The sequence below is a fragment of the Micropepsis pineolensis genome (assembly GCF_055392125.1).
Map to the genome: position 1 here is coordinate 228,742 of NZ_AP042408.1, position 228,869 is coordinate 457,610.

General features: G+C 59.2%; 206 protein-coding genes, 5 tRNA genes, 1 pseudogene and 1 riboswitch (1 of these 213 running past the window's edge). Of the genes and pseudogenes, 107 read left to right on the forward strand and 105 right to left on the reverse strand.

Going from position 1 to position 228,869, the window contains the following annotated elements; genetic code table 11:
* On the reverse strand, window positions 1–1,437 hold the 5' portion of the coding sequence (gene lepA / locus ACZ5RI_RS01035) for a translation elongation factor 4 (RefSeq protein WP_464514260.1). The gene continues 366 nt to the left of window position 1, outside the view; only the first 1,437 of its 1,803 coding nucleotides appear in the window; its start codon is at window positions 1,435–1,437; the stop codon falls past the left edge of the window.
* Between the two features lie 106 nt (window positions 1,438–1,543).
* Between lepA and ACZ5RI_RS01040 the strand changes: the two genes are divergently transcribed.
* Window positions 1,544–2,506: a hypothetical protein gene (locus ACZ5RI_RS01040; RefSeq protein ID WP_464514261.1), complete on the forward strand. Its 963-nt coding sequence runs from the start codon at window positions 1,544–1,546 to the stop codon at window positions 2,504–2,506.
* A 104-nt stretch (window positions 2,507–2,610) separates the two neighbouring features.
* Here ACZ5RI_RS01040 and pheT read toward each other — a convergent pair whose 3' ends face one another.
* From pheT to rpmI, 4 genes are all read right to left on the reverse strand, one after another.
* Entirely contained in the window at window positions 2,611–4,995 is a 2,385-nt protein-coding gene (gene pheT, locus ACZ5RI_RS01045; protein WP_464514262.1) for a phenylalanine--tRNA ligase subunit beta, read from the reverse strand.
* Window positions 4,992–6,068 carry a phenylalanine--tRNA ligase subunit alpha gene (pheS, locus tag ACZ5RI_RS01050; RefSeq protein WP_464514263.1) on the reverse strand — a complete coding sequence of 359 codons (1,077 nt, stop codon included), beginning with the start codon at window positions 6,066–6,068 and terminating at the stop codon, window positions 4,992–4,994. Before pheS ends, pheT begins: the two co-directional genes overlap by 4 nt.
* A 95-nt stretch (window positions 6,069–6,163) precedes the next feature.
* Entirely contained in the window at window positions 6,164–6,520 is a 357-nt protein-coding gene (rplT, locus tag ACZ5RI_RS01055) for a 50S ribosomal protein L20 (protein ID WP_464514264.1), read from the reverse strand.
* A 14-nt stretch (window positions 6,521–6,534) separates the two neighbouring features.
* Window positions 6,535–6,732 (reverse strand): 50S ribosomal protein L35, encoded by a 198-nt coding sequence (gene rpmI / locus ACZ5RI_RS01060; protein ID WP_464514265.1) that lies wholly within the window; start codon window positions 6,730–6,732, stop codon window positions 6,535–6,537.
* A 615-nt stretch (window positions 6,733–7,347) separates the two neighbouring features.
* Between rpmI and ACZ5RI_RS01065 the strand changes: the two genes are divergently transcribed.
* The gene (locus ACZ5RI_RS01065) at window positions 7,348–8,760 is read left to right on the forward strand and encodes a hypothetical protein (protein WP_464514266.1); all 1,413 of its coding nucleotides are present in this window, start codon (window positions 7,348–7,350) and stop codon (window positions 8,758–8,760) included.
* Complete coding sequence (locus ACZ5RI_RS01070) at window positions 8,757–9,221, forward strand: GAF domain-containing protein (protein WP_464514267.1); 465 nt, start codon at window positions 8,757–8,759, stop codon at window positions 9,219–9,221. Before ACZ5RI_RS01065 ends, ACZ5RI_RS01070 begins: the two co-directional genes overlap by 4 nt.
* 98 nt (window positions 9,222–9,319) lie before the next feature.
* On the opposite strand, the gene ACZ5RI_RS01075 is transcribed toward ACZ5RI_RS01070, so the two are convergent.
* The 5 genes from ACZ5RI_RS01075 to ACZ5RI_RS01095 all read right to left on the reverse strand — a co-directional run bounded on the left by ACZ5RI_RS01075 (window position 9,320) and on the right by ACZ5RI_RS01095 (window position 18,082).
* Entirely contained in the window at window positions 9,320–12,244 is a 2,925-nt protein-coding gene (locus tag ACZ5RI_RS01075; protein WP_464514268.1) for a TonB-dependent receptor, read from the reverse strand.
* Between the two features lie 845 nt (window positions 12,245–13,089).
* On the reverse strand, window positions 13,090–14,151 hold the full coding sequence (locus ACZ5RI_RS01080; RefSeq protein ID WP_464514269.1) for a LacI family DNA-binding transcriptional regulator: 1,062 nt from the start codon (window positions 14,149–14,151) through the stop codon (window positions 13,090–13,092).
* Between the two features lie 87 nt (window positions 14,152–14,238).
* The gene (locus tag ACZ5RI_RS01085) at window positions 14,239–15,288 is read right to left on the reverse strand and encodes a DUF2914 domain-containing protein (protein ID WP_464514270.1); all 1,050 of its coding nucleotides are present in this window, start codon (window positions 15,286–15,288) and stop codon (window positions 14,239–14,241) included.
* 66 nt (window positions 15,289–15,354) lie between these two features.
* On the reverse strand, window positions 15,355–16,725 hold the full coding sequence (gene murD / locus ACZ5RI_RS01090; RefSeq protein WP_464514271.1) for a UDP-N-acetylmuramoyl-L-alanine--D-glutamate ligase: 1,371 nt from the start codon (window positions 16,723–16,725) through the stop codon (window positions 15,355–15,357).
* Entirely contained in the window at window positions 16,709–18,082 is a 1,374-nt protein-coding gene (locus ACZ5RI_RS01095; protein WP_464514272.1) for an endonuclease domain-containing protein, read from the reverse strand. Before ACZ5RI_RS01095 ends, murD begins: the two co-directional genes overlap by 17 nt.
* A gap of 220 nt (window positions 18,083–18,302) precedes the next feature.
* On the opposite strand from ACZ5RI_RS01095, the gene ACZ5RI_RS01100 reads away from it, so the two are divergent.
* Window positions 18,303–18,596, forward strand: coding sequence for a TMEM165/GDT1 family protein (locus tag ACZ5RI_RS01100; RefSeq protein ID WP_464514273.1), 294 nt, complete (start codon window positions 18,303–18,305; stop codon window positions 18,594–18,596).
* A gap of 110 nt (window positions 18,597–18,706) precedes the next feature.
* On the opposite strand, the gene ACZ5RI_RS01105 is transcribed toward ACZ5RI_RS01100, so the two are convergent.
* The 5 genes from ACZ5RI_RS01105 to uvrB form a co-directional block, all read right to left on the reverse strand.
* A complete protein-coding gene (locus ACZ5RI_RS01105) occupies window positions 18,707–19,153 on the reverse strand; it encodes a hypothetical protein (protein WP_464514274.1) in 447 nt (148 codons plus the stop codon).
* 180 nt (window positions 19,154–19,333) lie between these two features.
* Window positions 19,334–20,347 carry a methyltransferase domain-containing protein gene (locus ACZ5RI_RS01110; protein ID WP_464514275.1) on the reverse strand — a complete coding sequence of 338 codons (1,014 nt, stop codon included), beginning with the start codon at window positions 20,345–20,347 and terminating at the stop codon, window positions 19,334–19,336.
* Between the two features lie 162 nt (window positions 20,348–20,509).
* Window positions 20,510–21,235, reverse strand: a complete 726-nt coding sequence (locus ACZ5RI_RS01115) for an SDR family NAD(P)-dependent oxidoreductase (protein ID WP_464514276.1) — start codon at window positions 21,233–21,235, stop codon at window positions 20,510–20,512.
* A gap of 144 nt (window positions 21,236–21,379) precedes the next feature.
* Window positions 21,380–21,643, reverse strand: coding sequence for a helix-hairpin-helix domain-containing protein (locus tag ACZ5RI_RS01120; protein ID WP_464514277.1), 264 nt, complete (start codon window positions 21,641–21,643; stop codon window positions 21,380–21,382).
* A 181-nt stretch (window positions 21,644–21,824) separates the two neighbouring features.
* Window positions 21,825–24,092, reverse strand: a complete 2,268-nt coding sequence (uvrB, locus tag ACZ5RI_RS01125; RefSeq protein ID WP_464514278.1) for an excinuclease ABC subunit UvrB — start codon at window positions 24,090–24,092, stop codon at window positions 21,825–21,827.
* A 141-nt stretch (window positions 24,093–24,233) separates the two neighbouring features.
* On the opposite strand from uvrB, the gene ACZ5RI_RS01130 reads away from it, so the two are divergent.
* Window positions 24,234–25,814, forward strand: coding sequence for a peptide chain release factor 3 (locus ACZ5RI_RS01130; protein ID WP_464514279.1), 1,581 nt, complete (start codon window positions 24,234–24,236; stop codon window positions 25,812–25,814).
* Window positions 25,815–25,852: 38 nt separating this feature from the next.
* Here the strand turns inward: ACZ5RI_RS01130 and ACZ5RI_RS01135 are convergent, their stop codons facing one another.
* From ACZ5RI_RS01135 to ACZ5RI_RS01160, 6 genes are all read right to left on the reverse strand, one after another.
* Window positions 25,853–26,533: a hypothetical protein gene (locus ACZ5RI_RS01135; RefSeq protein ID WP_464514280.1), complete on the reverse strand. Its 681-nt coding sequence runs from the start codon at window positions 26,531–26,533 to the stop codon at window positions 25,853–25,855.
* Between the two features lie 102 nt (window positions 26,534–26,635).
* A complete protein-coding gene (locus ACZ5RI_RS01140; RefSeq protein ID WP_464514281.1) occupies window positions 26,636–27,796 on the reverse strand; it encodes a type III PLP-dependent enzyme domain-containing protein in 1,161 nt (386 codons plus the stop codon).
* A 170-nt stretch (window positions 27,797–27,966) separates the two neighbouring features.
* On the reverse strand, window positions 27,967–28,599 hold the full coding sequence (locus ACZ5RI_RS01145; RefSeq protein ID WP_464514282.1) for a hypothetical protein: 633 nt from the start codon (window positions 28,597–28,599) through the stop codon (window positions 27,967–27,969).
* 212 nt (window positions 28,600–28,811) lie between these two features.
* Window positions 28,812–30,911 (reverse strand): transglycosylase domain-containing protein, encoded by a 2,100-nt coding sequence (locus ACZ5RI_RS01150; protein WP_464514283.1) that lies wholly within the window; start codon window positions 30,909–30,911, stop codon window positions 28,812–28,814.
* A 234-nt stretch (window positions 30,912–31,145) separates the two neighbouring features.
* On the reverse strand, window positions 31,146–32,540 hold the full coding sequence (locus ACZ5RI_RS01155; protein WP_464514284.1) for an FAD-binding oxidoreductase: 1,395 nt from the start codon (window positions 32,538–32,540) through the stop codon (window positions 31,146–31,148).
* A gap of 82 nt (window positions 32,541–32,622) precedes the next feature.
* Window positions 32,623–33,744 (reverse strand): DegT/DnrJ/EryC1/StrS family aminotransferase, encoded by a 1,122-nt coding sequence (locus ACZ5RI_RS01160; RefSeq protein ID WP_464514285.1) that lies wholly within the window; start codon window positions 33,742–33,744, stop codon window positions 32,623–32,625.
* Window positions 33,745–34,034: 290 nt separating this feature from the next.
* Here ACZ5RI_RS01160 and ACZ5RI_RS01165 point away from each other — a divergent pair, with 290 nt between their 5' ends.
* Window positions 34,035–34,517, forward strand: a complete 483-nt coding sequence (locus ACZ5RI_RS01165; protein WP_464514286.1) for a YbaK/EbsC family protein — start codon at window positions 34,035–34,037, stop codon at window positions 34,515–34,517.
* 80 nt (window positions 34,518–34,597) lie between these two features.
* Here ACZ5RI_RS01165 and ACZ5RI_RS01170 read toward each other — a convergent pair whose 3' ends face one another.
* Window positions 34,598–36,049, reverse strand: coding sequence for a glutamate synthase subunit beta (locus tag ACZ5RI_RS01170; protein ID WP_464514287.1), 1,452 nt, complete (start codon window positions 36,047–36,049; stop codon window positions 34,598–34,600).
* Between the two features lie 5 nt (window positions 36,050–36,054).
* Window positions 36,055–40,680 (reverse strand): glutamate synthase large subunit, encoded by a 4,626-nt coding sequence (gene gltB / locus ACZ5RI_RS01175; protein WP_464514288.1) that lies wholly within the window; start codon window positions 40,678–40,680, stop codon window positions 36,055–36,057.
* Between the two features lie 348 nt (window positions 40,681–41,028).
* Here gltB and ACZ5RI_RS01180 point away from each other — a divergent pair, with 348 nt between their 5' ends.
* Window positions 41,029–42,429 (forward strand): cryptochrome/photolyase family protein, encoded by a 1,401-nt coding sequence (locus ACZ5RI_RS01180; RefSeq protein ID WP_464514289.1) that lies wholly within the window; start codon window positions 41,029–41,031, stop codon window positions 42,427–42,429.
* Here the strand turns inward: ACZ5RI_RS01180 and ACZ5RI_RS01185 are convergent.
* The 3 genes from ACZ5RI_RS01185 to ACZ5RI_RS01195 form a co-directional block, all read right to left on the reverse strand.
* Entirely contained in the window at window positions 42,399–43,283 is an 885-nt protein-coding gene (locus ACZ5RI_RS01185) for a LysR substrate-binding domain-containing protein (RefSeq protein WP_464514290.1), read from the reverse strand. The two genes, ACZ5RI_RS01180 and ACZ5RI_RS01185, sit on opposite strands and share 31 nt — an antisense overlap.
* Window positions 43,284–43,293: 10 nt before the next feature.
* On the reverse strand, window positions 43,294–44,313 hold the full coding sequence (locus ACZ5RI_RS01190) for a YeiH family protein (RefSeq protein ID WP_464514291.1): 1,020 nt from the start codon (window positions 44,311–44,313) through the stop codon (window positions 43,294–43,296).
* A gap of 110 nt (window positions 44,314–44,423) precedes the next feature.
* Window positions 44,424–45,854 (reverse strand): leucyl aminopeptidase family protein, encoded by a 1,431-nt coding sequence (locus tag ACZ5RI_RS01195; protein WP_464514292.1) that lies wholly within the window; start codon window positions 45,852–45,854, stop codon window positions 44,424–44,426.
* 114 nt (window positions 45,855–45,968) lie between these two features.
* Here ACZ5RI_RS01195 and ACZ5RI_RS01200 point away from each other — a divergent pair, with 114 nt between their 5' ends.
* The 11 genes from ACZ5RI_RS01200 (at window position 45,969) to ACZ5RI_RS01250 (ending at window position 56,677) form a co-directional block, all read left to right on the forward strand.
* Window positions 45,969–46,619, forward strand: a complete 651-nt coding sequence (locus ACZ5RI_RS01200; protein WP_464514293.1) for a glutathione S-transferase family protein — start codon at window positions 45,969–45,971, stop codon at window positions 46,617–46,619.
* Window positions 46,620–46,693: 74 nt separating this feature from the next.
* A complete protein-coding gene (locus tag ACZ5RI_RS01205; protein ID WP_464514294.1) occupies window positions 46,694–47,407 on the forward strand; it encodes a tetratricopeptide repeat protein in 714 nt (237 codons plus the stop codon).
* Between the two features lie 184 nt (window positions 47,408–47,591).
* Window positions 47,592–48,371 (forward strand): Rossmann-like domain-containing protein, encoded by a 780-nt coding sequence (locus tag ACZ5RI_RS01210; protein WP_464514295.1) that lies wholly within the window; start codon window positions 47,592–47,594, stop codon window positions 48,369–48,371.
* Window positions 48,368–49,402 (forward strand): FecCD family ABC transporter permease, encoded by a 1,035-nt coding sequence (locus ACZ5RI_RS01215; RefSeq protein ID WP_464514296.1) that lies wholly within the window; start codon window positions 48,368–48,370, stop codon window positions 49,400–49,402. Before ACZ5RI_RS01210 ends, ACZ5RI_RS01215 begins: the two co-directional genes overlap by 4 nt.
* Entirely contained in the window at window positions 49,399–50,166 is a 768-nt protein-coding gene (locus tag ACZ5RI_RS01220; protein ID WP_464514297.1) for an ABC transporter ATP-binding protein, read from the forward strand. Before ACZ5RI_RS01215 ends, ACZ5RI_RS01220 begins: the two co-directional genes overlap by 4 nt.
* 9 nt (window positions 50,167–50,175) lie before the next feature.
* Window positions 50,176–51,270: an iron ABC transporter substrate-binding protein gene (locus ACZ5RI_RS01225; RefSeq protein ID WP_464514298.1), complete on the forward strand. Its 1,095-nt coding sequence runs from the start codon at window positions 50,176–50,178 to the stop codon at window positions 51,268–51,270.
* A gap of 8 nt (window positions 51,271–51,278) precedes the next feature.
* On the forward strand, window positions 51,279–52,133 hold the full coding sequence (locus ACZ5RI_RS01230) for a TrmO family methyltransferase domain-containing protein (RefSeq protein WP_464514299.1): 855 nt from the start codon (window positions 51,279–51,281) through the stop codon (window positions 52,131–52,133).
* A gap of 21 nt (window positions 52,134–52,154) precedes the next feature.
* Complete coding sequence (locus ACZ5RI_RS01235) at window positions 52,155–52,394, forward strand: putative Se/S carrier protein (RefSeq protein WP_464514300.1); 240 nt, start codon at window positions 52,155–52,157, stop codon at window positions 52,392–52,394.
* Window positions 52,391–53,536, forward strand: a complete 1,146-nt coding sequence (locus ACZ5RI_RS01240) for an aminotransferase class V-fold PLP-dependent enzyme (RefSeq protein ID WP_464514301.1) — start codon at window positions 52,391–52,393, stop codon at window positions 53,534–53,536. Before ACZ5RI_RS01235 ends, ACZ5RI_RS01240 begins: the two co-directional genes overlap by 4 nt.
* Window positions 53,533–54,345: a succinate dehydrogenase/fumarate reductase transmembrane subunit gene (locus ACZ5RI_RS01245; protein ID WP_464514302.1), complete on the forward strand. Its 813-nt coding sequence runs from the start codon at window positions 53,533–53,535 to the stop codon at window positions 54,343–54,345. The genes ACZ5RI_RS01240 and ACZ5RI_RS01245 overlap by 4 nt, the downstream gene beginning before the upstream one ends.
* A gap of 217 nt (window positions 54,346–54,562) precedes the next feature.
* Window positions 54,563–56,677: a TonB-dependent receptor plug domain-containing protein gene (locus tag ACZ5RI_RS01250; protein WP_464514303.1), complete on the forward strand. Its 2,115-nt coding sequence runs from the start codon at window positions 54,563–54,565 to the stop codon at window positions 56,675–56,677.
* A 102-nt stretch (window positions 56,678–56,779) separates the two neighbouring features.
* Here ACZ5RI_RS01250 and ACZ5RI_RS01255 read toward each other — a convergent pair whose 3' ends face one another.
* Entirely contained in the window at window positions 56,780–56,923 is a 144-nt protein-coding gene (locus ACZ5RI_RS01255) for an entericidin A/B family lipoprotein (protein WP_464514304.1), read from the reverse strand.
* Between the two features lie 270 nt (window positions 56,924–57,193).
* Here ACZ5RI_RS01255 and ACZ5RI_RS01260 point away from each other — a divergent pair, with 270 nt between their 5' ends.
* Entirely contained in the window at window positions 57,194–57,913 is a 720-nt protein-coding gene (locus ACZ5RI_RS01260) for a UTRA domain-containing protein (protein WP_464515519.1), read from the forward strand.
* Here ACZ5RI_RS01260 and ACZ5RI_RS01265 read toward each other — a convergent pair.
* Window positions 57,897–59,261 carry a formimidoylglutamate deiminase gene (locus ACZ5RI_RS01265; protein WP_464514305.1) on the reverse strand — a complete coding sequence of 455 codons (1,365 nt, stop codon included), beginning with the start codon at window positions 59,259–59,261 and terminating at the stop codon, window positions 57,897–57,899. The two genes, ACZ5RI_RS01260 and ACZ5RI_RS01265, sit on opposite strands and share 17 nt — an antisense overlap.
* A gap of 104 nt (window positions 59,262–59,365) precedes the next feature.
* On the opposite strand from ACZ5RI_RS01265, the gene hutI reads away from it, so the two are divergent.
* From hutI to ACZ5RI_RS01290, 5 genes are all read left to right on the forward strand, one after another.
* On the forward strand, window positions 59,366–60,607 hold the full coding sequence (hutI, locus tag ACZ5RI_RS01270) for an imidazolonepropionase (protein ID WP_464514306.1): 1,242 nt from the start codon (window positions 59,366–59,368) through the stop codon (window positions 60,605–60,607).
* Window positions 60,595–62,136: a histidine ammonia-lyase gene (gene hutH, locus ACZ5RI_RS01275; protein ID WP_464515520.1), complete on the forward strand. Its 1,542-nt coding sequence runs from the start codon at window positions 60,595–60,597 to the stop codon at window positions 62,134–62,136. The genes hutI and hutH overlap by 13 nt, the downstream gene beginning before the upstream one ends.
* Entirely contained in the window at window positions 62,136–62,951 is an 816-nt protein-coding gene (hutG, locus tag ACZ5RI_RS01280) for an N-formylglutamate deformylase (protein ID WP_464514307.1), read from the forward strand. Before hutH ends, hutG begins: the two co-directional genes overlap by 1 nt.
* Window positions 62,948–64,615 carry a urocanate hydratase gene (gene hutU / locus ACZ5RI_RS01285; RefSeq protein WP_464514308.1) on the forward strand — a complete coding sequence of 556 codons (1,668 nt, stop codon included), beginning with the start codon at window positions 62,948–62,950 and terminating at the stop codon, window positions 64,613–64,615. Before hutG ends, hutU begins: the two co-directional genes overlap by 4 nt.
* Window positions 64,616–64,808: 193 nt before the next feature.
* Complete coding sequence (locus ACZ5RI_RS01290) at window positions 64,809–66,008, forward strand: endo-1,4-beta-xylanase (protein WP_464514309.1); 1,200 nt, start codon at window positions 64,809–64,811, stop codon at window positions 66,006–66,008.
* A gap of 35 nt (window positions 66,009–66,043) precedes the next feature.
* On the opposite strand, the gene ACZ5RI_RS01295 is transcribed toward ACZ5RI_RS01290, so the two are convergent.
* The 3 genes from ACZ5RI_RS01295 to ACZ5RI_RS01305 all read right to left on the reverse strand — a co-directional run bounded on the left by ACZ5RI_RS01295 (window position 66,044) and on the right by ACZ5RI_RS01305 (window position 68,637).
* A complete protein-coding gene (locus tag ACZ5RI_RS01295) occupies window positions 66,044–66,772 on the reverse strand; it encodes a dihydrofolate reductase family protein (RefSeq protein WP_464514310.1) in 729 nt (242 codons plus the stop codon).
* Between the two features lie 20 nt (window positions 66,773–66,792).
* The gene (locus ACZ5RI_RS01300; RefSeq protein ID WP_464514311.1) at window positions 66,793–67,263 is read right to left on the reverse strand and encodes a (R)-mandelonitrile lyase; all 471 of its coding nucleotides are present in this window, start codon (window positions 67,261–67,263) and stop codon (window positions 66,793–66,795) included.
* A 153-nt stretch (window positions 67,264–67,416) separates the two neighbouring features.
* Complete coding sequence (locus ACZ5RI_RS01305; protein ID WP_464514312.1) at window positions 67,417–68,637, reverse strand: NAD(P)-dependent alcohol dehydrogenase; 1,221 nt, start codon at window positions 68,635–68,637, stop codon at window positions 67,417–67,419.
* 141 nt (window positions 68,638–68,778) lie between these two features.
* Between ACZ5RI_RS01305 and ACZ5RI_RS01310 the strand changes: the two genes are divergently transcribed.
* A complete protein-coding gene (locus ACZ5RI_RS01310; RefSeq protein ID WP_464514313.1) occupies window positions 68,779–69,378 on the forward strand; it encodes a HutD/Ves family protein in 600 nt (199 codons plus the stop codon).
* Here the strand turns inward: ACZ5RI_RS01310 and ACZ5RI_RS01315 are convergent.
* From ACZ5RI_RS01315 to ACZ5RI_RS01335, 5 genes are all read right to left on the reverse strand, one after another.
* Window positions 69,365–70,117: a carboxymuconolactone decarboxylase family protein gene (locus tag ACZ5RI_RS01315; RefSeq protein WP_464514314.1), complete on the reverse strand. Its 753-nt coding sequence runs from the start codon at window positions 70,115–70,117 to the stop codon at window positions 69,365–69,367. The two genes, ACZ5RI_RS01310 and ACZ5RI_RS01315, sit on opposite strands and share 14 nt — an antisense overlap.
* A 57-nt stretch (window positions 70,118–70,174) precedes the next feature.
* Complete coding sequence (locus ACZ5RI_RS01320) at window positions 70,175–70,786, reverse strand: NAD(P)H-binding protein (protein ID WP_464514315.1); 612 nt, start codon at window positions 70,784–70,786, stop codon at window positions 70,175–70,177.
* Window positions 70,787–70,846: 60 nt separating this feature from the next.
* Window positions 70,847–71,830, reverse strand: a complete 984-nt coding sequence (locus tag ACZ5RI_RS01325; protein WP_464514316.1) for an aldo/keto reductase — start codon at window positions 71,828–71,830, stop codon at window positions 70,847–70,849.
* A 27-nt stretch (window positions 71,831–71,857) separates the two neighbouring features.
* Window positions 71,858–72,253, reverse strand: a complete 396-nt coding sequence (locus ACZ5RI_RS01330) for a (R)-mandelonitrile lyase (RefSeq protein ID WP_464514317.1) — start codon at window positions 72,251–72,253, stop codon at window positions 71,858–71,860.
* 181 nt (window positions 72,254–72,434) lie between these two features.
* Entirely contained in the window at window positions 72,435–73,487 is a 1,053-nt protein-coding gene (locus ACZ5RI_RS01335) for an NAD(P)-dependent alcohol dehydrogenase (protein WP_464514318.1), read from the reverse strand.
* Between the two features lie 279 nt (window positions 73,488–73,766).
* On the opposite strand from ACZ5RI_RS01335, the gene ACZ5RI_RS01340 reads away from it, so the two are divergent.
* The gene (locus ACZ5RI_RS01340) at window positions 73,767–74,660 is read left to right on the forward strand and encodes a LysR family transcriptional regulator (protein WP_464514319.1); all 894 of its coding nucleotides are present in this window, start codon (window positions 73,767–73,769) and stop codon (window positions 74,658–74,660) included.
* Between the two features lie 207 nt (window positions 74,661–74,867).
* Here ACZ5RI_RS01340 and ACZ5RI_RS01345 read toward each other — a convergent pair whose 3' ends face one another.
* The 8 genes from ACZ5RI_RS01345 to ACZ5RI_RS01380 all read right to left on the reverse strand — a co-directional run bounded on the left by ACZ5RI_RS01345 (window position 74,868) and on the right by ACZ5RI_RS01380 (window position 86,483).
* Window positions 74,868–75,977, reverse strand: coding sequence for a response regulator (locus ACZ5RI_RS01345; RefSeq protein ID WP_464514320.1), 1,110 nt, complete (start codon window positions 75,975–75,977; stop codon window positions 74,868–74,870).
* Entirely contained in the window at window positions 75,967–78,957 is a 2,991-nt protein-coding gene (locus ACZ5RI_RS01350) for a response regulator (RefSeq protein ID WP_464514321.1), read from the reverse strand. Before ACZ5RI_RS01350 ends, ACZ5RI_RS01345 begins: the two co-directional genes overlap by 11 nt.
* A 340-nt stretch (window positions 78,958–79,297) precedes the next feature.
* Window positions 79,298–79,372 (reverse strand) — tRNA-Gly (locus ACZ5RI_RS01355).
* 64 nt (window positions 79,373–79,436) lie between these two features.
* Entirely contained in the window at window positions 79,437–82,376 is a 2,940-nt protein-coding gene (locus ACZ5RI_RS01360; RefSeq protein WP_464514322.1) for a bifunctional [glutamine synthetase] adenylyltransferase/[glutamine synthetase]-adenylyl-L-tyrosine phosphorylase, read from the reverse strand.
* Window positions 82,377–82,417: 41 nt separating this feature from the next.
* Window positions 82,418–83,863: a HAMP domain-containing sensor histidine kinase gene (locus ACZ5RI_RS01365; RefSeq protein WP_464514323.1), complete on the reverse strand. Its 1,446-nt coding sequence runs from the start codon at window positions 83,861–83,863 to the stop codon at window positions 82,418–82,420.
* A gap of 19 nt (window positions 83,864–83,882) precedes the next feature.
* Window positions 83,883–84,554: a response regulator transcription factor gene (locus ACZ5RI_RS01370; protein WP_464514324.1), complete on the reverse strand. Its 672-nt coding sequence runs from the start codon at window positions 84,552–84,554 to the stop codon at window positions 83,883–83,885.
* 73 nt (window positions 84,555–84,627) lie between these two features.
* Window positions 84,628–86,112 carry a DegQ family serine endoprotease gene (locus ACZ5RI_RS01375; protein ID WP_464514325.1) on the reverse strand — a complete coding sequence of 495 codons (1,485 nt, stop codon included), beginning with the start codon at window positions 86,110–86,112 and terminating at the stop codon, window positions 84,628–84,630.
* A gap of 296 nt (window positions 86,113–86,408) precedes the next feature.
* Window positions 86,409–86,483: transfer RNA gene (locus ACZ5RI_RS01380), tRNA-Gln, on the reverse strand.
* Window positions 86,484–86,744: 261 nt separating this feature from the next.
* On the opposite strand from ACZ5RI_RS01380, the gene ACZ5RI_RS01385 reads away from it, so the two are divergent.
* Window positions 86,745–86,821, forward strand: a tRNA-Pro gene (locus ACZ5RI_RS01385).
* Window positions 86,822–87,000: 179 nt separating this feature from the next.
* Here ACZ5RI_RS01385 and ACZ5RI_RS01390 read toward each other — a convergent pair.
* Window positions 87,001–87,750 carry a TorF family putative porin gene (locus ACZ5RI_RS01390; protein WP_464514326.1) on the reverse strand — a complete coding sequence of 250 codons (750 nt, stop codon included), beginning with the start codon at window positions 87,748–87,750 and terminating at the stop codon, window positions 87,001–87,003.
* Between the two features lie 575 nt (window positions 87,751–88,325).
* Between ACZ5RI_RS01390 and ACZ5RI_RS01395 the strand changes: the two genes are divergently transcribed.
* The 4 genes from ACZ5RI_RS01395 to ACZ5RI_RS01410 all read left to right on the forward strand — a co-directional run bounded on the left by ACZ5RI_RS01395 (window position 88,326) and on the right by ACZ5RI_RS01410 (window position 92,190).
* On the forward strand, window positions 88,326–88,886 hold the full coding sequence (locus ACZ5RI_RS01395) for a histidine phosphatase family protein (protein ID WP_464514327.1): 561 nt from the start codon (window positions 88,326–88,328) through the stop codon (window positions 88,884–88,886).
* A gap of 45 nt (window positions 88,887–88,931) precedes the next feature.
* Window positions 88,932–89,672 (forward strand): hypothetical protein, encoded by a 741-nt coding sequence (locus tag ACZ5RI_RS01400; RefSeq protein ID WP_464514328.1) that lies wholly within the window; start codon window positions 88,932–88,934, stop codon window positions 89,670–89,672.
* A gap of 294 nt (window positions 89,673–89,966) precedes the next feature.
* A complete protein-coding gene (locus ACZ5RI_RS01405) occupies window positions 89,967–90,809 on the forward strand; it encodes a glycosyltransferase family 2 protein (protein ID WP_464514329.1) in 843 nt (280 codons plus the stop codon).
* 340 nt (window positions 90,810–91,149) lie between these two features.
* Window positions 91,150–92,190: a hypothetical protein gene (locus tag ACZ5RI_RS01410; RefSeq protein WP_464514330.1), complete on the forward strand. Its 1,041-nt coding sequence runs from the start codon at window positions 91,150–91,152 to the stop codon at window positions 92,188–92,190.
* Window positions 92,191–92,220: 30 nt separating this feature from the next.
* Here the strand turns inward: ACZ5RI_RS01410 and ACZ5RI_RS01415 are convergent, their stop codons facing one another.
* Window positions 92,221–93,717, reverse strand: coding sequence for a phosphomannomutase/phosphoglucomutase (locus ACZ5RI_RS01415; RefSeq protein ID WP_464514331.1), 1,497 nt, complete (start codon window positions 93,715–93,717; stop codon window positions 92,221–92,223).
* 251 nt (window positions 93,718–93,968) lie between these two features.
* On the opposite strand from ACZ5RI_RS01415, the gene ACZ5RI_RS01420 reads away from it, so the two are divergent.
* The 3 genes from ACZ5RI_RS01420 (at window position 93,969) to ACZ5RI_RS01430 (ending at window position 98,752) form a co-directional block, all read left to right on the forward strand.
* Window positions 93,969–94,259 (forward strand): DUF7336 domain-containing protein, encoded by a 291-nt coding sequence (locus tag ACZ5RI_RS01420; protein WP_464514332.1) that lies wholly within the window; start codon window positions 93,969–93,971, stop codon window positions 94,257–94,259.
* A 176-nt stretch (window positions 94,260–94,435) separates the two neighbouring features.
* The gene (pepN, locus tag ACZ5RI_RS01425; protein ID WP_464514333.1) at window positions 94,436–97,045 is read left to right on the forward strand and encodes an aminopeptidase N; all 2,610 of its coding nucleotides are present in this window, start codon (window positions 94,436–94,438) and stop codon (window positions 97,043–97,045) included.
* Between the two features lie 162 nt (window positions 97,046–97,207).
* Window positions 97,208–98,752 (forward strand): sensor histidine kinase, encoded by a 1,545-nt coding sequence (locus ACZ5RI_RS01430; protein ID WP_464514334.1) that lies wholly within the window; start codon window positions 97,208–97,210, stop codon window positions 98,750–98,752.
* A gap of 10 nt (window positions 98,753–98,762) precedes the next feature.
* Here the strand turns inward: ACZ5RI_RS01430 and ACZ5RI_RS01435 are convergent, their stop codons facing one another.
* From ACZ5RI_RS01435 to ACZ5RI_RS01445, 3 genes are read right to left on the reverse strand one after another with little or no spacing between them, the layout of a single operon-like run.
* Window positions 98,763–99,404: a periplasmic heavy metal sensor gene (locus ACZ5RI_RS01435; RefSeq protein ID WP_464514335.1), complete on the reverse strand. Its 642-nt coding sequence runs from the start codon at window positions 99,402–99,404 to the stop codon at window positions 98,763–98,765.
* Window positions 99,404–99,784, reverse strand: coding sequence for a hypothetical protein (locus tag ACZ5RI_RS01440; RefSeq protein ID WP_464514336.1), 381 nt, complete (start codon window positions 99,782–99,784; stop codon window positions 99,404–99,406). Before ACZ5RI_RS01440 ends, ACZ5RI_RS01435 begins: the two co-directional genes overlap by 1 nt.
* Window position 99,785: 1 nt before the next feature.
* Entirely contained in the window at window positions 99,786–100,337 is a 552-nt protein-coding gene (locus ACZ5RI_RS01445; RefSeq protein ID WP_464514337.1) for an RNA polymerase sigma factor, read from the reverse strand.
* Between the two features lie 142 nt (window positions 100,338–100,479).
* Between ACZ5RI_RS01445 and ACZ5RI_RS01450 the strand changes: the two genes are divergently transcribed.
* Together ACZ5RI_RS01450 and ACZ5RI_RS01455 are read left to right on the forward strand one after the other, a co-directional pair.
* Window positions 100,480–101,541, forward strand: a complete 1,062-nt coding sequence (locus tag ACZ5RI_RS01450; protein ID WP_464514338.1) for a quinone-dependent dihydroorotate dehydrogenase — start codon at window positions 100,480–100,482, stop codon at window positions 101,539–101,541.
* A 155-nt stretch (window positions 101,542–101,696) separates the two neighbouring features.
* On the forward strand, window positions 101,697–102,926 hold the full coding sequence (locus ACZ5RI_RS01455; RefSeq protein ID WP_464514339.1) for a porin: 1,230 nt from the start codon (window positions 101,697–101,699) through the stop codon (window positions 102,924–102,926).
* On the opposite strand, the gene ACZ5RI_RS01460 is transcribed toward ACZ5RI_RS01455, so the two are convergent.
* The 9 genes from ACZ5RI_RS01460 to flgB form a co-directional block, all read right to left on the reverse strand.
* Entirely contained in the window at window positions 102,923–104,023 is a 1,101-nt protein-coding gene (locus tag ACZ5RI_RS01460; RefSeq protein WP_464514340.1) for a PepSY-associated TM helix domain-containing protein, read from the reverse strand. The genes ACZ5RI_RS01455 and ACZ5RI_RS01460 overlap by 4 nt on opposite strands.
* A gap of 47 nt (window positions 104,024–104,070) precedes the next feature.
* On the reverse strand, window positions 104,071–106,137 hold the full coding sequence (locus ACZ5RI_RS01465) for a TonB-dependent siderophore receptor (RefSeq protein WP_464514341.1): 2,067 nt from the start codon (window positions 106,135–106,137) through the stop codon (window positions 104,071–104,073).
* 146 nt (window positions 106,138–106,283) lie between these two features.
* Window positions 106,284–108,428 carry an ATP-binding protein gene (locus ACZ5RI_RS01470; RefSeq protein WP_464514342.1) on the reverse strand — a complete coding sequence of 715 codons (2,145 nt, stop codon included), beginning with the start codon at window positions 108,426–108,428 and terminating at the stop codon, window positions 106,284–106,286.
* Between the two features lie 153 nt (window positions 108,429–108,581).
* Complete coding sequence (gene flhB / locus ACZ5RI_RS01475) at window positions 108,582–109,661, reverse strand: flagellar biosynthesis protein FlhB (protein WP_464514343.1); 1,080 nt, start codon at window positions 109,659–109,661, stop codon at window positions 108,582–108,584.
* 14 nt (window positions 109,662–109,675) lie between these two features.
* Complete coding sequence (fliR, locus tag ACZ5RI_RS01480; RefSeq protein WP_464514344.1) at window positions 109,676–110,452, reverse strand: flagellar biosynthetic protein FliR; 777 nt, start codon at window positions 110,450–110,452, stop codon at window positions 109,676–109,678.
* Between the two features lie 91 nt (window positions 110,453–110,543).
* The gene (gene fliQ, locus ACZ5RI_RS01485; protein WP_464514345.1) at window positions 110,544–110,807 is read right to left on the reverse strand and encodes a flagellar biosynthesis protein FliQ; all 264 of its coding nucleotides are present in this window, start codon (window positions 110,805–110,807) and stop codon (window positions 110,544–110,546) included.
* Between the two features lie 9 nt (window positions 110,808–110,816).
* The gene (gene fliE / locus ACZ5RI_RS01490) at window positions 110,817–111,146 is read right to left on the reverse strand and encodes a flagellar hook-basal body complex protein FliE (protein ID WP_464514346.1); all 330 of its coding nucleotides are present in this window, start codon (window positions 111,144–111,146) and stop codon (window positions 110,817–110,819) included.
* A gap of 22 nt (window positions 111,147–111,168) precedes the next feature.
* Window positions 111,169–111,579: a flagellar basal body rod protein FlgC gene (gene flgC / locus ACZ5RI_RS01495; RefSeq protein WP_464514347.1), complete on the reverse strand. Its 411-nt coding sequence runs from the start codon at window positions 111,577–111,579 to the stop codon at window positions 111,169–111,171.
* A gap of 47 nt (window positions 111,580–111,626) precedes the next feature.
* Complete coding sequence (gene flgB / locus ACZ5RI_RS01500; RefSeq protein WP_464514348.1) at window positions 111,627–112,040, reverse strand: flagellar basal body rod protein FlgB; 414 nt, start codon at window positions 112,038–112,040, stop codon at window positions 111,627–111,629.
* A 231-nt stretch (window positions 112,041–112,271) separates the two neighbouring features.
* On the opposite strand from flgB, the gene ACZ5RI_RS01505 reads away from it, so the two are divergent.
* From ACZ5RI_RS01505 to ACZ5RI_RS01520, 4 genes are all read left to right on the forward strand, one after another.
* Complete coding sequence (locus ACZ5RI_RS01505) at window positions 112,272–112,769, forward strand: FliO/MopB family protein (RefSeq protein ID WP_464514349.1); 498 nt, start codon at window positions 112,272–112,274, stop codon at window positions 112,767–112,769.
* Window positions 112,766–113,536 carry a flagellar type III secretion system pore protein FliP gene (fliP, locus tag ACZ5RI_RS01510; RefSeq protein ID WP_464514350.1) on the forward strand — a complete coding sequence of 257 codons (771 nt, stop codon included), beginning with the start codon at window positions 112,766–112,768 and terminating at the stop codon, window positions 113,534–113,536. The genes ACZ5RI_RS01505 and fliP overlap by 4 nt, the downstream gene beginning before the upstream one ends.
* 64 nt (window positions 113,537–113,600) lie before the next feature.
* Entirely contained in the window at window positions 113,601–114,602 is a 1,002-nt protein-coding gene (gene dmeF / locus ACZ5RI_RS01515) for a CDF family Co(II)/Ni(II) efflux transporter DmeF (RefSeq protein ID WP_464514351.1), read from the forward strand.
* 146 nt (window positions 114,603–114,748) lie between these two features.
* Window positions 114,749–115,810 (forward strand): hypothetical protein, encoded by a 1,062-nt coding sequence (locus ACZ5RI_RS01520; protein WP_464514352.1) that lies wholly within the window; start codon window positions 114,749–114,751, stop codon window positions 115,808–115,810.
* Between the two features lie 140 nt (window positions 115,811–115,950).
* Here ACZ5RI_RS01520 and rpsU read toward each other — a convergent pair whose 3' ends face one another.
* Window positions 115,951–116,163: a 30S ribosomal protein S21 gene (gene rpsU / locus ACZ5RI_RS01525; RefSeq protein ID WP_464514353.1), complete on the reverse strand. Its 213-nt coding sequence runs from the start codon at window positions 116,161–116,163 to the stop codon at window positions 115,951–115,953.
* A 236-nt stretch (window positions 116,164–116,399) separates the two neighbouring features.
* On the opposite strand from rpsU, the gene def reads away from it, so the two are divergent.
* Entirely contained in the window at window positions 116,400–116,954 is a 555-nt protein-coding gene (gene def / locus ACZ5RI_RS01530) for a peptide deformylase (protein WP_464514354.1), read from the forward strand.
* 37 nt (window positions 116,955–116,991) lie between these two features.
* On the opposite strand, the gene ACZ5RI_RS01535 is transcribed toward def, so the two are convergent.
* Both ACZ5RI_RS01535 and ACZ5RI_RS01540 read right to left on the reverse strand, forming a co-directional pair.
* A complete protein-coding gene (locus tag ACZ5RI_RS01535; RefSeq protein ID WP_464514355.1) occupies window positions 116,992–117,291 on the reverse strand; it encodes a winged helix-turn-helix domain-containing protein in 300 nt (99 codons plus the stop codon).
* Window positions 117,288–117,839 carry a hypothetical protein gene (locus ACZ5RI_RS01540; RefSeq protein ID WP_464514356.1) on the reverse strand — a complete coding sequence of 184 codons (552 nt, stop codon included), beginning with the start codon at window positions 117,837–117,839 and terminating at the stop codon, window positions 117,288–117,290. Before ACZ5RI_RS01540 ends, ACZ5RI_RS01535 begins: the two co-directional genes overlap by 4 nt.
* A gap of 118 nt (window positions 117,840–117,957) precedes the next feature.
* On the opposite strand from ACZ5RI_RS01540, the gene ACZ5RI_RS01545 reads away from it, so the two are divergent.
* Entirely contained in the window at window positions 117,958–118,284 is a 327-nt protein-coding gene (locus ACZ5RI_RS01545; protein ID WP_464515521.1) for a phosphoribosyl-ATP diphosphatase, read from the forward strand.
* Between the two features lie 47 nt (window positions 118,285–118,331).
* On the opposite strand, the gene ACZ5RI_RS01550 is transcribed toward ACZ5RI_RS01545, so the two are convergent.
* The 13 genes and pseudogenes from ACZ5RI_RS01550 to ACZ5RI_RS01610 form a co-directional block, all read right to left on the reverse strand.
* Window positions 118,332–118,754 carry a helix-turn-helix domain-containing protein gene (locus ACZ5RI_RS01550; protein WP_464514357.1) on the reverse strand — a complete coding sequence of 141 codons (423 nt, stop codon included), beginning with the start codon at window positions 118,752–118,754 and terminating at the stop codon, window positions 118,332–118,334.
* A 95-nt stretch (window positions 118,755–118,849) separates the two neighbouring features.
* Window positions 118,850–120,382 (reverse strand): apolipoprotein N-acyltransferase, encoded by a 1,533-nt coding sequence (lnt, locus tag ACZ5RI_RS01555; protein WP_464514358.1) that lies wholly within the window; start codon window positions 120,380–120,382, stop codon window positions 118,850–118,852.
* Between the two features lie 36 nt (window positions 120,383–120,418).
* Window positions 120,419–121,318, reverse strand: a complete 900-nt coding sequence (locus tag ACZ5RI_RS01560; RefSeq protein WP_464514359.1) for a hemolysin family protein — start codon at window positions 121,316–121,318, stop codon at window positions 120,419–120,421.
* A complete protein-coding gene (gene ybeY / locus ACZ5RI_RS01565) occupies window positions 121,315–121,776 on the reverse strand; it encodes an rRNA maturation RNase YbeY (RefSeq protein WP_464514360.1) in 462 nt (153 codons plus the stop codon). Before ybeY ends, ACZ5RI_RS01560 begins: the two co-directional genes overlap by 4 nt.
* Window positions 121,773–122,765, reverse strand: a complete 993-nt coding sequence (locus ACZ5RI_RS01570; protein WP_464514361.1) for a PhoH family protein — start codon at window positions 122,763–122,765, stop codon at window positions 121,773–121,775. Before ACZ5RI_RS01570 ends, ybeY begins: the two co-directional genes overlap by 4 nt.
* Window positions 122,762–124,105 (reverse strand): tRNA (N6-isopentenyl adenosine(37)-C2)-methylthiotransferase MiaB, encoded by a 1,344-nt coding sequence (gene miaB / locus ACZ5RI_RS01575; protein ID WP_464514362.1) that lies wholly within the window; start codon window positions 124,103–124,105, stop codon window positions 122,762–122,764. The genes ACZ5RI_RS01570 and miaB overlap by 4 nt, the downstream gene beginning before the upstream one ends.
* An 89-nt stretch (window positions 124,106–124,194) precedes the next feature.
* Window positions 124,195–124,992 (reverse strand): lysophospholipid acyltransferase family protein, encoded by a 798-nt coding sequence (locus tag ACZ5RI_RS01580; protein ID WP_464514363.1) that lies wholly within the window; start codon window positions 124,990–124,992, stop codon window positions 124,195–124,197.
* Between the two features lie 10 nt (window positions 124,993–125,002).
* A complete protein-coding gene (locus tag ACZ5RI_RS01585; protein ID WP_464515522.1) occupies window positions 125,003–125,416 on the reverse strand; it encodes a Fur family transcriptional regulator in 414 nt (137 codons plus the stop codon).
* Window positions 125,417–125,623: 207 nt separating this feature from the next.
* A pseudogene (locus tag ACZ5RI_RS01590) lies at window positions 125,624–125,947 on the reverse strand (GNAT family N-acetyltransferase); the annotation flags it as partial.
* Window positions 125,944–126,606 (reverse strand): tRNA (adenosine(37)-N6)-threonylcarbamoyltransferase complex dimerization subunit type 1 TsaB, encoded by a 663-nt coding sequence (tsaB, locus tag ACZ5RI_RS01595; protein WP_464514364.1) that lies wholly within the window; start codon window positions 126,604–126,606, stop codon window positions 125,944–125,946. The pseudogene ACZ5RI_RS01590 and the gene tsaB, both read right to left, overlap by 4 nt.
* On the reverse strand, window positions 126,606–127,196 hold the full coding sequence (locus tag ACZ5RI_RS01600) for a malonic semialdehyde reductase (RefSeq protein WP_464514365.1): 591 nt from the start codon (window positions 127,194–127,196) through the stop codon (window positions 126,606–126,608). The genes tsaB and ACZ5RI_RS01600 overlap by 1 nt, the downstream gene beginning before the upstream one ends.
* A gap of 51 nt (window positions 127,197–127,247) precedes the next feature.
* A complete protein-coding gene (locus tag ACZ5RI_RS01605; protein WP_464514366.1) occupies window positions 127,248–127,817 on the reverse strand; it encodes a NifU family protein in 570 nt (189 codons plus the stop codon).
* Window positions 127,818–127,949: 132 nt separating this feature from the next.
* Window positions 127,950–128,183: a DUF1674 domain-containing protein gene (locus ACZ5RI_RS01610; protein ID WP_464514367.1), complete on the reverse strand. Its 234-nt coding sequence runs from the start codon at window positions 128,181–128,183 to the stop codon at window positions 127,950–127,952.
* Window positions 128,184–128,341: 158 nt separating this feature from the next.
* Here ACZ5RI_RS01610 and htpX point away from each other — a divergent pair, with 158 nt between their 5' ends.
* From htpX to pyrF, 3 genes are all read left to right on the forward strand, one after another.
* Entirely contained in the window at window positions 128,342–129,223 is an 882-nt protein-coding gene (gene htpX / locus ACZ5RI_RS01615) for a zinc metalloprotease HtpX (protein WP_464514368.1), read from the forward strand.
* Window positions 129,224–129,333: 110 nt separating this feature from the next.
* On the forward strand, window positions 129,334–130,629 hold the full coding sequence (locus ACZ5RI_RS01620) for an RsmB/NOP family class I SAM-dependent RNA methyltransferase (RefSeq protein WP_464514369.1): 1,296 nt from the start codon (window positions 129,334–129,336) through the stop codon (window positions 130,627–130,629).
* Between the two features lie 11 nt (window positions 130,630–130,640).
* On the forward strand, window positions 130,641–131,354 hold the full coding sequence (gene pyrF, locus ACZ5RI_RS01625; protein ID WP_464514370.1) for an orotidine-5'-phosphate decarboxylase: 714 nt from the start codon (window positions 130,641–130,643) through the stop codon (window positions 131,352–131,354).
* A 398-nt stretch (window positions 131,355–131,752) separates the two neighbouring features.
* Here the strand turns inward: pyrF and ACZ5RI_RS01630 are convergent, their stop codons facing one another.
* Window positions 131,753–132,082: a hypothetical protein gene (locus ACZ5RI_RS01630; RefSeq protein ID WP_464514371.1), complete on the reverse strand. Its 330-nt coding sequence runs from the start codon at window positions 132,080–132,082 to the stop codon at window positions 131,753–131,755.
* Window positions 132,083–132,110: 28 nt separating this feature from the next.
* Here ACZ5RI_RS01630 and ACZ5RI_RS01635 point away from each other — a divergent pair, with 28 nt between their 5' ends.
* Window positions 132,111–134,171, forward strand: coding sequence for a HAMP domain-containing methyl-accepting chemotaxis protein (locus tag ACZ5RI_RS01635; RefSeq protein WP_464514372.1), 2,061 nt, complete (start codon window positions 132,111–132,113; stop codon window positions 134,169–134,171).
* Between the two features lies 1 nt (window position 134,172).
* Window positions 134,173–134,751 carry a chemotaxis protein CheW gene (locus ACZ5RI_RS01640; protein WP_464514373.1) on the forward strand — a complete coding sequence of 193 codons (579 nt, stop codon included), beginning with the start codon at window positions 134,173–134,175 and terminating at the stop codon, window positions 134,749–134,751.
* 90 nt (window positions 134,752–134,841) lie between these two features.
* Here ACZ5RI_RS01640 and ACZ5RI_RS01645 read toward each other — a convergent pair whose 3' ends face one another.
* Window positions 134,842–136,914, reverse strand: coding sequence for a hypothetical protein (locus ACZ5RI_RS01645; protein WP_464514374.1), 2,073 nt, complete (start codon window positions 136,912–136,914; stop codon window positions 134,842–134,844).
* Between the two features lie 193 nt (window positions 136,915–137,107).
* Here ACZ5RI_RS01645 and ACZ5RI_RS01650 point away from each other — a divergent pair, with 193 nt between their 5' ends.
* The 10 genes from ACZ5RI_RS01650 (at window position 137,108) to ACZ5RI_RS01695 (ending at window position 145,114) form a co-directional block, all read left to right on the forward strand.
* Window positions 137,108–137,809 (forward strand): NnrU family protein, encoded by a 702-nt coding sequence (locus ACZ5RI_RS01650; RefSeq protein ID WP_464514375.1) that lies wholly within the window; start codon window positions 137,108–137,110, stop codon window positions 137,807–137,809.
* Window positions 137,810–137,957: 148 nt separating this feature from the next.
* Complete coding sequence (locus tag ACZ5RI_RS01655) at window positions 137,958–138,989, forward strand: NAD(P)/FAD-dependent oxidoreductase (RefSeq protein WP_464515523.1); 1,032 nt, start codon at window positions 137,958–137,960, stop codon at window positions 138,987–138,989.
* Between the two features lie 69 nt (window positions 138,990–139,058).
* Window positions 139,059–139,367 (forward strand): 2Fe-2S iron-sulfur cluster-binding protein, encoded by a 309-nt coding sequence (locus ACZ5RI_RS01660; RefSeq protein ID WP_464514376.1) that lies wholly within the window; start codon window positions 139,059–139,061, stop codon window positions 139,365–139,367.
* Window positions 139,368–139,516: 149 nt separating this feature from the next.
* Window positions 139,517–140,125: a hypothetical protein gene (locus tag ACZ5RI_RS01665; RefSeq protein WP_464514377.1), complete on the forward strand. Its 609-nt coding sequence runs from the start codon at window positions 139,517–139,519 to the stop codon at window positions 140,123–140,125.
* 80 nt (window positions 140,126–140,205) lie between these two features.
* Window positions 140,206–140,967, forward strand: coding sequence for a Clp protease/crotonase-like domain-containing protein (locus tag ACZ5RI_RS01670; protein WP_464514378.1), 762 nt, complete (start codon window positions 140,206–140,208; stop codon window positions 140,965–140,967).
* Between the two features lie 24 nt (window positions 140,968–140,991).
* On the forward strand, window positions 140,992–141,744 hold the full coding sequence (locus tag ACZ5RI_RS01675; RefSeq protein ID WP_464514379.1) for a hypothetical protein: 753 nt from the start codon (window positions 140,992–140,994) through the stop codon (window positions 141,742–141,744).
* A gap of 73 nt (window positions 141,745–141,817) precedes the next feature.
* Entirely contained in the window at window positions 141,818–142,360 is a 543-nt protein-coding gene (locus tag ACZ5RI_RS01680) for a 3'-5' exonuclease (protein WP_464514380.1), read from the forward strand.
* A gap of 120 nt (window positions 142,361–142,480) precedes the next feature.
* Window positions 142,481–143,062, forward strand: coding sequence for a ubiquinol-cytochrome c reductase iron-sulfur subunit (petA, locus tag ACZ5RI_RS01685; protein WP_464514381.1), 582 nt, complete (start codon window positions 142,481–142,483; stop codon window positions 143,060–143,062).
* A 1-nt stretch (window position 143,063) separates the two neighbouring features.
* Complete coding sequence (locus ACZ5RI_RS01690; RefSeq protein ID WP_464514382.1) at window positions 143,064–144,317, forward strand: cytochrome b; 1,254 nt, start codon at window positions 143,064–143,066, stop codon at window positions 144,315–144,317.
* Window positions 144,314–145,114, forward strand: a complete 801-nt coding sequence (locus ACZ5RI_RS01695) for a cytochrome c1 (RefSeq protein WP_464514383.1) — start codon at window positions 144,314–144,316, stop codon at window positions 145,112–145,114. The genes ACZ5RI_RS01690 and ACZ5RI_RS01695 overlap by 4 nt, the downstream gene beginning before the upstream one ends.
* 15 nt (window positions 145,115–145,129) lie before the next feature.
* On the opposite strand, the gene ACZ5RI_RS01700 is transcribed toward ACZ5RI_RS01695, so the two are convergent.
* Window positions 145,130–146,641 (reverse strand): UxaA family hydrolase, encoded by a 1,512-nt coding sequence (locus ACZ5RI_RS01700; protein WP_464514384.1) that lies wholly within the window; start codon window positions 146,639–146,641, stop codon window positions 145,130–145,132.
* A 340-nt stretch (window positions 146,642–146,981) separates the two neighbouring features.
* On the opposite strand from ACZ5RI_RS01700, the gene ACZ5RI_RS01705 reads away from it, so the two are divergent.
* Both ACZ5RI_RS01705 and ACZ5RI_RS01710 read left to right on the forward strand, forming a co-directional pair.
* Window positions 146,982–149,246: a methyl-accepting chemotaxis protein gene (locus ACZ5RI_RS01705; RefSeq protein ID WP_464514385.1), complete on the forward strand. Its 2,265-nt coding sequence runs from the start codon at window positions 146,982–146,984 to the stop codon at window positions 149,244–149,246.
* A gap of 247 nt (window positions 149,247–149,493) precedes the next feature.
* The gene (locus ACZ5RI_RS01710) at window positions 149,494–151,758 is read left to right on the forward strand and encodes a methyl-accepting chemotaxis protein (RefSeq protein ID WP_464514386.1); all 2,265 of its coding nucleotides are present in this window, start codon (window positions 149,494–149,496) and stop codon (window positions 151,756–151,758) included.
* Between the two features lie 59 nt (window positions 151,759–151,817).
* Here the strand turns inward: ACZ5RI_RS01710 and ACZ5RI_RS01715 are convergent, their stop codons facing one another.
* The gene (locus ACZ5RI_RS01715; RefSeq protein ID WP_464514387.1) at window positions 151,818–152,714 is read right to left on the reverse strand and encodes a LysR family transcriptional regulator ArgP; all 897 of its coding nucleotides are present in this window, start codon (window positions 152,712–152,714) and stop codon (window positions 151,818–151,820) included.
* Window positions 152,715–152,817: 103 nt separating this feature from the next.
* Here ACZ5RI_RS01715 and ACZ5RI_RS01720 point away from each other — a divergent pair, with 103 nt between their 5' ends.
* The 8 genes from ACZ5RI_RS01720 (at window position 152,818) to ACZ5RI_RS01755 (ending at window position 164,869) form a co-directional block, all read left to right on the forward strand.
* Window positions 152,818–153,423 (forward strand): LysE/ArgO family amino acid transporter, encoded by a 606-nt coding sequence (locus tag ACZ5RI_RS01720; protein ID WP_464514388.1) that lies wholly within the window; start codon window positions 152,818–152,820, stop codon window positions 153,421–153,423.
* 164 nt (window positions 153,424–153,587) lie between these two features.
* Complete coding sequence (gene recA, locus ACZ5RI_RS01725; protein ID WP_464514389.1) at window positions 153,588–154,691, forward strand: recombinase RecA; 1,104 nt, start codon at window positions 153,588–153,590, stop codon at window positions 154,689–154,691.
* A 594-nt stretch (window positions 154,692–155,285) separates the two neighbouring features.
* Window positions 155,286–157,928, forward strand: a complete 2,643-nt coding sequence (alaS, locus tag ACZ5RI_RS01730) for an alanine--tRNA ligase (protein WP_464514390.1) — start codon at window positions 155,286–155,288, stop codon at window positions 157,926–157,928.
* 20 nt (window positions 157,929–157,948) lie between these two features.
* Entirely contained in the window at window positions 157,949–159,115 is a 1,167-nt protein-coding gene (locus ACZ5RI_RS01735) for a cyclic nucleotide-gated ion channel (RefSeq protein WP_464514391.1), read from the forward strand.
* 298 nt (window positions 159,116–159,413) lie between these two features.
* Window positions 159,414–159,604, forward strand: a riboswitch (cobalamin riboswitch).
* A 111-nt stretch (window positions 159,605–159,715) separates the two neighbouring features.
* Window positions 159,716–161,749, forward strand: a complete 2,034-nt coding sequence (locus tag ACZ5RI_RS01740) for a ribonucleoside triphosphate reductase (protein ID WP_464514392.1) — start codon at window positions 159,716–159,718, stop codon at window positions 161,747–161,749.
* 33 nt (window positions 161,750–161,782) lie between these two features.
* Entirely contained in the window at window positions 161,783–161,971 is a 189-nt protein-coding gene (gene nrdD, locus ACZ5RI_RS01745; RefSeq protein ID WP_464514393.1) for an anaerobic ribonucleoside-triphosphate reductase, read from the forward strand.
* A 10-nt stretch (window positions 161,972–161,981) separates the two neighbouring features.
* Window positions 161,982–162,668 (forward strand): anaerobic ribonucleoside-triphosphate reductase activating protein, encoded by a 687-nt coding sequence (locus ACZ5RI_RS01750; RefSeq protein WP_464514394.1) that lies wholly within the window; start codon window positions 161,982–161,984, stop codon window positions 162,666–162,668.
* A gap of 485 nt (window positions 162,669–163,153) precedes the next feature.
* Complete coding sequence (locus tag ACZ5RI_RS01755; RefSeq protein ID WP_464514395.1) at window positions 163,154–164,869, forward strand: pentapeptide repeat-containing protein; 1,716 nt, start codon at window positions 163,154–163,156, stop codon at window positions 164,867–164,869.
* Between the two features lie 281 nt (window positions 164,870–165,150).
* Here the strand turns inward: ACZ5RI_RS01755 and ACZ5RI_RS01760 are convergent, their stop codons facing one another.
* From ACZ5RI_RS01760 to ACZ5RI_RS01770, 3 genes are read right to left on the reverse strand one after another with little or no spacing between them, the layout of a single operon-like run.
* Window positions 165,151–165,543, reverse strand: a complete 393-nt coding sequence (locus tag ACZ5RI_RS01760) for a VOC family protein (RefSeq protein ID WP_464514396.1) — start codon at window positions 165,541–165,543, stop codon at window positions 165,151–165,153.
* Between the two features lie 33 nt (window positions 165,544–165,576).
* Entirely contained in the window at window positions 165,577–166,005 is a 429-nt protein-coding gene (locus ACZ5RI_RS01765; protein ID WP_464514397.1) for a hypothetical protein, read from the reverse strand.
* Between the two features lie 19 nt (window positions 166,006–166,024).
* Window positions 166,025–167,233, reverse strand: a complete 1,209-nt coding sequence (locus tag ACZ5RI_RS01770) for an NADP-dependent isocitrate dehydrogenase (RefSeq protein WP_464514398.1) — start codon at window positions 167,231–167,233, stop codon at window positions 166,025–166,027.
* A gap of 137 nt (window positions 167,234–167,370) precedes the next feature.
* On the opposite strand from ACZ5RI_RS01770, the gene ACZ5RI_RS01775 reads away from it, so the two are divergent.
* On the forward strand, window positions 167,371–168,174 hold the full coding sequence (locus tag ACZ5RI_RS01775) for an RNA methyltransferase (RefSeq protein ID WP_464514399.1): 804 nt from the start codon (window positions 167,371–167,373) through the stop codon (window positions 168,172–168,174).
* A 30-nt stretch (window positions 168,175–168,204) separates the two neighbouring features.
* Here ACZ5RI_RS01775 and ACZ5RI_RS01780 read toward each other — a convergent pair whose 3' ends face one another.
* Window positions 168,205–170,445: a primosomal protein N' gene (locus ACZ5RI_RS01780; protein WP_464514400.1), complete on the reverse strand. Its 2,241-nt coding sequence runs from the start codon at window positions 170,443–170,445 to the stop codon at window positions 168,205–168,207.
* Window positions 170,446–170,523: 78 nt separating this feature from the next.
* Between ACZ5RI_RS01780 and ACZ5RI_RS01785 the strand changes: the two genes are divergently transcribed.
* From ACZ5RI_RS01785 to purB, 5 genes are all read left to right on the forward strand, one after another.
* Complete coding sequence (locus ACZ5RI_RS01785; RefSeq protein ID WP_464514401.1) at window positions 170,524–171,444, forward strand: tyrosine recombinase XerC; 921 nt, start codon at window positions 170,524–170,526, stop codon at window positions 171,442–171,444.
* Between the two features lie 127 nt (window positions 171,445–171,571).
* Window positions 171,572–173,248, forward strand: a complete 1,677-nt coding sequence (locus tag ACZ5RI_RS01790) for a formate--tetrahydrofolate ligase (protein WP_464514402.1) — start codon at window positions 171,572–171,574, stop codon at window positions 173,246–173,248.
* A gap of 146 nt (window positions 173,249–173,394) precedes the next feature.
* Window positions 173,395–174,222: a type I methionyl aminopeptidase gene (map, locus tag ACZ5RI_RS01795; protein ID WP_464514403.1), complete on the forward strand. Its 828-nt coding sequence runs from the start codon at window positions 173,395–173,397 to the stop codon at window positions 174,220–174,222.
* Window positions 174,161–175,033, forward strand: coding sequence for a RadC family protein (gene radC / locus ACZ5RI_RS01800; RefSeq protein WP_464514404.1), 873 nt, complete (start codon window positions 174,161–174,163; stop codon window positions 175,031–175,033). The genes map and radC overlap by 62 nt, the downstream gene beginning before the upstream one ends.
* A 54-nt stretch (window positions 175,034–175,087) precedes the next feature.
* Window positions 175,088–176,389 carry an adenylosuccinate lyase gene (gene purB / locus ACZ5RI_RS01805; protein WP_464514405.1) on the forward strand — a complete coding sequence of 434 codons (1,302 nt, stop codon included), beginning with the start codon at window positions 175,088–175,090 and terminating at the stop codon, window positions 176,387–176,389.
* An 80-nt stretch (window positions 176,390–176,469) separates the two neighbouring features.
* Here the strand turns inward: purB and ACZ5RI_RS01810 are convergent, their stop codons facing one another.
* Window positions 176,470–177,489, reverse strand: a complete 1,020-nt coding sequence (locus tag ACZ5RI_RS01810) for a hypothetical protein (protein WP_464514406.1) — start codon at window positions 177,487–177,489, stop codon at window positions 176,470–176,472.
* Between the two features lie 411 nt (window positions 177,490–177,900).
* On the opposite strand from ACZ5RI_RS01810, the gene purC reads away from it, so the two are divergent.
* From purC to purL, 5 genes are all read left to right on the forward strand, one after another.
* Window positions 177,901–178,665: a phosphoribosylaminoimidazolesuccinocarboxamide synthase gene (purC, locus tag ACZ5RI_RS01815; protein ID WP_464514407.1), complete on the forward strand. Its 765-nt coding sequence runs from the start codon at window positions 177,901–177,903 to the stop codon at window positions 178,663–178,665.
* A gap of 86 nt (window positions 178,666–178,751) precedes the next feature.
* Complete coding sequence (gene purS / locus ACZ5RI_RS01820) at window positions 178,752–178,991, forward strand: phosphoribosylformylglycinamidine synthase subunit PurS (protein ID WP_464514408.1); 240 nt, start codon at window positions 178,752–178,754, stop codon at window positions 178,989–178,991.
* Window positions 178,992–179,009: 18 nt separating this feature from the next.
* Window positions 179,010–179,513 carry a DUF2059 domain-containing protein gene (locus ACZ5RI_RS01825; protein WP_464514409.1) on the forward strand — a complete coding sequence of 168 codons (504 nt, stop codon included), beginning with the start codon at window positions 179,010–179,012 and terminating at the stop codon, window positions 179,511–179,513.
* Complete coding sequence (gene purQ, locus ACZ5RI_RS01830) at window positions 179,510–180,178, forward strand: phosphoribosylformylglycinamidine synthase subunit PurQ (protein ID WP_464514410.1); 669 nt, start codon at window positions 179,510–179,512, stop codon at window positions 180,176–180,178. The genes ACZ5RI_RS01825 and purQ overlap by 4 nt, the downstream gene beginning before the upstream one ends.
* A gap of 94 nt (window positions 180,179–180,272) precedes the next feature.
* Window positions 180,273–182,453 (forward strand): phosphoribosylformylglycinamidine synthase subunit PurL, encoded by a 2,181-nt coding sequence (gene purL, locus ACZ5RI_RS01835; RefSeq protein ID WP_464514411.1) that lies wholly within the window; start codon window positions 180,273–180,275, stop codon window positions 182,451–182,453.
* Between the two features lie 76 nt (window positions 182,454–182,529).
* On the opposite strand, the gene rquA is transcribed toward purL, so the two are convergent.
* The 3 genes from rquA to ACZ5RI_RS01850 form a co-directional block, all read right to left on the reverse strand.
* Window positions 182,530–183,279 carry a rhodoquinone biosynthesis methyltransferase RquA gene (gene rquA / locus ACZ5RI_RS01840; protein ID WP_464514412.1) on the reverse strand — a complete coding sequence of 250 codons (750 nt, stop codon included), beginning with the start codon at window positions 183,277–183,279 and terminating at the stop codon, window positions 182,530–182,532.
* An 82-nt stretch (window positions 183,280–183,361) separates the two neighbouring features.
* On the reverse strand, window positions 183,362–184,468 hold the full coding sequence (locus tag ACZ5RI_RS01845; protein WP_464514413.1) for a pectinesterase family protein: 1,107 nt from the start codon (window positions 184,466–184,468) through the stop codon (window positions 183,362–183,364).
* Between the two features lie 120 nt (window positions 184,469–184,588).
* Window positions 184,589–184,665 (reverse strand) — tRNA-Met (locus ACZ5RI_RS01850).
* 349 nt (window positions 184,666–185,014) lie between these two features.
* Between ACZ5RI_RS01850 and dksA the strand changes: the two genes are divergently transcribed.
* Window positions 185,015–185,431, forward strand: a complete 417-nt coding sequence (gene dksA / locus ACZ5RI_RS01855; protein ID WP_464514414.1) for an RNA polymerase-binding protein DksA — start codon at window positions 185,015–185,017, stop codon at window positions 185,429–185,431.
* A gap of 67 nt (window positions 185,432–185,498) precedes the next feature.
* Here the strand turns inward: dksA and flgH are convergent, their stop codons facing one another.
* From flgH to flgF, 4 genes are read right to left on the reverse strand one after another with little or no spacing between them, the layout of a single operon-like run.
* Window positions 185,499–186,227, reverse strand: coding sequence for a flagellar basal body L-ring protein FlgH (gene flgH / locus ACZ5RI_RS01860; protein WP_464514415.1), 729 nt, complete (start codon window positions 186,225–186,227; stop codon window positions 185,499–185,501).
* A 12-nt stretch (window positions 186,228–186,239) separates the two neighbouring features.
* Window positions 186,240–186,773: a flagellar basal body P-ring formation chaperone FlgA gene (gene flgA / locus ACZ5RI_RS01865; protein WP_464514416.1), complete on the reverse strand. Its 534-nt coding sequence runs from the start codon at window positions 186,771–186,773 to the stop codon at window positions 186,240–186,242.
* Window positions 186,773–187,555 (reverse strand): flagellar basal-body rod protein FlgG, encoded by a 783-nt coding sequence (gene flgG, locus ACZ5RI_RS01870; RefSeq protein ID WP_464514417.1) that lies wholly within the window; start codon window positions 187,553–187,555, stop codon window positions 186,773–186,775. Before flgG ends, flgA begins: the two co-directional genes overlap by 1 nt.
* A 12-nt stretch (window positions 187,556–187,567) precedes the next feature.
* A complete protein-coding gene (gene flgF, locus ACZ5RI_RS01875) occupies window positions 187,568–188,308 on the reverse strand; it encodes a flagellar basal-body rod protein FlgF (protein WP_464514418.1) in 741 nt (246 codons plus the stop codon).
* A gap of 216 nt (window positions 188,309–188,524) precedes the next feature.
* On the opposite strand from flgF, the gene ACZ5RI_RS01880 reads away from it, so the two are divergent.
* From ACZ5RI_RS01880 to ACZ5RI_RS01900, 5 genes are all read left to right on the forward strand, one after another.
* Window positions 188,525–189,043, forward strand: a complete 519-nt coding sequence (locus ACZ5RI_RS01880) for a flagellar basal body-associated FliL family protein (protein WP_464514419.1) — start codon at window positions 188,525–188,527, stop codon at window positions 189,041–189,043.
* Window positions 189,043–190,203, forward strand: coding sequence for a flagellar motor switch protein FliM (gene fliM / locus ACZ5RI_RS01885; protein WP_464514420.1), 1,161 nt, complete (start codon window positions 189,043–189,045; stop codon window positions 190,201–190,203). The genes ACZ5RI_RS01880 and fliM overlap by 1 nt, the downstream gene beginning before the upstream one ends.
* A gap of 9 nt (window positions 190,204–190,212) precedes the next feature.
* Window positions 190,213–190,614 (forward strand): DUF6468 domain-containing protein, encoded by a 402-nt coding sequence (locus ACZ5RI_RS01890; RefSeq protein WP_464514421.1) that lies wholly within the window; start codon window positions 190,213–190,215, stop codon window positions 190,612–190,614.
* On the forward strand, window positions 190,611–191,324 hold the full coding sequence (locus ACZ5RI_RS01895; protein ID WP_464514422.1) for a MotE family protein: 714 nt from the start codon (window positions 190,611–190,613) through the stop codon (window positions 191,322–191,324). The genes ACZ5RI_RS01890 and ACZ5RI_RS01895 overlap by 4 nt, the downstream gene beginning before the upstream one ends.
* Window positions 191,325–191,450: 126 nt before the next feature.
* On the forward strand, window positions 191,451–194,762 hold the full coding sequence (locus tag ACZ5RI_RS01900; protein ID WP_464514423.1) for a tetratricopeptide repeat protein: 3,312 nt from the start codon (window positions 191,451–191,453) through the stop codon (window positions 194,760–194,762).
* Between the two features lie 23 nt (window positions 194,763–194,785).
* On the opposite strand, the gene ACZ5RI_RS01905 is transcribed toward ACZ5RI_RS01900, so the two are convergent.
* The 5 genes from ACZ5RI_RS01905 to gpmA form a co-directional block, all read right to left on the reverse strand.
* Window positions 194,786–195,271, reverse strand: coding sequence for an RNA pyrophosphohydrolase (locus tag ACZ5RI_RS01905; protein ID WP_464514424.1), 486 nt, complete (start codon window positions 195,269–195,271; stop codon window positions 194,786–194,788).
* Window positions 195,268–196,332, reverse strand: a complete 1,065-nt coding sequence (locus tag ACZ5RI_RS01910; protein WP_464514425.1) for a divergent polysaccharide deacetylase family protein — start codon at window positions 196,330–196,332, stop codon at window positions 195,268–195,270. The genes ACZ5RI_RS01905 and ACZ5RI_RS01910 overlap by 4 nt, the downstream gene beginning before the upstream one ends.
* A 108-nt stretch (window positions 196,333–196,440) precedes the next feature.
* A complete protein-coding gene (locus tag ACZ5RI_RS01915) occupies window positions 196,441–197,748 on the reverse strand; it encodes a S41 family peptidase (protein ID WP_464514426.1) in 1,308 nt (435 codons plus the stop codon).
* Window positions 197,745–199,019 (reverse strand): murein hydrolase activator EnvC family protein, encoded by a 1,275-nt coding sequence (locus ACZ5RI_RS01920; protein ID WP_464515524.1) that lies wholly within the window; start codon window positions 199,017–199,019, stop codon window positions 197,745–197,747. Before ACZ5RI_RS01920 ends, ACZ5RI_RS01915 begins: the two co-directional genes overlap by 4 nt.
* 19 nt (window positions 199,020–199,038) lie before the next feature.
* The gene (gene gpmA, locus ACZ5RI_RS01925) at window positions 199,039–199,803 is read right to left on the reverse strand and encodes a 2,3-diphosphoglycerate-dependent phosphoglycerate mutase (RefSeq protein ID WP_464514427.1); all 765 of its coding nucleotides are present in this window, start codon (window positions 199,801–199,803) and stop codon (window positions 199,039–199,041) included.
* Window positions 199,804–200,088: 285 nt separating this feature from the next.
* On the opposite strand from gpmA, the gene ACZ5RI_RS01930 reads away from it, so the two are divergent.
* Genes ACZ5RI_RS01930 through ACZ5RI_RS01940 form a run of 3 tightly spaced genes read left to right on the forward strand, consistent with a single transcriptional unit; the run spans window position 200,089 to window position 201,928 of the window.
* Complete coding sequence (locus tag ACZ5RI_RS01930) at window positions 200,089–201,195, forward strand: flagellar basal body P-ring protein FlgI (protein ID WP_464514428.1); 1,107 nt, start codon at window positions 200,089–200,091, stop codon at window positions 201,193–201,195.
* Entirely contained in the window at window positions 201,192–201,509 is a 318-nt protein-coding gene (locus ACZ5RI_RS01935; RefSeq protein ID WP_464514429.1) for a rod-binding protein, read from the forward strand. The genes ACZ5RI_RS01930 and ACZ5RI_RS01935 overlap by 4 nt, the downstream gene beginning before the upstream one ends.
* Window positions 201,506–201,928 (forward strand): hypothetical protein, encoded by a 423-nt coding sequence (locus tag ACZ5RI_RS01940; RefSeq protein ID WP_464514430.1) that lies wholly within the window; start codon window positions 201,506–201,508, stop codon window positions 201,926–201,928. Before ACZ5RI_RS01935 ends, ACZ5RI_RS01940 begins: the two co-directional genes overlap by 4 nt.
* A gap of 23 nt (window positions 201,929–201,951) precedes the next feature.
* On the opposite strand, the gene ACZ5RI_RS01945 is transcribed toward ACZ5RI_RS01940, so the two are convergent.
* The gene (locus tag ACZ5RI_RS01945; RefSeq protein ID WP_464514431.1) at window positions 201,952–204,711 is read right to left on the reverse strand and encodes a beta strand repeat-containing protein; all 2,760 of its coding nucleotides are present in this window, start codon (window positions 204,709–204,711) and stop codon (window positions 201,952–201,954) included.
* 144 nt (window positions 204,712–204,855) lie between these two features.
* Here ACZ5RI_RS01945 and ACZ5RI_RS01950 point away from each other — a divergent pair, with 144 nt between their 5' ends.
* Entirely contained in the window at window positions 204,856–206,397 is a 1,542-nt protein-coding gene (locus ACZ5RI_RS01950; RefSeq protein ID WP_464514432.1) for a tetratricopeptide repeat protein, read from the forward strand.
* 3 nt (window positions 206,398–206,400) lie between these two features.
* Here the strand turns inward: ACZ5RI_RS01950 and irrA are convergent, their stop codons facing one another.
* Complete coding sequence (gene irrA, locus ACZ5RI_RS01955; protein ID WP_464515525.1) at window positions 206,401–206,811, reverse strand: iron response transcriptional regulator IrrA; 411 nt, start codon at window positions 206,809–206,811, stop codon at window positions 206,401–206,403.
* 256 nt (window positions 206,812–207,067) lie between these two features.
* Between irrA and fabA the strand changes: the two genes are divergently transcribed.
* The 4 genes from fabA (at window position 207,068) to ACZ5RI_RS01975 (ending at window position 210,114) form a co-directional block, all read left to right on the forward strand.
* On the forward strand, window positions 207,068–207,532 hold the full coding sequence (gene fabA / locus ACZ5RI_RS01960; protein WP_464515526.1) for a 3-hydroxyacyl-[acyl-carrier-protein] dehydratase FabA: 465 nt from the start codon (window positions 207,068–207,070) through the stop codon (window positions 207,530–207,532).
* A 117-nt stretch (window positions 207,533–207,649) separates the two neighbouring features.
* Window positions 207,650–208,867 carry a beta-ketoacyl-ACP synthase I gene (gene fabB / locus ACZ5RI_RS01965; protein ID WP_464514433.1) on the forward strand — a complete coding sequence of 406 codons (1,218 nt, stop codon included), beginning with the start codon at window positions 207,650–207,652 and terminating at the stop codon, window positions 208,865–208,867.
* A 36-nt stretch (window positions 208,868–208,903) separates the two neighbouring features.
* The gene (locus ACZ5RI_RS01970; RefSeq protein ID WP_464515527.1) at window positions 208,904–209,716 is read left to right on the forward strand and encodes an SDR family oxidoreductase; all 813 of its coding nucleotides are present in this window, start codon (window positions 208,904–208,906) and stop codon (window positions 209,714–209,716) included.
* A 35-nt stretch (window positions 209,717–209,751) separates the two neighbouring features.
* Window positions 209,752–210,114 (forward strand): hypothetical protein, encoded by a 363-nt coding sequence (locus ACZ5RI_RS01975; RefSeq protein ID WP_464514434.1) that lies wholly within the window; start codon window positions 209,752–209,754, stop codon window positions 210,112–210,114.
* Between the two features lie 68 nt (window positions 210,115–210,182).
* Here ACZ5RI_RS01975 and carA read toward each other — a convergent pair whose 3' ends face one another.
* On the reverse strand, window positions 210,183–211,355 hold the full coding sequence (gene carA, locus ACZ5RI_RS01980; RefSeq protein WP_464514435.1) for a glutamine-hydrolyzing carbamoyl-phosphate synthase small subunit: 1,173 nt from the start codon (window positions 211,353–211,355) through the stop codon (window positions 210,183–210,185).
* A 151-nt stretch (window positions 211,356–211,506) separates the two neighbouring features.
* On the opposite strand from carA, the gene ACZ5RI_RS01985 reads away from it, so the two are divergent.
* Complete coding sequence (locus ACZ5RI_RS01985; protein ID WP_464514436.1) at window positions 211,507–211,971, forward strand: GatB/YqeY domain-containing protein; 465 nt, start codon at window positions 211,507–211,509, stop codon at window positions 211,969–211,971.
* 28 nt (window positions 211,972–211,999) lie between these two features.
* Here the strand turns inward: ACZ5RI_RS01985 and ACZ5RI_RS01990 are convergent, their stop codons facing one another.
* The gene (locus ACZ5RI_RS01990; RefSeq protein WP_464514437.1) at window positions 212,000–213,214 is read right to left on the reverse strand and encodes an Acg family FMN-binding oxidoreductase; all 1,215 of its coding nucleotides are present in this window, start codon (window positions 213,212–213,214) and stop codon (window positions 212,000–212,002) included.
* A 148-nt stretch (window positions 213,215–213,362) separates the two neighbouring features.
* Complete coding sequence (gene rpsD, locus ACZ5RI_RS01995; RefSeq protein ID WP_464514438.1) at window positions 213,363–213,977, reverse strand: 30S ribosomal protein S4; 615 nt, start codon at window positions 213,975–213,977, stop codon at window positions 213,363–213,365.
* A gap of 221 nt (window positions 213,978–214,198) precedes the next feature.
* Here rpsD and ACZ5RI_RS02000 point away from each other — a divergent pair.
* The 10 genes from ACZ5RI_RS02000 (at window position 214,199) to ACZ5RI_RS02045 (ending at window position 221,150) form a co-directional block, all read left to right on the forward strand.
* Window positions 214,199–214,286, forward strand: a tRNA-Leu gene (locus ACZ5RI_RS02000).
* Between the two features lie 100 nt (window positions 214,287–214,386).
* Window positions 214,387–214,944, forward strand: a complete 558-nt coding sequence (locus ACZ5RI_RS02005) for a lipocalin family protein (RefSeq protein ID WP_464514439.1) — start codon at window positions 214,387–214,389, stop codon at window positions 214,942–214,944.
* Window positions 214,945–214,989: 45 nt separating this feature from the next.
* Window positions 214,990–215,535: an NADPH-dependent FMN reductase gene (locus ACZ5RI_RS02010; protein WP_464514440.1), complete on the forward strand. Its 546-nt coding sequence runs from the start codon at window positions 214,990–214,992 to the stop codon at window positions 215,533–215,535.
* Window positions 215,536–215,769: 234 nt separating this feature from the next.
* Window positions 215,770–216,078, forward strand: coding sequence for a 50S ribosomal protein L21 (rplU, locus tag ACZ5RI_RS02015; RefSeq protein ID WP_464514441.1), 309 nt, complete (start codon window positions 215,770–215,772; stop codon window positions 216,076–216,078).
* A 12-nt stretch (window positions 216,079–216,090) separates the two neighbouring features.
* Window positions 216,091–216,375, forward strand: coding sequence for a 50S ribosomal protein L27 (rpmA, locus tag ACZ5RI_RS02020; protein ID WP_464514442.1), 285 nt, complete (start codon window positions 216,091–216,093; stop codon window positions 216,373–216,375).
* A gap of 174 nt (window positions 216,376–216,549) precedes the next feature.
* Window positions 216,550–217,017: a GNAT family N-acetyltransferase gene (locus tag ACZ5RI_RS02025; RefSeq protein WP_464514443.1), complete on the forward strand. Its 468-nt coding sequence runs from the start codon at window positions 216,550–216,552 to the stop codon at window positions 217,015–217,017.
* Window positions 217,018–217,045: 28 nt separating this feature from the next.
* Window positions 217,046–218,083, forward strand: coding sequence for a GTPase ObgE (gene obgE / locus ACZ5RI_RS02030; RefSeq protein WP_464514444.1), 1,038 nt, complete (start codon window positions 217,046–217,048; stop codon window positions 218,081–218,083).
* 3 nt (window positions 218,084–218,086) lie between these two features.
* Window positions 218,087–219,256: a glutamate 5-kinase gene (gene proB, locus ACZ5RI_RS02035; RefSeq protein WP_464515528.1), complete on the forward strand. Its 1,170-nt coding sequence runs from the start codon at window positions 218,087–218,089 to the stop codon at window positions 219,254–219,256.
* Between the two features lie 54 nt (window positions 219,257–219,310).
* Window positions 219,311–220,555, forward strand: a complete 1,245-nt coding sequence (locus tag ACZ5RI_RS02040) for a glutamate-5-semialdehyde dehydrogenase (RefSeq protein ID WP_464515529.1) — start codon at window positions 219,311–219,313, stop codon at window positions 220,553–220,555.
* A gap of 4 nt (window positions 220,556–220,559) precedes the next feature.
* Complete coding sequence (locus ACZ5RI_RS02045) at window positions 220,560–221,150, forward strand: nicotinate-nucleotide adenylyltransferase (protein ID WP_464514445.1); 591 nt, start codon at window positions 220,560–220,562, stop codon at window positions 221,148–221,150.
* A gap of 55 nt (window positions 221,151–221,205) precedes the next feature.
* On the opposite strand, the gene ACZ5RI_RS02050 is transcribed toward ACZ5RI_RS02045, so the two are convergent.
* Window positions 221,206–221,421, reverse strand: a complete 216-nt coding sequence (locus ACZ5RI_RS02050; protein ID WP_464514446.1) for a hypothetical protein — start codon at window positions 221,419–221,421, stop codon at window positions 221,206–221,208.
* Between the two features lie 73 nt (window positions 221,422–221,494).
* On the opposite strand from ACZ5RI_RS02050, the gene rsfS reads away from it, so the two are divergent.
* From rsfS to ACZ5RI_RS02065, 3 genes are all read left to right on the forward strand, one after another.
* Window positions 221,495–222,511 carry a ribosome silencing factor gene (gene rsfS, locus ACZ5RI_RS02055; RefSeq protein WP_464514447.1) on the forward strand — a complete coding sequence of 339 codons (1,017 nt, stop codon included), beginning with the start codon at window positions 221,495–221,497 and terminating at the stop codon, window positions 222,509–222,511.
* Window positions 222,512–222,994, forward strand: a complete 483-nt coding sequence (gene rlmH / locus ACZ5RI_RS02060; RefSeq protein ID WP_464514448.1) for a 23S rRNA (pseudouridine(1915)-N(3))-methyltransferase RlmH — start codon at window positions 222,512–222,514, stop codon at window positions 222,992–222,994. It abuts the gene before it with no gap.
* 89 nt (window positions 222,995–223,083) lie between these two features.
* Window positions 223,084–224,850 (forward strand): DUF4861 family protein, encoded by a 1,767-nt coding sequence (locus ACZ5RI_RS02065; RefSeq protein ID WP_464514449.1) that lies wholly within the window; start codon window positions 223,084–223,086, stop codon window positions 224,848–224,850.
* 28 nt (window positions 224,851–224,878) lie between these two features.
* On the opposite strand, the gene ACZ5RI_RS02070 is transcribed toward ACZ5RI_RS02065, so the two are convergent.
* The 4 genes from ACZ5RI_RS02070 to ACZ5RI_RS02085 form a co-directional block, all read right to left on the reverse strand.
* A complete protein-coding gene (locus ACZ5RI_RS02070) occupies window positions 224,879–225,406 on the reverse strand; it encodes a PAS domain-containing protein (protein ID WP_464514450.1) in 528 nt (175 codons plus the stop codon).
* A 95-nt stretch (window positions 225,407–225,501) separates the two neighbouring features.
* Complete coding sequence (locus ACZ5RI_RS02075; protein ID WP_464514451.1) at window positions 225,502–225,822, reverse strand: excalibur calcium-binding domain-containing protein; 321 nt, start codon at window positions 225,820–225,822, stop codon at window positions 225,502–225,504.
* A gap of 10 nt (window positions 225,823–225,832) precedes the next feature.
* The gene (locus ACZ5RI_RS02080) at window positions 225,833–226,870 is read right to left on the reverse strand and encodes an alpha/beta fold hydrolase (protein ID WP_464514452.1); all 1,038 of its coding nucleotides are present in this window, start codon (window positions 226,868–226,870) and stop codon (window positions 225,833–225,835) included.
* A 41-nt stretch (window positions 226,871–226,911) separates the two neighbouring features.
* Window positions 226,912–227,481 (reverse strand): PAS domain-containing protein, encoded by a 570-nt coding sequence (locus ACZ5RI_RS02085; protein ID WP_464514453.1) that lies wholly within the window; start codon window positions 227,479–227,481, stop codon window positions 226,912–226,914.
* A gap of 144 nt (window positions 227,482–227,625) precedes the next feature.
* Here ACZ5RI_RS02085 and ACZ5RI_RS02090 point away from each other — a divergent pair, with 144 nt between their 5' ends.
* A complete protein-coding gene (locus ACZ5RI_RS02090; protein ID WP_464514454.1) occupies window positions 227,626–228,783 on the forward strand; it encodes an acyltransferase family protein in 1,158 nt (385 codons plus the stop codon).
* Window positions 228,784–228,869 lie beyond the last annotated feature (86 nt).

Genomic DNA, 228,869 nt, shown 5'->3' on the forward strand with positions numbered 1-228,869 from the left:
TTCATACTCCTCGATCTCATAGTCGAAGCTGGCGTAACCGCGGGTGACCGACTTCAGCCGGTCATAGAAATCGAACACCACTTCGTTGAGTGGCAGATGATAGACCACCATCGCCCGGGTTCCGGCATAGGTCAGCTCGATCTGGCTGCCACGGCGGTCTTCACACAGCTTCAGTACCGAGCCGAGATGCTCGTCCGGCACCAAAATGGTGGCTTTGATCCAGGGCTCTTCAATGCGGTCGATGCGGGTGACTTCCGGCATATCCGCCGGATTATGCAGCTCGACCAGCGAACCGTCGGTCATATAGATGCGATAGATCACCGACGGTGCCGTGGCGATCAGATCGATATTCCACTCGCGTTCCAGCCGCTCGCGAATAATTTCGAGATGCAGCAGCCCGAGGAACCCGCAGCGGAAACCGAAGCCCAGCGCAGCGGAGGTTTCCATCTCGTAGGTGAAGCTGGCATCGTTGAGGTGCAGCTTACCCAGCGCCTCGCGCAAATCTTCAAACTGGGCGGCATCGACTGGGAACAGGCCGCAGAACACCACTTGCTGCGCTGGCTTGAAGCCAGGCAGTGCGGCCGCGGCCGGGCGGCGTTCATCGGTAATGGTGTCACCCACGCGGGTATCGGCCACTTCCTTGATCGCGGCGGTGATAAAGCCGACATCGCCCGGGCCTAAACAGTCCACCGGCACCTGTTTGGGGGTGAAGAATCCGGCGCGGTCGACGGTATAGGTCGCCCCCGAGGCCATCATGCGGATTTTCTGGCCCACTTTCAGTTCGCCATCGACCACCCGCACCAGCACCACGACACCAAGATAGGAATCGTACCAGCTGTCGATCAGCAGGGCTTTAAGCGGCGCGGTGACATCGCCCTTGGGCGGGGGCAGCCGGGTGACAATGGCTTCCAGCACCTGATCGATGTTGAGACCGGTCTTGGCCGAAATCGACACCGCTTCGGATGCGTCGATGCCGATGACATCCTCAATCTGCTGGCGTATCCGCTCGGGCTCGGCGGCTGGCAGATCCACCTTATTGAGCACAGGCACGATTTCGAGCCCGGCATCAATGGCATGATAGACATTGGCCAGCGTCTGGGCCTCGACGCCCTGCGAGGCGTCCACCACCAGAAGCGCGCCTTCGCAGGCGGCCAGGCAGCGCGAGACTTCGTAGGCGAAGTCAACGTGGCCGGGGGTGTCCATCAGGTTAAGGGTATATTTGCAGCCATCCTTGGCGGTATAGGCGAGCCGGACCGTCTGCGCTTTGATGGTGATGCCGCGCTCGCGCTCGATTTCCATCGAGTCGAGCACCTGCTCCTTCATCTCACGCGTGGTCAGGCCACCGGTCAGCTGGATCAGCCGGTCGGCCAGGGTGGACTTGCCGTGGTCGATATGGGCCACGATCGAAAAATTACGGATATGGGTCAGGTCGCTCATCAAGGGTTCTCATACCTTGTGCACGGCCATTCCGTCCAGCCATGAAAGGCTTTATAGATGCAAGAAGGTTGCTGTATCGGGCTGGCGGGCCGGGAGTTGGTATAAAGTGGTTAAACGTTTCTGTGCCGTAGTTTTCACCATTGTAGTGACGTTTATGGGTCTGACGGCGGCGGCCAGGGCCGATATCACCCAGTTTTACGGCAATTGGGCCAATCCGAACCCCGGCCCATCCGGGATTCGCCACATCGTTATCAGCCCCGCCGGCGGTAACCGCGCCACCTTACGGGTTTACGGCAACTGCCACCCAGGCGAGTGTAACTGGGGCGAGGTCGAGGCCGACAATGTCACGGCCCCCCATGGCAAGGACGTCATCGGGCTTTCCGGGCTGATCCATTTTGGCTTTGCCCACCGTCAGATTGTGCTCAAACTGGCCCCGAACGGCCAGATTTCCTTTTGGGCGCAGTACCATTACGTCGACACCGCCGGGAAAAAAGACCGCGAAAGCATGGGCTTGCTACGCCAGAGCGACTGGCCCGGCCCAATGAGCAAAGCCAGCTGGGAGCAACCCGCCAGCCGCGATGCCGGTTGGGGCGGCGGCCCGCGCGGCAATCCGCTGGCCAAGCCGGAACTGAAATGCGACGGCTTTAACCCGGCCGCCACCGGGCTGGTGCAGGCAGGCCCCGGCTGGAATCTGGTCGCGGACGGGGTGTTTCTGACCCATACCGACTGGAACAAGAAAACCGCCCAGCAGGCGATCGAGGTGATCCGGCATTACCGCTTCGATCACAAGTGCCATACTGGCACGATGGACTTCTGGATGAGCAATGGCCGCTTCCCGCACGAAAAATTGACCGGGGCAAGCTGTCTGCAATTTAATTCGACCACCGCCCACACCGTGCGCATCGAAAATACCTGGCGCGTGGTCGATGGCCCGGTCGAAATTTTCAACGCCCTGACCAGCAAAGATAACGCCACCGCCGTGCTGGCGATGATCCGGCGCAACCATCTGGAGCATAAATGCGTGCAAGGATGGCCCAACCCGGTGATGATCTACTGGCTGAGTAAATAGGGCTTCGCGCGCGGCCATCGCCTATGCGCAAAGACTGGCCGCAGAGGCGACGAAGCAGAACCCTCACCCTTCGACAAGCTCAGGGTGAGGGGTATTTTTAAAAGCTACGCGCGTAAGACGGCGCCGGTTGCCTTGGTTGCCGCTGCCACGATACGGCTGGCGACAGCCTCGATCTCGGCATCGGTCAGGGTCTTGTCCTTTGGCTGCAAGCGCACCGAAAGCGCCAGCGACTTCTTGCCTTCGGCAACGCCTTTACCTTCATAGACATCGAACAGGCTGACGGTTTCGATCAGGGCGCGGTCAACACCTTTGACCGCCTTGACCAATTCTTCCGCCGTTACCTTGGCATCCACGACAAAAGCAAAGTCACGCTCCACCGCCTGATAGGGCGACAGGGCCTGCGCCGCCCTGGCTTTGGCCTTCTGCTCGGGGATCGCGTCGAGGAAGATCTCAAACGCCACCAGCGGCACGTCGATATCAAACGCCGCCAGCAGCTTGGGATGCAGCTCGCCGAACTGGGCCAGAACCTTGGGGCCCATCGCCAGCGTGCCGGAGCGGCCGGGATGGTACCAGGGGGCCGCCCCCGCCTTGACCGGGGCATTCATCGGTGCCCCCATGGCGGTTTCGATCACACCCAGCATGTCGGCCTTGGCATCGAACACATCCGCCGCATGGGCGGTTTTGGTCCAGTCACGCACACCCTTACCGACGCGGATACCGGCGGCAACCAGCGTCTGGGCCCCCGGTACGCCGGACTGAAAGACCGGGCCGATTTCGCTTAAGGCAAAATCGCTCGCCCCACGGGACAGGGTGCGCGCCGCCGCCGCCAGCAGTGCCGGCTGCAGACTGGGACGCAACGCATCGGCATCGGCCGCAATCGGGTTGGCCAGCTGGCGGGCATCATCGCCGCCGCCGAACAACGCCGCCTGTGCACGCGGGATGAACGAGAACGAGATCGTCTCGTTAAAGCCACGGGTGGCAAGCGCGCGGCGGGCGAGCCGGACACGCTTTTGCGCCCCTGTCAGCACCGGACGGGCGATATGGTGGGGCCGCTCCATCGGCACCGAAGCAACATGCTCCAGCCCGTAGATGCGCACCACTTCTTCGACCAGATCGGCATCACCGTCGATGTCACTGCGCCACGACGGCGGCGTGACGGTGTAAGGGCCTGTACCTTCGACGGCAAAACCAAGGCTGGTGAGGATCGAAACGATCTTGTCAGCGGGCACGTCGAGGCCGCCCAGACGCTTGACCTTGTCAGCCGCCATGGTGATCTGGCGCTGCCAGACAGGGGTAGCACCAGCCACCACAACCTCTGACGGGGCACCACCGCACCATTCCAGAATCAAGCGGGTGGCCAGTTCGATACCGGGCAACACAAATTCCGGATCGACACCGCGTTCAAAGCGATAGCGCGCATCGGAAAGCAGGCCGAGCTTGCGACCGGTTTTGGCAATCGACACCGGCTCGAAAAACGCCGATTCAATGAAAACATTGACGGTGGTTTCGCTGCAGCCGCATTCCTCGCCGCCCATAACGCCCGCCACACTTTTGGGGCCGGTTTCATCGGCGATGACGCACATTTCGTCATCCAGATCGTAGGTCTTGCCATCCAGCGCGAGCAGCTTTTCGCCCGTTTTGGCCAGCCGCGCCACCAGACGGCCCTGAAGCTTGTCCGCATCAAAGACATGCAATGGGCGGCCACGATCATGCGAAAGGATGTTGGTAACATCGACCAGCGCCGAGATTGGGCGCAGACCAATGGCCTTTAAACGGTCCTGCACCCATTTGGGCGAGGGGCCATTCTTCACGCCGCGAATATAGCGCCCGGCAAAGATCGGGCAGGCGGGCTTATCGCTGGCAAATTCCAGTCCGATGGCAATCGGCGAGGCAAAGCTGCCAGCAACCGGCTCGACCGGCAGCTTGACCAGACGGCCAATACCTGACGCCGCCAGATCGCGCGCCACACCAAAGGCCGAGGTGCAGTCCCCCCGGTTCGGCGTGATCGAAATATCGATCACCGCATCGGTCAGACCCAGCGCATGGGCGGCCGGTTCACCGACAAGGGCGGTTTCCGGCAGTTCGATAATGCCGTCATGCTCGTCGGACAGTTCCAGCTCGCGGGCGGAGCACATCATGCCAAAGGATTCGACACCGCGAATCTTGCCGGTCTTGAGAATGTCGCCGGTGGCCGGAACCTTGACGCCCGGCTGGGCCAGCACGACCTTGATACCGGCGCGGGCATTGGGCGCCCCGCAGACGATCTGGATCGTCTCTTTACCGGTATTGACCTTGCAGACATGCAGCCGGTCGGCATTGGGGTGCTGATCGGCGGTTTCGATTTTGGCCACGATGAAGCCCTTGAGCTTCTCGGCCGGATCTTCCACCGCTTCGACTTCCAGACCGATGGCGGTCAGCTTGTCGGCAAGGGCAGACGCATCGGCCTCGGTCTCAAGATGGTCCTTTAACCAGGAAACGGGAAATTTCATCGGCTGAGGCCCCCATCCAGCGAAGGCACGTCCAGTGCGGCAAAGCCGTAGGCCCGAAGCCAGCGCAAATCGGATTCAAAGAAAGAACGAATGTCGGGAATGCCGTATTTCAGCATGGCAAGGCGGTCGATACCGCCGCCAAAGGCATAACCCTGATATTGGACCGGATCGATACCGCAATTGGCCAGCACGCGCGGATTGACCATGCCGGAGCCGAAAACCTCGAGCCAGTCGGACCCAACGCCGAATTTGATCTGACCGCCGGAACGATCGCAGCGGATATCCCATTCGAGCGACGGCTCGGTGAAGGGAAAATAGCTCGGCCGGGCGCGCAGCTCGACCTTATCGATCTCGAAGAACGCCTTGGAAAATTCTTCCAGCACCCATTTGAGGTGACCCAGATGGGTGGTCTTGTCGATCACCAGCCCTTCGACCTGATGGAACATCGGTGAATGGGTGGCATCGGAATCACGCCGATAGGTCCGACCCGGTGCAATAATCCGGATCGGCGGCTTTTCGGCCAGCATGGTACGCACCTGCACCGACGAGGTCTGGGTCCGCATCACCGGCTGCGTGCCATCAGCCTGTGCGGACATATAGAACGTGTCCTGCATCTGGCGGGCGGGATGATCCGGCGGGGTGTTCAGCTTGGTGAAATTGTAATCGTCGGTTTCGATATCCGGACCTTCGGCAACCGAAAAACCCAGATCGGCGAAAATGGCGATGATTTCATCGGTCACCTGATGCACCGGATGGACCGTGCCCCGAAATTCCGGACGGACCGGCAAGGTGACGTCGATTTTTTCATTCGCAAGCCGCGCCTCAAGGGCGGCTTCCTCCAGTGCGGATTTGCGGGCCGCTAAGGCCTCGGCCACCGACTGGCGCAGACCGTTTAATTTCGGTCCGTTCACTTTACGCTCTTCAGGCGACATGCCGCCCAAAGTTTTCAACAGCTCGCTGACCGAGCCTTTTTTGCCTAAAGCGGCAACCCGGACCGCTTCCAGTGCTGCTTCATCAGCAGCACTGGAGACGGCGTCGAGAATCTGCCGTTCAAGAGATTCGATATCGCTCATCATTTACCCCGACCGGAACCCGCGAGAATTCACGAGGACCGGCAAAAAGATGCAGGCCCAGCTCCGATGGGGGGAACGTGACGTTACACGTAACCTTACGCCTTGGCAGCGCCTGCCTGATCCACCAGAGCCTTGAACGCTTCGGGCTCACGGATAGCCAGATCGGACAGAACCTTGCGGTCAACTTCGATCCCGGCCTTGGCAAGCCCGTTGATAAACAGGCTATAGGTCAGCCCATATTCGCGGCAGGCCGCGTTGATGCGCTGGATCCACAGGGCGCGGAAGTTGCGCTTACGCAGCTTACGGCCGACGTAATTATATTGAAGTGCCTTGTCAGCGGCGGCGTTGGCCACCGTGATGGTATTCTTGCGACGACCGTGGAAACCCTTAACGGCCTTGAATACGCGCTTGCGACGAGCGTGTGACGGTACGGCGCGAGGTGCTTTAGACATGTTTTATACCTTCCTTACGCGTACGGCATCCAGCGCTTGACGCGCTGTTCTTCGCAAGCCGGTAACGTGGCAGTGCCACGTAAGTCGCGAATCTGATCATTGGTGTGGCGGATAAGATGGTGGCGCTTACCGGCCTGACCATGCTTAATCTTGCCACTGGCCGTCATCTTGAAGCGCTTTTTGGCGCCCGATTTGGTCTTCAGCTTGGGCATTTCGGTCTCCTTAGAGTTTTAGCGGTTGCCCGCTGGACACATTTGGAACCGCCACGGCATGCCCTTAAATAGCCGGGCGGTCCTACGAAGGGGCCGTCTTATACGGAAAACCGCTCTGGTTTCAAGGCTGTCGGGTTATTTATCCCGCGGGCGGCTTTTTTTGTGCCCGACACCCACCCCCAGAAATCGCACATAAGCGTAAGCAAGATCTCTGGCATATGTAGCGCCAGCCGATCATGGGGGAAGTGTCATTTTTAAACCCACCCCAGCTTCAGCTTGCCATCCCATTGGTTTTATGGGGAAAATTATGCCCCGCCGCCGCCCTGCAGGGGCGGAAATTCTGGGGTAAGCCCTCGCCCCACCGCCATTTCACCGTAATCACGACCGTAGGTGTCATTGCCACGCTGGCGGCAGGGCACGGCGATATCATAATATGGTTAATAGTTTTGGCAGCCCGCGGCACCGGGTGCAGGACAAGACCAACCGAGGGCGGTCTGCGCCGATGGTAAGATCGCCCACCTTCCGCAAGCCCTTACCGAGCCGACGGCGGTTGATTCCGCCTGGGCGACCGCGTAGCTAAGAACAGGCAACCCTTAAAACTCTCAAAGAATAGGTTTGGCGGTGTATTTCTGGCGCAAATTGCTGACCGATCCACGCGCAGCGGCCCTGCTGGCCGCCTTTGCCGCCTTTTGCGTGGCCCTGTTCGCCCCCGGCCTGTTCAATGATGGCGACACCTATTGGCATATCGAAGCCGGGCGCTGGATGATCGACAACCGGGCGGTGCTGCACATCGACCCGTTCTCCTACACCTTTGCCGGTAAACCGTGGCAAGCGCATGAGTGGCTGTCGGAAATCATCATTGCGCTGGCCTATGTCGGTTTGGGCTGGAGCGGTGTCGCCCTGCTGTTCGCCGCAACCTTTGCGCTGACCGCCGGACTGCTGGGCTGGCACTTAAGCCGCCGTCTTTCGGGGATCACCCTGATTGTCGTGATTATTCTGGCGCTATGCTGCACCACCGGCGGCCTGTTGGCCCGCCCGCACGTGCTGGCCCTGCCACTGATCGAGCTGTGGACCGCAGCCCTGATCCGCGCCCGGGCCGAGGGCCGCACCCCAGCCTGGCAGCTGCTGATCGCCATGGTGCTGTGGGCCAATCTGCATGGCAGCTTTATGTTCGGGCTGGCTCTGCTGGTGCCTTTCCTGCTCGAAATCCTGGGCGAAAAAAAATACGATCAGGCCAAGCGCTGGGCGCTTTTTTCGGTGCTGGCCGTACTTGCGGCGATGATAACGCCCAACGGCATCGACACGCTGACCTTCCCCGTCAAGCTGATGGCCATGCCCGAGCTGTATTCGATCAGTGAATGGCGCCCGCCCGTGCTGAAAGGAATGCAGCCCCTTACCCTGACGGTCGGGGCCACACTGTTCGTGCTGCTGTCACGCGGGGCACGCATCCGGGTTTGGCGTTTGGTGACGCTGCTCGGGCTATTGTATATGAGCCTGCTGCAAGCCCGCCATGGCCAGCTTCTGGCCATCGCCGGGGCACAGCTGATCGCCGATCCGCTCGGCGAAGCGCTGCACAATGGCCCACGCAACGGCAAGGCCACATCGCGGGCGGGGGAAATCTTCTGCGCGCTGATTCTGCTGGCCGTGGCGGTGCGGTTGATGATGCCGATCCGCAGCCTCGACAATGCTGTAACGCCAGCGGCAGCGCTGGCCCATCTGCCTGAACCATATCGCCACCAGCCGATGCTGAATGAATATGCTTTCGGCGGCTATCTGATTTTCAACGACATGGCGCCGTTTATCGATGGCCGGGCCGAACTCTATGGTCAGGATTTTTTGCGCCAATATGGCAGGCTGGCGGCGGGTGACAGCAAAACTTTAAACAAAGTGCTGCAACAATACCGCATCACCTGGAGCCTGCTCAGCCCCGGCAGCCCTGCGGTGACCGCGCTTGACCATACACCCGGCTGGCGGCGTATCTATGCCGACAAAACAGCGGTACTTCATATTCGCGAGAAACAACCATGAGCGAAAAAAAAGATCTCTACACGGACCTCATTCTGGAGGCCCGCGGCCTGCTTGAAGGCGAGCAGGATGCCATCGCCAATGCCGCCAATCTGTCGGCGCTGATCTGGCAGCGCCTGCCCGACCTCAACTGGGCCGGCTTCTATTTCTGGAAAGACGGCGAGCTGGTCCTGGGCCCCTTTCAGGGTAAGCCCGCCTGTGTGCGCATCAAAGCCGGTCATGGCGTCTGTGGCGCCGCTATCGGCCGCAAACGCACCCAGATCGTGCCTGATGTACATGCCTTCCCCGGCCACATTGCCTGTGATGCAGATTCCAATGCCGAACTTGTGGTGCCCTTGTTCCGGGATTCCAGCCCGATCGGCGTGATTGACCTCGACAGCCCGACACAGGGCCGCTTCGACGCAGAAGATGCCACCGGTATTGAAGCGGTGGCGCGGATCTGGCTTGCGGCCAGCAAGATCTGACACCACGAACCACAGCGCTGACCATAACCTTGCGCATAAAAAAGCGGCCGCATGGAAGGAATGCGGCCGCCAGTTGCTTAGGGGAGGTCAGTGGAAAGTTAGTAGTTGAACTTCAGATCAAGCGAGAACCGGCGCCCGGTCTGATTGTAGGTAAAGGGCTGCTGTTTATATTGCAGGTACTGGCTGGGGGCATCGCCACCCAGATTACGCCCTTCAAAGACCAGCGCCAGGTTCTCAAGGAACTTGTAGGTGAGCTGGGCATCGACCTGGCCATAGTGGCGGTTGTAAACGCCCCAGACGCTGGTTGAATCAGACCCCGTCGTGATGCTGTAGGTCGAGCTGAAGGACGAGCCTTTCCAGGTATAGGAAAGGTGGCCTTCAAACGGCCCCTGCTCGTAATAGGTCTGAACCGTAAAGGCATTGTTCGACACGCCAGGGAACGGCAGATGCTTGTGGAAGGCATCGGCATTCTGTGTCTTCGATTCGGCATAGGTGTAGTTGACGTTCACACCAAAGCCGCTTTCAAACGCATACTGGGCGCTCAGCTCGATACCCTGAATCCGACCGCCACCGCCGTTTTCATAGGTCGAAACCACGCCTGTGGTGCCACCGAAATCATCGTTCACCGTGGTGGAGACGTTGACCGATTCCGTGAAGCTTTCGACACCCTTCCAGAATAATCCCGCACTGAACAGACCCTGCTTACCAAAGTAATATTCATAGGTAAGGTCGATCTGGTTGGCACGATACGGATCAAGGTTCGGATTACCGGCACTGCCGTTATCAAAGGCAAAACCGTCTTTCGCACCCGTTGTGGTATTGGTGCGGTTGTTGGTTTCACGCGTATAGTAATACTGACGACCCTGACCAAGCTGCCAGTAGTTTTGCTCGGCCATCACACGGGCTGCCGAGAAACGCACCTTCTGGCCATCATCCAGATTATAGATGACGTTCAGGCTGGGCAGGATATCGGTATATTCACGGCGGGTCTCAACCGGTGTACCGGCCACCGGCACACCATTCCAGCTGGCACTGCCGTAATAGGCGCCGTCTTCGGTATAACCACCCTGAACCACGGTAAGCTGGGTGTGAACAACCCGCACACCGCTGTTGATGTGCAGATCATCATTGGTATCGCCCAGGTCGGTCATGAAATAGCCCGACCAGTTCTTGTTATCGACCCGGAACGAGTTGGTCGGATCGTGGAAGAACTGCATCTTATAACCGTTGAGGTTATCGTATTTGCTGAGCCAGCAGGACGGGCACTTGGCCATCTGGGCCGGATCCTGCACCAGCACCTGATTAAGACCAGCCTGCGGGAAGAAGTCGTTGACCAGTTTCAGACGTTCCGGTGCATTGTTGAAGGTGATAATTGGCACGCCGGCAATGCCCGGATCCTGATAGTAGGTCCAGTTGTCGTACACGCTACTTGACGGTGTGACATTCGGATTCCAGAACAGATACCGGCCAAACATATAATCCAGCGCACGAACCGAATAGCGGATACCCGCCGTGACCTTGATCCGATCCATCGCATCATAGTCAGCATCAATACGCGCCGATGTCTGGGTGTTGTGGTTACCCAGCGCCCAGGCCCAGGCCGATTTGAACAACCCATCATTCTGATCGACCAGCGAAGATGGATTGGTGTAGTGCACAATGGGATAAATCCCGTTCTTGCTCTTATAGGTGAATGTGCAGGGGCTGTTCTGCACCGAACCGTTACCACCGCAGGCGTTGTAGTTGGCGTAGTTATTGACGATGGTATCGTTGAAGTTATTGGTCGAGGAGCTGTTGATCGAATAAGCGCTCAGTTCCTGGTCCTGCTGGGCGAATTCAGAATGCGCCACACCACGGCCATAGGAAATCTTGGCGCTGATACGGAACTTGCCGCCATTATCGAATTTGGCATTGTACTGAACATTATCGCCATAGTCTTTGTCTTCTTCGACCATGGTCGACAGTTCCAGCACCTTAGAGGCAAAGGTACCGTAACTGACCACACCATTGGCATCGATGCTGTAAGGCGAGCTTGAGACCAGGCCCAGACCATCCGACTTCGGGCTGAAATTCAGCTTGTCGGAAATATCGCGCTTATCGGTGCGCATATCGGTATGGAACCATTTCAGGCTCATGGTCACCGATTCAATCGGGTTATATTCGATACCGAGATAACCGCCGAAGCGCTTACGCTCGATCGACCGATTGGTCAGGTACATCATTTCCGGTTCGATATAATCTTCACCGACCGTATTGAGGTAGCCCGATGTCGGGCCGGCAACCGCCCAGTTGGAACGGTTCTGGGCCTGCATTTCATATTCGCGCGTCGTGGTATGATCCCACGCCAGCGATGCAACCACGCCGAATTTTTCACTGAGTTTATAGGTACCAACCAGCGTGGCCGAGGGGGTCACTTTGGTTGCGGCCTGGGCATAACTAACTTTGGCAATGCCCGACAGACGAAAACCGTCCGGTCCGTTCATCGCGCTCATGGTATGCAGATTGATGGTGCCGCCCATACCACCAGCAACGATCGAAGCATCCGGCGACTTGAACACGTCGATGCCCGAGATCAGTTCCGACGGAATGCCTTCCATCGAGTTTTTGTATTCGTTGCCGTTACCACCGCCCGAACCTTCGCCGCTTTGGTACATTTCACGGCCGGTGACGAAGACATCGCCATCCAGCAGCGTCACGTTATATTCCAAACCGCGAATACGGATCTGGGTACCTTCACCACCAGCACGGTCGATCTGCACGCCCGGCAGACGCTGCAGGGATTCGGCCACGTTCATATCCGGCATCTTGCCGATATCTTCGGGCGCCACCGATTCCATGATCAGGTTCGAATGCTCTTTCTTATCGAGAGCGTTTGCCAGCGATTCCCGGAAGCCGGTGACAACCACCGTTTCCATCTGGTCTGATTGCTGAGCGCCCGCGGCCTGTAACATGGCCGCCCCACCACCCAGGACAAAAACCGCTACCATTGCAGTAGAGGCATAGAGATTGGATTTGCACTTCATGTAACGCACTCCCTGTTACGTTAGGTGCGCCGGCGTTTCCCGGCATCATTCTTAGGTTGTGCGCGAAGATTACACCCAAATAATTCTACCGGTGCGTGCTGGATGACAGCGTAAGACACTTTTTATACAATGTGTCAGATACGCCACACGGCCTAGTAATACTGCAGATTAATTAATGTATATTTGTCATATATTTCAGGAATTTCACTGTAATGCTTTAATTAAAATATGGATCTTCAAATCATTATTTTTTATTACTTTGAAAAACCCGCAGCATAAGGAAGGCTTTACCTTAATATCAGAGGGGAAGCGCTATCAGTTGCAGAGGGTATGTCTTTGCAACCGGTAAACGACCTCTGCTGAATACTTTAAATAATTAATAAATGAAACATGTCACATCATATAATATACAGTCAGTAATTCACACAACGTATAACAGTAATAGCAAAGCATTGTATAAGTAAATCGCATTGTATATTAGCAACTATGCGATTATAATGCCATAAATATTTTATTTTGTACAATTCAGACAAAATTGTTAGCGCTATCTTCTTGTATATCGCCTTTTACGCACCGCAAGTTATGCCGTATCAGACACCCCAATGCGGTGCGACAACTCATACACGCACATTACCTGCGGTAGTATTATTGGAATGATGGGAGCGCACCCCAAATCGATTCATGTCTTTTTTGCGGCAAATGTGGCCGAAACAATTCCTGATGACACGGCCGAAATCACCTGCAGCCCGGGCTACGGGAATCAGACACACCAAACCGGCAACGGCTAAGCGACACCGCACGCCAAAGCGTACCGATGAAAACACCTTAAGACGGAGATAGCGGACTTATTCGGCGGGAGGCGGGGCCGTCGATTCCCGGACGATGAGTTCGTGATCGAGACGCCGCTCGACCGCCTCATCGGCCTGTGCCCGCTGCACCAGGATCGAGACCGCAGTATTGGCCATTTCGCGCAAAGGCTGGCGACAGGTGGTCAGACGTGGCCACACCACCTGCCCGACCAGAGAATCATCAAAGCCCGCCACGGAAAGCTGTTGCGGAACCTTGAGATCAAAACGCTGCGAAGTCGCCAGCACGGCGGCGGCCATATCGTCATTGGCGGCGAAAATCGCGGTTGGCCGGTTCTTCAGCGTCAGCAGCTTTTCACACGCCTGCATGCCGGACTGATACGAAAAGAAACCCTGCACACATAATTCTTCGATAAAGGGAATACCCGCCTGCTGCAGCGCCGTGCGATAACCTTCAAAGCGCGCCATGGCGGCACCATGATCGGGTTTGCCTTTGATGAAACCGATGCGGCGATGCCCCAACCCGATCAGATAGGCGGTCATATCAAACGCCGCTTTGCGATCATCAATCTTAACGTCGGCCGTACCGGGTAAATGCTTTTCGGGGGCAATCCGTACAAACGGAATATGGGCCCGTTGCAGCGCCCCGATCACCTGCGGCAGATCACACAAAGGTGGGGTCAGGATTACACCGTACAGGGAAGATTCCTGTACCAGCGAAAACACCGCCTGTTCCAGATTGGGGTCTTGCGGATCAAGCTGCTCGACGATCAGGTGATAGCCTTCGTCCCGGCAGCGCTCGACCACGCCAATCTGCACAGACGGGATATAGCTGCCTGTCGGATTGTCATAGAGCAACCCGATCAGGAAGGAATGTTCGCTGGCCAGCCCGCGGGCGAACACATTGGGGCGATAGGATAAATCTTTGACCGCTTCCATCACCCGGGCGCGGGTCGTTTCGCTGACATTGGACTGGCGATTGACCACCCGGGACACGGTCTTGATCGACACGCCAGCACGGCGCGCCACATCATAGATGCTGGCGGGTCTGCCCGGTTCCGGGGTGCCGTCGGGTGACGGTATGGTGCGGTGCGACTTCACAACGACAACATGTAAGACATTTGTGCGTCCAGAAAAAGGCCCAATTTAGGCCGAGACCGCCTCAACCTTGCGACCGATCGTGCCAGATCAGCGGATCACGGTCGTGGTCAGCCCGTGGGGCGGTATGCCATAATCGACGGTGAACTTGGTCCGGCCGATCAGACGGCCATCCGATGTTTCAACATCGACCCGCCACAACCCGGCCAGGGGCGCAACCCGCTTGGTATAGCCGCGATAGCCATTCTTGCGCCCGCCGAAAATGCGATAGCTTGGGCTTTGCATCGTCACCCAGCCCTGATCGGCATCATAATGCTGCCAGACATGCTGAACCCGGGTGCTGAGCTTGATCGGTGCGAAAATGGCACTGAAGACATAGACCGCGCCGCCACTTTTCAAATGCACCGTATCTGGCGCGCCGAACCAGCGGTTCCAGCTTTGCGGCTCGCCCACCGCATAGTACACCGCCCCGGAACGATGCACCGAGGTATAGACGCCGTCCTTCTGCATGGCGAGCGGCAAGGGCGGCAGCAGACCGACGAAATACAGCCCATAGATGGCGGCAAAGATCGCCCCCGCTCCTCCCAGCACCGACCAGTGCACCGACTGCCAGCGCACCTTGCCCAGCAAGCGAAGCGCCAGCATGAACAGCATGAACACCCCGGCCGCCGCCAGACCGCTATAGACAAAGGTCAGCATACCAATGGTGTGGGTGAACACCGGCACCATGAAGATGGCATAGGATAACAGCGCAAACGCCAGCAGCACCGAGGTGAAGATCAACCGCGAATGATAGGTGCGCAGCACTTCGTTGACGATGAAGATTGCCAGCAGAAGAATAAAGAACGGCCACGATGCCGCCAGCACCGCGCTGCGGGCATAAAAGACTAAAAAGGCGCTCCACAGACTACCGAAAGCAAACTGCGTCAGCACCGGCAGAACACTGCGCAGGCGGATACGCCTCCACACCCGTCCCTCGGTGGCCACCAAGGGATGGGCTTCAAGATAGTGCAGCCAGACAATGGTCCCCGCTGCCACCGTAATATAGATCAGCAGCAGCGTCTGGGTGACACCGTGATCGAGACGGCCATAGGCAAAGTAGTCGAAAATATAACCGCCGATCATGGCGACAGCCGACATATGGCGCTCATAGGTCTTGAGCGGTCGGCTATAATTCCTCAACCGTGCCAGAAGATGGGACACCGCCTATGCCTCCGCCTGCGCATTCCCCACCAGCGCCTCCCCCGGCACTGTGTTTTGGGCGGATAGCTGTTTTTGGCGGCACAGTGCTTTGAAGCGATCGCCGCGATCGGCGTAGTTCTGGAACTGGCCGTAGCTGGGCGAGGCTGGCGACAACAGGAAGACATCCCCTGCCCCCAGCCGCGTAAACGCCACATCCACCGCCGTTTCAAGATCGGGCACCGCCATATAGTCGAAGTGTCGGGGCTTTTTCTCCAGTTCGGTGAAGATCCGTTCGCCCGTCACCGGCAACAGCAGCACCGTCTTGACCCCGGCAATCGACAGATGGTCGATCAGCGCCTGAAAATCCTGACCGCGATCTGTGCCGCCCAGGATCAACACCTTCGGCTTATCGCGATAGGTCTGTAATGCCGCCATGGTGGCTTCGGGCACGGTGCATAAACTGTCGTTGACGCACAGAATATCCCCGACCGGGAATTCTTCGAGCCGGTGGGCCAGCTGGGTAAAACCACTCAGATCGACCGTATGGCGCACATCATCAATACCAAACGCATCGACTGCCGCGCAGGCCGCTGCCAGATTGGCATAGTTGTGCGCGCCCTTAAGCGGGAAGTTGCGGATCGCCACCGGCACCCCGGCATACAGCAACGTCTCGCCTTCGGCATCAAACCCATCAGGGCGGTTAAACCAGACCAGTCCTGCGCGCCCCTCAAGCCGACTGCGCAAACGCTCGCTGGCAAAGTTACACACCCCTTTGATGGTGGGGCTGACATCCAGCAACCGCAGCTTATCGTGATAATAATTTTCGGTGCCGTGATGCCAGGGGGCATGCTCCGGGTACAGACTGGTGATGACGCCGATCTCGGGTGCACCAGCCAGATCGGCGACCTGATAGGAGGACAGCTCCAGTACGGTGACATCGCGCCCCGCTGGCTCGCCCAGCATTGCAATACCGACATTGCCATAGAGTTTGGCATCAAGCCCGGCATTTTCCAGCATCTGCTGCAGCAAACGCGCGGTCGAGCTTTTTCCTTTGGTGCCGGTCACCGCGATGATACGGGCCGTCTTATTGTGTTCGAACCACAGATTGGTGGCGGTGGTAAAACGCTGCCCGGCGGCCTTGGCGGCAACGATATCGTCACGATAGGCCGAGATGCCGGGACTTTTGACGATTACATCAAACGCCTTGCCCGCCAGCGCCACATCAACATCCGCCCCGGTCAGCACCGGCACATCAGGATGATCGGCCAGCGCCGTATCATTGAGAAGGGTGATGGCAACGTCCGGCTTTTCAGCCCGCACGAAATCGTAGACGGCCCGCCCTTCGCGGCCGAAGCCCCAGATTGCCAGGCGATGCACATTATCTAAGATAGGCACGCAATATTCCTTCGTAGCGTTCGGGCAGCAGATGATCGGGCGACGGGGTCAGCAAGGTGTGTTCAACTGCACGATAATCGGCAACATGCGCCCGCAGTTTTGGGGCCAGCGCCTGTACCACAACGCAGGACTGCCAGCCCGGGGTTTCGGCCAGACGCAACAACGCCGCCGAGGATTCCGCAATCTCGCCGACACACTCCCATGGCTTATGCCCCGCGAGCCCCGTCAGCTCCTCATAGGCCGAAATCGCCGCACCATCTTCGAGCAGGTTCTGGCCGAAGATCGCGGTCAGCCGTGTCGGGTCCATAGCGGTGGCCAGAATCAGAAAAGCAAACCGGCATTTTGGGCATTCACAGCACCAGCGCTTGGGCGTGGTGGTGGCGCGCAAGACAAAGGCGCGGTTACAACTGGTAAAGACCGTATCGTAACGCGTCACCCGGGCGAACAGCCGGGCGATATGGAATTCCGACAGCGGCCGCAGCAAGGAAAAATAGCGCAAACCCGGCGTGATATGCTGCGCGACATACGCCGCCAGCATCTGCTCGAAGGGCAGGGACTTGCTGTACTGATGGTTCACCATACGCCCGGCGAAGATCGTATTGCCTTCATTGGCCGAGCGCTCGTTCGACAGCACCACGGTGTCGTAACCATGGACGAAGGCCGCCGCCAGTGCGGTCAGGCTGACAATGGCGGTAATCGGAATATGGCCATTAAGGGCCCCGGCATCGTTGAGGGCAAACAACCCGGCATCGATGCTGCGTTTGACCGTGATCAGCGGCAGGCCGGATGCGGCGGCACAATCCAAAATCGGTTTTTTGGGATTGACCGCAAACAGTATCAGCGGCTCTTTGGCGGCGCGCAGCGCTTCCAGACTGACCAGCGAATCTTTACCGCCACCGATCAGCACCGCCGTCCGCCGTGGCAGTGCCACCGGAACAGAAATCGCATCGGGCACGGTACCAACGGGGAAGTTCACCCGGTCCCACACCGCAATGGCGTTACGGGCGGCAAACTCGCCCAGGCCGTTCTCATAGAGGCACTGGAAAAATGCCCGCCGGGCTGGCGACAGCCCCCCGGCATCCCGCACCATCTGTGGCGGCAGGAAGGCCTTGTAATAACTGATCCCCGCCGCCAGATGCAGCGCATCGACCGCGGCCTCGAATCCGGGGCGCAACGGGCTGCCGGGGGCAGGTAAGGCCGCACCGAAATCGATCACTTCGCGAAATTGTGGCCCATTCTCAAAGGCATAGGGCAAGCAGACCCGGCCAGCGGCATCATCCGCCTGCCAGGGCAGGAAATGAAACGCCCTATATGGCGAATCCTGAGAATCCGACAAATCCGGCTGATCCTGTGTCATGGCCGGGCTATATCACAGCCGGTCGGCGCAAGTCTTCTTTTTCCGTTTTGTCGTTAAGCTCATTTCATCAAAACTGTCGCCCGCCCCGCACAGACTGCCCGACCATAAAATCCACTCATGGTGGTTTTGGGCGTAAAAATCTTACCGGCACGGATCGCTTTTCATCGCCCCCCTGATGGCTTAAGAGCCCACACAGAAATTATGACTTTAGGGCTTTTCGATGAACGCGTTACCGGTGAACGACGTATTGGCTATCTTCCTCAGCGTGTTTATCGCCGAAATGGGCGACAAGACCCAGCTGGCCACCATGCTGTTTGCGTCCGAGAACAAAGTCTCGCCATTCATGGTGTTTATCGCCTCAGCGGGGGCGCTGGTCTTGAGTACCGCGCTGGCGGCGGCGGTGGGTTGCCTGATCAGCCGTTATCTGTCGGGCGTTCCGCTCAAACTGATCGCAGGCATCGGCTTTGTCGCCATCGGGGCGTGGACGATCAGCCAAGCCCTGCGTGGCGCCTAAGAACCTTAAAAATACAAAGCCTTAAAAAGCAGTTTGGCGCCACCCGGTTAAAAAGGGCAGCGCCATCTCACCGCATCAGGCCAGCAATAGCCGACCCTTATATTCGTGGTTTATTTCTTCTGCTGCGGGCAGACCTTGGTGTCCGTGTCACCGCGCTTGCAGTGTTCGAGACGCAGATTGTTGAACTCGGTCGCGATCGACTGTTCAGAATCAAGCGACTTGTCATAAATAACCTGACGTTCGGCCACACGCTGCTGAATTGCCGGAATCTTGCTGGCGTCTTCGGGCTTAGCCTTGGCAGCCACAATAGCGTCCTGGTCGGCCTTGGTCAGCCGCAGCTGGCAATTGCGGAAAGAATTAAGCTGGGACTGATACACTTTGACCAGATGGTACGCGTCCACCACATCCTTACGGGCATCCTCGATCGGCTTTTTGGCCAGATCGCCCGCCGTAACGAAAGCCGGTGCAACCGGAAGTGGCCCGCACTCTTCTTCAGCAAAGGTCGGCATCGCGACAACCGACAGCATCGCCGCGCACAAAATAAAAGACTTGAACATGAGTTACTCCCTGACTTTGCGGTGATACGCCCCCACCGGGGCGCAACATAAGCACATCTGATAGCCAGGAAGGAAGCGCAAAGCCTGCAAAATAAGACGCGGCAAATGGCACCGCCCTGCGGTTGTCGCAGATGGCGGCACCACCCAAAAGTATACTATTTTCCGATTTCCGTCAGTGGGTTAGTGCCCGGCAGTCACCGCGGGCTTTTGCAGCGCCACAGCAAAACCCGCCACCGGCACCGCATTTTCGCTGCGCGGCTCGCATGCCAGAAGCCCGACCAGATCGAACCCAATCTGGGCAGCCGCCCGGCGCAAATAACTTTCACTGTGACGCCAGCGGCGCTTGGGGCCAAGCTCATACCCATCGCCGGTTTTCTTTTCGACCGAGAACAGGAAGTGCCCGCCCCCCCTCAGCGCCCGCATGGCGGTGGCCAGCACCTTGTCGAGTTCGCCCAGATACACCAGCGCGTCGGCAGCCAGCACCAGGTCAAAACCGTTTTCCGCGATCACCGGCCGTTCAATATCGGCCAGGATCAGCGATTGATACTGCCCGCGCTTACGGGCCTGATCGAGCATCCGGGGGGACAGATCAACCCCAACCATGTGGCGCACCACATCGCGAAAGGCCGCCCCGCCCAGCCCCGTGCCGCAACCCAGATCGAGTAAATCGAGCGTGGCAGCCCCGGGGGCAACCATGTCGAACAACTGGCGCAGCAGCGCCGGGGCCTGATACTGCAGTTGTGACAGCATGTGGCTGTCGTAATTGGACGAAAAGTAATTGAACAGATGGCGGACATAGGCCGCATCGGAACGCGGACGAGCCAAAATACGTTCGGCCTTGCCGATTTTATCAGTCCGGCCCGGGGTATCCTCGTCAACTTCGGCGAAGAAGCTCAAAGCGCGTTCGGCCTCGCCCGCCTGCAGCCAGGCGCAGCCCAGAAGATAATGGACGCGATTCGATTCGGGCTCCAGATCCAGCGCCCGCTGTAATTCCCCAATGGCGCTGGGCAACAAATCGGCCCGCATCAGCAGCTCGCCCAGCAGCAGCGCCGCCTCGAAATCCTCGGGAAACTGCAAAGCAGCCTCGCGCGCATAATCCAGCGCCGACTTCATATCACCCCGATCCGCCATGCCACGCGCCAGTGCCAGCCGCCTGGGCAGCATACCTGCCGGATTGATCCGTGTTTCCCGCATTTCCAAGCTGTCGAATCCAGTTTAGTACCCCTCCATTAGATTGAGACTCCGGTAAGCAACACGTTAAAAGTGTCTACTTTTTTACGTATCGGCACAGATATGGGCAAGCGCATGGCCTGCCCATAGATATAGGTCTCAAATCGAAACTTGAAAATCCACTAATCAGCAGACCAACGTCAAACCGCCATCAACGGTGATGGTCTGCCCGGTGATGAAGCCATTTTCCATCAGAAAGACATAGGCCGCCGCAACCTCGGCAATCTGCGCCGTGCGCTTGAGCGGGATCGTATCGGCAAAGTATTTCTGGGTTTGGGCCACCTGATCGGCGGGCATGCCACGCCACAGCGGAGTCGGGGTCCAGGTCGGGGCCACGGCATTGGCCCGCCCTTTAGGGGCCAGTTCGACCGCCAGCCCACGCACCATGGTTTCGAGCGCAATATTGCCAACATACGCGCCCGATGCATCATGCGGATGCCCGCCGGAGCCTGCGGTAAAAACCATACTGCCACCAGCGCGCAGGTGCGGGGCGGCCAGCCGGGCAATCACCATATTGGCGAACAACTTCTCCTCGACCGCCTTGCGGATGACATCCTCCGGGGCCTGCAGGAAACCGCCGCCCATAAAACCGCCCGCCATCGAGACCAGATGGTCATAGTCGCCAACCGTGGCAAAAAAGGCCTCCAGACCGGCCCGGTCCGCCGCATCAACGACATGGCCGCTAACCTCGGCCCCTTTGGCTTTGAGCTCGGCCACGGCCGCGCCCAATTTGGCTTCGTCCCGCCCGGTGATGATGAGTCTGGCCCCCTTTTGCCGGACCATGTCGGCAATGCAGGCACCAAAGCCGGAGGTTCCGCCGATGATAAGGATGGTTTGATTTGCGAGCGTCATGATGTGCCTTTACGATTGCAGTGCTCACCCAATCTAGGGACGCACGCGCGCAGAAGCATATGACTGCATTTGTCGGGTAATACACAAATAAGTGATATCCGAAATACCGGTTACACCTGACCTGACACGATCATCAGAACAGGATCAGGGCAGCTTTCGTACCTTACTCCACTGCCACCACTTAGTTGCCTCGCCGGTGCGGGCCTGATGAATGGCGGCGCTAAAAACATCGTGGACACAGGGGTCCTGACGCGCACCGGTCAGCGTGCACAGCCGGATGTATAATTCGTCCGCCTCAGCCGCTGCCAGTTCCGCCACACTGTTGATGCCCAAACGCCGAAAATCCTCCCGCGCTGCCGGGCCGACATTCGCCAGTGCCATCAGTTCGTCTTTGGTCTTTTTTGCCATGGCATCCGCCCAGGACAGTTTCTTGCTACCCAAAACACCTTTGGCCGGATCACCCATCCGACAGATTTACGCAAAAAAATCTTATGCTTCGACAAGCTCAGCATGAGGGTAGGGCACGGATTAGTATTCTAAAACCCTCATCCCGAGCCCGTCGAGGGATGAGACCATATCCGATCACACCCTATTTCGCCCGGCTGCCAAACATTTTAGGGACATTGGGACGCGACAATCGCCGCCCGCGCTTGCCTTTGGCCTTACCCTCGCCGGAAACCGCTTCATCAGAGGCACTTTCCACCGCGCTCTGTCGGGCAAAGGGATCGTCCGCCACCGCCAGATCGACCGCCGTCAGGCGCTTGATTTCGTCGCGGATACGGGCAGCTTCCTCAAACTCCATATCGCCGGCGGCCTTTTTCATGCGCCGCTCCAGCTCCTCGAGATGAGCCTTTAAGTTACCGCCAACATACGCGCGCCCGGCGTCAGCCAGCCCGGTATCGACCAGCACATGGTCACGTTCATAGACCGAGCCCATCACATCGGTAATGTTCTTCTTGATCGAGGCCGGTGTGATGCCATGCTCTTTGTTATAGGCCTGTTGCTTGGTGCGGCGCCGATCGGTTTCGCTGATGGCGCGCTGCATCGAGCCGGTGATTTTATCCGCATACAGAATAACGCGGCCATCAACATTACGCGCCGCCCGCCCGATGGTCTGAATCAGGCTGGTTTCACTGCGTAAAAACCCTTCCTTATCGGCATCCAGAATGGCGACCAACGCACATTCGGGAATATCCAGCCCTTCACGCAGCAGGTTGATGCCGATCAGCACATCAAACGCCCCCAGCCGCAGATCGCGGATAATTTCAATCCGCTCCAGCGTGTCGATATCCGAATGCATGTAGCGCACCCGAATATCCTGTTCGTGCATATATTCGGTGAGCTTTTCCGACATCTTCTTGGTCAGCGTGGTGACCAGCACGCGGTAGCCTTTTTTCGCCACCTTGCGACATTCGGCAATCAGATCGTCGACCTGGGTTTCCACGGGACGAATTTCTACCGGCGGATCAATCAGCCCGGTGGGGCGAATGACCTGCTCAACGAAGGTGCCACCAGTGCGTTCCAGTTCCCACTTGCCGGGGGTGGCCGAAACGAACACACTTTGCGGCCGCATCGCGTCCCATTCGTCAAACTTTAAGGGACGGTTATCGAGGCAGCTGGGCAGGCGGAAACCGTAATTGGCCAGGGTCGATTTACGACTAAAGTCGCCCTTAAACATGGCGCCGATCTGCGGTACCGAAACATGGCTTTCATCGACAAAGACCAACGCCTCGTCCGGCAGATATTCAAACAAGGTCGGCGGCGGCTCGCCCGGTTTGCGGCCCGTCAGCCAGCGTGAATAATTTTCGATGCCGGCACAGGAGCCCGTCGCCTCGATCATCTCAAGGTCGAAGCTGGTGCGTTGCTCCAGCCGCTGGGCCTCGAGCAGCTTGCCCTCTTTGCGGAACTGATCGAGGCGCACACGCAGCTCCGCCTGAATACCTTTGGCCGCCTGCGCCAGTGTCGGACGCGGCGTGACATAGTGCGAATTGGCGTAGACCTTGATGGCATCAAGAACACCCGCCGAATGCCCGGTCAGGGGATCGAATTCGGAAATCCGGTCAACCTCGTCACCAAACAACTCGACCCGCCAGGCGCGGTCTTCATAGTGAGCCGGAAAAATATCGATGGTGTCGCCACGCACCCGGAACGCGCCCCGAACAAAGTTATCGTCGTTGCGGCGATATTGCAGCGCCGACAGCTCGCGCACCAGCGCATCGCGATCGATCCGCCCGCCCTTAGTAATCGACAGCGCCGTACCCGAATAGGTCTCCACCGAGCCGATACCATAGATACAGGACACCGACGAGACGATGATGACATCATCGCGTTCCAGAATCGCCCGCGTCGCCGAATGGCGCATACGGTCGATCTCCTCGTTGATCGCAGAGTCCTTTTCGATGAACGTATCCGTACGCGGAATATAAGCCTCGGGCTGATAATAGTCGTAATAGGAGACGAAATATTCCACCGCGTTTTCAGGAAAGAACGACTTCATCTCGGAATAGAGTTGCGCCGCCAGTGTCTTGTTATGGGCGAGGATCAGCGCCGGGCGCTGCAGGGTTTCGATCACCTTGGCCATGGTGAAGGTTTTGCCCGAGCCGGTGACGCCCAAAAGGACCTGATCGCGTTCGCCATTTCGTGCGGCCTCGGTCAGTTCCGCTATCGCGGTGGGCTGATCGCCCGCCGGCTCATATTCGCTGTGCAGGATGAAGCGTTTGCCGCCCTCGGATTTGGCGCCACGCTCGGGCCGGTGCGGAACAAAACCAGCCGCCTCGGCCCCGGTCATCAGACCAAAGCCGGAACCGTTTACAACCTCCACGCCACCGCGTGGCACCGTACCGTTATTGTGTGACATCAGATCAGCTTAGCCGATGTTCCGGGTATGTTCTAGACCATTTCAGTGATTTGCCCATACAGACCGTTAAAGAGACAATCCTTAGGACAATCCGTCAGCATCAGATGACAAAGCAGCCTATTTTGTGTATCCCCCCGGGCCATGAGCGAACCTACCCCTGCCACAGAAGCCGCCCGTCGGCGCACCTTTGCCATCATTTCCCACCCGGACGCCGGTAAAACGACGCTGACCGAGCATTTGCTGCTGCTGGGCGGCGCCATTCACGAGGCCGGTAAGGTCAAGGCCCGTGGCGAGGCCCGACGCGCCCGCTCGGACTGGATGAAGATCGAGCAGGAACGCGGCATTTCCGTCACCTCGGCGGTGATGACGTTTGAATATGAGGGTGCGGTATTCAACCTGTTGGACACCCCCGGCCATGAAGACTTTTCCGAAGATACCTACCGCACCCTGACCGCCGCAGACTCTGCCGTCATGGTGATCGACGCGGCCAAGGGCATCGAGGCCCAGACCCGCAAGCTGTTCGAGGTTTGCCGCCTGCGCGACATTCCGATCGTCACCTTCATCAACAAGATGGACCGTGAGGCGCGCGAGAACTTCGAGCTCCTGGACGAAATCGGCGACCAGCTGCAGCTGGATCTGTGCCCGATGGTGTGGCCGGTGGGCTATGGCCTCAATTTCCGGGGTGTGCTCGACTTCGCTCACGAGGAATTTGTTCCCTTTGCTGCCCATGGCGCCCATCCGGATATTTACCCACAGGACCAGATGGCAGCGCATCTGCGCCCGGAAGAGCTGGAAAAGTTCAACGAAGAAGTCGAGCTGGCCCGTGGCGTACTGCCCCGCTTCGATCTGGAAGCCTATCGCGCAGGCCATCTGACGCCGGTGTTCTTCGGCTCGGCCTTAAAGAATTTCGGCGTGCGTCAGCTTTTGTCGGCGCTGGCCCGTTTTGCCCCGCCGCCGCGCACCCAGGCCGCCAAGGAACGCACCATCGAACCGGCGGAAAAAGAAGTCACCGGCTTTGTGTTCAAGGTTCAGGCCAATATGGACCCCAACCACCGCGACCGCGTTGCCTTCCTGCGTCTGTCGTCGGGCAAGTTCACCCGCGGCATGAAGCTGACCCAGTCCGGCACCAACAAGACCATGGCGGTGCATAACCCGATCCTGTTCTTCGCCAAGGAACGCGAGACGGTGGACGAAGCCTGGCCGGGCGACATCATCGGCATTCCCAACCATGGCGTTTTACGCGTCGGTGACACCCTGTCGGAATCTGGCAAGGTGGTGTTCACGGGTATTCCCAACTTCGCCCCGGAAATCCTGCGCCGTGTCCACTTAGGTGACCCGATGAAGCAGAAACATCTGGCCCGCGCCCTAACCTCGCTGGCCGAGGAGGGTGTCACCCAGGTGTTCAAGCCGCAAATCGGTTCGCAATGGATTGTCGGTGTGGTCGGCTCGCTGCAACTCGACGTGCTCAAATCCCGCCTCAAAAGCGAATATGGCCTGGAAGCTGGGCTTGAACCGTCACCCTTTGATGCGGCGCGCTGGATTTCCGGCACCGACGAGGCTGTGGACAAATTCCTCGCCGCGAACAAGGGTGGCATGGCCACAGACCGTGACGGCGCCCACGTTTTCCTGGCCAAGAGCGCCTGGGAAATCAATTACGTCGCGGAAAAGTTCCCCGGCATTACCTTTGCCAAAACCCGCGAACGCGCCGACGTACAAAGCTAGAGGCCCCGGCCCAAAACCGGGCACTTAAAAAAAAGCCTCTATGCCGCGCGGATACGCTCGCCCGCGCCGGGCGGGCTTTGGCGGTTTTGTAACTGCCAGCAGGCGGTCAGGTTATCGGCGGCCCGCTGCGAAACCCGGTCATAAGCGCCCAGTCTGATCAGACCACCGGGCTGGCCCTGAAATGCCAGCACCGCCAGCGCCGAATAAAACGCCCGCCCCAGCCGGGTGCCTTTGCACAGCACCGCCAGCGACAGACCACTTTCGTCACCCAATATGCCGACGGCGGTGGACAGCGGCACGTGCATGGCCCCAACCAGCCGGTGGGCCAGACCGTCATGATTGGCGTCGCGCACCGTACCCAGCAGCATCAGCGGATCATAGGCAGCAAGCGGGCGCACCCGTCCGCCCTCATCCTCGTTACGCCGAAGCAAAACCTGCCGCAGGCCGTCCGGGGCGCAATGGAAGATTTCGTTGGCCAGCCCCAGCGGCAGATCATCCAGCGTTGCCAGCCGGGCCGCCAGCCTTTTGCGCAGGATGCCATCGGCCTCCTGCAGGGTCATATCGAGAAGAGCAAGCACCGGAGGACGCATGGCCAGCGGGCATTCAGCCGGCCAGTCGACCAGAAAGTCGACCAGATCCACCGCCAGGGCCGCGCGCTGCGCCGGGCCCTGGTCGGCCAAAGTCAGAAAGCGTTTTAAACGATCCCGTGCCGCCAGCATGCGTCTGCTCCGTATACGACGCAAGCTTAAGGCGTGATTGGTTGTCGTTCCATTAACCAGAACACACACGTCATCGTATGTTCTGGGTCGGATTTGAGGACATTAGTCCCCGACAATCACCCAGTCGTCGGCGAAGAAGCCGTTAAAGGGGGTGCGGACCGCGATGGTGTAAGCGCCCATCGAGCTGAAGACGATATAGTCACCGACAGCAATATTGGCCGGCAGCATCAACGGACGGGGCAGCACGTCCAGCGTATCGCAGGTCGGGCCATAGACCCGGAAGGCCTTTTCCTCACCATGCATCTTCTCGACCGCGGTGCCTTCGTCAACGGTGTAAACCTGGAAGGGGTATTCGGCGTCGAAGCCCGGCAGGGTCAGCTCGTCAAAGCTGCCATAGATACCGTCATTGAGATAGATCTTATCGCCGCGGCGCATGATGACACGGGTAACCAGCGTGACCCCTTCGGCGCACAGGGCCCGGCCCGGCTCGCACATCACCGGCAGATTTTCGTCTTCCAAGGTAGAGAGCGCTTCGCGGATGGTATCAAAATACCACAGATACGAAGGCAGCTCGTAATTGGCATAAGGCGCCGGGAAACCGCCGCCGATGTCGAGCGCACCTATCTTGACGCCCGAAATCTCAATCGCGCGACGGGCTTTCTCGATTGCCTGCGCATAGGAGAAAGACGACAGGCACTGGGAACCAACATGGAAGGTCAGACAGGGCATTTCGCCTAAGTCCGCCACCCGCTTGAGCAGGCGGGCACCATCATCCGGCGTGGTGCCGAATTTGCTCGACAGTTCCAGAAGCGCCCCACCCGCCGCCGCCGACAGGCGCACGAAAATCCGCAGGTCTTTCGGATTGCCGGTCTCGGCGATCAGCTTGTCGAGTTCATCGTCACAATCGACGACGAAGTCCCGCACGCCAAACTGATCATAGGCAATCTTGCCATGACCGGGGAAGCGCAGCGGCGACATGTAATGGCAAATCGCATCCGGAAACAGGCCGCTGATCAGCTTGATCTCGCCCAGCGAGGCGGTGTCAAAATGACGAATGCCAGCGGCATAGATCATCTCAAGCACCTTGGGCTCGGGATCGCACTTGACCGCATAGAGCGGCGTGCCGTGAAAGCCATCGAGAAAGCGTTTAGCCGCAGCCTCGAATTTAGCGGGCAGAAGGCAATAAACCGGCTCGACCGGTTGCATTTGGCCGATCACCTCTTCAACCGAGGCAAACCGCTTCAGATTCAAACGCTGAGGCACTTCCATGACTTCACAAGTCTCCAAAGACGCGCGCCTTTTGAGGCAGGGGGGGGCCAGGGTCAAGAAAAAACATTTTAAAAGTCGACCGACAAAACAAATGGGCCCCACACATTCGCGTGCGGAGCCCATACTTGCGGCACAATAGCCGAAATAGCTATTGCCAATTCTGGTTAATGATCGGTTGGCGACCCCATCTGCGGACCATGTCTAAAGCCCGGCTCACCACCCTGATCCGGACCACCATGAGGCCCGTCATGGGGCCCCTGAGGACCGCCCATTGGCCCACGCGGGCCATGGTGGGGTTCCAGCGCCAGTTTCTGGTCATCGCTCAGACTGGCTGCGAGGGCTTCCAGTGCCGGAAGCTCGGCCTTGATCTCGGCCAGCTTGTCCTGCAGCCCCTGCATTTCATGCTTCAAACCTTCAACCGGCGACGGAACCGGCGGCTTGGCATCTTTGCCCGCATCCGGCGGCGGCAGGTCAGGCCCCTTCATCGACAGACAGGTCTCGCTATGAGCCTTGGCAGCACTGAGCTTGACCGTCTTCCACTTTTCAAACAGGGCTTTCTGTTTCGCGGTCAGTTGCAGGCGCACTTCCAGCTCGGCCAGCGCCCCAACCTCGTGGGCATAGAAGCCGCTGCACATCTGTGCGTGATGCTTCTGCATATCCTCTTTGCTGAAAGCCTTGCCCGGGAACGGGCCAGGGCCACCATTGGGCCCCACGGGCGGAGGGGTCGTGTCAGCCAGCGCCGCAGGCGCGATCAGTGCGGCAACAAAAAGGGCTGCAATTAAAGTTTTCTGAGCCATCGGCATCCTCATGCTTCACCTTCGCGGCCAGTCTAACAAACCCACCCTGCGAAACCCTGCCCAAGCCAGCTCAGAATTGTCTCGAATTGTCATGTGCGTGACCTCCGCGACGGGCTGCGGCGGCAAAATTACACCGCATCCGCGTGGCCCAAAACAAACGGGCGCCCGATCAGGGCGCCCGTTATGGCTATACATGTCTCAGCACGACAAGCTTAGTTGCCGTCACTGTCCTTGCTGTCAGTGCCTGCGGCGCTTTTCTTGCTGCCGAACAACCAGTTCATCAGACCGCCCTTCTTATCAGACGGTGCAGCGGCACCCTGGCTGCCGGGCGCCTGCGTAGCGCCGGACGGAGAGGTGGTGGTCAGCGGCGTGGCAGATTCGTCATCGCCCTCGGTGCCGGTGGCCATCATATCTTCGTCAACCTGGGCATAGGGTGCCGAACGGTTGAGCGCTTTGGCCGGCAGGCCCTTTTCCGCCGCCCGCATGGTATTGCGCCAGATTTCCGCCGGCAGCGTGCCGCCGGTCACATTCTTCATCGGCGAGGAATCGTCATTGCCGACCCAGACGCCCGCCGCATAATCCGCGGTGAAGCCCATGAACCAGGCATCGTGATAATCCTGCGTGGTGCCGGTTTTACCAGCGGCTTCGTGATCCCACAGGCCAGCATTACCACCGGTGCCCGAGGTGATCACGTTATACATCATCGCGGTCAGATCGCGGTCAACCGAGGTGGCGATCACCCTGTCATCGGGCGGAGGCTGGCGGCGATAGAGCACAACGCCACCAGACGTTTTCACCTCGGTGACGAAGTAGGGATAGGCCTTGAGCCCGCCCGAAGCGATCGCGGCATAGGCCCGCGTCATTTCCATCAGCGTCACTTCGCTGGTGCCGAGCGCCAGCGACGGGTGGTGACGCAGCGGCGATTCGATGCCCAGCCGCTTGGCGGCATCAACCACTTTGCCGACACCGACTTCCTGCGCCACTTCGACCGCAATGGTGTTGACCGAATGGGCCAGCGCATCGGACAGGGTCAGCGTGCCGTAATTATGGCCACCGAAATTGGTCGGCGACCAGCCATCAATGGTGACCGGCTGATCTTCACGCACATCGCTGGGCGTCATGCCGGATTCCAGCGCGGCCAGATAAACGAAGGGCTTGAAACTCGACCCCGGCTGACGGTGGGCCTGTGCGGCACGGTTGAAGGTGCTTTCGGTGTAATTGATACCCCCGATCAGCGCCGCCACAGCGCCATCGGGCTTCATCACCACCACAGCGGCCTGACTGGCCTTGGCCTTTTTGCCCTTGCTGATGATGACATCGCGTGCCGCATGGACTGCGGCATCCTGAATGCGCGGCTCCATCGCGGTGTGCACGATCAGATCGCCCGAGGCGGTCTTGCCCGCATCTTCGACGCGCTTGAGCGCCTCTTCTGCGGCCATGTCGAAATAGAAGTTGCGCGCATCGGCCACCGCCGGATCGATCACCTTGGCCGGATGGGCCTTGGCGTCTTCGGCCTGAGCGTCGGTGATGACACCCTGATCGACCATGACGTCGAGCACCATGGCGGCGCGGTCCTGTGCCCGCTTGAGGTCGCGGCGCGGCGAAAACACCGACGGCGCCGTGGTCAGCGTGGCCAGCATGGCCGCTTCCGGCAGGGTCAGCTTGCGGGCCGACTTGCCGAAATAGACATGCGATGCGCCATCAACGCCATAGGCCCCGGAACCGAGGTAAAGCCGGTTCATATAGAGTTCGAGGATCTGCTTCTTGCTCAGCGCATTTTCCAGCGCCAGCGCGCCCAGCATGTCGGACAGCTTGCGCGACATGGTGCGTTCGGAATTGGTGAAGACGATCTTGGCGGTCTGCTGTGAAATGGTCGAGCCACCCGCCACGAAACGCCGGGCGCGCAGATCGATCAGGAACGCACGCAGCATGCCGATCGAGTCGATACCGTTATGGCGATAGAAGCGCCGGTCTTCCATGGCGATGAACGCCGCGGGCAGATAGTCCGGCATATCTTCCAGTTTCAGCCGGTCGCCAACCTTGGCGCCCCGGCGGCCGGCCACGGCACCGCTGGAATCGAGAAAGGTAAAAGCCACCGGACGGTTGATGGCATAGAGGTCCTGTGACGTGTCGATGGTCGGGGCAAATGGCAGCAGTATGTAGGGCAGCATAAACAGCAGCAGCAGCGGCAGAACGACAATAATGCCGAAGGCGCCACCACCGATCCAGGCCTGACGCGGATGGGTGTGTGCCCACGCCTTGGCCAAGGCAAACCAAGCTTTTACGGTTTCGATCACGTTACGATGTTCCATTGATCCGCTGAAAACTGATGCCTCATCTGTGCGCGCCGCGAACCGGACAGGCATTGAGAGGGGGGATCAGCGAGCGGGTTACTGTACCGGAGCCGTTCGGCTCCACCGCATGAATGTTGCCCGGGTAAGTGGACGAATTTTGCGGCGGTTTCAAGACGTAGCCGCTTAAAGCTTCGTTAACGATCGTGACAAACCATTTTCGTTGCGGCCATAACACCACGAAACCGTGAAGCACTAAACCGCGGGCAGCAATTTACCGGGATTAAGGATCCCATTGGGATCAAATGCTTTTTTCAGCACCGCCATCATCGCAAGCTCGGTTGGCGCGCGCAAGGTCGCCAGCGCCTGACGCTTCATTACACCGATACCGTGTTCGGCGCTGATCGTCCCGTCATGGCGGCACACCACCTTGTATACTTCGTCGGCCACCGCATCCCAGGCCGACAAAAGGCTCTCGTCCCCCTTCGGCAGCATGAAATTGAAGTGCAGATTGCCATCGCCGAGATGGCCGAACACCACCGGGATCAGGCTGGGGTAGGCCGCCAGCACGGCGGGCACCGCCTCGGCGATAAAGGCCCCTTGCGCACTGACCGGTACGGCGATGTCATGCTTGAAAGACGGCCCCTCGCGCTTTTCAGCTTCCGACATGCTTTCCCGTAAATGCCACAGATCGGCCCGCTGCGCTTCGGAGCCCGCAATCACCGCATCCAGCGCCAGCTCGGCTTCCAGCGCGCTGCCAAGGGCGGCTTCAAACGGCTCCTGCAGCTGGGCCATGCCCGACACTTCGCACAGAATGTACCACGGGGCCGGATCGGCGAAAGGATCACGCGCCCCCATATGGCGCACCACCAGATCGATGCCGTAACGCGGCACGAGCTCGAACGCATTGACCATGCCGCCGGTGGCGGACTGCAGCCGGTGCAGGATCTCGATGGCCTGATCGACACCCGGCACCGCGAGGAAGGCGGTAAAGCGCGCCGCCGGTTTGGGCGACAGCTTCAGCGTGGCCGCGGTTATAATGCCCAGCGTACCTTCCGCCCCGACAAAGAGCTGTTTCAGATCGTAGCCGGTATTGTCCTTGCGCAAGGACCGCAGCAGGTCGAGCACCCGGCCATCGGCCAGCACCACTTCCAGCCCGAGCAACTGATCGCGCGCCATGCCATAGCGCAGCACATTCACCCCACCGGCATTGGTGGAAAGATTGCCCCCAATGGTGCAGCTGCCTTCCGCCGCCAGACTAAGGGGTAGCATCAGTCCGGCACGGTCGGCAGCGGCCTGCGCCTCGGCCAGAATAACGCCCGCCTCAGCGGTCAGGCTGGCCCCGGCCGGATCTACTGCCCGGAGGCCCCGCATCCGCGTCATGTCGAGGATAACCTCGCCGTCAAAGGGCATCTGCCCACCGACCAGACCGGTATTGCCGCCCTGTGGCACCACCGCGATGCGGTGCTCGTTGCAGAATGTCAAAATGGCCGCAACCTCGGCCGTCGCTGCCGGGCGCAGCATGACCGTGGCGCGGCCATGATATTTGCCACGCCATTCTTCGAGATGGGGGGCAATGGCCGCCGGATCGGTAACAAAACCGGCCGGACCTAAAAGATTTTTCAGGTAAGCGTGCTGTTCTGGCGTCATGGCATACGTAATAGCAAACCCGGGGGCGGCCGCAAACGCCTCCCCCGGGTTAAACCGCAACGTACCAAAACGTAATGGCTTTTTAAGCGCCGACCGAGGCCAGCACCGCGCCGATGATTTTGTCCTGATCTGCCTTAGTAAGATAAGGCGAGAAGGGCAGGCTGACGACATGCGGCCCCATGGCTTCAGCATGGGGCACCGGGGCCGACGGATACTGGGCATAGCCCTTCTGCGCCGACATCGGGATTGGATAGTAAATCGCAGTCGGAATCCCCTGCGCCTTCAGATCTTCCTGCAGCTTGGGCCGGTCGGGCACCTGAAGGGTGTATTGCGCCCAGGTCGACACCGCGCCATCGATAATGCGCGGCACCTTGATGGCATTCGACGTGCTGAAGGCGTCATTATAGCGTTTGGCCACAGCCTGACGTTCGTTGATTTCGTCGGCAAAGATCTTGATCTTTTCCAGCAAAATCGCGGCCTGAATGGTATCGAGACGGGAATTCATCCCGATACGGACGTTTTCATAGCGATCCGAGCCGGCGCCATGATTACGCACGGATTTGAGGAGCGCGGCGGTTTCGTCGTCATTGGTAAAGCAGGCCCCGCCATCGCCATAGCAGCCCAGCGGTTTGGCCGGGAAGAAGCTGGTGGCGGCAGCATCACCGATGTTGCCGGTAACTTTGCCCTTATAGGTGCCGCCAAAGCCCTGCGCGGTATCGCACAGAAGCTTCATGCCTTCGCGGCGCACAATCGGCTCGATCGCGTCGTAATCGGCAGGCTGGCCGAACAGATCGACCGGGATCACCGCCTTCAGCTTCAGCTTGCCTTCGGCCTTAACCTTGGCAATGGCCGCTTCAAGGCTGGCCGGGTCCATATTATAGGTGTCGGGCAGAATATCGACAAACACCGGCGACGCACCGACCAGCGCGACCACTTCGCCGGTGGCGCAGAAGGTGAATGTCGGCACAAAGACCGCGTCGCCCGGGCCAATGCCCCAGGCCATCAGCACCAGCTGCAGCGCATCGGTACCGTTGGCGCAGGCAATGGCGTGCTTCACGCCGCAGAATTCCGCCAGCTTCTTTTCAAATTCGGCCACCTGCGGCCCCATGATCCAAGCCCCACCTTCCACCGCGGCCGTAATCGCCGCTTTGAGGGGTTCGCCAAGACGGTGGCGTTGCGCTTGCAGATCGATAAAGGGAATCATTGAACATCTCCCGGATGCTGGCCGCCAAGGGGAAAGGCGGTCTTAACCTTGGGTATAACGATTGATGGGTTCTTAAGCCCGCCCACCGGGCTGTGACGACTAAACAAATGTTGCAAATTGCTGCGGGGACCTCAACACAACCCACACGATTACAGCAGAACAACCAAACCGATATTTTGCTGTTACACCCGCATGGCGGCAAAACTTCACATTTTACGACGCAGGTGTGCATTGGGCAGAGACTGGCGTTAAAATCACCGGCGCAGTCTGAAACGTGGAAGCCCAGCATTATGGCCAAAGCCAAAGGAACCCCGGCCAGCATGGCCCTTACCAAGGCAGGGGTGCCGTTTACGATTGAAAGCTATGATTTCGTCCATGGCGAAAGCCACATCGCCCTGCAAGCGGCCGAAGCGGTGGCCGAACCACCGGCGCGGGTGCTGAAAACGCTGATGCTGCTGGTTGATGGCAAACCGGCCTGCGCCGTGATCGCCTCGGACAAGGAACTGGCGATGAAAAAGGTCGCCGCGGCGTTCGGCGGCAAGGCGGCCGAAATGATGAAGCCTGCCGATGCCGAGCGCATCACCGGCTATCATGTCGGTGGCATCAGCCCGTTCGGCCAGCGTAAGAAGGTGCGCACCGTGCTGTCGGCGGCGGCGCTTACCGAACCCTATGTGCTGATCAATGGTGGCGGGCGCGGCCTGATGGCCAAGCTGAAGCCCGAAGATGCGGTCATGGCGCTGGACGCCATCAGCGCCGAAATTACCGCCGGGTAACCCGCGCCATAAAAAAAGTCCTCACCCTTCATATGAAGGGTGAGGAAAGGCGCACACGTAAGCTATCAACACATCCGAAATTACCGCGGCAGCAGACTCGTCCCCATCAAAAACTCGTCTACTGCGCGGGCGGCTTGACGCCCCTCGCGGATGGCCCACACCACCAGCGACTGGCCCCGGCGCATGTCGCCGCACGAAAACAACTTTGGCACCGAAGTTTTATAGTCCGTAAGGCCCGCTTTGACATTGCCGCGCCCATCCAGCTCGACCCCGGCCTGCTCGACCAAACCGGCCTGACGCGGGCCGGTAAAGCCCATCGCGAGCAGCACCAGATCGCATTTCAGGGTAAATTCGCTGCCCTTCACCGGCACCGGCGAGAAGCGACCCTTTTCATCTTTCTTCCACGCAACCTCGACACACTCGAGCGCTACGATCTTGCCATCCTTGCCGACGGCTTTGGTGGCAGTCACCGCCCAACGGGTATCGCAACCTTCTTCCTGCGAGGTTGAGACCCGCAGTTTTTTGGGCCAATCCGGCCAGGTGACGCCCTTGTCTTCCTTGACCGGCGGCAGGGGCATGATCTCGAGCTGGGTCACCGAAGCGGCACCCTGACGGTTCGAAGTGCCGACGCAATCCGAACCGGTATCGCCGCCACCAATCACCACGACATGCTTGCCCTTGGCGCTGATGGTGCCAAGCGGGGCGGCCTTGGCTTCGTCATCACCGGCATTGCGCTTGTTCTGCTGCATCAGAAAATCGACCGCGTAATGAATGCCCGACAGCTCGCGCCCCGGCACGCATAAATCGCGCGCGGCTTCCGCACCACCGGCCAGCACCACAGCATGGAAGTTTTCCAAAAGTGCCGACACCGGCAAGGCTAACCCCACCTCAACACCGGTACGGAACTCGACCCCCTCGGCCTGCATCTGGTGGACGCGGCGGTCAATGCGTTGTTTTTCCAGCTTGTAGTCAGGAATGCCATAACGCAGCAGACCACCAACCCGGTCGTTCTTTTCAAACACCGTTACCGAATGGCCGGCACGGGCCAGTTGCTGGGCACAGGCCAACCCTGCCGGCCCCGAACCAACCACAGCCGCGCGTTTACCACTCTTCTGCGCCGGAGCTTGCGGCTTGATCCAGCCTTCTTCCCATCCCTTATCAACGATCGAGCATTCAATCGTTTTGATGGTGACCGGGGTATCGGGAATGTTCAGGGTACAGGCCGCCTCGCACGGGGCAGGGCAGACCCGGCCGGTAAATTCCGGGAAATTGTTGGTCGAATGCAGCGTGGTGAGCGCCGACTGCCAGTCCCCCTGATAGACCAGATTATTCCAGTCCGGGATGATGTTGTTGACCGGGCAGCCATTATGACAGAACGGAACACCACAATCCATGCACCGCGAAGCCTGGGTCGAGACATCGGCCCCGGCCAGCGGCAGCGCGAATTCGCGAAAATGCTTCACGCGTGACGCGGGCGCTTCATAGCCGTGATCTTTACGCGCAAATTCCAGAAAACCAGTAGGTTTGCCCATGTTCGTTATTCCGCAGCTTTAATGGTGGCGCGTTCGGCCTTGAGATCGGTCAGCGCGCGGCGATATTCGCGCGGGATTACCTTGACAAATTTGGTGAGCGCCGTCTGCCAGTCATCAAGCAGGGCTTTGGCCCGCTTGCTCTCAGTATACAGATAGTGCCGCTCGACCAGAATGCGTAAGCGTTCGGCATCAAAGCTTAAGACATCGCCCATGCCGTTATCGTTGACGCTGAGAGATTTCTGCTGGGGCCGATCCGCCTCATCACCACTGGCCTGAGCCGAAATTGCTTCCAGATCGACCATCGACGGATTGCACAGTGTGCTGAACGTCTTATCCGGGTCATAGACATAGGCGATACCGCCCGACATACCCGCCGCGAAGTTACGACCGGTTTTGCCCAGCACCACGACAACGCCGCCGGTCATATATTCACAGCCATGGTCGCCGGTGCCTTCCACCACAGCCACCGCGCCGGAATTACGCACCGCGAAACGCTCGCCCGCCACGCCTTCAAAATACGCCTCGCCGGCGATGGCACCATACAGCACAGTATTGCCGACGATGATGTTATCGCGCGGATTGCGGGGGCAATCTTCCGGCTGACGCACCACAATGCGCCCACCCGACAGACCTTTGCCGACATAGTCGTTACCATCGCCGCACAACGTCACGCTGACGCCGCACGACAGGAACGCACCGAAGCTTTGGCCCGCCGTGCCGTTGAAGCGGATCGAGATGGTGTCTTCCGCCAGACCGGCATGGCCATAACGACGCGCCACTTCGCCCGACAGCATAGCCCCGACGGTCCGATCCACATTGGTGATCTTGTGAACCAGGCTGACGGTCTTGCCGGTTTTCAGCGCCGGTGCGCAGGCCTTGATCAACGCGACATCAAGCGATTGGTCGATGTCATGCTGTTGCGATTCACAATGGCTGATCGCCAGACCCGGCTTCGGGCTGATGTGATAGAGGATCTTCGACAGATCAATCCCCTGCGTCTTCCAGTGGCGCACGGCATCGGTCATTTCCAGCAGATCGGAGCGGCCAACCATTTCCGAAATCGTGCGCAGGCCAAGCTGCGCCATGATCTTGCGCAAATCTTCGGCGACAAAGAAGAAATAATTGATGACATGCTCGGGCAGACCGGCAAAGCGCTTGCGCAGTTCGGGTTTCTGCGTCGCCACGCCCGCCGGGCAGGTATTAAGATGGCATTTGCGCATCATAATACAGCCCATGGCGATCAGCGGGGCAGTGGCAAAGCCGAATTCGTCGGCCCCGATCAGCGCGGCAATCGCCACATCGCGACCGGTGCGTAAACCACCATCAGCCTGCACCGCAACACGGCCGCGCAAACCGTTCAGCACCAGTGTCTGCTGGGTTTCGGCCAGACCGATTTCCCACGGGCTACCGGCATGCATGGTCGAGGTCAGCGGCGAAGCGCCAGTGCCACCATCATAACCGGAAATGGTGATGTGATCGGCCCGGCACTTGGCGACACCAGCCGCCACCGTACCGACACCCATTTCTGAAACCAGCTTGACCGAAATCCGCGCCACCGGATTGACGCTTTTCAGATCACGCACCAGCTGGGCCAGATCTTCAATCGAATAAATATCGTGATGCGGCGGCGGTGAAATCAGCCCGACGCCCGGCGTAGCATGACGTACGCTGGCGATGGCCTTATCCACCTTCGGACCCGGCAACTGGCCGCCTTCACCCGGCTTGGCACCCTGCGCCATCTTGATCTGGATATCATCGGCATTGACGAGATATTCGGTAGTGACGCCGAAACGGCCAGAGGCCACCTGTTTGATCGACGAGCGCAGCGAATCGCCATTGGGTAGCGGCACAAAACGGTCGGCTTCTTCGCCGCCCTCGCCGGTATTTGACTTGGCACCAATGCGATTCATGGCAATGGCAAGGGTCGAATGGGCCTCACGCGAGATGGCGCCAAAGCTCATCGCGCCGGTGGCAAAGCGCTTGACGATTTCGGATGCCGGTTCAACTTCGTCCAGCGCAAGCGGCGTCTCGGCGAACTTGAACTTCATCAGACCGCGTAAAGCCAGCAGCCGTTTCGAATGATTGTCGATGGCATCGGCAAAAGCCTGATAATCGGCATAACTGTTACCACGGACGGCATGCTGCAACTTGGAAACCGATTCCGGCGTCCAGGCATGTTCCTCGCCCCGGATGCGGAACGCCAGATTGCCGCCAACATCCAGCATGTCACGATAGATCGGATCATCGCCGAAGGCATCACGGTGACGTTCGACACATTCTTCGGCGATGTCCTGCAGGCCGACACCTTCCACCTTGGTCGCGGTGCCGGTGAAATAGCGCTCGACAAAAGCGCTCGACAAGCCGACGGCATCGAAAATCTGCGCCCCGCAATAGGACTGATAGGTCGAGATGCCCATTTTGGACATCACCTTCAGAATCCCCTTGCCAACCGCCTTGATGAAATGGGCCTGCGCTTCGGCCGCCGACAGCTTCAGATTGTTACGGACGCGAATATCCTCGATGGTCTCGAATGCCATATACGGATTGATCGCTTCAGCGCCATAACCGGCCAGCACGCAGAAATGGTGCACTTCGCGGGCTTCACCGGTTTCGACCACCAGACCGGCCTGCATACGCAAGCCCTGACGGATCAGATGGTGATGCACCGCCGCGGTCACCAGCACCGCCGGCACCGCAATGCGGTCTTTTGAAACCGCCCGATCCGACAGGATCAGAATGTTGTTATCGGCCAGCACGGCATCCGTGGCGTCCGAACAAATCCGGCGCAACGCCCCCTCAAGCCCCTTGGCACCGTCCGCTGCGGGCCAAGTGCAATCAATCGTGGCGGTACGGAATGCACCGTCGGCCAGCTCTTCAATCGCACGGATTTTGGCAAGGTCCGTATCGCTCAAAATCGGCTGGGCCACTTCGAGGCGCTTGTGCGTTCCGGCCTGATGGCCGAGCAGATTGGGCCGCGGCCCGATCATCGACACCAGACTCATCACCAGCTGTTCGCGGATCGGATCAATCGGCGGATTGGTGACCTGTGCAAAATTCTGCTTGAAATAGGTGTAAAGCAGTTTGGGCTTTTTCGACAGCACCGACAGCGGCGTATCGCAGCCCATCGAGCCGACCGGATCTTCGCCTTTGACCGCCATCGGTTCGAGGAAGAATTTGACGTCTTCCTGATTATAGCCAAAGGCCTGCTGACGATCGAGCAAATCACCGGCTGCGGTTTTCTCGACCACCGCCGCAACTTCGGGCAGCTCTTCCAGCTTGACCTGGGTGGCTTTGAGCCATTCCTCATAGGGCCGGGCACTGGCGAGTTGATGCTTGATCTCCTCGTCATCAATGATACGGCCCTGCTCCAGATCGATCAGCAGCATCTTGCCCGGCTGCAGGCGCCATTTGCGCACGATCTTCTCGTCCGGGATCGGCAGCACGCCCGATTCCGACGACAGGATCACCCGATCATCATCGGTGATGATGAAGCGGGCGGGGCGCAGACCATTACGGTCAAGCGTGGCGCCGATCTGGCGACCATCGGTAAAGGCAATCGCCGCCGGGCCGTCCCACGGCTCGAGCAGCGCGGCATGATATTCATAGAAAGCGCGCCGTTCATGATCCATCAGATCATTGCCCGACCAGGCTTCCGGAATCAGCATCATCACGGCATGGGCCAGCGGATAGCCACCGGCCAACAGCAGCTCCAGCGCATTGTCGAGGCTGGCGGTATCGGACTGACCATGCGGGATCAGCGGCCACATCTTGTCGAGGTCCGCGCCCAGCAGATCGGATTCCAGCGTGCGGCGGCGGGCGTTCATCCAGTTGACGTTACCGCGCACGGTGTTGATTTCACCGTTATGGGCAATGAAACGATAAGGATGGGCCAGCTTCCACGACGGGAAGGTGTTGGTCGAAAACCGCTGATGCACCAGCGCCAGCGCCGACGTGGTGAGCGGATTCTGCAAATCGAGATAGAAGGCGCCGACATCGGGGGCGAGCAGCATGCCCTTATACACCACGGTGCGGGTGGCAAAGCTCGGCATATAGAATTCGGTAATGCCCGGCAGCTTGTGCTTTTTCGCCAGCTCGGCCAGCGGGTTCTGGGTCTGTTTGCGCACCGCCAGTAATTTACGGCTGAAGGCGGCTTCATCGCGGATATTGGGGCCCCAGCCGACAATGGCCTGACGGATCAGCGGCATGCTTTCCTTGACGGTGGCCCCCAGCATGGAATCGTCCACCGGCACGTCACGCCAGCCAAGCAGCACCTGGCCCTCGACCTTCAGGAAGCGCTCGAACTGCGCCACCACGATCTCGCGCGCCTTTTCTTCCTGCGGCAGGAAGCACATCGCCACGGCATAGTGACCCGGCTCGGGCAGGGTGACACCGGCATTGGCGGCCCAGTCGCGGATCAGCGCATCCGGCGTCTGAATCATAATGCCAGCGCCATCACCGACCAGCGGATCCGCCCCAACCGCACCGCGATGGTTAAGATTGATCAGAACCTGAAGCCCATCGGCAATAATCTGATGCGACTTGACGCCTTTGATGTTGGCCACAAAGCCAACCCCGCACGCATCATGTTCGTTTTGCGGATCGTAAAGACCTTGTTTTGGCGGCAGTCCCATAGTCATTTTTTCCGTGATGGCAGGTCGCTGGTTGAGACGTGAAAGCGGTGGCAATACTTACGTGTTCTGAGGCCACCTGACAATTCTACTTATGACGCAAAAATGCCGCGTTTTATAATAATATTTCAGACATTTTGATCGCCAAGATGAGAACCACATGCATCGCACTTTGGACCGCAACTTTATTTGTGCATAAAAATTCCACTTTCGGCACACAAAACGAAATACGATACCTTTCTGTAATTAAATTACAATTTTTTCTGAAATTGTCTCTGGGGTATTTTTAAGCATACTGCTGCCTCTTACAGCCATATGAAATTTTTTATCCTTTTCGGATAGTATGTCAGCATGTTGACGATCCTGTGGTTCCGACGCGATCTACGCCGCCATGACCATCCGGCCCTGGCTGAAGCCGCCGCCCGCGGGCCGGTGATTCCGGCCTATGTGCTTGATCCGGAAACACCCATCGGCGGTGCCGGGCGCTGGTGGCTGCACCACTCCCTCGCTGCACTGGAGCGCGATCTGTCCCCGCTGTGGTTCGGCAAAGGCCTGCCGGCCCAGATTCTGCCCCGACTGGCACGGGAAGAAGGCGCCAACGCGGTGGTATGGACCGCCGGGACCACGCCACGGGAAATTCAGACCGATAAGGCGGTGCAGGCAGCGTTAAACCATGCCGGCATTACCGCAAAAATCTGCCCGGCCAACCTTTTGTTCGATGCCACGACGATTAATTCCGGCGGCGGCACCCCTTACAAGGTGTTCACCGCCTTTTGGCGCACCGCGCGCACCCGACCGGTGGCCACACCGTTTCCACCGCCCTATGTCCAGACCCTGCACCCCAATGGCGGGCTGGCACTTGATGCGCTTGAGCTGTTGCCGCAGCCCAACTGGGCGACAGGCTGGGAAACCATCTGGCGGCCCGGGGAACGCGGGGCCTTTACCCAGATGGACGCCTTTATCGCCGCCGGTCTCTCGCAATACGAGGCTAAGCGCGACTACCCGATTGAACCGCACATCTCACGGCTTTCGGCCCATCTGCATTGGGGCGAGCTGTCGGTACGGCTGTTGTGGAACCGTATGCATCTGGTGCCCGGCATCTCTGAAGACGACCGCGACAAGTTCTTAAGCGAAGTGGGCTGGCGCGAATTTGCCCATTACCTGATGCATCACTGGCCTGACACGGTGGAAAAGAACTGGAACCCGTCCTTCGACAGCTACCCCTGGCGCGAAGGCGAGGAGGCCGAAGCCGACCTTGTCGCCTGGCAGCGCGGCATGACCGGCTATCCGCTGGTCGATGCGGGTATGCGCGAGCTGTGGCACACCGGTTTTATGCACAACCGCGTTCGCATGGTGGCGGCAAGCTTTCTGACCAAGCATCTGCGTATTCACTGGCGACGCGGCGTGGACTGGTTCTCCGATACGCTGGTCGATGCTGACCGGGCGGTCAACACCGCCAGCTGGCAATGGGTGGCGGGCTGCGGCGCCGATGCGGCACCCTATTTCCGCATTTTCAATCCGCTGGCTCAGGGTGCCAAATATGATCCCGATGGCGCCTATATCCGCCGCTGGTGTCCGGAACTGGCCGATATTTCCACCGCCCTGCTGCATTCGCAGGACAGCACCGCCCCCAAACAGCGCAGCGCCCAAAGCCGCGATCAGAGCTATCCTTTACCGATTGTGGCCCACGATACCGCGCGGGTCGCCGCGCTGGACGGCTATCAGCGTTTGCGCATCGTCAGCAGAAGCTGATGCAGCGCGGCTTCGGCACGGCTGACACTGCGGGCCGGACTACGAATGAGGTAAAAACGCCGTTTTGGTCCCACCATCTGTAACTGCCGCAAACGGCCATCCTGCACCAGCGGTCCTGCCACCAGATGGGACAGTGCCGCCGCGCCACCACCGGCCAGCACCGCGCTTAGCACCGCCTCGTTCGACGGAAGTTCCAGCGTCAGCATCAAATCCGCCACCGACAGACCCAGCCCGGCCAGCGCGGTTTCAAAGATTGCCCGTGTGCCCGAACCCGGCTCGCGAAAAACCCACGGCAGCGATTTCAGCCTTTCGGCCATACCACGGCCGCGCGGCTGCAAAGCCGGGGCGCACACAACAATCAGCTCGTCCACGGCCACCGCTGTACTGGTCAGATTCGCATCTGCGGCTTCGTCTTCGATCAGGCCGCAATCAACTGAGCCATCACGCACCCATGCCCGGACCTGTTCGGAATTGCCCATCTCGACCGCGATGGCGATGGCGGGATGGGCGGCGCGATAGGCCACCAGCCGGGGCGGTAGCCAGTAATGGGCCACGGTCTGGCTGGCGGCCAGTTGCAGACGACCACGTTTCAGGCCCGCCAGATCCTCCAGCGCCGCCGTCGCCGCCGCCGCACTGGCCAGCACCTGACGCGCCTCGGCCAGAAACAGTCGCCCGGCCACTGTCAGCACCACGCGGCGGCCAATACGGTCGAACAGCTGCACATCATGCTGGCTTTCCAGCGCACGGATCGCGGCACTGACCGCCGACTGGGTCAGATTAAGCACTTTGGCCGCTTCGGTGACATGCTCGCGCGTCGCCACCGCCACGAAAATCCGCAGCTGTTCGAGCGTCATCACCACCCCATCAGAAGATCAGTTTCACGGCAATCAAACCCACTATCGCCACAAAAAGGAAAGCGAAAAATCCCAACAACAGCGGTCGTAAACCCTTGGCATGTAATTTACGGATATCCGTTTCCAGCCCCATGGCACCCAGCGCCATCGTCAGAAGAAAACCCGTAAATTCGTTAAGCGGCAGCTTCACCGTGGTGGGCAGCGGCCAAACGCTGTTGATAATCACCAACGCGACAAAACCGATCACGAACCAAGGCAGCGGCGCCTTCTTATGCTTGGCGGCCACCTGACGACGGCGGGCGTAGAACCCCAGCCCGATCACCAAAGGCGCCAGCATCATCACACGGGTCAGTTTGGCGATGGTGGCAAAATCACCGGACACCGGCCCATCCTGATAGGCGGCGGCAACCACCTGCGCAATCTCATGGATCGAGGCCCCTGCCCACAGACCAAAGGCTTTGGGTGCCAGATGCAGCACCCCAGGCAGCAGCGGATAGGTGAACATGGCAATGGCACCGAACACGGTGACACACGCCACGGCATAGGCGACATCTTCATCCGGTCCTTCGGTCACAGTGTTGACCGCAATCACTGCCGACGCACCGCAGATCGACGTGCCCGCGGCAATCAGTTCAGCCAGTTTACGGTCTACTTTCAACCGGCGCCCGAGCCATTTTGTAAACAAAAAAGTGCTGCACAGCGTGACAAGAATTACCGCCACACCGGACAGCCCCACTTCACGCACTTGGGTCAGGGTGAGCTGTGCCCCCAAAAGTATAATGGCGAAGCGTAGGATCCGGCGCATGGAAAAACCAACACCGGCTTTGGCGGCAACGGGCGTGCCGACGATATTGTGGAACGCCATACCGAGCGCGATAGCCAGAATCATCGGGCTTAACACACCCACACCAGGCATCCGATGCAAGGAAATGGCCATTAACGCGATAGCGGCAGCCAGGAACAGCCCCGGCCCCATTTTTTTAACTGGACTTAATAAAATGGACCGCAATGCGGCTAAGGAATCGGACATGGCTACCCCGGATCAATAATGCGCGGGAAGCCATGCCCGAAAGCCAATGAGTAATCTAATGGATTATTCTGTCCGGATCGTTCGATTTTACAGAACGATCCGGTTTTATTTTACGCTTTTGGGCGACGGGCTTTGCGCGCTTTGGGTTTAGCCGCCGCGTAACGGCCTTCCAGCATGGTAAACAAGGCCCGTAGCGCCGTGGCTTCGCCGCCCAACCGGCGGCCGGGCTTGGGCCGGTCGTTCCAGCCTGCAATATCGAAATGCGCCCAACAGGCAGCCTTTTCGACAAAGCGGTTGAGGAACAGCGCGGCGGTGATCGCCCCGGCATAGCCGTAATGGGGCGCATTGGTCAGATCGGCGACCTTGCTGTCGAGTGCCGATTCATAGCCCCGCCACAGTGGTAACCGCCACAAAGGATCAAAGCTTAACCCCGCCGCCGCCATCAGTTCGGCCGCCAGCTGTTCGTCATCGGTAAAGAAGGGTGGCACTTCCATGCCGGTGGCAATGCGGGCCGCCCCGGTCAGGGTCGCCACATCCAGCAACAGATCGGGCGCGTCGCTGTCGGCTTCAGTAAGCAGATCGGCCAGCACCAGCCGACCTTCAGCATCGGTATTGCCGATCTCGACCGTCAGCCCTTTGCGGCTGGTAAAGACGTCGGACGGGCGATAGGCCGCGCCAGAGACCGAGTTTTCCACCGCACCAATCAACAGACGCAACTGCACATCAAGCCCGCAGGTCATGATCAGATCGGCCAGCGCCAGTGCAACCGCCGCCCCGCCCATATCCTTTTTCATCGTCAGCATGCCCGACGACGGCTTCAGATCGTAACCGCCGGTATCAAAGCACACCCCCTTGCCGACCAGTGTCAGCTTCGGCGCACCCGTGCGGCCCCAGCGCAGATCGATTAACCGGGGGGCGCGTTCCGAGCCCTGCCCCACCGCATAGATCAGCGGATAATTGGCTTTGACCAGCGCTTCGCCAACGATCTGGCTGTATTTGGCGCCATGGACCTTGGCGATTTTACGGGCGGCATCGGCCAGCTCGGCCGGGCCCATCAGATTGGCCGGAGTATTAATCAGATCCCGGGCCAGGAACACGGCACCGGCCAGCGCCTCGATCCGGGCGGCATCGACATCCTCGGGCCAGATCAGCTTAGGCGCAGCGGCCTGGACCTGACGGGCCGCTTTGGCGCCGCTCAGCTTGTAGCGGTACAGCCCCAGCGCCCAGCCCAGCGCCGCCAGCGCGGGATCGGTGCCTTCGGGCAGCATGGCATAGCGATAGGTGCCTGCGGGCAGCTTTTCGGCAAAGGCGGCCAGCGCCAGCGGATCACCGCCCGAGCCCAGCCCCAACAGCGCCGCGCCCAGCTTACCGGTCTCGTCCGGAACCAGCAGCAGGCTTTCCTGTGCGGCACGAAAACCCGCCGCCTGAACGAAGGCGGCCTGTTTTGCCGGCAGCGCCTTGATCACCCCGGCCAGCGTTGCGCCCGTTACCGCATACAAGGCAACTGCCTTGCCGCCCTTTTTTGTGAAGCCATCAAGCATGGGTTGTCCTTTACCAGAAATACGTTTGCCTTTATGGAATTAGTGCCCGTGCCATGCAACAGTGCCGCCGAGGCCGTCGCATTTTAACGGGCTTGAAGCTGGGGGAACGGCGCCATGAGTTACACACTGATTTTGGGCAACAAGAACCTCTCAAGCTGGAGCTTGCGCGCCTATCTCGCCATGCGGGCAACCGGCGCACCCTTCACCGAGGTGGTGATCCCGCTGCACCGACCCGACTCCCATGAGCGGATTGTCAAACATTCGCCTTCGGGCAAGGTGCCCGCTTTGGTGATCGAGGAAAACGGCCAGCATTACACGGTGTGGGACAGTCTGGCGATTTGCGAAACCCTGGCCGAGCGTTTCCCCGGCGCCCATCTGTGGCCGCAGGACCCGGCCCGCCGCGCAATGGCCCGGTCCTTTGCTGCCGAAATGCATTCGGGCTTTATGAACGTACGCGATCAGCTGTCGATGGACTTTGCCCGACGGCTGCCGACGCCCCCGCTCCGCCCCGAAACCGAGGCCGAGATTGCCCATATTCTGGCGTCGTGGGGTGATGTGCTGGCCCGGCATGGCGGCCCGTTTCTGTTTGGCGACTACTCGATTGCCGACATGATGTATGCCCCGGTGGTGTCGCGTTTTCACACCTATGGCGTCAGCCTGCCGCCGGCCGTCGCGGCCTATGGCGTGCGGGTGCTGGCGCTGGCGGCGATGCAAACCTGGATGCATGCCGCCAAGGCCGAAGTGATCACCGAAGGCGATCATTGATCGGTCCGCAGCAAATCGGTAACCTTAGGCATGTACTATTGGGCCGTTCATCGTGCCATGGGGGATTTTTGATCATGCGCCGCACAGCCACACGGGCCGCTACCGCGGCGCTGATTTTCACCCTGCCATTACTGGCGGGCTGCAGCACGGTGGGCCATGCCGTTGTTGATGTTGCAGGCGCCATTATTCCGGTGAGCTGGACCAGCAAAGCCGAACCCCCTGAGACCATGATGGCCGACGATCTCAGCCGGGCGCGCGCCTTGCGCCAGCAGGGCCATCCGGCGGAAGCAGGCCGCATCTTAAGCCAGCTGGTGCTGATCAACCCCGATGACGGCGTAGCTTTGGGTGAATATGGCAAGGTGCTGACCGCACAGGGCCGGGGCCGTGAAGCGGTGGCTTTTTTAAGCCGCGCGGCGCTGATCAGCCCGAAGGACTGGACGCTCTATTCAGCGCTAGGCGTGGCCTATGACCAGAACGGCGAGACGGCCAAAGCCCGGCTGGTTTATGAACATGCTTTGCAGCTGAAGCCCAATGACAGCACCGTGCTGAACAATTATGCCCTGTCACGTGCCATGGCGGGTGATATTGCCGGGGCCCAGAAACTGATCGAACTGGCCGCCGCCAAGGGCAGCAATACCAAAGTGGCAGGTAATCAGGCGATGATCGAAAAGCTGGCTCAGGCTTCTGGCCAAACCTTGCGCGGCAATAAAAAATATCAGGCCACCAGCGGCGCAACGGCAACCGCCAACGCCGCCCCGGTGCTGCACTTAAGCCTGAGCGGCAACTGACACTGCCTAAAAGTTAAGCCACGTGCGACACAAAAAGCCCATGGATGATGCGGCCCCAGTGTCGATGCGACCGCTTTGCGCGCTATGGCCGCAGGGCGCGGGTTCCCACACCGGCGAATTGTAAGCTTCAAGCGACATAAGGAGTGTTAAATTTACACCCACGGATTACCGAGGGGTGTTTTACGTGTCTGCTTTCTGGTCGATCTATGACGCTTTGACGGCGGCCTTGCCAGATGAAGCGCTGCAGGATGTGCTGTGCGGCCTGCATTGGTTTGCGGTGCGCGGGCAAAGCGGTGTCGGGCTGGCAATGACGCCGGGCGAAGGACCGAATGCCCTGCCGGATGCAGGCCATTACACCGATGCCACAGCCGGTTTTGCCAAACTGAGCGATCTGGCCCGCCTTTCGCGTTCGTGGAACTTCGCCGAAGCGGCATTAGGACTGGCGGCGATCAATGCCGGCTTCAACAGCCCGGCGACGGTGACGAAAGCCTTCGCCACGGATCACCGCAGCCTGCCGACCGAAAATATTTTCGATTACCTTGTGCCGGAAATGCGTGGCCGCAAGGTGGCAGTGATCGGCCATTTCGCCGGGCTGGAAAAACTGCGCGAGATTTGCACCCTGAGCATTCTGGAGCGCCAGCCGCTGTCCGGCGATATGCCCGATCCGGCCTGTGAAGCGATCCTGCCCGAACAAGATATCGTCATCGCCACGGCGACCACGCTGATCAACAAAACCCTGCCACGGCTGATGGAACTATCCCGCGGGGCCCGCTTCATCCTGGCCGGGCCGAGCACGCCACTGACCCCGGTATTGTTCGACTATGGCATCGACACGCTGGCCGGGCTGGTCATCGAGGATCCGGCAACCGTCTGGCGTACGATAGGTCAGGGCGGCAAGCACCAGTTGTTCGGCACGGGGGCCCGCATGGTGACGATCAGCCGGCGTAAGGCTGCCGCTGCATGAGCGCTATCGGACAGAGCATGGTTCGTATTGCAGCAGAGCGCAAAGCGCTGCCGCTTTTCGGGTTATCGCTTTTGTTGCTGGTGATTTTAGCGTTGTCGCTGTCGCTCGGCCGCTACAGCGTGCCGCTGCACACCTGGTACGACGTGCTGTTCGCGCCCGATCATGGCGGCATTGCCGGGCTGGTGCTGATGCAGGTACGCCTGCCACGCATCGCCGCCGGAATTCTGATCGGCGCCGCTCTGTCAGTGGCGGGGGCGTCCTATCAGGGCCTGTTCCGCAATCCGATGGTATCGCCCGACATTCTGGGTGCCACCGCCGGTGCCGGGTTCGGAGCATCGGCAGCGATCTTATTTGGCTGTGGCATTATCGGCGTTCAACTGGCCGCCTTTGCCTTTGGTTTGATTGCAGTGCTGATCGTGTGGGGGCTGGCGAGCCTTTTGGCGCACAAAAGTGACCCCATACTGACGCTGGTGCTGGTCGGCATCATTGTCGGTGCGCTGTTCATGGCGCTGGTCTCAATGGTCAAATATGTTGCCGACCCTTACAGCAAATTACCGGCGATTACCTTCTGGCTGATGGGCAGCCTTGCCGCCATCACCCCGCGCGATGCGATCCTGTCAGGCATTCCGATGATCCTTGGCCTGATCCCGCTGCTGCTACTGCGCTGGCGGCTTAACGTCATGGCTTTTGGCGAAGAAGAAGCCCGTGCACTGGGCGTCAACACCACAAAATTGCGTGCCATTGTCATCGCCTGCGCCACCTTGCTGGCGGCATCGGCGGTGGCGGTGGCCGGGGTAATCGGCTGGGTCGGGCTGGTTATTCCGCATCTGGCCCGCATGATAGTCGGGCCCAATTACAAAATCCTGCTCCCGGCTTCGATGCTGCTGGGGGCGGGGTATCTTCTGCTGGTCGACGATCTGGCTCGCAGCCTTTATGCCACCGAAATTCCACTGGGCATCGTCACCGCGCTGATCGGTGCGCCGTTCTTTCTCTATCTGATGACCCGCACGGGCCGGGGTGGCTGGTCATGAGACTGGAACTTGACCATCTCACCTGTGGCTATGGCAGGCGCAGCGTGGTGCGCGATGTTTCGCTCAAGGTTGGCAGTGGCGAGGCCCTCTATCTGCTTGGTCCCAATGGATCGGGTAAGACCACTTTGTTCAAGACGGTGCTCGGCCTTTTGCCACGCATGGGCGGCACCATATCTATGGATGGTGAAGATATTACCGACTGGCCCGCACAGAAACTGGCCAGCAAAATCGCTTATGTGCCGCAGGCACACACCCCGCCCTTTGCCTTTACTGTGCTGGACGTGGTGCTGACCGCCCGCAGCGCCCATATCGGTCTGTTCGCTACGCCGGGGCGTAAGGACGAGGCGATTGCCAAAGCGGCGCTGGCCACCATGGGCGTCGGGCATCTGGCCGGGGCACGCTACACCGAGATCAGTGGCGGCGAGCGCCAATTGGTGCTGATTGCCCGGGCGATTGCACAGGAAACCCCACTGCTGATGATGGATGAGCCCGCCGCCAATCTCGATTTCGGCAACCAACTCCATCTGCTGCACAAGGTGCGGGCGCTGACCCAGGCCGGTTACGGCCTGATCATCACCACCCACCAGCCCGACCATGCTTTTTCCAGCGCCAGCAAAGTGGCGTTGCTGCATCAGGGACAACTGATTGGCCTTGGGGTGCCTGAAGACGTCATGACGGCAGAGAAACTGCACCAAGCCTATGGCGTGAAAGTGCGCGTGATTGTCAATGACGGGATCCGCATCTGCGCCCCGGTCATCGGGTAGGGGAATAAAATGAAGCGTTATGCCGGTCTTTTAACATTCATCTGTACGCTGTCATTTTTGGTGCTGGCCATAGCCCCGCAAAGCGATGCAGCCCCCCATGCAGCCCCAACCCGCCCGATAACCGATATGGTCGGGCGCAAACTGGACGTGCCGCAGCATGTCCACAAAGTCTATTGCATGAGCCCGGTCTGCCAGGTGGTGCTCTACACCCTGGCCCCCGACCTGATGGCTGGCTGGAACTATAAACCGGAAGCCGGCGAGTATGCTCTGCTGGTGTCGCCTTATCGCGATCTGCCGGTGCTGGGGGGCTGGTTTGGCAAAAGTAACACCGGCAATCTGGAAGAAATCCTCAAAAGCCATCCCGACCTGATGATCTCGCTGGGCGATCCGATGGCCACCGCCACCGCCGAACAAGTTCAGGCCCAGACAAAAATTCCGGTCTATATCGGTGGCTGGGGCTTGCGCCAGCTGCCCGATGTGTATCGCGCGCTGGGTAAATTACTCGGCCGCGAAGCCCGTGCCAAAGTGCTGGCCGATTACTGCCAGCACGCCTTGCAGGATGTCGAAAACAAGGTGCGCAAGATTCCACTCAGCCAACGCAAACGGATTTATTATGCTGAAGGACCGACCGGCTTGAGCACCGATCCGGGCACATCGGCCCATTCCGAATCCATTATCTTTGCCGGTGGCGTCAATGTCGCCGCGGTACCGGAGCAAAAAGGCTATGGCCAGACGGCCGTCTCGCTCGAACAGGTGCTGAACTGGAACCCCGATATTATTATCGCCGGCTATGACCATATGTCGTCACCCGGCACATTTTATCAGGACATCTGGCATCAGCCCTTATGGGCACAGGTCAAGGCGGTAAAAAACCGCGATGTCTATGAGGCCCCGCAATATCCCTTCAACTGGATCGACCGGCCACCATCGGCCAACCGCATCATCGGCATCCGCTGGATGGCCCATCTGTTTTATCCCAAACAGTTTGCCTTCGATCTCAAGGAAGAAACCCGCAAATTCTATCAGTTATTTTACCACAAAGCTTTGAGCGATGCCGAGCTGAACAAGCTTCTCGCCCAGGCAGTCAAACCTTCACAGCCTTAGGAGTTATCATGTCTGTTGCAGCCCGTTCCTGGCAGGACCCGGTTACCATTACCCCGGTGGGTGTGGTGGTTTCCGATTTCAACGATTTCACCCAGCCGACCGATTATGACAGCGAAAGCGTGATCGAGTTTCGCCCCGAGCTGACCGATGCGCTGATCGGCATTGAACATTTCTCGCATATTCACGTGCTGTATTATCAGCATCGTCGGCTCGAATGGCAAAAAGCCATGGGACTGTCGAACACCGACGAACAGGTGCTGACTATGCCGATGTCGGGTGAGCCGAGCTGTAAGGGCATCTACACCACCCGCACCCCGGCGCGGCCGTCCGGCACCGGGTCCTGCATTGTCGAATTCGTTGGCCGGGATAAAAACCGCCTGACCGTACGGGGCCTTGATGCCTTCAATGGTACATCTGTGCTGGATATCAAAATCTATATTCCGCGCTATGACAGCTTTCCAATGGCTGATGCGCCGCTGCATTGGTGCGCCCGTCACGACATGGGGGTGACATCCCGTCTGTTACACTGGGATACGATGAATGTCGGCCTGACGCTGGGTTTGCGTGCCGGGGCCCGCGCCTTACGCGAGCTTGGTATCAGCCGGGGACAAGCCCGCTTTGCCACGGTGCATGGCGGCCACTTTTTCGCACAGGGCATCGAAGGGACCACCGGATGCAGCAGCCTGCGCCAAAGCATGGCGTTCGAGGACCATTCACGGGCCATGTCCGAATGGTTGCTGAAACTGGAAACCAGCGATGGCCACAGCGTCAGCATCCAGCTGCATGACCGGCTTTATGCCGGTGCGGACGAGGTCTTAAGCCTGTCGGACGAGATTTTATTTTCCACCGTTACCGTAGCCTGAAGCCAGCAAGGAACCCGGAACATGCGGCTGTTCGCCTTTGCCTCGCTAAGTCAGGTACAGCGCTTGCGCCGGGTTTTGCTCGATCAGGGGTATTTTGTCGATATGATCCGTACCCCGCGGACTTTACATCTGTCTGGCTGCGGCTTTTGTCTGAAGGCGGGCGAGGATTTGGCCGGTCAGATCCGAGCCGCGGCACAGGCGGCAGACATTGACATTCTGACCGAAGCCGAAGCCCCGGCAGCAGGGACACCCGCGGCATGATCTATCTTGACCATGCCGCCACATCCTGGCCCAAACCACCCGGCGTAATTGCGGCCGTAACGACAGCGCTGCAGACGGCGGGTAATCCCGGCCGTAGCGGCCACCGGCTTGCCATGGCGGGGGCCGAATATGTCTATCGCGCCCGCGAAGCGGTGGCTGAATTGTTTGCCATACCCGATCCGCTGCGGATCGTTTTTACCGCCGGGGCAACCGCCGCACTGAATCTGGCCCTCAAAGGGGTACTGAAACCCGGCGACCATGTGGTGTTTTCCGGCCTTGAGCATAATGCGGTCTGGCGACCCTTAAAAAAACTGCAAGCCCAGGGCGTGCATTTGACCATGGTGGCACCATCCCCCGATGGCAGTATCAGTGCCGATAAGGCGGCTGAGGCGATTTCACCCGCCACAAAACTGATCGTACTGACCCATGCCTCCAATGTTAACGGCCAGTTGAACGACATTGCCGCCATGGCTGCCGTGGCCCATGACCATGGCGCCCTGTTACTGGTCGACGCAGCACAGACCGCAGGCAGTGTACCGATTGCAGCCCCGGCCATGGCGATCGATCTCATGGCCTTTGCCGGTCATAAAGGCTTGCTTGGTCCGCAAGGTGTCGGCGGGCTCTATATTCGCCCCGGCCTGATGCTCGACACGCTGATCGAAGGCGGCACCGGCAGCGCATCCGCCAGCCCGTCACAACCCGATATTCTGCCAGATCGCTATGAAAGCGGTACACTGAACGTTTCGGGGCTGGCCGGACTTGAGGCTGGTATCCGCTATGTGTTGTCCATCGGGGTTGAAACGATTTACCGTCAGGAGCAGGCGCTGCTGCGACGACTGATTGCAGGTTTACAGCAGATCCCTGCGCTGCAGCTTTACGGCCCCGCCATCAACGCAGCGCGGGCAGGCGTGGTTGCGTGCAACATCGATGGTTATGATTGCGAAACGGCCGCCACGCTTCTGGAAGAGCGCTATGCCATTGCCACCCGGGCCGGTTTGCATTGCGCGCCACTGGCACATCGCATGCAAGGAACCCTGACATGTGGCAGCTTGCGCCTCAGCCTGGGGGCAAGTTCAACGACCAATGATGTTGATAGCGCCCTGGCAGCCATAACCGCCTTGGCGGAAAGGCGACAAGCATGACGGATAGCGGACACAACTGCAGCTGCGGTGGTCACCACGAAGCCCAGAAGGCCCCATCACACCAATGCGGTTGTGGCGGGCACCATGGCACGACCAAAACAGAAAAATGCGGCTGCGGCGGCCATGCCAGCGCCGCCCCGAAAAAGACGACCGCCTGCAATTGTAAATCCTTACGCCTGCCACGGCGCATTCATGCGGTCAGTGCCGTTTTCTTCGGTTTGTTCCTGATCGTGCATCTGGCAGTCAACGCCACCGCGCTGCACCCACCGGCGTTTATCAGTGCATCCGGTGAGATTCACAGCGTTATCACGCAACTACCCTATATCACACTGTTTCTGGTTTTCCTGCCGCTGGTGGTTCAGATCGGCAGTGGTCTGCACCTGTTATCGCAGGAAGGCTTGCGTTATAACAGTGGCGGTTGCAACCGTGGCAGCACCTTGCGTTTTTTCCTGCAACGGGCAAGCGCCATCGCGGTGCTGATTTTTGTCACGCTGCATCTGGGTACGCTGCATCAATGGGGCTGGCACAGGGTTCCCCATCAAAGTGCCGGTTCCCCGACCGGTTATGCCACCACGCAATTATTCCCCGCCTTTGGAGCCATCCTGTCACTGCTGTTTCTGCTCGGCCTGACTGCTATGGTGTATCATCTGGCCAACGGAGCCATTACCGGGGCGCATGTTTGGGGCATTATCAAAACGGATCGGGCTAAAGGGATTTGGCGACGGCTGTGCGCCACCGCAGGCGTTTGCCTGCTGGTCGCCGGTATCGCAGCCTTTATCGGTTTTGGCATACCCGGAATGTCGCATTAAACATACTGCCTATGTTTTAACACGTCATTGGGACATGCTGCCCAATAGCCATGCACACATAATGGTATTTATACATCACCCTTCACCAAAGCCGCTTTAACCCCACCCACAGGCGTCAGGCGCGACAACCCGTAACGTCTTCTAAAAAAGTCTTTGTCTTATAAAAAAGACATTAGGGATGTGCGGCAGACGCGCCGCCTTGTGAGGGGATTTGGTTATGAAATATGGCCTTTTATGGTGTTCTGTTTCGGTATTGCCGCTGATGGCCACAGCGGCCTTTGCCGCCGACACCACAGATATCAGTGGCGATGTTTTTGGTCTGGGCCGTATTGAGCAAGTTACGGTCACCGGCACGCGCGGTGACACGGCCATCGGCGAAACCACCGTCGACAAAGATCAGCTATATCAATATGGCGCCACCACGCTGGACAAGGCGCTGGAGCTGGTGCCCGGGGTTTCGACATCGACCACCGGCGGCACCCGCAATGAAAAGCTGTTTTTCATCCGGGGGTTTGACCGCTTCCAGTCACCGCTTTATGTCGATGGCATCCGCATTTATCTGCCTGCCGATAACCGTCTGGATATCAGTTTTTTCAACACAGGTGATTTGGCTGAAATTCAGGTTGAAAAGGGCTATGTCTCGATTTTAAGCGGCCCCGGCGCTATTGGTGGCGCGATCAATATGGTAACGCGCAAACCATCCGAAGCCCTGGAGTATGAAGCGTCAGCGGGGTCGGCGTTCGGAACCGAGGGCTATGACGGCTTTACCGGCACCACCCGGATTGGAACGAAGCAGAAGAATTTTTATCTGCAGGCCGGGGCCAGCATTACCAAATACGACCATACTGACCTATCGGAGGATTTTGTTCCGACCGCCAACGAAGATGGCGGCAAGCGCAACCACACAGCCACCCGCAATTACAGCCTGAATCTCAAAGCGGGCTGGACTCCGAACGCGACCGACGAATACTCGATCAGCTACACCGGGCAATGGGGCCGCAAAGAAGCCCCCTATTCAACCGTGGATGCCGTCAGTTCGCAGAAAAACTGGACCTGGCCTAACTGGGATGTGCAGAACATTTATTTTCTGTCGAATACCGCACTTAACGAATCTGCCCACATCAAAACCCGCGCCTTTTACAGCGTGTTCCGCAACGGGCTTTATGCCTTTGACGATGCGACCTTCTCAACACAGACCTTAGGTAAATCCTTCCGCAGTTATTATTCGGACTATGCCTATGGCGGCAATATCGAGGGGGATTACGATTTCGGCACACGCGACAGCCTGAAACTCAGCTATTTTTACCGCCGCGATAGCCATACCGAATGGCAGACCACCTACAAGCCAGCCCTGACCGAACCCAAGCAGGTTAGTGTCGAGGATACCCACTCGATTGCTGCCGAAAACCGCCTGCGGTTAAGCGATAATCTCGATTTCCTGCTCGGTGCCAGCTATGATTACCGCCACCTGCTTGAAGCACATGATTACAGCTCAGGGTTCTTGACCTATCCCAGAGCGGACGATGATGCCATCAATCTGCAGGGCCAGCTGATCTATGATTTTGGCACCATCGGCAATGTGCATGCCAGCATTTCTGACCGCACACGTTTTCCGACCTTATTTGATCGTTACAGCACTAAGTTCAACACAACCTTATCAAACCCGGATCTCAACGCCGAACGGGCGATCAATTATGAAATCGGCGGGCATTGGAACCTGTTTGAAGGCACCAAAATCGATGCCGCGGTCTTCTACAGCAAGGTCAATCGCGCGCTGGAATCGGTATCGATTAATTTCTGCGATACAACATCAACAAAAAAATCAAATTGCACCGGATCGGGCGGGGCAGCCGGGGTTCTGACCAGCACAACGCAAACCCAGAATGTCGGCAATGGCGATTATGTCGGCTTTGAAGTGTCTGCCGATACGATCATTACCGATGGGCTGACGGCCGGTGTGCGCTATAGTTACACCGACCGCAGCATGGATGCGCAGAGCGAAGACAATCCGGCACTGACCACCGGCTATCATCTGACCGGTATGCCCAACAGCCAGCTGTTCGCCTTTGTCACCTGGCAGTTGCTGCCGTCGCTGTCGCTGACCCCCAACATCCAGACCGCCAGCAACCGCTGGTCCACCAACACGGCGGGGACGTCTTATTTCAAGATGGGGTCCTATACATTGTTCAATCTGCAGGCGGATTATGCCCTGACTGATAAACTCGATCTTTCGGTCAGTGCCAAGAATCTGTTCGATGTCAATTATGCCCTGACCTATGGCTTCCCGGAGCAGGGTCGCAACATTTACGCTGCGTTGCGTTTTAAATCTTAAAGCGGCGTATCAAAATCAAAACGCCTTGCAGGGACTGACCCTGCAAGGCGCTTGATTTATCAGGCCACGGGATCAGCGTGGCAAACCATCGGGATGTGCAGATTACTTCGCAGTCCGCTCGATGCTCTTGCCGACATGCGAGATATCCTCGCCCGCCCCGGCAATCGTGTGGCAAGCGTTGAGCAGCAGCACTGCACCGGCCATTGCCAGCACCTTGACCACCAAATTCGCTTTTGCCTTGCGCATAGACATCATCCTTGTCATCGTTTCACCGGCTGCATCACCCACAGAAGGCGGCAACCTCTGCTATTAAAGCGGAAAGCCCGCTATAGGGTCAATAGCGCAGGGGGCGCTGTACCGTAACCTCGCCCCGGCAGAAACGCGCCTTGGTTGCGCATCCCATCGAAGCGGGATAACAAATAGCGGTGGCTATCTGAACGGCACCTGAACGTTATGGCAGCAGCCAAAACATCCCGCGCTAAACCCGCCTCCCTGCACGATACAATTTTGCGGGATGTGCAAGGTAAAATCCTCAAAGGTACCTGGCCACCGGGCCACCGCATTCCGTTTGAAACCGATATGGCGCAACAGTATGGCTGCTCGCGCATGACGGTTAACAAGGTACTAACCCAGCTGACCGAATCGGGTTTTCTGGAGCGTAAACGTAAGCTTGGCACCGTGGTGCGTGTGCCGGTGATCCAGTCCGCCGTGCTGGAAATCACCGATATTGAACGTGAAATCACCACACTGGGGCGCGATTATAGTTACCGGCTGATCGCACGGGCTTTGCGCAAAGCCAGCACTGAGGAACGCGAGTTGCTCGGGCTGAAAGCGAGTGCTGTGCCACGCACCATATTGGCACTGGATTGTCTGCATTATGCCGATGGGCAGCCTTTTTGCGTCGAGGAACGGCTGATCAACCCGCGCGCCGTGACCGCCGCCAGGACCGCCGATTTTACCGAAGTTCCACCGGGTGGATGGCTGCTGAAACAAGTGCCGTGGAGCACCGCGCGCCATCAGATCACTGCCGTCGGGGCCACGGCCAGGCTGGCGGCGCGTCTGGGGATAAAACGCGGCACCGCCTGTCTGGTGGTCAGCCGCTATACCGAGCTGAACGGTGTGCCGGTCACCTTTGTCCGGCTGAATTATCCCGGCGACAAGCATCAGCTGGTCGCCCAGTTCACGCCGCCGGGCGAAGCGCAGATGAACGCCCGCCGCTCTAGGGCGCATCCATGACCGCACGCACGGTGCGGGCAAAGTCTGCCGCGATGGCTTCGCGCCCGATATGACAACCGGCCTGCACCACCTGCTGCCCGGCCACCCAGACATCGCGCACCCGCATGCTGTCGGTAAAGATCCAGCGGTCGAGGATGGTATCCCCCGCCGCCGGTAATCCGAGCGCATCATCCAGTGCCACCATATCCGCCGGGGCACCCACGGCCAACCCCAGCCCCGGGTCATCCAGTGCCAGTACCCCACCGGCATAGGCGGCATCAAACAAGGCCCGGCCAGTCGAACCATTATCCGCGGCCAACACAGCGCGTTGTTTCAGATGGACGCGTTGCAGATATTCCAGTGTGCGCAGCTCGGCCGCGGCAGAAATCTGAATAGTACTGTCACTGCCAATGCCAAAACGGCCACCCGCGGCCAGATACGCTGCGGTGGGAAAAATCCCGTCACCCAGATTGCATTCCGTAATCGGGCACAGCCCCGCCACGGCACCACGGGCGGCTAAGGCGCGGGTTTCCGCTTCGGTCACATGGGTAGCGTGGATCAGGCACCAGCGCACATCGACCGGCGCATTATGCAGCAGCCACTCGATCGGGCGGGCACCGTAAAAGGCCTTACAATCTTCGACCTCGCGCAATTGTTCGGCGGCATGGATATGAAACGGCCCCTTTGAATAGGCGGCGCAAAGCGCGGTTAACTCTGCTGCACTGACCGCGCGCAGGGAATGCGGTGCTACACCCAGCCTCCAGCCGACATGATCCGCCAGATGAGCGCGGGCACGCTCCATCAGCCGGTGAAAACCATCGAGATCGTTTATAAAACGGCGCTGACCGGGGCTAGGCGGGACGGCACCAAAGTCACTGTGGGCATAGAAAACCGGCAACAAAGTCAGATTGATCCCGGCCTGATCGGCTGCCGCGGCGATCTGCCCGGCCATTTCCCCGCGGTCGGCATAGGGCGCGCCATCACGATCATGGTGCAGATAGTGGAATTCACCAATGCGGGTAAAACCTGCTTCCAGCATCTCAACATAGACTTGCGCCGCAATCGTGCGCATCTGATCGGGCGACAGGGTATGGGCAAAACGATACATCACCTCGCGCCATGTCCAGAAACTGTCAACCGGGTGCCCGCGCCGCTCAGCCAGCCCCGCCATACCACGCTGAAAGGCATGGCTGTGCACGTTGCTAAGGCCGGGCAGCAGGGCATGGGCAACCATATCACCGCCTTGGGCTTGCGCCGCCGTGGTCAGGGCCGTGATGATGCCACCGGTCATATGAATGCGCAGGTTGGGCTGCCAGCCCGTATCGGTCAGGGCCCAGCTGGCGAAAATCGTTTTAGGATCGGCGGTCATGACAAATTTCCTAACGGGCCGGGATACCCCTGTGGATGAATTGACGCCTGAGCGCCATCGTTATATGTATATACTTAAACCATCCTGCCTGCAAAGCTCAACCGATGACGGCACCACATATAATGGATCAGATCTGGTACAACGCCCGCCTGTGGGGCGCGGCCCATACCGCACCCGATACTGACACCGTGGTGACCAATGGGCTAGTGGCCGCGACGGACGGGCGCATTGTCTATGCTGGCCCGGCTCAGGATGCCCCGGCACTGGACGCGGTGCAGCGCACCGATTGCGAAGGCAGGCTGATGACCCCGGCACTGATCGACTGCCACAGCCACATTCTGTATGGGGGTAATCGCGCCGGAGAATTTGCCATCCGTCAGACCGGCGGCACGTATATCGACATCGCCAAAGCCGGTGGGGGCATCGCCGCCACGGTTGCCGCCACCAGCGCACTGGACGAAGATGCCCTGCTCGCCGTCAGTTTGAAACGGATTGACGCCTTGCTTGCCGAAGGTGTCGGCACACTGGAAATTAAATCCGGCTACGGACTATCGCTGGTGGGCGAACTGACCATGTTACGTGCGGCCCGGCGGCTGGAACGCGTACGGCCGGTGCGGGTGCGCACCAGTTATCTGGCCGCCCACGCCATACCCGCCACCTACCGCGACCGCCGCGAAGCCTATATGAACGATGTGGTGCTGCCCGGTCTGGTACAGGCCCATAAACAAGGGCTGGTCGATGCGGTCGATGCGTTTTGCGAAACCATCGCCTTTACTCCAGACGAAATTCGCCGCCTGTTTGATTTGGCCCATAGCTTGGGCCTGCCGGTCAAGCTGCATGCCGAGCAGATGACGCAAGGCGCTGGTGCCAGACTGGCGGCGCAGTATCATGCTTTATCAGCCGATCATCTGGAATGGTTGTCAGCGGACGATGCCGCCGCACTGGCAAAGGCAGGAACCGTAGCCGTGTTATTGCCGGGGGCATTTTATGCCTTACGCGAAACCCAAAAACCGCCGGTGGCAAGCTTACGCGCCGCCGGGGCCAAAATTGCCATTGCGACCGATTGCAATCCCGGCACATCGCCTTTGTGCTCGCTCTTGCTGGCGATGAATTTGGCCGCAACGCTGTTTGATTTAACCGCCAATGAATGCCTGCAAGCGGTCACCAGCCATGCCGCAGCGGCGCTGGGTATAACGCAGGAAACCGGAAGTTTGACGGTCGGCACGTCCGCCGATCTGGCCATCTGGGACGCCGCCACGGCAGAGGAACTCGTCTATGGCATGGGTTTCAATCCGCTGTGGCGCCGCATCCATCGCGGCCAAACTATAGAAAGATCCAAAGCATGACCTTTACGCTGATCCCCGGCGCCGTCGATTTGAACACGCTGCAAAGCATCTATTTCGACGACACGCCCGCCAAGCTCGCCACGGCAAGCCTTGCCGCGGTTGAAAGGGCCGCCGCACGCATTGCCGAAGTGGCCGCCGGTGATGCCGCCGTTTATGGTGTGAACACGGGCTTTGGCAAACTGGCCTCGATCCGCATTGCGCCGCAGGATGTCGCACAGTTGCAGCGCAATCTGATCCTGTCGCATTGCTGCGGTGTTGGCGAACCGCTACCGCCCAATGTCGTGCGCCTGATCATGACGCTGAAACTGATGTCGCTGGGTCGCGGCGCGTCCGGCGTGCGCCCGATTATCATTCACCAGATCGAAGCCATGCTGGAAAAGGCCGTTCTGCCGGTCATCCCCGAAAAGGGTTCCGTCGGTGCCTCGGGCGACCTTGCCCCGCTGGCGCACATGACTGCGGTGATGATGGGCGAGGGCGAAGCCTTTTATAACGGCGTGCGGATGACGGGTGCCGACGCACTGAAGGCCGCAGGACTTGCCCCCGTTGCCCTGACCGCCAAAGAAGGTCTGGCCCTGATCAACGGCACGCAAACCTCGACCGCGCTGGCCTTAAGCGGCCTGTTCCGTGCGGCCCGCGCCGCCTGTGCCGCCATGGTAACCGGCGCGCTGTCCACCGATGCCGCCATGGGCAGCACCGCGCCACTGGCCGAAGAAATTCACACCCTGCGCGGTCATCAGGGCCAGATCGACTGGGCGCGTGCGCTGCGCCTGATGCTGGAAGATTCCGAAATCCGCGCCAGTCACGTGGTATCCGACAAACGGGTGCAGGACCCTTATTGCATCCGTTGCCAGCCGCAGGTTGGCGGGGCGTGCCTTGATCAGTTGCGCATGGCCGCGCACACGCTTCAGATCGAAGCCAATGCCGCCACCGACAATCCGCTGGTGCTGTCGAATGGTGATGTGGTTTCGGGTGGCAATTTCCACGCCGAACCGGTGGCCTTTGCCGCCGACCAGATCGCACTGGCGGTGGCCGAGATCGGGGCGATTTCCCAGCGCCGCATTGCCACGCTGGTTGATCCAGCGTTGAGTTTTGGTCTGCCCGGCTTTCTGACGCCCAAGCCCGGCCTCAATTCCGGCATGATGATCGCCGAGGTCACCACCGCCGCCCTGATGAGCGAGAACAAGCATCTGGCCCACCCGGCATCGATTGATTCCACACCGACCAGCGCCAATCAGGAAGACCATGTCTCGATGGCCTGCCACGGCGCACGCCGCCTGACGCCGATGACGCAGAACCTGTTCTGGATTTTGGGGGTTGAGGCGATGATGGCCGCACAGGGCATTGAAATGCGCACGCCTCTGAAAACATCGCCCGCCTTACAAAAGGCGCTGGCTGTGATCCGTGGGCGGATCGATACCCTGACCGACGACCGTATTCTGGCCCCCGACCTTCAGGCCGCAGGCGAGCTGATCGAAAGCGGCGCGCTGATCGCCAGCATGGATCCGGCGATTTTTCCGGGATTGGTGTGATGGAGCCCGTCCTTGTCACCCGGGGAAGCTGCCCACTGATTCTGGCCATGCCGCATGTCGGCACCTTTGTGCCCGATGACATTGCCGCCACCCTGAACGCCGAAGGGGTGCGCCTGCGCGATACCGACTGGCATATCGCGCGGCTTTATGCCGGTCTGGTGCCCGAGGCATCTGTGGTGCAGGCAACCTATCACCGCTATTGCATCGATCTTAACCGCGATCCGGCCCAGAACAGCCTCTATCCGGGGCAGAACACCACCGATCTGGTGCCGCTGACCGATTTCGATGGTCAGCCTATCTGGCAAACCGGCAAAGAGCCGGATGCGGCGGAAATTGTCCGACGGCTGGCGGCAATTCACACGCCCTATCACGCTGCGCTTGCCGCCGAGATAGCACGGGTCAAAGCCATTCATGGCGTTGCGATTTTGTATGACTGCCATTCGATCCGCTCACGCATTCCCTATCTGTTCGAGGGGCGATTGCCGGATCTCAATATCGGAACCAACAGCGGCCACAGCTGTGACAAACGTATCAGCGATGCGGTCGCTGATCTTTGCCAGCGCAGCAGCTTCAGCTTTGTTACCAACGGCCGCTTCAAAGGTGGCTGGACCACACGCCACTATGGCCAGCCGGAACATCATGTCCACGCCCTTCAGATGGAAATGACGCAGGCACTCTATCTTGTCACCGAGGCCGAACCTTTCTTTTTTGGCGATGAAAAAGCCGCGCGCTTACGGCCCTTGCTGCGCCACATTCTGGAAAATCTGATCGCCAGAGCCCACACGCTCGCCCATAAACCGGAAAAATCCTTATGACCGATCCACGCTATAACAGCCGCACCATTACGCCACCGACCGGCACGACACTGAATGCCAAAAGCTGGCAGACCGAAGCGCCACTTCGTATGCTGATGAACAATCTGTCGCCGGAGGTGGCTGAACGCCCGCACGAGCTGGTGGTCTATGGCGGCATTGGCCGGGCCGCACGCAGCTGGCGCGATTTCGACATCATCGTCGACTCTTTGAAAAATCTTGAAGACGACGAAACCCTGCTGGTGCAGTCGGGCAAGCCGGTTGGCGTGTTCAAGACCCATAAAGATGCACCGCGTGTACTGATTGCCAATTCCAATCTGGTGCCGCACTGGGCCAACTGGGACCATTTCAACGAATTGGACCGCAAAGGCCTGATGATGTACGGCCAGATGACGGCGGGCAGCTGGATCTATATCGGCACCCAGGGCATCGTGCAGGGCACCTATGAAACCTTTGTCGAGGCTGGGCGCCAGCATTATAACGGCAGTTTAAAGAACCGCTGGATTCTGACCGCAGGCCTTGGCGGTATGGGCGGCGCGCAGGCACTGGCCGCGGTGATGGCCGGGGCCAGCTGCCTTGCCATTGAATGTGATGAAACCCGCGTCGATTTTCGCCTGCGCACCCGCTATGTCGACGAAAAGACCCACAGCATCGACGAAGCCCTCGCCAGGATCGAACAGTGGACCAAGGCAGGCGAGGCCAAATCCATCGCGTTGATTGGCAACGCGGCCGAAATTCTGCCCGAGCTGGTCCGCCGTGGTGTACGCCCAGATCTGCTCACCGATCAGACCAGCGCCCATGATCCGGTGCATGGCTATCTGCCCAAGGGCTGGAGCGTGGCCGAGTGGCGCGCCAAACAGGAAACCCATCCGAAGGAAGTGGACGCAGCGGCGCGCGCATCCATGCGTGATCATGTCGAAGCCATGCTGGCCCTGCATCATGCCGGGGTGCCGACCTTCGATTATGGCAACAACATCCGCCAGCGTGCCTTTGACGAAGGCCTCAAGAACGCCTTCGATTTTCCCGGCTTCGTCCCCGCCTATATCCGCCCGCAATTCTGCCGTGGCATCGGGCCGTTCCGCTGGGTCGCGCTGTCGGGGGACCCGGAGGATATCTACAAGACCGATGCCAAGGTCAAAGAGCTGTTACCGAACGATACCCATCTGCACCACTGGCTCGACATGGCGCGCGAGCGTATTGCGTTTCAGGGTCTGCCTGCCCGCATTTGTTGGGTGGGCTTAGGCGATCGCCACCGGCTGGGTCTGGCCTTCAACGAGATGGTCGCCAGGGGCGAGGTTTCAGCCCCCATCGTCATCGGCCGCGATCATCTCGACAGTGGTTCGGTCGCCTCGCCTAACCGCGAAACCGAAGCCATGCGCGATGGCTCGGATGCGGTATCCGACTGGCCTTTGCTCAATGCGCTTCTGAACACCGCATCGGGGGCGACCTGGGTGTCACTGCATCATGGCGGTGGCGTCGGCATGGGCTTTTCGCAGCATGCCGGCATGGTGATCTGCGCCGACGGCACAGAAGACGCCGCCCGCCGCATTGGCCGGGTGTTGTGGAACGATCCGGCTACCGGTGTGATGCGCCATGCCGATGCCGGTTATGACAGTGCGATTGATTGCGCCCGAGAAAAGGGCCTGAAGCTGCCCGGAATTCTGTAAAGCCTGGGCCTTAGAAGATGTCACAGCCCCCACCGCCACCGCAGTGGGGGCTTTTTTATGCCCGCAATCATAGATTGTGGCACATACCCCCCGTGCCCCACCCCTTTACATTTTTGTTTGCAAGCGCGGGGTTCCGATTTATCCTTCTCCATAACGGCCACCGATAAGGCCAGACCCATCCGGGAGGATCATCTTGCATTCCATAACACGACGTACGCTGATGGCGGCCGCTGGCGGCAGCACTTTATTGGGAGCGCTCCCAATAAAAGCCCAGTCTCAGCGCACCCAACGCACCTTCTTTAGCGGGCCCTCGCTGCACCAACTGGCCCGCGCTAAAGGTATGGGCTTTGGCACCTGCCTTGGTACCAAGACAGGTCCGCATGCCAGCCCGCTGGAAGGCAGCCACGCCAATTCGTTTGAATCCGCCGACGTGCGGGCGCTGGCAGCAGCGGAATGCGGCCTGCTGGTACCGGAGAACGAGCTGAAATGGTATGCGGTGCGACCCGATGCCAACAGCTTCGACTTTGAACGCGCCGATCGATTGATGGCCTATGCCGCCCAGAGCCATCTGGCTGTACGCGGCCATACCCTGCTGTGGAACTTTCCCAAATGGATGCAGGAGTGGGAGAAGGCTTACGATTTCGGCCCCCATCCGGCGACCGAGGCCGAGCGGGTACTGCGCCAGCATATCGGTAAGGTGTGCGGCCGCTATGGCACCCGGATATTCTCATACGATGTTATCAACGAAACCATTGATCCGGCCACTGGGCGCTTACGCGATACTGGCTTCAGCCGGGCGCTGGGGGATAATCTGTTCGACATTGCCTTTGCCGCCACCCGGGAAGCCGCCCCGCATGCCGAGCTGGTCTATAATGATTATATGACCTGGACGGATGGTAACGAGAAACATTATGCCGGGGTGCTGCGTGTGCTTGAGTATATGCGCAAAAAAAACATCCCGATTGATGCACTGGGTATTCAAAGCCATATCGGTACCGGCACCGAGGGTAGCGGTGGCTTCCTGCGCCCCAATGAAAAAGCCTGGTGCGGTTTTCTGGATGCCGTCACCGCAATGGGCATTGGCCTGATCGTGACAGAGCTGGATGTGGAAGATAAGCTGGCCCCCGGCGATGTCGTGACGCGCGATAAGGCGGTGGCCGATTACACGCAGGGCTATCTGGATCTGATCTTAAGCTATCCACAGACCCGCTATGTCATGGCGTGGGGGTTGGTCGATAGCTATTCCTGGCTGCGCAATTACAGCCCGCGTGCCGATGGCCAGCCCAAGCGACCTTGCCCTTATGACGATGATTTAAAGCCCAAGCCGTTGCGTGAAGCCATTGCCGCAGCGTTTCGCAGCGCCCCCGACCGCCCGGCAGTTCATTTTGGATAGCATTGACCTGGGGCTGCAAGAACATGCAGCCCCCCTCAAACTGTTGCAGGCGTGGGTCTCACATCATAACGCAACCAGACCACGCCACCGAGCAATGTTTTAGTTGCCTTGTGTACCAGAGACTGCCCAGCAGCCGGGGCATCGGTGTCCTTACCGATATATTCAAAAATGCTCGGCATTCCCGCCAGACCATCAATACCCGGGTAGATCAGCAAACTGATTTCATCAATCAGCCCTGCCTTCAGGAAAGCACCATTGATGATACCACCACCTTCCAGCAAAAGGCTTTCCACCTTAAAAACACGCCCCAGCGTATCTATGGCGCGCGGCAGGTCACGCCCATCCGGCCCGGCAAATACGTAGGAAGTTCCCTGTTGTCGCAGTTCCGCGAGATAGTTGTCAGAAATCGTCGTTCCCAACACCACAACCAGATGATCACCATCAATGGTGTCACTTGCGTAATGCAGCCTGCCTTTGCTGTCGAAAACAATCGCTAAATTTCGGTCGGCGCGATTACCAACAAACGCCTTGCGCGGCACCGGTTCGACAGATTTCGCCGGACGCGATACCGACTTTGCAAAATGCCGCTCCATCGTTTCGCGCCCAATGATCCAGCCATTATTCTTCAGTTTCGCAGCGGCCTTATAATACATGTTGACCTGGCTATCGGTATCATAACCGGGTGTGGCCGATGGGCTCCACCGGTCCACCAGCAAACGCCCATCAATCGAGCTGATCATATGGCAAATAATTCTGGGACGCATATAAATCTTCCTTACAAAATTTATCTGGCATCAGTGTGCGGCGGCTGACACAGCCCGTCACTAACCTTTTCCATCCAGGTGGTTGATTTACCATCCGTATCTTCAACGATTGCAATATGCGACATTGCCGTCGTGGGCGTTGCCCCGTGCCAGTGTTTTACCCCGGCCGGGATCCAGACAATATCTCCGGCGTGGATCTGCTGAACCGGTCCACCCCACATCTGCACCAAACCAGTACCTTGCGTAACAATGAGGGTTTGGCCGGAAGAGTGGCTGTGCCATGCTGTACGGGCGCAGGGTTCAAACGTTACGGTCGCACCCAAAACATGTGACGGACCTTTACCGCGAAACAAGGAATCTATACGTACACGGCCAGAAAAATACTCCGGCCCGCCATAACTCGAGGCCTGGGAACCGTTATGAATTATTTCGATTTCAGAGGCAGGTGCCGTGGTTTCCGATGCGGGGGCTGACGCAGCGCCAGAAAGCATTATATATGACAGAAAGGTTACTGCCGCAGAAAACCGTACCATAAATACGTTATTATACTTTTTCATGCGAATACCTGATTTATTATTTCTATATCTTTATATTAAACGCGTCTGGTCCGCGCACCCAAGGATACGCGGACCAGATTACAATCTTTAAGCCGCGTGCTTATTGGTCATATCGATAACAAAACGATAGCGCACAGACTTGTTCATGACGCGGGAATAGGCTTCGTCGATCTGATCTGGGCGGATCAGTTCGATATCGGCCTTAATATTGCGCGCTGCGCAGTAATCGATCACTTCCTGCGTTTCCGCGATACCGCCAATCACCGAGCCGGCAATACTGTAGCGCCCGAAGGCCAGCATCATGCCATTGATACCCTGAAGCTGCTCCATTGCACCAACGTTGACGTAGGTTGCATCCAGCTTCAGCACCTCGATAAACGGCAGCATTTCGTAGGCTTGTGGCACGGTCGAAATCAGCAGATCGAACTGGCCCGCCAGACGCTTCATTGCCGCCGTATCACTCCACAGTACAGCCTCCTTGGCGCCCAGACGCTTGGCATCGGCAAGCTTGCCCGGCGACGTCGTGAAGACCGTGACGTCAGCCTGACGTGCTACCGCCAGCTTCACCGCAATATGACCCAACCCGCCCATACCAATGACACCGACGCGCTGGTGACGTTCAAGCTTCCAATGCTGCATCGGCGAGAAGGTGGTGACACCGGCACATAGCAATGGTGCGGTCGCTGCCAGATCAACGCCTGGCGGAATACGGATCACATAATGTTCCTTGACCACCATGCGGTCGGAATAGCCGCCATAGGTATGGCCGCCGGAAATCAGATCCGGCGAATTGTAGGTGAAAGTTGCACCCTTAACGCAATTCTGCTCGCGATCATCGAGGCAATTATCGCATGTGCCACAGGAATCGACCATGCAGCCAACCCCACCGATATCACCAACCTTGAACTTGGTGACGTCCTTGCCAACAGCCAGCACGCGACCGATGACCTCGTGCCCCGGCACACTGGGATACACCGTCGGCATCATCGCCGCCCACTCGTTCCGCGCTGTATGGATATCCGAATGGCAGACGCCGCAATACAACACCTCGAAATAGACGTCATGGGGACCAAGGCCACGGCGTTCGATCGGAATCGCCTTAAACTTCCCCTTTGCACTGGTCACGCCATAAGCGGTTGCCGGATAGGGACCGTTGCCAACCGTCGCCCCAGCGCCCGTGGCCGCAGCGGCAGAACCGGCCATGAGCGGTGCCGCCATCAAACCCGCACCAGCCGCCAGCAACAGCTCACGCCGCCCCGTCATCACCGGACCATGCTCATGGCTGGGGTCATTGCATTTATCGCACATGCATTGGGTTCCTTATTTTGATTTATCCGCTTCACATTAGACAGTGACGCGACATGGGATTAGCCAGGAAATACGGCATGAACCTATGATTTTTCTTAATTAATGACGTAAACTTCTCCTTTGAAAGAAGAGCTATCGGCAATGCAGCGCATTATTACCGCCATCGACCGCAAACAGATGCCGTGGAAGAATGGCCTTGGTCTGACCGAGGAGTTCGTCATTTTTCCGCCAAACAGCACGCTGGAGGATTTTTTCTGGCGGGTGAGCATGGCGCATGTTGCCAGCGACAGTGCATTTTCCCCATTTCCCGGGGTTATCCGGCATATGGCCATTTTTGAAGGTGTAATGCAGCTGACATTTGCCGACCGGCAACAGCGCCAACTTAGTCCGAACGGACCAATTGTAGTCTTCCGCGGCGATGATCCGGTCAGCGCCAGAGTGGTGGCGGGACCTGTGCGGGATCTGAACGTCATGACGCGCGGGCAGTGCACCGCACGACTGTCACAGGGGCGCGCCGGACAAGCCACATCCTTTGCAGCCACCACAGAAATCGCTTTGGTGATTGCGATAGAACCGCTCACCATTTCGGGAAAATGTGGCCGGTTTGATCTTTTGCGCTATGATGCGTTGCAGATTGATCGCCCCGGCCAGCAGGATTTTTATGCCATTAGCGGTGGAGATTGCTACGTTGTTGAAATCTTCCCCACCAGGAATTCCTCAATCACGTCTATTCCGGGATGACCGCGTTGAGACAGGCGATAGCATTTAGGGAGCGCGGATAACCAATGTACGGCACGAGCTGGGTCACAACATTAAGCAAGATTTCCTTGCCATTGCCGATGTTGACGTTACCCTGAATGTGCCCTTTGAGTTGCGGCTCACACCCGCCAAGTGACAGGATGATCGCAAAGGTCAAAAGCTCGCGCGTTTTAATATCCAGCCCCTTACGGGTATAGTAATCACCGAAGCAATTAGCCGACAGATAGTGCTGAATGTGGATCTGGTTCTTTGGCGATGCCGCGTACATCTGATCGATAGCGGCCCCGAAAATTTCCTTCTGTAACGCAAGCCCCTTTTCGAACCGGTTTTGCGACGTGGTTGTGGACTGCCCCTCAAGTGGAAGCTTAATGCCGCGGCTGATAAAAATATCATTGGTCGCATCGAGGAAGTCGATCGCCTTGGCAATACCGACATAGGGAACCGACTGATAGACAACTTCTTTTACTTCAACCGGAGTAACGCCGACATTAAGGGCCGCGCCAACCATAACCTTAAATTCGCTTAAGGTTTGCTGCGCGATCAGCGACGCCAGAATCACCATCTGGCGTGTTTTGGCGTCAAGATTGCCATGCCCGAGCACAACATCGAAGGCAAAATTATCAAACAGCTCGATGAATTCAGGGTCCGTGACAGCATGGCTTGATGTCAGATCCGGGAACAACGCTTCGTGATTCTTTCGTGCGGTTTCACTGATGGCCATGAGTAAGCTCCTTGTGCGCGATCATTTGTTACGTAATGGCGTTATTGTGTTCAGGTTTCACGCCTGACTGACACCCAGACTACAGCGCAGGTAAAGCTCAGGTGTTGTGGCCAGCGTGATGATCAGATCCGACAGGCAATCAAGCGAGATGTCGTGCCCTTTGAAGGGTTCACCTTTTTGCGTAATTTGATAGCTGCCACCGCTATCACGGGTAAACCAGCCAGGGCGCAGTACGGTGTAATCCAGACCAGACTGCTCAACCAACGCCGCAGAATCGCGGTATGGGTCAAGAACACTGCGATACCGTTCGCCGGGAACCTCGCTATAAATGCCCATCGAGCTGATAAAGATCAGCCGCTTCAATCCGGTGGCTTTCATCGCCTCTATGATGCTACGTGCCTGATTTGCCATGTCACCTGCCAGATTGGCATAAACCACATCCTGACCGCGCATCGCCTTTTCGAGGATCCCACGATCAAGCACATCCCCCTCGACAATAGTAACACGATCTTTATTGGGATTTTTAATCCGATGGGCACGTCGCAAATAGAGCGTCAGCACAGCATTGGTATTTTCTAATAAGCGTTTTGTTGTATTGCGCGCTAATTGTCCGTTAGCACCGAGGATGAGTATCTTGGTCATGGTCATTTTCTTCTTAGAAACAGGCATGGCACCAGCATCAGGCTCGATAAAACATTCATCCAGCCTGATGCAGCACCATGCTAACGCTTATTTTCCAACGCGCTTTTGCAGCGCTTCCGGGTAACGTGCACCAACAACTTCAATCTTTGCCAGTGCACTGTGGATTTCGGCCATATCGCTTTCAGTCAGCGTAACAGCTGCACCGCCAATATTCTCGGTCAGGCGATGAAGCTTGGTGGTGCCCGGAATCGGTGCAATCCACGGCTTCTGTGCCAACAGCCAGGCCAGGGCGACCTGCGCCGGGGTCGCATGAATCCGGGCTGCAATGGTGCCGACCAGATCAACCATGCCCTGATTGGCTTTACGGGCTTCTTCCGAAAAACGCGGGACAATATTGCGGAAATCATCACTGTTAAATTTGGTATCGGCCTTAATGGCACCGGTCAGGAACCCTTTGCCAAGCGGGGCGAATGGAACAAAGCCAATGCCGAGTTCTTCCAGTGTCGGAAGTATCTCGGCTTCTGGTTCGCGCCACCACATCGAATACTCGCTCTGCAGCGCGGTCACTGGCTGAACCGCATGGGCACGGCGGATGCTCTGCACACCCGCTTCTGATAAACCGAAATGCCGGACCTTACCTTCGGCAATCAACTCTTTTACCGTACCAGCGACATCTTCCATTGGCACATTGGGATCAACCCGATGCTGATAAAACAAATCGATATGGTCGGTGCGCAGGCGCTTCAGCGAATTTTCAACAACTTTGCGAATGCGAGCGGGCTGGCTGTTCAGGCCCTTATGGGAATCGCCTTCTTCAAAACCGAATTTTGTAGCAATCACTACCTGATCACGGACAGGTTCCAGCGCTTCACCGACCAGTTCTTCGTTGGTGAAAGGACCATAACATTCAGCCGTATCGAAGAAGGTAACACCCTGATCGACCGCCGCGCGGATCAGGCGGATGCCGTCATTCTTATTAACGACATTTCCATAGCCGAAACTAAGTCCCATGCAGCCAAGACCAATAGCCGAAACTTCTAGACCGCTTTTACCCAGAATGCGTTTTTGCATCGCCATCTCCATTAAACAGTATACAGATTAACCCAGATATTGCGGATCGCTAACCGGTTCCAGCCAATCGACGCTTTTGCCGTCGACGGCTTCCTGAATGGCGATATGCGACATAGCGGTTTCTGGGCCGGCGCCATGCCAATGCTTTTCACCCGGGGCAAACCAGACAATGTCACCGGCACGAATTTCTTCAATCGGACCACCTTCACGCTGAACCCGGCCACAGCCCGCCGTCACCACCAGCATCTGGCCCCACGGATGGGTATGCCAGTTGGTGCGGGCACCCGGTTCAAAATTGACCAGCCCCGACGACACTTTGGCCGGGGCATCGGGTGCGAACAAAAAGTCGATGCGAACCTGACCGGTGAACCAGTCTGCCGGTCCTTTGATCGCTGCCTGAGTACCGCTTTTAATGATTTGCATATGGTCATACCTTTTTCGTCACGTGGCGCGTGAGGATGTGTTCGTTGCTTTTGATGTGAAATGTAAGACAGATTGCCCGCAGCAATTAGACGAAGAAATCCGCATGCACTTATGAAAGATACTCATTAAAGCGGGCAGATATGACCCGCCGCTTACGCTACGTAAGCGGCGGGTATAATTTTCAGACTTTTAAGGACGCCATATCGATGACAAAACGATATTTCACATCGCTTTTCAGCATCCGTTGGTAAGCCGCGTTGATATCCTGAATCTTGATCATCTCGATATCGGAGGTGATGCCGTGCGCACCACAGAAATCGAGCATCTCCTGGGTTTCAGCAATACCACCGATCAGCGAACCAGCCACGGCTTTACGCTGCATCACCATGATGACGGTATTGAGCGCCGGCTCAAGCGGGCCGAGATAGCCAACCAGAACATGGGTGCCATTCACCGCCAACGTCGGCAGATAGGGGTTCAGATCGTGGACATAGGGTACCGTGTCGATGATCAAGTCAAACGTACCGGCCACGGCCTTCATCTGATCGGCATTAGTCGACAGCACCACGGCATCGGCGCCAAGGCGGCGGGCATCATCTTCCTTGCCTGGCGAACGGGTGAACAGCGAGACTTCGGCCCCTAAACCTTTGGCCAGTTTGATCGCCATATGGCCAAGCCCACCAAGGCCTACGACCGCAACCTTGCTGCCCTTCTGTACATTCCAGTGACGCAGCGGCGACCAGGTCGTGATACCGGCGCAGAGCAGCGGTGCGGCACTCTTAAGATCGAGTCCGTCCGGAATGCGCAGCACGAATTTATCCGAAACAACAATCTTCTCGGAATAGCCGCCCATCGTCGGTTTGTGATCGTGACGGTCGATGCCGCCATAAGTCCCGACAAAGGAGCCGCAATACTGTTCGTGCCCCTGCTTGCAGGCATCACATTCCTGGCAGGAATCCACCAGACAGCCGACGCCGACATGGTCGCCCGGCTTGAACTTGGTAACCGCGCCCCCCACTTCGGTCACGCGGCCAATGATTTCATGGCCCGGAACGATCGGATAATTCGTGCCACCCCAATCGTTACGCACGGTGTGCAGATCGGAATGGCAAACGCCGCAATACAGAATATCGATCACCACATCGTCCGGGCGTGGATCACGCCGGTCGAAGCGATAAGGGACCAGATCATCCTTGGGCGAATGCGCTGCATAGCTTAAAACGTTAGTCGTCATTCTGTTTACTCCATAGCGGGGGTATTCCTGCAGAACAGGAACTATACATCTGACCCATAATGGGCTAACTGACCTTAAAAGGTTTGAATATTACTATATTTTTTACACATCATTGATTTTTTACTTGAAAAACGGCTAGGTAACCGCATTATATACCTATTACATACTTTAATTATATTTACTCTTCTTACAATTTTTGTTGCGACAAAGATACTAACAAAGACCGCGGTCGGTGATTAGACATCACAATCCGCATGAGCTTATGAATTGGATTCATCAATGGCCCGCGAAAACATCAACGATTTGCTCGCCTTTCTGGCGGTTGCCAACGAGCGAAACTTCACCCGCGCGGCGGCAAAACTGGGCGTATCGCAATCTGCCTTAAGCCACACCATCCGTGGTCTTGAAGCCCGGCTGGGCGTCAGACTGCTGACCCGTACCACGCGCAGCGTTTCACCCACCGACGCGGGCGAACGCCTGATGAACCGCATTGGGCCACGGATCGAAGAAATCGAAGCCGCGATTGCCGATTTGGGTGCGCAGCGCGAGAAACCCGCCGGAACAATCCGCATCACCTCGTCAGACCATGCCGCCAACAGAATTCTGTTGCCTAAGCTGGCCAAATTTCTGCCGAACTATCCCGACATCAAAGTTGAGATCATCATCGATTACGGACTGACCAACATTGTCGAGCAGCGCTATGACGCCGGGGTGCGCTATGGTGAACAGGTCGAAAAAGATATGGTCGCGGTACGCATCGGGGCAGATTCCCGCATGGCCACCGTTGCATCACCCAGTTATTTTGCGAACCACAAAAAACCCGTTACCCCGCATGATCTGACCGAGCATAACTGCATAAATCTGCGTCTGCCCACCTATGGCGGGCTATATGCCTGGGAATTTGAAAAAGATGGCCGCGAAATCAATGTCCGCGTTGATGGCCAGCTGGTCTTCAACGGCGTTGCGCAGGTCTCTCACGCCGTTCTGGCAGGCCTTGGTATCGCGCATGTCCCGGAAGAGCTGATATTGGAGCATATTACGAGCGGTGCGCTTACCCGCGTACTGGGGGACTGGTGCCCACCCTTCCCCGGATTCTATCTCTATTATCCCAGCCGCCGCCAGCCCTCGCCAGCCTTTGCTCTTCTGGTCGATGCGTTGCGCTATCGCGGATAATGCGCATGACGAAACGGAATTGATGAACTTTCGTCATGACGACAAGCAAACAACGGCCATAGTCAGAACACGATTACGCTCTTATGAATGGACGCAGGCTGAGGCCACCCCCACATGGATGCCCCCCGGTGCTCTACAGGCACACCATCCATGCCTTAAGCCCGCGACAGGGGCGGTAGTTTAGCTACCGCCCCCGACGGCGGTGCTTTAATGGATATGCATCGCCGCTTCCGGCGCCAGCGCCTGACGTTCCAGATCGCAATCGGCATAGGCCAGAGAAATTTCCCGAATCAAATCTTCATGGCGCAGGAAAATATCGACAATCGTTGGATCGAAATGCGTTGCGCGCCCCTGCATAATATTCTTTATCGCCTCGCGATGCGTCATCGGCATTTTATAAACACGCTTACTGATAAGCGCATCATAGACGTCAACCACAGCCATAATCCGCCCGGCCAGCGGGATATGATCCCCTGACACCCCCAGTGGGTAACCACCACCATCCCAGCGCTCGTGATGCGAATAGGCGATATCGCGAGCCACCTGCAAAAACGTATTGTGACCCAGATGGCGCTCAGCGCGGGTCAGGATATCGCGCCCACGCACCGTATGCAGCTTCATAACCTCAAACTCTTCCGGGGTAAGCTTGCCAGGTTTGAGTAAAATATGATCTGGAATAGAGACCTTGCCCACGTCGTGCAGCGGAATAGATTTGTAGAGGGTATCAAGCGTCGTATTGTGGAAGAAATCTGCATATTGCGGCAGCAGCGATAATTCCTTGCCAAGCAGACGCGCCACACGTTGCGTGCGGTTGAAATGCCCCGACAATTCATTGTCACGCGATTCTGCCAAGGCGGCTAAACTCAGCAGCGCCACATCCTGAGTGCGCACAATTTCCCATGTCCGCCTGAGTACCAGCCGTTCGAGATGATCCTGATATTCTTTAAGCCGCAGATGATTACGCACCCGCGCCAGAACCACCGGTGGCCGAACCGGTTTGGTGATGTAATCAACTGCACCCAATTCCAGCCCATAGGCTTCATCCTGCGCATCATCTAACGTGGTAACAAACAGAACCGGAATACGGCGGGTCTCCTCACGCGCCTTGAGCAACCGACAAACCTCGTAACCATCCATTTCCGGCATCAGCACATCGAGTAAAATGCAGTCCGGATGGGGTAAAGCATCCGCAACCCGTAAAGCATCTGCCCCAGACGTGGCGGATAGCACGGTATATTCGGTACGCAGAATCTCGCTTAAGATAAAAATATTATCCGGCGTATCATCAACCACCAGAATTCGCTTTTTAACGTCCATCGCCACCCTCCTGAGTGTGCAGAGACGCGTACAATGCTTCACCGATCTCTTTTGCTCTAACGAAATTGAACTGACGGATGGCAGCCTCCAGTGCTGACACCGCATCAGGGTTTATGCGTCCCAAAGCCACTTCAATATGTTCAAAGGCTGTCAAAGCCTGAGTATCGTTTTGCGCCACAAGGTCAAGGAACGCCCGCAGTTCATGTATATCAACCGGATGAGCCTCACCCGCCACCGTATCCTGTGGCGGGTTTTCCTGCGGAGAAGACGACAGAATATCCGATATGTGCGCAATCAGCGCCGTTACCGAACTCTGACACTGATCGATGAGTGCGAGATACGTTTCGCCCTTGGGCTGGCGCAACTGGCTCTCCAGCTCCTGTGCATGACCATAAAGGACCATGGCACCAATATTGCCTGCGGCCCCCATCAGAGTGTGGGCAAGACGGCGGACAACAACCGCATCTCCGCATGCCATGCCTTTACGGATTTCATCGCCGACATTGCGGAACTTCTGGGCAAAATCACCCAGCAAGCGGCGGTACAGCGCCCGGTTACCACGCACCCGCGACAGGCCCAGCCGCGTATCCAGCAGCGGGGATGGTGCAACACCCGATTCTAAAGAGGCTGATGGGGGATGGCGCACAGGCGGGGCCGCGCTCATCCGGGTCTCGGGCACAATCCATTTGGTCAGGGCCGCAATCAGTTCGGTCAGCGCAATCGGTTTGCCGACATGATCGTTCATGCCTGCGTTGAGACAGACCTGGCGGTCCGCCTCAAGGGCGTTGGCTGTCATCGCGATAATCGGCAAGCTGGCATATTGGGGGTTGGCCCGGATCCGGCGCGTAGCTTCCAACCCGTCCATAACCGGCATCTGAACATCCATAAAGACTGCGGCATAAGGCTTTTCTGCAATGCGCCGGATGGCTTCGGCACCATCGCCTGCCACATCTACAACCAGCCCGACATCTTCAAGCAGCTCGCGGGCGACCTGCTGGTTTATTTCATTGTCTTCCACCAGCAGCGTTGCGGCACCACGCAGGGCTTCGGGCAACACCCCACTGGCCAGCGCCTGCTGGCGGGCATTGGTCTTCTGCGCATGCACCATACCAAGCGCGGCGGCGATGGTGTCAAACAGTACCGAGCGGTTGACCGGCTTGAGCAGGAAACCATCGACGCAGACATTTTCTGCATGCTGACGAACATCTTCCCGGCCATAGGCTGTAATCATGATAATCGCTGGCGTGCGGGGCAGGTTCAGCGACCGGATATGGCGGGCGCAGTCGATGCCATCCATACCCGGCATTTTCCAGTCGAGCAGCACGACCCCGAAATCGGCATTTTCCCCGGTAATGATATCGAGGGCTTCCTGACCGCTATTGGCCGCGGTGACGGTAAAGCGCATCCCGAGCAGCATATCGCAGATGATCTGCCGCGAGGTCGGGTTATCATCCACCACCAGAACCCGCATGCCGCCAAGGCCGACAATTTCCGGCTTGGTTACGTGCGGCACATCTTCCGACAGGGGCAGATCGAGGGTGAAAAAGAATTCGCTGCCACGGCCCGGTTTGCTCGACACATCAAGATGGCCCCCCATCAGCTCGATCAGCCGGTAGCAGATGCTGAGACCAAGCCCGGTACCACCATAGCGCCGCGAGATTGTTTCATCGGCTTGCGAGAAGGGAATAAACAGATTTTCTTTTTGTTCCGGCGTCATGCCGATCCCTGTGTCACGCACCGCAAAACGCAGCCGGGCGAACTTTGCCGGCGAGGGTTCCTGACGGACATCCAGAATGACTTCGCCGCTTTCGGTGAATTTGACGGCATTGCCGACCAGGTTGAATAAAACCTGCCCCAGCCGCAACGGATCCCCAACCAGATGGGTCGGCACATCACTGCCAACCGAAAGCAGAAACTCGAGTTGCTTCTCGGCCGCCCCCAGACTGGTGACGCTCACCACATTGGCCAGCACGGTATCAAGATCAAAGGGGATGCTTTCCGCCGTCAGCATCCCGGCTTCGATTTTGGAATAATCCAGAATATCGTTGATGACCCGCAGCAGGATGTCGGATGAAATCCGGATCTTGTTGAGATAATCCTCCTGCCGGGCGGTCAGCTCGGTTTTCAGCGCCAGATAACACATTCCGATGACGGCATTGAGGGGGGTGCGGATTTCGTGGCTCATCCGGGCCAGGAAATTACTTTTGGCAACTTCGGCGGCTTTAGCCAGTTCCGCCAGACGGTTTGCCTCCTGCAACGTATCGCAGAGCTTGCGGTTGGCATCCTGCAGCGCACAGCTTTTGCGGCGCAGCGAATCCAGCACACTGGTGAGCTGGCCAATCGACGGCCGAAAAACCAGCCGATATTCAAGAAAAAGCACCACCAGCCCGAACAGCAGCACCACCAGTTCAATGCGCTGGAGAAAAACCACCCGCTCGGAAGCATCATTATCGAACTGAAAGGTGATCCGGTCCATCAGCGACAGAAATTGCCGCTCGTTCGCCAGCATGATGGCCGACATATCCTGAATCAGCTGCGGCGTCAGCAGGTGGCTGTCTGCCGCCTTTAGTAAGACGGCAACGGCATCCGCCATATGGTTCTGATAGGGCGCAACCTCGGCAAACAGCGCTTTGATCTTGGGGGTATTTTCCTTGTCGGGCAGCCCCAGCCGCGCATCACCATGTTGCAGGCCGACACTGGCAGCGATCCAGTCGGCACGGGCCCGCCGCATCTCCTCAATATACCGGCTGGTATCTCTGGCTCCATGTGCAGTGCTCAAGGCCAGAACGTCTTTGGTCAGGCGCTGGCTCAGCATGCGCTGGCGGCCGGACATATTGATGATGCGCGCGTCACCCCGGTCCTGACGGATGGCATTTTGCATTAGCAGCGACGACAGGATCAGCATCAAGGCAACCAGCGTCAGCGCCAGTGCGTAAATCCATTTGATCTTGTGGATGCCGTTTTCACTGATGATGCGCATTGATCCATGCCCGCTTGGAAGCACGACAAAGTCCGCCAGACGCTTTGGAACCTTCCCACTGGCTGCAGGCTTGCAGCAGGGCAAGCTTCTTCAGCGCCAGACGGTGGCATCTACCCAGCCAGACCAACCATGGATATGACACGCGCCTCGCCTTTTAATAAAAACCTATTCAATCAAAGGTCGCATTAAAAAATGGCGAAGAAATAGCGCTGATTCCCACGCAATCGGCCGCCTGCGTCACAGGCAGGCCCAGGACAGGGGGAAATGTTGCGCAACGATAAACGGGGGGTAAAGCGCGCGTGGCGCTTTTCCCGTAATACCGTGATTTTAAGAGAGAAATTGGAGCGGGCGACGCGAATCGAACGCGCGACCCTAACCTTGGCAAGGTTATGCTCTACCCCTGAGCTACGCCCGCACTCCAGTGGGCGCGGTATATGGCCGAAGCATCGGGCGGATGCAAGAGCTTTGAGCAGATTTCGCTAAATTTCTTTACGGGGTGCTCTAACCTGCCCCAGAATTCTCGTAAAAATAGCGCGCGTTTCCGCCTGCAAGCGCGAAAGCCGCCCCTGCAGTGTAGGAAAATCTGCCGCCCCACCCGCCTGTGCCAGAATCGCTTTCAGCCCCGGCGAGGCGTTGGCCGAATTGAGCGTACCATCGAGCGCGATGCGCAGGGTTTGCATCAGGGCGCCCTGCAGGGCGGCGGCCTCGATCAGCAGTTCGGCTTCGGCGGGGGGCAGGGCGCCGACCTCGGCCAGATTGCGTAAAGCGGCCACAGTGTTGGTGGACAAAATGCCGGGATGCTCCGGTGCCAGCTTCAACTGCAGCGCCTGGGCGAGGAATTCGAGGTCCATCAACCCGCCGGGGGCATATTTGAGATCCCACGGATTGGTCCCGGGGAAAACCTCGGTCACCTTGGCGCGCATAGCCACCGTCTCGGCCGCCAGTTGCGTCCAGTCCTGCGGGCGGCACAGCGTTTTGGCGATGGTGGCTTGCAGATCGGCACGCAGGCCCGGCGGCCCGGCGATCACCCGCGCCCGCGTCATGGCCAGCCGTTCCCAGGTCCAAGCTTCCTCGGCATGGTAATGCCGGAACGAGGTCAGGCTCACCGCCGCGGGCCCCTTATTGCCGCTGGGGCGCAGGCGCATATCGACCTCGTACAAGCCGCCGACCGAAGTCATGGTGGTCAGCGCCGCGATCAGCCGCTGGGCCAGCCGGGCGTAATAAACAATCACCGGCAAAGGCTTCTCGCCGCTGCTTTCTTCAACGCCTTCTGGAACGTCATAAACAAACACCATGTCGAGGTCGCTGCCCGCGGTCATTTCCTGCCCGCCCAGCTTGCCCATGGCGATCACGGCAAACGCCCCGCCCGGAACATAACCGGCGCGCCGGGCCAGCTCGGCCTCGACAAAGGGCAGCACCGCGCCCACCGCACTTTCGGCGATGGCGGCAAAGGCGGGGCCGGCTTCTTCAGCCTTGGCGAGGCCCTCGATGACCTGCACGCCAACCCGGAAGATCTTTTCCTTGACCAGACGGCGCAGCTCGTCGAGCAGCTTTTCGTAATCTTCAGCCTGTGCCAGCGCCTCGCCAAAGCGGACCTCCAAGGCCGAGCGCAACGGCAGCGGGCGAAAGAAATCCGCATCGAACAGCGCATCCAGCGTCGCCGGGGCGTGCGACAGATGCTGCGCCAGCCGTGGGGCCGACCCCATCAGATCGGCAATCAGTTTGAGCAGTTCATCATGGGCCAGCAGCAGCGAGAATAACTGCACCCCGGCAGGCAGATTGGTGACAAAGCGGTCGAACTGGGCAAAGGCGGTATCGGGCGCCGCGGTGGCCCCCAGGGCTTCAAGCAGCGCCGGGATAAGCTTGGTCAGAAGCTCGCGCGCCCGACGGCTGTGGGTGGCGCGGATCGAGCCACGATGCCAGGCGCGAATCGCCCCCGAAATATGCGACGGATCGGTAAAGCCCATCGCGCGCAAAGTGCGCAGGGTTTCGCCATCATCCTCGACCCCGGTAAAGACCAGCGAGCCGCGGCTGACGGCCAGCCCTTGCGAGGCCCCCTCGCGCTCGAACAGCCGGGCATAGCGGCTCTGGACCCGGCGCAAATGGCCGAGCAGCGCGTCGGCAAAGCAGGCCGCATCGGCAAAGCCCATGAAAGCCGCAATCTGCGCCACCTCGGCATCGGTCTTGCCAATGGAATGGGTCTGCTCGTCCTCGATCATCTGCAGCCGGTGTTCGAGCGTGCGTAAAAAACGATAGGCGTCGGACAGATCGCGTTCGGCCTCTGCAGCCACCGCGCCTTTGCGGGTCAGAGCAGCCAGTGCCGCCATGGTCGCCGACGGGCGTAAATCCGGATCGCGCCCGCCCAGGATCAACTGCTGGGTCTGAACGAAAAACTCGATCTCACGTATGCCGCCACGGCCCAGTTTGACGTTGTGACCGGCGACCGCAATGTCGCCGCCACCATAGACCGCGTGAATCTGGCGTTTGATGGCGTGGACATCTTCGATGGCGGCAAAGTCCAGACTGCGGCGCCAGACAAAGGGCCGGATCATATCGGCAAAATCCTGCGCCGTGGTGGTATCACCGGCGGCGGCCCGCGCCTTGATCATGGCGGCGCGTTCCCAGTTCTGGCCCATCTCCTCGTAATATTCCGCCGCGGCATCAAGCGAGATGGCAATCTGGGTTGAACCGGCATCCGGGCGCAGGCGCAAATCGACCCGGAAGACATAGCCATCCGGGCTGGCCTGCCCGATCAGTTTGACAACCTGCTTAACAATGGCAACCGCAGCCGGACGCGGCTCGCCGAATTTGCGTAAGCGAAAACGATCAGCGTCGAAAAACGCGATGATGTCGATGTCACTGGAATAGTTCAGCTCGTAAGCACCATACTTGCCCATCGCCAGCAGGATCAGACCGCAAGCCTCCTCGCGCGCGGCCCCGTCAAGGGCGGCAAAATCCGGGCTGGCGCAGGCCAGCGCAAAGCGCAGCGCCCCTTTGAGCGCCGCATCCGCAAAATGGGTTAGGGCCTCCGTCACCCGCTCCAGCGGCCAGACCCCGGCAATGTCGGCCAGTGCGGTCACCAGCGCAGCCTGGGCCTTGGCTCGGCGCAGCTGGGTCATGGCGGCGGCTTCATCTGTCGCCAGATCACCGATCACCACATCACCCGCCGCCAGTGCCGCGTGGCAGGCGTCTTCCAGCAGCCCGTCGGCCCCTTCGGCAAACAGCCGTGGCAACCGTTCGGGCAGGCGTAAGGCCAGACGGCCAAGATAGGGACTGTTGCCGAACGCGGCGGTCAGCAAGGCTTTCGCCGGTTCCTGAAAAGAAAATCCCGCTGCCGCCAGATCAGCAAGCAGATGGTCGGCGCGCGCAGCGTCGGCCGGGCGGGGCAGGGTATTAGGGTCAAAAATAAAGCCGGACATGGCCACCACTATAAGCCCGCCCGGTTAATGTAAAACACCCCTTATACGATGGGGGGCAGAACGGGCGGCGGCACCTTGCCGGGGCGCGGGGCGGGCCGCGGAAAACAGATGGTGGCCTTAAGGCCGGGCTTGTTATCGGCCAGGGCCAGCCGGGCTTCATGCAGACGGGCCACCGCATCGACCAGACTGAGCCCCAGCCCAGTACCCGGCGAGTTGCGGCTTTTCTCAAGCCGGACAAAGCGTTGCAGCACCCGTTCGCGATCAGCGTCGGCAATGCCGGGGCCATTATCCGCCACGGACAGCTCGATCCCTTGCGGGGTCTCGGCCAGACTGACCACAATGGCCCCGCCTGCCGGGGTATATTTGATGGCGTTGTCGATCAGATTGGCCAGCGCCTGACTGATTAAGCGGCGGTTGGCTTCGATCACCGCCGCGCCGGAAGGCAGCGCCGTCAGGGACAGATTCTTTTCCTCGGCCAGCGGTTCGTACAGCTCGACCATATCCGGCACGACGGTGGACAGATCGAGCGGGCACATGGTGCCGCGCGCCGCCCCGGCATCGGCTTCAGCAATCAGCAGCAGCGCGTTGAAGGTTGAAATCAGGCGATCGGTCTCGCCAATGGCGCCATCAATATCGGCGGCAAAGGCACTGTCGGGATCGACATGCTTCTGGGCTTCTTCCAGCCGGTTGCGTAGCCGGGTGAGCGGCGTGCGCAAATCATGCGCCACAGAATCGACCACCTCGCGCATGCCCTTCATCAGCCGCTCGGTCCGGTCCAGCATGCGATTGAGGTTTTCGGCCAATGCATCAAATTCATCACCGGCGTCCGTCACCGGCACGCGACGGGAAAAATCACCGGCGATAATCTCGCCGCTGGTATGATTGATCGTATCGAGCCTTTTGAGCATTTTGCGGCTGACCAGCGCCCCGCCGATGCTGCCAAACAGCAAGATCAGACCGATGATCCAGGGCAGCGTCATACTGAACTGCTTGCGCATTATCCGCTGGTCGGTGACATCGCGCGCCACCAGCAGGCGGTAATTGCCGCCGATCAGCGCATAGACCTGACCACGGGCCCGCCGGCGTACCAGCGAGCTCTGAATATGGCGTTCGTAATCGAATTCGATGAAGCCATCGCGGTCGAGCAAGCGGACCGGCATTTCATCGAGATTGCCGGCAACCGGCAAGCCCCGGCCATCGGCGAGCAGATAAAGCCCAAGCCCGTTATGCATCGAACGATTGATGATGACATCGGCAAGCCCACGCACGCCCTGACGCTGATACTGGTCAGACAGGCCGATGATCTCGGCCCGGATGGTCTGATCGGTCTGACCGTTCAGAGCCCGCGTGGTGTACCAGTAGGTAAAGCCGACCAGCACCGTCGCCGACAGCGCGAAGAACAAAAGATAGGCCAGCACAATGCGGAATGCCTGGGTGTGCAAAATACCCGGCGACCAAAACTTCTGGATGCCGTTCTTGCGCTCCATGACATTCCGCCTAATGGTTTTAAGCCCGGATCATATAGCCGGCGCCACGCACCGTGTGCAAAAGCTGGGTCTCGAAACCTTTGTCGATCTTGGCCCGCAAGCGCGAGATATGCACATCGATAACGTTGGTCTGCGGATCGAAATGATATTCCCACACGCTTTCCAGCAGCATGGTGCGGGTGACCACCTGACTGGCATGGCGCATTAAATATTCCAGCAGGCGAAACTCGCGCGGCTGCAGATCGATCGCCTGCCCGGCGCGCGTGGCGATGCGGGTGAGCAGATCAAGCTCGAGATCGCCGACCGCCAGCTTGGTCTTGACCGAGGCCGGGGCACGGCGGCGCACCAGCGCGTCAATGCGGGCCAGCAGCTCGACAAAGGCATAGGGCTTGGCCAGATAATCATCGCCACCCGCTTTGAGACCTTTGACGCGTTCATCGACCTCGGACAGCGCACTTAAAAACAGCACCGGAACCGCACTGCTATGTTCGCGCATTTCCGCGACCATGGTCAGACCGTCCATCTTGGGCAACATGCGATCGATCACCGCCACATCATAGGGGCGGGACAGCGCCAGCGACAGGCCGACTTCGCCATCACCGGCTTCATCGACAACATGGCCAGCTTCTTTCAAGCCGTTGACCAGATAACGCTGCGCTTCGACATCGTCTTCCACGACCAGAATGCGCATAGACCCCTCCTTAAAAGCAGGTGAGCAGGAAAAGCGCGCGGTCCTTAAAAACCCAAAGACCGCGCGCGAACCGTTACGACTTGATGGCGACAGCGACGAAGTAGCTGCCGGACTGATTGGCAACCAGCAGCAGGACATTCTTGCGCCCGGCCGACTTGGCTGCCGCAATTTGCTTTTCAACATCCTGCGGGGTGTGCACATCGTGGTTGGCGACTGAAACGATCACATCACCCGGCTGCAGTCCCTTTTCAGCGGCATCGCTGTCCGGGTCGATCTTGGTGACGATCACGCCATGGATGCCATCATTCAGGCTATAGGTCCGGCGGGTTTCGTCGTTCAGTGCGGCCAGTCCCATACCAAGGGCTTTGCCCGTAGCGGCTACCGGCGCATCGCCCGGCTCACCCTGGGTGATGGCAGCCACCTGCTGATCGTTACGCTGGGCAATCGCCACTTTGACCGTCTTGTGCTTGCCGTCACGTAGGATGACGACCTCGGCAGAGCTGCCCACCGGGATGGCGGCAACGCGGCGCTGCAGATCATGACCATCTTCAACCGGCTTGCCATCGATCGTCAGCACGACATCGCCCTGATGCAGACCGGCTTTGGCCGCCGGGCCACCCGCGACAACGCTGTTGATCATCGCACCCTTGGCATCTTTGAGGCCGAGCGAGTTGGCCATATCCGGCGTGACCGCCTGAATCTGCACACCAAGCCAGCCACGCGAAACCTTACCATGGGCTTCAAGCTGCGCGATGGTATCGCGCACCGTCGAGGCCGGAATGGCAAAGCCAATACCGACCGAGCCGCCGGTGGGCGAATAGATCATTGAGTTCATGCCGATAACCTGACCGCGCAGGTCAAAGGTCGGGCCACCCGAATTACCCTGATTGATCGGGGCGTCAATCTGGATGAAATCGGTATAAGGCTGGGCGCTGTTGATATCGCGACCGATCGACGAAACGATGCCGGCGGTGACGGTGTTGGACAGGCCGAAGGGATTGCCCACCGCGATGACCCAGTCGCCAACACGTAAGGAACGGTCATTACCGAATTCAACGGTCGGCAACGGCTTGTCAGGCGTCACTTTGAGCAGCGCCACATCGGTGGCCGCATCGGCCCCCAGGAGCTTGGCATCAAAGGTGCGGCCGTCAGCCAGTTTCACTTTGATTTTGCCGCCATTGCCGACGACATGGTTGTTGGTGACGATCAGCCCGTCTTTATCAATGATAAAGCCCGAGCCCATCGAAATCGCCTTACGCTGGGCCGGGGCTGGCGTGGGCGCCCCCTGACCAAACTGGCGGAAGAACTGGCGGAAAGGTTCCGGGATATCCTGCGGCAGACCAGCGCCCTGTTCGGGGGCCGATTTCTGCTCCACCGTCACGCTGACCACGGCGGGGCTGACCCGCTCGACCAGGGGGGCAAAGCTGAACGGCGCGCCGCTATCGAGCATACGCGGGGGGGTACTTTGCTCGGCCACCTGGGCGGAGGCCAATTGCACCGGGGCATTCGCCGAGTCGGCGGCATGATTCGGCATCAGCGCAAAGGCGCCGAGACTCATAAGGCAAACGGCAACGACGGATCCCATGATCACTAATCCCTTGTTTCGTTTTATGAAGCTTTTGATATCGACTTTCCGCATCATCACACTCGCTCCTTTACGCTCTGCCGGAGCAATCCGGATGCGAGCCTAGGGCTTCTCAGGCTTTAATATATCCAAAAGATTTCTCAGTCATGTACGTTGAATTACTGTTTAGCAATAATACGGCTAAAATGCCCTGGCGCTGAGAATGCCAGCGCGAATCAGCCCGCAACGCAGCGGCTGTAAGGGGAGTACCGTTTAAATAGAAGGAAGATTGGCTGGGGCGGAAGGATTCGAACCTTCGTATGCTGGAATCAAAATCCAGTGCCTTACCACTTGGCGACGCCCCAATCTCGGCAGGAGGCCTTTTGCGGCAAACTCGTCGTGAGCGCAAGGGGCCTTTTGCAGGCTCCCCACCGCCAAAACAACCAAACCGATAGCGGTTTGCGGTTTTTGGCAGCAAGGGCGGCGGACCATAAAGCCTTAAACCGCGGCTTTCAACGAAAGCCATGCGCTTTTTTCAAAAAGACACCAACGGACCGGTTGCGGGCAGGCGATCGCATGGTTATAAGGACGCCTCCCGAGGCCACCCGACAGGGCGGTCAGCCGGTCGGAGAGTAGCTCAGCCTGGTAGAGCACCACGTTCGGGACGTGGGGGCCGGAGGTTCGAATCCTCTCTCTCCGACCAATTTTCCCCTGTTTCCAGAGATTTTGACGGTGTTCGCCGCCCGTAACGGGCCTTCGAAGCCACCGCCCGCAGCAAACCCGAATCCGCTTCGGAGCTTTTTTCCATATCGGGAATCAGCCGCACGCAAAAAAGCCCGCCGGCATCGCCGACGGGCTTGGAAACAGGCAGCAGCAGAAGAATCAGAACAGCTTGGCGATGTTATAGGTCACCGTCGCGGTGAACCCGCCGGAGCAGGCATTCTTCGTCGCCATCCAGAAGCTGGTGCAATCTTCCTTCTTAATATCAGTGCCGACATAGCGCAGATCGAGCGAGAAGCTCTTCCACACCGCCGTCAGACCGATATCAGCATGGGTGTAATCGTTCGGCGCCTTATCGACCCATTGATGGCCGACATTGCCGCTGATGGTCAGCCAATCGGTCAGCGTATAGGCGGCGGTAGCCCCGCCATACCAGCCCACGCCACCCTTAAAGCTCCATTCCGGCGAATTGGCGCCGGTGGCGGTCAGCGTCAGCGGGCCGAAAGCGTGCGAAAGCTGCACGATCGTCTCGTAAAAGCTCGCGGTAGTGGCATAATTGGCATCGGGGTAGGAGTAGTAATAGGCTTCAATATTCAGATCGGTGCCATCAAGATCGGTATGCTTACCGACGAAAAAATCGGTTTCGTAGGAAGGATCGTTACCACCCCAATTGGTCTTGGCCGCCCAGGCGCCGCCGTAAAAACCATGGTTTCCCGCCCAGTTGAGGCCAAATTCGGGAGTTGCTTCCTTATTATTCTGGCTGATGCCACGGAAGCGATAGTCGGAAGCGACGGCGACGGATGCCGAAAAAGTTCCCAGCGAATTATCCTCGTCAGCGAACGCCGCACTGCTCGCGGCAATCCCTGCCAGCGCCACGGCCGCAACACCTAATTTCAGGCTAACCGATTTCATCCTTCTGCCCTCTTATTTTCATCAGCAGCGTCTATTTTTAAGACACGCTGCCTATGGGTTGAAAGTAAAAGCCCCACTTGCCTCCCTGCAATGCGAAGACAGGCACAACTTTGACGTTTTACGCAGGATAGTGTGCAGTTTTATACGCCTGTTGTTGCACAGCAACAGGTCAGCGCCAAAAAAACAGCACATCGTCTAAAATATAGGCAGTGGCGCAAAATATCTTTTCCGCGGGCTAATAATTTAGCATGAATTTGCCCGCATACTGATGAATAGCTGTGACAATCCAGTGCTTGCCTTCGTATAAGAACTGCTTCATCAGGAAATGTTTTCAGCGGTTCTGGTGTCAGGATTTCTGTTTTTAGAGTTTCCGGGAGCATCCGCCCCGGAGTGTTTCTGAAAAAGGCTGAAGACAACAAGCCTGGTTAAGGAGCCGTTCGATTAACGCCGACACGTTCAGCTTTGCCCGTCCGCACCTTTTGTTCAGGGGCCGACGCAGGAGCAAAATGCCAGCCAGCAAGCAAGTTCCAGCCCCGAAACACCAGGATGGCGAACAAACGCCGGCAGTCATGCCGATGCGTATTATTCTGGTGCGTCATGGCCGCCCGGACATCTCGACCCGCCTGCGCACCAGCCACCGCGGCTTTAAGGCCTATATCGACGCCTATGAGGCGGCCGGTCTGGCCCCCGACTGCGCCCCCCCCGAGGAGGTGCAGGATCTGGTCAAAAGCCTGTCGGCGATTTACACCAGCGACAAGCCGCGCTCGCAGGACAGCGCACGCGCCCTGGCCCCTGAAGCCGAGCTGATCGCCGACCCGCTGTTTGTTGAGGCGCCGCTGGCCAGCCCGCACATACCGCTCTTGCGCATCCGGGTTCCGGCCTGGGCGGTGATGGCCCGCATCCTGTGGCATGCCGGTTATCACCCCGAGATCGAGAATTACCGCCGCACCAAGCAGCGCGCCAAACACGCCGCCGACATTCTGATGGGCCGGGCCCGCGAGGAAGGCATTGCCGCCTTGGTCGCACATGGCTATTTTAACGCCATCATCGGGCGTGAACTGCGTCGGCGCGGTTTTCACAAACATGGCGCGCACCGTGTGCGTTACTGGAACGCCGTCGTCTACGAAATCGGCTGACACGCCGCGTTAACCGTTAGGCCAGCCATGCCAGAAAGGCAGCTCGTGCGGACCCACCTTGTCATTGCCACCCCCGGCGTTGGCGCCGTGGTGCACCAGCGCTACATGCAGTCGATCTGCCTGTTGATGCAGTATTGTCAGGGCAAGGGCATCGCCACCTCGATCGAGCTGATCACCCACGATCCGCTGCAAACCCGCGCACACAATACGCTGGTCGCCAAATTCATGGACCGGCCGACCGCAACCCATCTTTTGTTCGTCGATGCCGCGATTGGCTTTCTGCCCGACCAGGTCCAGCGCCTGCTTGATGCCGACAAGGATATTGCCGCCGGGGTTTATGCACAGGCCGGGGTCTATTGGAACGATGCCGCACTGACGCGGGTCCAACAGGGCGAGGCGCTGGAGACCGCGGCGCTGCATTATTCCGCCCGCCCGCTGCGCCCCATGGTAAGCGACGGTGACTTTGCCGAAACCGATTTTGCCGAAGCCGGTTTCATGCTGATTAAGCGTGACGTGTTCGCGACGATGTTTGCTGCCTATCCCCAGCTGCAATACCGCAAGGTGCAAGGCGATGGTCCGGCCCAGCAAAGCCCGCATCAATACGCCCTTTTCGAACCCTTCATCGAACGCTCAAGTGATACCTATTATTGTGACAGCGGGGCCTTTTGCCAGCGCTGGCGCAACATTGGCGGCCAGATCTGGATCGATACCGCCAGCGCGCTGTACCGCATCGGCCCGCTGGAGTTTTTTGCCAGCCCGAAAGATCGCTATGCCGTGTCACCGTAGCACGGCGCCGTAAGGTGCATCCCGGGCTTCACCAGCTTGGGTGCAAACTGCCGGTGGGAAAAATTTTCCGGGACCACACCGGCCGTAACACCGCCGCCAGACGGTACGCCCCGGGGTTCTGCGTAAGCCCGCAAACGTGCAAAATGCGGGAAAATACCGGGGCTTAGCTATGCCCGGCTTCAGTGGCAAACATATTGCATACCCAGTGTAACCGACGAAGAAATCGATCGTTTTTCCACACCGGAGCCAAATGCTCCGGACGCACCGGAAAAGCGATAGTCCTAGGAGAAGCTGATGTCCTTGCCCAAACCGGTCCATCTGTTCGTGGCCACACCCTGCTTTGGCGGGGTGGTGCATCAACGCTATATGCAATGCGTGTATATGCTGATGCAGTACGGCACCTCGCACGGCTTCCGTGTTTCGGTCGAGCTGATGGGGCGCGAATCGCTCATCACGCGGGCCCGCAATATGCTGGTGTCCAAATTCATGGACAGCGACGCCACCCACCTTCTGTTCATTGACGCCGACACCGGTTTTGAAATTCCGCAGGTGATGCGCATGGTCGAGTTTGACCAGGACGTCGTCGCGGGCATGTATCCGCTGAAGCTGATCGACTGGGATGATAATTCACTGGCCCGCGCCCGTGGTGGCGAGCCGCTCGATTACGCGCCGATCCGTTTTGTCGGCACCCCGCTGATGCCGCTGAAGCGTCAGGGTGCTTTTGTCGAGGCAGAATATGCTGGCACCGGCTTCATGATGATCAAGCGCGAAGTCATCGCCCGCATGTTCGAGGCCTATCCCAACCTGCACTATAAATGCGCGCACAACAGCGCTGAGGGCTATTTCAGCCCCAACCAGTATGCGCTGTTCGATACCGCGATTGATCCCGAGACCCAGGAATATCTCAGCGAGGACTATGCCTTCTGTCAGCGCTGGCGCAAGCTGGGTGGCAAGGTGTGGCTCGATACCGAAAGCCGTCTGGTGCATATCGGCAATCACGAATTCTTTGCCAGCCCCAAGAGCCGCTTCCTGCAATATGAAATGGGCGAGGCCCCGACGCCCGAAACCGCACCGGAAGCCCCGCAGCAGCCCAACCCGGCCAAGACGCCGCACTTACGTCTGGTACCCAACCGGTAAGGTTGAACCGACACAGCGATGTTTACAAAAAGCCGCTCGCAGGAGCGGCTTTTTTATATGGTATCGTTTTATAGTAATTTCTGGTTGCGAATTTGCGCAAATGCCACATCGGGTGATGTGATGCCATGAAACACTCATTCATCTCTGCCAGTCTATTTTGGGGAGCGCTCTTTTTATCAGGTGGGGCCATTGCCGGGGATCTGCGCTTGCATCGCCCCCTGCCGCCCCAGCTCAGCACGTGCCGCATTCAAACCAGAGCCGTGCATGGCCCCGATATGGGAAATACGCTAATCTGTCAGTAGTACGGCTGCGTTTTGCACGCCCAAACGCTAAGAGAGCGATGATCCGATATAGCGCGTTTATCGTTTTGGCATTTCTCAGCACACTGGCGGCGACACCGGCGGCGGAGCCCCTGCTCACGCGCGCAGGGACATTGCAGGATATGACCGAATACAGGCTGGATGTTGTACAGACTGCGGATAACACCGCAGATGTTCACATCTATTGCAGCTGGAACTGCAATAGTGAATTTCACTTTCATGACAGAGTAACCGACCGCATCGTTGCCGCCCTTACCCCATATGAGACCAGCCCCGACATCATCACCATCTGGGCCGCAGGGCAGGGCTACCGTGTACGGGTATACCGCCTCAACGGGCCCCGTGCTGCCAAGGTGATGGATCAGCCGTCGCAAACCTATCCGCAGCTTCTTTTGGGTGACGACAACAGTATTCAGATTGCAATTCACAACCCCGCTTCCACGGACCCGGAGCGGCGCGAGGTTGTCACCGGTCAGCTCTGGCGCAGCGGGCCGGGTCCGTACCGCCCCATAACGGCAAAAGCGCATCACAAAAATTATGAAGCCGATCAACTGCAGACACATGTGACACAACCGGCGGAATCGTCAGAAGAAACCATTGCCGTCCGCGCCATCAGCCACATCGATGGGCAAACCTATCAGCTCGACAGCATTGAATATTCCGGCAAAGACCCGGCAGAGGGCCTTATGAACCGCCAGATACACATTCGTTGCATCGCGAACTGTCGACGCACGACACCCTATAGCGACGACATAATGGGTGGCGTAACAGCCGCCTTTCCAGCCTTTGATGGCAGCCGGGATTTTATCGTTATCACGACAACGGGCAGCGCCTACTGGATCAACGTTTATCGCATCGGTCCCACCAGCATTACCAAGGTGATGGAGCATGGCAGCAAATATTATCCCACAGTCATTACAGACACGGACGGACAAACAGACATCATTCTGGATACTCCGGATGACAGCTATCCGCGCCAGAAACGCTCAATCATCGGCCAAATCTGGCGTAGCACACCGCAGGGTTATGTGCCGGTTACCAACAAAAAAGGCGGGCATTAGGCCCGCCTTTTTTTCGTATCTGATAAAGCCTCAGATCTTCTGATCGTATTCGCCGACTTCCTTGTGCTGGGACAGGCGGGCGTTGAGATCCTTGAAAATGGCATGCATGCCATCCTCGGATACCGGGCTTTCGACCACCACGACCAGCGACGGCTTATTCGACGAAGCGCGCACCAGACACCAGGTGCCATCCTCCAGCGTAACGCGCACACCGTTCACGGTGACGATAGAAACGATATTCTGGCCAAGGATCTTTTCGCCCTTAGCCTTCAAGTCCTCATATTCCTTGGTGATGGCATCAACCACGGCATATTTGGCGGCGTCATTGCAATAGGGGCTCATGGTCGGCGACGACCAGGTCTTGGGCAGTGAGGCGACCAGTTCCGACATCTTCTTACCACCGGCGCGATCGAGCATTTCCAGAATGGCAATGGCGGCAATCGACGCATCGTCATAGCCACGACCAACCGGTGCGTTGAAGAAATAATGGCCACTCTTTTCAAACCCGGCGACGGCCTTCAGCTCGGACGTGCGGCGCTTGATATAGGAGTGACCGGTCTTCCAGTAATCCACCGTGACACCATTGGCTTTCAGCACCGGATCAATGGTGTAGATCGCGGTCGATTTCACATCGACAACGAACTGGGCATTGGGAATCCGGCTCGACAGATCGCGGGCCAGCAGCACGCCGGTCTTGTCAGCAAAAATTTCGTTGCCGGTATCATCGACCACGCCACAACGGTCGCCATCGCCATCGAAACCCAGGCAGAGCTCGGCCTTATGTTCCTTCACCGCATCGGCCATGGCATGCAGCATGTGCATGTCTTCCGGATTCGGATTGTATTTCGGGAAGGTAAAATCGAGTTCCTGATCCATCGGGATCACGTCGGCCCCAATGCGCCGCAACACATCGACCACGAAAGCGCCCGCGGTGCCGTTGCCGGTCGCCGCCACCACTTTGATCGGGCGCGACAACTTATGGCCCCTGGTCACGTCACTGATATAGGTCTCGCGGAAATTCTCGATGAATTTATAGCTGCCACCAGCGCGGGGCTTACCCTCGCCAGCCAGCACAATTTCCTTGAGCCGGGTCATCTCGACCGGCCCGAAGGTCAGCGGGCGCTGCGCCCCCATTTTCACCCCGGTCCAGCCATTCTCATTATGGCTGGCCGTCACCATTGCCACCGCCGGCACATCCAGCGCGAACTGGGCGAAATAGGCGATCGGGGTCAGCGCCAGACCAATGTCGAGCACCTCGCAGCCGGCCTGCATCAGACCAATGGTCAGCGCCTGCTTGATCGACAGCGAGTAGGAGCGGAAATCATGCCCGGTAACCACCTTGAGCGGCACGCCGATTTCCTGCAGATAGGTGCCAATCCCCAGCCCCAACGCCTGAACACCAAGCAGATTCAGTTCTTTACCGAACAGCCAGCGGGCATCGTATTCGCGAAACCCATTGGCGGTAATCAGGGGGAAGTTTTCGTATTCGAAAGTATTGGGCTTCAGGTCGCTCTGCGGTTTAGACATAACATCTCGCATAGGTTGGGTTCTGGGTCATTTTGGCTTTGCCGTAGCTATAGCACGCACGGATGCAAAGTGGGAACGTGGTTTACCAACAGCGAAGTGCCAATTTCCAGCAAAAGTAACAATAAAATGCCTCCATTACGCAGACAAATTAACCAAATAAAATTTCACGACTTATCTGTACCAACTTTAAATCGCCGGTAAACTGCTGCCCCTATGATCAGCCCTGCGAGTGCACCGCCAGGGAGGCGTTGATGGATACGGTTTATGACCTTTGGTATGTCCGCGGCTATACCGACCGCGAGGACACTAAGCTGTTGATCGGTATCTTCAGTTCTACGGAAAAAGCCGACGAAGCCATTGCCGAACTGTCTCAGAAGCCGGGCTTTGCCGACTGGCCTGAAGGCTTTGAAATCCATCACACCAAACTCGATCATTGCGACTGGCCAGCGGGGTTCAAATCTATCGTCAGCCAGCACCCCGAAGACGCCCCGCTTGAGGCTTTTGACATGCCCTACTGGCCGGACTCGGGCAGCGGTGCCTAACCCTCCAGCCTCCCTAACTCATTGAAATACCGCCATTGCAGAGGCGAAGAAACGTCTCGCGCAAACCGGCCGGGACATGTCACGCTATTTTTCGTAAAAATATTTCGCGTTTTTTTTTACGCGCCAGCCGGGCTATACCCCTTAAAGCCCGCCCATTTGTGCATCAAAGGATTGCCATGACCGAACCGCAAGCCACCCATTTGAAAGATTACCGCGCACCCGCGTACCGTGTTTCGGAAATCGCGCTCGATTTTGTGCTCGACCCACACGCCACGCGCGTGACCGCCACCACCAAGATGGTGCGTGAAGGGCCCGAAGTTCCGCTGAAGCTGGATGGTGAGCGCTTAAAGCTAATCGAGGTGGCGATTGATGGCCGCGCATTACCCCAGAATGAATATGAGGTCAGCGCCGACAGCCTGATTATCTTCCGCCCCCCGGCGGATTTCACCCTGAAAATCGTCACCGAGATCGCCCCGGCGGACAATACCGAGCTGCAAGGACTGTATCAGTCCAAGGGATTATTCTGCACACAGAACGAAGCCGAAGGCTTCCGCCGCATTACCTATTACCTCGACCGGCCCGATGTGCTGGCGGTGTATACCACCCGCATCGAAGCGCCCAAGGCGAGCTGCCCGGTGCTGCTGTCAAACGGCAATCTGATTGAATCCGGCGAGCTCTCGGGCGACCGGCATTTTGCCGTGTGGCACGATCCGTTCAAGAAACCCTGCTATCTGTTCGCCCTGGTGGCGGGCGATCTTGGCCATATCGAAGACAGCTTCACCACGGTGTCGGGGCGCAAGGTTGCGCTGAAGATTTTTGTCGAGCATGGCAACGAGAAAAAAGCCGAATGGGCGATGGTCTCGCTGAAAAACGCCATGGCCTGGGATGAAAAAACCTATGGCCGCGAATATGACCTCGACATTTTCATGATTGTTGCGGTGTCGGCCTTCAATTTCGGCGCCATGGAAAACAAGGGCCTCAACATCTTTAACGATAAGGTGCTTCTGGCCAGTGCCGATACCGCCAGCGATGGCGATTATGCCCATATCGAAAGTGTGGTTGCCCACGAATATTTCCACAACTGGACCGGCGACCGCATCACCTGCCGTGACTGGTTCCAGCTTTCGCTCAAAGAAGGCCTGACCGTCTTCCGCGATCAGAATTTTTCGGCCGACATGCGCTCGCGCCCGGTGCAACGCATCGAGGATGTGCGCACCTTACGCCTGACGCAATTTCGCGAAGATGCCGGACCGCTGGCCCACCCGGTGCAGCCCTCCAGCTACATCACCATCGATAATTTCTACACCGCCACGATTTATGAAAAGGGTGCCGAGATCATCGGCATGCTGAAAACGCTGGTCGGGCCCGAAGGCTATCGCAAAGCCACCGATCTGTATTTCGCCCGCCACGATGGTCAGGCGGTGACGGTGGAAGAATGGGTCAAATGCTTTGAAGATGCCTGTGGACGCGACCTGAAACAGTTCCGTCTGTGGTACCATCAGGCCGGCACCCCCGTGGTCGAAGCCGAAGGCCACTATAACCCGGCGAAGAAAACCTACACACTGCACCTCAAGCAATCGCTCGCCGCCACACCGGGGCAACCTAAAAAGCTGCCGATGCACATTCCGGTGCGCCTTGGCCTGATCGGTGCGACCAGCGGCAAGGCATTACCGCTTAGCCTCGACGGTGAAAATGCCACCGGCCCGGACGAGCGCGTGATCGAGCTGACCAAACCTGAAGAGCATTTTGTCTTCACCGGGGTAGAGCAGGCCCCGTTGTTGTCGCTGGGTCGCGGGTTCTCGGCGCCGTGCCATTTCATCCAGCATCAGACGGATGCCGAACGGGCCCGCCTGATGGCCGCCGACAGCGATTCCTTCAACCGCTGGGAAGCCGGGCAGGCTCTGGCGCGCAGTGCCATGAACGCCCTGATCGCCGACAAGCCCGCCGATCAGGCTTATATCGGCGCCATTGGCACGGTGCTCGACCATGCCACCGAAGACATGGCCTTTGCAGCCCACATGCTGGCGCTGCCGCTGGAAAGCGAAATCGCCCAAAGCATGAATGAAATCGACCCCGATGCGATTCATGCCGCCCGTGTCGGTTTGATCCGCATTCTGGCCGACGCCTATCAGGATAAATTCGCCGCTCTGTACGACGCCTGCCGCGAAACCGGCCCTTACAGCCCCGATGCGGCCTCCAGCGGACGGCGTGCCTTAAAGAATACCGCGCTGCGCTTTTTAACCGCCGCCGATGACGACGCGGCGGCCGAACTGGCCTTTGCCCAATACAATGAAGCGGGCAACATGACCGATATGATGGCGGCGCTGGCGGCATTGTCGCGCATGGCATCGGCGCGCTGCGACGAGGCTTTCGGCCATTTCTACGAACGATTCAAAAATGAGCCCCTGGTGCTCGACAAATGGATGGGCCTGCAGGCCGGATCGCCGCGCGCCGATACGGTGGCCAAGGTCCGCGCCCTGATGCAGCATACGGCCTTCGACATCAAAAACCCCAACCGGGTGCGCGCGCTGATCGGTGCTTTTTCGGTCAATCAGTTGCGCTTCCACAGCATCGACGGCACGGGCTATGCCCTTGTCGGCGAGGTGGTGCGCCATGTCGATACACTGAACGCCATGGTTTCGGCCCGCATGGCCGGGGCGTTCGAAACCTGGCGGCGCTTTGCCCCGGATCGTCAGAAAATGATGCGGCACGAGCTGAAGGCCATGCTCGATACGGCGGGGATTTCGTCCAACCTTTATGAAGTTGTCTCCAAAATGCTGGGCTGAACCAGGCCTTTTGCTGCGCTTACCAAAATCCCGGTCCGCAAGGGCCGGGATTTTATTTTGGCCCCTATTTGTAAAACCCTGCATTTGCAGTGACATGAGTTCCCGCTCGCGCATAATCGTCTAAGTTGCGAATCAGTCCGGCAGATAGCCAGCAGGAACGGCATGAGCGAGACGGCAGGGCGGTTCTATCGGCAGCTTGGCGCGGCCATCGGTCAAAAGATTGGACCAAAGATCGGGCCCGGAATTTTGCGGGCGGCCGGTTTACCCAATCGCCGGGCGCGCCAGCTGGTCATCGGCTGCATCGGGCTGATTTCCGTCAGCTTCGCGCTGGCCGCCGGATTACTGCTCTATTTCGAACAACAGCACGCCTTTCAGCAGGCTGAAGATGCCGACATTGCCCAGGCCCAGATTCTGCTCGCCACGGCGCAAGGCAATCTCGATCGCGTCGCCGCCCTTGGTCTGATGTTCGCTAATGGCGGACTGGCCGAAGAAGCGGTGGCCGCTTTGCCCGGCATCCGCGGCATCGCCGTGGCCGACAGTGCGGGTAACAGCTTGCGCCAGAGCGGCGAAGCCCTCGACAGTCTGGCGCTGGCCTCGCTGTTACGCAAGAACCGGCTGGTGATCGGCACCGGCAATCGCGGTCTGATCGTCTTTCGTGATGGCGACCGGTTGGTGGCGGTGTCGTTCGAGCCATCCACGCTGGCCCCGCCCGCCCTGCTCGCCCAGGCCGAGCTGATCAGTACCGCCGGGGTCAGTCTGGCTGGCCACCACCCCGACGCGGCCACCGCCCGGCGCGGCATCCTGCTGACCGGGCAGCACTGGCCGATTACACTGCATTACGAAGTGGACCCGACCGTGACCGGCGACTGGTACCGGCTATTACCGCTACATCTGTTTCTGGTGCTGGGGCCGCTTCTGGTCGGCGGCTGGCTGATGCTGGTGTTCTGGCGCGCCATCGACTGGCGGGCCAAAGCGGCCCGTCTGGTGCGCGCCTTGCGCCACAGCCCGCCCAAAGAATCCAAGCTGCGCATGCGTCTGGCGCTGGCCGAACGCCATGCCGCCGAACGCATTCAGGATCGCAGTCTGTTATATGCCAATCTGGCGCGCGATCTGTGCACCCCACTGAATGCGGTTTGCGGCTTTGCCGAAATGATCGCCCGTGAAATCCCCGGCCCGGTCGAGAACCCCAAATATGGCGAATATGCCCGCTATATCGACAGCGCCGGCCGCCTGATCAAAAGGCGCCTTGATGCCGTGGGGGAACTGGCCACCATCGACGCCGGCCGCATACCGCTTGCCATCGAAACCTGCGAAGCCAGTCAGCTGGTCGGGGCAACATTGCGCGCCCAGTCGGGCCGGGCCTACGCCAGACGGATTAAGCTGGAACTGGCCCCGCCGATCCCGGTTGAAGTCTATATTGATGTTGAGATAGCCGAGCGCATTTTAGAAATGCTGCTCGGCGCAGCGATGGCGCGCACCGCACCGGGCGGCAATATCCATGTCCGGATTGGCGAGGAACCGGGTGCCGCCATCGTCACCATCACCGATCCGGGCAAATTACCCAACCGGACCGCCCGATCCGGCGCGCGCCCCAGTATCGACGAAACCATTGCCATGGAGCTGGCCCGGATGATGGGCGGCGCCCTGAAATTCGCTCCCCAGCCCGGCAAGGGCACAATGGTGGAGCTGCGCCTGCCCAAAGCATAAGAAACCCGGCTTATTGATCCGGCAGCGGCGCGGCACGATGTGGGCGATTTTGCCCGCCCCCCCCCATGCCGTTACCCATACCACCACCCATGCCGGGGCCATGCCCATCGCCGGGACCATGTTCACTTTCGTTCTGTGCCTTGGCCACAGCGCGGCGTTCCTCGGGTGACAGCAGCCCGACGGATTCGTTGACGATACGCAGCACCTCGGCTTCCAGCGCGCCATCGGCCAGCCGCACCCGATCCAGCGCCGCCGCGAAACGTTCTGAGGAATAACCATCACTGGCCATCAGATCGGATGCCGCCTGACGGGCCTTGAAAGACTCCTGACGCAACGCCTGCATCTTTTGGCGGTGGGCATCCATCAGGTGGCGGATGGCATCGCGTTTTTCCGGGGCCAGACTGGCCAGAACATGCGGATTAAGTGGCCCATGGCCCAAACCAAAACCTTTGGCATTGCCATGGTGCATCGGCCCGCCAGCAGGCCCGTCGATCAGTCGGGACAGTGGCAGCGAGGCCGCCGACCAGCGCCACAGCAAGGTGCCCGCCGCCGCCAGCATCAGCAGATTCAGACACAGCGACAGGATGATAAGGACGCGCCACCCCCGGCTTAATCCCGCAGACGGCGGTTGGGACAGAAAAGGTGAGGGCATTAAATATCTCCCGCCAGGTCGAGGGCCGGCGTGGCCTCGGTCAGTTGCTGCAGCGAACTGCTGTCCGTGGCCGTGCTGCCCGACTGTACACTGGGCAGCAAACCCAGCCCCAGACCGCAGATCAGCGCCAGCGCCAGCGCAAAGCCCGGCTGCCACAGCGGCGCCCCCGGCCAGATGGTTTCGGCCAGTCGCTGAGACCAGGACGGGCGCGGTGCAAAGGTGGCATCAAAATCGGCAAGGATGCGGGCGGACAGATCGGCCGGCAGATCGGGCGGCAGATCGGGCGGCTTTCGGTTTTGTGATCGCAGCCCATCGGCAGCGCTACACTCCTGTACGATCCGGTCGACAAAGGCACGATCACTGAGTTCTTTTTCGGCCATGTTACCCTTCCTTCCAGTCCGCCAGACGGTCTCGTAACGTCCGTCGGCCGCGCGACAGCAGCGACTCTATAGCTTCAACGCTGATGCCCATCACTTCCGCCGCTTCGATATTGCCCATTTCTTGCCAGTGACACAGTAAAAGTGCGGCTTTCTGCCGTTCGGGCAATTTTTCCAGCGCGGCTTGCACGGCCCGGCCCCGCTCGTCAGCCAGAAGCTGCGCACAGGCCCCGGGGGCGGTATCAGGCATTTCGGCCGCCGCTTCCAGCGGGGCGGTAGTACGCCGCCGCAACCGGTCATAGCATTGGTTAAGCACCACCCGGTAGAGCCAGGTTTCCACTTTGGCCCGCCCGGGCTGCCAGCGCCCGGCATATTGCCAAAGCCGCAAAAAAGCATCCTGCACAGCATCTTCGGCTTCGGCCGCGCCACGAGATGCCAGCATGCGGCGGGCCAGCGACAACATCTTGGGCAGATGACGCGCCATCAGGCACGCCGCAGCGGCCCGTTCGCCCCGAGCGGCGTGCAGGATCAGTTCATCATCGGGATCAAGCGGCACGCGGCTGTCCATTTTGGTTATACGGTTTGAGGGGGCAGTCTCCGTCGCAGCCCGTTTGCCCACAAGCGAAAAATCTTTCCATCCGGTGCCCGCGGAGAAAACGGCTTGCCACAGTGCCCGCCGACGGGCACAAAAGACAGCCATGATAAACCCGATGGATCTTGCGGTGGCGGCCCTGCGCCTGCTGCCCGCCGAAACCGCCCATAACGCAACCGTAGAGCTGTCCGCGGCCTTCGGCCCCCTGGTGCCGCGCGCGCGAAAAGATGACCCGGTGCTGGCGATAACCGCGCTGGGTTTAAACTTTACCAACCCCATTGGCATGGCCGCCGGTTTTGACAAGAACGCCGTCGCATATCCGGCGATGTTCCGGCTGGGCTTTGGCTTCGTCGAATGCGGCACGGTGACCCCGCGCCCGCAACCGGGCAACCCCAAACCGCGCATGTATCGCCTGCCGGAAGACGGGGCCATCATCAACCGCATGGGCTTTAATAATCGCGGCATGGAATTCGCTGCCACCCATCTGGCTAAACGTAAAGTCGGCCCCAAAGCCGGGGCTGGCGTGCTCGGCATCAATATCGGTGCCAACAAGAACAGCGATGACCGCATCGCCGATTACCGGCTGACCTATGATAGGTTGGCCCCGCTGGCAGATTATGTGGCGGTGAATATCTCGTCGCCCAACACACCCGGCCTGCGTAAGCTGCAAGGGCGCGAGGCGCTGCACCGGCTGTTGTCTGAACTGGCCGAGGCCCGCGGTGGTGACAAAAAGCCGATCCTGCTTAAGATCGCCCCGGATATCGATGGCCACGAGATGGACGATATCGCCGCCGAGGTTCTGGCCGCCGGACTGGACGGCATCATTGTCACCAACACCACACTGGCGCGGCCGGACTTAAAAAATTCCCATGCCAGAGAGGAAGGCGGGCTGTCGGGCAAACCCCTGCTGGCCCCTTCGAACGCCATTCTGGCTGGCATGCGCGCCCGCGTCGGAGCCGGGCTGGTTCTGGTCGGGGTTGGTGGTGTGTCCTCGGGCACCGATGCCTATGCCAAGATCCGCGCTGGGGCGAGCTTGGTCGAGGTCTATACCGCGCTGGTGTTCGGCGGCATCGGTTTGCTCAGCAGCATCAAGCGCGATCTGGCCGCGGCTTTGAAGCGGGACGGCTTTGCCACGGTTGCCGATGCGGTCGGCGTTGACGCAAAATAATCCACAGCCGTTGAGGCTTTTGTAAAGTACCCCCCTTAGGATGCCCGGGCTGCGACCGTGGCGTAATCACGCAGCATGCACGTTGCGGTTCAATATGAGATTGACACGCAACATCACTCGTATTTGATAAACCTATCCTTAAAACAGGTGTGGTTATGCACTTTACAGTTTTGCGGTTACGTCACGATCACTGGATATACGCTGCGGGGCTCGGTCTGGCCGCGCTGGCATCGTCTGCCTGTGCCGGAGAGATTTCTCCGCTGCAGATTGGCGACGGGGCGACGGTGTTTACCGTTGGCGGTTCAGCCTATGCCACCGCGGCGGCAGCCTTTCAGCCCAGCGCCCGCGACCTGGATGCCGATAGCGTCAGCGCCGCCGCCCTGCTGACGACACGGCTGGTCGAACAACTCGGCGATGGGGAGCGGGTGAGCGTTTCGGGCTATTTTTATCTCTATCACGACCGCTACAGCGCCGATAATTACGACAGCGATCTGGTGCAGAAGCTCTATGGCACCTGGGTCAGTTCCTATGGCCGGTTACAGATTGGCATGGCCGACGGTGCCGCCTATGCTCTGGGGCTGACCGGCCCGGTGGTGGATAGCGAGGTTTCGCCTGAAAGCCATAACGCCACCTTTTTTCCAGACCCCGCCAACCACCATGTCATGGTCGACCATTATGCCTTTAACAGTACGGTAGAGACCTCGTTCAACTATGCCAAAATCGTCTATTACACCCCTGACTGGCAGGGCTTTCACCTGGGGCTGTCTTATGCCCCGAGTGAAGGCAAATGGGTGATCCCCTTCGTCGATTACGGCAGCCGCCACAGCGGGCGGCAGAGCAACATCTGGGAAGTTGGCGGGGCTTATCAGACCATGATCGGCCCGGTGCAGGCGAATTTTTCTGGCGGGGCCGGGTTTTCACATGTTGATAAAGCCGAAAAAGAACCCGGTCAGGCCGGCCTGACCGACTGGGCGCTGGGGGCGGAATTTGCCCTGCCGCTTGGGCTGCAGGATACGCTTGGCTTTGGCGGGGCCTATCACGTCAGCAATGCTTTTGGCTTCTGCATCACCGATGTGCGCAAAAATGGCCAAACCGATTCCGCCCATGCCAGCATCAAATACGATCACGGCCCCTGGTCACTGGATGCTGAGTATAGCGACGGCACAGCCAAGGGCGGCAACCCGATGCAAGACATCGGGGTACGCGCCTATGCCAGTTCGCTCGGCTATCGCGTCAACAGCAACTGGATGCTGAGCCTTGGCTGGCAGGAAATGCGCTATAAAGCCAACGAGGATTTTTATAACGGTTCACCCCGCATCCATATGGACGCGATATTCCTGCATCTGCATTTTGATGTTGTGCAGCCGGTGCTAAGCCCGCCTTAAACTGCGTGCTTCCGTTTCTTGCGCTTTTTCAGCCAGAGGATCACGCCGGTGACCGACAGCATGGCGACCACCAGCCCCATCAGCGAAATTGCGATCCGGCCAGCCAGCCCGAAGATACGGCCCGAATGCATCGGGTATTGCAGTGCCAGAAAGCGGTCGCCGCGGGAACCGGTATCGGGGCGATCATCGCTCACCACCGCACCATCATAGGCATCGAGGTAGAGCGTCGAATAGCCCAGCCCGTCTTCGCCCGCGCGGTCCGGCCGGGCATAGAGCACGCCATAGGTCCCGCCATACTGCATGATCTGATGCACCGTGGCGGCACGATGCTGGCGGGCAAATTGCTGACGCGCCAGATCGGCGGCACGGTTAAAACCAATCAGATTCTGGCCCGGCCGCACCGGGTGCTGGACCATCACACCACCGAAGCCAGGTTTTAAAGGCGAAAACACCGCAACAATCGGCCGAAAAACCTGTTGCGGCAGATTAAGCGCCACACTGGACGACGCAATAATGAGTAAAAGCGCCCACAGCCACAGCCCGCTGACCCGGTGCAGATCGACGGTGAAGCGATAGGAGCTGGCCCCGCGTTTAAAGACCCAGGCTTTTTTCCATTGCTTCCAGGAAAACACCCCCGGCGGCAGGGTGCGCAAAAACGCCGTGAAGCAATCGAGCGTCCACAGCATGGCAATGCCGCCCATCAGATACAGGCCCCACAAACCGGGCAGGCCAAGGCTGTAGTGAAATTTATAGAGAAACGGAATCAGCCGTTCACGTGTGAAGCAGCATTGCCCCCACGACCGCACGCCGAGGAAGCGGCCAGTTACCGGATCGAAAAAGGCTTCGTCGAAATTGCTGCGACCATCGCGCGGCATCAGCCGCAGCATGGCGCTTTGCCCCGGCTCCACCGAGACCGGAACAATCAATGCTTTGGCTCCCGGCAGCGCCTGATTGAGCCGCTGCACCAGCGCGTCGGGTGACAGCACCGGCCCCCGGCTTGCCGTGGTAAACAAGCCGGGGTTCAGGGCACTGTCGATTTCTGCATTGAAGGCAATGATGCTGCCCGTCAGCCCCGCCAGAAAAAGAAACGTCGCCATGGTCAGGCCGGCGTAGCGGTGCAAACGGGCAAGCAACAGATGCATGGTCAGAGGGCAACTTTCAGATCAACGGTGAAGCTGCGCGGGAATCCGGGCTGCACATAGGTACTGCTATACGAACCGGCATAATAGCGTTCGTTAAACAGGTTTTTCACCGAGAACTGAATTTCGCCCGGGCCATAGCTGTAGGCGATCTGCGTGTTGACCAGCGTATAGTCGGGCAGGCGGAAGGTATTGGGCAGATCGCCCGCCTCACTCGAATAATGATAGACGCCGCCTGCGACCGACAGGCCTTTAACGATGCCGTCGAAGGCATAGCGCGTCCACAGACCAATGCTGTTCTTCGGCACATTGCTGAGCTGATCGCCGGTCGGATAGGTCGTATCGCTGATCACCACGGCATCGGTATAGGCATAGGTCAGAATGGCCTGCCAGTTGGTGGTCATCTGGAAACGGCTGTCGAATTCAAAACCACGACTACGCTGTTTGCCGCTCTGCTTATAATAGCTCGGGTGATCTTCGTCCGAGGTCGAAACGTTGTTGCGTGTCAGATAGTACAACGAGGCGGTCAGGTCGATCTGGCCATCGAGCAGGCTGGATTTCAGACCTGTTTCCCACTGACGACCAACTTCGGGTTTAAGCAGCTCGCCGGTGTATTTCGTTCCGCTCTGCGGCAGGAAGGATTCACTGTAGCTGGCAAACAGCACATTCTGCGGCAGCACGGCATAGGTCAGCCCCAGACGCGGCGTGAAAGCGACATCGGTCTGTTTGGAGGAGGTGCCGGTCTGTGCATCATCCCAGCGCAAGGATCCGGTCAGGCTCCATTTGCCATAGGTGATATGGTCCTGCATATAGGCGCCCAGATCGTGCGAGGCATCCTTGCTGCCCGAACGGGTGGCATAGTCCGGCGTAGCAAGACCCGCAGTCTGATTATAGAGATCCAGCACATAATAGGAATCGGCATCGCTGTAATCGATCTGGCGCGAATGCGAATGGGTGTGGCTGATATAGTAATCCGAGCCGATCAGAATCTGATGCTTGAGGGGGCCGGTATTGAAAATGGCCGAGACCGAGGTATCGGTCGTCAGCATCGAGCCATAGCTGTCGTAATCATAGGGATAAAGCGAGAGATACCGCCCGTCAGACGACAGTGACGAGGTGTAATATACGTTATCCCAGTTCTGGTCGTTGATCGTATAACGCAGGCGCTGATTAAAGCTGAATACATTGTTGAAGCTGTGGGAAAACTGATAGCCCAGCTCGGTACGGTTGGTCTTGGACTGGTTGGAATCCCCCAGCGGTGACGTGTTGGTCTTGATCGAATAGGTGCCGTAATCTGATGCCGTAATCGTGCCTTCTGCGGTCAGCGGCATCGCCATATTCATCTTGTCGTGCTGATACGACGCCAGCAAGGTCAGCGTGGTGCTGTCATCAATATTCCAGGTCGCCGACGGGGCCAGATAGAGCCGGTTATTGCCGGTCGAACGATCAACAAAGCTGCCTTCGTGACGCTTGAGCGCGACCATGCGCACCGCCAGATCATCGGAAACTGGCAGATTGCCATCAAAGGTAAAGTCATAGCTGTCGTAAGAACCGAACGAGCCGCCGATATTCAGGAAGGCCTTGTCGGTCGGACGCTTGCTGACGAAGTTGACCAGACCGCCCAGTGCGCCCTGACCATACATGGCCGAAGCCGGGCCTTTGACGACCTGAATCTGCTCGAGCCCGAACATCTCGGCATTAACATCGACATAGCTGTCCAGCCGCATACCATCGAGATAGATGTAACCGGACGCATCAAAGCCACGGATACGGAAATAGTCGTAGGAGGAATAATACCCCCCGCCCATCACACCAGCGACATTGCGCAAGGCTTCGTCAAGGCGGGTGACACCCTGCGCTTCCAGCAGATCAGACGATATAATCTGGATGTTCTGAGGCGTTTCGATCAGCGGTGTCTGCCCCTTGACGTCGAGCTCGAACGCCTGACCGGTCACCGTCACCGTTTCGATGACACCTTTAGAACTATCGGCGGCCGCTGCGGCATTTGCCCCAGCCCCGGCCATAACGAAACCAGCAGTCCCCAATAAAAGCCATTTCGTAAACGCTCGCACGGATCATCCCTCGAATAGATTGTGAACCCTGCGACTAATATTGATAGTCATTATCGTCATCAAGGGCGGTTGCGACGGATTATGCGACACATTCGCAACAGTTGCGCATTAAGATGCGCGTAACCCAGCCCATAGGAAGGGGAATTCTAGCTCTGGCTGTGTTGCGAGAGAACTTCCTTGACCTTGGCCGCCAGTTGCTTGAGGCCAAAGGGCTTGGGCAGGAAGTGCAGATCCTCGGCCCGCTCCTCGTTACGCTGGAAGGCGTCCTCGGCATAGCCGGACATGAAAATCACCGGCATATCAGGGCGAATGCGTTTGACCGCCCGCACCAAGGTGGGCCCATCCATATTGGGCATCACCACATCGGTAATCAGCAGATGGATCGGCGCGGTCGCTTTGCGTACGATTTCAAGGGCTTCTTCACCACCGGGGGCTTCCAGCACCTGATAGCCGCGCATACGAAGGGCCCGCACCGCGAAGCTGCGCACAGCTTCCTCATCCTCGACCAGTAAAATGGTATCCTGACCGGTGACATCGCGGGTTGCCACCGCTGCGGGTTCGTTCTTCTCCGGCGCAGCCTGATCGGGGCGGTAGCGCGGCAGGAAAATGCTGAAATTCGTCCCCCTGCCGGTCTCGGATTCGACCGAGATGAAGCCGCCGGTCTGTTTGACGATGCCATAGACCGTCGCCAGCCCCAGACCGGTCCCCTGACCCACCGGTTTGGTGGTGAAAAAGGGATCGAAAATCTTGGCCATATGGTCTTTTTCGATGCCGGTGCCGGTATCGATCACGCCAATACGGACATACTCGCCCGGCGGCATGGTGGCGTCGCCCATCGCCATCGCCTCGGCAATGGTTTCGTTGCCGCTGCGAATGGTGACCGTACCGCCCTTGGGCATGGCATCGCGGGCATTGACCACCAGATTGATGATGGCATTGGAGATCTGCGCCTCGTCAGCATGGACCGCCCACAGATCATTTGCCGATTCCAGCTTAAGCTCGATCCCTTCGCGTAAGAGCCGGCGCAACATGATCGCCAGTTCGCCCACCACCTCACGCAGCGCCAGCACCTTGGGCTGCAAGGTCTGCTTGCGCGAGAAGGCCAACAATTGCTTGACCAGATTGGCGGCGCGTAAGGCGTGCTGATTGATCTCGTTAATCTCTTTGAACGAGGGGTCGCCCGCCCGGTGGCGCATCAGCAGGAATTCGCAGTTACCAATAATAACGGTCAGGTGGTTGTTAAAGTCGTGGGCCACGCCACCGGCAAGCTGACCAACCGCCTGCATCTTCTGCGACTGGGCAAATTTGGATTCCAGCGCCCGCTGTTCCGACACGTCGTGCAGATACAGAATAACCCGGCCGCCGCCACCGGCGCAGGCAAACAGCTCGGCTTTACGTTCATCATTGCCTGCCGGGCGCAGCTCGACCCGGCCATCGTCACCCGGCTCTGCCAGCGGGCCGCCTGCCTGCCCCTGCGCCGCCTGACCGATCAGGGCCAGAACCGCAGGCCGATCCGCAATTTCGATCAGCTCGCCAACCAGGCGGCCAACCAGAGTATCCGCCACCGCATTGGACAGCCCCGCCGAGCGGAAAAAGCTTTTGAAGGCGTCATTCACTTCGATGAGCTTACCACTGGCCTCGGCCAGCGCGACCCCGATCGGGGCATCCCGAAACAGCTCGCCCACCCGTTCGCGGGGGTTGGGGGGCTGCCCCGCGGCGGCATTGTGCGATTCCGGGGCCAGCCGGGGGGTAAACCACCAACAGGTTTGCCGCCGCTGTAGCGGACGCACCGCCGCGATGATTTCCATGCCCGGCGCCACCGCAAAACATTCCTCGCGGGCCTGACCATCGACCGCACTGCGGGACAGCCGGTACAGCACTGCGGCCGAATTTTCATCGCTTAAGGCCAGTTCGGGCGGGGCCGGGGCCTCGCCTTCCTGGGTGCCGGCCATGCGCCGGTAAATCTCGTTGCAGTCCCGCACCGCGCCATCAGAACCCGTGATAGCCCAGGCGACATTGGAGCGCGCCGCCGCCTCCGCCGCCCGGCGGGCATCGGCACCACGGGCCGTATCGCGCGGCCAGATCGTGTAGAAAAACAGGCAGCCAACCAGCGCGATGCCGGTCAGCAGCGCCACGCCGACCCATTGCACCGTCTGCGGAGAAAGCACCGCCAGCACGCCCGCCACCAAAGCCAACCCGACGAACGCCACCGCCACCCAGCGCCATGCGCCGGATGGTAAGCCACCTTGGGGTAAGCCGGAAACGCTGTCCATGCTATCCTGTGTCGTCATGCCGAATTTCAGTCTATCTGAAAAAGCTAACAAGCCGTACCGTTTTCTCGCGTAAGGCGATAGTTAAGCCTGCCATTTTAATACGGAAAACACCTATCGGGGCCTGATGGCCGCCGTTTACGGCAAGGCGCCCCCAAACGCGCAAACCGCCGCCTAATTCGGACGCAACTTACCCGTCAGACGCAGGACATAACCGATGACCTGGGCCACCGCCTTGTAATGCTCGGCGGGAATGGTGGCATCGACCTCAACACTGGCATAGAGCGCCCGGGCCAGCGGCGGGTTTTCAACGATGGGAACCTCATGTTCCTTGGCGACATCGCGGATGCGGAAGGCAATCGCATCGACGCCCTTGGCAACGCAGATCGGCGCGGCGGTCTTGCCCTGCTCATACAGCAGCGCCACGGCATAATGGGTCGGGTTGGTGATAACCACGGTCGCTTTGGGCACCGCCGCCATCATGCGTTTGCGTGAGCGTTCAATGCGCAACTGACGGATTTTGCCTTTGATCTTGGGATCGCCTTCCGTCTCCTTCATTTCGTCCTTGATTTCCTGCTTGGACATGCGGTTGCGCTTCATGAACTCGTGACGCTGCAGCGCATAGTCAATCGCCGCGATGAGGGCGATGGCCGCCAGCGCCGCGATCATCAGGTGGATGAACATATGCGACATGTCATCGGCCACCGCCGCCGGTGACTGGGTCAGCACCGCCTCCAGCCCATTGCGCTGGGGCCACAGCTGAATCCAGATCGCCAGACCAACGACGGCGATTTTCAACAGGCCCTTGAGCAGATTGGAAATGCCATCAATGCCGAACATCCGCTTGAAGCCGTTGACCAGCGACAGCTTGGACAGGTTGGGCATGATCCGGCTCGGGGTGAAGCTCGGCATGCCCTGCACCACATTACCCGCCACCCCGAACACCATCAGCAGCACAAAAAAAGGCCCGAAAATCGCGAGCAACTGCCCGAGCAGCGTCTTGAACATCAGGATCAGCGCATTGCCATCGGTGGCCATGCGGTCGGGTTCGGCCAGAAAAATTTTCAGGTTGTTGATAAAGCCAATGACGATACCGCGGCCGAAAACGCTGACCGCAATCGTGGCACCCACCAGCAGGATCAGCGTCTGCAGCTCGACGCTTTTAATCTGGTCGCCTTGCTCATGCGCCTGTTGCAGCCTTCGGGCTGTTGGTTCTTCGGTTTGTTGTGAGGGATCGCGATCTTCGCCTGCCATGTCCTGTTATGCCGCTATTGCAGCATCCCCATCTGGCTGGAGAAAAAATCGAGATACAGCGTGATCATGGTGCCGAGGAATAACGCAAGCAGAGAAAACCCGATCAGCACATTGATCGGCATAACGACGAAGAAAATCTGTAATTGCGGCATCAGGCGCGACAGCACGCCAAAGGCCAGATTGACCACGAAACCAAACACCAGAAATGGCCCAGCCAGCTGAAAGCCCAGCACGAAAGCCGCACTGGTAAAACGGATCGCCAGTTCGGCCATATCGGCGGTGGGCAGCTCTCCGCCCGGCGGAATGATGTGGTAGCTGCCGCTGATCGCCCCGATCAGCAGATAGTGCAAATTGGTGGCGAACACCGCCACCAGCCCGATCATACTCAGGAAATTGCCCAGCACCGCGCCCTGATCGTTAGATGAAGACGAACTGGGATCGACGGTCTGCGCCATCGACAGACCGATCTGGTTGGCGATGAGATAGCCGCCTACCGACAGCGCGCTGGTAATCATGCGGGCCATGGTGCCGAGCAGCACACCGACGACCATCTCCTGCACCAGCAGAATGATCAATGCGACTAAGCTGAGCGGATTGGTATTGGGATAGGCGCTGGCAACCGACGGCGCCATCACGATGGTCAGACCAAGGGCAAAGATCAGCCGCACCCGCGCCGGCACACTGCTTTCGCCAACGCCGGGCATCAGCATGACCATGCCGCCAACGCGCGCAAAAACCAGAAAATAAACGAGAAAAATTCCCGTCAGATTGGGCAGGGTGACATGCATCATTTTACGTCTGTCCCGCCATCCTCCAGCGTTTCACCGGGGTCCCACCGGCCCTGGCCGCCCATCCATCCGCCACCATAAGGGCGGACGAAACCTAATAGGCCGAGATCCGCTCGGCGACATCGTTCATGAACCCGCCCATGACATGGCCGACAAAGGGCAGGGTGATCAGCAACACCACAAAGATCGCAATGATCTTGGGCACGAACACCAGGGTGGCTTCCTGAATCTGGGTCAGGGCCTGCAACAGGCCGATCACCAGACCAACCGCCAGAGCTGTCAGCATGGCCGGCATAGAGATTTCCAGCAGCACATAAATCGCACTGCGCGCGAAATCGATGGTTTCACCCGGTCCCATAACGCCCCTTTAGATCGACATGCTCATGATGGTCTGATAGGCGGAAATCACCTTATCACGCACCGCCACCACGGTATTGAGGGAAAGCTCGGCCGCATTGACGGCGGTGACCACATCAATCAGCTCGGCTTTACCGGCGACCTGTTTGGCCGCCATGTTTTCACCCTGCTTGATGGTGGAGATGCTGTCCTTAACCGCACTCGACAGAAAATCGGAAAAGTTTCCCGCCCCTAGCGCATTGCTGCCCGTGCTGCTGGCAGCACTGGCAGACGATGCGGGCGTCGCCATTTGCGCAGCGGCACGATAGGCAGCAGCAGCAGCAGCAGGTAGAACGGCCATAATATATCCCCCCTAGCTGCGCTTATTTGGTGAGCAGATTGATGGTCTGCGACTGCATATTCTTCGTCACATCCATAACGCTGAGGCCCGCTTCATAGGAGCGCTGGGCGTCCTTCATATCCATGATTTCGACCAGGCTCTGCACGTTTGGCTGTTTGACATAGCCCTGCTGGTCGGCAATCGGGTTGCCGGGGTCATATTTGAGCGGGAACGGTGTCTGATCGGCCACCGGCTTATCCGACTTGACCACACTGACACCCAGTTCCTTGTCGAACGCGCTCTTCATCGCCGGGATCTGACGGCGATAGGGATCGCCGCCCGGTGTGGTCGCGGTGGAATTGGCATTGGCGATGTTTTCCGCCAGCGTCTTCATGCGGTCAGACTGGGCCCGCAGACCGGACGCCGAAACCGCCATGGTGGTGGTGAAATCCATCTTACACTCTCTCCGTTACCTGTTCGCCCACATTCAATCGGAAAAAATCAGCTGCTGCTCTTGATCGCGGTCTTCATCATCGTGATCGCCTTGGCATAGAGATCGCTGGCGGCCTGATATTGCGCCTGGGTATCGGAGACCTTGATCATCTCCTCCTCCAGCGAAACCGAATTGCCTAAGGGATCGGTTTCCTTTTCCCGGACCTTGAATTGCTTGGCCGCGGGCGTGTGATGCTGTGACGGAATGTGCATCGCATTGGTCACGGCCATTGAGACGCCGTTACCGACCGGGGCACTGGCCGTACGCAACTCTTTCTCGAAGTCGATCGGCTTCAGATCGCTAGGCGTGTATTTCGGGGTATCCGCATTGGCCACATTCTGTGACAGCACGCCCTGACGCTGGCCGAGCCAGCCCATGCGCTGCTTCAACATCGAAAAAAGCGGAACGTCAGTCATATCCATGGCGAAAACTCGCTTAACCCCATCCTATGGATGATGCCCCCCAATAGCCGTGCCATGCTGCGCGATAACAATTAAGCCTGACTTAACAAACTAGGAAAAATCTTCCCAGTGAAATTTTGCCTAATAAAAATTGCCCACCGGCAACAACTACCCGGTATACCTACCCCGCTTTAACGCCGGATTAAACATGACGGCCTTTGATAGGGACGGGGATTCTTACACCGATACACAATGGACGTAATCGATCTGTGGCGTTATTTTGGCGCATTACTGCTGGTGGTGGGGTTAATCGGCTTTGCCGCCTATGGCGCAAAGCGATTCGGCCTGCCCGGGCTGGTTAAGCCTGCCGGTGTGCGCCGCCTGCGTATTGTGGAAACCGTCATCGTCTCGGCGCGCCAACGGGTCTGCCTGATCCGCCGCGACAATGTGGAGCATCTGGTGCTGATCGGCCCGGAAGGGACCAGTGTGATCGAGAGCAACATCCCCGCACCGCCAGATGTGCCAGTAGATCCAGCGCCCGCATCCCCGGCACAGACCGATGCGCCGACAGGACCGGATGTGCAGGGCCAGCAGCTTAAGGCCCCGTCACTTCAGGGCGCGCCCCTGAGCGCCCTTTTTGCCGCCATCACGGCCCGAACCCTACAAAAGATTCAGCAAAACATCGCCATGTATCTGCACAAAACGCCACCGAACGCCCCGCCGCCACAGGATGGGGGGCCAACGGTATGAAGGGTCGGCGCATCGCCCGCTGGGCGGGTCTGGTTGCACTGGCAGGGCTGATCTGCAGCGGTGCGGCCCTTGCCGCACCGGCGGCAAACAGCGGCCTATCGATCGATTTTTCCGGCGGCGGACTGTTCACCGACCGCATGATGCAGATCATCGCGCTGATCACGATTTTAAGCGTGGCGCCGTCGATCCTCATCATGATGACCAGTTTCGTGCGCATCGTGGTGGTGCTGTCGATCCTGCGCACCGCGCTGGGCACGTCGACCACCCCGCCCAACACGGTGCTGATCAGCCTGTCGCTGTTTCTGACGCTGTTCGTGATGACGCCGACCTTTAACGACGCCTATAGTGCCGGCATCAAGCCCTTGATGGCCAATCAGATTTCGACCGAGGAGGCGCTTAGCCGCTCGGAAGTGCCGATGAAGCAGTTCATGCTCAAGCATGTGCGCAAGGCTGACCTGAAACTGTTCGTCGATATGTCGGGCGAAAAGGACAAGGCGCCGCAGGACATCAAAATCACCACGCTGGCCCCGGCCTTTATGATTTCCGAGCTCAAGCGGGCCTTTGAAATTGGCTTTCTGATTTATGTGCCCTTCCTCATCATCGATATGGCGGTGGCCTCGATCCTGATGAGTATGGGTATGATGATGCTGCCCCCGATCATCATTTCTGTCCCGTTCAAGTTGATTTTCTTTGTGCTGGTGGATGGCTGGCGGCTGATTGCCGGCTCGCTGGTCGAAAGCTATATGCACGGCCCGCCCCCGGGCTGAGCGGGAGGATTGCTGTGACGACAAAACGCTCGCCAAGGCGGCTCTTGCGAGTTATTTTCAGATCATGACTGAGCCCACCTCCCATGATCACGACCGCTATACCCACGGACACCATTTCCTTGGCCAGGATCACGGTCAGGCAGAAAAACGCGCCGCACTGGTCACCGCACTGACGGTCGTCTTCATGGTGGTGGAGATCACCACCGGGCTCATATACGGCTCGATGGCCCTGCTGGCTGACGGCGTTCACATGCTGACCCACGCAGGGGCGCTGGGCCTTGCTGCGCTCGCCTATGCGCTGGCCCGCCGCTACAATGGTGCGGGCTATTTCTCGTTCGGATCGGGCAAGTTTGGCGATCTGTCGGCCTTTGCCAGTGCCATCGTGCTGGGCATTCTGGGGCTTGGCGTGGCGGCCGAATCACTGTGGCGTTTCATCACCCCGCAACAGGTTGCCTATGGCGAGGCCCTGTTCATCGCGGTGATCGGCCTTCTGATCAACATCATCAGTGCCGCGTTGCTGCACACACCGCACAGCCACGGCCATAGCCACAGTCATAGCCATGGCCACAGTCATGACCATGATGATGACCACCATCATGACCACGATCATAGCCACGCCACCGACAATAATATGCGGGCCGCCTATATTCATGTCGTGACCGACGCACTGACCAGTGTGCTGGCCATCGCCGCACTGCTGGCGGGCTATTTCTTCCAGATTGCCTGGGCCGATGCGCTGGCCGGTCTGGTCGGTGCGGTGATGATTGGGCTGTGGTCGATTGGCCTGATGCGCGACAGCGCCAAAGTGCTGCTGGATGTGGAAGACGACCCCGCTCTGGCCCACAACATCAAAGAATGGCTTAACCGCAGCTTCGCCGTCACCATCAATGATTTTCACCTCTGGCGGCTGGGGCCGGGCCATCGTGGCCTGATCCTGTCGCTCATCGCGGCCAGCCCGCTGGATGCGGACGAGATCAAACACCAGCTGACCCTGCGCTATCCCGGCTTGAGCCACATCACGATCGAGACCGAGGTCTGCCCGGATTGCGCCTGCCACGAAGTCTGAGCCTGAGGCGCAGGCTTCGCGTTTGCACCAACCTGCGGCAGATGTGGCGGTAGCAAGACAAAGCGATACATTTTTCCCGTTTGTGGGCAAACCAAGCCGACAGCTCTGCGCTTTTATGAGCGATGCAATCCGTCCACGGATCATCGATGCGTATCGCTTCGGACCACAGCCATACTGGGGACAAAAGTAGCGGGCCCGCCCCAACGTCTCCGCTACCCACACCACGGTCACGGGTCACAATAGAACAGGCCGCCATTCTCGCCCGCCATAATCAGGATAACTTTGTCTGCGCCTCGACGGCCGATTTCACCTGTGGCCCGCACCGGTCTGCCACAGCGGATCAATACCCAAAGGCCTTGCCCTACTGCCTCGATATTCCGGCCCGCAAGATCGTCTATCTGGGCGGGCTTGATGCCCGCACCGCCCGTACGGCCCCGTTTTATTATCTCTATGCCCGACGCAGCGCCGCACAGGCCCAGTTCCGCCCCTGGCACCACCAACCGATGGCTGTGGCCCCGCTGTTTCTGTTCTCGGCGGGACGCTGCGGCAGCACCTTGCTGTGTCAGATGCTGAATGCGGCGGGGATGGCCGCGGTTTCAGAGCCGGATTTTTATACCCAGTTCACCGCCAGTATGTTGTTTGATACCGACCCCAAAGGCCTTTACGCCGCGATTGGCCCCACCTTGCAGCATATGACCGCCGACCTTGCCACCACACTGGCAGACGGCGGCAAACTGGTGATCAAACTCCGCTCGGATGTCTCCATGGCGGTGCGTCCGCTGATGGCGCTGTTTCCCGAAGCCCGCAAAAGTCTCTTTCTGTATCGCGACTTTCCCGGCTGGGCCAGATCGACCTTACGCAGCTTTCCCTGCAAACCGACTCAGCTGATTAGTCAGTATTTACAGGGCCTCAGCTGCCTGTCTTTCCTGAAAGAACGCAGCCAGTGCCACCTGATCCGGTACGAGGCGCTGATCCGCGATCCGGCTGCGGTGATGAACCAGCTGTCGGACTTTTTTGAAACACCCTTGGATAGTGGCCGCGCCATTGCCGCCATGGCCGGCGACGCCCAGGCCGGCACGCCGCTGGCCCGCGGTCTGCAATATGATCCGCCGGATTTTGAGGCACGCTTAAGCCGTGCGCTGGCGCTGTGGCAAAACCCGATTCACCAGTCCATGATCGCCGGGCTGTTACCGCCGAACGATCCGTGAGGTCCCTTGCCCGGTAGCGGAACACCGCACGGCAAAGCACAAACACGAAAGGCCGCCCTGTAACAGGCGGCCCTTATTTTCCGTCATCCACCGCGCCGTCATTCCTGCCGATGGCAGAGAGGCGCAAACCGATACGGAAATTATTTCGGCAGCAAGCCTTCGCGCTGCAGACGCTTGCGCTGCAGTTTGCGGTAGCGACGGATCGCCTCGGCCCGCTCGCGCGCATGCTTCTCACTCGGCTTCTCGTAGTGACCCCGGAGCTTCATTTCGCGGAAGATGCCTTCGCGCTGCATCTTCTTCTTCAGCGCCTTCAGCGCCTGGTCGATATTATTGTCGCGAACTATGATCTGCAAAGGGCCAACTCCTTCGGTTCCGGCTGGACGGTTTTTACTAATGTGGGGCGGCTAAATATCAGAAGGCAGGCGCGCTGTCCACACAGATGGGCCAAAGTTTTGCTTTTACCCCTGAGAAAATAAGCATTTTTACGCATTGCGACCACTTAGGCACGCATCTGGTTCCCAAATACCGTGCTTATGGCTATGCTGGCAGCACGCCGAGCCACTTAAGCATTCACGATGAGTCTCTCGCTATGATTGGGAAAATCGCCCGGATGGGCCACCCCGCGCTGTGGCAGCCTGCCGCCGCCATCACCGATCCGACTGCGGCCGCCATTCACCGCCTGGCAGCCGATATGATTGAGACCCTAACCGATGCCGAAGGCGCCGGGCTGGCCGCCCCGCAGGTGCTTGTGCCTGTCCGCATGGTGATTTTCGCCGCCCCGGCCGACCGCAACACCGAGCCGGGCGTGCAGACAGCCGCCGACCCACGCGCCTGCGCACCGCTGACGGCGCTGATTAACCCTGAAATCACCGTGCTGGACGATACCCCCGAAGGGCTGTGGGAGGGCTGCCTGTCGCTACCGGGCTTACGTGGCTATGTCGAACGGCCCCGGCACATCAGCTATCGCGGCTTAAGCCTGACCGGCGAGGTGATCGAGCGCGAGGCCACCGGCTTTCATGCCCGCGTGGTGCAACATGAATGCGACCATCTCGACGGCATTCTCTACCCTCAGCGCATGACCGATATGAAGAAATTCCTTTACGAGTCGGAATTAAAGCATTGGCCCAACGGCGTGCCGTTGTGAAGTAAAACACCCGCCGCAAGGTGGGTGTTTTTAAGATTCAGACGCCCGGATCGATAAGGCCGCGTAAGAAAACGATATAGTCCTCAAACGCCCGCCGCCCCTTGTGCACCAGCGCAATGCGGGTCCGCGGACGCTTGCCGACAAAATCCTTGGTCACGGCCACATAGCCTGCCGCTTCCAGCGTACCGATATGGGCGCCCAGATTACCCTCGGTTGCTCCCACGATTGACTTGAGGCGCACGAACTCAATGGCCTCGCCATCGGGCAGGGCGCGCAAAGCCGACATGATTTTGAGCCGCACCGGCTGGTGAATAAGACCGTCGGGTTGTTCCATCATACTTTGCGCATCCACAGCCCGCCCAGGATCAGACCACCGCCACCCACCAGTGCCATCCACAGCAGGAAATACGGTGCCAGCAGGAAATAGCCCCCCAAGGTCAGCAGGTAAATCACCGCCCCAGTGACCGCGAGGCGAGGTTTTGTCCAAATACCAATACCGAAATAGACAAGACCAACAACAAAAGCCGGTAAAGCCGCCGCCTGCGGCCCCGTAACCGGTCCGATCAACGCATACAGCGTCACGAAAAAGATGCAGATGGCCCCGATCAGTCCCAGCATACGCCAGCCATACCCAGCGGGCTGCCGCACCCGGTTTTTCTGGCCAAGATAGGCCGACAGAAACCACGCTGGCAGGCACAGGCATGGCCAGATCAGATTGGCCGCATGCGGAAAGAAATATGTCGCGCCATATCCCAACACCCAGACAATGCCCCACAAAATGAGGTGTGGCGAGAAACACCGATAGCCATAGGCGCGGGCACTGCGCCGTTGCATGGCCTCGGCCTCCTTGAGGTGGCTGGCCGCTTCTGCAGGTGTAAGCGTCATCAGGATCTCCATTTCAGAACACTCTGTACGATAGAGCAATCTGTAATTATGCACAAGTGGGACTTTTGACCGACACCTAAAAGCGTTAAAGCTGTCGCCAGCCCCGTATCGGAGAATGATGTTGAGCCAGCACCCCATCGACCGCCTGTTTGCCACGATCGAAAGCCGCAAGGGCGCCTCGCCAGAGACGTCCTACACTGCCAAGCTGCTGCATAAGGGGGTAGCGCGCTGCGCCAAGAAGCTCGGCGAGGAGGGAGTCGAGGCCGCACTGGCGGCCGCCACCGGCGACCGGGCCGGCGTGGTCTCGGAATCGGCTGATGTGCTCTACCATCTGTTGGTGGTGTGGGCCGCAACCGGTGTAACGCCGGACGAGGTCTATGCCGCACTGCAGGCGCGCGAAAGCCAGACCGGGCTGGAAGAAAAAGCGGCCCGCCCGAAAGACTAACGGCTGAAGAAGGAATAAAGGCGCGGCAAAGCCTTAAGCCCCGACCGTTACGCCTGGGGCTGGTCTTTGGACTGTGCTTCTTCGGACAGCGATTTGACCAGATCGAGCACGCGCTTGCGCACCTTAGGATCTTTGATCCGCATATAGGCGAGCGAAAGCTGCAAGCCTTCGCCGCTGGAGACAAACTCCAGTACCGGCGGCGAATCGTTCTCCGCAAAACCCGGCGCTTCCGCCAGCTGATCAGCCACCCCTTCGTAGAAGTAGAAAACCGGCACACCCAGAATCCGCGAAATTTCGAACAGACGGCCCGCACCGATGCGGTTGACGCCTTTTTCGTATTTCTGGACCTGCTGGAAGGTTAACCCCAGAAGATCGCCAAGACGCTCCTGGCTCATACCGATCATCATCCGGCGCAAACGCAGTCGGTTACCTACTTGGGCGTCGATCGGGTTGGCTTGTTTTTTTGGCAAGGTTTTCTACACAAATACGAGGTGAACTCGAATTCAACATAGACGCTTCATTGGGGTGACGAAAAGATTGAATATCGAATTGCTCGACCAATGCGTCATTTTCTTCTGTAAAAAACGACCGTGATAAGTAAAAGGCAAAGCCATAAGCCCCAAAACCACGCGGAACCGAACAAAGCAAAGGGTGTCGGGGCCAGCGCGAGCGGCAACTTAGCGTCGAGTACACCACCAACATTCAACCCGAGCCGCGAAGTGATTCGCCCCGTCGGATCAATGACAGCGCTTATCCCGGTATTGGCGTCACGCACCACCGGCAGACCTTCTTCGATCGCCCGCATCTGCGCCACCAGAAGGTGCTGGCGCGGCCCGGCCCAGGGGCCGAACCAGGAATCGTCGGTGACATTGGCGATCCAGCCCGGGCGCACATCACCCACCACCGCGCCGGGGAAAAGGATCTCGTAGCAGATCAGCGGACCGACCGCCGGGACACCCGGCAGAGTAAAGGTTTGCGGCCCCGCCCCGCGGCCGAAGCTGCCACTGATACCGGTGAGCTTCTGCAAGCCCCACTGGTTCAGGGTTTCCTCGAACGGCAGATACTCGCCAAACGGCACCAGATGAGCCTTGTCATAGGCGGCCAGACGCCTGGCGCCGGCAAAGATCAGCAGGCTGTTATAATAGGTCGGTTTTGCGCCGCTTTCATCGGCCCGCACTGCGCCGGTCATCAGCATGCTGCCCCGGGCATTCAGATCGGCGATCCATTCCATCGCCAGACTGTCGGGATCGATCAGAAAGGGCGGCGCGGCTTCGGGCCACAACACAATGGTGGGCCGCGGCCCCGGCGCCATGCTGAGGCTGACCAGACGTTCCCAGTTACGTAAGATCAGATTGCGGCGATATTTCTCCGCCTGCGGAATATTGGGCTGTACCAGCCGCAAATTCACCCCTGCCACATTGGCCGGAGGGATCAGGCTTAAACGGATCGTTCCCCCGATGAAGAAGGCGGCAAACAGCCCGGCCAGCGCCACCGGCAGCTTCCAGCGCTTTTCTTCTGTCAGCAGCGCCAGCGCGCCGCCGAACAAGGCCGTCAGTAACGACAGGCCATAGGCCCCGAAAACCGCCGCACTTTGCATCACGCCAAGCGACGCCCCCCAGCCATAGGCCGCGATGTTCCAGGGAAAGCCGGTAAACAGATGGCCGCGCAACCACTCGCTCAAACCATAGGCCAGCGCGAACACCAGCACACGGCTAACACCCGCCCGCCAGAAACGGGCCGCGGCGGCCATGGGCAGCGCCACGAAGAGCGCGAGCCCGCCGGGAAACAGCAGCGCCACGAAAGGCAATTGCCAGGCGTGATCGGCGGCATCGACCATGAAGGCATAGCCGATCCAGTGCAGGCCAAGCAGAAACTGACCAAAGCCAAAGCCCCAGCCATAGAGCGCGGCATGGCGGATCGGGCGGGGGCCCGCCGCCGCCTGATCGATCAGCAGAACCAGAAACGCCAACCCCGCCAGAAGAAACGGAAAAAGCCCGAACGGGGCAAACCCCAGCGCCGACAGCAGCCCGGCGACAATGGCAAGGCCCAAACGCTGGCGATGCGAACGCCGCCCAAGCCAGAGGGGAAGCCGTGTCAAAGCATGCATGATGGGTGCTTTCGCTAGCGCTTGCGATTATTCCGTCTGGGCGGCGGCGGTACCGTCGAGCGGACGGATGCGCAGGCGTTTGACCCGGCGCGGGTCCGCCTCCAGAATTTCAAATTCATAGCCCGCCGGATGGTGGACGATTTCGCCCCGCTGCGGCACGCGGCCCAAAATGGCCACCGCCAGCCCACCCAGCGTTTCGATTTCCTCTTCATCCTCGCTCAGCGGGATGTCGATGCCGGTCTCGGCCTTGAAATCCTCCAGCCCAATGCGGGCATCGGCCAGAAACGCCCCACCCGGCATGGCCTGGGTGTGGGGGGCTTCTTCGTCATGCTCGTCGGTAATGTCACCGACGATTTCCTCGATGATGTCTTCGATCGAGACCATGCCATCGGTGCCGCCATATTCATCGACCACCAGCGCCAGATGGATGTGCAGCGTCTGCATCTTCAGCAGCAGATCGAGCACCGGCATCGATGGCGGCACGAACAGAATGTCGTGGCGGATCGCAGGGATCGGCGTGTCTTCCATTTTGAAATGGTGCGGGCCGTCCGGCTCGAGCAGACTGAGCACGCTTTTGAGATGCACCAGCCCGGTGGGATCATCCAGCGTCTCACGATAGACCGGCAGGCGCGAATGCTGAGCCTCGCGAAATTTCAGCACCAGATCGGTTAACGAAGTGCCTTCTTCCACCGCAATGATGTCGGCGCGCGGCACCATGACATCCTTGACCTTCAGCTCGCCAAATTTGAGCAGATTGGCCAGCATGGTGCGTTCCGGGGCGGAAAAATCAGGACTTTGCCGGTCGCTTTCCTCGATAACTTCTTCGAGGCTTTCACGCATGGCCACGGCGGCATCGCCGTGCAAAAGCTGCGACAGTTTCTTGAACAGCGGCAGCTTCTCAGATGGGGAAGGGTCGGTCTGGCTCATTGTCCTGAGGATTTTAGCACATAAGGGTTGGCAATGCCCAGCTTTGCCAGAATGGAAATTTCCGCCGCTTCCATCACCTCGGCCTCGGCCGGGTCGATATGGTCAAAACCGATCAGATGCAGCGTGCCATGCACCGCCAGATGGACGGCGTGATCGGACAGGGTTTTGCCTGCCTCGGCCGCCTCGCGCGCGCAGACGCCATAGGCCAGAGCGATATCGCCCAGATAGCCGTCAGCGACTTCCGGCGCGCTCGCCGGGAACGATAACACGTTGGTCGATTTATCCATTTTGCGAAAAGCGGCATTCAGCTCGTGCAGCCGGTCATCGCCCGCCATCAGAAGGGTCACATCGCCTTTGCGGCCCATTTCGGCGAGCGCTGCGGCAGCCCCGCGGCGCAGTTTGGCGGTAAGTTTCGCCGGACGCCAGGCCTCGTCAACGATCTGCACGCTGATGCTCATTTGCCTTTGCCTTTGGATTTGGCATCCGCCTTTGCACTTTTACGCCCCGCCGCATCATAGGCGGCAACGATGCGCGCCACCAAGGCATGACGCACGACATCCTTTTCGCCAAAGCGCACCACGCCAACCCCTTCGACACCATCCAGAATGGACAAGGCCTCGCTCAAGCCTTCCGGAACGCTGGCGGGCAGATCGCTTTGCGACGGATCCCCGGTCACCACCATGCGCGAATCCTCGCCCAGCCGGGTAAGAAACATCTTCATCTGGGCCGTGGTGCAATTCTGCGCTTCGTCGAGAATGACAAAGGCGCGGCTTAACGTGCGTCCGCGCATAAAGGCCAGCGGTGCCACCTCGATCACACCCTGTTCCATCAGCTTGTTGCAGTTCTCGCCCATCACCTCGAACAAGGCGTCGTAGAGCGGCCGCAGATAGGGATCAATCTTCTCTTTCAGATCGCCGGGCAGGAAGCCCAGCCGTTCACCGGCTTCCAGCGCCGGGCGCGACAGGATCAGCCGGTCGACCTGACGGCGATAGAGCATCGAGGCGCCAAAGGCCGCCGCCAGATAGGTCTTGCCGGTGCCCGCCGGACCAATGCCGAAGGTCAGCGGCTGTTTGGCCATGGAATCGAGATAGGCCCCCTGCAGCGGGGAGCGGGCACGGACCGATTTGCCGGTTGAGGTGCGGATCACCGTCGCCGCTTTGACCGGGCCATCGCTGTGGGCGGCGTCGAGCACGAAACGAATTTCGGCATCCAGCTCGGCCAGATGGCCCGGCTCGCCGGCTTCCAGACGGACATAGAAACGGCGCAGGATCTCGCCAGCCCGGGCCCGGGCCTCGCCGGTGACTGCCACCCGGTTGCCGCGCGTTGAAATCTGCACGCCGAGCTTTTGTTCCAGCCGCACGAAATGCTTTTGACCCGGCCCCGCCAAGCGGGCCATCAGCCCGTTATCGGCAAATTCCAGTGTCAACGCGGCTGGTCCTGCGGTCATGACGAATGCTCCAAACGACCTTCGAGGGAATTGGGCCCCACGGCAATAATCTCTACTTCAGCGGGTTTGCCAATCAGATCCGCCGCGCCCATGACATGAACCGGCTGCAGATAGGGGGTGCGGCCCACGGCCTGATCTTTTTTGCGACCGGGCTTTTCAAACAGCACCGACAGCCGCCGCCCGACGCAGGAGGTTTTGAACGCATCCTGCTGCTTGAGCAAAAGGCTTTGCAGCTCCTGCAACCGGGCATCCTTGACCGCTTCGGCGAGCTGGTTTTTCTCGCCCGCCGCCGGGGTACCGGGGCGCGGGCTGTATTTGAACGAATAGGCCTGCGCAAAACCCACGGTCTCGATCAGCTTCAGGGTTGCCGCGAAATCCGCATCGGTCTCGCCGGGGAAGCCGACGATGAAATCGCTCGACAACGCCAGATCCGCGCGTGCCGCACGGAAGCGATCAACCAGCTTCAGATACTCCGCCGCTGTGTGACCACGGTTCATCGCCTTGAGCACGGGATCGGAACCAGACTGCACCGGCAGGTGCAGATAGGGCATCAGATTTTCGATCTCGCCATGGGCGGCGATCAGATCATCGGACACATCGCGCGGATGGCTGGTAACATAACGCAGGCGTAAATCCGGATGGCGATCCGCCAGCGCGCGGATCAGCCGGGCCAGGCTCCATTGCCCGCCCGATTGACCATTTGGCGCGGCACCGCAATAGGCGTTGACGTTCTGGCCCAGCAAGGTGATTTCGCGCACCCCGCCCGCCACCAGATGGTCGGCTTCGTGCAGGATTTCCGCCGCGGGGCGCGAATATTCGCTGCCGCGGGTGTAGGGCACCACGCAATAGGTGCAGAATTTATCGCAGCCTTCCTGCACAGTCAGGAACGCTGTCGCCCCGGTAATACGGGCCTCGGGCAGGGTGTCGAATTTGGGCACCGCCGGAAAATCGAGATCAAGCGCCGTACCGCCATCGCGGGCCAGCTTGGCCAGCATTTCGGGCAGGCGGTGATAGGCCTGCGGCCCGACGATCAGATCGACGGCGGGCTGACGGCGGGCGATTTCCTCGCCCTCGGCCTGGGCCACGCAGCCAGCCACCGCCAGCACGGTTTTTTTACCTTCGGTGGCACGGGCTTCCTTGAGAAGACGCAAGCGGCCCAGTTCAGAAAACACCTTCTCGGCCGCCTTTTCGCGGATGTGACAGGTGTTGAGGATGATCAGTTCGGCATCATCCGACGTATCGGTCGGAACAAACCCCAGCGGCGCCAATACGTCTATCATCCGGTTGGAATCATAGACGTTCATCTGGCAGCCATAGGTTTTGATATAGAGTTTTTTCATAGGTCGGTCTTTGGGGCAGTCTTTGGGGCACAACTTACGGGGCCGGGGTGCAAGATCTTAAAAAAGCCAGGCGGGCATGCTGCAGGATTTCAGGCCGCCGCGCCGCGCCACAGCGCCGGGGCCCGCAGCAGACCGGCACGCACCACATCCTCGGCCAGCTTGGCGGCTTCTTTCCGATCCCCGGGGGTATAGCGGATCGGCTCGTGATACTGCACCACCACATCAACCGGCCCGCCCTTGAGCAGGCTCCAGACATGGGGCACCAGATCGGCATCGCCGATCCAGGCGCAATGGTCGCGGTCTTCATAGCCGATCGGCAGGCCATGATGGCCGACATAGGCGATCGAGACCGGCTGAATAACAAAACTGTGCCCGGCCGGGGTGTCGGTGCCATCACCGACCGCCGCCGCCATCAGCGAACTTTTGAAAGGTTGCACCCCATTACCGGCCGAGGTGGTGCCTTCGGCAAAGATCGCCACCGACTCGCCGGTTTCCAGGCGCTCGCGAATGGCATCCATCTGCTCGCCGACCTTGCCGCGTTTCTTGCGTTCGATCAGCACCGACTCCTGCAGGCGGACCATGATGCCGACCATCGGCCAGTTGGCGATATCGTGGCGCGACACAAAGGCCATGCGCGAGGTCGAGCCCAGCACCGGAATGTCGAGATAGGACTGATGATTGGCCACCAGCAGCACGCCCTTGCCGGCAGGCTTGCCGAGGACATGGACGCGGATGCGGAACAACCGGCACCAGACTTTATGGAATTTTTGCGGAAATTTCTTGCGCCGCCGGCATTTGAATTTCACCGAGGTGCCCTGCCAAATCGCAGCAAACAACACCATCAAAACAAAAAAAACAGCGACCGCAGCGGCCCGAACTTTATTCATAGCGTCTGTTTCAGCGCGGCTTCTTGGGCGTGCCATAGAGCTCTAGGCGATGATCGATCAGCTCGAACCCCAGCTCCTCAGCAATACGCCGCTGTAATTTTTCGATTTCTTCGTCGCGGAATTCGATCACCCGGCCGGTCTGCACATCGATCAGATGATCGTGGTGGGATTCGGGGTTTTCCTCGTAGCGCGAGCGACCATCACGGAAATCATGACGTTCGAGAATCCCGGCATCTTCGAACAACTTAACCGTGCGATAGACGGTGGCGATGGAGATCTTGGGATCGAGCGCGGCCGCACGGCGATACAGTTCCTCGGCATCGGGGTGATCGGCCGCCTTGGACAGCACGCGCGCAATGACGCGGCGCTGTTCCGTCATGCGCAAACCCTTGTCGATGCAGAGTTGTTCGATCCGCGTTACCATTTCATCACGCCCTTGTGGCACTAGGCCGTCTGCTTGAACGCTATCCAGCGGGGTCACTGTAAGCTGTTTGACCTCAGGTAAAGGCAGGAACGCCCGTAAGACAAGAGCATCCTGTGCAATATTTTTGCCGTCCCGGTAGTATCCGGTGCGGCGACCAGCCTCGCTAAAGCCCATTTGGGCGTAAAGCGCAAGGGCGGCGACGTTGGTCACATTAACCTCAAGGAACATCTGGCTGGCCCCCAGCGCAGCGGCCCGGGCCCCGGCCGCCTTGAGCAAAACCCGCCCGACGCCCTGACGGCGGCACGCATCCACCACGCCGAAGGTAAGGATTTCGGCCTCACCGGCGGCAACACGGACCAGAATAAAGCCATCCGCCACCCCGGCCAGATACGCGAAACAGCCATCCTGCCCCAGTAAATCGGTCAGGAACCCGGCGCTCCAGCGGTCGCTGTGGCAGGCCGCCTGGATCTGCGCCAGGGTTTCGGCCTCGGCCGCGGGCAAGGGCTGAGAGGGGTCAATCAGCCGGATCATGCGGGACGGGCCGCATCCGGCAGCAGGCCACCGGGCAATTTGGCATCGGGCGGGCGCAGATATAGCGGGGCGGGGGCTTCCGCCGCAGGGGGCGAATCAACCGCCAGACGGGCCACCCACAGCGCATCAGGGGCGGTAACCGGGCTTAAAACCGCTTGCGGCAACAGCGCCGCCGCAGCAGGTGCCGCGGTACCGGCCAGCACCAGCCCGGGTAAGGATTTCAGCCGCTCAACCGCCGCGCCAAAACCCAGCACTTCTGGTTCACTTTCGCCTAAACCCGCCAGCAGAAAATAGACCTCGTCACGGCGGGCATCGTGCAGCACGGCACAGGTTTCGGCCTTGGCTTCGGCCAGCGCCTGCGCCGCCATCGCCGCCAGCGAGGTTACCCCGTTCAGCGGCTTATCCGTGGCAACTTTCAGCGCCCGCATGAAAGCAAGGCCAATCCGCTGGCCGGTGAAGGTGCCGGGCCCCGTCGTGACCGCCAACCGATCAAGATCGGCATAGGCCAGCCCCGCCTCGGCCATGACATCGGCTACCATCGGTGCCAGCGCTTCGGCGTGACCACGCGCCATGGTCACGAAGCGGCGATAAACCTGGTTATCCACAAGCACGGCAGCCGAACAGGCCCCCAACGCGGTATCAACAGCCAGAATGCGCATCACAGGATCTTGCACGCGTCGTCAAAGCCCAGCCGGGGGGCGCGCGGATGCGTACCCTCGGGCGAGCCATAGCCAAGATTGCACAGGAAATTGGCCTTAATCTTAGTCCCGGCGAAGAATTCGCCGGTGACGCCCGCCGCGTTGAAGCCCGACATCGGCCCACAATCGAGGCCCAGTGCCCGCGCCGCTAAAATGAAATAACCGCCCTGCAGGGTGCCGCTGCGAAAGGCGGTTTCCTCGGCCATGACCGGATCAGCGAACCAGTCCTTGGCCGCCGGGCTGTGGGGAAAAAGCGTGGGCAGCGTTTCGGCAAAGGCCAGATCATACCCGATGATGGCGGTGACCGGCGCCGCCATGGTCTTGACCACATTGCCTTCGCTTAAAAAGGGTTTGAGCCGCGCCTTGGCCTCGGGCGAAGCCACAAACAGAATCCGCGCCGGACAGGCGTTTACGGCGGTCGGACCCCAGCGCATCAGATCATACAGCGCCATCAGAATGGTCGGACTGACCGCTTTATCGGTCCAGGCGTTACAGGTGCGTGCCTCACGAAACAGGATCGCCAGCGCATCGTCGTTAACTGTACGGGTCATGGGTTCCTCGCTTGCTAAAAGGCTAACGGCTTACAGGCACCAAAGCACCACTTAGATGGACTGCACCGCATTCACTTCCGGCACATAATGGGTCAAAAGCCGCTCGATACCGTTCTTCAGGGTCATCGTGGCCGACGGACAGCCCGCGCAGGCCCCGCGCAAATGTAAAAACACCGTGCCGGTCTTGTCGTCAAAGCCTTTGAACTGAACATCGCCGCCGTCAGCGGCCAGTGTGGGCCGCACCCGGGTTTCGAGCAATTCGCGGATTTGCGCCACGACTTCGCTGTCCCCGGCGCCCGTATCGCCATTTTGCGGCCCGTCAGTCTCCTGGGCGTGGGCCGCGATCAGCGGCACGCCGGACTGAAAATGCTCGACCATCAGCGATAAGAGCAGCGGTTTGACATCGGCCCAGTCGCTGGCGGTCTTGGTAACCGACAAAAAGTCCGAGCCAAAGAACACCCGCGAAACCGCGCCGGTCTCAAATAAAGCCTGTGCCAGCGGCGAGCGGGCCGCATCGGCCGCCGTGGGGAAATCGGCGACATGGCCGGGGCCCAGCACCGCGCAACCGGGAAGAAATTTCAGGGTCGCCGGATTGGGGGTCGATTCGGTCTGAATGAACATGGCAAACCTTTAGTTGACTAAGAAACTCACCTATTACAGCCCTTTCACTACTTGGACCTTTGTCGCCCGCCGTGCAAGAGGGCGGGCAAGGCATGCCTCCTCAAAACCTCCCCCACTTTTGCGCACGTTGCGTTAGAAATCGCAGATCATGCCCTTTTTCTCCCAGTCGCCATAGCGTGTCGGCTCGGGGCCGCTGCGGCCACCCTTTTCCGGCGGCAGGCTCGCGGGCGCGGCGCGGCGGGCAGCGGCTTCGGCCAGCGCCCGGGCGGCGGCTTCGGCAATCCGGGTCTGAACCAGCCCCGGATCGGGCGGCGCATCCGCGCCTGAGGCTGTAAGCGTCTTTTTCGACAGGATTTTCTCGCGCATGTGAACCTTAGCGGCTTGACGGGGCCGAACCGCAGCATACATCACCCTTATAGCGTTTGGCCGCAGCTTTTTCGTAAAACCCGCTCAATACTGGCCCACGTCAATTCTGGCCCACGTCAATTTTGGCCCAACAGTCGCTTCCCGAAGGAGATTTCCCCGTGAACACCCTGCGCACCGGTTTCTTGATGGCTCTGCTGACCACGATTTTCGTGGCGGCCGGGTTTCTGATCGGGGGGCCGGGCGGGATGATGATCGCGTTCCTCATCGCGCTGGGGATGAATTTCTTCTCTTACTGGAATTCCGACCGCATCGTGCTGTCGATGTATGGTGCGCGTGAAGTGGACGAGGCCACCGCCCCCCGGCTTTACGGCATTGTCCGCCGTCTGGTTACGAACGCCCGGATGCCGATGCCGCGGGTCTGCATTATGGATAATCCCCAGCCCAACGCCTTTGCCACCGGCCGCGACCCGCAGCATGCCGCGGTCTGCGCCACGACAGGTATTCTGGAGCGGCTGTCGGACGAGGAACTGGCGGGCGTTCTGGCCCACGAACTGGGCCATGTCCGCAACCGCGATACCCTGACCATGACGGTGACCGCCACCATGGCCGGTGCCATCTCGATGCTGGCCAATTTTGCCTTCTTTTTCGGTGGTTCGGGCGAGGACCGCCGTAACAACCCGCTGGGCATTGTCGGCGTCATTCTGATTGCGGTGCTGGCCCCCATCGCCGCCATGCTGGTGCAGATGACGATCAGCCGGGCCCGCGAATATGAAGCCGACAAGGCGGGGGCTGAAATCTCGGGCCACCCGTTATGGCTGGCCGGGGCGTTGGAGAAAATCGCCTCCTCGGCCCCCCGGATCGAAAATACGGTGGCGAACGAGCATCCGGCCACCGCGTCGATGTTCATCATTAATCCGCTGAGCGGCGGCGCGATCGCCGGGCTGTTTTCGACCCATCCGCCGACCGAAGAACGCGTCGCGCGTCTGCGTGCCATGGCTGGCAAGCCTGCAACCGGCTATACACCCGGCCCCTGGGGCTGATAGAGAACCGGGCAATCAGGAGATAGAAGTTGCCCCAAGCCCCAAGCCGTCCGCCGCAGAAATCGAAAAACACGGGTTCAAAACCGGGGGCAACCCAATCTGCTGGCCAAATGTCAGCGGGGCAAAAGTCTTTTGCCAAGCCCAGCCCGGCGCGGGCTGCCGCCCTTGCCATGCTGTCGACGGTGCTCGACAAGCGCCGCCCGCTGGAAGCTGTGCTTGGCGTAACCGACGGGCTTGAGGAACGCGAAGCCCATTTTGCCCGCCGCCTGACCAGCGAAACCTTACGCCGCCTTGGCCAGCTTGAAGCGCTGATCGGCAGGTTTCTGGCCAAGCCACTGGCCCGGCACAAATCCGGCCCGGCGCTGGAGATTCTGCTTCTGGGGGCCTGCGAGCTGATATTCCTTGACGCCCCGGCCCATGCCGCCGTCGATGCCGCCAACCGGCTGGCCGCCGCCGACGATAAGGCCAAGCATTTCAAGCCCCTGATCAATGCGGTGTTGCGCAAAATCGCCTCAGAAGGCAAAGCGATGACCGCTACGCAGGACATTTCGCTCAATCTGCCCGACTGGCTGTGGAGCCGCTGGTGCGAATTCTATGGCGAGGATACCGCGCGCGCCATCATAGAGGCCCAGCTCAAACCCGCCCCGCTCGATATTGTTGGCACCACCCCGCCGGGGTTTGCCGCCGAATATGGTGCCACGGCACTGTTCGGCCCGGTGCTGCGCCTGGCGCCGCAGCGGGTTGATACCCTGCCCGGTTATGCCGAAGGCGGCTGGTGGGTGCAGGACGCCGCCGCCACCTTACCGGTGAAATTGCTTGGCGATGTGGCGGGCAAGCGGGTGCTCGATTTATGTGCCGCACCGGGTGGCAAGACCGCCGAACTGGCCACCGCCGGGGCCATCGTCACCGCGGTGGAGCGTGAACCGGTCCGGCTGGAGCGGTTACGCGAAAACCTCGCCCGCCTGAAGCTGGAAGTCGAGACCATTGCGGCAGACTTACGCGATCTGGATCTGGAACCGGCCCCCCTGGTGCTGATTGATGCGCCCTGCAGTGCCACCGGCACCTTGCGCCGCCACCCGGAATTGCCCTGGATCAAAGGGGCCAGTGACATCACCCTGTGCGCCGGGGTTGCGGGCGAATTGCTCGACGCCGCCGCGCAGCTGACCGCGCCGGGCGGATTGCTGGTGTTCGCGGTCTGCTCGCTGGAAGCCGAGGAGGGGCCGGAACAGGCCGCCGCCTTCCTGCACGCCCACCCTGAATTTTCGCTGGTTCCCGCCACTGCCGACGAACTTTATGGCCATGATGAATGGCTGATCGACGGGGCTATCCGCACCCTGCCTTGCCATCTGGCGGAATTTGGTGGCATGGATGGCTTCTACGCTGCCCGCTTCCGTAAACAGCCTTAAACGAGGTTCCCATGCTGTCGAACAAGTCCATCCCCGCCGCCGACCGTCTTATCCTGGCCCTGGATGTGCCCGACACCGACAAAGCCCGCCAGATCGTTGAAGAGCTTGGCGATAGCGTGCAGTTCTACAAGCTTGGCCTCGAGATGTTCATGGCGGGCGGCTATTTCGAGCTGATCGACTGGCTGAATGCCCGAGGCAAGAAAGTCTTCGCCGACCTGAAATTTTTTGACGTGCCCAACACGGTGGCCGCCGCGGTGCGCCAGTTACAGGGCCGCGGCGTCACCTTTGCCACCGTGCATGGCAATGACGCCATCATGGAAGCCGCCGCCGGGGCCAAGGGCGATACCAAAATTCTCGCCGTCACCGTGCTGACCTGCCTCGACGAAGGCGACATGAAAGCCCTGGGCTTTGAGGCCGATCCCCGTGCGGTGGTGCTGTCGCGGGCCAAACGCGCATTGGCGCTGGGTTGTGACGGGGTGATCTCGTCGGGCCTTGAAATCGATGGCATCCGTGGCGAAGTCGGCGAGAATTTTCTGGTCGTGGTGCCCGGCATCCGCCCGGTGGTCAACCGCGTGGCGGATGACCAGAAGCGCACCGTCGATGTCGAAGACGCCTTCAATCTGGGGGCCGACTATATCGTGGTGGGCCGCCCGATCCTGAAGGCCGAAGCCCCCAAGGCCGCGGCCGCGGCCATTCAGGCCCGCATCGCCAAGCTGTTCGCCTGAAAATCCGCCCCTATCCGGGCCCCATAACACCAAATTGATCTGAACCGCACGCGCCGCAAACGCGTGCGGACGGGTGGATGACGCCAGCCCGGCATCAAGCCCCCCTTAAAGCCCTTGCTGCCGAAGGCCGCGCGGGCCGCGGGCGAGGGCAACACCTAAGCACGAATTCGCCCCAAAACCATCTGAGCGTGATTATATAATTTCACGCGTTTATCTGTCGCGGCATGATAACGGCAAAACATCACAGCTGCGACTTCTGATCTGTTTACAGCAAACTGTGCAATTATACTTATCGTACACAGCATTGATTCGAAACAATCTGTAATACCGTCGTATTAAACATTCTGACCGATTCGATTCCCGGTATGATGTGAGTCAAGCATAAAACGACTGCACGTTTATTTTTTTCCGTCATGAGTCAAAGATATGACAAACCGATTTCTTCTTCCGCAAAAAACATAATTAATTCTTTGTTGACTCCCAGTCACGAATGAATATTCATACAATACATAAATGGAATCACGTAAAGGCGCACGACCGACTATCTCTGGTGCACTTTGAGATTTCTTCGCAGTAACGCTGCCTATATCCGCAGACGCCTTAAAAGCCGCCAGCAAGTCCTGCCAAGCCTCCTTGCACGCGGTCTTATAAATAACTTCGAGCTTGGTCTGTTTGACCGCAGCGGAAAATGGCTGCCCCCAAAGCATCGGGTGAGCGGCAAAAAACATACCGCGGGTCGCAAAATGGGGGAGTCACATGCGTCTTACCATCAAGTTGAAACTTGGCCTGATCTTCACCCTGCTGGCTGTCATGCTGCTGGGGTCGAATCTGCTCAGCCTGGTCAATCTGCAGAAAAGTATTGATGACCTGACCAACGTCATTGATGTCCGGGCCGACCGGGTCAAAACCACGCTGTTAATCGACAAAACTCTCAACAGCATCATCCGTAAGGAAAAGACCCTGCTGTTGGTGACCACACCGGAACAGCAGCAACTCTATGACCGCCAGCTTGGCGAGCAGTCCGATAAAATGGACCAGTTGCTCGACCATATCAGCGCCATTGCCTCGGATCAGGGCAAAGCCCCGATCGCCGCGCTGCGCCAGCAATGGGAAGAGTTCAAACCGCTCGACAAGAAAATGCGGGCACTGGTGCTGTCGGGCCGCACCCCGGAAGCCATGCAGGTTTCCTTCGGCGAGATGAAAACGCTGAACTATGCCATCAGCGAGGGGGCAGAAAATCTTGCTGCAATTTCACAGCGTGGTCTGGAAGCTGCCAAAACCGAAGCCAATGAAGCCTATCAGTCGACCCGCACATCTTTGATCATCATTACACTGATCACGCTGCTGCTCAGCATCGGGCTTTCCGTCTGGATCATGATGGCGATCAGCCGTGGCCTGAAACAGATCCGCGACATGACCGATGCGGTGGCGATTGGCGATCTGGATCAGCGCATCGACTATGCCGCCAATGACGAGATCAGAGATGTCGTCGATTCCGTTCACAATATGACCGATAATCTGAAAGAAACTGCACATGTCGCCGACCGTATGGCGGTGGGGGATCTGTCGAAAGAACCGCGCGTTCTGTCGGACAAAGATGTTCTGGGCAAATCGATGCTCGGCGTGCTGCAGCGCCAACGCCACGTGGCCGACGTGCTGGAAAATATTGCCATTGGCGATTTATCTTACGAAGCAAAACCGCGCTCCGCAGAAGATAAACTCGGCATTGCGGTCAAGACCATGATCGCCTCTTTACGTGAATCTGCCGAGATTGCCGATAAGATTGCCGGTGGCGATCTGACGATCGCGCCACACCCGGCCTCGGACAAGGACCAGCTGGGTCTGGCCCTTAAAACGATGGTTGAGCGTTTGCGTTCTGTTGTGAGCGATGCGCTTGCGGCGTCGGAGAATGTGGCGTCGGGCAGTCAGGAACTGTCCTCGGCCTCGGAACAGGTCAGTCAGGGCGCCACCGAACAGGCGGCCTCGGCGGAAGAAGCTTCGGCCTCGATGGAACAGATGGCGGCGAACATCAAACAGAATGCCGACAATGCGTCCCAGACCGAGAAGATCTCGAAACAGTCGGCCAAGGATGCCGAGCTGAGCGGCGAGGCGGTCAACAAGGCGGTGGCAGCGATGCAGACCATCGCCGAGAAGATCACCATCGTGCAGGAGATTGCCCGCCAGACCGATCTGCTGGCGCTGAACGCGGCGGTGGAAGCGGCCCGCGCCGGTGAACATGGCAAGGGCTTTGCGGTGGTGGCCTCGGAGGTGCGCAAGCTGGCCGAACGGTCGCAGCAGGCCGCAACCGAAATCGGCGGGCTGTCGGGCCACACGGTCAAGTCGGCACAGGAAGCAGGCGCCATGCTGGGCAAGCTGGTGCCGGATATCCGCAAGACGGCGGAACTGGTGGCCGAGATCAGCGCCGCCTGCCGCGAGCAGGATATTGGTGCCAGCCAGATCAACGAAGCGATCCAGCAGCTCGATAAGGTGACGCAGCAAAACGCGGCGGCGTCTGAGGAGATGTCGGCAACCTCGGAAGAGCTGGCGAGCCAGTCCGAAGCGCTGGAAAGCGCCATCGCCTATTTCAAGGTCGACAGCGCGGCGTCGGGTACGTCTAAGGTTGCAACGCGTGGCACCACCCGCATTGGCAGGGCGGGCACATCTGGGCTAAAGTCTGCGTCAGCGAAAACCGGGGCACGAAGCAACCCCGCCGCGGGCGTGGGTACTGGCATCGCCATCGACCTTGCCCGTGCGACGGCCCGCAGCCTCGAACGCGGTGGGCCGGATGCGGCGGATGCGGAGTTCAGGGACTATTAAAATGGCCGAAACCAGCACCCGTAAAGGCGATGAAATCCAGTATGTCACCCTGTGTCTGGGGGCGGAGGTGTTTGCCGTTCCCGTGGCACTGGTGCGCGAGATACTGGACTATCGCGAAGCCTTCCGGGTGCCGGAAGGCCCGGCCTATCTCAACGGGCTGATCGATGTGCGCGGGCGGGCGACCCCGGTGATTGATCTGCGCACCAAGCTGGGGCTGACCAGGGCCGAGATCACCGCCGCCACGCGGATTATGGTGGTGGACGTTCCAATCGATGATCCGGAAGCGGCCCCGACGGCGGTGCATGACACGCTGGCGCTGGGGCTGGTGGCCGACACCGTGCTGGAGGTCATCAGCCTGTCGACGGATCAGATCGAACCGGTGCCGACCGTCGGCAACAGCTGGCGGCTCAGCTATATCGCCGGTATCGTCCGCCGCGATGACGGCTTCGTCCTGATCTTCGATCTGCAAAAATTGATGACTGCACCGGATATTGCCGCCTTACAGCCCGCGCTGGAAGCGCCCTCTGAAACCGGGGCCGAGGATCTGGCGGCGCTGAACCGAATTCTTGAAGGCCATTAGACTCCCCCGAAGAGCTAAGACTTCAAGACAACTTGGGCGTCGTGGGGGTAACCCCGCGGCGCCCATTTTTCATGCCCCAAGGCAAAAGTTTCAGAGCCGCCCCAGCGCATAGGAAATCGCCAGATAAATCTTGCCGGTATCGGCCGACAACAACGAGGTCGCCAGCAGACTGCCCCGCCCGGCGGTATCGCTGGTACGCACCTCGGCCATCAGGGCCTCAAACTCTTTGAGGTAATTATCGGCGCTGTCACGGAACACCGCATTTTCCCGATACAGCATGGCGATACGGTGGACCGTTTCGCCATCAATCGCCGACGCCAGTTTGCGGGCGAAAACGCCCCGATCACCGGCAAGGAATTTGCGCCACTCGGCCAGCTGCGGCCCGTTATCCGACGCGATGGCGTCCAGATCGACCGCCATCTCGGTTAAGGTGGCCTGCAAAATCTGTAGCGCCGAGGCCGGGGCCTGTTTGGGCCGGGTCGGCCCTTCGGCCGCGGCGAGCAGGGTGCTGATCTGCCAGTTTTTTTCCGACTCAACCCCGGGGGCCCACACTTTTTCCGTTCCGGTCTTGTGTTTGCTAACGCCAAGACGGCGGCGGAAGAAGCCCAGTCCAGCCTCGGCCTCCTCATGGGGCAGGGCTTTTTCCGGTTTCGGCGGAGCCATCGGTGTGGCGCGGCTGTGCAGGGTTGCCAACACCTCGGCCGACAGGGTCAGCATGGCTTCGCTTTCCTGACGGACGACATCGCGAACCTTCTGCACCTCGGTCTGGGCCAGAGCGGGCAGGCTGACGGTATGGCGCTGGACCTCCTCGACCGCATCGGCCATTGCCGTGCGCAAGACCCGGCTTTCGGCGGCCAGCGCATCGGCGGTTTGCAACAGCTTGCCACATTCGGACAACGCGCCGGTCACCAGCGCACTGGCGCTGGCCTTGGCCTGACCGGAAGCTTCGGTAATCAGAGCCTGCGCCCCGAGGCCGGCCTTGTGCAATTCGCCCACCATCAGCGCCAAAGCTTCGGCGGTAGCCTCGCCCACCTCTTTGAGGCCGGCGGCTTCGCGGACAAAGGTCTGCGCCAGCTGGCTGGTGCGGGTCGAGGCCGCGCCCATGATGCTATCGAGCCGCCGTTCGGATTCGCCCGCCAGCCCGGCAAATTTCTGCGCCTCGCCATCAAGGGTGGCGAGCATCCGCTCCATCGCCTCACGTTCGGCGGTAATCGCGGTTTCAAAGGACAGCCCATCTTCTTTGAGCCGCTGCAGGGTTTCGTTCATCGCCACGCGATGGCGTTCCTGACGACCCAGCACAAATTCGGCCCGCGCCATGGCGGCATCGGCGACCGATTCAATGCGTTTGACCTGTTTGTCGAGTTCGACCGCCACGGCATGGGGCGCTTCGGCCGCCGTGCCCGCCGCCTTGCTGAATTTGGCCGACTGAACTTCCAGCGCTTCGCCCGCCGACTTCAGAGTCTTTTCCGCCGCATCAATGGTGCCTTTAAGCTCGCCCACCCGGCCAGCCAGCTTTTCGCTGACCCGGGCCGACGCATCGGACAGCGCGTTCATCCCGGCATCAATGCGGTCGCGTTCGCCAGCCAGCCGCCCGGCCAGACTTTCGCCATGGGCATCCAGCCGTAAGCCCGCCGCATCAATGGCACTGATCTGATTTTCAAGCTGATCCTGCATCGCCTGCATACGACTGAAGGCGGTATCCAGCCCGCTGTTCAGCGCATCCAGCTCGCGCCGCACCGCCTTGCCGATACGGGTGGCGGTCCGCGAGGCGGTTTCATCCGCGGCAAACAATTGTTCGGTGGCAACGGCGAAGGCTTCGGCCGCCTCGCCCATGGCCTGACCACGGATCAGCACCCAGGCCACCGCCATGAACAGCAGGGGCGGCACAATGGTGACAATGGCGAAGATCGCCCATTGCTGGGCATCCAGCCCCGCCGGACCGCGCGCACCGAAATAGCCCATCAGATAGGCGCCAACACCGCTGGCCCACAGGCTGGACAGCACCACAGCCGCCAGCAGGGCCGCAATTTTGGCATGCGGTTTGGCAGGCCCATCGTCGCCATAGGGGCCGCCATCGCGGTCAGGCACAGGGCCGGACAGATCCGCCGTAGGCAGACGGATCGGTTCGTTATTGGCGTCGTTCACGGAAACCGGGGCGGTCATAGGCGACCTTCGCGTTAGGCTTCTCTGGATAAAAACACTATCCGAAAAAGACTGATTTACCAGTCCAAAACCGGTTTCAACCACAGAATATTGTCATTATACCTGTCAATTATGGCTAGCGCTTGCGATTTGCCACAACGCGATGCAGCAATCGGGTGGCTCAGGCCCAACATTACGCCGGGGACGGATGAAAATGACGCAACTGATGCTGGCCTGTGGGCTTTTTCTGCTGCTGCATCTGGGCATTGCCGGAACGGCGTTGCGCGGAATAATCGTTACCCGCATCGGCTTTAACCCCTATCGCGGGCTGTTTGCGCTTGCCGCACTGGCGCTGATGATCTGGATCTGCCGGGCCTATGGCGCGGTCTATGGCAGCGCGGAAAACCTGCTTTTATTCGACCCCAGTCAGACCTGGCGGAATCTTGCCCTGCCGGTGGTGGGGATCGCGTTTCTGCTTGGCTTTCCGGGCTTTCTGATGGCCAACCCGACATCCGCCGGGCAGGAGGGCGCCAGCCTTTACGGCGTGCAGCGAATCACCCGCCATCCCTTTTTGTGGGGCGCAGCGGTCTGGGCCGCATTCCACCTGATCGGGGCAGGCGATCTGGCCTCGACCATCCTGTTTGCCACCTTCCTGATCCTGCCTTTGGCGGGCACCCGTTCCATCGATGCCCGCGCCCGCCAGCGGTTGGGGCATGAGCGCTGGCAAAGCCTTACCGCCACCAGTTCCAACCTGCCGTTCGCCGCCATCGTGACGGGCAAAAACCGCTTTTCTTTTAGGGAAATTTTCGACACACGGTTTGCCGCCTCATTAGCCATATTATTGATATTGTTATATTTTCACGCACAACTGTTCGGGCTGTCGCCCTTTACCAACGGCTGGCTGCCACCCATCTGACACCATAGCGCGTCACGATTTTTATTTCCTTGCCCCAAGGTAGGCGAATGGACTTGCAAATGCCGTGCGATCATGGCCATGTCTGCCATCTTGTCGCAGACAATCGTTAAACGAGTGGCCGTTTCGGACGCATAGCAAGAGGTCAATCATTACCGTGAGTAGCTTTGAAACCGACGTTGTCATTATCGGGGCCGGGCCGTCCGGCCTGTTTGCCGTCTTCGAACTGGGGCTTCTGGGCCTGAACGCGCATCTGGTCGATATTCTCGACCGCGCCGGTGGCCAGTGTACCGAGCTGTATCCTGAAAAACCGATCTATGACATTCCCGGCCTGCCCTCGGTCAAAGGGCAGGAACTGACCGACAATCTTCTGGCCCAGATCAAGCCGTTTGCGCCGGTTTTCCATTTCGGCGAAATGGCCACCGCGCTGACCAAACGGGATGATGGTCGCTGGAAGCTCGCCACCGATGCCGGCACCGAAATCATCGCCCCCGTGGTGGTGGTGGCCGCCGGTGGTGGCAGCTTCATGCCCAAGCGCCCGCCGGTGCCCGGTATCGAGAATTTCGAAGGCAAATCGGTCTTCTATGCCGTGCGCAAGATGGACGATTTCCGCGCCAAAAAGATCCTGATCGCCGGCGGCGGCGATTCCGCCCTCGACTGGGCGATCAATCTGGCCCCGATTGCCGAAAAGCTGACCCTGGTCCATCACCGCGATGGGTTCCGCGCCGCCCAGCACAGCGTCGATAAGATGCGCGCGCTGGTCGCCGAAGGTAAAATCGATTTCCACGTGGCCTCGGTCAAGGCGCTGGAAGGCGAAGGTGGCCAGATCAAAACCGCAACGCTGGCCGGAACCGATCAGAAAACCTGGCAGATGGAGGCCGATGCCTTCATTCCGTTCTTCGGTCTGACCATGAAGCTGGGCCCGCTGGCCGATTTCGGCCTGTCGCTGACCGACAATCTGATCCCGGTCGATACCGCCAAATTCGAAAGCGGCACCCCGGGCATTTTCGCCATCGGCGACATCTGCACCTATCCCGGCAAGCTGAAGCTGATCCTGTCGGGCTTCCATGAAGCGGCCCTGATGGCACAGGCGGCGTTCCATATCTGCAAGCCGGACGACAAGCTGCGCTTTCAGTACACGACATCGTCATCGAATTTGCATAAGAAGCTGGGCCAAGGCTGACAGCCGGGCGTTAATGCCCGACGCCACACCCTGCCAGCATGGCAGACCAGATTTTGGTGGAGAGGAAGAATGAAGATTTACGCCAAGGATCGCGAAGGTAACGCGCACGAGCTGGAAGGCCGTGACGGCTGGACGATCATGGAAATCCTGCGCGATGGCGGCCTGGATATTGCCGCTGAATGCGGCGGGGCCTGCGCCTGCGCAACCTGCCATGTCTATGTCGAAGATGGCTGGTTTGAAAAACTGCCCGAACCGACAGAAGACGAAGTCAACATGCTGGATATGGCCCTCGGCGTGCAGCCCAATTCGCGGCTGTCGTGCCAGATGACCTGCTCGGAAGAACTGGACGGTATCCAGCTCACCGTCGCCCCGGAATAAGATCCGGCTTACGCATTTTACGAAAACGGCGCCGAAGGTGATCTTCACGCGGCGCCGTTTTTGTATGGCGCATGCGGTCAAAAGTACCGCATTGCATTACCGGCCCCCCGGCATAAGAACGCTTACGCTGTTAAAAATGAGGGGGCATCATGAACGACGGTTTCGACGATCTGGCCGCGGAAACCCAATCGGGCATCGGGGTCACACGGCAGCAAGATGCCTTTGCGCGGCTATGCTGCATCATGGCACTGATCGCGGTTATCGCCGCGCTGTCAGCCCCGGCGGATGTGGTGACGCATTATCTGATGCCGACGCTGAACATCCCCAACACATCGATCAACATCTGCCTGACATACGCCGATTGTGACGGGGCGCTGGCCCGCATCCCGCTGCTGCAGCGCCTTGGTGCACTGGCACTTTCGCTGTTTCCGGCACTGGCACTGACCAGCACCTTTGTTGCACTGGCCCGTCTGTTTCTACGGTTCAGCGCCGGTAATTTTTTCTCCGTCCACGCCATTCGGCTGATCCGGCTGATTGCAGCATCTCTTGCGGCATATACTGTCCTGCGGATTGCCTTGCAGTTGCCAATCCATGCGCTGGAAAGCTGGCACCCGGTCGGGAACAAACACGCCGTAGATATCACATTTCAAACCACTGCCGGGGATGCCATTGCGATATTTGCGGCCGGAACCGCGCTGGTGTTTGAGCGGATTTTTGCCCTTGCCCGCCAGCAGTACGAAAACACGCTGGCAAAGTAACATCGTCTGATGTGCTTGACGGCGAACACACAGGGTTGTTGAATTTTTGACGTGGCAACAGCAGCCTTGCAGAAAGAAAAATGATCCGAATTGCCGTGTTTGCAGTCAGTCTGCTTTTTGCATCGGTTACAGTGGGTTCAACAGGAGATGCATCCCCTGTAGCGGCCTCTGCAGATTTGCCACCATCATCCATTTGTCATTACTCATCTGGAGGTAGTGTCACATATAACGGGCAGACATCGGCAGGTTTGGCTGCGTGTCTCGACGGCGCTCCGGGTCGCATCATCCACACCCTGAACATTACGTCTGATGGTGGTGATGCCGCCCAAACACTGGCTTTAGCCCGGCGGTATGAAGGGCGGATCGGGCATGTGGTGGTGCAAGGCTGGTGCGCCTCGTCCTGCGCCAATTATATTCTGCCCATCGCCGACACGATCACCGTACCGGACAATGCCTATGTCGTTTTACATGGCTCATATTCGGCACAGACAATTATTGATGACCAGAAAAAGCTTGCGGTACAGCTCCACAAAGAGCATCCCAAGAATACTTACCATTTTAGCCCGACAGCAGATGAAGCACGGGCGATTGAAGCCGATCAGAAAGCCTTCGAAAAACGGCGGCTGTCGTGCCCTGAATGGCTGCACCCGAACGTGCTGCCCCCCTCACAACTAAATCTTGGCTTTCCTGTCAGCCACGATACCATCAGTGTGTTCTTTGTTTCGTCCACCATGGCCCAACGGTGCCTGAAGCATACGAGAATTCTGGCATACTGGATTCCGCCACGAAGCCAAAGAACCGAGAAGAAATTACGTGCAAATCACGGGGTCTTGCTGCCCTGAGGACAGATATAAGGAAGTGCAATCATGACAACCATGCACCGTGTCGCTATTGCGCTGATACTCTTGCTGGGGTCCACAGCCATACAGGCTGAACAGCTTCCCGAACCGCCGCCGGGCCAACCCTTTTGCGCCTATCCCGCCCCCGGTAAAGTCATTTTCCACGGCACCACCGAAGCGCTGGCCGCCTGTCTGGACGGCGCGCATGAGCAGACCATTGCCGAGCTGCGCATCACCTCACCGGGTGGCGATGCCGCCACCACGCTGAAGCTGGCCGACCGCTATGCCGGGCGGATTGGCCATCTGATCGTCGATCAGCGCTGCACCGGCACGTGCGCCACCTATATCGTGCCGACGGCGGCACGGCTGACGGTGCTGCCGCAGTCCTTTCTCATCGTGCACGGCGCTTTCGACGCCGAACGATTGATCGACAAGATGAAAGCCCTGCAAACCGCCTATGAGCGCCAGCATCCCGGTAAGGCCGTTGCCCTGTCGCCGAGCGAGCCGGAAGTCTGGGCCATCGACAAGGAACAGGATGATTTTTCCCGGCGCTGGCTTAGCTGCCCCGAGTGGCTGCACCCCGACAGCCTGACGAATAGCGCCACACTGGCCAAACGCCTGCCACAAACCCCGGTGGAGAAGATCCGTGCCTACATCGTCAGCCGGTCGATGGCGACGCGTTGCCTGAAGCAAACCCGGCTCATCGACTATTGGTCGGCGGCGGGCGCGGGCGATATTCCGGCCCCGTTACAACAGCAGGGTATCGTGCAAATTCCCTGATATTGGCCCCAATATTGGCACTGACGGGAAAGTTGGCTTAAAGAACGCCCTGCCGCCATTATCCGGGTACGCCATGCTGTGTTTTGTTGCGCTTGATTTTGAAACCGCCAATACCGCCGCCGACAGTGCCTGCGAAATTGGTCTGGCGCGGTTTGAGGATGGCGCACTGGTGGCGCAACAATCCTGGTATATCCGCCCGCCAACGCCGGAGTTCCGCTTCACCTATCTGCACGGCATCGACTGGAACATGGTCAAGGATGCGCCCGACTTTGGCGCTTTGCTGCCGGAGATTGAGGATTTCATCGCCGGGGCCGAGTTTCTGGCCGCCCATAATGCCGCCTTTGACGCCCGCGTGCTGCGCACCACCGCAGCCCGCTATGACCGGCGCCCGCCGTCACAGCCCTTTTTGTGCACCGTCAAACTGGCGCGCGCGGTGTGGAACATCTATCCCACCAAGCTGCCCGATGTTTGCGGCGCGCTCGATATCGAGCTGGGTCGCCACCATCGCGCTGGCTACGATGCCGAAGCCTGTGGTCACATTGTGCGCCATGCCGCCGCCCATCTGGGCGAAGCCGCCTTTCGCACCCAAAGCGCCCCATTACTGCGCCCGGCTTGAAAAATCCCCCTTACCGTGCCATTTCGGCGCGCAGGCGTGGGTATCCCCATCACATCTGTGCGGCCTGCGCGATTTTTTTCGGGAAACCGACCGTGCCATTCAGTATGGTGCAGCGGTCAGATGCAGCAAGGCACCTTCGTGACGGATAAACCGACCTCCAGCAGACGCGACTTTTTGTACATTGCCACCGCCGCCTCGGGCGTGGTGGGGGCGGGTGTCGCGGTATGGCCCTTTCTCGATCAGATGAATCCGTCCAGCGCGGTGCTGGCCGAGGCATCGGAAGAAATTGACCTTTCCGCCATCGCGCCGGGTATGCAGGCGGTTTATTCCTGGCGCGGCCATCCGCTGGCCATCCGCCACCGCACGCCAAAAGAAATCGCCGAAGCCCGCGCCGTGCCGCTTGATGCGCTGATCGACCCCAAGGCGCGTAATGCCAATCTGGCCGAAGATGCCCCGGCGACCGATGCCAACCGCGTCCTTCATCCCGAATGGCTGGTGGTAACCGGCGTCTGCCCGCATCTGGGCTGTACCCCGGTGCCCAGCCTGCCACAAAGCCCACAGGGGAAGTTTGGCGGCTGGCTCTGCCATTGCCATGGTTCCCAGTTCGACACCGCCGGGCGCGTGCGGACCGGACCGGCAGTGGAAAATCTGTTCGTACCGCCCTATCACTTCCTCACGGACAACAAGATCAAGGTGGGCTGACATGTCTGAAGGACCGTCCTATCAGCCGAAAACCGCGCTCGGCCGTTTCTTTGACAGCCGCCTGCCGCTGCCGCGGGTGGTGCATGACCAGTTCATCGCGTTTCCAACGCCACGCAACCTCAATATCTGGTACACTTTCGGCGCTATTTTATCGGTCTTTGTTGTCTTACAGATCGTCACCGGCCTTGTGCTGGCGATGCACTACATCCCCGATGCCACCAAAGCCTTTGCCTCGGTCGAGGCCATCACGCGCGATGTCAATTACGGCTGGCTGCTGCGATCGATGCACGCCACCGGGGCGACAGCGATTTTCTTTGCGCTTTATGTCCATCTGTTGCGCGGAATTTATTACGGCTCGCACAAGGCGCCGCGCGAAATCGTCTGGATCATCGGTGTACTGATTTATATCGTAATGGTCGCCACCGCCTTCCTCGGCTATGTGCTGCCGTGGGGCCAGATGTCTTACTGGGCGGCCACCGTCATCACATCGGTCTTCGGTTCACTGCCGCTGGTGGGCGAGGCGATTACTCACTGGCTGTGGGGTGGCTATGCCGTCGGCGCGCCGACACTGACCCGTTTCTACACCCTGCATTTCGTGCTGCCTTTTATCATTCTGGCGCTGGTGGCGCTGCACATCTGGGCGCTGCATATGGTGGGCAACAACAACCCCGTCGGTATCGACACCAAGGGGCCGGGCGACACGCTGCCCTTTCATCCCTTCTTCACCTTGCGGGACGCGGTGGCGGTTGTTCTGTTCCTGATCGTCTATGCTGTGTTTGCCTTCTATGCCCCGGACGCCTTTGCCAGCCCGGATAATGCCATACCGGCCAATCCGCTGGTCACCCCGGCCGAGCTGACACCGGAATGGTACCTACGCCCCTATTACGCCATGCTGCGCGCCATTCCGTTCAAGCTGATGGGCGTGATCGTGCTGTTCGGCGCCTTTGTCAGCCCGCTGTTCGCCCCCTGGCTTGATTACGGCAAGGTGCGGTCCTGCCGTTTCCGCCCGCTGATGAAGCTGTTCTTCTGGGGCTTGGTCGCCAGCGGAATCATTCTGGGTTATGTCGGTTCGGAACCGGCTGACGGCGTGTTGCAGCTGGGCGCACTGCCGCTGCCGCTGATCTGGCTCGGGCGGCTGGCCACGCTGTATTATTTCGCCTTTTTCTGGGTGGTGATGCCGGTTTTGAGCAAGATCGAAAAGACCTTGCCGGTGCCGGTATCGATCGCCAGACCTGTGCTGGAGACCACGCCATGAGCCGCTATTTACTGCTCAAAGCGGGCGTGCTGGCCCTTGGTCTGGTGCTGCCTTTTGCATCGGCCGGGGCCGATACCACGGCGCTGAAACCACCGCCGCAAAAATGGTCGTTCGACGGGCCCTTCGGCCGCTATGACCGGGCCAGTCTGCAACGCGGTTTTCAGGTCTATCGCGAGGTTTGCGCCGCCTGCCATGGCATGAACTTCGTGCGCTTCGGCGACCTTGCCGCCGCAAGCGGCCCCGGCTTTGATGCAGCGGCGTTACACAACATCATGGCTTCGTTCCAGCTGCCCGCCGGGCCGAATGACAAGGGCGAAACCACCGACGATGCCGGTGCGCCGCTGACCCGCACCGCCAAGGTGACCGATGCCATTCCGTCGCCCTTTGCCAACGATCAGGCGGCACGCGCCGCCAACAACGGGATGCTGCCGCAGGATCTGTCGCTGATCGTCAAAGCCCGCGCTGGCGGGGCGGATTACATCTATGCCCTGCTGACCGGTTATCGCGATGCCCCGCATGGTTTCCAGATGGCGCAGGGTATGAGCTACAATCCCTATTTCGCCGGACGGGCCATCGCCATGGTGCCACCGCTGGCCGACGATACCGTAACCTTTGGCGACGGCACCAAAGCGACGACGGCGCAGGAAGCCCGCGATGTGACCAACTTTCTGGCCTGGGCGTCGGACCCGGCGCTGGAAATGCGCCACCGCATCGGGCTGGAGGTCCTCGCCTTTCTGATCTGGTTCGCCGGGCTGGTGGCGCTGTCCTGCCGCAAGGTGTGGAAAGACAACAAATAGCCCGACCATCCGGAACTACATCACCGCGCCAATGTGCCAGGGAACGAATTCGGCATCGCCGTACCCCAGTTCCTCGCTTTTGGTCTTCTGGCCGGACGCCACCTTCAGCATCAGATCCAAAATGCCCGCCCCGGCCTCGGCAATCGTCGTGGTGCCATCGGCAATCGGGCCGCAATTGTAATCCATATCCTCGATCAGCTTGTCATACATCGGCGTATTGGAGGCGAGCTTGATCGACGGCGTCGGCTTATAGCCAAAGGCCGAACCGCGCCCGGTGGTAAAGACAATCAGATTGGCCCCCGACGCGACCTGACCGGTGGCAGAACAGGGGTCAAAGCCGGGGCTGTCCATGAAAACCAGCCCGTGGGCGGTGATCGGTTCGGCATATTGCACCACCTGGTTCAGCGGACTGGTGCCCGCCTTGGCCACCGCGCCCAGCGACTTTTCCAAAATGGTGGTGATGCCACCCGCCTTGTTGCCCGGCGAGGGGTTATTGTTCATCTCCATCTTGTTCTGGGCGGTATATTCCTCCCACCATTTTATGCGGGCGTTCAGGGTATCGGCGATGTCGGGGCGGATGGCGCGCCCGGTCAGCAGATGCTCGGCACCATAAATTTCCGGCGTTTCGGACAGGATCACCGTGCCGCCCAGCGCCGCCAGCCGGTCACTGGCATTACCCAGCGCCGGGTTGGCGGTGATGCCCGACCAGGCATCCGACGCGCCGCACTGCAAACCGACGCTTAAAGCCGAGGCCGGTTGTGACGTGCGTGTGGCCGCCGCCGCTTCGGGACACATCAGTTCCAGCCGCTTCAGCCCTTCTTCGACCGCCTTACGGGTGCCGCCGACATCCTGAATGGTATAGGCCTGAAAGCGGGTTCCGGTCTTGATATCGAAATCTTTGACCAGCCGGGCAATCTGCGGAATCTCGCAGCCCAGCCCCACCAGCAGCACGGCGGCAAAGTTCGGATTGTTGGCCGTGCCCCACAAGGTGCGCACCAGAAGATCGTACCACGGCCCGCCCGACTGCATGCCGCAACCGCTTTGATGAACGATCGGCACAAAACCATCGATACCGGCAAAGCGCGGCAGCAGCTCGGCATTGGCACGGGCCGCGATCTGGCGTGCCACCGTGGCCGAACAATTCACATTGGTCAGGATGGCGACGTAATTGCGGGTGCCGACCCGGCCATCGGCCCGCAGATAGCCTTCAAAGAAACGCGGGGGCTCGTCGGCCTGATAAGGCACGATGGTTCCGGCCCGCAGCCGTTCATCCGATACCGCCAGATTCTGCACATGGACATGGGCCCCGGCGGCAATATCCACCGTGGCCACGCCAATCACCTGACCATATTTGCGCACCGGTTCGCCCGCGCCGATGGCACCAAGCGCCACCTTGTGGCCAAACGGAATGGCGGCCGAAATCAGCCCGCCGCCCAGATCGGTTCCCGCCGCCAGCGGGCGGGCCGCCACCGCGACATTGTCCGAGGGGTGCAACCTAATGACACCGGTTTCCGATTGTGCTGCCATGGAATGCGCTTCCTTCAAATACCAACCCTTTGCCAGCGTGATCTTAACGCGAAATGCGCCGCGATGCTGCGTCAAAAATTATACCGCAAGGGTAAGGCACGACACAGGCGATTACACGCATAGCGATAGTATTGCGTGGTTAAAATAGATTTATTCCAAATATTCGCAAAACGCGTGTGCATAACCCTTGGTAAATTAGACATTAAATAACAAGGGCTTGCAAGACTGTGGGACAGTATTGGCGGTTTTCGATGCGAAATGGCTACATAAATTTACTTAGTTATAACGAGTGTATTTGTAGGGGTTTGCGTCACGTGATTTTGCGTTAAGGGGACACGGCGTGTTTGGTTTCATCAACAAAAACCTTTCCATCGGCCTTCGCCTCGCCCTGGTCGGCGGTCTTTTCACCATCTTTGCCGGTGTATCGACAGTTATGAAGGTCGACAGCGATAACAAGCTGGTCGATTTCTCACAAAAAGAACGCCGCGGCGTCGATTACACCATCGGGGTCTGGGATATCTTACGCGGCGGTCAGGGCAGCACACTGCAAAACCGCGCCGCGCTGGATCAGGAATTTGCCACCGGCCAGCTCTATCAGGATTTTGCCGCGGCCAAAGGGGCAGACAAGCGGGCCAAAGCGGCCGTGCCGCTGCTGTCGGCAATTTCGGATGCCGCCAATGTCGGCCTCGACCCCGATGGCGACAGCGCCAATCTGGGTCAGGTTTATACCAAGGACCTGCCAAGCCTGCTTTCGGTGATGTACAAGCTGTTCAAGCTGATGGATCAGCCCGCCTCGACCGAGCGCAATGCCTATCTGCAGGCCTCGCTGGACAGCTATGCGGTGCGCAAGGCCCGTGTGGTGGCAAGCTATGCCAATGCAGCCAAGGGGGATGCCAGCGGGCAAAGCACCGCGATTATCAAGCCGAAGCTGGATGGCTTGCTGCAATCTACCGACGCCATCGAAGCCGGTGTTGCCAAGGATATTGCCGGCCAGCCGGTCGATACCGCCGCGCTGCGCCAGCAGTTCGAAACGGCCCTGTTCGCGTTAAGCCAAACCACCGGTGCGCAATTCGCCCAACTGGTCGATCAGCACACGGCCGATGCCCGGGCAGAGGTACGCACCGCGCTTGAAGCCAATCTCGGCTTTATCATCCCGTCGCTGTTGCTGATCACGCTGATCACGCTGGGCCTGTCGCGCCGCTTTAAAGAGCTGGACGAGGCGATGACCCGCCTGAACCAGGGCGATAAAACCGTCGAGATTCCCTATCTCGAAGATACCAACGAAACCGGCCGCATCGCCCAGACACTGGCCCGGATGAAACAGGACAATATCGACCGCGAGGCGGCCTCCAAACAACGCAAAGCCGACCGGCTGGCCGCCGAAGCCGCCCAGCGCGAAGCCGAGCTGCAAGCCCAGCACCGTGGCGAAACCCTGGTGGTGAACACCTTTGGCGAGGGGCTTAAAGCACTGGCCGAAGAAAACCTGTCCTTCCGTCTGACCGCCGATGTCCCGGCCGCGTATCAGACGCTGAAAGACAATTTCAACACCGCCATCGGAATTTCCGAACAGAACCGCCGCGAGCGCGAACAGGCCGCCCGCCAGCGCGAAGCCGACCGGCTGGCCGCGGAAAAAGCCCAGAAGGAAGCCGAAGCCGCAACCCGCCAACAATCGATTGCACTGGTGGTGGGGTCTTTTGGCGAGGCCCTGACGGCGCTGGCCGACCGCGATCTGACCTATCGTATTTCCGGCACCCTGCCCGAGGAATATCTCGGCCTGCAACGCGACTTCAACCACGCCCTTGACCAGCTGGAAGAAGCGATGTCCGACATTGCCGGACGGGCAAAGGATGTTTCGGCCAATTGCGGCGAGATCAGTCTGGCCTCACACGAAATGGCCAAACGTACCGAGCAGCAGGCCGCCGCGCTGGAAGAAACCGCCGCCGCGGTCAATCAGGTCACCGCCACGGTGGGCAAATCGGCCGAGAATGCCAAACGTGCCAACAGCAATGCCGACATGGCCCGTAAAGATGCCGACCGGGGTAATCTGGTGGTGCAAAACGCCGTCGAGGCGATGCAGAAGATTGCCAAATCGTCGAACGAGATCACGCAGATCATCAGCGTCATTGACGAGATTGCCTTCCAGACCAACCTGCTGGCACTGAACGCCGGGGTCGAGGCGGCACGCGCCGGTGAAGCCGGACGGGGCTTTGCCGTGGTCGCCTCGGAAGTCAGGGCGCTGGCCCAGCGCTCGGCCGAAGCCGCCCGCCAGATCAAGGCCCTGATCCAGACCAGCGAGACCCAGGTCGACCTTGGCGTCAAGCTGGTGGGCGAAAGCGGCGATGCACTTAACAAAATCGTCAACGACATTGGCGTCATCAGTCAGCTGATGGACGAGATCGCCGCCTCGCAGCGCGAACAGGCCACCGCCATGAACGAAATCGACACCGCCGTCAGTCAGATGGATCAGTCGACCCAGAAAAACGCTGCCATGGCCGAAGAAAGCAATGCCGCTGGCGACGCGCTGGCCGGCTATGCCCGGGAACTGGCCGAAGTGGTGGCGAACTTCAAAACCCAGGCCAATCGTAATATGTCCAGCGCGGCCTGACACGATACATTCCGTATAATGAACAAAGCGGCGGCACCCCCGCCGCTTTTTCTGTTTCAATACGGATCAACGCACACCACCACCGCCGCAAACCCGCGTATCATATTGGTTAATATAACCGCTAGAGATCCACCTGTTGCGGTAGCGGAAAACTCATCATGGCAAAAAATAGGGCACAAATTTACTAAGATATAACAGGCTCGCGCTTATGGAATAGACCGCGTCCTTCTGCGTGTGAGGAAATTCCATGCTTGGTTTCATCAACCAAAAACTTTCGATCGCCTTACGCCTGGCTTTGGTTGGCGGGATCTTCACTGTTTTTGCAGGTCTCAGCACCTACGAAAAAGTCAGCCGCAGTTATGAAAAAGTCGATTTTTTCAACAAGGAAATACGCGGGGTCGACTATGCTCGCGCGGTTTGGGATTTTGTCCGCACCGGCAAGGAAGACGGGCTGAAAGATCATGCCGCCTGGGACAAGGAATTCGAAAGCGCCAGCCTGTATGACAAGCTGATCAAGGCGCCGAAGAAACCCGATCGCAACAAGGCAATTGTGCCCCTGCTGACGACTGTTTCTGATGCTTCGAATATCGGTCTCGATCCCGATTCTCAAAGCGGCTATATCGGCCAGGTCTACACCAAGGATCTGCCGAGCTGGCTGTCATCGGTCGATAAGCTGTTTAAGCTGATGGACCAGCCAGCTTCGGACAAACGCGATGCCAGCCTGCAGGCCGCGCTCGACAGCTACGCCGTGCGAAAAGTTCGTGTAAAGACCAATTATACTAACGCCCTCAAATATGATGCCGACGGCGGCACCACCGCCGTGATCAAACCAAAACTTGCCGCATTGTTTGCGCAAACTGACGCCATTGAAGCCGGTGTCGAGCAGGAGCTGAAAGGTAGCGACGCTGACATCGATACGCTTCGCAAAGCGTATGAAAAAGCCATGACAGATTTAAGCGTGGTGACCGGCGCGCAGTTTGATATGCTGGTGCAACAGCATATTGCCGATGCAAAAATCAGCATGCGTAATACGCTGCTGATCAATCTGGCCTTTATCATTCCCTCGCTTTTGCTGATCACACTGATCACGCTTGGTTTGTCGCGCCGCTTTAAAGAACTCGACACCGCGATGACCCGGCTTAATCAGGGCGATAAGGCGATTGATATTCCCTATCTGGAAGATACCAACGAAACCGGCCGCATCGCCCAGACCCTGGCGAAAATGAAGCAGGATATTATCGAGCGTGAGGAAGCCACCAAACAGCGCCGGGCTGACCGGCTGGCCGCCGAAGCGGCCCAGCGCGAAGCCGAGCTGGAGGCCCAGCGCCGCAGCGAGGAGCTGGTCGTCAGCACCTTTGGTGACGGACTGAAAGCGCTGGCCGAAGAAAACTTATCCTTCCGCCTGACTGCCGAGGTTCCTGCCGCCTATCGGGCGCTGAAAGACAATTTCAACACCGCCATCGGAATCTCGGAACAGAACCGCCGCGACCGCGAAGAAGCCGCCCGCCAGCGTGAAGCCGACCGCGCGGCTGCCGAAATCGCCCAGAAAAAGGCCGAAGCCGAAACCCGCCGTCAGGCGATTGAGCAGGTCGTCAATTCTTTCGGTCAGGGCCTTAACGCACTGGCCGAACGCGATCTGACCTATCGCATTACCGGTGTGCTGCCCGAGGAATATCTCAGCCTGCAGCGCAACTTCAACAATGCGCTGGATCAGCTGGAAGTGGCGATGTCCGACATTGCCGGGCGGGCGCGCGATGTTTCGTCCAATTGCAGTGAAATCAGCCGGGCCTCGCACGACATGGCCAAGCGCACCGAGCAACAGGCCGCCGCACTGGAAGAAACCTCTGCTGCCGTCACCATGGTGACGCAGACCGTCAAAAAATCAGAGGCTGGTACCCGGCAAGCCAACGAGAACGCCGAGAAAGCGCGTAAAGATGCCGACCGCAGCAATCAGATTGTGCAAAATGCCGTAGACGCCATGCACAAGATTGCCAAATCGTCGAGCGAGATTACCCAGATTATCAGTGTTATCGACGAGATTGCCTTCCAGACCAACCTGCTGGCGCTGAACGCCGGTGTTGAGGCGGCACGCGCCGGTGAAGCCGGACGCGGCTTTGCCGTGGTGGCACAGGAGGTGCGGGCACTGGCCGGACGCTCGGCCGAAGCGGCCAAGCAGATCAAGGCCCTGATCCAGACCAGCGAGTCTCAGGTGGATCTCGGGGTCAAGCTGGTCGGCGAAAGCGGTGCGGCGCTCAACAAGATTGTCGATGACATTGGTGCCATCGGCAAGCTGATGGGCGAACTTGCCGCCGGGCAGCGCGAACAATCCACCGCCATGCATGAAATCGACACCGCCGTGGCGCAGATGGATCAGGTTACCCAGCAGAACGCCGCCATGGCCGAACAGAGCAATGCATCAAGCGAAGCCCTTGAGGGCTACTCGCGCGAATTGTCCGAGGTTGTGGCCCGCTTCAAGACCGCTTCCAGCCGCGCCATGGCCAACGCGGCGTAAGCACAAGGACCCGGCTGTGTAAAAAAAGCGGTGGCTTACCACCGCTTTTTTGTGGCCGGTCAACGGGCATCCACCGGCAGCAGATGCTGATGCGCCGTGCGCAGCACCGCCGCGGTTACATCGGCCAGTACCGGTTCGACCGCCCGGCTCCAGCGCCAGTACAGCGGCACATCGAGTGGGGCCGCCGGGATCAGTTCAATCAGACGCCCCGCCGCCAGATGGTCCTGCACCAGCATCAGCGGGTTCATGCCCCAGCCCAGCCCCGCCACTGCGGCATCAATAAAGGCCTGCGACGCGGGCAGCCAATGGGTCGGCGGTGTAATTCTTCCCCCGGCCTCGCCCAGTATCGTGGCGAGCCACCGGCTTTGCAGGCTGTCCTTGGCGTTAAAGGTCAGCATCGGGGCGTGGGCGAGGGTATCGGCGGTCACGCCCGCCCCAAACCAGCGCGCCATAAAGGCCGGGCTGGCGGTGGCGACATAGCGCAACGCCCCCAGCGCCCGGCTGCGGCACCCCGCAATCGGCGGGCAGTGGGCGCTGACCGCTGCACTGACCTCGCCACGGCGCAGCCATTCAGCGCTGGTATCCTGATCGTCGAGCACCAGATCGAACAGCCGCCCTTCGACCGCCGCCATGGCCGCCACGAACCAGGTGGCCAGACTGTCGGCATTGACCGCCAGCCGTAAAGACGCCGAGCGTTCGGCGCTCAGCGCCAGATCCTGACGCAGCGCGCTTTCCAGCAGACCAACCTCCTCGGCATGGCGCATCAGACGCCGCCCCGCCTCGGTGCCGGTGCAGGGGGCCCCGCGCACCACCAGCATGGTACCCAGCCGTTCTTCCAGCAGTTTGACCCGCTGCGAAACCGCTGAGGGGGTCAGGTGCAGTGCGACGGCGGCTTTTTCAAAGCTGCCCGCCCGCAAAACCGCCGCCACCGCCTCAATCAAAGGATAATCCAGCATTAGCGATGCTTCATCCTGATTAGCATTGTTAAATTTGCTAATCTTATCGTCTGCGCTAGTCAAACCTGAATAGCAGGGTATCTGGATAGCAGGAGTGCCTGGCATGAGCGCCGCAGTGTGGCATGGCTTTGTAGTGCAGCTGGGTCTGATCGTGGCGATCGGACCGCAGAATGCCTTTGTGCTGAGTCAGGGCCTTAAGCGCGCCCACATCCTGCTGATCTGTCTGATCTGCACCCTGTCGGACGGCCTTCTGATCGGGTTGGGCGTCGGCGGCATGGCCGCCGTGATGCATACCGCGCCATGGCTTGCGCGTCTGTTGCGCTATGGCGGGGCGGCCTTTCTGATCTGGTACGCGCTGGGCCGCCTTCGGGCCGCATGTGGCCCGGCGGCGGCGCTGGATCGGACAAACACTGAAATCCTGTCCCGACGGGCGGCGGTCCTCGCCACGCTCGCCTTCACCTGGCTTAATCCCCATGTGTATCTGGATACCGTGGTGATGATCGGCACCCTGGCCAGCCAGTTTCCCGGCCATCATGGCGCCTTTGGTCTGGGCGCGGCACTGGCCTCGGCGCTGTTCTTCTTCTCGCTGGGCTATGGCGCCCGTCTTCTGGCACCCCTGCTGGCCCGCCCGATGGCCTGGCGCTGTCTCGATCTCGTGATATTCGTCACCATGGCATGGGTTGCCGCCGGGCTCATCCTGTCCGTGTGAGCAGCAACCAGTACGTTCCAAGAACGAATATCAAAATATCCTATACACTTCATGGTGTTAAAGACCCGCTTGCCAAAGAGAACAAAGCATGTACATTAGAAATCCACACGGGCCGGGATTTCACATTTGAAACAGGCCGGGCATGGGCTACAGTGGAGCGGGATATGGCGGATACAGCATTGAAAATCGTGTCTAAAGACATCAGCAAGATCGTAGCGAAAGACCTCAGCAAGGAAACCGCCAGCGATAAGAAGAAGGCGCTTGAGGCGGCCCTCAGCCAAATCGACCGCGCTTTCGGCAAGGGCAGCGTGATGCGGCTCGGCCAGCGCGAACCGGTTACGGCGGCGGATTCGGTATCGACCGGCTCGCTCGGCCTCGACATCGCGCTGGGCATTGGCGGCCTGCCGCGTGGCCGCGTGGTGGAAATCTATGGCCCGGAATCGTCGGGCAAAACCACGCTGGCGCTGCATGCTGTGGCGGAAATCCAGAAAAAGGGTGGCATCGCCGCCTATATCGACGCCGAACACGCCATGGACCCGATCTATGCCGGTAAGCTGGGCGTCAATATCGATGACCTTCTGATCTCGCAGCCCGATACCGGCGAACAGGCGCTGGAAATCACCGACACGCTGGTGCGTTCCGGCGGTGTCGACATCGTGGTGATCGACTCGGTCGCCGCCCTGACCCCCAAGGCCGAAATTGAAGGCGAAATGGGCGATCAGCTGCCCGGTCTGCAGGCCCGCCTGATGAGCCAGGCTTTGCGCAAGCTGACCGGCTCGATTTCCAAATCGAACTGTCTGGTCATCTTCATCAATCAGATCCGTATGAAGATCGGCATCATGTTCGGTAACCCCGAAACCACCACCGGCGGCAATGCCCTGAAATTCTACGCTTCGGTGCGGCTCGACATCCGGCGCATCGGCGCCATCAAGGATCATGACGAGGTCATCGGCAATCAGACCCGGGTCAAGGTGGTCAAAAACAAGGTCGCCCCGCCTTTCCGTCAGGTCGAATTCGACATCATGTATGGTCAGGGCATTTCCAAGGTCGGCGAACTGGTCGATCTGGGCGTCAAGGCCGGTATTGTTGAAAAGTCCGGTTCCTGGTTCTCGTATGACGGCACCCGCATCGGTCAGGGCCGGGAGCAGGCCAAACAATATCTTCTTACCAACCCGGACAGCGCCGACGCGATTGAAAACGCCATTCGCGCCAATGCCGGTCTGTTAAGCCAGGCATTGACCCATGCCGAGGCTGAGAGTGACGACTAGGCTTTAGGGGACAAATCCTGCCGGGCCGTATTGTAAGCCCGGTAGGGGAACGTTTCGTGCGGCGCATTGACGCCGCACACGCCCCGAACCGGTTACGCGGCCCCGCAAGGCGAGCCAGACGGTCCGGGCGGCGGCGAAATCCAATTCTGGCCGCCCGGCCATGCGGCATGGCGTCGGTTTGACCCAATTCTGCCACCGGCCTCATGGTGTGGTGGCAGAATGTTCCCGAATTGGCATGAGGGAACGACTCGAGGCAAGGCATGCGGGATTCTTGGCCCTGCATGCCTTGCTTTTATCTGTTTCCCGTCAAAGCGTTATCCGAATACGGATGCCGGGGCCGAAGCCTTTAGGCCGAACCGCAGATCGACCGCGCCCCATCTTGCACCGCCGCCACCAGCCAGCTTCAGCGATATGTGCAGGGGCCGCATACCGGCTATCCAGCGATCGTGCCGCCATATTCCTGTGGCCATATTCCATCGGCACCGATTATGTTCTAATCAGGCTATAAGTTTAGCCCTTCGCAAGGATGGCGCCCGGGGCGGATTTTTCCGCATCGGGATCGGCCGCATCACCCAAGGCAGTCCAGAACGCGTTATGAAAACTCTCTCTGACATCCGATCCGGTTATTTAGAATTCTTCCGTGAACGCGGCTCCACCATTGTGCCGTCCTCACCGCTGGTACCGCGCAACGACCCGACGCTGCTGTTTACCAACGCCGGGATGGTGCAGTTCAAGAACGTCTTCACCGGTGCCGAGAAACGCCCCTATTCGCGGGCGACCACGGTGCAGAAATGCGTTCGCGCCGGTGGCAAGCATAACGACCTTGATAATGTCGGCTATACCGCCCGCCACCACACCTTCTTTGAAATGCTGGGCAATTTCTCGTTCGGCGATTATTTCAAGGAAGAAGCCATCACCTTTGCCTGGGATCTGGTCACCAAGGTGATCGGCCTCAACAAGGACCGGCTGTGGATCACGGTTTACACCGAGGATTCGCAGGCCCGCGATTTGTGGCGCAAGATTTCCGGCCTGCCTAACGAGCGCATCATCGGCCACCCCAGCAATCTGTGGGCGATGGGTCCAGTCGGCCCCTGCGGCTATTGCTCGGAAATTTTCTATGACCAGGGCGAAAGCGTCGCCGGTGGCCCGCCGGGATCGCCCGACGAAGATGGCGACCGGTTCCTGGAATTCTGGAATCTGGTGTTCATGCAGTTCGAGCAGATTGATGCCAATACCCGGCGCGACCTGCCCAAGCCCTCGATCGATACCGGCATGGGTCTGGAACGCATGGCCGCCATTCTGCAGGGCGTCACCAACAATTACGACACCGACCTGTTTCAGGGCCTGATTGCCGCCTCGGAATCCTGTTCGGGCAACAAAGCCGCTGGTCCGACGCTGGCCAGCCACCGGGTCATCACCGACCATTTGCGCTCGTCCTCGTTCCTGATCGCCGATGGCGTGCTGCCCTCCAACGAAGGCCGCGGCTATGTGCTGCGCCGGATCATGCGCCGCGCCATGCGCCACGCCCACCTGATCGGCTCGAAAGAGCCGCTGATGCATCAGTTGGTGCCGTCGCTGGTTTCCGCCATGGGCACCGCATACCCGGAACTGAAACGGGCCGAAGCGCTGATCGCCGAGACCCTGAAACTGGAAGAAACCCGCTTCCGCGAGACGCTGGTGCGCGGCTTAAAGCTGCTCGACGATGCCACCACGTCTTTGCGCAGCGGCGACAGCCTGGCGGGCGAGGTTGCCTTCAAGCTGTATGACACGTTTGGTTTCCCGCTTGATCTGACCCAGGACGCTTTGAAAGCCCGCGGTGTCACCGTTGACACCAAAGGCTTTGACGCCGCCATGGCCAAGCAGAAGGCCGATGCCCGTAAAGCGTGGGCCGGTTCGGGCGATGCGGCCACCGAAACCGCCTGGTTCCCGCTGGTGGAAGAATTCGGCAAGACCGAGTTCCTCGGCTATGACACCATCGAAGCCGAAGGCGTGGTTCAGGCCCTCATTAAAGACGGTGCCACCGTGACGTCGGCTCATGCCGGTGAGACCGTGCGTCTGATCGCCAACCAGACCCCGTTCTATGGCGAAATGGGCGGTCAGGCCGGCGACAGCGGCACGCTGACCGCCAAAAGCGCCAAAGCAAATGTCATCAGCACCGAAAAGAAGCTCGGTCTGCATATTCACGTCATCGAAATCACCGAAGGCGAGATTGCCGTCGGCGATGCCGTTGATCTGAAGGTGGACGAGGAACGGCGCAATGCCATCCGCGCCAACCATTCGGCCACCCATCTGTTGCAGGCCGCGTTAAAGCGCGTGCTGGGCGAACATGTCGCCCAAAAGGGCTCGCAGGTTGGCCCCGACCGGCTGCGCTTCGATTTCAGCCACCCCAAGCCGGTATCGGCGGCGGAGCTGACCGCGGTTGAAGACAGCGTCAACGCCGTGGTGCGCCAGAACAGTGAAATCACCACCCGCCTGATGCCGACCGACAAAGCGATCGAGCAGGGGGCCGAGGCATTGTTCGGTGAAAAATATGGCGACGAGGTTCGCGTGCTGTCGATGGGCTGGGACGAGACGGCGGATAAGCCCTTCTCGGTCGAGCTGTGCGGCGGCACCCATGCCGGTCGTCTGGGCGATATCGGCCTGTTCACCGTATTGTCGGAAACGGCCGTGGCCTCGGGCGTGCGCCGCATCGAAGCGGTGACCCGGGAAGGGGCGCGCCAGTATTTCAAGCATGAGACCGCACTGGCCCATGACGCCGCCGCCGTGCTGAAGACCAGCCCGGACGAGCTGCCCCAGCGTGTCAGCCAGCTTTATGACGAACGGCGCAAGCTGGAAAAAGAACTGGCCGAAGCCAAGAAAGCCCTGGCGCTGGCTGGCCCCGCCCAAAGCGGCGGCAGCGATGTGCAGGAATTTGGCGGCATCAAAACCACCCTGCGCGTGGTGGAAGGGGTTGCGGCCAAAGACCTTAAGGGGCTGGCCGACGAAGCCAAGGCCAAGCTGGGCTCGGGTGTGGCGACCTTTATCGCGGTGGATGGCGGCAAAGCCTCGATCGTGGTCGGGGTGACCGACGACCTCACCGCCAAAGTTTCGGCGGTCGATCTGGTGCGGGTCGGCGCGGGCGCACTGGGCGGCAAGGGTGGCGGTGGCCGCCCCGACATGGCCCAGGCCGGTGGCCCCGATGGCAGCAAGGCCGACGAGGCCCTTAAAGCCATCGCGGCGTATTTAAGCGCGCTGTAACTCAAACAAAGGGGGCGGCGATGGCAAAAATGCCGCTACGCCGCAAACTTTATCTGATCCTTGAAGGCGGTCATGTCGGTGGTCCCATCGGCATGATCGTCGAGATCGGCCTGATCCTGCTGATCCTGCTCAATGTTGTGGGCTTCACGCTGGAAAGCGTGCCGTCGATCGACAAACCCTATTGGCTCGATCTGAAACTGTTCGAAGCCACCTCGGTTCTGATCTTCACCATCGAATATATCCTGCGGCTGTGGGTTTCGGTTGAAGACCCCATCCTGCAGCAAAAGGGGCGCTGGCGCGGCCGCTTTGCCGCCGCCACCAGACCGACGATGGTGATCGACTTTCTGGCGGTGGCGCCGGTCTATTTCTCGCTGCTGCTGCCAGTGCTCGATCTGCGCTTCCTGCGCATGATCCGTCTGTTGCGTCTGCTGAAAATCGCCCGCTATTCCCCGGCGCTGTCGACGCTGGGCGAGGTTATCGTCACCGAACGGCGCGCGCTGTTTGGGACCTTGCTGGTGCTGGCCTGTGCCACCATCTTCGCCGCCGCCGCCATGCATGCCGCCGAAGGCGCGGTGCAGCCCGATAAATTCGGCTCGATCCCCGCCGCGATGTGGTGGGCGATCACCACGCTGACCACGGTCGGCTATGGCGACGAGGTGCCGATCACCTTGCTGGGCCGGCTGGTGGCCGGCTTTACCATGGTGACCGGCATGGGCATTTTGGCGCTGCCCGTCGGCATCGTCGCCACCGGCTTTATCGATGCCATCCACCGGCGTGATTTCATCATCACCTTTGGCATGCTGGCCCGCGTGCCGCTGTTTCGCGATTTCGACGCGGCCTTTTTAAGCGAGGTCATGAACCTGCTCCGTGCACAGACGGTTTCGCGCGGCGGGATTATCGCCGTACGCGGATCAATATCCGGCACGCTCTATTTCATTGTCTCGGGCGATGTAGAGTTGCAGTTCAGCCATCGCGCGGTGCGGCTGCATCACGGTGATTTTTTTGGTGAGCTTTCGCTGTTGCACCACACCCAGCACAAAGCCACCATTGTGGCGCTGGATCAAACCCGCCTGTTAGCGCTGTCGGCGGAAGATTTCACCATGCTGGTGCACAAATATCCCGATCTGAAATTCCGGGTCGAGGAAGCGGCCGCCAAACACGCTAAAGCGTTCAATGCTGACGCATAAGGTGCAGCATCATTAACAAATACGCTTTGTGTTAAGACCTGTGTCGCTCAAAAAATGCGTGCATTTGAAGCAAATCTCCTACGCTTTCGATTAAAGACGCATCGATCAAACGAGAGAGACCGCGCCGCAGCAACTTAAAAGACGCTGTGACAATGTTAGACTGGCGTCATCTTTTTTTTGGTAAATTTTTTTGGCGCCAAATTCTGCTGACGAATCAGTTGGCAAGAATGAAATTCGCTTTACACACAAAAAATCCCCCCACTCGCTGTCTTGACTTACCCCCCCACCCCTCTACACCATCATTATATGGGGTTAGGGTGCTTCGGGTGACCGACATCTTGGGCTTAAAAGGGAAATTCGGGTTAAGACCGATGCTGCCCCCGCAACTGTAAGCGGCGAGTTTGTCGAGCCACTGGTGTTAACTGGGAAGGCCGACGGGACGCGTTAGTGCCGCTAAGCCAGGAGACCTGCCTTACCCCAATACGTGACTGCCCTTGGGCGGGGTGAACCAATGGCCGAACAACGGCTGCCGAAATATTCGGCGGCACGGTTCGGCGACTCTTCCCCCGCTCGGATATGATTGATCTAAAGGAAACAGCAATGTCCGCGCGAATCTCCGCCACACCGCCCCGTCAGGTCGCCAAACGTAACGGTGAGCAGGTGCCCTTTAATGCGGAGAAAATTCGCTTTGCCATTGAGCGGGCCGGTAAGGCCGCCGGTGAATTTGAAGCCGATGAAGCCGAGCTTTTAGCGATTCAGGCAGTCAAGGTGCTAAGCCACCGCTTCCCGCAGGAGCCGCCCCACATCGAACAGGTGCAGGACGTGGTCGAGCAGGTGCTGATTTCGGCCAACCATTTTGCCACCGCCCGCGCCTTTATCGTTTACCGCGAACAGCGCGCCCGTCTGCGCACCGACAAGCACACGCTGGTCGATGTCAAAAGTTCGATCAACGAATATCTCGACCGGGCCGACTGGCGCGTCAACGCCAACGCCAATCAGGGATATTCCCTGGGCGGATTAATTCTCAATGTCTCGGGCAAGATGGTCGCCAATTACTGGCTGAGCCATGTCTATCCGCCCGAGGTTGGCCGCGCCCATCGCGACGGCGATCTGCACATCCACGATCTTGATATGCTGGCGGGCTATTGCGCCGGCTGGTCGCTGCGCACGCTGCTGACCGAAGGGCTGAACGGCGTGCCGGGCAAGGTCGAAGCCGATCCGCCCAAGCATATGTCGAGCGCCATCGGCCAGATCGTCAACTTCCTTGGCACGTTGCAAAACGAATGGGCCGGGGCGCAGGCGTTCTCGTCGTTCGATACCTATATGGCGGCCTTCGTCCGTAACGACAAGCTGAGCTATGACGAGGTGCTGCAGTCGATTCAGGAACTGGTCTATAATCTCAACGTCCCGTCACGCTGGGGCACGCAGACGCCGTTCACCAACCTGACCTTCGACTGGACCTGCCCGGACGATTTGCGCGACCAGACCCCGATCATTGCCGGTGAAGAAATGGATTTCACCTATGGTGATCTTCAGGTCGAGATGGACATGATCAACCGCGCCTATATGGAGGTCATGACCCGCGGCGATGCCAAGGGCCGCGTGTTCACCTTCCCGATTCCGACCTACAACATCACGCCGGATTTCCCGTGGGAGAGCGAGAACGCCAACCGCCTGTTCGAAATGACCGCGAAATACGGCCTGCCGTACTTCCAGAACTTCGTCAATTCGGAACTGACGCCCAACATGGTGCGTTCGATGTGCTGCCGGTTGCAGCTTGACCTGCGCGAACTGCTCAAGCGCGGCAACGGCCTGTTTGGCAGTGCCGAGCAAACCGGTTCGGTTGGCGTTGTGACCATCAACTGTGCGCGTCTGGGCTATCTTTATAAGGGTGACGAAGCCGCGCTGCTGGCCAAGCTGGACGAGCTGCTCGACATCAGCCGCACCAGTCTGGAGATCAAGCGCAAGGTCATTCAGCGCCATATGGATAATGGCCTGTTCCCCTATACCAAGCGCTATCTCGGCACGCTGCGCAATCACTTCTCGACCTTAGGCGTTAACGGCATCAACGAGATGATCCGCAACTTCACCGCCGATGCCGAAGATGTCACCACCGACAAGGGCTATGCCTTTGCCATCCGCTTCCTCGATCATGTCCGTGCCAAGATTGTTTCCTATCAGGAAGAAACCGGGCATCTCTATAATCTGGAAGCGACCCCGGCCGAAGGCACCACCTATCGCTTCGCCAAGGAAGACCAGAAGCGTTATGCCGACATCATTCAGGCTGGCACCAAGGATCAGCCTTACTACACCAATTCCAGCCAGCTGCCGGCGGGCTTTACCGATGATCCGTTTGAAGCCCTGACCCGTCAGGAAGAATTGCAGCGCAAATATACCGGCGGCACCGTGCTGCATCTGTATATGGGGGCGCGGGTGTCCTCGGCCGAGGCGTGCAAGAAGCTGGTGCGCCGCTCGCTTGAGAATTTCCGCCTGCCCTATATCACAGTGACACCGACCTTCTCGATCTGCCCCAAGCACGGCTACATCGCCGGTGAACATCATTTCTGCCCGAAATGCGACGAGGAATTGATCGCCGCCAAAAAATGCGGGTCGCCCTGCAAAGCGGCCGAATAAACTGCCGAATACGCCACCGAATAGGAGAATGTGATGAATCAGATGGTTTCCCCTCAGGAATTTGCCAACGCCGTCGTTCTGAAAGACGAAGAACGCCAGCCCTGCGAAATCTGGACCCGCGTGATGGGCTATCACCGCCCGGTCTCGTCGTTTAACCGCGGCAAGAAGGGTGAATTCGCCGAGCGTAAATATTTCTGCGAATCCAAGGTTGACCTTGCCTGATAGTGTAAAAATGACGACGGGCGGCAAGGATATGCCGCCCGATTTGTATCCGGCGGACAAAAGCCCGGACCGCATCGCTTTGCGCGTTGGCGGACTGGAGCGCTGGTCCTCGGTCGATTGGCCCGGCGAACTGGCGGCGACGATTTTCTGTCAGGGCTGTTCATGGGCCTGCCGCTATTGCCATAACCAGTCGTTGCGCAACGCCACCAGCCCGGACGAAACACCGTGGGCGGAGGTTTTTGCGTTTTTGCACAAACGCCGTGGGCTGCTGGATGCCGTGGTGTTTTCCGGTGGGGAACCACTGCTGCAAAAAGATCTCGCTGCCGCCGTGCGCGCTGTAAAAGCGCTGGGCTATCGCATCGGCCTGCATACCGGTGGCCCGGCCCCGGAACGCTTTGCCGCGATCTTACCCGATCTCGATTGGGTCGGCTTTGATGTGAAGGCACCGTTTGCCGAATATGAAGCCATCACCGGCGTGCCCGGCAGCGGTAATGCCGCCCGCGAAAGCTTAAAGCTGCTGCTGGCCCGTGGCATCGCTTACGACATCCGCACCACGGTGCATGAAAAGCTGCTGGATGCGGCGGCGCTCGCCCGCCTGAACGCCGACCTTGCCGCCCTTGGCTGCGGCCCAACCCGCCAGCAACCGTTTCGTAAAGACGGCTGCATGGATGCCGAACTGAACGCGTCCATTCTCTGACACCATTTCCCCCTCATGCTGAACCTCACCCTGAACTTGCCCGAAGGGGGAGGTAAGTCGAAGCATGAGAACGTGCTGAAAACAGGCCTCACTTCTCCTGCCCCGCTTAGCGGGGAAGGTGGATGCCGTGCGACCAGCACGGCAGACGGAAGGGGGATCATCGCGCGCCCCCACCGTCAGTGCCGGTTGACACCGGCCCTGACACCTCCCCCGTGCAAGTACGGGGGAGGAGAAGTACCCCACTCTCATAGCAGTTTCCTCATCCTGAGCCCGCCCGAAGCATGAGCAGCCACTCAGCCCTTCCTCATCCTGAGCCCGTCGAAGGATGAGGCAGATTTGGCCACCACACACCAGTCACCTTGGCCGGGCCTGACCCGGCCATCCAGCCTTATCTTCTGCCATAGTGCGATCCTGTGCACGCATTCCCAATTTCCTTGCTGCGCATGACCGTGCGGCCTACGCTTTTGCTGGCAATGGGGGCGGCAATGGCAGAGTGGGATTTAGAGAAATATTACTGGCCGCGTGACCGCGTTTTACGCTGGTGGGATCAGGGCTGGGACTGGGACAGCCTGAAGGACCCAAACCGCCCGGCAGGGCAGTGCCCCCACCCGGATTTTAATACGTATGCGGACTATTACGACGAAGCATTTTCAAAGACAATTATGATCGACGATCCCCGCCCCGGCAAAACCGGCAAGATCAGCGAATGGGATTATTGGCATGATGGCGAAGACCGCTGGTTGACGAATTTTCCAAGAGGCTCAGCACATTGGTGGACGCCCTATCATTTGCCGCTTTACGATCTCAACGGTAACCTAAGCCCGAAGCACCCGGGCTATACGGGTGGCGATAGATGGACTGATCCTGACCGCGAAGCCTTCATTCGTAGCCTTACAGCAAGAATACGAAAAAAGGGAAACGAGAAAGCCCTTAACGCCCCACTATGTGGCGTTGTTATTACACAATTAACGTATTCTTCTATCTTAGACGAAATACTATTTGTCGATTTTTCCAATGCGTTTTTCGGTCCAGGTACCAGTTTTTTTGCGACATGTTTCGGTGGTGGCGTTAAATTCAGAAATGCCGTCTTTGGCACAAGTACAAGTTTTTCAGATGCACGTTTTGATATCGTAATAACCTTTGCTCACGCGTACTTCGGAGATGTGACTAGCTTTGATGGTGCAACTTTTAGCCATCTCGCGTTATTTTATGGGACCGATTTTGGGAATGGCGCAAGTTTTGATAAAGCAACTTTTGGCGATAGGTCAAATTTTACAAATGCAACACTTGGTAAAAACTGCACCTTTACTAAGTCGAAATTTTTAGGGTCAGTAACTTTTTCTAGAAGTAGCGACGGCCAAGACAAATATAAAGAACAATTAGAATTTCGTGACTCTTCATTCTTCAAGGCAGAATTCAATAGTGATGTTGACTTTTCAGGTCGCCAATTTATTGGAAACACTGATTTTCATCAGATAAAATTTAACGGCCTAGCCAAATTTTATGGCGCTGAGCTTTCTGAAGAAACCTATTTCACCTTAGACGATGCACATTGGCCGCTGCCGCCCAAACCAAAGAGGCGGATTGCTAAGACGCTCTCTAGGCTTCGGCATCGCATCCGGGGCAACCACGAAAGCACAACAGAAGTACCAGAGCCGGAAACGCCCTCCGCCCGTTTTGAAGAATACGAAAAAGCCTTTTGCCGTTTGAAGAAAATTCAGCAGGGACATGAGGCCCGCACGGCGGAGCATTTCTTCTATAAGCTGGAACTGAAGGCTCGCATGCGCCGCAGCGATATTCGCTGGACAGAAAAATTTGCGGCAGGGGCGTATGGATTATTCTCCGACTACGGAGAAAGTATCGGTCTGCCACTGTTCTGGCTGTTGGTTTCGTTCCTGATTGCCACGGCGGTGACCTGTTGCGCGGCGCTGCCGTTCTGGCAGGATTTCGCGCCGGGCAATCTCGGCTTTGCCGCCACGGCGGCGTGGCACAATTTGGTGCCGGGCGATTTTGTGAAGGATGTGTTTCAGGGCTGCCACGATGAAGCCTGCCGCAGTTACCGTTATGGCGAATGGTGCGACCATCTGCTGACCCGCTATGGCTTTAGCCTCTATGTCGTCACCGGGCTGTTTGCGGCGTGTAATCTGGCGCTGTGGTTTTTGTTCGGCCTTGCCCTCAAACGCCGGTTCCAGATCAAATAACCCCCCGGTCATTTTCTTGCCCCGCGACCGGGCCAGCCGATCCGTTCAGGGGGTGACACTGTGGGGCGAAGGCCCTCAGCGCGGCTTAAAACTCCGTTTTACGGACCACGCATCCGGTTTTTTGAAATTTTGCTGCCGCTACGCGCAGGGTTATTACACCAAACCGTCTTTGCAGGACCGTTTCGTTCAGCAAAATGCCCCCTTCCGCCCAACAGTGTGGGCGGAATTCGGCATGGTTTTTAAGCCCTATCCAACGGCGCAAAAAAATTTCCGCTTGCGGCTTATCCCTTAAAATACACACAGAGCTTGTTGCCGACGGGATCGCGCAAATACGCCCCGAAGAACTTTGACGCCGGATCCTCCACCGGGCGGGGACCGGGCTTGCCTTCGTCGCTGCCACCCGCCTTCAGGCCAGCCTCATAAGCCGCGACCACCGCATCCCTCGACACGGCTTTAAACGCCAGCATCAGGCCATTGGCAGGCGTCGCCGGGGCCCCGTCGAACGGCTTGCAGACATAGACCGAATGGCTTTCAGGCCCTTCGGACGCCGGGCCCCAGCCGATCCAGTCACCATCCTTAAATTTGCGTGCCGCGCCCAGTGCGCCCAGCACGGCATCGTAAAACACACCCGAGGCATCAACATCGTTGGCCCCAATCGTCACATAACCCAGCATGATTGCTTGCCTTTTTATCTGAAACCCGCGCCGCTAGGGCACATTGCACTGCGCCAGAACATCCAGCGCCCGATCCATCCCCATCACATTGGCGGTGTATTTTCCCCAGGGCAATTCCCATTGCAGGGATTTGGCCTGACGCAGGCGTGCCGCCAGATCGGGGTTGGTCACCTTGAACAGCACCAGGGTGAAAACCGCCTCAACTTCAATACTTTGCGGCTTAGCACCATCAATCGACAGGCGTGCATCACGGTGCATCGGCGGCCAGCGCCATTCCGGCCGCGCCACCGTCAACACCAGCTGGTGTGTGTGACTGAAGCTAACCGTGCTGTTGATCTCGCCCCCGGCTTTGCGCGCCGTGCAATCGGTTGCGTTGACCGGGCCGACCTGCCAGCCCTCGGCCGTGGTGACGGCCTCAAAAGCATGGGCCGGCGCCAGCGCCAGCCCACACAGGACCATCACAGGGAGCGCCAGGCGCACCTTAGAGCGCGGCGGCCAGATTCGCCGCCACCTTGTCGAGGAAGCCTTCGGTGGTGAGCCATTTCTGCTCCGGCCCGACCAGCAGCGCGAGGTCTTTGGTCATGAAGCCAGCTTCCACCGTATCGACGCAGACTTTTTCGAGCAGTTCGGCGAAAACTTTAAGATCGTCATTGCCGTCGAGCTTGGCGCGATGGATCAGCCCACGCGTCCAGGCGAAGATCGAGGCGATGGAGTTGGTCGACGTGGCATGGCCCTTCTGATGTTCGCGGAAGTGGCGGGTGACGGTGCCGTGGGCCGCCTCGGCCTCGACCACCGAGCCATCCGGCGTCATCAGCACCGAGGTCATCAGCCCGAGCGAGCCAAAACCCTGCGCCACCGTATCGGACTGCACATCGCCATCGTAATTCTTGCAGGCCCAGACATAACCGCCCGACCATTTCAGCGCCGATGCCACCATGTCGTCGATCAGCCGGTGTTCATAGGTGATACCCGCCGCCTTGAATTTGCTGGCAAATTCGGTATCGAAGACCTCCTGGAACAGATCCTTAAAGCGACCGTCATAAGCCTTGAGGATGGTGTTCTTGGTCGACAGATAGACCGGCACCTTGCGGTTCAGACCGTAATTGAGCGAGGCCCGGGCAAAATCGCGGATCGAGTCATCCAGATTATACATCGCCATCGCCACGCCCGCGCCGGGGGCCTTGAACACCTCATGCTCGATCACCTGACCATCAGCGCCGGTGAATTTGATGGTCAGCGTGCCCGCACCGGGAAACTTGAAATCGGTGGCGCGGTACTGATCGCCGAAAGCATGGCGGCCGATGATGATCGGCTTGGTCCAGCCCGGCACCAGACGGGGCACATTCTGGCAGATGATCGGCTCGCGGAAGATCACGCCGCCCAAAATATTGCGGATGGTGCCGTTGGGCGATTTCCACATCTTCTTAAGATTAAATTCCTTAACGCGGGCTTCGTCCGGCGTGATGGTGGCGCATTTGACGCCAACGCCATGGCGCTTGATCGCCTCGGCGGCCTCGACGGTAACCTTGTCCTCGGTGGCATCACGATGTTCGACGCCCAGATCGTAATATTCCAGCGGAACGTTCAAAAAGGGCAGAATCAGCTTGTTCTTGATCATCGCCCAGATGATGCGGGTCATCTCGTCGCCGTCGAGTTCGACAACGGTGCCGGTTACTGTGATCTTGGTCATCGGAAAGTCCTTTAAAGTTCGGGCAAAGCTCTGGAAATATGTTGGCTAAGGCTATATCCGGCATTACCTGAGGTCAAAGCGGCGATTGGCCTAACCTCATCAAACTCTAAACCGCCGAGCGAAAGTCAGCAAAGCCCGTGTCCGCACCCTCGATCATCCTGTCCCGTCCCCAACTTGGCGAAAATATCGGTGCGGCAGCGCGCGCCTGCAAGAATTTCGGCCTGCCGGATTTGCGCCTGGTCGCGCCGAAGACCAGCTGGCCCAATGATAAGGCCCGCGCCATGGCGGTGGGGGCGGTGGATCTGATCGATGCGGCCCCGATTGCCCCCGATACCCGCAGCGCGCTGGCCGATCTGCAGCTGGTGTTCGCCACCACAGCGCGCGCCCGTGGCGTTCCGAAAGAAACCCTGACCCCGGCCGAGGGGATCCGCCGCCTGCGCGAGGCTGCCGCCCGCGGCATCAAAAGTGGCATTCTGTTCGGTAACGAGCGCGCCGGGCTGGAGAATGACGAGGTTTCGCTGTGCGATGCCGTGATCTCAATCCCGACCACCGAGTTTTCCTCGCTCAACCTGGGTCAGGCGGTGCTGGTGTGCTGCTATGAATGGTTCAAGGCGGGCGATGTCACCCCGGCCGCCCATCTCGACCAGCATCCCTTGCAGCGCCCGCCGACGCGGGACGAGCTGTTCGGCCTGTTCGACCATCTTGAACGCGAGCTGACCGAAAGTGGCTTCCTCTATCCACCCGACAAGCGCGAGCACATGGTCCGCGCCATCCGCGCCATGCTGCACCGGGCCCATCTGACCTATCAGGAAGTCCAGACCGTGCGCGGCATGATCGTCGCTATGGCCCGTGGCAAACACCGCAGGCCAAAGGCGGAACGCGCCGCCGAAAAAGCCGCCGCACGGGCCGGAGCCACGACGGAAACAAAGACGCAAGAGTAATTTTCACGACCAGCCCGTGGTGCCGCCACTTCAGAAAAAGCTCACCGGGTCGATGTCGATGGCCAGGCGCACGGTGGCGGGAATTTTGACCGATCCCAGCCAGCTTTGCAGATAGCCCTGAATATTGACGCCCCGTTCGGCCTGCACCAGCAACCGTTCACGCGTGCGGCCACGCAGCAACGCATAGAAGGCCGGGGCGGGGCCCCACACCCGCACGCCGCGGGCCCGCGGCGCGGCATTGGCCAGCATACGGCCCGCACCAACCACATCGGCTTCTTTCATACCCGACAGGATCAATGCCGCCAGCCGACCGAACGGCGGCGCGGTGGCGCGGCGACGAAACTCGGCCTCCTGGGCATAAAAGGCATCCCGGTCCTGCGCGGCCAGCGCCTTCATCACCGCATCTTCCGGGTTGCGGGTCTGGATCAGCACCAAACCGGGCTGCTCGGCACGACCGGCGCGGCCCGAAACTTGATGCAGCATCTGAAAACTGCGTTCGCGGGCCCGCGGATCGCCATCGGAACCGCCCAAATCGCCATCGACGACGCCGACCAGCGTCAGATGGGGGAAATGGTGGCCCTTGGCGACAATCTGGGTGCCGATCATCACATCGATCTCGCCCTTGCCCATGGCACGAATGGCGGCCTGCATGGCATCCGGCCCGTCCATGGTGTCAGACGAGGCCACTGCCATATGGGCATCGGGGAACAGGCTGTGAAATTCCTCGGCCACGCGCTCCACCCCCGGCCCGCAGGCGATCAGAGCCCCTTCCTCGCCACATTCCGGGCATTTCTTCGGGATCGGCACTTCATAGCCGCAATGGTGGCAGATCAGGCTGTGGCGGGCGCGGTGCTCGACCAGCCAGGCCGAGCAGTTCTTGCACACGATCTTGTGGCCACAGCCGCCACACAGGGTGAGCGGGGCAAAGCCGCGCCGATTCAGGAACAGCATGGCCTGTTCACCCGCCGCCAGGGTGTTTTTGAGCGCTTCGCGAAGCGGCGGCGAAATATAGCTGCCGGGATCGCCCTTATCGTGACGCAGATCGATCAGCCGCACGACGGGCAGCTCGGCGACGCCATGGCGTTCGGTCAGTTTCAGATGGGCATAGCGCCCGGCCACCGCATTGGTGAAACTCTCCAGCGACGGCGTGGCCGAGGCCAGCACCACCGGGCAGCTTTCGGCCTTTGCCCGCACCACCGCCATATCGCGGGCGTTATAAATAACCCCCTCTTCCTGCTTGTAAGCCCCGTCATGCTCCTCATCGACGATGATCAGGCCCAGATCGGAAAACGGCAGGAACAGACCGGAGCGGGCACCAACCACGGCGCGGGCCTCGCCAGACAGCACCGCCTTCCACACCCGGCGCCGCTCGCGCGGGGCCATATCGGAATGCCATTCCGCCGGGCGGCAGCCAAAGCGGCGGGCGAAACGATCGAGAAACTGCACCGACAGGGCGATTTCCGGCAGCAGGATCAGCACCTGCCGACCGGCGCGAAAGGCTTCTGCCGCCGCTTCAAAATAGGTTTCGGTCTTACCGGAACCGGTGATGCCATCGAGCAGGCTGGCGGCAAAGCGCCTGTTGTGCACATCGGCGACGATGTGGTCCGCCGCGGCGCGCTGTTCGCCATTCAGCACCGGGGTCGCAAAATCAGCTTGCGGGATGGGCAGTGCGGTAAATTCCGGTAGCTCGGTGCGCAGCAGAGCCCCGGCGGCAACCAACCCTTTAATCACCGAAGGGGTCACCCCGGCCTCAAAAGCCAGATCGCTTAAAGTCCGGGCCAGCCCATCGGCGGCAATGGCCAGCACACGCTGACGCGCTTTGGACAGTACCTCCGGCGTTTGCGTACCTCGGAGATAAGCCGGGCGCCCCTTGCCCGCCTCCAACAGCTGGGTGCGTAGCGCCATCGCCAGCACCTGACCGGGCGGGGCCAGGGTGTAACGCGCCACCCAGTCGATGAAATCGCACAAAGCGGGCGGCAAAACCGGATGGCCGGGCAGGGCATCGACCGACTTCAGCCGGGCTTCGGTCACCTCGCCGGAAGCCGGGCCCCACACCGCGCCGATGCGGGTACGCCCGGACAGCTTGGCCGAAACCAGCAGGCCGCGCTGTAAGGCTGGCACACGATAGTCGAGCGCAGGAATCGGCACCGGCAAGAGCACGCTTGCCGTTTCCTGCTTTTCGTCTGGCCCGAACAGGCTTTCGCCCATCGCCTTAACACTCCATTGCCCGGCACGTAAAAGGTGGGGAAAAGCATTTCCGTCCACCGCCATAGGGCTATACTTGAACCCGTGATTTGCCCGCAGCATGTACCATGCCGCCGGGGCTTTTGTCCGGTCAATGAGGGGCTGATGGCGCAAGACGCGCATTGCCTGAAACAGGCCTATTTACGCTACCTCGCCGACGAACGGCGGGCGAGCCCGCACACGTTACGCGCCTATGGCGATGATCTTGATCGGTTTTTCGTCTTTCTGCCCGGCCATCTCGGTGCCGAACTGGACCAGGACGCCCTGACCACCCTGACCCCGGCGGATATCCGCGCCTTTATCACCGTGCGCCGCGCCGAAGGCCTTGGCGCGCGCGGGGTGCAGCGGGCGCTGGCCGCGGTACGGGGTTTTTTCCGCTATCTCACCCGCGAGAATATTCTGGCCAATCCCGCCGCCAAGGCGGTGCACAGCCCGCGCATTGCACGCAGCCTGCCACGTCCGCTCAGCGTAACCGACGCCGCCCGCACCCTGGAAGAAGCCGGCAAAGGCAAGAAAGACTGGATTGCGGCGCGCGATACCGCGCTACTGACCCTGCTTTACGGTGCGGGTTTGCGCATTTCCGAGGCACTGGCGCTGACACGCGCTGATCTGCCGCTGGGCGACACCCTGCGCGTCACTGGCAAGGGTCGCAAAGTCCGGCTGGTGCCGCTGTTGCCGGTGATCGGCACGGCGATCGCGCATTATGCCGAACGGGTGCCCTTTGTCGGCGAACCGGACGGTCCGCTGTTCGTTTCGCGCCGGGGCGGACCGATGAGCCCGCGCGAGGCCCAAAGCCTGATGCAAAACTTACGCGGCCGCCTCGGTCTGGCCCAAAGCGCCACGCCGCATGCCCTGCGCCATTCCTTCGCCAGCCATATTCTGGCCGGCGGCGGCGATTTGCGCAGTGTGCAGGAACTGCTCGGCCATGCCTCGCTGTCCACCACCCAGATTTACACCGCGATTGATAGCGCCAAAATGATGGAGGTTTACCAGCGCGCCCACCCCAAAGGGCAATCCGGGCCATAAAACGTATTAGGTGATAAAGTGCCCAGCAAACCGGCGTGCATAGCAGATGCGCAGAAAAAGCCGTTGCCGTCGGCGGCATACGGCCCTATTTCCCCCGCTTAACCGATCAATCACAAGGGATACCGGTATGGCGTTTAAAAGTGACATCGAGATCGCCCGCGAGGCTTCTATGGCCCCGATCGGCGAGATTGCCGCCAAACTGGACATTCCGGCCGACGCCCTGATCCCCTATGGCCACCACAAAGCCAAGCTGTCCTACAACTATATCAAAAGCCTGAAGGGCAAGCCCGACGGCAAACTGGTGCTGGTCACCGCGATGACGCCGACCCCCGCAGGCGAAGGTAAGACCAAGACCGCCATCGGGCTGGGTGATGGTCTGCGCCACATCGGCCGTAAAGCCGTGGCCTGTCTGCGTGAACCGTCGATGGGCCCCTGTTTCGGCCAGAAGGGTGGGGCCACCGGCGGCGGACAGAGCCAGGTTCTGCCGATGGAGGATATTAACCTCCACTTTAACGGCGACATGCACGCCATCACCTCGGCGATCAATCTGCTGGCCGCGATGATCGACAACCACATTTACTGGGGCAACGAACTGCAAATCGACCCGCGCCGCATCAACTGGCGCCGGGCGGTGGATATGAACGACCGGGCACTGCGGTCGATTGTCGGCTCGCTCGGCGGGGTCGCTAACGGCTATCCGCGCGAAGATGGCTTTGACATTACCGTTGCCTCGGAAGTGATGGCCATTCTGTGTCTGGCCGAGGATCTGGAAGATCTGGAACGCCGCCTGGGTGCCATTATCGTCGGCCAGACCTTTGATAAACGCTATATCACCGCCACCGATCTGAAAGCCGCCGGGGCAATGAGCGTGCTGCTCAAAGACGCGCTGATGCCCAATCTGGTTCAGACGCTGGCAGGCTCCCCCGCCTTCATCCATGGTGGGCCGTTTGCCAATATCGCCCATGGCTGCAATTCGGTGATCTCGACCCGCACCGCGCTGAAACTGGCCGATTATGTCGTGACCGAAGCCGGATTCGGTGCCGATCTTGGCGCAGAGAAATTCTTCGATATCAAGTGCCGCAAGACCGGGCTGGCTCCCGCCGCCGTGGTGATCGTGGGCAGTGTGCGCAGCCTGAAACATCACGCCGGCATCGCCAAAGCCGATTACGGCGTCGAAAATGTTGCCGCGGTCGAAACCGGCCTGCCCAACCTGATCCGCCACATCCGGAATGTAAAACAGTTTGGCGTACCGGTGGCGGTGGCGATCAACCAGTTCGTCACCGACAGCGAGGCCGAGCTTGCCGCTATCCGCGCTGCGGTCGAGGCTGAAGGCTGTGAAGCCATCGCCTGCACCGACTGGGCCGATGGCGCTGCCGGGGCCGCCGAACTGGCCCGCCATGTCGCGGGCTTGTGCGACAGCGGGATTGCCGATTTCCAGACGCTTTACCCAGACGAGATCAGCCTGTGGGACAAGATCGATACCGTCTGCCGCCGGATTTATGGCGCAGGCGACGTCACTGCTGACGATGCCACCCGCCGCAAACTGGGCGCGTTTGAAGCCGCCGGATTTGGCAAATTGCCGGTCTGCATGGCCAAGACCCAGTTCTCGTTCTCGACCAATCCTAAGGTTAAAGGCGCCCCCACCGGCCATACGGTTAAAATCCGTGATGTACGGCTGTCAGCCGGGGCCGGGTTTGTAGTCGTGCTGGCGGGCGACATCATGACCATGCCGGGCCTGCCGCGCGAGCCTGCCGCTAACCATATTTATCTCAATGAAGCCGGGCAGATTGAAGGGCTGTTTTAACCACAACTCCGCCGCCACCGGGCGGCCGGGCAGGTTCAAAGCCCTGTTTCTTTTGCGGATTTTGTTAAAATTGGGGCTGGCGAAAACCGGATCGCCAGCCTAAATTTTTCTGGCAATTCGTAACCGATGGCGTCATGACCTCCTCTATGTCCGAAGCTGAACTTTTTGACGCCACCGCGCGCGCCCATTCCGCCATTTTCCTCCACAAGCCGGAAGACTTCGAAGGCATGCGCCGCGCTGGTCGGCTGGTCGCCGAGCTGCTCGACATGCTGGTGCCCGAGGTCAAACCCGGCGTCACCACGGCCTATCTCGACAAGCTGGCCTATGATTTCACCATCGCCCATGGCGCACTGCCCGCTTGTCTCGGCTATCGCGGCTATCGCTACACGCTGTGCACTTCGCTCAACCATGTCGTCTGTCACGGCCAGCCCAACGATAAGCCGTTAAAAGAAGGCGATATCGTCAACATTGATGCCACCGTGATTGTCGATGGCTGGCATGGCGATTCCTCGCGCATGTATCCGGTGGGCGAGATCAAGCGCAAATCCCAGCGCCTGATCGATGTCACCTATGAAAGCCTGATGCGTGGCATTGCCGCGGTCAAACCCGGTGCCACCACCGGCGACATCGGCCACGCTATCCAAACCTATGCCGAAGGCCAGGAAAATTGCGCCGTGGTGCGTGATTTTTGCGGTCATGGGCTGGGTCGGGTCTTCCATGCTCTGCCTAACATCGTACACTATGGTAAGCCGGGGACCGGATATCCGATCAGACCCGGAATGTTCTTCACCATCGAGCCGATGATTAATCTAGGGGGCTATGGCGTGAAGGTGTTAAGTGATGGCTGGACCGCCGTCACCCGCGACCGCTCGCTGTCTGCCCAATTTGAACATGCGATTGGCGTGACCGAGAATGGCATCGAAATCTTCACCCTGTCGCCCAAAGGGCTCGATAAACCCACCGCTCAATTCTGATCCGGTGCCGGATCAGGCCGCCGAGGCGTTGCGCCGGTTTACCGGAGCTGCCCTTGCGACGACGGGCCAACCACACCCGTATCCACACCCGGCGCTGCCACCTGTCGCGGCCGAAATCGCCGCCGACACCAAGACACCACCGCCAGATTACCACGGCCATCGCGAACGGTTGCGGGCCCGCTTTCTGGCCGATAATGGCGCGGCCATGCCGGATTATGAGCTTCTGGAGCTCAGCCTGTTTGCCGCCATCCCCCGGCGCGATGTTAAACCGCTGGCCAAAGCGCTGATCGCCCGCTTCGGCGGCTATGGCGAGGTGCTGGCCGCACCGCGGGCCCGCCTGCTAGAAGTGGCGGGGGTCAGCGACGCCGTTGCCACCCACTTAAAAATTATTGAAGCCGCTGCGCTGCGTCTGGCCAAAGCCAAGGTGATGAACAAACCTGTCTTAAGCTCCTGGGCCGGTCTGATGGATTATTGCGCCGCCGCCATGGCCCGCGAGCCGCGGGAGGAATTCCGGGTGCTGTTCCTCGACCGCAAAAATGTACTGATCGCCGACGAGGTCCAGTCCACCGGTACCATCGACCACACCCCGGTCTATCCGCGCGAAATTCTCAAGCGATCGCTGGAGTTATCTGCTTCGTGCCTCATTTTGGTACATAACCATCCCTCGGGCGACCCAACCCCGAGCCGGGCGGATATCAAGATGACACGCGCCATCGTCGAAGCGGCCAAAGCGCTCAAAATTACCGTGCATGATCATATCGTGGTCGGCCGCGGCGGCTATGCCAGTTTCAAATCGTTTGGTTTGTTGTAGAACGCCAGCAAATCTTTTCGCCAAACCCGTTCGTCAATCAATGGAAGTGCGCCCATGATCCCCCGCTATGCCCGCAAGGCAATGACCGACATCTGGTCGGCCGAGACCAAATTCCGCATCTGGTTCGAGATCGAGGCCCATGCCGCCGACGCAAATGCCGAGCTGGGGGTTATCCCTAAGGAAGCCGCCGCCAAGGTATGGGAAAAGGGTGGCCCGGCCACCTTCGACATCGACCGCATCGACGAGATCGAAAAAGTCGTCAAGCATGACGTCATCGCCTTCCTGACCCATTTATCCGAAATCGTCGGGCCGGAAGCACGCTTCGTCCATCAGGGCATGACCTCGTCCGACGTGCTCGACACCTGCCTTGCGGTGCAGTTGAAGCGGGCCGCCGACCTGCTGATCGCCGATGTCGACAAGCTGTTGGAAGCACTGAAGAAGCGCGCGATTGAACACAAACTCACCCCGACCATCGGCCGCAGCCACGGCATTCATGCCGAGCCGACCACCTTCGGGCTGAAACTGGCCGGCTATTACGCTGAATTCGTCCGCGCCCGTGCCCGGCTGGTTGTCGCCCGCGACGAGGTGGCAACGTGCGCCATTTCCGGCGCCGTCGGCACCTTTGCCAATATCGATCCGGCGGTGGAAGCCCATGTCGCCGAAAAGCTTGGGCTGACCGTCGAGCCGGTTTCAACCCAGGTCATTCCGCGTGATCGCCATGCCGCCTTCTTCGCGGCGCTGGGGGTTGTTGCCGCCTCGGTCGAGCGGTTGTCGGTGGAAATCCGCCATTTGCAGCGCACCGAAGTGGGCGAGGCCGAGGAATATTTCTCGCCCGGCCAGAAGGGATCTTCGGCCATGCCGCACAAGCGCAACCCGATCCTGTCGGAAAACCTCACAGGGCTGGCGCGCATGGTCCGCGCCTATGTCACCCCGGCGCTGGAGAATGTGGCGCTGTGGCACGAGCGGGATATCTCGCATTCCTCGGTCGAACGCTATATCGGCCCCGACGCCACCATTACACTGGATTTCGCCCTTGGGCGGCTCGCCGGTGTGGTTGAAAAGCTGGTGGTCTATCCGGAGAAAATGCAGAAGAATCTCGATGCCACCCACGGGCTGGTCCACAGCCAGCGCGTTATGCTGGCGCTGACCCAAAAGGGCGTGGCGCGCGAAACCGCCTATGCGCTGGTGCAGCGCAACGCCATGCGGGCCTTTGGCGGTGAGGGCTATCTGCTCGATCTATTGAAGAAGGACGAGGAGGTCACGGGCGCGCTGCCGGTGGCGGAGCTCGAAGAATTGTTTGATCTCGGCTATCACTTCAAGCGGGTCGACACAATCTTCGCCCGTGTCTTCGGCTAGGCTGCAGACATCGATAAAAGACATCCAGAAAAAAGGCCGGCAGCTTTAAAGGCGTGCCGGCCTTACTTTTTTCGAAAAGATTACATCTGGTTCAGCTTGCACACCGCGCTGCGTTTGGCCGCCGCGTTGCAGTCCATACTCTCGAAAGGCGATTTGCTGCCTTCCAGAGGAATGAAGGCCACCAGCCCCTTGGGCTGTTCGGGGCAGACAAACTCGACCACATAACGTTTCTTGGCGGTTTCCTGACCGATGACATGCAGCTTATCGACCGAAGCCGAGCAGGCCACATGATGGGCGGAAAGCGCATCAACAAAGGTCTGTTTGGTGACGATGGGGCCGCTGTCGGTCAGCTTGCAGATCAGCCCGCGTTTAGCCGCCTCGCGACACGGCATGGTTTGCGGCGAAACCATCTGACCTGGCAAGGCCGTCACCAGAATATAGCCGCTGCCACCGGTGCAGGCCGCTTCATTATATTCGATCTTGTTTTTGGTATTCTGGCCCAGCCAGTTCAGCCCGGTAACCTCGCAAGCCACACCGGCCTTGCTGAACACCGCGCTGGTCATCGTCATCGGATTGAGATTGGCGGGCAGTTTGCACACAGTCCCTGGCGCGCGCCCGGCGGCAACATCGGCTTTACGGGTGGCTTCGGCCGCAAGGCAGGAAAAGCCATAGGGTGTACCGCCATCAACCGCGACCAGGAAATAGCCCATGCCGTTGGAACAAGCCGCTTCATAGGTATGGGTATCGAATTCCTTGCCCTCGATGGTGGCTTTACCTTCGGCGGCGAGCACCGCATCGGTCACATCACAGGCCAGCGGCATGGTTTTGGTCAGCAGAGCCGCAGCAGCCTTATCTTCAGCCATCAGCTGTTCCAGCGTCTTGCCTTTGTTTTTACCCTTGGTCAGACGCTTGGCAGTTTCGCTGTACTCACCTAGCTTGTTGAACTGCTCCTGGGTCATGATCCCGGGCGAGATATGGCTGCCGTCGGCGCCATGACCCGCCACAGGATTATCCGGGGCCGACTGGGCCCACGCCGCCCCGCACAGGGCGAAGAAAGACAGGGCGCCAAGCGCCACCACACATCCCGCAATCCGTCTCATCCTAAGTTCTCCCAAAGCTTCCCCGGCGTTTTTCTTTTTAACCAATCATCCCAGCTGCCGCCAGCGCTGCCATTACCATCAGACTTTCAGGCTCACGCCACCTCACGCTATACTGGTATCACAACCCAATACTGCCACAAACAGAGGGAGAGAAGTGTAATTTGTACACTTTGACGCGCACATCTTTTTGACTAAGACCGCGGGCAGATACGCCGCAGGCCCCGTAACGCACTGAAAACACATAAAAAATATAAATGATGTTCATGCTTTGCGTTTTTGGCATAAAACAATGCGGGTGTGCTGTCCCGAAGCATTGCCGTGGCATAGGGGTATGGCTATTTTGCAGTGGGATTTGACGGGGCCTGGTAGCGAAAGGCCCCGTTACGCTTTAACGAGGCGGAGATGGAAACAATGAAACGCCGGCGCGTACTTTACGAAGGCAAAGCCAAGATACTGTACGAGGGTCCGGAGCCTGGCACGATCATCCAGTATTTCAAGGATGATACGACAGCATTTGATGCCACCAAAAAGGCGGTCATTGAAGGCAAGGGCGTTCTGAACAATCGCATCAGCGAATATCTGATGATGCAGCTCAACGCCATTGGCGTTCCGACCCACTTCGTCAAGCGCCTCAATATGCGCGAGCAGTTGGTCAAGGAAGTCGAGATTGTGCCGCTGGAAGTGGTGATGCGCAATGTCGCTGCCGGTTCACTGGCCAAGCGCCTCGGCCTGGAAGAAGGCACGGCTCTGCCACGCTCGATCATCGAATATTATTATAAAAAAGACGAGCTGCACGACCCGTGGGTCAGTGAAGAGCATATCACGGCCTTTGGCTGGGCCAGCCCGCAGGATCTTGATGACATGGTGAACCTCACCATCCGCATCAATGATTTCCTGACCGGTCTGTTCCTTGGCGTCGGTATCAAGCTGGTCGATTTCAAGCTGGAATTCGGCCGCTTGTGGGAAAACGACTATATGCGGATCGTGCTGGCCGACGAGATCAGCCCGGATTGCTGCCGCCTGTGGGACGCCTCGACCAACGACAAGATGGACAAGGACCGTTTCCGCCGCGATCTGGGCGGGCTGATGGAAGCCTATTCCGAAGTGGCGCGGCGTCTTGGCATTATGCCAGAGTCCGGCCAGTCGGATAACAAGGGCCCTAAGCTGGTGCCGTAAGGCATCCACATTAGGGGCCTCGAGATACAGGCCCCGGGGCAACACCCGGGGCCTTTTTGCATTCCAAACCATACGGATTTGACGAGATGAAAGCGCGCGTCTTTATCAGACTGAAAACCGGTGTCCTCGATCCGCAGGGCAAAGCCATTGGCAAGGCACTGACCAACCTCGGTTTCGACGGGGTCGGCGAAGTGCGTCAGGGCAAGCTGATCGAAATTGAGCTGGCCGAAACTGACCCGGCCAAGGCCAAGGCCGCCCTGACCGAGATGTGCCAGAAGCTTCTGGCCAACACGGTGATCGAGCGGTACGAGATCGAAATTCTCTAAGGGCCAGCAGGGGGCTTTATGCGCAAAATCTTTGCGGCCGGTTTGGCATTGGGGCTAACCTTCGGGGCGTCCTGGGCGGATAATACCGCCCCTGTACCGCCGACAGCGGCACAGATTGCTACTGCCAAAGAGTTGATGGAGGCCAGCGGAGCAGCACAAACCCTGCTGCCGACGCAAAACCTTGAAGCTGCGCTGGTTCAGGCCCGCAAAATGGCCCCCGGTCTGGACGATAAAACCCTGGCAAAGCTGCGCCAGATTGTGACTGAAGAATTCAACGCCGCCCGTCCGGGCCTGTTGGAAGACGCAGCCAGAATCTATGCCGCGCACCTTTCCGAAGCCGACATGCGGGCGTTAATCGCCTTTTATCACAGCGAGACCGGCCAGCATCTGGTCGCCGCCACGCCAGAGATCATGTCGGAAGCCAGTCCCCTGATCACACCGATTATGCAGCACATTATGAAACGCGTGATGATGGAGCTGGTCTCCACATCGGACGACAAAGCGGGAAGTAAAAAGAAATGAAGTCAGCCGTTGTTATTTTCCCCGCCTCCAATTGCGACCGCGATGCCGTTGTCGCCCTGGAACAGATTACCGGCAAAACGCCCTATCGCATCTGGCACGCCGACAGCGAAATTCCGGATGTCGATCTGATCGTACTGCCCGGCGGCTTCTCCTATGGCGACTATTTACGCTGCGGCGCGATGGCGAGCCAGAGCCCGGTGATGCAGACCGTCAAGGAGCGCGCTGCACAAGGCGTGTCGGTGCTTGGCATCTGTAATGGCTTTCAGATCCTGACCGAATCCCATCTGTTGCCGGGCGCCCTGATCCGTAACGCAGGGCTGAAATTCGTCTGCAAACCGGTCAGCCTTGAGGTCTGTGAAACCCAGTCACGCTTTACCCGCAAGTATAAGCCGGGTCAGCAGGTAGTTTTCCCGGTCGCCCATGGTGAAGGCAACTATCTGGCCGACGCAGAAACACTGGACCGCCTGGAAGGCGAGGGCCGTGTGGCGTTCCGCTATGCCGGGGGTGAAAACCCCAATGGTTCAGCGCGCGATATTGCCGGTATCCTCAATGAAGGGCGCAACGTGCTGGGCCTGATGCCCCACCCCGAACGGGTGGTTGATCCTTTGCTGGGCGGCACCGACGGGCTGGCGATGTTTGAAGCTTTGATCGAATCCGTGAGCTGAAGCCAGCGAACCCAAAGCCGCCCGCGCGGACAGCGTTGGCAGCCTTCGCCCTTTGCCAAGCGACGAGCCATTTTAGAAACGAAGTGACAAAGCAATGAGCAGTATTTCTCCCGAAGTCATCCGCGAACACGGGCTTAACGAAGCAGAATATGCCCGCATCGAGGGCCTGTTGGGGCGCGCCCCCAACATGGTCGAGCTGGGCGTTTTCTCGGTGATGTGGTCCGAGCATTGCTCCTATAAATCCACCCGCGCCCATTTGAAGAAGCTGCCGACCAAAGGCCCGCGCGTCATCCACGGCCCCGGCGAAAATGCCGGCGTGGTCGATATCGGCGATGGCGACTGCGTCGTCTTCAAGATGGAAAGCCACAACCACCCCAGCTTCATCGAACCCTATCAGGGTGCAGCGACCGGCGTGGGCGGCATTTTACGCGACGTCTTCACCATGGGTGCCCGCCCGGTGGCGATGCTGGACAGCCTTCGCTTTGGCGAGCCGAGCCACCCCAAGACCCGTTCGCTGGTTTCCGGCGTGGTGTCAGGCGTCGGCGGTTATGGCAACTGCATGGGTATCCCGACGGTTGCCGGCGAGACCCAGTTCAGCGCCTGCTACAACGGCAACAATCTGGTCAACGCCATGTGCGTCGGCGTTGCCAAACAAGACAAGATCTTCCTGTCGGCGGCCAAGGGCGTCGGCAATCCGGTGGTTTATGTCGGTTCGAAAACCGGCCGCGACGGCATTCATGGTGCCACCATGGCGTCGGCGGAATTCAACGCCGATTCCGAGGAAAAGCGCCCCACCGTGCAGGTTGGCGACCCCTTTGCCGAAAAGCTGGTGCTGGAAGCCTGTCTGGAACTGATGGCGTCGGATGCCATCATCGCCATTCAGGATATGGGTGCGGCCGGTCTGACCTCGTCCTCGTCGGAAATGGCCGACAAGGGCGGTGTCGGCATCGAGATCAATCTCGACAAAGTGCCCCAGCGCGAAACCAACATGACCGCTTACGACATGATGCTGTCGGAAAGTCAGGAGCGCATGCTGGCGGTGCTGAAGCCCGGCCGCGAAGCCGAAGCCGAACGCATCTTCAAGAAGTGGCAGCTGGATTTCTCGGTCATCGGGATCACCACCGAGGGCCACCGCCTGATCGTCAAGCATAAGGGCGAGGTTGTTGCGGATATGCCGGTGGGCTCCCTTTCGGATGCCGCGCCGGTTTACGAGCGCCCCTTCGTCAAGCGTGCCCCCTATACCGGCACGCCCACTTTCGACAAGACCCGCTCGCTGACCGCCAGCCTGACCAAGATTATCGGTTCGCCGGATCTGTGTTCCAAGGCATGGGTTTACGAGCAGTATGACAGCTCGGTCATGGCCGACACCGTGCAGCACCCCGGTGGGGACGCCGCTGTGGTCCGCGTGCATGGCACAAGCAAGGCCCTGTCGATGACCGCCGACGTGACGCCGCGCTATTGCAAAGCCGATCCGTTCGAGGGTGGCAAGCAAGCCGTGGCGGAAGCCTGGCGCAATCTGACGGCCGTTGGCTCGCTGCCGCTGGCGGTGACCGATAACCTGAACTTCGGCAACCCGGAAAAGCCCGAGATCATGGGCGAGATCATCTCGGCCATCGACGGTATCGGCGAAGCCTGCCGTGCGCTCGATTTCCCCATCGTGTCGGGCAACTGCTCGCTCTACAATGAAACCCAGGGCGAGGGCATTGATCCCACACCGACCATCGGCGCCGTCGGCCTGATGGCTGATGTCCGCAAGATGGCGACGATTGCCTTCAAACGCACTGGCGACGTCATCATGCTGATCGGCGACGTGAAGGGCCATCTCGGCCAGTCGGTCTATGCCCACGAAATCGAAGGCATCGCCGGTGAAAAGGCCGGGGCCTGCCCGCCGGTTGATCTGACACAGGAAAAGAAAAACGGCGATTTCATCCGTGGTCAGATAGAAGCAGGGCTCGACACCGTGCACGATATTTCAGACGGCGGCATTGCCGTGGCGCTGGCCGAAATGGCGCTGGCGGGCAAGATCGGCGCCGATGTTGCCGGACAGGGTGACAAGATCCCGTTCTTCTTCGGCGAAGATCAGGCCTGTTATCTGATTGCCGCCCCGGCGGACAAAGCGCAGAGCCTGATCGCCGCCGCGGCAGAGGCGGGCGTTAAGACCGCCAAACTCGGCACCGTTGGTGGTACGGCATTAACGCTGGCAGGCGAGGCGGTGGAAGTCGCCGCGCTCAAAAAAGCCCATGAAGAATGGCTGCCGACCTATATGGCGGGCTGATTGTCCCCCACACACAAATAGAAAAAAGCCCGGCAGCGTTGCCGGGCTTTTTTTATGGGGTAACCAGAAAGCCGCATCAATGCTCTGGCTTGGTGACCACGGTCTTCTGAAACAGCGCGCCGAAATAACGGTGCTGGCGCAAGGGATAGCCCCGCACAGCCATTGGCAGATGGTCGTGAATATCGGTGCGCCACATATCGAGCGCGAAGGGCTCGAAAATGCTTAAGAAAACCGCCCACAGATAGCGGAATGGATTCCAACGCTTCGGCATGGCGAAGTCGGCAATCACCACCTGACCACCCGGGCGCACAACACGGAAACTCTCGGCCAGGATGCGTTTACGCACCGGATCAGGGGTTTCATGCAGCAGGAAGAACAGCACCACCTTGTCATAGGCGGCCGAGGGTAAAAACATCTCGGCGGCATTCATCTGCATCAGACGAATGCGGTCATTGACCGGCAGCTTACGCCGGACATTTTTGAGCTGAATAGGCAGCACGTCGATAATGTCGAGACGCCCGCGCCCCGCCAGCACCCGTTCCGCCGTCTTGGGGATAACATCGCCATAGGCGCAGGAGACCTGCAACACATGGCCATCTTCTGCCGCCGCAAATTCCCGCAGCACCGCGCGGCGCATGCGATTATATTGGGTCAGCAGGATGAGGTTAACGATCCATTGCCGGTCGAAGAACCAAACGGCGAAGGGATGAATATAGGTCCACCAATAGACCCGCTGAAGATAATCAGGAACCGGTATGTCGCGAACGGTTTCCTCTTCGCACAGCGGGGCCTGGGCTAGACCATAAACACTCGAATTGCGTTCCATAAAGACCCTTTTACACCCAGCCCGTCCGCACCCTGATTACCTGTTTTTCGCCACCGGTAGCGAGCAAAAAATGCCGCAGGTATTATCTGTCCCAGCCTTGCAGCACTTTTTCGGCGCTAAACGCCTCGGGGGTGGTTAAAAAACGCCGTCTTGCTGAGGATTTTGCGGCGCCGGGGCCGCTGCTGGCATATTCAAAGAAGCGAACCTCTTCCGGTTCCAACTGAAGTTTGCTGCCGTTTTGGGCAGTGTAGCCCATCGCAGACCAGCCTTCAGGCACAATATGGTCGTCCATCCAACAGTTCAGATAGGCACAGGCGCCCACATTGTCGGGATCGCCATAACGCTTGCCATCAGCAAAGGTCCTAGTGTGCCGCCAGGGCCGCCCCAGTGCCACGGTGTGGGCAGCAACACCGGGCTCCTTAACCAGACGACAGCCAGAGAACACCAAGCCAACCGGCTGGTGCACATCGGTATCGGGGGCAGCGATATACCCGTTAAAGGCCTGACCGGGGCGCAGGCGCGAAACAATCTCGCATTGCGTAAACCAGGCCCGCCCGGCCCCAAAAATGAAATCAACGCTGCCGGTAATGCGGCATGCCTCGAAACGGCTGCGGCCACTGTCCGTATACAGCGTGTCCTGATGGCCGGTGATGGCGACGCCGCGCAGCAGGCAGCGGTCAGCCGCACCATGGATAGACAGGGCAATGGCCTGCGCACCGCTGGCCCCGGTCTTGTCGGTCGGTACCGGCGGCGGCAGGTGGCCGACATAGTCGAAATCATTGGCAATGGTCAGATGTTCAGCGCAAAAATCGGTAGCCGTCACCTCAACCGTCTGGGTTTTAAAGGTGCCGATGGGTTTACCATCCGGCCCAATATCACCGGCGGAGGCACCGGATGTGATGACCGTTTCTGCCTGCCCCGCGCCAATCAGGTGGATGAAAGGCTTGTCGATCGCCAACCGTTCACGCCACACCCCTTTGGTGATTAGAATACGGTACGGGCTGTGCGGGTGGGCAGGTGCTGCGGCCAGCGCGCTGGCGATGCTGGTAAAGCGGGGGGCTTGGATGTCATCCCGCGGTGTCAGGCTGACCAGCGCATCAACCCCGTCCATCGCCCACGCCATCTGCCAGGGCAGCATCGCCCCCAGCGCACCCACACCCATCTGACGAAGCAGCTCCCGACGGTTCATCACACCCCATTTTCGTTATAGTTGCTGAAATAATGTTAACGCCCCATACGGGTGCAGTGCAGCAATAAAAAAGCCCGAAACCGTTAGGTTTCAGGCGATCATCATCACATTTCAGAAAGTTGGTTGCGGGGCTAGGATTTGAACCTAGGACCTTCAGGTTATGAGCCTGACGAGCTACCGGACTGCTCCACCCCGCGCCATTTTTCCGCCCGTTGCCGGGCAGGGATCGCGATATAGGACATCGCGTTGACACTGTCCATCCCCTTAATCCGTTTAAATTTATTTCCGTGCGGAAATTCCAGACCGGCCACTAAAAACATCCACCACGGCGAGAGCGAATCGATCCGTGCATTTGAAAATTCCACCCGCAAACCGTGTCCCGAAGCGGGGCAAAATAACCGCGGGCAAACCGAATCACGGCTAACACATTATTTTTGCATAGTTTTTTAATATTGCCGTTCTCTGCAATTCCGATTGCTGGCGTCACTGGCTATCGCTATAACCCCTCACACGTTGTTAGGCATTCTTTTCCAGTGAGGAAGATGCATGGGTATTCAACTTCCGCTAGGCTACCGGCCGTCGGAGAGCGAGCCCTTTATGAGTGAGAGGCAGCGCGAATATTTTCGGCGCAAGCTGATGGCTTGGAAAGAAGACATTCTGCGCGAAAGCCGTGAGACGATCGAAAATTTACAAAAAGAAACGGTGCCGCATGCGGATTTGGCTGACCGTGCCTCGACCGAGGCCGAACGCCAACTTGAGCTGCGCACGCGCGATCGCCAACGCAAGCTGATTGCCAAAATCGATTCTGCTTTATCGCGGATCGAAGACGGTTCTTATGGTTTCTGTGAGGAAACCGGCGAACCCATCTCGCTCAAACGGCTCGACGCCCGCCCGATCGCCACCTTGTCGATCGAAGCACAAGAACGGCATGAACGGCGCGAAAAAGTCTATCGCGACGATTAAGCCATAAATTTAAGGGGGCCCAGCGGCCCCCTTTTGTTTTTTTCAGGCGACACACCTGCCGCACCCGTTACCAGGGCAGGATTGCGTCCAGAATTTGTGTGCCCCAACGCGGGCTCTGCACGTCGCTCATCGTGCCGCGACCACCATACGAGATGCGCGCCTCGGCGATCTGGGTCAGATTCACCGTGTTATCACTGGTGATATCTTCGATGCGCACGATGCCGGAAATCTGCAAATCCCGCAGCTCGCCATTGACCCGCACCTGCTGATGACCGCCGATTACCAGATTGCCGTTGGGCAAGGTCTGGGTCACCAGCGCAGCCATTGTCATGGTAATGGCTTCGGAGCGATTGATGGAGCCCGTCCCCTCGTTCGACAGACTGGAGCTGTCGTTTACCAGAGAACTTGGCGTCATAAAGGATGGTAGAAAGGTTTCGGCACCAAACATGTTGGTGACACCGGCCGCTTCGGTATTCGTGCGTGTCCGCTTGGTATCATTAGACAGCTTGGCCGTGTCGGCGATCGCAATATCGACCGTAATAATATCCCCAACCTTGCTGGCGCGCGGATCGCGGAAGAAGGCGTGGGAACCAGCTACCCACAGGGAACCGGCACCGCGCTGTTCACCCGAGGCCTGCGGCATTGGCACCGAAACCGGGTTTTGCTCGCCCGGCCGACTGATTCCGTCCAGTTTGGGGTCAGTACCGATTTCCTTCAACCGCTCCACATTATTACAGCTGACCAGAAGCAAGGCGGCCCCCAGGCCAAGTGCAATGCGATAGGAATGCAAAGCCATCACAGACCTCCTTCACGGTGCGGCACTGGAAAGGGTGGCGGTCGGGACCGCCGCGGCGCCCGCCGTAATCGTCAAACCGCTGCCGGTTACAGCTTTAACCTGACCGGGGCCCGTCACGATGGCGCTAACCTGCCGGAACGACACCGGATTTTGCACCGTCACCATTTCACCCATGCCCCCGGCACTGATCGCGCGCATGGTGGCATTAAGGGAAACACCGGGAACCTCGTACACCATGGTTACGGTCGAACCTTTAGTGACAATAATGGGGTGACGGAAATCGACCGCGCGCACGGCTTCCCCGGCGCGCAACGCCCGCCGTGTTTCCAGTCCCGAAACCTGGGCGGCCGCCGTAACCGTGCCCGACTGCGTCATGCCGGACACCGGCACCACGGTGAAATCCGACGGACCGACAACATCGCCACGGGCAATATCGTGCACAGGCACCACAATACGCTGCCCCCCGGCATAGGCCGGACCAGGAAAGGCGGCCAGCGCAAGCGCCGCGATTAAAGCGCCAAGGATCAGGTAAAGACGGATTTTCATCACGAACTCCCCATATTGGCTGTGGTTTGCAACATGCTGTCGGCAGCGGAAATGACCTTGGAATTCATCTCATAGGCGCGCTGGGCGGTAATCATGGTGGTGATTTCGGTTACCGAATCGACGTTGGAGGCTTCGAGATAGCCTTGCTTGATCGTGCCATACCCGGTCGAACCCGGGGCACCGGCCTGCGGCGCACCCGAAGAATCTGTTTCGATGGCCAGGTTATCGCCCAGCGATTCCAACCCGGCTTCGTTGGGAAAGCGCGTCAATTCGAGCTGACCGACATTGGTCGCAGTACCGGCAACCGTGGCCTCGACAATACCGGTCGTGCCGATGGTCACGTCGGTGGCGGTGGTGGGAATGGTGATACCCGGCTGGACGGTATAACCATCCTGGGTCACCAACAGCCCGGTCGAAGACAGCGTGAAGTTGCCATCACGGGTATAGGCGTCGGTGCCATCCGGCATCTGAATGCGGAAATAGCCTTTGCCACTGACGGCCAGATCATAGGTGTTCGAGGTCTGTGACAGATCACCCTGCGAGGTGATGCGGTAGATGCTCTGCGTGCGCACACCAGCGCCGAGCTGAACACCGTTGATGATGGTGCCGGTATCCGAGGACTGCGTGCCCGGGGTGGCGATATTCTGATAGAGCAGGTCGACGAAGGCCGGACGCTGCTGCTTGTAGCCGGTGGTATTCATATTCGCCAGGTTGTTGGCGATAACCGAAACATTGGTGGACTGGGCCTGCATCCCGGTCGATGCGATGGAAAGTGCGCGCATAGTCAATACTCCTTACGACGGGATGGTGGCGAGTTTGGTGATGGCGTTGGTGTGCAGGGTTTCCTGCCCGTTGATCAGATTGGCCACCGCCTGGTACGAACGCATAACGTTGATCATGTCGGTCATCTGGGTCACCGGCTCGATATTCGAGCGTTCCAGCATGCCCTGCTTGAGGCTGTAACCGCCATCCGCCGGGGTCGCGACCTCGGTTGTGTTAAGGTAGGTATCGCCCTCTTTTTGCATCGCCCGCTCGTTATTAAAGCGAACGATCTGCAACCGGCCGATCTGACCCTGATCGCCACTGACCACGCCGTCGGTACCAATCGTGACGTCGCCATCTTCCTGCGCAACCGAGATGGCACCGCCGTCGCCCAGCACCTGATCGCCTTCGGAGGTCGTGATCCGCCCTTCGGAATCCAGGGTGAAATGGCCATTGCGGGTATAACGCTCGCCGCGCGCGGTCTGCACCGCGAAATAGCCATTGCCGTTGATGGCAACGTCAAAGGTATTGCCGGTTTGCTCGATGCTGCCTTCCGACATATCGCGAATGGAATTGGGGTTGACCACGAAGTCGATGCTCTGCGGGCCTTTCTGCCACTGCGAGGGACGGCTCTGATGGACATATTCGTCAAACTTTGACTCTTCGCGCTTATAAGCAGCGGTATTCATGTTCGCGAGGTTATTCGCGATGACATCCATCGACCGTTGCTGGGCGAGCTGATGCGACAGACTGATGAGTAGCGTGTTATCCATTGGCGCTCACGGATCCTTTCTGGTCCTTCGCCGGATATGGTGCACTGTTCATGCCAGAGGGTGGGGGCTGATTTTCGTAGGTTTTTTGTTTGGCAAAAACGATTCCTACGGTAAAAATTGCCGGGTATAGGCTTGTCTTGCCGGGAATTTGAACTACTCGTTAACCACAGCGGCTTACCCTTGTGTTTGCTGTTGCAGGACGGATAAGCGCGTAAAATGGCGGATACAGATCAGGACGAAACAGAGGCCGGCGCACCGGCAGCCAAATCGGGTCTTTTCGGCAATAAGAAAATGCTGATGATCGCGATTGTGGTGGTGATTTTGCTGCTGGCCGGCATTGGCGCCGCGCTTTATCTGTTTGTGTTCAGCAAAAGCGCTGAACCGGCTGAAGCCCATGCCGCCGCCGATACCACCCAGGCGGGGCCGCCCGCTGTGGCCTATTTCGACATGCCCGATATTCTGGCCAACATTCAGGGCGCCGACGGTTCCACCGCCTATCTCAAGCTTTCGGTGTCGCTGGAAGTCGCCTCGCCCGAGGAAAAGGCCGGTATCGAAGCCTTGCAGCCCCGTATCACCGACCAATTACAGGCCTATGTGCGCGAATTACGCGCCGATGATATTAAAGGATCGGCCGGTGTCATGCGGCTGAAGGAAGAAATGTTACGGCGGGTCAATGCCGCCGCCGTGCCCTATCATGTGCGGGACGTCCTTCTGAAGGAAATGGTGGTGCAGTAATGGCCGACGAACCGGAAAACGGTGGCGATGACCTGGACGCGCTGCCGATCAGCAGCGCCCTGGGTGCTTTTGCCGCCCAGGATACCGGTGGAGATGATGACCTCGACTCGTTGCCGATTGGCAACGCGTTGGGCGGTTTTGCAGCCGCGGCGGAAGCGGCAGGGGCCGGGGGCGATGACGGGGCCTCGGAACGCATCCTCAACCAGGAGGAAATCGACAGCCTTTTAGGCTTCGATATGAACAGCGAGCAGCTGCAGGACAAGTCCGGCATCCGCGCGATCATCAATTCAGCCCTGGTCTCCTACGAACGTCTGCCGATGCTGGAAATCGTCTTTGACCGCCTGGTGCGGCTGATGACGACCAGTTTACGCAATTTCACCTCGGATAACGTTGAAGTCAGTCTGGACAACATCACCTCGATCCGGTTTGGCGACTACCTCAATTCGATCCCGCTGCCCGCCATTCTGGCGGTGTTTCACGCCGAACAGCTAGACAATTACGGTCTGTTCACCGTCGATTCCAACCTGATCTATTCGATTGTCGACGTTCTGCTCGGCGGGCGCCGCGGCGCTTCGGTGATGCGCATTGAAGGTCGCCCCTACACCACGATCGAGCGCTCGCTGGTTCAGCGCATGGTCGAGGTGATCCTGCTCGACATGACCCAGGCGTTCGAGCCGTTGTCGCCGGTGAATTTCCAGCTCGACCGGCTCGAGACCAACCCGCGCTTTGCCGCCATCGCCCGGCCAGCCAACGCCGCCATCGTGGTCAAGCTGCGCGTCGATATGGAAGACCGCGGCGGGCGCATTGAACTTTTGCTGCCCTATGCCACGCTGGAACCGATCCGCAAACTGCTGTTGCAGCAGTTCATGGGTGAAAAATTCGGCCGTGACTCGATCTGGGAAGGCCATCTGGCCACCGAATTATGGTCGACCACGGTGGAAATTGATGCCATCCTTGACGAACAAATCATGCCACTGAACCGGATCATGAGTCTGGAAATCGGGCAGACCATTTTGCTAAACGCCACGCCGGAATCGCGCATTCAGTTGCGCTGTGGCGGGGTGCCCTTGTTGTCGGGACGGATGGGCCGCTCGGGATCTTCGGTGGCGGTGCGCGTCGAGGAAGCCATACGGCGCACGGATGCGTCGCGCGCACTTTAGGGGGCTGCCATGAACCTTTCCATCATACTGGAAATTACCCTGACGCTCTTGCTGGTCGTCACGCTGGGCTATTGCATCGTATTGGAGCGGCGGCTGGCTGCGGTCAATAAAGGCCAACAGGCCTTGGGCAACACGGTGCGCGAACTGAACAACGCCATCGAGCGGGCCGGGGCAGCGCTTTCTGCACTACGCACCGCATCAGGCAGCGTGGTGGCCGAGCTGAATGACCGGGTTAAATCGGCCCGCTCGCTGGCGGACGAATTGTCGCTGCTAACCGCTTCGGGTGAACGCATTGCCGAGCGCTTTGACCGCGCGATTTCGGCTAAGCATGCCGCCACGGCGGCGGCACCGACTGGCCTTCCTTCGGAAAGCGTCATGCAGCGGCTTGAGGCGCTGAGGACGGTGCGATGAAACCCATTAGTTTCCGGCGGATACTACCTCTGGTGGTGGTCGTCGGCGGGGTTTTGCTGGCGGTCAAAGGCGAGGGGCTGGTGCGCACCGCGCTGGCGCAGGGGCTGGATGCGATGAGTGGCGACACCTCGATCCTGGCCGAAGATACCGCCCCGCTGGCGGGCAACGATCTGGGACAGGACGAAAACAGCGAAAGCGCTGGCCGTGGCGATGTTGTCTCGGCCCTGGCTAAGCGCCGTGAAGAGCTGGATGCGCGCGAAGCGGCGATTCAGGATCAGATCCAGCTGGTTGATGCGGCGGAAAAGCGCGTCGACGGCAAGATCGACACCCTCAAGCAATTGCAGGATCAGATTAATCAGTTGTTGGGCCAGCGCGACGGTGAAGAGCAAAAACAGGTCACCTCGCTGGTCAAAACCTATTCGGCGATGCGCCCGAAAGACGCGGCCCGCATCTTCAACAACTTAAGCGACGATGTGCTGATCCCGGTGGCTGCGGCGATGAAGCCGGACGTTTTGGCCATGGTGATGGCCGGAATGAATTCGGATGCGGCACAGAAGCTGACCGTCAATCTGGCCAACCGGCTGAAATTGCCCGCTGTGGCTGCCCCAACGGTGCCAACAACGACTGATGCGCTGATCTGTAATCCCAAAACACCGATCCCGACCGGACCTGCTGCCGGTGCAGCAGCGCCTGACGCCCGCAAGGGATAGTCCATACAAACCGGTTTGAACGAAGCACGGCTTTAAGGGCTGACGTATTTTAGGGCCGTGTGCAGTGAGACTTTTACGGAAGGTTAAAGGCGTCCGTTTCATGTTCGCCAGAGTAGAGATGAGGCAATGCGGGTGAGCGGTGAGCGACGGTATGTTCCGCGCCTGGTAATCGGCGCTTTGGCGGGCATGCTGTGCACCGCGGCACCGGTATGGCCGGCCGATAGTCTTGCCGGGGCCTCTTCGGGTGGATATGGCCGCCTGACGCTGACCCTTGATGCTGGCACCCCGCGCGCGCAGGTTTCGGGCAGCGTGCTGGTACTGACCTTCCCCAATAAGACCACGCTCAAACCTTCTGATATTGTGCGCGCCCTGCCCGGTTACATCAGTAACGGCCACGCCGATGCCGACGGCAAAACCTTTCGCTTTGCTTTGAGCCAGCCGCTACGGCTGCAAACCAGCACCGCAGGCAGCAAAACCGCCTTTGACCTGATTCCACCCGGCTTCAGCGGCAACCCGGCACCGCTGAAAGGCCCCGCCAAAGCCGCCCCGCCTAAACCGGTGGATATGGACAATCTCGAACCGCTGAAGGTTCGCTCGGGGGCCTATCGTAACTTCTCTCGCGTGGTGTTCGACTGGCCGCGCAATGTGCCCTATTCGGTTTCGGCGGCACCGGGCCGTTTGAGCTTACGCTTTGGCGCACCGGTCAAACCCGATTTCACCGCACTGGAGCGGGAGATGCCGCCATGGGTCAAACCCGCTGGCTGGCATATCGATGGCCAGAACACGATTATCGATCTGACCACGGATTCCGATTCCGGCTATCATGATTTCCGCGATGGTTCGCATGTCGTGGTCGATATTCTGGCCCCGAAAACCGATACCGGGGCTTATCAGCCGCCCGGCACGTCACGGCCCAGCGTTTCCTCGTTTAAAGACACCGCCAGTCGCGATAAGGGGCGGGAATCCGGCAAAAACGCAAATGTCAGCGCCGAACAGGCGGCTGAAATCAACAAAGTTTCGGCCAAACTCAACAATCCCAAACTGCCCCAGCCGCAGGTGGTTGCCGCCGATGGCAAGCCCAGCGCCACGCCCGCCGGCACCTTGCAAATTCAGGGCAAGCTTGGCCGTGACCGTGCCGAACTGATTATTCCAGGGGCGGCATCGCGCAGTGTGGCGGCGTTTGCCCGTGGTGTCACCGCCTGGGTGGTGGTGCAGGGCGCACCCACCTTCGACATTTCGCAGGTCAAAGCGCTGCAAAACGGTATTCTGGAAAGTGCCGATACCATTTCTTCCAGTGGCGTCAGCGTACTGCGCCTGACCACAAAAAAACCGGTCCGCATCGCGGCCTACGCCGATAACGGTAACCTGCGGGTTGAGCTGGGCGGATCCCCCGCCAGCAACGTTCAGAATGTCGGCTTCACCCGCGGTCAGGATGATTCCGCCCGCGCCGCCCTGATTGCCAGCCTGGAAGGGGCGGGCAAAACGGTGACACTGAACGATCCCGGCGCACGGGACAAACTGATTGCGATCCCCGGTACCATGGGCCAGGCGGTTCTGGCCGAGCGTAATTTCGTCGATTTCACCGTTCTGCCCACCGCAGCGGGGGTGGTTGTTGAACCCTTTGTCGATGATCTGTCGATCAATATCGCCGCACCACGGGTGGAAATCACCCGCGCTGGTGGCCTTGCCCTGTCGCAGGGCGGTGGTACAGGCGAGCAGACCCTGCAGCCACCTTCGGCCAGCGAAGACAGTTTCCTTGATTATGCCCATTGGGGCCGCATGACCGGGGGCAGTTTTCTCGCCACCGAACGCAATTTACGCGCCCAGATCGGACGCCCCGGCAAGAATGCCGATCAGGCCCGGCTCGATCTGGCACGGTTTTATCTGGCCAACGATTTTGGTGCCGAAGCGCTGGGCATCGTCAACATGATGCAGGGACCCAACGCCAACGCGGCCAGCCCCAACGCGGTTCAGCTGCAGGTTATGCGCGCGGCTGCCGATTATCAGATGGGCCGTTATCGCGATGCCCGCACCGCGCTATCCGATTCCTCGTTTGATTCCGACCCTCATGCCGCGTTATGGCGCGGGCTGGCCGATGCCGCGCTGGAAAATTACGAAAGCGCCGCTGCCAATCTGGAGCATGCCGCGCCGGTTTTAAACCGCTATCGCAGCGATATTCAGGCCAGAGTACATTTGGCCGCGGCGGAAGCCGCACTGGCCACCGGTCGGCGCGATGACGCCAAGAAACATATCGACATGATGCCTGCCGATGTACCCGACACACTGAAAGCACGGGCAGATCTGGTCCGGGCGCGCTATTATGCGCTGTGGGGCGACAAGCGCACTGCCGACCAGCTTTTTGCCGCGGTCGAACGTGGCAATGATCCGCGCGCAGCCGCCGAGGCTTTATATTATCGCATTGATGCTGGATTGCAGTCCGGTCAGATATCGCCCGAACAGGCGATCAATGCACTGGAGCGTTTGCGCTTCCGCTGGCGTGGGGACTCGCTGGAAGTTAAAACCCTCAACAAGCTGGCGATGCTCTATTTCAAGCAGAAGAAATGGCGTGATGGCTTAGGCGATTTGCGCGTGGTGGCCAAATATTTCACCGGAACCGATGCCGCCAGCCGGGCCCAGGACCAGATGCGGACGCTGTTCTCGGACATGTTCCTGCGTGGCCGGGCCGACAACATGCCGCCACCCGACGCGCTGGGGCTGTTCTATGATTTCATTGACCTGACCCCGATTGGCCCCGATGGCGACGAAATGATCCGTCACATGGCCGACCGGCTGACCGCCGTCGATCTGCTGGGCCCCGCCGCAGACCTGCTGCAATATCAGGTCACCCAGCGACTGGACGGCATGGGCCGCGCCCAGGTCGCCGCCAAACTGGCAGCGGTGCAGTTGATGGACCACAAACCACAGGTGGCATTGGAAACCCTGCTGACCACGCGGATTTCGGCGATGCCGGACGATGTCGCCGAACAGCGCCTGCTGTTGCAGGCCCGTGCGCTGGCCGATTTAAAACGCTGGGACGAGGCGCTTGACCTGATCGGGGTTGATAAATCCGCCGACGCAGATCGGTTCCGCGCCGACGTCTATTGGAAAAGTGCCAACTGGCCAGCCGCCGGGCAACATATGGAAGTCTCTTTAGGCAATCGCTGGAACGACGCGTCCCCACTGAGCGATGGCGAACGCCAGCAGGTTTTGCGCACCGCCGTCGCCTATGCGCTGGCCGGTGATGAAACCAGCCTGAACCGGGTCCGCGCCCGCTATACCGCGCTGATGAATGCCTCGCCCGACGGCAAAGCCTTCGGAATCGTGACCCAGCGTACCGACATGCGGGGCCTCGCCTTCCGCCAGGCGGCGGCGCAGGTGGCCGCGGTCGATACGCTGAAGGGCTTTATGAACGATATGGAAAAGCCGAAGAAGAAATAGCGTGCAGAAATAAACCGGCTTTTTTAAGCCGGTTTACCGATCAGATCGGCGAAGTCGGCAAAGACCTCACGATAGATATCACGCTTGAACGGCACAATCAGCGCCATCAGCTCATCGGCGCTGGCCCATTTCCATTGGTCGAATTCCGGCTCGGCCGTAGCGATGGCGATATCGGCATCACTGCCGGTAAAGCGTAAAGCCACCCATTTCTGCTTCTGACCGCGATAGCGGCCATGCAGTGCCACACCGATCAGATGATCGGGCAGATCATAGCTCAGCCAGTGATCATTTTCGTGCAGGACGGTGGCTTTATCGGTGCCAACTTCTTCCTGCAATTCACGTAAAGCCGCCACAACCGGGGTTTCCCCTTCGTCGATACCGCCCTGCGGCATCTGCCAGGATTCGATGGTCTGATCGATACGCCGACCAGCGAAAATCAGGCCCTGTGCATTGAGCAACAGGATACCGACATTGGGGCGATAGGGCAGGGACTTGGCTTTATCGTTCATTTCGACGCTTTGGCAACAGAGGGTGGAGAAACGGGCTTCGGCGCGGAAACTACCGCCGAGGCCGGTGCCAGCACAACACCCTTGGCCGGCAGGGTCTCCTGCCAGCGGCTGATCCGGTCGATCGTAACCGGATAAAGCCGGGCATAACCAATAGCATGGCCCTTGGCGCGGGCGATTTTTTCCAGCTCGGCCAGCTGGCGGTCAATCGCCGTTGCATCGGGAACATCATCAATGGCGACATCGGCATGACCATAGGCCGTGCCAGCCTTACCCGCCGCCACGCTACTGGCACCGCCATGACCGGCATGATTGTCAATGAACAGCAACCCCCGGCGGGCCAGGAAAGATAACACCGGTGAAATCGAGCTGGGGTCGGTGAGAAATTTCTCGCCCATCAGCGGCATGGCACCGGTATAGCCACCCATCCGGGTCAGCACCCAGACCAACCGCTGCATATTCGAGACATCGTCGGCATTGGTGCGCAGCGTATAGGGACCGGCATCATTGTCGGGATAGTCATAAGGCTCCATCGGGATCTGAACCAGAATCTCGTGGCCCTTCTGGTGGGCAACCATCGCCATCTGATCGGCCCCGAAAGCATAGGGGATGAAGGCGAAGGTCACCCCGGCGGGCAACAGTGTCAACGCATTCAGGCTGGCCTTGGGGTTAATGCCGAAACCACCGACAATGATCGCAATGCGGGGTTCTTTGCCCGCAGGTGCAGCCCCGGCATAGGCCTGCATCGGCGTGGTACCGTCGGCGGCAATGCGTGGCAGCGGCCCCTGCGCGGTCTGCTCGATCAGGCCATCCTTGGGCGGTGCTGCCGGCTCGGTCTTGGCGGGGGCCGCGGGTTTGGGGGCTTCTTCGGTTTTCTTGGCGGCAAGCACCACCGGCGGGGCCACGGTCATTTTAACGCTGGCCATACCCGCCTGGGGATCGCCGAAAAATGTCACGGCAAACCACACGCCGGTCAGTAGCAAAATTACCGTAAAATAGGCAGGCGACAACGCCCTGACGGCACGCCGTAAGGCACCTTGCGATTTTTGCGTGTCATCTGCCATCGGCTTTTACGCCACCGGAATTTCTGCCCATCCTCTAGCCCCCTGGGGAGCATGAAAATGGGCGGGAATGGATCCCGCCCATTTAAGGCATAATATCTCGCAGAATGGTTAATTGTTCTGCAAAGACTGCTTCTTTTCGACGGTCGCCACGGTTTTCTTGCCGCGCAGGACGTCGAGGGCATAGCTGAGCTGGAAGTCGTCATACTTCTTACCCGGTGCCGGCAGAATGACCGTGACCATCTTGTCGGCATTCTTGGCATCGCCCGACAGATGGCCGGGCAGATCGGCTTCACTCGGCCGTTCCACCTTGGTCAGATTATCTTCGTCGCCCTGAGCCACAACGATGTTGGGCACAATGCCTTCGGCCTGAATCGAACGGCCCGACGGCGTGTAGTAGCGTGCCGTGGTGATCTTCAGGGCCCCGCCATTCTGGCTTAAGGGGATGACCGACTGGACCGAGCCTTTGCCGAACGACTTCATGCCGATCAGCGTGGCGCGCTTATGATCCTGCAACGCACCGGCGACAATTTCCGACGACGACGCCGAACCGCCATTGATCAGCACCACCAACGGCTTGCCACCAAGGACATCGCCCTTTTCCGCGTTATAGCGCTTGGTCTCTTCCGGCAGACGGCCACGGGTGGAAACCACCTCGCCCGAGGTGAGGAAATCATCCGATACCGCCACGGCCTGATCGAACAGACCGCCGGGATTGTTGCGCAGGTCGAGGACCCAGCCCTTCAAATTCGGACCAATCTTCTTCTTGAGTTCTTTGACCGCCTTTTCCATGTCGGAAGCGGTCTGTTCGTTGAAGCCGGTCAGACGGATGTAACCGACATCACCTTCGGCATGCCATTTGACCCGTTCAACCCGGATCACGGCGCGCACCATGGTGACGTCAAACGGCTTTTTTTCACCATTGCGCAAAATGGTCAGCGTCACCTTGGAGCCGGCAGGCCCCCGCATCTTGTCGAGCGCCTGATCGAGCGGCAGCCCCTGAACCGAAACACCGTTGACCGCGGCGATGTAATCACCCGGTTTGATGCCAGCCTTGGCGGCGGGGGTATCATCGATCGGCGAGACGACCTTGACCAGGCCATCTTCCGCCGACACCTCGATACCGACACCACCGAATTCACCGGTGGTCTGGACCTGGAAATCCGAGAATTCTTTGGCCGTGAAATAGCTGGAATGGGGATCGAGCGAGGAGACCATCCCCTCGATGGCGGCATCGATCAGTTCGCTGTCCTGCACCGGGCGGACATATTTGGCCCGCACCGTCTCGAAGGCTTCACTGAACAGATCAAGCTGGTGATAGACGCCCGCATCGCCCCCGGCACCCGCCGCCGGCAAAATGCAGAACGCGGCACCGAAGCCGATCATCGCGCAGAGGGTGGCGAACAAGAAGCGCTTCATGGTCTCTTTGCTTTCCTTGACCCGGCGTTGAAAAATGGTGCCGGATTAATACCACGCCCATTATGGCGAAGTTCTAAATACAACCTCGGCGGCTGACCTTCGCCAGCGGGCATTTTTCCCACCGGTTCACCAGCCAGTACGCGATCACCGAGGTGGACATCGATTCGTCCCAGCCCGGCCAGAACCGCATCGTAACCGTTTGCCAATTCTAAGATCAAGACTAGGCCGGTTTTCTGATAGGGGCCGGCGAACAGCACACTGGCATCGGCCGGTGCCACAACCTGAGCACCGGACAGCGTGGTGAAAGTCTGGCCCGGAGCCTCCGCCCCGCCGACACCATCGACGCCGCCCGGACGGGCATCCCCCGCGACCGGGCGGATCAGATGCTGCGTGGTGGCACCGCCCACCCCTTGCGCTGTCACGGTAACAATGCCCTGCGCCGCAGGGGTGTTACGCAGGACCGAGGTCTCGTCGAGCAGCATTTGCAAGCTGGCCGCGCGCGAAGCGGCCTCGTCGAATTTCTTTTTCAGCGTGTCGTATTGTGCCGCCGCACCAGCGGCCTGCGCCTGACGCACCGCCAGAAGCTTAGACAAATCACTTTCAGCCCGCACCATCTGCACCCCGTTAGCGGCAGCTTCACGGCGGCGGGCAATCAGGGTTTCGCGCACGCTTCGGGTGTGTTCGATCCGTTTGGCCAGCACGGCGGCACGCTTGTAAATATCGGGCAGGGTTGCGCCCATCATCATGGCGGCGCGGGCCGCCCCCAAGGCATCGTCAGATTTGAGCACCATTGCCGGGGGCAGGGTGTGTTGCAGCCGCTCCAGCGTCGCCACCAAACGGGCCACGGCCCGGCGATCCTCGGCAAAGCCCGCGGAAAGTTTGGCGTTTTCAGCGGCCAGACGCGGAATTTCGCGATCGAGGCGCATTTTTTCCGCCTCCAGACTTTGAATCCGTGCGGCGGTATCGATCAGCTTCTGATGAAGCTGCTTCGCCGCATCGGCCAGCGCATCACGACTTTTCTGGGCGTCGTCGAGCTGCGGTTTCTGCTGGGCGATCGTGCTGCGCAGAGACTGCACCTGCGTCGCCGTGCTGGGCAATTTATCGATGGCGCTGGCTGGCACCGCGCCGGAAAGATCGGGATCGGGGGATTTATCGTCTTTGTTGCGCGCAATAAGCCGCACGCCGGCAAGCTGGGCCGTCGGCGGGGTGTGATGGCGCAAGGATGCCGGCGGGGTATCGGCGGCGCCCAAAAGCACCGCCCCCGCCAGCACCGAAAGCAAAAAGGCGGAATTACGCCTTCTTGGTCTGCGCCTTGACCGCGTTGATACGGCGTTCCAGTTCAGCCTGGTCGCCGACGAATTTCGCATCAGCAGCCTTGTATTCTGCATTCAGGCGATAGGCCTTGGGGAAACCGGTCGGCAGATCGACGCCGATGATATCCTCGTCGCTGACGCCTTCGAGGTACTTCAGAAGCGCACGCAGCGAGTTGCCATGCGCCGCGATCAGAACGCGCTTGCCAGCCTTGAGGTCGGGCAGGACAAATTCTTCCCAGAACGGCATGACACGGGCCAGCACATCTTTCAGGCTTTCCGAACGCGGCAGGTCTTTTTCTGCAACATCGGCATAGCGACGATCGGCACGCGGATAGTCGGGCGAGGAGGTTTCGACCGGCGGCGGCGGCACGTCATAGGAACGGCGCCAGATCTTGACCTGTTCGTCGCCGAACTTCTCGACCGCTTCGAGCTTGTTCTGCCCCTGCAGCGCGCCGTAATGGCGTTCGTTGAGGCGCCAATGCTTCTTCACCGGCAGCCACAGGCAGCCCATTTCCTCTTCCGCGAGGTAGAGGGTGTGAATCGCACGCGTCAGCAGCGAAGTGTAGGCGATATCGAAACTAAAGCCTTCCTTCAGCAGCGTCTTACCCGCACCGCGGGCTTCCTGCGTCCCTTGTTCCGACAGTTTAACGTCGCGCCAGCCGGTGAACAGGTTGAGCTTGTTCCACTCGCTTTCGCCATGGCGGACGATAACCAGTTGATAATCCTTGTAATCCGAAGCCATACCGGTTTTTCCCGTTTTTGTTCCGGCTCTATCTAGAGCATTTTCCGGCAAAGTGCAGACCGTTTTTTTGCCGCTCCCCAGAAGCCCCTGCAAATGCCCGGTGAACCACATTCCGGTGGGGTCAGGTTTTGCCGGGAAGAATCTGCCGGGCGGCCAAACCAGACCGCACCAACCCTGTTTTATCTCACTGATATATAAAGAAAAAAACGGCCAATGCCGCGGCATGAAACTCGCATGTGGATGGGCGGGGCAAAGTGTCCCTTAAGCAGAAGGCAGAAGCCAGGCATGAACATGGTGTCGAAACAGAGTGTACGTTTCCTGTGGGTAGCCGCGATAACGCTGGCTATGTCGGTGGGCTTTGCCACACCGGCAATGGCCTATTCGCGGATCAAAGACCTGGTGGATGTTGAAGGTGTGCGCGACAACGTGCTGGTCGGCTATGGCCTGGTGGTCGGCCTGAACGGTACCGGCGATATGCTGACGAACGCGCCCTTCACCCAAAAAAGCATTCAGAGCATGTTGGAACGCCTGGGCGTCAATACCCGTGGCGACACCATGAAAACCAAAGATACCGCCGCAGTGATGGTGACGGCCAACATGGCCTCGTTTGCCGCGCAGGGCTCGCGCATCGATGTGACGGTGAGCGCCATGGGCGATGCCAAATCGTTGCAGGGCGGCACGCTGGTGGTGACCTCGCTGATGGGTGCCGATGGCCAGATTTACGCCCTAGCGCAGGGCCCGGTAATCATCAACAGCTTCACCGCTCAAGTACCGTCGACCACTTCCAACCGTAACGTGCTGACCAGCGGGCGCATCGCCAACGGGGCCTCGATCGAACGCGAGGTCGGCTATAATTTGCGCGCCGCCAAAAGCCTGAGGCTGTCCTTACGCAATCCCGACCTGACCACCGCCACGCGGATTTCTTCGGCGGTGAACACCTATATCGGGGGCGCCGTGGCCCAGACACTGGACCCGTCAACCGTCAGGCTGGACATTCCGGCCAACTATACCGGCGGGGCCACCGGGCTTCTGACCGATATTGAACAGCTGAAAGTCGAACCGGATAAGCCCGCTAAGGTGGTCGTCAACGAACAGTCCGGTGTCATCGTTATGGGCTCGGATGTCCGCATTTCCACCGTGGCGATTGCCCAGGGCAATCTGACCGTGCGTGTGCGGGAGAACCCGGCCGACCCGATGTCGCGTTTTACCGCACAGACCACCGCCGACGATAATCGCGGCCGCCGGACCATCGCCTTAAGTGAAGGTGTCTCGTTACAGCAGCTTGTCGATGGCCTGAATGCCATGGGTGTGGGACCGCGCGACGTCATTGCAATTTTACAGGCGATCAAAGCCGCTGGCGCCTTGCAGGCTGAAATTGAGGTGATCGGATGAGTGCAGATCTGAACGCCGATACCGCCAGCCTGGCGCTGAATTCCGCTTCGGTCACCAAGCCGGGCCGCGCCATCAACATGGCCGCCGCGCAAAAGGCCGCCAAAGAGTATGAGGGCGTTTTCATCTCGGAAATGCTCAAGGAAATGTATGCCGGGGTTTCAACCGATAGCGAATTTGGCGGCGGCCCGGGCGAAGAAATGTTCCGCTCGATGGTGGTCGATGAATACGGCAAGAAGATTTCCGACCAGGGCGGCTTTGGCCTGGCCAAAAATATTCTCAAGGAATTGATCGCAATACAGGAGCGTGCCTCATGATGACCGACGCGCAAAAGATGGAGCAACTGATCAAGATGGCCGAACGCATGATGGAGGCATTACAAGCCGATATTGATGCGCTAAAAGTTGGCCGCCCCAAAACCATGCGCATGAACGAGCCCGACATCCAAAAGCTGTCGATACTCTATAGTCGTGAGATCAAAACTATCGATATGGAAGCCGCCAGATCGCTGCCGCTTGAGCTGCGCCGTCATTTTCTTGCGGTGACCAAGAAGTTCCGTGAGCTGCTACAGCTCCATATGCGTTACATAAAACGTGTAAAAAACGCCTCGGAAGGCATCATCAAGGCCGTCGCCGACGATATTCATCAAAAGCGCAATGCCATGCGCACCTATACGGCACCCAAGTCGAACTACAGACCGGCCGCCAGCGCCATCGTCTATAACGCGGTTGTCTAGGTTATAGCTAAGGTTGGTTGCGGTCAGGCCAGCAAGCTGACCGCAATCGAGGCATCGACCTGCTGCAGATTGGTGTAAGTCCCGGAGCTGGAGGTCGAACTGGTCGAGCTCGTGCTGCTGCTCGAAGTCGATGTATTAATCGACTGATAGACACTCTTCAGCGTGCTCAGCACGTTCGAGATTTCCGCCTTGACCGCCTTGGCCTCGGTCTTGGTCGAGAAGGTCATGGTGGACGACAACCCCAAACCATAGGTCTTTTTTGTATCGGACGACGACGTACTTTTTACCGTGCCATCGGTCAACGTCTGATTGTCCAGCCCAAGCCCTGCGAATGCGTCAGATTCCGTATCGCTGCTTTCCAGCGTCAGGGCATAGCCCGACGTGGCAGTCAGTTTCAGCGTTTTGCCATCCGTGGAATAACTAACACTGGCTTTACCGGCGGAACCCAGGGTGTTGTTGATCTTAAGGATCAGCGAATTGAGCGTTTCCTTCGCACCAATGGTGACGGTGACGGTGCGGGTTGAGCTGCCGTTATTGACCAGAATCTTCATCGTGTCACCGGCTTTGACTGTCGAATTGTCGGTGAGCAGATTGTTATAGGATTCGGTCTGCACCGAACCGGTCGGCAGGCCCAGTGTATCCAGCACCGAGGAATTATCCTCAAGCAGTGTCACGCTGGCCCCGGTGGACGAACCGCTGGTGCCGCCATACTGCTTGGTCCAGCTGACCGCGCCGGTGCTGCTGTCAATGGCGGTAATGAAGGCGTTATTGGTGTCACTTTCGCTGCGCGATTGCCCGCTGAAGGTGCCTGTGGTGGTACCCGACAGGTACACCGTTCCGTCCGACGAAATCGCCAGAGTACCAGAGGTTTCCTGACCAGATGTGCCGACATAGGTCAGCGCCGACAGCGATGCGCTTGACCCATCGGTGCTTTGCGCAAGCTTATAAACGAAAGAGTCGCTGTTACCGGAAAGCGAACCATTGACGGTGGTCGAGCTGTCAGTGGTGAGCGCGCTGGAGCTGTTCACACTGCCCGCGATATAGACATTGCCCGACGAATCCACCGCGACGTCGCTGATGGCACCACCGGTGACCGAACCGAGATCCTGGGTCCAGGTGGCGGTGCCCGTGATATCGACAGTGCCGTCAGAGCCCGCCGTATATTTGCTGACATAGGCTTCGCCGTTTTCGACCGAAACGACATAGAGATTGCCGCTGTCGTCATAGGTCGTCGCCGCCACACTGTCGGTGCCCGAGGTGCCGTATTGCGTGGTGCTGGTAATTTTACCACTGGAATTCAGCGTTGCCAGATAAGCGTCCTGTCCACCCGAGCTGGTCGCCGTCGAGGAAACGGTTTTGTCTGTATTGCCGCCGATAGTGACATTGCCGCTGGAGTCGACGCTGACCGTCGTGGCCGCGTTATCGGCCAGACTGGAAATCTGGGTTACCCAGCTTTCGGTACCGCTATCGGTGAACTTGGCAACAAAGGAATCGTCATTCGTGGTGGCCGTAGCGTTTTCGACCAGATCAGCGGTGGTGGAGCCGACAACCACCACACCACCGGTCGGATCAAGCGCGAGATCATAGGCATCCGCACTGTCAGAACTACCCAGCAATTGCGACCACAGGAGCTGACCGGCGGAATCATATTTGCTGATGTATACGTCGTTGCTGGTGCTTTGATTGATCTCGCCATCAATGTTTCCGGTGGCGGTGCCGATGGTATAGGTGTTGCCATCGGTATCGGTGACCGCTTTGACCGCCGTTGTAGTGCCGCTGTCTGCGGTCTGATTGGTGCTGTAGACACCAGTCGTCGTTGAACCATCACTGCTCAACGACAGCTTAACCACGCGGCCGGTACTGTTGGCCTCGGTCGTTTTATCGGTGGTGCTGTTGGTAACAGACGAGGTAAGACCGGATGTGCCGGTCAGATACAGCGCTTCGCTGTTGCTGGTCGAAGACAGCGTAACATCTTCACCCGACGCATAGGTAATTCCGATGCCATAACTGTAGGTGGTGTTATTGAGTGTGTCGGTCGATTCCCCGGTCTGCTCGCGCGAGAACCGGGTCGAATAGCCGCCCGCCTTCAGTTCGTCATTAATGTAGGAAACGATGTTGCTTAAGGTCAGCGTGCCGTAATTGGCCGCCACATCAGACATGTTGATGGTGATGTCGCTGCTGGTGCCGTTTTTCGTCACCGAAATGGTGAAGCTGTCCGATGTGCTGATACCGTCGACGGCCTGATTGATATTTTCACTGGTGGCGATGGTGTTGCCGGTATAGTCGTAACTCGCCGTCGCAATACTGGCCGTGGCGGAGGCCACCGTCGAAACAGCCGCCTGCTGCAATTCCAAATTATTGAAGGTGACCGTGCTGATATAGTCTTCGATCTGTGACAGGCATTCCTGAAAGCGCGTATTATACCCCGCGATAACGCCATCCGCTGTATCTTTGCGCGACGCCATTTGCGACAGATAGGACAGGGTGTCGAGCGCACTGTAAATCGAGAAGAGTTTTTGATTATCCTGTTCCAGACGGCCAGAGTCACCCACCGCCGACGCCGGCACATTGCTGGTATCGACATAGTCCGTCATCGACAGCACGTCAGCATCGCGCTGGGTGGTGGTTTCGGTGCTACTCTCGTTCCACGGTGCGGTGCTGGTGGTTGAAGACGAGGACGAGCTGGAAGACGTCGCTTTTGCAACCGCCGAACTGTTCAGCAAAGACTGGGTCATCTTCGCCGAGTAATAGCTCAGCAATGTATCGCTGCTGATAACGGTCATAATCCGACACCTTCACACAAGCCCAATTCGGGCACGATAGAGTATAGCGTAACCTGTTATAGATTGTTAAACATTTGTCGCCGTTTTGCTGGATTTAAGCGGCCTGATGGTAAACCGCCACAGGGCGCGACAGGGGGATTTTCGATGCCTGCAGGCCCGTCCGCTTCCGACCCCAGAAAACAGTCCCAAGGCGATTTCTATCGTGAAGGGCTAAAGCTAGCCACTGGCGGCAACTATTCTGCGGCGATTGGGTATTACGAGCAGGCACTGGCACAACATCCCAATGATGAACGGGTTTTGTTTGCTCTAGCGGTGGCGGCGGATGCCATTGGCGCACCGCAAATTGCTGAAAATTTTTATCAACGTGTGCTGACCGTATCACCCGACCGACTGGAGGCGGTGGTCAATCTGGCCAACCTCTATCGGGCGCGAGGAGATTTTTCAGCCGCTAAAACCCTTCTGAGCCAAGCACTTGGCACCATACCAGCATCTCCGGAGCTGATCCTGACGCTGGGCTCGGTCCTGCGGGAAAGTGGCCACGAGGATGAGGCCGAAACCCAGTATCGTGCCGCGCTGGCTTTGCGCCCCCGATACACGGCGGCATTAGGCAATCTGGCCGACCTGCTGTCGGAAAAAGGCCAGAATGACGAGGCGCTGGGGCTGTATGAAAAACTTCTCCGGGCCGATACGCGTAACCCCCAGGCCCATCTCAACCGCGGCATCCTGCATCTGTCCCGCGGAAGCCTGACCGAGGGATGGCGCGATTATGCCGGCCGGCTCAAAATGGCGGGCCGGCCGCTTGCCGATCACAATTTACGCCGCTGGAATGGCGCGATCCGCCCCGGCCGCACGCTGCTGGTCAGCGCCGAGCAGGGGATGGGCGATCAGATTATGTTCGCCAGCGTCATCCCGGACCTGTTGGCCCGTGCGGCAGACATGGCTGTCATTCTGGAATGCGAGCCGCGTCTGGTACCGCTTTTTGCCCGCAGCTTTCCCACCGCCACCGTCCATGGCTGGGACATCGAAAACCGCGGCGGTAAAATTCTGGCCCATTATGGCTGGCTTAAAGACATCGGCGGGGCGGACAGCTTCATCGAAATAGGCTCGCTGCCGGAAATATTCCGCACAAGCCTGACAGATTTTCCCAAAACGCCGCACTATCTTACGCCTGACCCGCTTGAGACGGCCCGCTGGCACGCCACATGCGCACAGCTGCCACGCCCCTGGGTGGGGCTGTGCTGGCGTTCCGGCAAATCGGGCGGGCATCGCAACCGGGAATATGCTCCGATTGAGGTCTGGGCCGATTTTTTGCGCACCCAGCCGGGCACCCCGGTCGTGGCCCAATATGGTACGGATGCAGAGGAAATCGCCACGCTGGAACAGCTGAGCGGGCGGAAACTTTTCCTGCCAGCAGACCTCGATCAGAAGAACGAACTGGACCGCACGGTGGCGTTTTTATCCTGTCTGGATGCGGTAGTCAGCGCGCCGACGGCGGTTTCCTGGCAAGCGGCCGCAGTGGGCGTGCCGGTGTATAAAATCCTATATAACTATTCCTGGACCAGCTTCGGGACCGATCACGAACCCTTTGCACCACAGGCAAAATGCATGCGGACGGACCAGATCGGCCACTGGCCAGCGATCTTTGCCGCGACTTTGGCAGAGCTTGTAAAAATCCGGACGGATTAAACTTTAGGCCCGCTTGACGCGCACCACCACATCGACCCGCTTGACCACCGTACCGGCAGGGGGAACAAAATGGTTTTGGATGGCGATGTCCCCGACGGGAACGTCCATCAGCTCGCCTTCATCTTCACAGTAATAATGCTGATGCTCGCCCATATTGGTGTCGAAATAGCTGCGCGTGGCATCGACCACCACCTGGCGCAACAGCCCCGCTTCGGTGAACTGGTGCAGGGTGTTATAGACCGTTGCCAGAGAAACCTTGATGCCTTCGGCCAGCGCTTCGCCATGCAGGGTTTCTGCCGTCAGATGGCGATTGCCACCCCGGAATAACAGATTTGCCAGTTCATTGCGTTGGCGCGTCGGTCGTAAGCCCGTTTCCCGCAAACGCAAGGAGGAGGTGTCGGTGCTGTCGGTCATTTTTTTACGCATATTGGCCACACATCCTTGAATTTTCGCAGTTTGCCTCTTGGCTTCTATGACACTGGCAGGCCATAATTACCACCTAAGTCATGCAGACGGTTAGAACGCTTCTAACATACAACAGAGCTGAAAACCAGTCTCGCCTCAGATCATGGTTAAGTACTTGAAGGATAAGGCTAACGTGGATACACCCCAGAAAGAACGGCCGTCGAGTTTTGATTTGGCCAGCATTATCACCTGTGCCAAGGGCGAAATGTTCGGCCCGGGCAATCCGCAGCTGCCAATGCCGCCCATGTTGATGTTTAATCGAATCACCCATGTTTCAGCCGATGGTGGTGCCCATGGCAAGGGCCAGATCGTGGCCGAATTCGATGTTCATCCCGATCTGTGGTTTTTTAAATGCCATTTTGAAGGCGATCCGGTGATGCCGGGCTGCCTTGGTCTCGACTCCATGTGGCAGCTGGTGGGCTTTTTCCTCGGCTGGCTCGGCGGGCTCGGCAAGGGTCGCGCCTTTGGCGTCGGCGAGGTCAAGTTCTCCGGCATGGTGCTGCCCACCAACAAGCTGATCACCTACACCATCGACTTAAAGCGCGTAATCATGCGCCGCCTGGTGATGGGGATCGCCGATGGCACCATGTCTGTCGATGGCAAGCTGGTGTATGAAGCCAAGGATCTGCGCGTCGGCCTGTTCAGTGACAATCAGGCGGCTGCGCTTTAAATATACGTATGGCACTGAAGGTGCCGTATGATCGGATAGTGCGCCGCCTTTTGCGTAAAGCCAAAGGCGGCGTATCTGCTTAAAATCAGAGCGATCCGCCATTAAAATGAGGATTCCATGAGACGCGTTGTGGTTACCGGCATCGGTATTGTCTCCTCCATCGGCAACAATGCCGAAGAGGTCACGGCCTCGCTCCGCGAGGCGAAATCGGGCATCAAAGCCGCGCCAAAATATACGGAGCTGGGCTTCCGCAGCCAGGTCGAAGGCCGCATCGATATTGATATCGATGCCCTGGTCGACCGCCGCGCCCGCCGCTTCATGGGCGATACGGCCGCCTATGCCTTCATCGCCATGGATCAGGCGGTCAAGGATTCCGGGCTGGAAGAAAAAGACATCGTCAACCCGCGCACCGGCCTGATCGTTGGTTCGGGTGGGCCGTCGACCCGCACGCTGGTGGCTGCCGCCGATACCGCGCGCCAGTCTTCACCCAAGCGTGTTGGCCCCTTCGCGGTGCCCAAATGCATGTCGTCGACCTGTTCGGCGGTGCTGTCGACCTGGTATCAGATCAAAGGCGTGAACTATTCGATCAGCTCGGCCTGCTCGACCAGTGCGCATTGCATCGGCAACGCTGCCGAACTGATCCAGTGGGGCAAGCAGGACATCGTCTTTGCCGGTGGCGGCGAGGAACTGGACTGGACCCTGTCGGTGCTGTTCGACGCCATGGGCGCGATGAGCAGCAAGTATAACGACACTCCGGAAAAAGCCTCGCGCGCGTTCGACAAGAACCGTGACGGCTTTGTTATCGCCGGTGGTGGCGCGGTGGTGGTTCTGGAAGAGCTGGAACATGCCAAGGCCCGCGGTGCCAGGATTTATGGCGAGCTGGTCGGCTATGGTGCCACCTCGGACGGCCATGACATGGTTGCCCCCTCGGGCGAAGGCGCCGTGCGCTGCATGCAGCAGGCGCTTGAAACCGTCAAAGGCCCGGTCGATTACATCAATGCCCACGGCACCTCGACCCCAGTGGGTGATGTCGCCGAACTGGGTGCGATGCGCGAAGTGTTTGGCGAAAAAATCCCCTACATCAACTCGACCAAGTCGCTGACCGGCCATTCGCTCGGCGCCACCGGTGCACAGGAAGCGATCTATTCGTTGCTGCAGATGCAGCACAATTTCATCGCCGAAAGTGCCAATATCGAGGAACTTACCCCCGAAGCCGAAGGCATGCCGATTGTGCGCCAGCGCATCGATAACGCCAAGATCGAGCGGGTACTTTCCAACAGTTTCGGTTTCGGCGGCACCAATGCCACGCTGGTTTTCCAGCGCTATGCCGGTTGATCGGTTTCTCTTATTCCCCCCAGAGGACACATGAGCATTTCCACACTAATGCAAGGTAAGCGCGGCCTGATTATGGGCGTTGCCAACGACCATTCGATTGCCTGGGGCATTGCCCGCACGCTCGCCGCCCACGGGGCGGAACTGGCCTTCACCTATCAGGGTGACGCCCAGAAAAAGCGGCTTGCACCACTGGCCGAATCCGTTGGTGCCAAACTGGTGCTGCCCGGCGATGTTGAAAACGATGCCGAACTCGACACGGCCTTCAATACGATCAAGGCGGAGTGGGGCACGATCGATTTTCTGGTCCACGCCATCGCCTTTTCGGATCGTGGCGAATTAAAGGGCCGCTATGTCGATACTTCGCGGGCCAACTTCGCCCAGACGATGTCGATCTCGTGCTATTCGTTCACCACGGCGGCCCAGCGCGCCGCGGCCCTGATGCCGAATGGCGGCGCGATGCTGACCATGAGCTATCTGGGTGGCCAGCGCGTCATGCCCAACTATAACGTAATGGGTGTGGCCAAGGCGGCGCTGGAAGCATCGGTCAAATATCTCGCTTCCGACCTCGGCACCGACGGCATTCGCGTCAACGCGATTTCAGCCGGTCCCGTGCGCACGCTGGCCGGTGCCGGGGTGGGCGACGCCCGCACCACCTTCAAGTGGAACAAGGTGCAAAGCCCGCTGCAGATGAATATCGAGATCGACCATGTCGGCGGGGCGGCGCTTTACCTGTTGAGCGACCTGTCCAAAGCGGTAACCGGCGAGATTCATTTCGTCGATGCCGGCTTCAACGCCGTGGGGATGCCAAAGACCACATCCCTTAAGGGGTGGACAGGCGACGAAGCCTGAGCGATAAGGCCCCGGGGAAACCCGGGGCTTTTTTTATGGCCAGTTGGCCGGAAGTCGAGTGTACTGTGTTGCGTCAGTTTGTGTCAGGGCTTGCCCGCCGTTCCCCCTGGGGCCAGATGGCCGCCAAAGAAGGGCTCGAAGATTTCATCACCGAGGCACTGGATCGGTATAAAACCGCCGGACTTGATCTGACGGAATTTAACGATCTGCGCGCCCGCTATGGCACCGAAAAGGCTGTCAGCGCTTTGGTCATCGCAGGTGAGAAATTCAGTGGATTTAAGCGGTTACGCGAGCTGGGGCTGACCGATCACAGCCTGGAAGCCGCGGCCATCGCCTATCCCGACCGCTTCTCGGACCGGGTGGTGGCACAGGCGCAAACCGCCCTTTCCGCCCGCTGAAATTACCCGCCGTATAAAAAAGACCTGCGCCCGAAATATCGCGCGCAGGTCTGATTTTTTTCGCGTTGTTAAACCTGCGCCTTGGCGGCGGAGATGAAACGCTCGAACAGATAGTGTGAATCCATCGGCCCCGGCGAGGCTTCCGGGTGGTACTGCACCGAAAAGACCGGTTTGTCCTTCATGCGCAGGCCGCAGTTCGAGCCATCAAACAACGAGACGTGGGTCTGCACCACACTGTCAGGCAGGGTATCGGCATCGACGGTAAAGCCGTGATTCATCGAAACAATTTCGACCTTGCCGGTTTCCAGATCCTTGACCGGATGGTTGGCGCCATGATGGCCCTGATGCATCTTCTTGGTCTTGGCACCCAGTGCCAGCCCCAGCATCTGATGGCCCAGACAAATGCCATAAACCGGAATTCCGGCCTCGATCACGCCCTGGATCACCGGAATGGCATATTCGCCGGTCGCCGCCGGATCGCCCGGCCCGTTGGACAGCACCACCCCTTGCGGCTTCAGGCGCAAAATATCCTCAAGCGGGGTCTGGGCCGGAACCACGGTAATGCTGGCGCCCATGCTGGCCAGAATGCGTAAGATATTGTTTTTGACGCCATAATCGATCACGACAACGCGGACCGACGGACTTTCCTGCTTACCGTAGCCGCGGGCCAGATCCCATTGGGTTTCGTCCCACTGGCGCACTTGAGTGCCGGAAACGCCCTTGGCCAGATCAAGCCCTTCCAGACCGGAAAATGCCTTGGCTTTGGCCAGAAGATCCGCGCTTTCGGCCACCCCATCAGCGCTGAGCGCGCCATGCGGCATGCCCTTTTCGCGGATGCGGTTGGTCAGCGCGCGGGTGTCGATGCCAGCAAGGCCCGGAATATTATGACGTTTCAGCCATACACCCAGCGTCTGCAGGGCGCGATAATTCGACGGGTTCTGCGCATCGGCCCGCACGATCACGCCACGCACCGCAGGGGTGATCGTTTCGAGATCTTCGTCATTGGCACCAACGATGCCGATATGGGGGAAGGTGAAACAGACGATCTGCCCGGCATAGGACGGATCGGAGAGGATTTCCTGATACCCCGTCATGGCGGTGTTGAAGCAAACTTCACCAACCGCAATGGTTTCGGCCCCGAAGGCGTGGCCTTCGAAAACAGTACCATCGGCCAGAACCAGTTTGCCGCGCAAAAGCGTATCCGCCTTCGGGGAGGCGGAGTGGAGGGCTATATCAGACATGTCGGGAACCTATCCTCAGATCGGGCGGAAAATAGGCACCCGCCACCCCATGGTCAACCCCATTTACACAACAGTCCGTCACACAGGGTTTCCTTTTAGGGAGGCGAGTTTTATGGTCCGCCGTCCAAATTGCGGCATACAGGAGAGAGAAATGGCGTTGCGCGAAGCACTTACGACGGCAATGAAAGAAGCGATGAAGGCGAAAGAGGCCAAACGGCTTGGCGCCATCCGCATGATCCTGGCCGCCATTAAGGATAAGGACATCGCAGGGCGCACCGAAGAAAGCCGTGAAGGGATTTCCGACGACGAAATTCTTGCCCTTATGGCTAAGCTGATTAAATCCCGCGAAGATTCCATCGCGCTGTATACCCAGGGTGGCCGTCAGGATCTGGTCGATAATGAAACAGCCGAAATCGCGGTAATCCGCGAATTCATGCCCAAACAGATGGATGACGCCGAAACGGCCGCCGCCATCGAGGCCGCGATTGCCGAAACCGGCGCCGCGCAGCTTAAGGATATGGGCAAGGTGATGGGCGTGCTGAAGGCCAAATATGCTGGCCAGCTCGATTTCGGCAAAGCCGGTGGGCTGATCAAGGCCAAACTGTCGGGAAAATAATTAGCGCCGGCCTTACGCCACCCCAGCCTTACGCCATCCCCGTCTTACGCAACACATCCGCCAGCGGACGGCGCGGCGTAAGCGGGCCGGGCCGTTCGGCAAAGCCCAGCCGGAAGACAAAGGTGGCGTCCCAGTCCTTCCAGTCGGTCAGACCGGTCAGCGCGCTTTTGTAGAAATCCTGTCGCCCCAGCACCAGATTGCGATCCGCCATTTCGACCGGCTGGTTGAGGGGCTGGGCGGCAAGGCCAAAATGGGTGGCGGTCAGCTGGCACAATTGCCAGGCCCGCCCGGCGGTTACCGCCTGCACCACATCCATGCGATCGCGCACCAGCACCAGCCCGAACAGGGCGGCGGTCGGGATCTGCACCATGCGGGTGGCGTCGCGCCAATACTGGTTGGCGCTGTCGATGCTTTGATCGGGCAGCAATTTGGCCATAGCCGTGCGCCACGGCGTCAGCCCGGCCGCATCCACCACCACGCCATCGCGATGCTTCAGCACATCCGTCATCCCGGTGCGATACCAGTGCCCGGCATCGGCCGACATCTGGGCATCGGCGCAGAAGCGTTCGGTCGCTTCCATGATGATCGAGCTGATATCCTCGCGCCGGGCCTGCTCGGACAGCGGCACGATGCGCACATCATTGCCATAAGCCCCGAACAGAGATTCCAGCGCCACTGCCGGGATCGGCTTTTTGCGTAAGTATGGCCCGCGGTTGGTATGGCGCGCCCCGATGGTATCGAACAACGCCTTTAAGGGAGCGGCCCCGGCCTCGCCGGGTTTGAGCAGAATATGGGCGACCTCGACCGGATCGCGCGAGGCGGTTGGCTCCAGCCGCCCCGGATTGATATGGATCGACAGGCCATAGCCGTAATGGTCGGCCGCAACCTGAAAATTGGCCAGCGCACAGCCCAGCGACAAAGTCAGTTCGCGCCCGAACGGGTCCGCGGCGCCCAGATTTCGGCTGCGGTCGGCGTAAATTGAGATGCGATCATCGCCAAGGGTGAACAGCCAGGGCTGGCTGTTATGCGCATTGCTGGCCACAAGGGCGGCATGCAGGGGCCGTTTAATACCCTCGCCGGGATGGCCCATCCAGGTATCCCAGGGCGCATAGGCGGCACCATGGGTTCCGGCAAAAACCCCGCGGTCATAGGCACGCCAGCCCAGCCCGCCAATCAGCGCTGCCCCGACACCGCCGGTTATTACGCTACGTCGGCTGGGGAATTCTTTGAACAACGCCGTCATTGCGGGGGCTCACAAGGGGATCGTACGGCCAGCAACCGCATACGGACTGCCGTATGGCGGACAGAACAGCCAGACCATGGCACCCCATAAGCAAAATGCCCCGCGGGAGCAAGCCCGCGAGGCATTTTCCAAAATAAACCTTCCGCGATTAGCGCGAATAGAATTCGACGATCAGCGGCGGATTCATCTGCGAAGCGTAGGGCACATCGGCCAGCTTCGGGATACGCAGGAACTTGGCCGACTTACCCTCATCAACTTCGAGGTAATCGGGGGTGTCACGTTCGCCGCTCTTGGCCGCTTCCATCACCACGGCCATTTCACGGGCCTTGGGGGCCAGCTCAACCAAATCGCCTTCCTGAACCTGATAGGAAGCGATGGTGACGCGCTTGCCATTGACCTTGACGTGGCCATGCGAGACCAGCTGACGGGCGGCAAAGGGCGAAACGGCAAACTTGGCGCGGAAAACCAGCGCGTCGAGACGACGTTCCAGCAAACCGATCATGTTCTCGCCGGTGTCGCCGGGACGACGGACGGCTTCCTGATAATACTTACGGAACTGCCGTTCCGTGATATTGCCGTAATAGCCCTTAAGCTTCTGCTTGGCCTGGAGCTGCGTGCCATAGTCCGACAGCTTCTTAGCGCGGCGCTGGCCGTGCTGACCCGGACCATAGGAGCGCTTATTAACGGGGCTCTTGGAACGACCCCAAATGTTTTCGCCCATACGGCGGTCGAGTTTGAATTTGGCGGAAATGCGCTTGCTCATGACAGACCTGAATTTCGTTGCGGTTCTAGTGGCGCGCACTATAGTCAGGCCGAAACGCGTGTCAATAGCGTATAACACATTGGTGCGGCTTGTGTTTTTGAATCGACTACTTCTGCAAGTTGCACCATATCACAGTTAGTCGCCACATGGTTGTTGGTGTGAGCCAGTTTACAATAATCGTTGGCGGCGGCCGCGAGTAACGATATAGAACGAAGCGAAGCGCGGGCGTGGCGAAATGGTAGACGCAACGGACTTAAAATCCGTAGGGCTGAAAGGCTCGTGCCGGTTCAAGTCCGGCCGCCCGCACCACTTTTAAAAAATCCGGCAGCAGGACGCTTAAAATTTCTAAGCGCGTTACTGGATATTTAGCTCCCGGCCCCAACATATCATGCTGAAGCGGAGGGCCCCCATGCGCAAGAACCGTGTTTTAAGCTTCGTAGCCGCCACGGCTGCTCTGATGTCCACGGCCTGCAGCCAGACCACGACCGAGGCCCGCCATCTGCCGGAATTAAAGACCGTACCGAAGGTCGAGATCAGCCGCTATCTGGGCAAATGGTACGAGATCGCCAGCTTTCCCCAGTGGTTCCAGAAAGACTGCGCCGCCACCACCGCCACCTATACCTTACGGCCCGACGGCCAGATTGATGTACTGAACGCCTGCCGCAAGGGCGGTCTGGATGGGCCGCCCGATCAGGCCCATGGCCGCGCCTATGCCGTGGATAAAACCGCCACCAAGCTGAAGGTCACGTTCTTCTGGCCGTTTTATGGCGATTACTGGGTGATCGACCTGGCCCCGGACTATAGCTATGCCGTGGTCGGCCACCCCAGCCGGGACTATTTATGGATTTTGTCCCGGAACCCAACGCTGGATCAGACCACCTATGGCGGCATAGTGACCCGGCTGACCGAGCAGGGTTATGACCTTACCCGCTTAAAGCGCACGGAACAAAACCCTACCAGCCCATAATATTCCCCGATAAAAGTGCAGTCCGAACCCGTTCGGAACCACGCCATGCCCCATCCGCTTCATCTGATCGGCATTGCCGGCAGCCTGCGTCAGGCCTCGTTTTCGCGCAGCATTCTGGCCGCGATTGCCGGGCATTTGCCCGCTGGCACCCGTTATGACGCCATCGATATTGCGGCATTTCCCCATTACGATCAGGATCTTGAGGAAACGCTGCCCGCCGCGGTGGCCGAGGGCCGTGCCCGGATTGCCGCCTGCGACGGGGTGGTGATCGTAACGCCCGAATTTAACCACGGCATGCCCGGTGTGCTCAAAAACACCCTCGACTGGCTGTCACGCCCGGCCTTCAAAAGCAGCTTTCTGGCCAAGCCGGTGATGTTCATCACCCATTCGCCCGGCCCACTGGGCGGGGTGCGCGCCCAGTATCAGCTGCGCGAGGCCCTGGCCTCGATGCTGGCGGATGTGGTGCCGCTGCAGGAATTGGCGCTGGCGCAGATCGGCGACAAAATCCGCGACGGAAATTTAAGCGATGAAACCGCACTGAAGCGAGTCCACCGCCAGGTGGACAGCTTTCTGGCGCATCTGGCCGGGTAATTTTAAGCCGCCTTGTGGTACCCTCCCCCGCGGCACACGGGCGCGGCAGCGGCCCAAGCGACCACAACAAGCTGTAGGTCAGGGTTAACGAGTCCGAACATCTTGATTACCAGCCTTTTTTCACAGGCTTTTTGGACTTGGCGCTTGACCAATACGCATCTGTCGTTATAGTGCGCGCCTCTCTAGCAGACGTCCGTCTTCTGGAATTATGAACTGTTGCAAGGGTTTGACACAATGTTCGCGGTCGTACGCACAGGCGGCAAGCAATACAAAGTGGTACAGGACGAAGTCCTGTCCATCGAAAAAGTCGCGGGCGAGGCCGGCGGCACGATTGAACTGAACGAAGTTCTGCTGGTTGGCGGCGAAACGGTGAAAACCGGCGCTCCTCTGGTCGCTGGGGCTTCGGTCTCGGCTGAGATCATCGAGCAGGGCAAGGGTGAAAAGGTTATCGCTTTCAAGAAGCGTCGCCGCAAGGACACCCACCGCAAGCGCGGTCACCGTCAGTCCTTCACCAAAATCAAGATCACGGCAATCTCGGCTTAAGGATATCACGCTATGGCTCACAAAAAAGCAGGCGGCTCTTCGCGCAACGGTCGCGACTCGGCAGGTCAACGTCTCGGCGTGAAGCTGTTCGGCGGGCAGGCGATTGCTGCCGGCAACATCATCGTGCGTCAACGCGGTACCCAGTTCCATCCCGGCAGCAATGTCGGCATGGGCAAGGACCATACCCTTTTTGCGAAGACCGACGGTACCGTGGCATTCCGCCAGGGTTACAAGCGTCGCACCTTCGTATGCGTACTTCCGACGATTACGGAAGCGGCGAAGGTCGCAGCAGAGTAAGGGCGGCACGTTTACATAAGCCGCCAAATGGCGGCAAGTCTTGCGAGGGAGATGGGTCCGCCATCTCCCTTTTTCGTTTCCCTCGCTAGGGGAAAAGTTATGCCAAGACTAGAGACCAGACGTTTAGTGTTACGGCCGCCCGAATATAGTGACGCGCCGCGGTTAGCAGAATACTTGAACGACGTTGATGTCGCGCGGAATCTGTCGAGTCCGCCGCATCCCTTCACCGAAAAAAACGCTTACGACTTCGTCACCAATGCGGCCTCGCGCCGTGCCAAGGGCGAGGGGTTTCTGTTCTCGGTCCTGTTCAAGGATGACGAGGCGCTGCTTGGCACCTGTGGTCTGCGGCTCAAGGATGGTATCTTTGAGCTGGGCTATTGGGTGGCCAAACCCTATTGGGGGATGGGCATCGCCACAGAAGCGGCGGAAAAAGTGATTTCCTTCGCTTTTAACGGTTTAAAAGCCGATAGCTTGACCGCCGGGCATTTTTGCGACAATCCCGCATCGGCCCGCGTGCTGGAAAAGCTCGGCTTTGTTCGCACCGGATCAGCTATGGTTCCCAGCCGTGCCCGTGGCGGCGAATATGAAGGCTTCCGTCTTAGCCTGACCCGGGTACAGTTCGGCCAGAAGAAGGCGGCCTGATCTTTCAGTCGCCGCAATAGGACAGCAGATGAAATTTCTCGATACGGCAAAGGTTTACATTTCTTCTGGGGCAGGCGGTGCCGGCTGCATCGCCTTCCGCCGCGAGAAATACATCGAATTTGGCGGCCCCTGGGGCGGTGACGGCGGCCGGGGCGGTGATGTCTGGGCGGTGGCGGTGAACAACCTCAACACCCTGATCGATTACCGCTTCCAGCAACATATCCGCGCCAAGAACGGCCTGCCCGGTATGGGTAAAGAGATGACCGGGGCCGGTGGCGCCGACGCCGTCATCAAGGTGCCGACCGGCACCCAGATTTACGAAGAAGACGGCGAGACCCTGATCGCCGACCTTACCGAAGTGGGCCAGCGCGTCCGGCTTTTAAGCGGCGGCAATGGCGGCTTCGGCAATGCCCGCTTCAAAAGCTCGACCAATCAGGCCCCGCGCCATGCGCTGCCCGGCCTGCCCGGCGAAGAAAAAATTATTATCCTGAAAATGAAGCTGATCGCCGATGCCGGTCTGGTCGGTTTGCCCAACGCAGGCAAGTCAACCTTTCTGGCCCGTGTCAGCTCGGCCCGGCCCAAGATCGCCGACTACCCCTTCACCACCATGGCGCCGCAGCTTGGCGTGGTGAATGCCGGTGGCAGCGAGTTTGTGCTGGCCGATTTGCCCGGCCTGATCGAAGGGGCCCATGACGGCATTGGTCTGGGCGATCGCTTTTTAGGTCATGTCGAACGTTGCGGTGCCATTCTGCATCTGATCGACGGCACGGCGGATAAGCCGCAGGAGGCTTACAAAACCATTCGGGGCGAGCTGGAAGCCTATGGCGCTGGCATTACCGAGAAAACCGAGATTATCGGCCTCAACAAAATCGACGCCATCGACAAAGCCGAACTGGCCAAAAAGAAAAAAGCGCTGGAAAAGATAAGCGGTAAACCCGTATTTCTACTTTCCGGGGTGAGCGGTGCAGGCGTTGAAGAATTGCTGCACACCATACAGGCCGCCATCGCCGAACAACGCGAGAAAGAGGCAGCGGGAAACAAGCCCCCTGCGCCCTGGAGACCTTAAATGCTGACCGGAACCGATCCCTTTGCCGCCGCTTCGCTTATCGTCGTCAAGGTCGGTTCCTCGCTTATTGTTGATGCCAAGACCGGTACGGCCCGGCGCGACTGGCTCAAAAGCCTGTGCGCTGACATCGCGGGTTTAAAACGCGAAGGTAAAGACGTCATTCTGGTCTCGTCCGGCGCGGTGGCGCTGGGTCGTCATGTGCTTGGCCTTAAAGATGGCGTGCTGCGGCTGGAAGAAAGTCAGGCCGCCGCGGCCGCCGGCCAGGTTCGTCTGGCCGGTGCCTATGCCGAGATGTTCCGCGCCGAGAATTTTGCCGCCGCGCAGGTTCTGCTGACCCTGGAAGATACCGAGGAACGGCGGCGGTATCTCAACGCCCGCGCCACGCTGAAAACCCTCTTGTCGTTAAGCGCGGTGCCGGTGATTAATGAAAACGACACCGTCGCCACAGCGGAAATTCGCTTTGGTGACAATGACCGGCTGTCGGCCCGCGTCGCCTCGATGATCGGGGCCGACCTTCTGGTGCTGTTGTCCGATGTCGATGGCCTCTACACCGCCGACCCTGGCAAAGACCCCACCGCCCGCCATATTCCGCTGGTCGAGGCGATCACACCCGATATTGAACAAATGGGCGGCGGCTCGATCAGCGGCCTGGGCCGTGGTGGCATGGAAGCCAAACTGGTGGCGGCAAAAATCGCCGGCGGCGCAGGCTGCGAAACCATCGTTGCCATGGGCAAAACCCTGCACCCGCTGACCGCACTGCGTCAGGGTGGCCGCGCGACCCGTTTTATCGCCAGCACCAATCCGGCCACCGCCAAGAAGCTGTGGATTGCCGGGGTGCTGAAACCGCAGGGCGGGCTGTATATCGATGATGGCGCGGTCGCTGCGCTGCATCAGGGCAAAAGCCTGCTGCCCGCCGGGATCAAACGCATTGATGGCCGCTTTGAACGCGGCGATGCCGTGGCCGTGTTTGATGTACAGGGCCACGAAATCGCCCGTGGCCTGTCGGCCTATAACGCGACGGATGCTGAACGCATTGCGGGCAAGCACAGTGTCGATATTGAAACCATTCTGGGCTATCGCGGCCGGGACGAAATGATCCATCGCGATGATCTGGCGCTGACCGATCAGGCGGCAACCGGACAAGCCCTGGGGCGGGCTGAACATGTCGCGTGACTGCCCGGGATCGCTTTTAAGGGGGATGTTGTGAGCCAAACGCTGGAACAGGACATGCTGGCACTGGGCGTAAACGCCCGCAGCGCGGCCGCGATTTTGCGGGGCCTTAGCGACGCGGTCAAAACCAAAGCGCTCTACGCCGCCGCCGCAGCACTGCGCACCCACAAAGCCGACATCCAGACCGCCAACGAAATCGATATGACGGCGGGGCGTAAAAATGGCCTGTCAAAAGCCATGCTCGACCGGCTGGCGCTGAATGATGCCCGCATCGAAGCCATGGCCGCCGGGCTTGAAACCGTGGCCGCCTTGCCCGACCCGGTCGGGCGCGAACTGGCACGCTGGTCACGGCCCAACGGGCTCGACATTGCCCGCATTGCCACCCCGATCGGGGTGATCGGCATCATCTATGAAAGCCGCCCCAACGTGACCGCCGATGCGGCGGCGCTGTGCCTGAAATCGGGTAATGCCGTAATTTTGCGCGGCGGATCGGACAGCGCCCATTCCTCGGCCGCGATTGTGGCCGCGTTGCAGGAAGGGTTGCGTGTGGCGGGTGTTCCGGCCGAGGCCGTGCAACTGGTGCCCACCACCGACCGCGCGGCTGTTGGCCTGCTGCTGGCGGGCTTAGGCGGCACCATCGATCTGATCATTCCGCGTGGCGGCAAAAGTCTGGTGGCCCGCGTGCAAAGCGAAGCCCGCGTGCCGGTACTGGCCCATCTTGAGGGCATCTGCCACGTCTATGTCGATGCCGCCGCCGATGGCGAAAAAGCCCGCAAAGTGGTGCTGAACGCCAAGATGCGGCGCACCGGCATTTGTGGCGCGGCCGAAACCCTGCTGATCGACCGTGCTGTTCTGGCAGGCTTAGGCAAAACCCTGATCGAAGATCTGCTCGCAGCCGGTTGTGCCGTGCGCGGCGATGCGGCGGTGCAGGGGCTTGGCCTTGCCGGGGTCACCGCTGCAAGTGAAGAAGATTGGCGCACGGAATATCTTGATGCCATCATTTCGGTAAAGGCTGTGGACGGCGTTGCAGACGCTGTTCGCCATATCGAAACCTATGGCTCGCATCACACCGAAAGCATTCTGACTGAAGACGCCGCTACGGCGGAAACCTTTCTGAACGATGTCGATTCCGCCATCGTGCTGTGGAATGCCTCGACCCAGTTCGCCGATGGGGCCGAGTTTGGTATGGGGGCGGAAATCGGTATCGGCACCGGCAAGATGCACGCCCGTGGCCCCGTTGGCGTTGAGCAGCTCACCACCTTCAAATATCAGGTGCGGGGCAACGGCCAGACCCGGCCCTGATGCCATGCCCCTGATCACGCCCCCTGGCCCCATTGCCAATGGCATGCGCATCGGTCTGATGGGCGGCTCGTTCAATCCGGCCCATGACGGCCACGTCTATATCAGTCAGGTGGCACTGCGCCGTCTCGGGCTCAATTTTGTCTGGTGGCTGGTCTCGCCGGGCAACCCCTTAAAAGATCCCGCCGACATGGCCACGCTGGCCAGCCGCATGGAACAGGCCCGCACCATTGCCCGCCACCCGGCGATCCGGGTCAGTGATCTGGAGCGCGGCACCGGCAGCGTCTACACCATCGACACCCTCCGGGCACTGAAGAAACGCTTCTGTCAGGTGCAGTTCGTCTGGCTGATGGGCAGCGATAATCTGATGCAGTTTCACCGCTGGAAAAACTGGCGGGGCATCGCCGATGAAGTGCCGATTGCCGTGGTGCTCCGTCCCGGGACGGTTTTGGCCCCCCTCAAAGCCAAAGCGATGGCCCAGCTTGGCCGCTTTCGCGATACACGATTGGGGCCCGCACCCCGCTTGCTGATTTTGGATGGCCGGCGCAACCCGCAAAGCGCCACCGCGATCCGCGCCAAAGGTCTCTGGCAGAAATAGCCCGCAAATCCTCCACAGCACTTGGTTGGTGTGATGCGACCGTGTTATGGTGCCCCTAATCAAACTGCCAGTGCCAACGGAGGCCCAAACTGATCGCCAAGACCCCAAAGGCCGCCAAAACGGTCAAGAACCCCCCTGCCAAGACAACCAAAGCCGTAAAACCGGCGAAAAAGACGGCTGTAAAGGCCGCCAAAAAGGAAAAGGTCAAGGCAAAGCCCGTGGCTGTGAAGCCCGTTGCAAAAAAGGCCGCGGTGAAAAAAGCTTCTGTCAAGAAGTCACCTGCGAAGAAGGCCCCTGTCGCAAAAAAGGCTGTCACCAAAAAAAGTATCGCGAAAAAAGTGGCCGTGAAAGCTGCGCCGAAGCAGGCTGCGCTTAAAAAGGTTGCCGCGAAGAAGCCGGTCTCCAAAAAGATCGCCACCAAGAAGACCGCCCTGAAAAAGGCTGTTAAAAAGACGGTCGCAACTAAGGTTGTGAAAAAGAAAGCCGTGGTTGTTAAGAAAACCGCTGCTGTCAAAAAAACTCCGGTAAAGAAGGTCGCAAAAAAGACGGTTGCCAAAAAGGCTCCCGCCCGGAAAGTGGCTGCCAAGAAAATCGCGGCGAAAAAGACCCCGGTAAAAAAAGCCGTTGCTAAAAAAGCTGTGACGAAAAAGGTTGGGGCTAAAAAAGTCGCCACCAAAAAGGCGGTCGTTAAAAAGACCGTTGCAGCGAAAAAGCCTGTCGGCAAAGCGGTCGCGCCGAAGACTGCCACGAAGAAGACCGTCTCCAAAAAGGTCGCCACCCCAAAGCCCGCAGCCAAGGCGGTGGCTAAAAAGCTTCCGGTTAAGCGCGTCAAAAAAGTTGCGGCCCCCAAGCCGGCTCTCGCGACCCCGGAACAGGTAACAGACGATCTGATCGTCGAAACCCTGCCGGAAACCCCGGTGGTGGATCAGGCGCCCGAAACCGCGCCCGAGACCGCACCGGTTAAAACCACCCCGGTTATCACACCGAATATGCCGGTGCTGCTCGAACGCATCATCGTGTCGCTGGATGGTGACAAGGCCGAGAATATCGTTCCCATCGAACTGACCGGTCGTTCGGCCCTGTGCGATTGGATGGTGGTGGCCACCGGCACGTCGACACGCCACGTCGCCTCGATGGCCGAGCATCTGGTCCAGCGCCTGAAGGAAACCGGCTACAGCGTCCGCCCGCCGAGTGGCGTGGGTCAGGGCGACTGGGCACTGGTCGATGCCGGTGATGTCATCGTGCATATCTTCCGCCCGGAAGTGCGCACCTATTACGACATCGAGGGTATGTGGTCGGTTCCCGAACCGGAAAAGGCGCCTAAGCCGCAGCGGGCCTCCCGCAAGGGAGCCAAAAGGTAAATGCGGCTGACGATACTGGCGGTCGGATTTGCGCGTGGTACACCACAGGGCGATCTGGTGGACGATTTCGTCCACCGCGCCCGGCAAATGGGCCGCCAGCTCGGCTTTACGGCTGTAGACGTTGTCGAAGTGCCAGTCTCCAAGCACCGCGAGGAGGCAAAGCGCATGGCCGAGGAAGCCGAAAAGCTGGCCGCCCGTGTGCCGGATGCCGCCCATATCGTCTTGCTGGATGCGCGCGGCAAAGGCATGACGTCGGAAGCCTTTGCCGAGTTCATCGGGGCCTTGCGCGATGCCGGAACACAGGATCTGTGCTTTGTCATCGGCGGGCCGGATGGTCTGGCCACGTTGCCGGGCAAACATTCCGGCCGCTCGCTCGCCTTTGGCCAGCAGATCTGGCCGCATCTTCTGGTGCGCGTCATGCTGACCGAGCAGGTCTATCGGGCCATGACCATTCTGGCCGGACACCCGTATCACCGCGCCTGAAATAACCGTCTTGAGCCAGTCGCACATTCGTGACTGGCAGAAGCGCGCAACACACGCCAATATCATCCCATAATATGGGAGGGTGTTTCGTGTATAAAATCATTAGCGTGCTTTGTGCCGGATTACTGCTGACCGCCGCACAAGGCCAGGCCCAAAGTCAGGGCGCCGCTCAGTCGGCCGGCCCCGACGATCCAGCCCGGGCGCAGATCCGGCCGATCACAGCGCAAAAAATCATTCTGGTTGGCGATTCCACCGTCGCCCTGCGCGGTGGCTGGGGCCCGGCCTTCTGCGCCAACCATGCCACACAGGGGCTGACATGCGTTAATCTGGCCCGGGGCGGCCGCTCCAGCTTCAGCTTCCGCGCTGAAGGTTCGTGGGATCTGGCGTTAAAGGAGATGCACACCGGCGGCTACACCCAGACCTATGTGCTGTTCCAGTTCGGTCATAACGACCAACCGGGTAAGCCGGGCCGTTCGACCGACCTTAAAACCGAATTTCCTGCCAACATGGCCCGCTATGTCGAGGAGACGCGGGCCGCCGGGGCGATACCGGTTCTGGTCACACCGCTGACCCGCCGCATTTTCCGCAACGGTCATCTCGACGACAGCCTGAGCCCCTGGGCCGAGGCTGTGCGCAAAGTCGCCGCCGATCTGCATGTGCCGCTGGTCGATCTGTTTGCCCGCAGCAGCAGCGCCGTGCAGGCGATGGGCGCGGCCAAAGCCACCGAAATGGCCATGGCACCACCCAGCCATGAGGTTCTGGCCGCCGCCGAAACCGGCACCACGGCAGGCCTAAAAAGCCAGCCCAACACGTCCGTCCAACCCGATATGGCCGTCGCACAGGATAATGCCGCGGTGGAACCGGTGGGGGCTCCCAGCGGCACCTTCGATTACACCCATCTGGGCGCGAAAGGGGCGGAGTATTTCGCCAATATCGTCGCCTATGAGCTGGCCAAAGCCGTTCCGGCCCTGCGTCCGGACCTTTATGCGGATCGCGAGACCAGCGGTCCGCAAATCGTATCACGCCTGACGCCACCCCCTGCGACCGAGCAGAAAGCCGCCGCCATCGTCCGCGTTGCACCCTACCGCTATAACGACATTCTGTGGGAGAACGACCGCACCGCCCACCGGATTTACGCTAAGGCGCTGGAGGCGGCGGAACCGCCATCCGGCTCGGGTATTGATGTCTGGGGCAAGAACGTCCGCTATCCCTTTATGGAACGCCAGCTCAAAACCGGCGACCAGCACAGCTATCATGGCGAGGGGCTGGATTTTTACGATGTCGGCTCAGGCCGTGGCATGGGTGGTTTGGGCATCTGGGACGACAATCAGCTGTGGGTTTCGCGCAATTACCAAAGCGCGGAAATTCTTAACCCCGGCCCCAAAGAGGCACGCTTTGTCGTGCACTATGCCCCCTGGCCGGTAGGTGTGAACCGCAAGGTGTGGGAAAGCCGGATCTTTTCGCTCAAAACCGGCACCAGTTTCACCCGTATGATTTCGACGATTTCTTCCGATGATCCGACGCCGCTGATTGTCGGCATCGGCCTTAACCGCCATGGCACCTCGACCAAATCCGGGCGATTGTTCACCGATAAAGAACGGGGCGTGATGATTGTATGGGAAGAAACCGACGCCGAAAAAGGCACCATCGGCACCGCACTGCGGATCGATCCCAAAATGATCGTCGGCTTCAGCCAGGACGCCGGGAATTATCTGGTGCTGCTCAAGGTGACCCCGGGCCAGCCCTTTGTCTATTACGCCGGTGGGGTGTGGGACAAAGGACTCGACATCCACAGCGCAGCAGACTGGCAGAAAGAGACCACCACGCTTGCGGTATCTTTCGATCCGAAGCCGTAAGAAACAGCGAGCCGGAACTGCCGATCCGTCAGATTTCCGGCTCGTTACCCTCGAGGGTGAGTTTTGCTTCACCCGTGCCACGTAAGCTCAGAACCTCGGCCAGCGGCTGGCTGCACTGGGCTGCAATCACCAGCTCGACCACATGGCCGACATCATCGCATAGCGGCATAACGATGCGTTCATAACGGACCGTCTTGCCGTCACGCCACTTCAGTTCGGCGGCACGATAGCGTGGCGACCGGCTTTTGAATGCGGCATCGTAATTGGGCCGCAGGTTGGTAAAGCGGCCGCACTCCTCCAGTTCGCTGAGTTTGACGCTGCACATGTCATAATTCAGCATGGCCTTCCAGAAATCGCCGGCATGGCTATAGCGATAATCGGAACCATTGCCGATCACGTCGGCCACAACGATAAAACCAAACAGCCACGGCACATTACGCACTTCAAAGCGCTTTCGTGACGGCATTTCCGCCCCACCGGCAAGATCCTCGCAATATTGTGCAAAGCGCAGCAGATTGGGGTGCACCAAACTTTTATCGACCTGACGGAAATCCATGAAAACGCCTCCACAGTGGACAGCTGAGACGAAAAGCCCGAGACCGCTTTCAAGAATTACCGATTTGTCGTGTATTTCTTAGATAAAGTTGGCTTTTAAGTTGAAGAACAGCTAACGCCGCGCCGGTCACCATCCAGATGCGACCAATAGCCGGCATCGCCGATATGCGCCGGGGCCAGACCGACGAAACGCGCCGTCGGGCAGCCGGTCGCCGCCGCAAAATGGCGCAGTGTCAGCCCAACCGGCCACGGGCTGAACGTCTTAATTACCAGAAAAGCCGCCACGCAGGCGATAAAGGCAATGCTGGCGGGTGGCCAGCGCCCCGGCTGACGCGGGCGCTTGGGGCTCGGCAGCTTCGGCTTGGGGGCGTCGGCTTTACGCACAGGACGACGAAAAGGAATGACATTGTCAGGCATGATGACTGTTTTAGTCCTTGGTCCCCGGCGCGAAAAGAGGCAAGCGACGCCCGTTAGGCGGTTTCATGATCCAGTCGAGAATATCGCGGCGAACCGCCGCGGCCTGACGGTCACGCAGCAGCATATGATAGCCATTACCATAGCGGTAAACGGTAAAACCATTACCAAGGCGCGATTGCAAGCTATCGCGGACGGCTTCGGTGGGCGGGGCCGGCACGATCTGATCTTTGGCACCATATACCAGCAGCACGGGCGGGTATTTTGGAGCAGCAAGCCGCCCGGCGGCCGCGCGCGCATCATCCATCAGATTGACCAGACCGTAAACCGCATCAATACGGCTGTTTTTTTGCACCAAAGGATCGCGCGCCATCGCCCTGAGCATGGCAATATTATCTGATGGCCAAATGTTCAGATGGCCACCACTGACATGAACCCAGGGCACGACATGGGCGGCCAGTGTTAGCACAACCGGATAGAGCAACGGCATATCAGCCCGAGACCACACCGCCGGGGCGACCAGGATCACCCCATCGGCATCGAGCCCGCGTTCCAGTGCGGTCAGCGCCACCGCACCACCCATGCTTTCGCCCAGCACAATGACCGGCACATCGGGATGGACCGCGCGGACCGCAATAATGGCATCGGCCAGATCCTGACGCAGCATTTCGGCCCCGGGCCACAGGCCGGGAAAGGGGCCACGGCCAAAGCCGCGCTGGTCATAGGCATAGGTGGTGACGCCCCCGGCGGCCCAGTCGGGTGCGGGCAGGGCAAAGGCGTTGGCATAATCGCCCATGCCATGCAGGGCGATGATAATGGCCCGGGGGTGATCTGCAGGCCAGCGTTGCAGCGCCAGCGCGGTACCATCCCGGGTGATCAGGGATGCGGCACACAGATGCGGCGCGCCAATCACCATACCGGGCGGCGGCTGTTGCGGCGCACAGCCCGTCAGCGCCCCCCCGATCAGCAGCAGCAGAAGCAACACGCCCCAACGGGCAAAGCCAATGGCTTTATGGCGGATTGAAATCATCCGGGGGACAGCTTTTTTCACGCGAACCAGCACCGATTATACAGCAATAGGTTCTGAGACTTTCAGGGAATGCGCTGGCTTATGTGCAGCGAAGCAGAATCGTAGCGGTAAATCGCAAAGGTGATCAGATAGTCGACACACGCGGCATCCTCGCCCAGGGGCAGGCACAGGAGCAGGCAGTGCAATAAATCCGCGCCACTTTCCGGGTTAAAAAATTTGCGGGCGATAAAACCGCCCGCCGCCATCGGCCGACCATACCGCACCACCGTGTCATAAATTTTTTTGCATTGCTGGGCATAGACGCTGTCGCTGGTATCAAGCTGGCTCCAGCGCTGCCCTTGTGGGGTATAGCCATGGGCCAGCACGCAGGCATCGCCAACGATGCGGTATTCATAATCGGCACCGTGATCAAGAACCGCAATCAACGCGGTGTGGCGCAGCAGTTTGTTGAGGCCGCGCGGAGTGATGTCACCCCGGGCAGGAAATTTACGACCGCGCCGCTGCGCGCGCCAGTAACCATAAGCTTCGCTCAAAACAGGATCGGCGGTGATTTCGGCCAGAGAAAGATCAATTAATCCCTGCGATAACACATCTGGCACCGACGGATCTGGGGCGTTGCCTTGCCCATCCATTTAGATATACCCCTGGATGTAAAGAGTAATATTCTCCCGATTTCGTATATATTACGTGAAGAATTCTCAGGCGGCGGGCTGCCCTTCGGCGGCCGTGCTATGCTATGGGCAGGGCATACAACTTTGGCCGCAGAAGGTACTGGTATGACGCTTCCGACACGCCCCGTCGAAATCAAGGCTCTGGCTGGGGCGCGGGCACTGCCACCGCTGATTTTGGTGCTCTATCATTATTGCGAAGGACATGGTTACCGCCAGAATCCCTGGTTCGATCTGGTGATCGGCAAGGGCTATCTCTGGGTCGAATTTTTCTTTGCCCTGTCAGGTTTTATTCTGATCCATGTCTACGGCGCACAGGCCGACAAATTTCGCCACGGCGCATATTGGCCTTTTCTGCGCAATCGTCTGATCCGGCTTTATCCGCTGCACCTCGTCACGCTGTTTTCGATGTTGCTGTTGATGGGCGCGCTTAATCTGATTGCGCAGATCTACGGCTATGTCTCGATCTATAACGGCCCCTGGCCGCCGATGAACACCTGGCCCAGTTTCATCGCCACCCTGTTTATGGTGCAGGCGTGGAACCTTTTCCCCTGGCTGACCTGGAACGAAGCGTCATGGTTTGTCAGTGCCGAATTTCTGTTGTGCATTCTGTTTCCGCTTTATGCGTTATGGGCCAAGGGCGGTATCAAGCGGGCGATGCTGCTGGCAGTGGCCGCCATAGCGGCGCTGGCCTGGTTGGCGGCCAGCAACAGGCATGGGCTGGATCTGACTTTCCATAACGGAGTTTTGCGCGGGATCGCCGATTTTGCGGTGGGCTGCGCACTTGCGATGTTTTACCGCGAAGCGATCCGAAACGGTGCGCAAAAAATCCCCACATGGATTTTTTCACTGGCACAGCTGTTGAGTTTATCCCTTATAATATGGGCCTTTTATGGTATCCGCTGGGCGCACGGGCCCAAAGATGTCTGGATTGCCGGAACGCTTTTTCTGCTGATTTTCGCGCTGGCGTTTGATCGTGGTTTTCTCGCAAGCCTTTTTAAAACCGCACCGTTTCGTAAACTTGGCGAATGGTCCTATGCCATCTATATGGGCCAGATTTTGTGGTTGCAGCTGTTTCGCTATTTTTCCCAGCGGGTTTACCCGCCCGGTGAAACGCACGCTTTCGGCTTTGCCGTTGGTGATCTTTTATGGCGTTTCGAACCCTGGGTGCTGCTGACCCTGTGCGTCCTCTGGGGGGCGCTGCTGTATTACGGTGTCGAGGTGCCAGCAACGAAAGCGCTTAAGAAGCTTTTTACCAAGCCTTAAGGCTAACCCAACTGCGCCCGTTATGCCCTGTAACAGGCAGCCACCACCAGATTTGGGCATCGGGCAAAGCTCTACGCCTAAATTTG

What these genes read in the sequence shown, in the direction of transcription:
- pheT (WP_464514262.1), bottom strand. Translation starts at nt 4,995, where the DNA reads ATGAAATTTCCCGTTTCCTGGTTAAAGGACCATCTTGAGACCGAGGCC.
- pheS (WP_464514263.1), bottom strand. Translation starts at nt 6,068, where the DNA reads ATGAGCGATATCGAATCTCTTGAACGGCAGATTCTCGACGCCGTCTCC.
- rplT (WP_464514264.1), bottom strand. Translation starts at nt 6,520, where the DNA reads ATGTCTAAAGCACCTCGCGCCGTACCGTCACACGCTCGTCGCAAGCGC.
- rpmI (WP_464514265.1), bottom strand. Translation starts at nt 6,732, where the DNA reads ATGCCCAAGCTGAAGACCAAATCGGGCGCCAAAAAGCGCTTCAAGATG.
- ACZ5RI_RS01070 (WP_464514267.1), top strand. Translation starts at nt 8,757, where the DNA reads ATGAGCGAAAAAAAAGATCTCTACACGGACCTCATTCTGGAGGCCCGC.
- ACZ5RI_RS01075 (WP_464514268.1), bottom strand. Translation starts at nt 12,244, where the DNA reads ATGAAGTGCAAATCCAATCTCTATGCCTCTACTGCAATGGTAGCGGTT.
- ACZ5RI_RS01085 (WP_464514270.1), bottom strand. Translation starts at nt 15,288, where the DNA reads ATGTCGGCTGTCGCCATGATCGGCGGTTATATTTTCGACTACTTTGCC.
- ACZ5RI_RS01095 (WP_464514272.1), bottom strand. Translation starts at nt 18,082, where the DNA reads ATGACACAGGATCAGCCGGATTTGTCGGATTCTCAGGATTCGCCATAT.
- ACZ5RI_RS01100 (WP_464514273.1), top strand. Translation starts at nt 18,303, where the DNA reads ATGAACGCGTTACCGGTGAACGACGTATTGGCTATCTTCCTCAGCGTG.
- ACZ5RI_RS01105 (WP_464514274.1), bottom strand. Translation starts at nt 19,153, where the DNA reads ATGTTCAAGTCTTTTATTTTGTGCGCGGCGATGCTGTCGGTTGTCGCG.
- ACZ5RI_RS01110 (WP_464514275.1), bottom strand. Translation starts at nt 20,347, where the DNA reads ATGCGGGAAACACGGATCAATCCGGCAGGTATGCTGCCCAGGCGGCTG.
- ACZ5RI_RS01115 (WP_464514276.1), bottom strand. Translation starts at nt 21,235, where the DNA reads ATGACGCTCGCAAATCAAACCATCCTTATCATCGGCGGAACCTCCGGC.
- ACZ5RI_RS01120 (WP_464514277.1), bottom strand. Translation starts at nt 21,643, where the DNA reads ATGGCAAAAAAGACCAAAGACGAACTGATGGCACTGGCGAATGTCGGC.
- uvrB (WP_464514278.1), bottom strand. Translation starts at nt 24,092, where the DNA reads ATGTCACACAATAACGGTACGGTGCCACGCGGTGGCGTGGAGGTTGTA.
- ACZ5RI_RS01130 (WP_464514279.1), top strand. Translation starts at nt 24,234, where the DNA reads ATGAGCGAACCTACCCCTGCCACAGAAGCCGCCCGTCGGCGCACCTTT.
- ACZ5RI_RS01135 (WP_464514280.1), bottom strand. Translation starts at nt 26,533, where the DNA reads ATGCTGGCGGCACGGGATCGTTTAAAACGCTTTCTGACTTTGGCCGAC.
- ACZ5RI_RS01145 (WP_464514282.1), bottom strand. Translation starts at nt 28,599, where the DNA reads ATGGCTCAGAAAACTTTAATTGCAGCCCTTTTTGTTGCCGCACTGATC.
- ACZ5RI_RS01150 (WP_464514283.1), bottom strand. Translation starts at nt 30,911, where the DNA reads ATGGAACATCGTAACGTGATCGAAACCGTAAAAGCTTGGTTTGCCTTG.
- ACZ5RI_RS01155 (WP_464514284.1), bottom strand. Translation starts at nt 32,540, where the DNA reads ATGACGCCAGAACAGCACGCTTACCTGAAAAATCTTTTAGGTCCGGCC.
- ACZ5RI_RS01160 (WP_464514285.1), bottom strand. Translation starts at nt 33,744, where the DNA reads ATGATTCCCTTTATCGATCTGCAAGCGCAACGCCACCGTCTTGGCGAA.
- ACZ5RI_RS01165 (WP_464514286.1), top strand. Translation starts at nt 34,035, where the DNA reads ATGGCCAAAGCCAAAGGAACCCCGGCCAGCATGGCCCTTACCAAGGCA.
- ACZ5RI_RS01170 (WP_464514287.1), bottom strand. Translation starts at nt 36,049, where the DNA reads ATGGGCAAACCTACTGGTTTTCTGGAATTTGCGCGTAAAGATCACGGC.
- gltB (WP_464514288.1), bottom strand. Translation starts at nt 40,680, where the DNA reads ATGGGACTGCCGCCAAAACAAGGTCTTTACGATCCGCAAAACGAACAT.
- ACZ5RI_RS01180 (WP_464514289.1), top strand. Translation starts at nt 41,029, where the DNA reads ATGTTGACGATCCTGTGGTTCCGACGCGATCTACGCCGCCATGACCAT.
- ACZ5RI_RS01185 (WP_464514290.1), bottom strand. Translation starts at nt 43,283, where the DNA reads ATGACGCTCGAACAGCTGCGGATTTTCGTGGCGGTGGCGACGCGCGAG.
- ACZ5RI_RS01190 (WP_464514291.1), bottom strand. Translation starts at nt 44,313, where the DNA reads ATGTCCGATTCCTTAGCCGCATTGCGGTCCATTTTATTAAGTCCAGTT.
- ACZ5RI_RS01195 (WP_464514292.1), bottom strand. Translation starts at nt 45,854, where the DNA reads ATGCTTGATGGCTTCACAAAAAAGGGCGGCAAGGCAGTTGCCTTGTAT.
- ACZ5RI_RS01200 (WP_464514293.1), top strand. Translation starts at nt 45,969, where the DNA reads ATGAGTTACACACTGATTTTGGGCAACAAGAACCTCTCAAGCTGGAGC.
- ACZ5RI_RS01205 (WP_464514294.1), top strand. Translation starts at nt 46,694, where the DNA reads ATGCGCCGCACAGCCACACGGGCCGCTACCGCGGCGCTGATTTTCACC.
- ACZ5RI_RS01215 (WP_464514296.1), top strand. Translation starts at nt 48,368, where the DNA reads ATGAGCGCTATCGGACAGAGCATGGTTCGTATTGCAGCAGAGCGCAAA.
- ACZ5RI_RS01220 (WP_464514297.1), top strand. Translation starts at nt 49,399, where the DNA reads ATGAGACTGGAACTTGACCATCTCACCTGTGGCTATGGCAGGCGCAGC.
- ACZ5RI_RS01225 (WP_464514298.1), top strand. Translation starts at nt 50,176, where the DNA reads ATGAAGCGTTATGCCGGTCTTTTAACATTCATCTGTACGCTGTCATTT.
- ACZ5RI_RS01230 (WP_464514299.1), top strand. Translation starts at nt 51,279, where the DNA reads ATGTCTGTTGCAGCCCGTTCCTGGCAGGACCCGGTTACCATTACCCCG.
- ACZ5RI_RS01235 (WP_464514300.1), top strand. Translation starts at nt 52,155, where the DNA reads ATGCGGCTGTTCGCCTTTGCCTCGCTAAGTCAGGTACAGCGCTTGCGC.
- ACZ5RI_RS01240 (WP_464514301.1), top strand. Translation starts at nt 52,391, where the DNA reads ATGATCTATCTTGACCATGCCGCCACATCCTGGCCCAAACCACCCGGC.
- ACZ5RI_RS01245 (WP_464514302.1), top strand. Translation starts at nt 53,533, where the DNA reads ATGACGGATAGCGGACACAACTGCAGCTGCGGTGGTCACCACGAAGCC.
- ACZ5RI_RS01250 (WP_464514303.1), top strand. Translation starts at nt 54,563, where the DNA reads ATGAAATATGGCCTTTTATGGTGTTCTGTTTCGGTATTGCCGCTGATG.
- ACZ5RI_RS01255 (WP_464514304.1), bottom strand. Translation starts at nt 56,923, where the DNA reads ATGCGCAAGGCAAAAGCGAATTTGGTGGTCAAGGTGCTGGCAATGGCC.
- ACZ5RI_RS01265 (WP_464514305.1), bottom strand. Translation starts at nt 59,261, where the DNA reads ATGACCGCCGATCCTAAAACGATTTTCGCCAGCTGGGCCCTGACCGAT.
- hutI (WP_464514306.1), top strand. Translation starts at nt 59,366, where the DNA reads ATGACGGCACCACATATAATGGATCAGATCTGGTACAACGCCCGCCTG.
- hutG (WP_464514307.1), top strand. Translation starts at nt 62,136, where the DNA reads ATGGAGCCCGTCCTTGTCACCCGGGGAAGCTGCCCACTGATTCTGGCC.
- hutU (WP_464514308.1), top strand. Translation starts at nt 62,948, where the DNA reads ATGACCGATCCACGCTATAACAGCCGCACCATTACGCCACCGACCGGC.
- ACZ5RI_RS01295 (WP_464514310.1), bottom strand. Translation starts at nt 66,772, where the DNA reads ATGCGTCCCAGAATTATTTGCCATATGATCAGCTCGATTGATGGGCGT.
- ACZ5RI_RS01300 (WP_464514311.1), bottom strand. Translation starts at nt 67,263, where the DNA reads ATGCTTTCTGGCGCTGCGTCAGCCCCCGCATCGGAAACCACGGCACCT.
- ACZ5RI_RS01305 (WP_464514312.1), bottom strand. Translation starts at nt 68,637, where the DNA reads ATGTGCGATAAATGCAATGACCCCAGCCATGAGCATGGTCCGGTGATG.
- ACZ5RI_RS01310 (WP_464514313.1), top strand. Translation starts at nt 68,779, where the DNA reads ATGCAGCGCATTATTACCGCCATCGACCGCAAACAGATGCCGTGGAAG.
- ACZ5RI_RS01315 (WP_464514314.1), bottom strand. Translation starts at nt 70,117, where the DNA reads ATGGCCATCAGTGAAACCGCACGAAAGAATCACGAAGCGTTGTTCCCG.
- ACZ5RI_RS01320 (WP_464514315.1), bottom strand. Translation starts at nt 70,786, where the DNA reads ATGCCTGTTTCTAAGAAGAAAATGACCATGACCAAGATACTCATCCTC.
- ACZ5RI_RS01325 (WP_464514316.1), bottom strand. Translation starts at nt 71,830, where the DNA reads ATGCAAAAACGCATTCTGGGTAAAAGCGGTCTAGAAGTTTCGGCTATT.
- ACZ5RI_RS01330 (WP_464514317.1), bottom strand. Translation starts at nt 72,253, where the DNA reads ATGCAAATCATTAAAAGCGGTACTCAGGCAGCGATCAAAGGACCGGCA.
- ACZ5RI_RS01335 (WP_464514318.1), bottom strand. Translation starts at nt 73,487, where the DNA reads ATGACGACTAACGTTTTAAGCTATGCAGCGCATTCGCCCAAGGATGAT.
- ACZ5RI_RS01340 (WP_464514319.1), top strand. Translation starts at nt 73,767, where the DNA reads ATGGCCCGCGAAAACATCAACGATTTGCTCGCCTTTCTGGCGGTTGCC.
- ACZ5RI_RS01345 (WP_464514320.1), bottom strand. Translation starts at nt 75,977, where the DNA reads ATGGACGTTAAAAAGCGAATTCTGGTGGTTGATGATACGCCGGATAAT.
- ACZ5RI_RS01350 (WP_464514321.1), bottom strand. Translation starts at nt 78,957, where the DNA reads ATGCGCATCATCAGTGAAAACGGCATCCACAAGATCAAATGGATTTAC.
- ACZ5RI_RS01360 (WP_464514322.1), bottom strand. Translation starts at nt 82,376, where the DNA reads ATGTCCGGCTTTATTTTTGACCCTAATACCCTGCCCCGCCCGGCCGAC.
- ACZ5RI_RS01365 (WP_464514323.1), bottom strand. Translation starts at nt 83,863, where the DNA reads ATGGAGCGCAAGAACGGCATCCAGAAGTTTTGGTCGCCGGGTATTTTG.
- ACZ5RI_RS01370 (WP_464514324.1), bottom strand. Translation starts at nt 84,554, where the DNA reads ATGCGCATTCTGGTCGTGGAAGACGATGTCGAAGCGCAGCGTTATCTG.
- ACZ5RI_RS01375 (WP_464514325.1), bottom strand. Translation starts at nt 86,112, where the DNA reads ATGAGTCTCGGCGCCTTTGCGCTGATGCCGAATCATGCCGCCGACTCG.
- ACZ5RI_RS01390 (WP_464514326.1), bottom strand. Translation starts at nt 87,750, where the DNA reads ATGAAATCGGTTAGCCTGAAATTAGGTGTTGCGGCCGTGGCGCTGGCA.
- ACZ5RI_RS01395 (WP_464514327.1), top strand. Translation starts at nt 88,326, where the DNA reads ATGCGTATTATTCTGGTGCGTCATGGCCGCCCGGACATCTCGACCCGC.
- ACZ5RI_RS01405 (WP_464514329.1), top strand. Translation starts at nt 89,967, where the DNA reads ATGTCCTTGCCCAAACCGGTCCATCTGTTCGTGGCCACACCCTGCTTT.
- ACZ5RI_RS01410 (WP_464514330.1), top strand. Translation starts at nt 91,150, where the DNA reads ATGATCCGATATAGCGCGTTTATCGTTTTGGCATTTCTCAGCACACTG.
- ACZ5RI_RS01415 (WP_464514331.1), bottom strand. Translation starts at nt 93,717, where the DNA reads ATGTCTAAACCGCAGAGCGACCTGAAGCCCAATACTTTCGAATACGAA.
- ACZ5RI_RS01420 (WP_464514332.1), top strand. Translation starts at nt 93,969, where the DNA reads ATGGATACGGTTTATGACCTTTGGTATGTCCGCGGCTATACCGACCGC.
- pepN (WP_464514333.1), top strand. Translation starts at nt 94,436, where the DNA reads ATGACCGAACCGCAAGCCACCCATTTGAAAGATTACCGCGCACCCGCG.
- ACZ5RI_RS01430 (WP_464514334.1), top strand. Translation starts at nt 97,208, where the DNA reads ATGAGCGAGACGGCAGGGCGGTTCTATCGGCAGCTTGGCGCGGCCATC.
- ACZ5RI_RS01435 (WP_464514335.1), bottom strand. Translation starts at nt 99,404, where the DNA reads ATGCCCTCACCTTTTCTGTCCCAACCGCCGTCTGCGGGATTAAGCCGG.
- ACZ5RI_RS01440 (WP_464514336.1), bottom strand. Translation starts at nt 99,784, where the DNA reads ATGGCCGAAAAAGAACTCAGTGATCGTGCCTTTGTCGACCGGATCGTA.
- ACZ5RI_RS01450 (WP_464514338.1), top strand. Translation starts at nt 100,480, where the DNA reads ATGATAAACCCGATGGATCTTGCGGTGGCGGCCCTGCGCCTGCTGCCC.
- ACZ5RI_RS01455 (WP_464514339.1), top strand. Translation starts at nt 101,697, where the DNA reads ATGCACTTTACAGTTTTGCGGTTACGTCACGATCACTGGATATACGCT.
- ACZ5RI_RS01460 (WP_464514340.1), bottom strand. Translation starts at nt 104,023, where the DNA reads ATGGCGACGTTTCTTTTTCTGGCGGGGCTGACGGGCAGCATCATTGCC.
- ACZ5RI_RS01470 (WP_464514342.1), bottom strand. Translation starts at nt 108,428, where the DNA reads ATGACGACACAGGATAGCATGGACAGCGTTTCCGGCTTACCCCAAGGT.
- flhB (WP_464514343.1), bottom strand. Translation starts at nt 109,661, where the DNA reads ATGGCAGGCGAAGATCGCGATCCCTCACAACAAACCGAAGAACCAACA.
- fliR (WP_464514344.1), bottom strand. Translation starts at nt 110,452, where the DNA reads ATGATGCATGTCACCCTGCCCAATCTGACGGGAATTTTTCTCGTTTAT.
- fliQ (WP_464514345.1), bottom strand. Translation starts at nt 110,807, where the DNA reads ATGGGACCGGGTGAAACCATCGATTTCGCGCGCAGTGCGATTTATGTG.
- fliE (WP_464514346.1), bottom strand. Translation starts at nt 111,146, where the DNA reads ATGGCCGTTCTACCTGCTGCTGCTGCTGCTGCCTATCGTGCCGCTGCG.
- flgC (WP_464514347.1), bottom strand. Translation starts at nt 111,579, where the DNA reads ATGGATTTCACCACCACCATGGCGGTTTCGGCGTCCGGTCTGCGGGCC.
- flgB (WP_464514348.1), bottom strand. Translation starts at nt 112,040, where the DNA reads ATGGATATGACTGACGTTCCGCTTTTTTCGATGTTGAAGCAGCGCATG.
- ACZ5RI_RS01505 (WP_464514349.1), top strand. Translation starts at nt 112,272, where the DNA reads ATGGACGTAATCGATCTGTGGCGTTATTTTGGCGCATTACTGCTGGTG.
- fliP (WP_464514350.1), top strand. Translation starts at nt 112,766, where the DNA reads ATGAAGGGTCGGCGCATCGCCCGCTGGGCGGGTCTGGTTGCACTGGCA.
- dmeF (WP_464514351.1), top strand. Translation starts at nt 113,601, where the DNA reads ATGACTGAGCCCACCTCCCATGATCACGACCGCTATACCCACGGACAC.
- ACZ5RI_RS01520 (WP_464514352.1), top strand. Translation starts at nt 114,749, where the DNA reads ATGCGTATCGCTTCGGACCACAGCCATACTGGGGACAAAAGTAGCGGG.
- def (WP_464514354.1), top strand. Translation starts at nt 116,400, where the DNA reads ATGATTGGGAAAATCGCCCGGATGGGCCACCCCGCGCTGTGGCAGCCT.
- ACZ5RI_RS01535 (WP_464514355.1), bottom strand. Translation starts at nt 117,291, where the DNA reads ATGATGGAACAACCCGACGGTCTTATTCACCAGCCGGTGCGGCTCAAA.
- ACZ5RI_RS01540 (WP_464514356.1), bottom strand. Translation starts at nt 117,839, where the DNA reads ATGACGCTTACACCTGCAGAAGCGGCCAGCCACCTCAAGGAGGCCGAG.
- ACZ5RI_RS01545 (WP_464515521.1), top strand. Translation starts at nt 117,958, where the DNA reads ATGTTGAGCCAGCACCCCATCGACCGCCTGTTTGCCACGATCGAAAGC.
- ACZ5RI_RS01560 (WP_464514359.1), bottom strand. Translation starts at nt 121,318, where the DNA reads ATGAGCCAGACCGACCCTTCCCCATCTGAGAAGCTGCCGCTGTTCAAG.
- ybeY (WP_464514360.1), bottom strand. Translation starts at nt 121,776, where the DNA reads ATGAGCATCAGCGTGCAGATCGTTGACGAGGCCTGGCGTCCGGCGAAA.
- ACZ5RI_RS01570 (WP_464514361.1), bottom strand. Translation starts at nt 122,765, where the DNA reads ATGACCGCAGGACCAGCCGCGTTGACACTGGAATTTGCCGATAACGGG.
- miaB (WP_464514362.1), bottom strand. Translation starts at nt 124,105, where the DNA reads ATGAAAAAACTCTATATCAAAACCTATGGCTGCCAGATGAACGTCTAT.
- ACZ5RI_RS01580 (WP_464514363.1), bottom strand. Translation starts at nt 124,992, where the DNA reads ATGAATAAAGTTCGGGCCGCTGCGGTCGCTGTTTTTTTTGTTTTGATG.
- ACZ5RI_RS01585 (WP_464515522.1), bottom strand. Translation starts at nt 125,416, where the DNA reads ATGGTAACGCGGATCGAACAACTCTGCATCGACAAGGGTTTGCGCATG.
- tsaB (WP_464514364.1), bottom strand. Translation starts at nt 126,606, where the DNA reads ATGCGCATTCTGGCTGTTGATACCGCGTTGGGGGCCTGTTCGGCTGCC.
- ACZ5RI_RS01600 (WP_464514365.1), bottom strand. Translation starts at nt 127,196, where the DNA reads ATGACCCGTACAGTTAACGACGATGCGCTGGCGATCCTGTTTCGTGAG.
- ACZ5RI_RS01605 (WP_464514366.1), bottom strand. Translation starts at nt 127,817, where the DNA reads ATGTTCATTCAGACCGAATCGACCCCCAATCCGGCGACCCTGAAATTT.
- ACZ5RI_RS01610 (WP_464514367.1), bottom strand. Translation starts at nt 128,183, where the DNA reads ATGCGCGAGAAAATCCTGTCGAAAAAGACGCTTACAGCCTCAGGCGCG.
- ACZ5RI_RS01620 (WP_464514369.1), top strand. Translation starts at nt 129,334, where the DNA reads ATGTCAGCGGGGCAAAAGTCTTTTGCCAAGCCCAGCCCGGCGCGGGCT.
- pyrF (WP_464514370.1), top strand. Translation starts at nt 130,641, where the DNA reads ATGCTGTCGAACAAGTCCATCCCCGCCGCCGACCGTCTTATCCTGGCC.
- ACZ5RI_RS01630 (WP_464514371.1), bottom strand. Translation starts at nt 132,082, where the DNA reads ATGTTTTTTGCCGCTCACCCGATGCTTTGGGGGCAGCCATTTTCCGCT.
- ACZ5RI_RS01635 (WP_464514372.1), top strand. Translation starts at nt 132,111, where the DNA reads ATGCGTCTTACCATCAAGTTGAAACTTGGCCTGATCTTCACCCTGCTG.
- ACZ5RI_RS01640 (WP_464514373.1), top strand. Translation starts at nt 134,173, where the DNA reads ATGGCCGAAACCAGCACCCGTAAAGGCGATGAAATCCAGTATGTCACC.
- ACZ5RI_RS01645 (WP_464514374.1), bottom strand. Translation starts at nt 136,914, where the DNA reads ATGACCGCCCCGGTTTCCGTGAACGACGCCAATAACGAACCGATCCGT.
- ACZ5RI_RS01650 (WP_464514375.1), top strand. Translation starts at nt 137,108, where the DNA reads ATGACGCAACTGATGCTGGCCTGTGGGCTTTTTCTGCTGCTGCATCTG.
- ACZ5RI_RS01660 (WP_464514376.1), top strand. Translation starts at nt 139,059, where the DNA reads ATGAAGATTTACGCCAAGGATCGCGAAGGTAACGCGCACGAGCTGGAA.
- ACZ5RI_RS01665 (WP_464514377.1), top strand. Translation starts at nt 139,517, where the DNA reads ATGAACGACGGTTTCGACGATCTGGCCGCGGAAACCCAATCGGGCATC.
- ACZ5RI_RS01670 (WP_464514378.1), top strand. Translation starts at nt 140,206, where the DNA reads ATGATCCGAATTGCCGTGTTTGCAGTCAGTCTGCTTTTTGCATCGGTT.
- ACZ5RI_RS01675 (WP_464514379.1), top strand. Translation starts at nt 140,992, where the DNA reads ATGACAACCATGCACCGTGTCGCTATTGCGCTGATACTCTTGCTGGGG.
- ACZ5RI_RS01680 (WP_464514380.1), top strand. Translation starts at nt 141,818, where the DNA reads ATGCTGTGTTTTGTTGCGCTTGATTTTGAAACCGCCAATACCGCCGCC.
- petA (WP_464514381.1), top strand. Translation starts at nt 142,481, where the DNA reads ATGCAGCAAGGCACCTTCGTGACGGATAAACCGACCTCCAGCAGACGC.
- ACZ5RI_RS01690 (WP_464514382.1), top strand. Translation starts at nt 143,064, where the DNA reads ATGTCTGAAGGACCGTCCTATCAGCCGAAAACCGCGCTCGGCCGTTTC.
- ACZ5RI_RS01695 (WP_464514383.1), top strand. Translation starts at nt 144,314, where the DNA reads ATGAGCCGCTATTTACTGCTCAAAGCGGGCGTGCTGGCCCTTGGTCTG.
- ACZ5RI_RS01700 (WP_464514384.1), bottom strand. Translation starts at nt 146,641, where the DNA reads ATGGCAGCACAATCGGAAACCGGTGTCATTAGGTTGCACCCCTCGGAC.
- ACZ5RI_RS01710 (WP_464514386.1), top strand. Translation starts at nt 149,494, where the DNA reads ATGCTTGGTTTCATCAACCAAAAACTTTCGATCGCCTTACGCCTGGCT.
- ACZ5RI_RS01715 (WP_464514387.1), bottom strand. Translation starts at nt 152,714, where the DNA reads ATGCTGGATTATCCTTTGATTGAGGCGGTGGCGGCGGTTTTGCGGGCG.
- ACZ5RI_RS01720 (WP_464514388.1), top strand. Translation starts at nt 152,818, where the DNA reads ATGAGCGCCGCAGTGTGGCATGGCTTTGTAGTGCAGCTGGGTCTGATC.
- recA (WP_464514389.1), top strand. Translation starts at nt 153,588, where the DNA reads ATGGCGGATACAGCATTGAAAATCGTGTCTAAAGACATCAGCAAGATC.
- alaS (WP_464514390.1), top strand. Translation starts at nt 155,286, where the DNA reads ATGAAAACTCTCTCTGACATCCGATCCGGTTATTTAGAATTCTTCCGT.
- ACZ5RI_RS01735 (WP_464514391.1), top strand. Translation starts at nt 157,949, where the DNA reads ATGGCAAAAATGCCGCTACGCCGCAAACTTTATCTGATCCTTGAAGGC.
- ACZ5RI_RS01740 (WP_464514392.1), top strand. Translation starts at nt 159,716, where the DNA reads ATGTCCGCGCGAATCTCCGCCACACCGCCCCGTCAGGTCGCCAAACGT.
- nrdD (WP_464514393.1), top strand. Translation starts at nt 161,783, where the DNA reads ATGAATCAGATGGTTTCCCCTCAGGAATTTGCCAACGCCGTCGTTCTG.
- ACZ5RI_RS01750 (WP_464514394.1), top strand. Translation starts at nt 161,982, where the DNA reads ATGACGACGGGCGGCAAGGATATGCCGCCCGATTTGTATCCGGCGGAC.
- ACZ5RI_RS01755 (WP_464514395.1), top strand. Translation starts at nt 163,154, where the DNA reads ATGGCAGAGTGGGATTTAGAGAAATATTACTGGCCGCGTGACCGCGTT.
- ACZ5RI_RS01760 (WP_464514396.1), bottom strand. Translation starts at nt 165,543, where the DNA reads ATGCTGGGTTATGTGACGATTGGGGCCAACGATGTTGATGCCTCGGGT.
- ACZ5RI_RS01770 (WP_464514398.1), bottom strand. Translation starts at nt 167,233, where the DNA reads ATGACCAAGATCACAGTAACCGGCACCGTTGTCGAACTCGACGGCGAC.
- ACZ5RI_RS01780 (WP_464514400.1), bottom strand. Translation starts at nt 170,445, where the DNA reads ATGGCGGTGGACGGAAATGCTTTTCCCCACCTTTTACGTGCCGGGCAA.
- ACZ5RI_RS01785 (WP_464514401.1), top strand. Translation starts at nt 170,524, where the DNA reads ATGGCGCAAGACGCGCATTGCCTGAAACAGGCCTATTTACGCTACCTC.
- ACZ5RI_RS01790 (WP_464514402.1), top strand. Translation starts at nt 171,572, where the DNA reads ATGGCGTTTAAAAGTGACATCGAGATCGCCCGCGAGGCTTCTATGGCC.
- map (WP_464514403.1), top strand. Translation starts at nt 173,395, where the DNA reads ATGTCCGAAGCTGAACTTTTTGACGCCACCGCGCGCGCCCATTCCGCC.
- radC (WP_464514404.1), top strand. Translation starts at nt 174,161, where the DNA reads ATGGCATCGAAATCTTCACCCTGTCGCCCAAAGGGCTCGATAAACCCA.
- purB (WP_464514405.1), top strand. Translation starts at nt 175,088, where the DNA reads ATGATCCCCCGCTATGCCCGCAAGGCAATGACCGACATCTGGTCGGCC.
- ACZ5RI_RS01810 (WP_464514406.1), bottom strand. Translation starts at nt 177,489, where the DNA reads ATGAGACGGATTGCGGGATGTGTGGTGGCGCTTGGCGCCCTGTCTTTC.
- purC (WP_464514407.1), top strand. Translation starts at nt 177,901, where the DNA reads ATGAAACGCCGGCGCGTACTTTACGAAGGCAAAGCCAAGATACTGTAC.
- purS (WP_464514408.1), top strand. Translation starts at nt 178,752, where the DNA reads ATGAAAGCGCGCGTCTTTATCAGACTGAAAACCGGTGTCCTCGATCCG.
- ACZ5RI_RS01825 (WP_464514409.1), top strand. Translation starts at nt 179,010, where the DNA reads ATGCGCAAAATCTTTGCGGCCGGTTTGGCATTGGGGCTAACCTTCGGG.
- purQ (WP_464514410.1), top strand. Translation starts at nt 179,510, where the DNA reads ATGAAGTCAGCCGTTGTTATTTTCCCCGCCTCCAATTGCGACCGCGAT.
- purL (WP_464514411.1), top strand. Translation starts at nt 180,273, where the DNA reads ATGAGCAGTATTTCTCCCGAAGTCATCCGCGAACACGGGCTTAACGAA.
- rquA (WP_464514412.1), bottom strand. Translation starts at nt 183,279, where the DNA reads ATGGAACGCAATTCGAGTGTTTATGGTCTAGCCCAGGCCCCGCTGTGC.
- ACZ5RI_RS01845 (WP_464514413.1), bottom strand. Translation starts at nt 184,468, where the DNA reads ATGAACCGTCGGGAGCTGCTTCGTCAGATGGGTGTGGGTGCGCTGGGG.
- dksA (WP_464514414.1), top strand. Translation starts at nt 185,015, where the DNA reads ATGGGTATTCAACTTCCGCTAGGCTACCGGCCGTCGGAGAGCGAGCCC.
- flgH (WP_464514415.1), bottom strand. Translation starts at nt 186,227, where the DNA reads ATGGCTTTGCATTCCTATCGCATTGCACTTGGCCTGGGGGCCGCCTTG.
- flgA (WP_464514416.1), bottom strand. Translation starts at nt 186,773, where the DNA reads ATGAAAATCCGTCTTTACCTGATCCTTGGCGCTTTAATCGCGGCGCTT.
- flgG (WP_464514417.1), bottom strand. Translation starts at nt 187,555, where the DNA reads ATGCGCGCACTTTCCATCGCATCGACCGGGATGCAGGCCCAGTCCACC.
- flgF (WP_464514418.1), bottom strand. Translation starts at nt 188,308, where the DNA reads ATGGATAACACGCTACTCATCAGTCTGTCGCATCAGCTCGCCCAGCAA.
- ACZ5RI_RS01880 (WP_464514419.1), top strand. Translation starts at nt 188,525, where the DNA reads ATGGCGGATACAGATCAGGACGAAACAGAGGCCGGCGCACCGGCAGCC.
- fliM (WP_464514420.1), top strand. Translation starts at nt 189,043, where the DNA reads ATGGCCGACGAACCGGAAAACGGTGGCGATGACCTGGACGCGCTGCCG.
- ACZ5RI_RS01890 (WP_464514421.1), top strand. Translation starts at nt 190,213, where the DNA reads ATGAACCTTTCCATCATACTGGAAATTACCCTGACGCTCTTGCTGGTC.
- ACZ5RI_RS01895 (WP_464514422.1), top strand. Translation starts at nt 190,611, where the DNA reads ATGAAACCCATTAGTTTCCGGCGGATACTACCTCTGGTGGTGGTCGTC.
- ACZ5RI_RS01900 (WP_464514423.1), top strand. Translation starts at nt 191,451, where the DNA reads ATGCGGGTGAGCGGTGAGCGACGGTATGTTCCGCGCCTGGTAATCGGC.
- ACZ5RI_RS01905 (WP_464514424.1), bottom strand. Translation starts at nt 195,271, where the DNA reads ATGAACGATAAAGCCAAGTCCCTGCCCTATCGCCCCAATGTCGGTATC.
- ACZ5RI_RS01910 (WP_464514425.1), bottom strand. Translation starts at nt 196,332, where the DNA reads ATGGCAGATGACACGCAAAAATCGCAAGGTGCCTTACGGCGTGCCGTC.
- ACZ5RI_RS01915 (WP_464514426.1), bottom strand. Translation starts at nt 197,748, where the DNA reads ATGAAGCGCTTCTTGTTCGCCACCCTCTGCGCGATGATCGGCTTCGGT.
- gpmA (WP_464514427.1), bottom strand. Translation starts at nt 199,803, where the DNA reads ATGGCTTCGGATTACAAGGATTATCAACTGGTTATCGTCCGCCATGGC.
- ACZ5RI_RS01930 (WP_464514428.1), top strand. Translation starts at nt 200,089, where the DNA reads ATGAACATGGTGTCGAAACAGAGTGTACGTTTCCTGTGGGTAGCCGCG.
- ACZ5RI_RS01935 (WP_464514429.1), top strand. Translation starts at nt 201,192, where the DNA reads ATGAGTGCAGATCTGAACGCCGATACCGCCAGCCTGGCGCTGAATTCC.
- ACZ5RI_RS01940 (WP_464514430.1), top strand. Translation starts at nt 201,506, where the DNA reads ATGATGACCGACGCGCAAAAGATGGAGCAACTGATCAAGATGGCCGAA.
- ACZ5RI_RS01945 (WP_464514431.1), bottom strand. Translation starts at nt 204,711, where the DNA reads ATGACCGTTATCAGCAGCGATACATTGCTGAGCTATTACTCGGCGAAG.
- ACZ5RI_RS01950 (WP_464514432.1), top strand. Translation starts at nt 204,856, where the DNA reads ATGCCTGCAGGCCCGTCCGCTTCCGACCCCAGAAAACAGTCCCAAGGC.
- irrA (WP_464515525.1), bottom strand. Translation starts at nt 206,811, where the DNA reads ATGACCGACAGCACCGACACCTCCTCCTTGCGTTTGCGGGAAACGGGC.
- fabA (WP_464515526.1), top strand. Translation starts at nt 207,068, where the DNA reads ATGTTCGGCCCGGGCAATCCGCAGCTGCCAATGCCGCCCATGTTGATG.
- fabB (WP_464514433.1), top strand. Translation starts at nt 207,650, where the DNA reads ATGAGACGCGTTGTGGTTACCGGCATCGGTATTGTCTCCTCCATCGGC.
- ACZ5RI_RS01975 (WP_464514434.1), top strand. Translation starts at nt 209,752, where the DNA reads ATGGCCAGTTGGCCGGAAGTCGAGTGTACTGTGTTGCGTCAGTTTGTG.
- carA (WP_464514435.1), bottom strand. Translation starts at nt 211,355, where the DNA reads ATGTCTGATATAGCCCTCCACTCCGCCTCCCCGAAGGCGGATACGCTT.
- ACZ5RI_RS01985 (WP_464514436.1), top strand. Translation starts at nt 211,507, where the DNA reads ATGGCGTTGCGCGAAGCACTTACGACGGCAATGAAAGAAGCGATGAAG.
- ACZ5RI_RS01990 (WP_464514437.1), bottom strand. Translation starts at nt 213,214, where the DNA reads ATGACGGCGTTGTTCAAAGAATTCCCCAGCCGACGTAGCGTAATAACC.
- rpsD (WP_464514438.1), bottom strand. Translation starts at nt 213,977, where the DNA reads ATGAGCAAGCGCATTTCCGCCAAATTCAAACTCGACCGCCGTATGGGC.
- ACZ5RI_RS02005 (WP_464514439.1), top strand. Translation starts at nt 214,387, where the DNA reads ATGCGCAAGAACCGTGTTTTAAGCTTCGTAGCCGCCACGGCTGCTCTG.
- ACZ5RI_RS02010 (WP_464514440.1), top strand. Translation starts at nt 214,990, where the DNA reads ATGCCCCATCCGCTTCATCTGATCGGCATTGCCGGCAGCCTGCGTCAG.
- rplU (WP_464514441.1), top strand. Translation starts at nt 215,770, where the DNA reads ATGTTCGCGGTCGTACGCACAGGCGGCAAGCAATACAAAGTGGTACAG.
- rpmA (WP_464514442.1), top strand. Translation starts at nt 216,091, where the DNA reads ATGGCTCACAAAAAAGCAGGCGGCTCTTCGCGCAACGGTCGCGACTCG.
- obgE (WP_464514444.1), top strand. Translation starts at nt 217,046, where the DNA reads ATGAAATTTCTCGATACGGCAAAGGTTTACATTTCTTCTGGGGCAGGC.
- ACZ5RI_RS02040 (WP_464515529.1), top strand. Translation starts at nt 219,311, where the DNA reads ATGCTGGCACTGGGCGTAAACGCCCGCAGCGCGGCCGCGATTTTGCGG.
- ACZ5RI_RS02045 (WP_464514445.1), top strand. Translation starts at nt 220,560, where the DNA reads ATGCCCCTGATCACGCCCCCTGGCCCCATTGCCAATGGCATGCGCATC.
- rlmH (WP_464514448.1), top strand. Translation starts at nt 222,512, where the DNA reads ATGCGGCTGACGATACTGGCGGTCGGATTTGCGCGTGGTACACCACAG.
- ACZ5RI_RS02070 (WP_464514450.1), bottom strand. Translation starts at nt 225,406, where the DNA reads ATGGATTTCCGTCAGGTCGATAAAAGTTTGGTGCACCCCAATCTGCTG.
- ACZ5RI_RS02075 (WP_464514451.1), bottom strand. Translation starts at nt 225,822, where the DNA reads ATGCCTGACAATGTCATTCCTTTTCGTCGTCCTGTGCGTAAAGCCGAC.
- ACZ5RI_RS02085 (WP_464514453.1), bottom strand. Translation starts at nt 227,481, where the DNA reads ATGGATGGGCAAGGCAACGCCCCAGATCCGTCGGTGCCAGATGTGTTA.
- ACZ5RI_RS02090 (WP_464514454.1), top strand. Translation starts at nt 227,626, where the DNA reads ATGACGCTTCCGACACGCCCCGTCGAAATCAAGGCTCTGGCTGGGGCG.